The following is a 179,267-nucleotide window of genomic DNA, read 5'->3' as shown; positions in this document are numbered from 1 at the left end:
TCAGCCATGAGCCTTCTCCCCTACTCGTCGAACCGATACTCAGATGAGCTTCTGCGCGACCAAGAACGCCGCCACCTTCGCCCCGCCGTCGCCCTCGTCCTCGATCTTCTCCCCCGCGCTCTTGGGCGGCTTGGGCTGCGACGAGACCACCACGGACAACGCGGTGGCCAACCCCACCTCCGACGGATCGATACCCGCATCCGCCAACGACAGGGTGGCCACCGGCTTCTTCTTCGCCGCCATGATCCCCTTGAACGACGGATACCGCGGCTCGTTGATCTTCTCGTTCACACTCACCACCGCCGGCAACTCCGCGCTCAAGTGCGTCACCCCGTCGTCGGTCTCCCGCCGCACCGTCACCGTGGAACCGTCCACCGTGACCTCGCGGGCGTGGGTCAACGCCGGCAACCCCAACACATCAGCCACCATCGCCGGCACCGCCGCGCTGCGCCCGTCCGAGGCCTCGTTCCCCGCCACCACCAGATCGAACCCGCCCTCGACAGTGCCCAACACCTTCGCCAGAGCCCGCGCGGTCTGCACCGCACACGACCCGTGCACCGCCTCATCCGACAAGTGCACCGCCTTGTCCGCACCCATCGACAACGCCTTACGGATCGCATCCGTCGCACGGTCCGGGCCCATCGTCACCACGGTCACCTCACCACCGTGGGACTCCTTCAACTGCAAAGCCGCCTCCACCGCACGCTCATTGATCTCATCAAGCACCGCATCGGTGGCATCCCGGTCCAACGTCCCGTCCGACGGGCTGAGCTTGCGTTCCGAATAGGTGTCCGGCACCTGCTTGACCAGCACGACGATGTTCATCAGAGGCTCACCGGTCCCAACCCGCGCCACTGCGCGGACTCGCCACCCAACTCGCGTGTGACGGCCGCCGCCACACTCCGGACGTAGCCGCTGTTGGCCTCGTCGTACCAATTCGACGCGCTCTTCACGAGGCTGATCGCGACAGCACCCACGGCCTGATGCCGCCCGGCGGCGAAGATCGGCGCTCCGATGCACGCCATCCCACGCGCGGTCTCCTCGTCGTCGATCGAGAACCCGCGTCGGCGGGTGTCGTCCAGCTCGGTCAGCAGTTCGCGGATGCCCTTGCGAGCGCCGGACGCATTGGGGTTGAGCGCACGCCGCCCGACGAGCTCTCGTACAGCGGCAGTCGGCAGCGTCGCCAGCATCGACTTCCCGGACGCCGTGAACGCCGCGGGCAGTCGCATTCCGATCTCGTAGCGCACTGCCAACGGCCGGCGGCCGTTGATGAACGAGACGTACACGACGTCGGATCCGCTGAGGACCGCCAGCACGATCGTCTCGACGGGCTCACCCTGGGCACGGGTGATTCGTTGGAACGCCTGCACCAGCTCCATGGACGCCAACCGGTGCCGGCTCAGCTCGACCAGCTTCAAGCCAACGGTGTAGCGGCCCTCGGGGCTCTTCTCGGCGAGGCCGGTGCGCACGAGGGTCGAGCAGACGTCGTGCAGCGAGCTGCGCGCCATGGGAACGCGCCCCGCGAGCTGACTGAAACTCAGCGGCTCCTCCGTCGTCGCGAGCACGTCGAGGACGATCGCGGCCTTCTCGATGGCGGGGACCGCACGGCGCGCCGGTACGTCCCCCGAACTACTGTCTCCCTGCGGCACATTCACCTCCCTGGCGACCCGAGACGACGTGCTGCCCGCTCCGCCGACCCTCAGCGCAACCGGACCTCGCGGCGCGCGCACGGGCGGCGAACTCCCGGTGGAAAGGACGCCGGTGGAATGAGCCCCGGTCGAATGAGCACTGTCCATCTCGGACCTCCAGTCGTGTTCTAGGCCAGCGCGATCACGGCCGTGGCCGGGGCGAGCCGGTTCCCGTTCGAGTCCTCGGCTCGCATGTCGATCTCCAGAACCGTCTCTGCGCCGGAGACCCGGACGGCGCTGACCGTGCCGCGCACCACGACCTGTGTTCCGCGGGTGACGGCCGAGCGGAACTGGGTGGACAGCGACACCACCCGGCTCTCGTCGCCCAGCCAGCGGTGGAGAGCCACATGGAAGTAGGCCCAGGTCAGGTTCCCCATCCCGAAGGCCGTGGGGTATCCGGCGGCTTGGCCGGCCTCGTCGTCCATGTGGATGTCGATGAACTCGTCGTTCACGGCGGCGTACCGGTTCCAGTACGGGAACCCCGAGTCGCGGACGAACGGCTCGAACTCGTGGCCGACGTCGAACGGTGCCCCGACGCGATGCATCTGCGTCATCTGCAGCTCCTCGGGATTCAGTAGCGGATCGACGTCTGGTCGGTGCGCTTGACGCGTGCACCGTTCTGATTCGTCCACACGGTGCGGATCACGGTGATCAACATCCGCCCCATCCGGCCGTGTTTCTCCGTGTAGCTGACGACCTCCGAGTGCCCCGCGATGACGTCGCCGGGGCGCATCCGCTCTCCGTATTCGGTGGAGAGACCCGCGTTGAGGTTCGTCGTCAGGCCAGGTCCCGCGATGCCGAAACCCCGCTCCAGGTAGTCGGCGTCGAACGCGACGCGGCGGGCGCGCATCCCGGGCTCTGCCGAGATCCAGGCGAACGGGTTGAAGTCCTCGGGTGCGACGACGCCCGCGAAGGCGGTGGCACGCGCGTACTCCTCGTCCCAGTACAGCCGCGGTGGTGCCTCGGGATAGTGGACAGCGATCGCCCACTTGCGGATGTCGGAGATCGACACCGGGTAGGAGCGGATCTTGTTGAACGGGCGGCCGACGATCGCACGCATGTCGTCGGTGATCCAGCTGTCGCCGCTTGATCGTTCGCTCACGCCGGCGCCCCCTTCGCTCCTCGCAGCACCGCATCGGTGTGTTCGCCGAGCAGCGGGGCCCGGCGCAGCTCGAACTCCAACTCCTCGGCGCGCACCGGCGGACCGGGCACGCGGAACCGCCCCGCGACGGGGTGGTCGACCTCGCGCCACACCCCGGTCCTCGCGACGGCCTCGGAGCCGAGCAGGTCCGCGGGCGTCGCCACGTAGGAGAACGGCGCTCCGGTCGCGATCGCTGCGTCGAAGATCTCCTGGCGTGTGCGTTCTCGGCACCACGCGGTGACGAACTGCCTCAGCTCGCCGTTCATGAACTCGTCGTCGGCCGCTCGCGACAGCCACTCCGGGTGCCCGATGCCGGCGAAGAAGCCCGGCAGGTTGGGCGGGTTGACGAAGATCCCGGCGTAACCGTCCTTGCAGACGTACTGGGACCAGACCGTCCGTGGCCCGTTGCCCGAGCGCGCCGTCCACACATCCGGCAGGGGGTCATGGTTGTACGCGACAGGGCCCTGCGCCTCCATGGCGCTGGCCTCCACCTCCTGCACCGAGATCTCGACGTACTGCCCGCTCCCGGCGCGATTCCGCAGGAGCACCCCGGCGAGCGCAGCGCTGTAGACGTGCAGCGCGGCCTGGCATTCGGCCTGGTTCCCGTAGCTCGCGAGCGGTTCCCGATCGCGTTCACCCATCAACGACATCTGCCCGCCCGAGGCGTACTCGGTGAGCGCCGACCCCGTCCAGCCCGCCTGCGGACCCGACTCGCCGAACGGCGTCACCGAGATCGCCACGAGCCGCGGGTAGGTCGCCCGCAAGGCCGTACGTTCCAGGCCGAGGCTCGGCCGCGCCGAGAGCGGAAGATCGAGCAGCAGGACGTCGGCGCCCGCCAGCAGCGTGACGAGGTCGGCGCGGCTCCCGACGTCGTCGAGATCGAGCACGACCGAGGACTTGCCGCCGTGCAGATGCAGAAATGCAGCGCTCGTCTCGGGGCCCTCCGCGGCGGGCGGGAACGGCCCGAGACGGCGGGACGGGTCACCCTCGGGCGACTCGATCTTCACGACGTCGGCGCCGTAGCCGGCCATGATCCGGCCCGCCAGCCCGGTGGCCGTGCCGAAGCCGAGCTCCACCACGGACAACCCCTGTAATGGTCCGGAACTCATGTGGACGTCCTCCCCTCTCGCGTTCACCGGTTCGCCGGCCGGGTCGCGACGACCCCCGCGGCCTCCAGCTCGGCCACCGTCTCGTCGTCGTAGCCGAGCACCTCGCGCAGCACGTACCGGTTGTGCTGACCCAGCGACGGCGCATGGGCGAGACCGACCTCGACCTCGTCGAACCGCCACGTCGGCCTCGTCAGGCGCATGGTGCCGAGGTCGGGATGGCGAACCTCGCGGAAGAACTCGCGGGCCGTCAGGTGCGGGTCGTCGGCCAGCTCGCGCGGGCCGAGCACCGCGGAGGCCGCGATCCCTCTGGCCTGCAGCGCCTGCGCCACCTCACGGTTGGTGCGCTGCCGCGTCCAGGCGCCGATCTCGGCGTCGAGCCGGTCGTGGGCAGCCCGCCGCCCGGCCAGGGTGGCCAGCTCCGGATCCGCCGCGAGGTCGCTGCGCCCCAGCACATCGCAGAGAACCGGCCACTGCTCGTCGCCCGCCACGGTGAGGGCGACCCACGTGTCGGTGCCCGCGCACGGGTACACCCCCTGCGGCGCGAAGGACGGGCTGCGGTTGCCGTTGCGCACGAGACTCGCACCGAGCTGGTGGGCCACGATCGCGTCGCCGACGAAACCCATGAGCAGGTTGCGCTGCCCGGCCTCGACGAAGGTCCCGACGCCGGTCCGCTCGCGCTGGAACAGGGCCGTCAGCACGGCCGCCGCCCCGCCCAGCCCGCCCACCGGGTCGCCGTAGGAGATGCCCGACTTCTGCGGTGGCCCGCCCGGGTATCCCTGCAGGTGGGCGAGCCCGCTCATCTGCTCGATGTTGGGCCCGTAGCCCGGGAGCGCCCGTTCCGGCTCGAAACCGGAGTAGCCCGGGAGCGAGACGGCGATCAGCCGCGGGTTGAGCTCGTGCAGCCGCGCCCAGCCCAGCCCGAGCCGATCGAGCACACCGGGCCGGAAGTTGTCGATCAGCACGTCGGACCGCACGGCGAGGTCGAGCAGGATCTTCCGGCCCGCCTCCTGCCGCACGTCGACGGCGATGCCGAGCTTGTTGCGGTTGTACTCGTGGAAGTAGCGGCTCGTGTCCCACGGCCGGTCGACGGTGTCGTCCGGGATCGTCAGGCTGCGGACGAGGTCGGTGCGGCCGGGGCCCTCCACCTTGATCACCTGAGCGCCCGCGTCGACCAGTTGCTTGGTGCCGAACGGGCCCGCCCACACCATGGTCAGGTCGAGCACCCGGACGCCGGAGAGCGGCAGATCGGTACGTCCGAGCGTCGCGGGGAGCTCGACCTCGTCCGCGGCGCTCGTCACGGGGTCGGTCGTCCCGGTCACGACTCGTCCGCCGCGGCATAGAAGTCGCGGCCCCCGAACGGCACCGCGGGGAGCGCCTCCGCCTCGGTGCGGACGTCGAGGACGGCGGCGCGGCCTGCCTGCTGGGCCTCCTTGAGTGCGCCCGCGAGATCGGCGGGGTCGTCGACCCGCACGCTCCACGCGCCCAGTTGACGTGCCACGGACGCCAGGTCGACGTCGGTGAACCGCCACATCCGGTCGCCGGCCTCGGTGATCTTGCCGGCGCCGCCCCAGGAGCTCTGGAAAATCTTCATGTCCTGGCTGAGGGAGACGTTGTTGTTGACCACCACGATCGGCGCGAGCCCGTGCCGGATGGCCGTCTCCACCTCGGAGAGGTGGTAGTAGAAGCCGCCGTCTCCGGTGAAGCACACGACGGTACGGTCGCCCGCCGCCGCCTTCGCCCCGATCGACGCCGGAAGCGCCCAGCCGAGGCTTCCCCCTGCCCTGATGAACGTCTGGCCCGGCCGCAGGTCGATCATGCTTGCCGACCAGATGCCCGAGTGGCCCGTGTCGACGACGAGCACGCCGTCGGCGGGGAGGAACTCGGTGATCTCGCGGCACAGCCGCTCGGGGCGCACCGGCGACGCGGTCGAGCCCAGCAGGCCGGCGTCCTGCTCACGCCATGCCGTGACATACCCGGCGGCCTCGGTCAACCAGACCGATCGGCCGTCCGGCACACCGGAGACGGCTTCGGTGAGTGCCTCGAGGGCCTCCGCCGCGTCCGCCTGGATCGAGACCGCGTTGGGGTAGTTGCGACCGAGCTGGGTGGGATCGATGTCGATCTGGATTACCTGTGTGCCCGACGCCGGGAGGCGCCAGCCGTCGGTGGTCTGGCTGCCGGTGCGGCTCCCGATGAAGATCACGAGGTCGGCCTGGCCGACGGTCTGGTTCGCCGACTTGCGCGAGGACGCTCCGACCACCCCCACCGCGTACGGCGCGCGCTCGTCGACGGTGCCCTTGCCGTTCAGCGAGGTCGCGACGGGCACGCCCGCCTTCTCGGCGAACGCCGCGAGCTGCTCCTGCGCACCTGACATCCGCACGCCGCCGCCGGCTACCACCACCGGACGCTGCGACCGCCTGAGCAGCTCGGCCGCCTCGGCGATGGCCGCCCGCTCCGGCCGTACCCGGAACGGCGGCGCGACCCGGTAGCGCTCCTCCGACATGACCGCGCGGCCGGCTTCGTCGAGCTGCAGCGTGCCGGCGAGCACCGTGCCGACAACGCCTTGCAGCTCGAGGTGCACCGGACCCGGCGCCCCCGTCATGGCCTCGCGCAGGGTCTGGCGGAGCAGGTCGGGCAGCCGCGTGACGTCGTCGAGCTGCATGTTGTACTTCGTCAGGGCTTCGTAGATCGGGAAGTCCTCGATCTCCTGGTACACGCCCTTGCGGCGGGTCTGCGGGGAGGTGCCGCCGGTGATCGCGACGACCGGCGACCCCGCCATGTACGCGTCACGCAGTCCCGCGGCGAGGTTCGCCGACCCGATCGTCTGAGCGAAGCAGAACCCGGGACTGCGCTTCACGCGGGCGTAGCCGTCGGCCATGTAGGCGGCCGCCTTCTCGCCGTGCGCCATCACGCCGACGATGCCGAGCGAGTCCATCTCGGCAAGCGCCGTGACGGCGACGGTCGGGACCATGAAGACGTGCGTCGTGGCCCCCGCCTGCAGGGCCTCGGCAAGGTAGCGGCTTCCGGTGATTGATGTGGTCGGGGTGCTTGTCACGACGAACGACTCCTTCGGGTGCGGCGGGCTGCGAGACGGGTGCAGCCGAGATCAGGGCGTGGATGTCCGGTCAGATGTCCGGGAACATCGCCTGCAGGGGCGAGCGCGGCGCCTCGCCGATCACGAGCGCCTGGCCGTTGATGTGCCGGCCGTCCTCGGAGATGAGGAACGAGACGTAGCGGCCGATCCACTCCGGGTCGAGCATCTCCATCGGCGGGTCGGGGTAGATCCGCGGCGGCGGGGTGTCCCCGTGCTCCTTGGCGCGCTGTGCCGCCATCTCGCGGAGGAGCCGGACGCGCTCGCCCTCGATGCCGCCGGGCACGAGGACGTTGGCCCGGATCCCGTACTGCCGGTTCTCCATGGCAGTGGTCTGGGTGAAGTTGATGACCGCGGCCTTCGTCGCGCCATAGCTCGGACGGTCCGGGAAGCCCCGGGTGCCGTTGAGCGAGGAGATGTTGACGATGACGCCCTTCGTGCGCGGGATCATCATCGCGAGCGCCGCCCGCGTGCAGTACATGACGCTGTCGAGGTTGGTCCGGATCGCCTTGTGCCAGCGGTCCGTCGGCAGCTCGGCGATCGGCCCTGGCGGGTCGATCCACGCCACGGTGTTCACCAGCACGTCGAGCGGCCCGACCTCCTCGCCGATGCGCGCGAACATCGCCGCGACCTGCGACTCGTCGGAGACGTCGCAGGCGATCGAGATCGACTTGGCGCCGCGGGCGCGAACCAGTTCGGCCGCCTTGTCGGAAGTCTCGGGGTCGAGGTCGCAGACGACGACAGTGCCGCCGTCGTTGGCCAGCGCCAACGCGATGCCGTGGCCGGCGCCGCGCCCGGCGCCGGTGACCAGAACGGTGCGTTCCGTCATGGGGGTTCCTCTCTACGCTGAGTGGGTTCGGGTCAGGCCACGTCGGCCTTGGGGGCGGACAGCACCTCGCGCACGAGCTCGTCTGGGTCGCCACCGAGGTGGCGGTAGACCATGACCCGCTTGACCAGCACGCCCGCGGGATGCTCGGCGGTGAAGCCGATACCGCCGTGGTTCTGGATGTTGTCCTCGACGTTGCGGCGTGCGGCGTCGAGCGCGAGCAGGTGCCCCGAGGCGATCTCGAGCCGGCCGTTGCCGCTGATCTCGCTGTCGAGCAGTACGGCACCGACCGAGAGCTGGATCCGCGCGGGGTAGGCCCTGATGACCATCTCGGAGCAGCGGTGCTTGACGGCCTGGAACGTCCCGATCGCCTTGCCGAACTGCTCCCGTGTCTTCGCGTACTCGACGGCCATGTCGGTGGCCGCCTCGGCCAGCCCGACCAGGTATCCACCGACGAGCAGCCGCAGCCGGGAGAGCGCCAGCGGATCGGACACCTGCAACACCGTGCGGGTCTGCGCCGGCCGGACGACGGTGGCCAGCGGATCGTTCGACTCGACCGCGGTGGAGCCCGAGAGCTCGACGAGCTCCGCGCCCTCGGCGGTGACGCGCACGGCCAGATCGCCGTCCCCGGCGTCCACGGCGAAGGCGCCCGAGATCAGCCCGGCCCGGCGCTCGCCCGCCATCAGCGCACCGGCGAGCTCCACCTGGTTCGCGGCGGCGGCGAGCCGGGCGGCGAGCGCGGTGCCGACGACCGGGCCGCCCACGGCCGCGCGCCCCAGCTCGGTCATGACGAGCAGTTCCTCGGGGCTGCCGAGACCGATACCGCCTGCGTCCTCGTCGACCCCGACGGAGAACCACCCGAGCTCGGCGACCCGGCTCCAGCGCGCGGCGTCGAACGGGGCCGGCCCGCTGACGGCCGCGTTCACGCCCTCGGTGAGCGGGAACTCCTTGGCCGCGGCGTCCCGCACGGACGTGACCAGGTCGGACTGGATGGGAGAGAGGGAGAGGTCGATCATCGCGGCAGCCCCAGGACTCGTTCGCCGAGGATGTTCTTCTGGATGTCCTTCGTGCCCCCGGCGATGGTTGCTGGGAAGGACGAGAGGTAGCCGGTGGTCCACCCACCGCGTTCGAGCCCGTCGGTTCCGAGGATGTCGGTGGCCAGCCGGTCGATCCGCTTTCCGAGCTCTCCGTTGAAGACCTGGTTGACCGCGGCCACCAGCTCCGGGCGGGACGTGCCGGTGACGCCGTCGTAGCCGAGCGCGTGCACAGCGGTGGCCTCGGCCCGCACGAACGCGAGCTGCTCGGCGATCCGCGCGTCCTCGAGCAGACCGCGGCTGCGGGCCTCCTCGACGAGCCGGTCGACCTCGTTGATCACGGTGAGCCGCGAGGCGAGATAGCCCATGCCCCGCTCGAACGACAGCGTCGACATCGCGACGCGCCAGCCGTCGTTCAGCTCACCGACGACGTTCGCGAGCGGCACGCGCACGTCGTCGTAGAAGCATTCACAGAAGTGCGCGTTGCCGTCGATCGTCCTGATCCGCCGCACCGTGAGGCCGGGGGTCTCCATCGGCAGGATCACCCACGAGATGCCCTTGTGTTTCGGGGCGTCGGGATCGGTGCGGACGAGCAGCTCCTGGTAGTCGGCCTGGTGGGCGAAGCTCGTCCAGATCTTCGAGCCGTTGACCACCAGCTCGTCCCCGTCGATCACACCGCGGGTGCGCAGCGAGGCGAGGTCGGAGCCCGAGCCGGGTTCCGAGAAGCCCTGGCACCACGGGGTCTCGCCCTTGAGGATCTTGGGCAGGTACTCCGCCTGCTGTTCGGGGGTGCCGCGGGCGATGATCGTCGGGCCGGCATGGCCGAGCGCGACGGTGAAACTGCCCGTGCTGGGCGCGCCCGCCCGCACCATCTCCTCGTACCAGATCATCTGCTGCAGCGGCGAGAGCCCGCGGCCCCCGTACTCCTCGGGCCACGCGACGCCTGCCCAGCCGCCCTCGTACTGGCGGGCCTGCCACGCGCAGTCGAAATGACGGGCCTCGATGTCGTCACTCGGGCGTGGCTCGGTGGGCGCATTCTCCGCGATCCACGTTCGAGCCTCCTCGCGGAACTCGGCGAGGGCCTTGTCGTCCACTAGTTCCATTGCGCCTCCAGCACTCAGTGGTTCCGCTCAATCGCTCCGGGGAAAGCCGAGGCTCAGGCCGCCGTGGCTGGGGTCGACCCAGCGCGTCGTCACGACTTTGCCGCGGGTGAAGAAATGGACGCCCTCGGCGCCGTAGGCATGGGTGTCGCCGAAAAGGCTCGCCTTCCAGCCGCCGAAGGAGTAATACGCCATCGGCACGGGGATCGGCACGTTGATGCCGACCATCCCCGCCTCGACCTCGGACTCGAAGCGCCGCGCCGCGCCGCCGTCATTGGTGAAGATCGCGGCGCCGTTGCCGTACGGATTGCTGTTGACCAGCGTCATCGCGTTGTCGAACGACTCCGCGCGCAGCACCGAGAGGACCGGACCGAAGATCTCGTCGGTGTAGATGCTCATCGTCGGGCTCACGTCGTCGAACAGCGTGGGGCCGAGCCAGAAACCGTCCGGTGCGCCGTCGGGCTCGACCTTGCGACCGTCGACGACGAGGGTGGCGCCCTCCGTCACACCCGCGTCGAGGTAGGAGGCGACACGATCACGGTGCGCGGCCGTGACGAGCGGACCCATGTCGCAGGAGCGCCGTCCGTCGCCGGTGCGGATGCGGGCCATCCGCTCGACGATCTTGCGGATGAGCTCGTCGGCCACGGGCTCGACGGCCACCACCGCGGACACCGCCATGCAACGCTCGCCCGCCGAGCCGAAGCCCGCGTTGACGGCGGCGTCGGCAGCGAGGTCGAGGTCGGCGTCGGGAAGGACCACCATGTGGTTCTTCGCGCCGCCCAGGGCCTGCACGCGCTTGCCGTGCCGCGTAGCGGTCTCGTAGACGTGGCGCGCGATGGGCGTCGAGCCGACGAACGACACGCCCCGGACGTCGGGATGTTCGAGCAGCCGGTCGACGGCTTCCTTGTCGCCGTGGACGACGTTGAACACCCCCGGCGGGAGACCCGCCTCGGCCCACAGCCGAGCGAGCCACACCGCCGCCGACGGGTCCTTCTCCGATGGCTTGAGCACCACCGTGTTCCCGCACGCGATGGCGATCGGGAAGAACCACATCGGGACCATCGCCGGAAAGTTGAACGGCGAGATGACGGCCACGACACCGAGCGGCTGACGCACCGAGTGCACGTCGACCCGGGTGGAGGCGTTCTCGCTGTACCCGCCCTTCAGCAGATGCGGGAGGCCGCACGCGAACTCGACGACCTCCTGCCCGCGAGCGACCTCGCCGAGCGCGTCGTCGAGTATCTTGCCGTGCTCCGCCGTGATGATCTCGGCGAGCTCGGACTTGCGCTGGTTGAGCAGTTCCCGGAATGTGAAGAGCACGGTCTGCCGACGGGCGAGCGATGCGTCGCGCCAGGCCGGAAACGCCTCTCGCGCAGCTCGAACGGCCTCGTCGACGTCACTCGCCGAACCGAGAACGACCTGCGCCGAGACAATTCCGGTGGCCGGGTCGTACACCGGAGAGCTACGCGCGGCAGAGCCGCCGGACTCCGTTCCACCGATCCAGTGATTCACCTGAGAAGTCATGCACGTCCTATTCGGTGTTCGCGAGGAAACCAGGCAGCTCAACGGCTGTTCCCGGTATGCAGATGACAGGCGACAGCGCTCGATTCCCGCATCGGCTCGAGTCCGGGATCCACCTCGTGGCACATCGACATCGCCAGAGGGCACCGCGACACGAAGTTGCAGCCGGCGGGCGGGTGTGCCGGATCGGGGACGTCCCCGGTGAGCACGATCTTGGGCCGCGAACGCTGTGCCAGCGGGTCGGGCACCGGGATCGCGGAGAGCAGCGCACGCGTGTAGGGATGCAGCGGCTCGAGGTAGACCTGCTCGGCCGGGCCGGTCTCCACGATCCGGCCGAGGTACATCACCGCGATGCGGTCGCTCATGTGCCGCACGACGCTCAGGTTGTGCGAGATGAACAGATAGGTGAGGCGAAGGTCGCGCTGCAGGTGACGCATCAGGTTCAGCACGTCGGACTGTGTGGAGACGTCCAGCGCGGAGACCGCCTCGTCCGCCACCACGAGCCTGGGGTTGATCGAGAGCGCCCGCGCGATGGCGACGCGCTGGCGCTGCCCGCCGGACATCTCGGCCGGGTAGCGCGTGAGGTAGTCCGGCCGCAGTCCGACGCGGCCGAGCATCTCGCGCACCCGGTCGTCACGTTCGGCGCGCGAGAGGTTCTCGAAGATCTTCAGCGGCTCGCCGACCGAGGCTCCGATGGTCTTCGTCGGATCCAGCGATGCGTACGGGTCCTGGAAGATCATCTGCATGTCCCGGCGTCGGCGGCGGAACTCGCTCCGCGACACCGACAGCACGTCCTGCCCGGCGAACCGCACGCGCCCGGAGTCGGGTTCGAGGAGCCGCAGCAGCAGCCGGCCGGTGGTCGACTTGCCCGATCCCGACTCGCCCACGATGCCGAGCGTCTCCCCCTCGCGGATGGAGAAGCCCACGCCGTCGACGGCCCGCACGGCGGTGCCGCCCCGGCGCAGGAAGCCCGCGCCGCGCCGGAATGTCTTGTGCAGATCCTGAACCTCCACCAACGGCGCCTCATCCACGGTCGCCGCGGTGGCATCGACCGGTTGTGCCGTCGTCGCCCGCCTCATCCCGCTCCCCCGTCCAGTCCTGCGCCGGCGGCCGCGATGCGGTCGTCGACGATGCGTGGCAGCCGGTCGATCTCGCCGCGCTGGATCCGCAGGCAGCGGCTCGCGCGGGTGTCGTCGAGGAGGGCGAGCTCGGGCTCCTCCGTGTCGCAGAGGTCGTTCCTGGCGTGGCTGCAGCGAGGGTGGAAGCGGCAGCCGGTGGGCATCTGGTCCGGGCGCGGCACCACGCCGGGGATCGAGCTGAGGTCGAGCCCGGCGTGAGCCGCCTGCGGCATCGCCCGCAGGAGCCCGGACGTGTAGGGGTGGCGCGGGTCGGCGAAGAGCTCGACGGTGCCGGCCTCCTCCACCGGCTGACCGGCGTACATGACCGTCACCTCGTCGCAGAAGTCCGCGACGACGCCCAGGTCGTGGGTGACGAGCAGGACCGCCATCGACGTGCTCTCGCGCAGCTCCCGCAACAGCTGCAGGATCGCCGCCTGGACCGTGACGTCGAGAGCGGTCGTCGGCTCGTCCGCGATCAGGAGCTTCGGGCGGCACGAGATCGCCATCGCGATCATCACCCGCTGGCGCATTCCGCCGCTGAACGTGTGCGGATACTCCGCCGCGCGACGCCTGGCGGCAGGGATTCCGACGAGGTCGAGCGACTCCACCGTGCGCGCCCAGGCCTCCCGACGGGAGGCTCCGGTGTGCACACGGACGGTCTCGGCGATCTGCTCACCGACCGTGTAGGCCGGGTTGAGGCTGGTCATGGGCTCCTGGAAGATCATCGCGATCTCGGTGCCGCGGACCCCGCGCATCTGCCGCTCGGTCCGGCCGAGCAGGTCGCGCCCCTGCAGGCGGATCCGGCCGCCGGGGATCCGGCTGTGCCGCTTCGGGAGCAGTCCCATGACGGCGAGCGCGGTGACGGTCTTCCCCGAGCCCGACTCCCCGACCAACGCCCGGGCACCACCCTGGGGGACGTCGAGCCGGACACCGTCGACGACCCGCATCCAGCCGTCGTCGGAGTCGAACTCGATCTGCAGATCGCGGATCTCGAGCAGCGGCTCGCGGCTCGCGGCTGCGTTCATCACGACCTCCGCTCACGGCCGATGGCATCCCGGATGCCATCGCCGAGCAGGTTGAACGACAGGACCATGAGCATGATCAACAAGCCGGGCACGACGACCAGCCATGGGCCGAGGAACTGCTGCTCGAACGCCGTGCGCAGCATCGCCCCCCAGCTCGGGGCCGGCGGCTGGATGCCGAGCCCGAGGAAGCTCAGCGCAGCCTCGGCGAGCAGCGACAACGACATCAACAAGCTGGTCTGGACGAGCAGGGGCGAGCGGACGTTCGGCAGGACGTGCACGAGCACGGTGCGCAGCCTCGAACAGCCGACGACGATGCTCGCCTCGATGTAGGTCTCCTCCCGCACCGCGAGGCTCGCCCCGCGCACCACGCGGAACAGCCGCGGCGCCGACGCGAGGCCGATGGCCAGCATCGCGTTCACCAGGCCGGGCCCGAGCACGGCGATCACCGCGAGGGCGAGCACCAGCGCCGGGATCGAGTTGAACGCGTCGGCGAGCCGGCTGAGCAACCAGTCGACCCGGCCGCCTGCGAACCCGGCGACCAACCCGAACGAGACGCCTGCGGCCAGCGCGACTCCGACCGAGATCAGCGGCGCGGTGACCGACACGCGGCTGGCATAGAGGGCGCGGCTGAGCACGTCGCGACCGAGATCGTCCGTGCCCAGGATGAACTGCGAGCTGCTGAAGGGGGGCAGGTAACGGCTCGCAAGGTGTTGCAGGTTGGGGTCGTAGGGCGCCAGCACCGGCGCGAGGATCGCGCAGACCACGATGAGCAGCACGAAGGCGAGGCACGCCAGGTTGACCTTGCTCCGCAGGAGCCGCCTGCCGAAGGCCCGCATCGGTGAACGCGCGGCCGGAGGAATCCCGGTCACCGCGGCCGGAGAGGCGACGCCGGGGATGCTCACGACTGCCTCACCTTCGGGTTGAAGTACAGATACGAGGTGTCGACGAGGAAGCTGACCAGCAGCACGAAGAGCGTGATCATCAGGACGAAGCCCTGGACCACCGGGAAGTCCTGGTTGATCACCGAGTCGATCGCGAGCGTGCCGAGGCCGGGGATCGCGAAGATCCGCTCGATGACGATCGCCCCGCCGATCAGGGCCGAGGCCTGCAGCCCGAACACCGTGACCACCGGGATCGCCGCGTTCTTCAGCGTGTGCTTGACGACCACCAGGTGCCGGGGCAACCCCTTGGCCACGGCGGTGCGGATGTAGTCCTGCTCGGTGACGTCGACGACGCCGGCACGAGTCTGGCGCGTCACCTCGGCTGCCGTGACCGTGCCGAGCGCGACCGCAGGCAGCAGCAGATGCTGGAACCAGCCGACGACGCCGCCCTCGGCGATCGGGACGTAGCCGGCCACCGGTGCCAGCCCGAGCTGCACCGCGAACACGCTGACCAGGATCAGACCGAGCCAGAAGCTCGGCATCGAGATGCCGAGCGTCGCAACGGCGGTGGAGAGGCGATCGATGGCGGTGCCCGGACGCAGCCCGGCGATGATGCCCAGCGTCAGTCCGGCGACGACGGCGAGCAGCAGCGCGAGGACCGTGAGCGAGAGCGTCACCGGCAGGGCGTCGGCCAGCGAGGCGAGTACCGGCCTGCTGCTGAGCAGCGAGGTGCCGAGATCACCCTGCACCACCTGCACGAGCCAGCTCGCGTACTGGACGAAGAAGGGGCGGTCCAGTCCGAGCTGCTGACGGACGAGCTCGATCTGCTCCGGTGTGGCGCTCTCACCCGCGGCGACGGACGCGGCGTCGCCGGGGACGAGGTAGGTCAGCGAGAACGTCAGGAAGCTGACGATGAGCATCACCGGGATGATGCTTGCCACGCGCCGGGCGATGAGACCAGTCATGACGTCTTGACCTTGGCCGCGCTGCGAAGGCCGTCGTTGCCGGCCGCACCGGTGAACTCGCCCAGCCCGACCACGTCGTCCAGGTAGCCGCTCGGAAGGGTGTGGTTGCAGACGTAGACGTGCACCGGACCCAGCTCGAACGCGCGAGCGAAGACCTTGTCGTACAGCGCGGACCGCTCCGTGACGTCGATGGGCTCGGCAGCCTTGTTCACCAGGTCGGTGAGCAGCGGGTCGGTGAGGTCACCCGGGTTCTGCGCGCCGTCCTTCAGGTAGTGCTGCGCCGTGAAGATCGACGGATCGGTGTAGGAGCCACCATCGCCCGCGTAGGAGTCGCCCTCGCCCTGGCCGAACATGATCCGTGCCTGCACCACGTCGACGACCCGGAGGTTGACCCGGATACCGACCTCGGCCAGGTTCTGCTGGTACAGCGACGCCCTCGTCTCGTTCGACGGCGTTGCCGGCACGAGCATGTCCATGTCGAACCCGTTGGGCAGGCCGGCCTGGGCCAGCAGCTCCTTCGCCTTGGCGACGTTGCGGGTCCAGCCCCAGTCGTCACGCTCGGCGTCGACCGTCGCCGAGTGGGCGAAGTGGCCCTCCGGGAACGGCTGGACGGTTTTGCGGCAGTCGCCGTTGAACGCCACCTCGGACAGGGCGTCACGGTCGATCGCAAGACTGAACGCCTGCCGGACCTCCTTGGAGCCCAGCTCGCTGCGGGCCGGGTTGAGCAGGATTCGGGCGCCGGAGATGGCGTCGCTGCGGAACAGCTTGATGCCGGCGGCTTCGGCCTCCTTCGCAGGTGGGCCGAGCAGACCGCCGAGGTCCAGCTCGTTCGTCCGCAGCAGGTTCACCACGCCCGAGCCGTTGTTGACGACGACGTCGAGGGTCTTCACGCGGTAGGCGTCGTCGTCCCAGTAGTCGGCGCGACGGGTGTAGGTGTACTGCGTGTCGGGCCGTGCGGAGCTCAGCACCATGGCGCCGGCCCCCACGGGCTTCTGGTCGAGGTCGGGGTTGTTGAACGCCGCAGGCGAGACCATCATGCCGACGCGCGAGGCCAGCACGTTCGGTAATGCGCCGCCCGGCCCCTTCAGGTTGATCTTCACCGTGGCGGGGTCGACCACGTCGACGCTCGCGATCATGAGGATGTCGTTCTTCAGGCGCGAGCGCTCGTTGGTCATGTAGCGGTCGAGGTTCGCCTTGACGGCCTCGGCGTCGACGGGGTTCCCGTCCGAGAAGGTGATCCCCGCGCGGAGCTTCATGATCAGCGCGGACCCGTCCGGCGCCAGTTCCCACGACGTGGCGAGCATCGGCTCCGGCGCACCCGACTCGTCGACCATCGTGAGGCGGTCGTAGACGGGAACCAGCCAGGCCATGTCGAGCTCGGACTGGCTCGTCATCGGGTCGAAGGACGTCGGTGTGGTCTGCTGTGTCCAGCGCAGGGTGGCGTTCCGGTCGATGTCGCCGGTGGCGAACTGCGGCTCACCGACGTCGTTGCCACTCTGCGAGCGCGTGCCCCCGCCGCACGCGGCGAGCAGCATGGCGACAACCGCGATCAGGACGACACCCAGAACACCACGCCGCTGCCTTGCCGCTGTCGGACCACCTACAGCCCGATTCCGGCCCGCCTGAGCCACGGTTTCTCCCATCGCCATTGAAGGATGAACCATTGATCTGCGTCATTCGATGCCGACCGATTCGTGCATGAATGAACGCGTACGACACCAACTCTTAGCGCGCACCGTCGTTCACGTGCGTATCCGAAGATCGATCACCATTGTCTGCGGCCGAGCCCGACCGATTCGCCGATCACATCGGCAGAACGTGGACATTCGCCATAATCGCTCCTCCTCGAGCAGCGTTTGCCCATGACACGCACGAGGCATTGACGCCGAACTCGACTCGCCGGCCCCACGCTGCAGGACCCACTCGAATATCCTTTACCCGCCGGTCGATGTCAAGGGATCACGTCGAGACCTCGACACCTGTTCGATATCTCGAATGGGACACACGAATTGGCGCCCCCGCGGCCGGCGGCGACCGTCGTCAAGTGTGGAGGAGCCCATTCACGCCACCGTCGCGCAATGACATCTGCACGCTGCGGATCGGACCGTCCACACGTGGGGTGCAGGCCGACCGGTGGATGTGGTGAATGGGCTCCTCGGGTCGGGCGGGTCAGTAGCGTTCGCGTGGCGCTTCGAAGATGCGGCGCGGGTTGTTGATCAGCATCTCGTCGAGTTGTTCGTCGGTGACCCCACGCTCCTTGAGTGCCGGGATGACGTCCGTGCTGATGTGGTTGTAGTGCCAGTTCGGCATCCGCAGGGCGTCCGGGACGCGCTCGGCAGGGCTCCAGTCCATGTAGCAGCTGGCGTCGTGCGAGAGCACCATCCGGTCGGCGAAGCCACGCTCGCACAGCGTCGCGACGACCTGGACCCGGTCCTGGAACGGCAGCAGCAGGTCCATCCCGAACCGGTCCATTCCGAGATAGGAACCACGGCGGATGATCTCGGTGAGGTAGTCCAGGTCCGTGGTGTCGCCGGAGTGGCCGATCACCACACGGGAGAGGTCCACTCCTTCGCGCTCGAAGAAGTCCTGCTGGTCGAGACCGCGGCGGGTGTGGCTGTCGGTGTGGGTGGAGATCGGGACACCGGTCTCCCGGTGGGCCGCGGCCACCGCGCGCAGCACCCGCTCGACCCCTGGGGTGATCCCGGGCTGGTCGGTGCAGCACTTCAGGATGGCCGCCTTCACACCGGTGCCGGCGATTCCGTCGACGATGTCCTTGACGAACATCTCGATCATCGGCTCCTCGCCGCCCAGCCGGGTACCGGGCCCGACCGCGGAGAGGAACGTCGGGAGCGCGTCGAACGTGTAGAGCCCGGTGGCGGCGATGATGTTGATGTCGACTTTTTCGTTGATCTTCTGCAGGCGCGGTATGAAGCGGCCCATGTTGAGCACCGTGAGGTCGACGATCGTGTCGATTCCGGCGTCTCGCAACGAGGCGAGCCGCTCGACCGCCTCGTCGACGCGCTTGTCCTCCTCCCAACCCGAGATCTCGGGAAAGTTGTAGTTGATGTCAGAGGTCAGGATGAAGACGTGCTCGTGCATGAGAACGCGGCCGAGCGTCTCGGTGCCGGCGGCGCCGCGCACCGTCTCGACATGTGTCATCTCAATTCCCTTCACCAGAACGGACAATCAACCTTCGAGGAGACGCCGGTCCGATCCGGTCCGGAATACGCCGGCTCTCCTCCCGCTACCTGCGCCGCGAGGCCCGAGCAGGAACCAACGTTTCGGGCATCAGCAGGGCACCGAGGAGCCCGACGCCGAGCACGACGGCTCCCGAGATGAAGGCGACGGAGTACGAGAACACGTCGACGAGCAACCCCGACACCAACGGCCCGACCACCGCGCCCCCGTCGGAGAACATCTGGAAGATCGCCACCCGCTTGCCGGGCCGCCCCCCGCTGATGTCGGCGAGCACTGCCGCCGGAGCGCAGCCGAGGAACGCGCCCGAGACACCGAGCACCGCCATCGCGCCGAGGAACACGCCCAGGTTCGGCGGCAGTAGCGCGAGTGCCAGCACGGCCGCCGTCATCACACCGCTGCCGAGCAGCATCGCAGGCCGCCGCCCCCACGTGTCGACGATCCGGCCCGCCCGCAACAGCACGATGACCTGCGCGACGGACCCGACGAGGAAGGCGGATCCGGCCCACACCGCGCTGCGGCCCAGCTCCTCCACCACATAGATCGGCATGAGCGAGCTGCGGACGCCGTACAGCATCCATCCGACACCGAGGTTCGCGACCAGACATGCTGCGAACGCGCGGGTCAGTGCTCTGCGATCCGCTGCTCCCCGTGACGTGGTCGTGCGCGGGGCAGCCGCGCCGCCCTCGTCCGCGTGCTCGGCCAGCAGCGCCTCGGCGCGGAGGGCGTCATCGGACGCCCCGTCGAGGTCGTTCGCGTCGTCGGGCGGCAAGGTCGGCTGCCGGCTCAGCAAGAGCATGCCGACCACCGCCGCGACCGTGAGAATCGCGCCGTACACGAGAAACGGCACCCGCGGTTCGATCGCGGTGAGAAACCCACCCGCCGCAGGCCCGACGATCGCGCCCACCATGAATCCGCCCTGGAACATGCTGGTGGCTCGGCCGCGCTGGGTGGGCAGCGCGGTCCGGAGCAGCAGCGACATCGCCGCCACGGTGAATGCGGCGCTGCCGATCCCGCCCACCGACCGCAGGATCACCACCCAGGCGAAGCTGGGCGCCAGCCCCGCGACGAAGGTGGTGACCGCCTGGAGCACCAGCCCGCATGCGAGGACACGCCGCGCGCCGAGCCGCTCCACCAACACACCGTTGGCGAGTGCCGACGCCAGCCGGCAGAGGGCGAACGCGCTCACCGCCGTGGCGGCCGCCGTCTTGCCGACGCCGAAGTCCGCGGCGAGCAGCGGGATCGCAGGCCCGACGATGCCGAAACCGAGAGCGACGATGACCGCCACCAGCGAGAGGACGTAGATGTCCCTGGGCATCGCCGGGGACGGCCGCGAGGACCGGAACCGGCGGGCGGAGTCGTGCGTGGACGGTCTGTGTGTCGGACCGGCCTCCGTCATCGGTGTGTCATCAGCCCTTCTCCTGGCGCGCCCGGTAGTCGTTGTACGGGCCGTCGCGCCATTCGAGGACAGGACCGATGCCCGTGCCGTTGCGGTGGGCGTCCGCCATGCGGTCATGGAACTCGTACGCCTGGGCGGTGGCCTGGCTCATCGCGTCGTAGTCGGCGGAGCTGCGCACGGACGAGTAGATGCCCATGTTCTCGTAGAACCGGTTCATGTTCTGCTTGAGGATCGCCAGGTGATCCGACGTGAGGTTGGCGATGTTGTCGGCGTAGTCGATCGCGCGGTCCTCCAGTTCGTCGGCGGGCCAGGCGTGATTGATCATCCCGACCTCCTCCGCCCGCTTGCCGCTGATCGAGGACCCGGTGTAGTAGAGCTCCTTCGCCGCGCGCATGCCCATCACCAAGGGCCAGATGACACCCGTGCGGGAGGTGCCGAACCGGTTGCCGGGGTGCCCGAGCTGGGCGTCATCCGCGGCGACGACCAGGTCGGCCATCATCGCGATCTCGCACCCACCCGCGAGCGCGTAGCCGTGGACCTGCGCGACGGTCACCTTGGCCATGTTCCAGAAGTACATCTGGATGTCGACGATCTGCTGCATGCCGGTGCGCACGCCCATCACGAGCCGTCGCCCCTGCTCGTCGACGGTGCGAAAGGATCGGACGACCGCGTCCGCGCCCTGATCGCGCGGAGGCGTGAGGTCGTAGCCCGCGCTGAAGGTGCGGCCCGCGCCACGCAGGATGATCACGCGGGTGTCGTAGTCGCTCTCCAGCCGGTGCAACGCGTCGTTGAGCTCGTAGAGCAGCTCCTGGCTGAGCGCGTTCATCTTCTTCGGGCGGTTGAGCGTGATCCGCCCGACCCGCCCGTCCTTGCCCACCCGGTCGAGGAGCAGGTTCTCGTAGCTCGTCGTGTAGGGGTCCGCTGTCATGTCGGCCTTCCTGCTCGGTTGCTGCGGAATCGCGTTCAACGGCCGGCCGCCTGGCCGGTGCCGGACGAGCCGACGAGCCCGTCCCTCAATGCCCGTTTCATGATCTTCCCCGTCGCCGTGCGCGGTACGTCCTCGGTGATGAACTCGATGCGCGAGGGCACCTTGAACCGGGCAAGACGCTCGGCCGTGTGCGCCTGCAGTTCCTCGGCCGTGGTCGACCCGTATCCGTCGGCGAGCCGGACTACGGCGGCGACCTCTTCGCCGAGCCGCTCGTGAGGAAGGCCGAACACCGCGGCCGTGTGCACCGCCGGGTGGTCGTAGAGCACAGCCTCGACCTCCCCGCAGTAGACGTTCTCCCCGGCGCGGATCACGACATCCTTGATCCTGTCCACCAGGTAGACACGGCCCTCGTCGTCGACGCGCGCGACGTCGCCGCTGTGGTGCCAGCCGTCGCTGAAGGCCAGGGCCGTGGCTTCCGGGCTGCGCCAGTAGCCGCGCACGATGTTGGGGCCCTTCACCCACAGCTCCCCGACCTCACCGGTCGGGACCTCGTCGCCCAGTTCGTCGACGATCTTGATGTCGTTGACCGGGGTGGGCCGCCCCACGCTGTCGGGGTGCTCCCAGTACTCCTGACCACCGATCAGCGTGACGGCCGACGTCGCCTCGGTCATGCCGTATCCCGTGCCCGCGGCCACCCGCCCGCCGAACAGCTTCTGCACTCGCAGGACCTTCTCCGGGGCGATCGCGGTGGCGGCGAACCCGAACGACTCGAGGCTCGACAGGTCGCGCGTGTTCAACGACGGCGAGTCGAACAGGCCCTGGACCTGCAGTGGCACACCGCCGAACGACGTCAGGCGCTCTCGCTCGATGAGTTCGAGCGCCCGCTCGGCGTCCCACCGGTACATGAGCACCGACTTCGAGCCGGCAGCCATGCCGATGTAGAGCGACGACAGCTGGCTGATGTGGAACAGCGGCATGTGCGCGAGCCCGCCGCGCTGTGGGGCCGGCTCCAGGTCCGGTTCGATTCCGGCCATCTCGGCTGCGATAGCCCCGTTGAGCTGTGCGTTGAGCAGGTTCGTGCAGTGGTTGCGGTGTGAGTGCATCGCACCGCGGGCGCGGCCGGTGGTGCCCGAGGTGTAGAGGATCGTGGCGAGGTCGTCGGTGTCGATCTCCACCGGCCGCAGCGTCAACCCCGCCTGGAGGTGCTTCCGCATCTCCGCGAACGGCACCACCCCGTCGAGCGCCTGCTCGGTGCGCACCGAGACGACTCCGCGGAGCCGGCGTGCAGCGGGGATGATCCGCTGCATCCGCTCGAGCCGTTCGCGATCGACGACCAGGAACACGCCCTCGCTGTCGTCGAGCCCGAACTGCAGCTCGTGCTCCGTCCACCACGCGTTGAGCAGCACGGCGACCGCGCCGAGTGCCTGCGCCGCCCAGAAGAAGAGCGGGAACTCCGGGTAGTTGCGCATGGCGATGACGATGCGATCGCCCGGCCCGATCCCGTAGTTCTCGGCGAGGTGGTGCGCCAGCCCTGCGACGACGTCGTAGTGCTGCTCATAGGTGTAGCGCTCGTCGTCGTAGACGAGGTAGTCGCGGTTTCCCCAGACGCGGCTCGCCTCGAGCACCTCGGTGAGGGTGTGCGGGCCGACCTGATACGCGCGCACCTGCACGCCGAGAACGTCCTGCTCGCGGATCTCGAAGGGTCCGCCGGGCCCGATGAGCCGGGCGAGTGCGTCGTCGCGGGTCGATGCCACCGTGGCCTCCCGAGTGAGCGAGATGATCCTGCCTAGGGCTGGTGAGCGAGCTGGGCGATTCAGAAGACCTCCCACCAGTCGTCACGGGCGCGGGCCTCGTCGCCGGTGCACTCCGCCACGAACTGGCCGCTGCGCATCACGTAGACGTGATCGCAGTACTCGAGCGCGGTGCCGATCGCCTGCTCCACGAGCACGACCGAGAGCCCGTCCTGCTCGACCAGTTGTCTGGCCGCGTCGAGCAGGTTCTGGTTGACCTTCGGCGCGAGGCCGAGGGAGGGCTCGTCGAGCAGCAGGACGCGGGCGCCGGCCATGAGCGCGATACCGAGACTGAGCATGCGCTGCTCGCCACCGCTCATCGAGCCGGCCAGCTGGGTGCGGCGCTCGCCGAGGCGCGGGAAGAGCGCGACCACCCGCTCGCGGCGCTCGTCGATGAGCGTGCGGTCGTCGACGATGGCCGCGCCCAGCTCGAGGTTCTCCCACACCGACACCGAGGAGAAGACGGCCTTCTCCTGTGGCAGCGCGACCAGGCCCCGCGCGACGCGGTGGCTCGCAGGCTTCGCCGTGACGTCCTCGCCGAAGAGCTCGACGGTGCCTGCGAAGCACGGCAACAGCCCGGCGATCGCCTTCATCGTGGTGCTCTTGCCCGCGCCGTTGTGGCCGAAGACCGCGGTGATCTTCCCGCTCGGAACCTCCATCGACACCCCGTGCACGACGGGTTTGCTCGCGTAGCCGGCCTCGAGGCCGGACACCCGTAGCACCGTGGTGGTTTCGGTGATCGCCTCAGACGCCGAAGTAGGCATGCCGCAGCTCCTCATCGGCCATGAGAGCGGAGAGCCGGCCCTGTGAACGGACCTTGCCCATCTCGAGGAAGTAGCAGTGGGCGTCGAGCTTCTCCAGGAACGAGAGATTGTGCTCGACGATGCAGACGGTGCGACCCAGCTCGGGCAGCCTGCGGACGACGGTGGCCACCTCGTCCACCCACGCCGGGTCGACGCCGCTGGTGGGCTCGTCGAGCAGCAGCACGGGCGCGTCGGTGGCCAGCACCCTGGCGATCGCCACCAGTTTCTGGTGACCGTGCCCGAGGCTGCCGACCACCACGCCGGCGCGCTCAGCCATGCCGACGGTCTCGAGATAGCTCATGGCCTGGTCGACGGCACGGCGTTCGTCGCGGCGCCCGCGGATCGGGTCGAACAGGAGCCGGCCGAATGCCTCGCCGGACTGGCCGGGCACCGCCATCACGACGTTCTCGAGCACCGTCATCGCCTGGAACAGCCGAGTGTCCTGGAAGGAGCGGACCATGCCGCGGGACACCACGGCGTCCGGGGTGAGGCCGACGATCGACTCGCCTTCCAGCTCGACGCGCCCCTCGTCGGGAGAGATGAAGCCGGTCCAGAGGCCGAACAAGGTGCTCTTGCCCGCGCCGTTCGGGCCGATGAGGGCGGTGAGGCGATGGCGTTCGAGCTCGAGGTCCACCCCGTCGACGGCGACGATGCCGCCGAAGCGCTTGCGCAGGCCGGTGACGCGCAGCACGACGCGCCGACCGTCTGCGGCCTCCGACGGTGACGGCAGCGGCGCGGTGTCGGGCGGCGGTGGCAGTGCAGGAAGGCCTGCCGCACCGGCCCCGCTGCCGGCCAACGCCACGGGTCGGTGCCCGGCGCTACCCACGGCAGCGGGTAGCGCCCGTGGCACTGCGACCTCGCCCACGGCGTTGCGATCGCTCGCGACTTCGGTCGGACCACCCACGGCGGCCGCCTCGGTGGCGATCCCCCGGCGCCGCAGGAGCCCACGCAGCGACGCTCCCGCCCGTTCCTTCACGATCCCCGACGGCCGCAGGATGCTCACCAGCACGAGCGCCAGGCCGTAGATCACCTGCTGGACGAACGTGGCCTGCTCCGGCGCGATCGCCACGACGTTCTGGAGGAACGGAGTGGAGCCCTGGATCAGGATGGCGCCGACGATCGCTCCGATCATGTTTCCGGAACCACCGATGATGACCATCGACATCATCGCGATCGACTGGTTCAGCGAGAAGAACAGCGCGTTCGCCGTCGAGTAGTAGTAGACGAGGCACGCGCCGGCGAGGCCCGCGATGCCCGACGTCAGGGCGAACACCGACACCTTGAACCGGGTGGTGTTCTTGCCGAGCGACCGGGTGGCCGCCTCGTCCTCACGCAGGCCCTTGAGCACGCGTCCGAACGCCGACTCCCCCAGGCGCCAGCAGACCGCCACGACGAGGAGGGAGATCACCAGGAACACCCAGAAGATCGCGCCCGGATCCGTGATCTGCTGTCCGAACAGGGAGATCGGCAGAACGCCGGTGAGGTTGTAGCCGCCGCCGAGCGCGGGCAACGTCATCGTCAGCTGGTTGACGATGTAGGCGAACGCGAGGGTCAGCAGGATGACCCAGTCGGAGCCCAGCGCGAGTGCCGGGAGGCTGACCAGGGCGCCGAACAGGTATCCGACGACGATCGCCAGCAGCAGCCCGACCAGGAACGGCACTCCGAGGTAGATGGAGAACAGCGCCGCGGTGTAGCCGCCGACCGCGCCGAAGGCGGCGTGGGCGATCGTCGGCTGGCCCGTGTAGCCCAGGATCAGGTTGAGGGACGCGGCGAACATGATCATGATCAGGATCTGGTTGACCAGGTCGATGTTCATGAGGACGCACCTCCGGGCGCGGCCGGGGACGGGGCGAACCGCGCGCGGACGGACGGCGCGACCACCTGCACCGCCCGTACGGCGACGTAGATCAGCAAGATCGAGAAGACCACGAGGACGCTCCATGCGGGAGCGATGAACAACGCGGAGAGGCTCGCGACCTCACCGATGGCCACGCCGTACACGGCCAGCTTCACCGGTGAGGCGGACGCGCCGGCCAGCGCGGCGACGACGAACCCGTAGAACACCCTGTCGAAGCCCATGCCGGGGCTCGCCGCCGTGTTGGTGGCGTCGATCATCCCGAGGATGCCGCTGACCAGCGAGCCGATCGCGAACACCAGCAGGAACATCCGGCCGGTGTTGATGCCCACCGATGCCGCCATCGTCGGGTTCACCCGCACCCCGCCGATCCACCGGCCCCAGCGGGTGCGCGTGAGGAAGTACTGCAGGGCACCGATGATCACGATGCCCACGATCACCGTGACGACGTCGAGGTTGGTGAAGTTGACCTCCCCGATCAGCACACCTGCCGGCGGGATGACCTCCAGCGGCAGCGGCTGGGTGTTGAAGCCGATCGACAGCGCGTTCTGCACGACGACCGTGACACCGAGCGAGGCGATGAAGACGGGGATGAGCGGGTCGTTGCCCGTGCGCTCGGCCCGCCGGCTGATCGGCCGGTACACGATCAGCTCGAGCAGGACGCCCAGCGCCGTGCCGACGGCGAGACCGATGATCACGGCGATCGGCACGATGAGGTAGAACGTGCGGACGAAGAAGATCGCCGTGTACACGGCGAGGACGTACGTCGAGATGTAGGCGACGTGGAACCGCCGGGTGATGGAGATGATCAGCCCGAAGCTGGCGGCGAGCAACGCGATCTTGGTGCCGTCGACGAGCCCGTTGATCAGCAGCTGGATGAGATGTTGTATCTCCACGGCACTCCTCTCTATGGGTTCGCCGGGCTCAGGGCTTGGAGAGTGAGAAGTCGCGCCCACCGATGTCGCCGGAGGCGAGCAGCTTGGGCACCGTGTCGCGCACCTCGAAGATCCCCATGGGGCGAGTGGCGAGTGTGTGGGTCACCGGGTCGAACTCCAGCCGCCCCGTCGGCGAGCCCGTCCCGTAGACGCTGCTGAACGTGGGATCGTCGAGCAGCGCGTTCTGCAGCTGCTCCCCGTCCTGCGGGTCACCACCCTTCTTGATGACCCGCTTGACCAGCTCCCAGAGCAGAAAAGTCGACTCGTAGTAGTTGGCCGGGAAGTAGTCGGGGATCTCCTTGTGCTTGGCGTAGTAGGTCGAGACGAAGTACGTGCCCCAGTCGTTGCGCGGATTGCTGTCGAAGTAGTCGGCGGCGAACACGTACCCGTTCATCGCGGAGCCGGCGATCTCAGCCGTCGAGGACGCGTAGTCCGACCCGATCACCTTGGCTTCGAGACCGCTGGTGGCGAACTTCTTCATGAACGCGGGTGGGTCGCTGCCGTAGAGCGGGGTGAAGAACACGTCAGGCTTGATCCGGCGCGCCTCCGTGAGGGCCGCCGTGAAGTCGCCACCGGCGTTCGTCGCGATGTAGACGACGGTGGAGACCTCGGCTCCTTTCGGACCGAACTTCGACACCGCGTTGCGGAAGTCGGCCTCGAGCGCAGCACTGAAGTCGCCGGAGTTCGTGTTGAGCAGCGTGATCTTGCGCGCATCGGGCAGTGCGGCGGTCATGTACTGCAGGCCGATGGGGAATGTGTCGTTGGGCGCGAGGGCGCGGGCGCCCCACACGTAGGGCAGCTTCTGGAAGAGCGTGGACGTGCCACCGCCCGGATCGATACCGAGAATCTTGAACTGGGCCAGTGGGCCGACCATGCTCCCCACGTTGAAGACGTTGGCGGCCAGCACCATTCCGATCTTGCGCGAGGCGAAGTCGCGGACAGCATCGGCACCCGCGGTGGTGGACGCCGCGACGTCCTTCGGAACGAACGTGAACTGCGGCCCACCCGCGGCCGCGATCTGCTCGGCCGCCAACTCCATGCCCCTGAGGCTGAGCTGCCCGTAGTACGCCTGGAACGTGCTCAGCAACAACGTCGCTCCGACGGTGATCGGCAGCCCGGCGCCCACCGCGGCACCTCCGGGACCGGCGAAGTTCTTCTTGATGAAGTCCGGGTCGACCGGCGCCACGGCGGCGGTCTCGGCGATGTTCGGCCCGGGCGGGGCGGAACACGCGGCGAGGCCGAGGGCAGCGAGGCCTGCACCCGAGAGGGTCAGAAAGGAGCGGCGGCTGAGGGGAGGGCGCGTCATCGAGTTCCTCCGGTTGCGACACGACGGACCCTCCGACGCTGTGACCCATCGAGAGAACCATTGTCCGAGTATTCGGACAGCCGCCGAATCGAGATATTCCGAAAATAACGCCTTGCGACAAACGGCGTCAACATGACACTCGCCGCTGTTCATGACCGCGCTGTGTGCAGATACACACGCCGGCCGGATCGACAGGTCAGCCGAATGCCGCTTCCATACCCTGACCGGGCCGGGCCGGGTCGGCCGCGCGCTTCTGGGCCCACTCCGCTTCGTGCTTGTCGAACATGGCCCGCGCGGCGATCTTTCGTTTATCGGTCAGTTCCTGCTGGTGCGCGGTGACCCAGTCGTAGGAGTTCTGCCGCGGTGTGTTGTACCCCTCGAAATGCGGCATCACGTAGCGGGCATAGAGCTCGTAGGACTTCTTCGTGTGCTCCCAGGTGGCCCAGTCGTGTGCGTTCAGCAGGATGGCACCGATTTCCGGGGTCTTCTGGTACAGCCGCTCGATGCGGGCAATCGCGTCGTCGGGGGTGCCGATGACCGCGGCGCCCTGTTCGACATACCAGTCCACCAGGTCGACGCCCTCGGGCACGAAGATGCGAGGCATGTTGTTGTTCAGGTAGTCGACCTGTTCCTGCAAGCCGAAGCGAACCTGCTCGAGAGCCTCTTCCCGCGTCTCGGCCAGGTGCATCCCGACCACGAGCCGCAGCCGGCTCGGATCCATCGTCCTGCCGTGCTCGGCGGCCACCTCGCTGGCGATCGCCCAGTTCACGTCGAGGGCGTTGAAGCCGGCGTTCTCACCAGCGGCGACGCACAGCATGCCCAGGTCGTACTTGCCGGCCAGCCGCCCCCCGGACGGGGTGACGGCGCTGGCGACGCACACCTCGGGGTAGGGCTTCGAGTACGGCGGAAGGTGGAGCGACGCCTCGACGAGCGTGTACCAGTCCGTCTTCTCCGTGACCACCTCTCCGTTGAACAGGCGCAGGATGACGTCGAGGCCCTCCGCCATCCGGTCCCGCTGGACCGAGGGGTCGATGCCCAGCATCAGCGCGTCGGACGCGAGCAGGCCGGGGCCGACGCCGAACATCACGCGACCGCGTGTCATGTGGTCGAGCTGGACAATGCGGTCCGCCACCATCAGCGGGTTGTGGTACGGCAGGGACACCACTCCGGTCCCCAGCCGGATGTTCCGTGTGCGTTCGGCAACAGCTGCGATGAACAGCTCCGGGGACGCGATCGTCTCCATCCCGGCCGAGTGGTGTTCACCGATCCAGGCCTCGTGGAAGCCGAGTTCGTCGAGCAGCTGAATCAGCTGCATGTCCTGCTGGAGGAGGAGCGTGGGATTCTCGTTCATCTTGTGGAACGGGGCCATGAAAACGCCGTGGCGCAGCTTTACTGCCATTACTCCTCATCGTGATCGAGGTACGCGGGTCAGCTGACGACGAAGTCCGTCGGCTCGGGGTGGCGGAGCCAGTCCCATATCTCGTTGCCTTGGAACGGACAGTTGGACGACGAGCGCCCGTACGCGTTGCGGTAATAGTTGTCGGCCCGGGGGTCGCTCCAGGTGCGGAGCTTCTCGCGCTCGTCCAGGTCGTGGTTGTAGCGCCAGTAGGCCTCTGCCGTGACATCGACGGACGCCCGGTTGTCGAGGATGAGCTGCTCGATGCGCTCGAGCGCGAACCTCGTCATCATCTCCGAGAAATTGACGACCCCGAGGCTGAACGGGTTGGTGTTGGGGCCGTACAGCATGAAGAAGTTCGGAAATCCCGGCAGCATGGTGCCGACGTACGCTCGCGGGCCGTCGGTCGCCCAGAGCTCCTCCACCCGCCTGCCGCCGCGGCCCCGCACCTCCATGGGCCACAGGAAGTCGTTCGCACGGAAGCCCGTGGCGTAGACGAGCACGTCGACGGCGTGCTCCCGGCCGTCCACGGTGGTGATGCCGTGCGGCGTCAGCGCGCGTATCCCCTCCGAAACCAGGGCGACGTCGTCGCGCGCGATGGCGTCATAGATGCCGTTGCTCTCGTCGACGATCACGGGCCGGGCGGACATCGGCGGGTGGGGCGGGATCATCTTCTCCATCAGCTCGGGGCGATGCCCGAGTTTCCGGTGGAGGAACGCGATCCGGTCGTCACGGATCTGCTTGTTCAGGGCGCTGAGGGTGAGTGGGTCCGTCCACTCCGGATCGAGGTCGAACGAGCGGCTCAGCACGTACGGGCCGGTGAGCCACATGCTGCGGAAGCGCATGAAGTTGGAGAAGTACGGGAAGTTGCGGTCGAGCCACGTGACCTGCTCGGGATAGGGATGCAGGTAGCCGGGCCGGTCGAACACCCACTGGGGTGTCCGCTGGAAGATCGTGACGTGCCCGGCCAGGTCGGCCAGCTCCGGGAGCATCTGATAGCTCGTGCAACCCGAGCCGATCACTCCGAAGCGTTTGCCGCTGAGATCGAGGTCGGCCGGCCATCGGGCGGTGTGGAACGACAGTCCGGCGAACGTCTCCGCGCCCGGGATCTCCGGGATGTTCGGGCGCGCGAGGAAGCCGACCGCGCTGATGATGGCGTTGGGCCGCCAGACGCGCGTCCCGTCGGGGCCCTGCGCCGTGACCTCCCAGCGACCCGCCGCCTCGTCCCACACGGCCGACCGGACCTCGGTGTCGAAGACGACGTTCTTGCGGACGTCGAACCTGTCGGCGACCCAGTTGAAGTACTTCTCGTTCTCGGCCTGCTCGCAGAACGGGTTCGGGTACTCGAAGTCGACGCCGTAGATGTGGGTGTAGCTGCGGCTCGCCGTGTCGACACGGGCGCCGGGATAGCGGTTCTCGAACCACGTCCCGCCGACTCCGCTGTTCTTCTCGACCACCGTGTAGGGGATGCCGGCGTGCTCGAGTTGGACGGCTGCGTTGAGCCCGCCCAAGCCCGCTCCGATGACGAGCACGGAGAACTCGTCCAGCCGTTCGGGCGCAGGAGACCGGCGCCAGCTCAGCCCGCGCGCCCAGGGATCGAGCGCCAGCTCCTCGAGCCACATCGGGAGCTCGGCCTCCGCCAGGTCGACTCCTGCGGCCAGGCCGAGGCTGCGCGGAAGCCGGTCGGCCGGGCCGATCGAGAGCTCGCCCGCGCCCTCGTCGCGGTAGGCCGTCAAGAACCGGGCCGCCTTGGCCTGGAGGTTTGCAACCTCGTGGGGCGCCAGCGCCATGACCTCGACGTTGCCCGCCCGCACGAGCTCCACCTCTGTGGCGGCGATGCTCTCGTCGCCGGTGAGCTGGTACAGGAGCCCACGCAGCGCCATCGGGTCGGCGTGGGCTACGGCATCCTCGATGGTCGCGTCGCTCGCCGAACGCAGTTCCGGTCGAATCGTCATCGCGGCAGGTCGAATCCCGTGCCGGGGATCAGGTCGAGACCGTAGAGGGCGCTGGCGTTCTCGCCCAGGATCCGCGCCATACGCTCGGGCTGGCGCTGCACCGAGAGCGGGAAGGCGTCGGGCGCGTCGAAGTCCCAGTGCGGGTAGTCCGACGAGTACATGATCTTGTCGGCCATGCCGGACGCCTCGAAGAGACCGAGGACGTCATCGAACCAGGCCGGCTCGTCGGGTTCCTCCATCGGCTGCGTGGTGAACCAGAAGTGATCCCGGATGTACTCCGAGGGAAGCCGCTCGAGCTTCACCTCCTTGTTCATGATCCGGTAGGCGTGGTCCATCCGCCATGCCAGCGGTACCACCCAGGACCAGGCCAGCTCCACCATTGCGATCTTCAGGTTCGGGAACCGGTCGAAGACGCCCTCGAAGACCAGGCTCGAGACCACGGGGAAGTTCAGCGCTGCGAAGTCGCAGTGCTCCTCGAAGTAGAAGTTCGCAGGGCCCGACGGCGTGATGCGCCGGCCGGTGAGCACATGGAACCCGATGGGGATGTCGTAGTGCTGGCACACCTCGAAGATCGGCCAGTACTTGCGGTAGCCCGCGGGCCGCTCGTTGTCGGGGGCGAACATGACCTGCACCCAGCGGTCGTTCCAGGCGCCCATCTCCTCCTTGCAGCGCACGATCTCGCGCACGGCGAGATCGGGAACCTCGTAGGGCAGGCTGATCGAGCCGTACCAGCGCGGGTCGTCCTCGAACCAGGACTCGGCCCGGTGGTTGTTCAGCGCCGTGCAGAACGCCGCGGAGAACTCCGCGGGAATCCGCAGCCCACCGCTGACCTGGAAACCGCCGATGTCGTTGAGCACCGCGGCGCTCACGTCGTACCGGTCGAGCAGTTGCTTGCGGGCGAAGGCCGGGTCGTTGCCGGGGGCGCCACCGGCCGGCGGTACGGCATCCCAGCGGCTGGCGAACTCCCGGTGCCGTGGCCGGTCGCCACCGGGCATGCCCGCACGGAGCCCGACATCGGCCATGTACTCGCGCCAGCGCTGCGGCAGGTGCGCGACCACGCCGGGACTCGCCGGGTTCATCGAGGGGTGGACATCGGAGTCGATGATCCCGACCTTCGTGCGGACAGGGAGGTCGGGGCGGGTGAGCTCCTGGATGGACATGGCTCGTCTCCAGTGGTGAGAGTGGTTCAGTGGACGCTGGCCAGCGCGGGGTCTGTTCCGGGATCGACCCTGGAGGGGGCCGTGCCGGGATTGATCAACGAGGCGTCGATCTCGGCGACCGAGGTCGCGCCCACGAACGACATGGCGCGGATGATCTCGTTGCGCAGCAGCTCGATCATGCGGTCGACACCGCGCTCCCCTCCGGCCGCCAGCGCGTACATGTACGGCCGTCCGACGAGCACGGCCTGGGCCCCGAGCGCGAGGGCCTTGACCACGTCGGTGCCCCGGCGAACCCCGCTGTCGAGGAACACCTCGGCCCGGCCGGCTGCGGCCTCGACGACCTCGGCGAGCACGTCGATCGTGGCCGGCGCTCCGTCGAGATTGCGCCCGCCGTGGTTGGACACGACGATTCCGTCGACACCGAGGTCGATCATCCGGGGGACCTCCTCCCCACGGAGCACGCCCTTGATCACCAGCGGACCTTTCCAGCGGTCACGGAGCCAGCTGATCTCCTCTGCGGTAACCGACTTGATGTGCATGATGGCGTCGGCGAAGTTGTTGTAGGCGCGCCTGGCCGCCATGAGATCGAAGCCCGCGCTGTTGCCGAGCAGGAAATCCTTCGACCACAGTGGACGCGAGAGACCGGCGAGCAGGAGCCGCGGTGAGGGCGTGACCGGCAGCGAGATCTTGTTGTGCAGGTCGCGCTCGCGATAAGGCTTGATGGCCGTGTCGATCGTGACGCACAGGGTGCGGTAGCCCGCCCGCTCGATGGTGTCGAGCAACTCCACGTTCGCCTGGTGATCGGGCTTCATGTAGAGCTGGTACCAGAGCGGCCCCGTGGCCGACTGCGCAACGATCTCCGGCCTCTCGCCGGAGCCGCCGGGCACGGCGTACAGCGTGCCTGCGCGTCCGGCGGCACGCGCTACGGCCGGCTCCGCCGCGCTGCTGCACATGCGGGCGAAGGAGCACGGCGCGAGCATCATGGGCATCGACACCGGATCGCCCAGGATCGTCGTGGTCGTGTCGACCTTCTTGACGTCGACGAGCGCGCGAGGTCGCAGCGAGATCCGGTCGAACGACTCGCGGTTCCAGCGGAGCGTCAACTCGTCACCCGCGCCGGCGTCGATCACGTCGAACACCGCTCGCGGGAGCCTGCGTCGAGCGAAGCGGCGCATGTCCCCGGCGCTGTGGGCGTCACTCAACCTCATCCGCGTCCTCCTTCTGCTCGGCTGCGGTCCCGGTCCGTCGACCGTCCGGGGCAGCCTTCTTCGACGTTCCCTCCGGACGGCTATGGGCGACAAGGGCGCTTGTGCCGAACCGGAAGCCCCAGACGTTGTAGGGATGTACAAGACGCCGCGGGCCCTGCCGCGTTCTCACAGGTCCAGCACCAGACGCGCCGACCGGGAACGGGAGCAGCAGATCATCATCGTGGCGCCCGATGCACGTTCCTCGGGCTGCAGGAACGAGTCGCGGTGGTCAGGGTCGCCGTCCAGGACGACCGTCTCGCACGTGCCACAGGTGCCCTCGCGGCAGGACGTGTCGACCTCGACGCCCGCCGCCTCCACGGCCTCCACGATCGACTGGCCGGCTTCGACGGTCAGCGAGATGCCGCTGTGGTCGAGGACGACCTCGAAGGCGATGTCCTCCCCCTCCAGGTTTCCTGGCCGTGGTCGAAACCGTTCGACGTGCAACGAGCCGGTTGGCCAGATCGCGCATCTGCTCTCGACGGCCTCGATGAGTGCCTCGGGCCCGCAGCAGTAGACGGCGACACCCGCGCGCGGTACGCCCAGCAGAGCATCCAGATCGATGAGTCCCAGTAGGTCCTGCGGCCAGAGCGTGACACGGTCACCATGGCGGGCCAGCTCGTCGACGAACGCCATCGACGCGGCGCGGCGCCCGCCGTACACCAGTTTCCACGGTCTGCCCTGTGCCGCCACCGACTCGATCATCGGCAACAACGGGGTGATCCCGATTCCGCCCGCGACGAACACGTACTCGTCGGCGGCGACGAGCGGGAAGTTGTTGCGGGGTCCGCGTACGGCGATCAGGTCGCCCTTCCGCACCCGCGTGTGGATCCACTCCGACCCGCCCCTGCTCGCCGGCTCGCGCAGCACGGCGACCCGCCAGCGTGCGGAGTCGGCAGCGTCACCGCACAGCGAGTACTGGCGTTCGAGGCCCCCGCCCACGGAGAGGTCGACGTGGGCTCCGGCCTGCCACTTGGGCAGCTCGGCCCCGGCGGGGTCGGCGAGAGTCAGCGCCAGCACCTCGTCCGCCGCCAACGTGAGGTCCTCGACAACGAGCGTGAGCTGCACGGGCTCCCCCATCGGCCGTCCTCCACAACGTTCGCGGTATCGACCCACAGTGGGTGTGGCCTCCCGGTTCCGACTACGGCATCACCGCCAAGATCCGGGTGCCCGAATCTGTTCGGTCTGTCAGGAACGGTGGGGCGCCGCGGGCGTCACATCGCAGGCCGGGCCCCCGTCGGCCGGTCGACCTGTCCGCTGCCACCGCGCGGAGCGTGCAGCCGCCGCCATGCCAGCGCCCACCAGACCTCCACGAGCGCGTTGCTGTCACGCAGCGAGCAGCCGGTGATCGACTCGAATCGGGAGAGCCGGTAGCGCACCGTGTTCGTGTGCAGGAACAGCTGCTGGCGGGTGGTCTCGAGCCGGTTGCCGTTCTCGACGTAGCGCTCGACGGTCTGCAGGATCACCGCGCCGGAGGCGCCGAGCCGTTCGAGTGGCTTCACATAGCGGTCGCACATCAGCTCGCCGAGATCATGGTCGGCGACGATGGCCGGATGCAGGCCGAGGTCGGCGACGCCCACGATCTCGTGGCGTCCGATGGCGAGCGCGGTCTCCAGTGCGCGGGTGGCGAGCCGGAAGACTGCCGGCAGCTCGTGCAGCGGCACCGGCGGTGAGACCCCGATCGCCGTCTGCGGTGGTTCGTCGGGGAGCGTCGCGAGGAAGCCGCACAGATCGCCGTCGATGATCGTCATCATCCCGTTGCGCCGGGCTCCGGACGAGGTGATGTGCAGGTAGCGCTCGATCGCCCGGACGTCGGTGCTCGGAGCGCGCCTCAGCCGGAACGCCCGGTAGCTCCGGGTGCGGTCGAGCCCGTAGGCCTCAGCGCCCGAACCGATCTCCGACGGAGCGATCGAGCCCGAGAGCATGCGCTGCACGAAGCTGTCCTGGTGCTCCTGCGCACGCCGCTGCATCTCCAGCTCGGCCTCGCGGTGCCCCGCGGCGAGCGCGACCATGCCCCACGCCGACCACCTCTGGTAGTTGCTGAACAGTTCCAGCAGGAGGCTGTCCCGGTACGGCGACGACGGCGCGAGCTGGCGCACCAGCTCGAGGAAGACCGTCTGCTGGGTGACGGAGGTCTGCAGCACCTCCGACACCGTCACGCCCTGCCGCGCGCGCATCTCGCCGACTTCCCGCAACGGCGTGTCGTCGTCGTCCGGCCCCGGCGCCCGACGGCTGCGGATGCCGTCGAGGGACACCCTCATGTTGCGTCGCCAGCTCGCGTGAAGCGCGTCCGGGCTCACGTTCTTGTAGGACGGGAGCACGAACACGCGTTGAGCCATGCGCTCCGCGAGTGGCCCGCGGCCGTCCAGCACGCCGGCCTCGAACAAGCAATCCATGAGGGCATCCCACGCTTCGTTGCGCGAGGATGCCTCCGTCTCACCCACGGGAGCTCCTCCCGAGCGGGGGCGGCGCAGAGCCGACCCACCCGACATCATCGGCGGACGCGCCGTATCACAAAATACGGCGCATTCCGATGATGCAACTGGGAGGTGTACGGGTCAAGATTATCCGAAATGTCGAATCAGCTCACAGGCGGTACCACTCCCGCGCGTTCTCGGCCATGAGTTTCGGACGCATCGCGGGTGCCGCCGCGCCGAGCAGCGCGGTGACGTCGTCGTCGTACGAGTGCGGGTAGTCGGTTGCGAACATCAAGATCTCGTCCGAGGCGAGCCATTTCAGGACGGTGGCGATGTGTTCGGGTGGACCCGCGTCGGTCGGGGCCACCGAGAACCGCATGTGCTCCCGGATGATGTCAAGTGGGAGTTTGTCCACCCAGGGCACCTCGCGACGGAGACCTTTCCATTCTTTGTTCATGCGCCAGCCCCATACCGGGAGCCACATGAAACCGCCTTCGAGCACCGAGACGCGCAGATCCGGGCAGACCTGGAACACGCCTTCCGAGACCAGGCTGGTGACCTGGGAGGTGAACGACTGCCAGTCCGCGGCGTACTCCTCCACGTAGTACGACGGATAGCCCGACGACGAGGGCGCCTCCTCGCTGATCCCGCCGTAGTGCAGCCCCGCAACCAGGTCGTGCTCGGTCATCGCCCGGAACACCGGGTGGTAGACGCGCTGCCCCCACAGACCGGTGTTGCGTACCGGCAGCAGCACCTGCACGAAGCCGGGATGGTCGCCGACCCGGTGGATCTCCTCGATCATCGCGGCGGGATCGCGCGCGGGCACGACGAGCGAGGCGACCAGTCGCGGATCCTTGTCCAGCCACTCCGCGATGAGCCAGTCGTTCACCGCCCGTGCCATCGCAGCGGCCCAGTCCGGATGCCGCAGGGAGTCGACTGCGTAGTAGCAGTTGACGATCGCGCGATCGACCCGCCACGGGTCGAGGATGTGCCTGCGCAGAAGCGAGACGTCCGAGGCAGGCGGGCGATCGGACGGCCGCCATTCGGGGCGGCACGCGCGAGCGGTGTTCGGCGGATACGCCAAGGCCTGGCCGCCGACGGTCCCGCGCCACCCGCGCTCGGTGCACCAGTCGATCCAGTGCTGGGACATGTAGGGGAACAGCGCTTGCAGCGACGGCACGTTGGCGTGGACGTCGCAGTCGATCACCGCGCCGGGCCATACCTCGTCGCGGGTCGTGTTCTCGAGCAGTGCGGTGGTCACCCGCTCACCTCCGTTCCGGTCGTCGGGCGGGTCGGCCGCGGGCCCCTGGCCGGGCGGCTGAGCCGCAGGCTGACCACGACGTAGTCGTCCTCGACGGCGACCTCGATCGTTTCTGCTGTGTACGGACCCTTTGCCCGGCCGGTCTCGTCGATCTCCAGCGCACCGGACGCGGCGAACTCGCCGGGCCCCGGCCGGTCCGGGTCCTTCGCCAACCCCAGTTCGCCGGTCTCGACCAGCGGCGCGACGTCCTCGCCCGAAGCCACCTCGACGTCGTAGGTCCGGATCCGGGTGCGTCGCGGGTCGACATACGACTGGCCGGTCCGGACATCGAATTCCCAGCCGTGCCACGGGCACATGATCAGCTTGGTGTCGGGGTCGTAGGTGAACTGGCCGGGCCCGCTCGACGACAACGATGCGACGACGTTCCCCCTGCACATCTCGGCACCTTTGTGGGGACACCGGTTGATCAATCCGTAGTAACGGCCGTCGATGTTGAACACGCCGATCGGGCGTCCGCCGACCTCCACCAGCAACCGGCCACCGGGCGGTAGATCTGCGACCCGGCCGACGACGTACCTGTCCGCCACCGCGCTTCCTCCCGTCACACCGGCTGCGAGCTGCCGACGACCTTGCGTGCGTGACCGAGGGCCACTGCCGCTCCGACCGCCACGAGCCGCTGTTCCATCGCGATGGACAGGAAATCCATGCCCCAGCCCTGGGCGATCTCGACGTCACCGGGGCCGAGCGCGAGCATGCCCGCCTTCTTCCCGGCCTTGTGCGCGGCCTCGACGATCCTTCTGTGGTTGTCCGCGACGACCGGGTCGGTGTAGGCCATCGCCGGCTTGCCCCCGGCGGAGACCGAGAGGTCAGCGGGCCCGACGAACAGGACGTCGAGTCCGGGGGTCGCGGCGATGTCGTCGAGGTTGGACATCGCCTCGACCGTCTCGATCTGCCCGAACGTCACGATGTCGGTGTTCGCGCTCTCGAAGTAGGCGCCGGAGCCCCCGTCGTAGGCACGGTACGGACCGAACGAGCGCCTGCCCTGCGGGCTGTACCGGCACGCCCCGACGAAGCGCTCGGCCTCCGCGCGGTTGTTGATCATCGGGCACATCACCCCGCGCGCGCCCGCGTCGAGGACGCGCCCGATGAGCAGGTGATCGTTGCCGGGCACACGGACGATCGGAACGGTCGGCGTGGCCGTCAGCGCAATGATGGAGGTCACCACGTCGCGGTACTCCGCCATGGTGTGCTGCATATCGATCACGATGGAGTCGAAGCCCAGGCGTCCGATCACTTCGGTGCTCAGGACGGACGATCCCGACACCCAGCAGTCGAGCACGGTCTCGCTCGCTGACCACCGGTTACGGATCGGATTTGCTGTCATTCGCGCTCTCCTCACTCGTGTGGAGCTCCGGCAATGGAGATCCACCGCTGAACGCTCGTCCACGGGCCGGAGTGCCGCACCGGCAGAACATCCAAGTTTCCCCGGGGAGCCTTGGCAGATCCAACAACGACACGGTTCCGGAATCGCACCTAACTTCTGACCACTGCGGTGGTGTCCCCGATCACAGCTCAGGGTGGACGCCCGACTTCCGTCGCCGTTTCGTTTCATCGCGATCCGAGGAGATCAGACCGTGACCATCGACCAAACGGCCCCACTCGGGCCATTAGAGACCAGACATTCGAGGTCGCAGGCCTATCAGAACGTCAAGGACGGCGACGCCGGCGAAAAGCTCACTTCAACGCACTGGCACATCGGCATCGCATTGGGCCTCGGCTGGATGCTCGATGGAATCGTCATCGCGCTCTACGCATTGATCGTTCCTTATCTGCTCGAGGATTTCTCGATCACCCTCGACGCGCTCACCGCGGCCGTGACGCTCACCGGCTTCCTCTCGGCGTTCGCCGCCTACTTCTGGCCCTGGCTGGCCGACCGGATCGGGCGCCGGATGGCGTTCATCGTCAACGTTGCGCTCAGCGCGGTCTTCCTCGCCCTGATCGTCGTCTCGGAGTCGTGGCTCTTCTTCATCATCGTCTACACGATCATGCGGATCACGATCGCGGGCGAGTGGGCCGTCGGGTCGCTGCTGACCGTGGAGACCTGGCCGGCCAAGCACCGCGCCAAGATCCTCAGCGCGGCGCGCTCCCTCTACGGCTACGGCGTTGTGATCGCCGGCCTCGCAGGCACCTTCATCATCGCGCCCTACGGCTGGCGCTGGGCGTTCCTCGTGCCGGCCGTCATCGGGCTCCTCGCGATCTACGTCCGGCTGCTCTGTCCGGAGTCGCCCGCGTGGGTGCGTCAGCGCGACCAGCAGTTGGCCGCGGCGGCACAGGGCAGGACCGTGCCGGCCGCGAAGCCGCGGCTCAGCGAACGCATTCGCGGGGCGTCGATCGGGCAGCTCTTCGAGTCGGGCCAGGGCAAGCGCACGTTCGTGGCTCTGTTCGTGGCCGCCACTGCGACCATGTCGTGGTACACCCTGGGCTACTGGGCACCGTTCTTCCTCAAGGAGACCCACGGCTGGTCCACCGCGGAGTACAGCACCTGGTACATCTGGTGGGGAGTCGCCGGGGCCCTCGGCTACTACCTCATGGGGTGGATCGCCGATCGGTGGAGCCGCTTCCGCGCGATGCTCACCGGCAACCTGATCTTCATCGTCACGATCATCCCCTGGGCCCTGGCCACCGACACCGTCTCGCTGTGGGTCTTCGGCCTGTTGTCCAACTTCGGCCTGATCGGTGTCTGGGGCACTGTCATGACCTATACGGCCGAGCTCTTCCCGACCAGGATGCGCGGCACCGGGATGGGGATCACCTGGACCGTCTCGGGCCTGCTCGGCATCGGTGTGCCGTACGCCGCGCTGTGGGTCCGGGACGCGACCGGATCCTTCACGGCGGCGTTCCTCCTGATACCGGTGCTCCTGGTGATCCAGATGATCGGGCTGTTCATCGCGAGGGTCGACTACGCCGGCCGCACCCTTGATGCCATCGCGACCTGACAGTCGACGGCAGTACGAGCACGAGGAGGAGGACCGTAATCCATGGAAGACTTCCGCAAGCTGGGTGCGCGCCTGTCGAACTGGGGTCGCTGGGACACCGACGGGCAGCGTGACGAGCGCGGCACGACCAACCTGCTCACGCCGGAGCGGGTGGCTGCGGCCGCCCGGCTCGTGCGGCACGGAAAGGTGTTCGACCTCGGCATCCCGTTCGGACCAGGTGGGCCACAGCCTGGGGTCGGCCGTATCAACCCGATACTGCTGGTGAGCGAGACGGGCGCCGACCAGGAGCGGCCGGGCGCGTTCCATTTCGCCGACGACTGGGTGATCATGCCGCTGCAGAGCGCGTCGCAATGGGACGGGCTCGCCCACGTCTTCTACGACGATCTGCTCTACAACGGCTTCCCGGCCACCGACGTCACTCCGCACGGCGTGCGCCACCTGTCGATCGAGCACCAGGCCAAGGGGATCATGGGCCGGGGCGTGCTGATCGACGTCGCGGGGCACCGTGGGGTCGACTGGCTGCAAGCCGGGGAGGTCATCACACCCGGCGAGCTCGACACGGTGCTCGCGGCGCAGGGCACGTCGTTGCGCGGCGGCGATATCGTCGCCGTCCGCACCGGCTGGCGACGCAAGTTCCTCCGCGAGGGCGATGCCGCCGCCTTCATGTCCGGCGAACCAGGCCTGGGCCTCGAATGCTGCGAATGGCTGCACCAGCACGACGTCGCCGCTGTGTGCTCGGACAACTGGGCGATCGAGGCTCTGCCGGGCGAGGTCGACGGGGAGGTACTGCCGGTACACATGGTGCTGATCCGCGACATGGGGATGACGCTCGGCGAGATTCTCGACTTCGAGGAGCTCGCGGCCGACTGCGCAGCCGACGGCGTCTACGAGTTCCTGCTCTCAGCACCACCGATCAAGTTCCGCCGGGCGCTCGGCTCGCCGATCAACCCGCTCGCCGTCAAGTAGAAGAGCCGTTCGCGAGTAGCTACGTCGTCAACCCCCGGTTGCGCCGATGGACGCAACCGGGGGTTGATGACGGGCTGCCGCCTTCGCGGGGAGCCCGAAGGCGGCAGCAGGTCCAGGAGTTGTGGAGTCGAACAACCGGCCACGCGGGAGTCGCGCACGACCGGCAGGGGCACAGGTGTCTAAGTTTACGGCATCTGCGTGTAACGAAACCACCGTCGCCAGAGTTTCGTCCACGACCTCGCCTGTCGCCCACGCCACAACCGGCGAGCGTGTGCGATCAGCAGGCCCGACTCAGACGGGTACGAGCCAACCGGACCGCGTGGACCGCAGGCATGGCCGAGCCGAGCGCTGCCGCGGCTCGAGACCGTGGCCCATCGGGTCCATCGAGCAGCCCGCCCGCTTGGTGGTCGCGCAGCGGCGACACCTTGCCGACCGCCATCAGATAGTGATGCAGCATCAGGGCCTCCTGCTCCGCGTCGAGCCGTACGAGCAGCCGGATGATGTATCGCAGGTTGAGCCACTGCTGCGTCCGGTCTCCGGTGCGGTCCCAGTGATCAAGGACGTCGACGAAAGCGCCGGCCGCAGCCGCGACGTCATCGTGGATCGCGCGCGTCGCCGCAGCCTCCATCAACGCGACGCCCTGCCACCAGTAGTTGTGTACGTAGCTCGCACGGCTCGCCGCTTCGTCGAACAGCGCGAGGGCACGGCGCGGGTCGGACTTCTTGAGCACGAGACCGAGCGCGTAGTGGGCCATCGACGTAGCGGTGGGGTTGGCAATGGCCTCCGCCACACGGAGACATTCCCCTGCGGCGCGGAGCCCGCGTTCGGGAGTGCGGCGTACCGCCTCACAGATCGCGACGTAGTAGAGCGTCCACGAGAGCCGAATCGGATCGGCGTCCCTGCGGGCGAGGGCGACCTGCGACTCGTAGTAGCGCAGCGCGGTGTCGACGTCGCCTTCGTACAACGCCACGTCCGCTGCGACGTCGGCCGGGTATCCCGACCGGGCGGTACCGGCTGCGGGGACGCGTGCGCCTGCGCGTGCTGCCAGACCTCGGGCCCGGGCGAAGTCACCGAGAAACCACGCCCCGCGGGCGGCAGCACCGACGCCGGCGACGAACAGCGGGTGGTCCTCGGGCGCAACCTCGAGTGCGCGCTCAGCCCAGGCCGCCGCCTCGTATCCGATCCTGACCTGCAAGACCTCGGGCAGCGAAGCGACCAACCGCAGGGCGAGGTCGATGTCACGGTCGGCGAGCGCCCACTCGAAAGCGGCCCGGAAGTTGTCGACGTCCGGCAGTGCCCGCTCGACCCACAGCCGCTCGTCGGGGCCCTGCACACCACGTGCGGCCCGCTCGGCCAGGTCGACGAAATGCTCGGCGTGCCGTCGGGCGAGAGGTCCGCTGTCCGGCAGTCGTTGCCGGCCATAGGCGCGCAGCGTCTCCAGAACGCGGTAGCGGGTTCCGCCGGGGCTGCTCGTCGCCACGACCATCGACTTGTCGACGAGTGCGGTAAGGAGGTCGAGGGTCTCGGTCTCGGACGCCCGCGGCTCCGCGCAGACGGCGTGCACCGCGGCCAGATCCGCACCGCCCGGGAGAACGGACTGCCGCGCGAACATCTGCTGCTCGGGCTCGGACAGCAACCGGTAGGACCAGTCGATCGCCGAAACGAGGCTCTGATGGCGGGGCCGCACGGTGCGCGACCTACCGGTCAGCAGACGGGCGTCGTCGAGCCGTTGTGCCAGCTCGGGCGCGCTCATCACCCGCATCCTCGCGGCGGCCAACTCGATCGCCAGCGGCAGGCCGTCGAGCCGGCGGCAGATGTCGGCGACGGTTCCGTCCGTCTCGGGATCCGAGGGGAAGTCCGGCTGCGTCGTGCGCGCCCGCAGCGCGAACAGGGTGGTTGCGTCCTCCACACACAGCGGCGGCACCCGCCAGACCTGCTCGCCGTGCACGCCCAGGAGCTCGCGGCTGGTCGCCAGAACGACGACGCCGGGGCACTTGGCCAGCACGTCGGCGGCCAGCCGTGCCGATGCGTCCAGGACGTGCTCGCAGTTGTCCAGCACGAGCAGCAACTTCCGCGACCTCATGTACTCGATGACCGATTGCTCGATCGTCGAGCCGTGGCGTTGCCGCACCCGCAGGGCGGTGGCCACGACGTGGCTCACCGGGCTGCCGTCGGCGAGCGGGTCGAACTCGCAGAGCCACACCCCGTCGGGGAAGCGGGACCGGTCGAGGGCCGCGACCACCTCCAGCGCCATGCGGCTCTTTCCGACGCCACCCACGCCCGTGAGCGTCACCAGCCGTGCATCGCGCATCAGTGTGGAGATGCGGCGCATCTCCTCGTCCCGGCCGACGAAGACCGTGGTGGGGCGCGGCAGGTTGGTGGCCGGCTCTCTGGCGGGGACGAGCGTGGGGTCGTGCTCCAGCAGCTGACGGTGCACCGTCCGAACGGCTTCCGACGGCTCCACGCCCAGTTCGTCGACGAGGCGGCGGCGTAGATCCCGGTACACGGCCAGGGCCTCGGCCTGGCGTCCGCTCCCGTACAGCGCGCGCATCAGCTGGGCGGCCAGGCGCTCACGCTCGGGGAAGCGGCGCACGAGGGCATCCAGCTCGGTGACGACCTCATGGCCACGGCCGAGCTGGAGCATCGCCTCGATGCGATCCTCGCTCGCGTCGAGCCGTAGGTCTTCCAGGCGCGTGATGTCGGCGTTCAACTGCGCGCAGTCGAACTCGGCGAGGGGATCCCCACGCCACAGCGCCAGCGCGGCGTCGAACAGTTCCACCGCGTGTCCGTGGGCGCCTACCGACGCGCGATCTCGCGCCTCGGTGACCAGTCGCGCGAAATCCGTGGCGTCGAGCTCGTCGTCGGCGACGGCGAGTACGTACCCCGGCGCCTGGTATCGCAGGCGCTCGCCGTGCTGGAGCGGAGCCAGCACGGCGCGCAATCGTGAGACGTAGGCGCGCAGAGCGCCGAGCGGGTCGTTCGGCGGGGCGTCTCCCCAGACGGCCGCGACCAGGCGATCGGTCGAGACCACCGCGCCGGGACGCAGCAGAAGGCCGGCGAGCAGTACGCGTGGTTTCGGCCCACCGATGGACACGGGTGCACCGTCGATCGCGACTTCCAGCGGGCCCAGGATGCGAAACTCCACACCGGCCCCCGATTCTCGATCACGCGGGCCGTTTCCCTGTCAGCCACGATGCAATCCGATTGCAACCCGCACCAGCGAGAGTAGTGCGACATGGAGCACGGACAGTTCCGAAAACATCCGCTCCGTCCGAAATCGGCTGTATACCCTGATGTCACGACGGTGACCTGATCCGAAAGCCGAACCTGATGACCCCCCACCGACCACTCGCGATAGGGCTCACTCCGCTCGAAACCCGGCGCCACGTCGTGCTGCACGTTGCAGACCGGGCCGAAGAGCTCGGCTACTCCGCGGTCTATGTCGCCGAGGGATGGGGCCACGACGTTTCCGTGCTGCTCGCCGAGATCGCCATGCGGACCGAACGCATCCGAATCGGCACCGGGGTGCTCAACGTGTGGGGCCGCAGTGCCGCGAGCATCGCGATGCTCGCCACCAGCCTCTCGGATCTCTCTGGCGGCCGGTTCGTGCTCGGACTCGGAGCGGGCAGCCCGCAGCTCGCCGAGGGCCTGCACGGAGTCGCATTCCGTTCACCGGTGCACCGGGTCGGGAGCGTCACCCGCGAGGTGCGCAACCTCCTCGACGGCGGGCGGCTCACGTCGACGATTCCCGGAGGTAGCTCGCCACTCAAGCTCGCCGTACGCCCGACGTCCGACGTCCCGATCCAGCTCGCGGCACTGGGAACGAACGCTGTACGGCTCTGCGGAGAACTGGCCGACGCCTGGTACCCCTTCCTGTTGCCGCTGTCAGGTCTCGCGGACAAGATTCCCGTCCTGAAGGAGGGTGCAGCCCGTTCCCGATCCGAGCGATCGATTCCGAAGATCTGTCCGGGCGTGCCTGCAGCGATCTCATCCGACCCGGACGTTGCCCGCAAACTTGCCTCGTGGTGGATCACTTTCTACCTGACACGCATGGGCCCTCTTTATGGCAATCTGCTGCGTGATCTCGGGTTCGCGGGCGCCGTCGGTGCCGTACTCGCAGCCGACAAGTCCCTCGACGCCGCCGGGATGCCCGAGTCCGCCGAGGTCCTGATCGACGAGTTGACGGTGTCGGGGAATGCAGAAACCGCCCGGGCCGGCGTGGATCGCTGGTACGCGGCAGGCGCCGAGATGCCGGTCGTCGTGCTCCCACCGAACCGCAGTGTCGAGGAACTGGACCATGCCCTCGAGGCGCTGCGTCCGATCTGAGTCGAGGATTCATCGATCGACCTGGACGCGAGGCAGGACGCGAGCGCCGCGGCAGCGCGGCACCGGAGCACTGATCCGCTCAGAAGGTCAGCGACGCTCATTCGCGCCCGAGTAACCTCTCCGCCGATGGAAAGCCTGCCGGTGCAGCCATGACGGGCACGTCGACACCCGCCGAAGGGCTGCGTGAGCGTAAGAAGCGCCTCACCCGCGCCACACTGGCCCGGAACGCACGGCAAATGTTCCGCGAACGAGGGTTCGACCAGGTCACCGTCGCCGAGATCGCCTCGTCGGCCGACGTGTCGGTGAAGACGCTGTTCGTCTACTTCGCTTCCAAGGAGGATCTCGTCTTCGCCGACGAGAACGTCCTGCTCGACCGGATCCGGGAACGGATCGCCGGCCGCCCGGCCGGCACCAGCCTCGCGGAAGTCGTGCGCAGGCTCGCGCACGACCTCGTCGCTGACGGCACCGGCGATGACACCGAGGGCATGGGCGCCTTCACCGAACTCATCGGCGACATCCCTGCCCTGCACAGCCGCCTGCAACTGATGTGGGAACGCTACGAGCAGGCGCTGTCCGACATCATCGCCGCCGAGACGGGCACGGAGCCCCTCGATCCGCGCACCCGCGCGGCGGCCGCCCTGCTGATCCTCCCCTTCCGGGTGCTGACCAGCTCGGACGTGCGTGCCCACACCCGCGACGACCAGGTGGGCGAGTGGATCGACACCTGCTTCGACCTCGTCGACACCGGCCTCGCCGGAGCGCCCGGCCCACGGTCTGTGAGGCCACACACAGTGCAGGAGAAAAGGTAACTGACTTACCTTTGTGAGAGACTTACCTCTCTTGGAAGGGTTCGCCATGTCCGTCAACCCCAGCCCTGCTCCCCCACTCCGTGACGCACGGATCGTGATCCTCGGTGGTGGCCCGTCGGGCCTGGCCGTCGCTCGGCTGCTGCAGGCGCGGGGGGTGCCTGCACTCGTGCTCGAACGCGACGCCGGCCCTCACGCCCGCACCCAGGGCGGCAGCCTCGACCTCACCGAGGACGGCGGTCAGCATGCGGTGCGCGAGATGGGCCTGCAGGACGAGTTCACCGCCCTCAGCCGGCCACACGGGCAGACCCTGCGGATCCTCGACACCGCAGCCCGGACGCTGCTCGACATCGACCAGACCGACTTCGAGAAGTCCCGCCCGGAGATCGACCGGATCACATTGCGCCAGATACTGCTCGACGCATTGCCGGGCGGCACCGTCCGATGGTCGACAACGGTCACCGGACTCACGCCGCTTCCCGGCCGCGGTTACCGCGTCGAACTCCCTGACGGCACCGGGGTCGATGCCGACCTCGTCATCGGCTGCGACGGCATCGGCTCGTGCGCACGGCCCCTCCGCACGCCCGTCCGGCCCACGTACTGCGGTGTCACCTTCATCCGGGGCGACATCGCGAGACCGGATCCGGCGTCGTTCGTCGCCCGCCGCGTCGGCGAAGGCTCGATGTTCGCGATCGGCGTGAACAAGGCCGTGCTCGCTCAGCGCAACGGCGACGGCTCGATCCACGTCTACGTGGCGCTGCGCACCGACGAGGATCCCTCCCGCAGCCGAGGGAGCGCGGTCCGTGACGAGGAAAAGCTGCTCGCCGAGCTCCACGCCCTCCTCGATGGCTGGAGCCCCGAGATTCACGCCATCCTCGACCAGGCGGACGGCGGCTTCTCCTACTGGCCCCTGCACACCGTGCCCACCCATCAGGAGTGGTCGCCCCACCGCGGTCTCACCCTCGTCGGGGACGCCGCCCACGTGATGCCCCCGTTCACCGGTCAGGGCGTCAACATGGCCCTCCTCGACGCCCTCGAACTCGTCGATGCCCTCACCGGTCGCCCCTCCGACATCGACGGGGCGATCGCGAGCTACGAGGCGGCCATGCTCCACCGGATGGCCGGCGTCGTCGCCGAGGCGAACGCCGCGGGTGACCATCTGCTCTCCGCCGACGGGCCGGCCGCTCTCCTGTCCGACTTCGGCGCCACCGCGTGAGCGTGGGGTATGTCCCGCGGACCAAGGCGCGATGATCGTTCCGAGATCGGAGTGTCGGCCCGGTGGAGGGCGAATCGACCGACCTCGCGGCGATCTTGGGGCATTACGCGCTGCAGGCGAGCGCGCGGGCGATGAGCCGGGCTCCGTCCTCGACCGCCGTGGTGGCGAGGTTGCCGTAGCCCAGGACCAGGCCGTGCCTACCTGTGTTCGGGGTGTGGCGATAGCGGGCGAGGCCGTCCAGGTGCAGGTGGTCTCGGCCGGCGGCCTGGACCACGGCTGCCTCGTGCCGCTCGGGGGGCAGTTCGGCGAGCAGGTGCAGACCGGCGCACGCTCCGGCGAGGCTGAGTTCGGGCGCGTGGTGGCGCAGTGCCTGAGTGAGGGCGTCGCGTCGGTTGCGGTATCGGCCGCGCATGGCACGGACGTGCCGGTCGTATTCAGCGGTGGTGAGGAAGTCGGTGAGGGCAAGTTGGTCCAGGACGGCGGACCCATGGTCGGCGAGATGTTTGCTGTCGGTGACCGGCGCGACCAGTGAACTGGGCAGGGCGAGCCATCCCAGTCGCATTGCCGCGCACAGTGTTTTGCTGGTGGTGCCGGCCAGGATGACGTGTTCGGGGGCAAGGCCCTGCAAGACGCCCACCGGGAAGCGGTCGTAGCGGAACTCCGCGTCGTAGTCGTCCTCGATGACCAGATGCCCTCCCCGCGCCCAGCGCAGCAGAGCTTCGCGGCGGTGTGGGGCCAGGACCACTCCGGTGGGGAACTGATGTGCAGGGGTGACGACCACGGCGTCTGCCACCGCCGAGGCCAGGACGTTGACGTCGATGCCGTCCTGGTCGACCGGGATCGGGACAGGATGGAGCCCCTGTGCCCGCACGATGAGGGGAACCGTGGGCAGGCCGGGGTCTTCCATGGCGACACGCGTGGCCCCCGCCCGGCGCAGTGCTTGGCACAGAAGCGTGAGGGCCTGGGTGAAGCCGGAGCAGATCAGCAGATGTGCGGCGTCGGTGCGGGCCTGGCGGACCCGCCCGAGGTAGTCGGCGAGTGCTTCACGCAGGTGTACGTGGCCCTGGGGGTGCGGGTAGTGCAGATCGGCAGTGGGGACGCTACGAAGTTGCCGGCGTAGCGCCCTGCCCCAGGCGGCACGAGGGAAGGCCGCGAGCTCCGGTACGCCGGGCCGGAAGTCGCAACGCGGCGGTGTCGGCGTCGGTTCGCATGTCGGCGAGCGAGGCGGCGTGGGCAGCGGTCGGTCGGTGCGAGCGACGCGCGTGCCGGAGCCCTGGCGGGCGGTGAGATAGCCCTCGGCGATGAGCTGTTCGTAGGCGTCGACGACCATGCGCCGTGAGACGCCCAGGTCGTCGGCGAGCCGCCGGGACGAGGGCATGCGCGCACCTTCGATGAGCTGTCCCGTTCGGATGTGCGTTCGGATCGCGTTCTGAAGCTGGCGATGCAACGGCTCGGTCCTGTGCGGGTCCAGCGCGATGGAGAGCTCGAGGGAGGACGCTGCGGCCATCCTTCGACGCTAACCGGGACCCGAAACAACGGCAGAGTTGTCGCAGGTTCGGGTGCCACCCATGGCCGGCTTCACACAGAACATGGTTCGTTTCGACCCTTCGTCCCGATGGGCCCCGCCGGGTCGATGGCCGAGTCGAACAGCGCGCCGCGTCCAGGACATCTGTCCCGAACCTGCTGCCGAGCAGCCGATGTTCTCCGTCACGACGGGAGAAGATCCGTACTGTGAGCGATCGGGACGTCGCGGTCCGGGCGTCCGGCACCGGAGCCGAGGAGGGCAACCGTGATCGAGCCGTGAGCACCCCGGCCGACCGCACACCGGACGTCGCCGCGGTCGCGGCGGAGGTGCTCCGCCGAGAGGGTGTCGAGCATCTCCTCGCCTATCCGCTGAATCCGCTCATCGAGTCCGCGGCCGCCGCGGGAATCCGGCCGGTGATCGTCCGGCAGGAACGCGTCGGCATCCACATGGCGGACGCGATCAGCCGGCTCGGTGACACCGTCGGGGTCTTCTGCATGCAGGCCGGCCCGGGCGTGGAGAACTCCTTCGGTGCTGTGGCGCAGGCGTACTCCGAGGGGGTCCCGCTCGTCGTGATCCCGGGTGGGGCGCCACGCGCGCAGACGTGGGTGCCGCCCACGTTCAACGCCGCGCTGAACTTCCGCCACGTCACCAAGGCGACCGAGCAGGTCACCACGGGTGCCGGGCTCGTACCCGCCCTGCGTCGGGCGTTCACCCAGGCACGCAACGGACGCCCGGGACCGGTGCTCGTGGAGATCCCGGCGGACGTGTGGACGGAGGAGGCGCCGGGGCTCGACGCCTACGTGCCGTCGCGTCGGGTGCGCTCCGCACCGGACACCGAATCCGTCGAGGCGGCTGCGGCGGCGCTGGTGGCGGCGGAGCGCCCCCTGCTCTACGCCGGACAGGGCGTGCACCGGGCGAGGGCGTGGGCGCAGCTGCGGGCCCTCGCCGAGCTGCTGGAGGCTCCGGTCACCACCAGCCTGGAAGGCAAGAGCGCGTTCCCGGAGACACATCCGCTCTCCCTCGGATCGGGCGGGGTCGCAATGCCGCGCGCGGTCTTCGAGCACGTCCGCGATGCCGATGTCGTGTTCGGGATCGGGGCGAGCTTCACCGCCACCCCGTTCGGGATCCGCTTCCCGACGGCGGGGAAGACGTTCGTGCACAACACCCTCGACCCGGGCGACCTCAACAAGAACGTCCCCACCGAGCACGCCCTGCTCGGCGACACCGCGCTCGCACTGGACCTGCTGATCGAGGCGGTACGGGAGCGGCTCGGCGGCGGGCCGCGAGGTCGGGCGGGGGGCGTCGCCGGCCGGATCCAGGAGCAGACCAAGCCCTGGCTGGATTCCTGGATGCCCTATCTGACCAGCGACGAGACGCCGCTCTCGCCGTACCGCGTGATCTGGGACCTGCTGCACCTCGTTGACGTCGAGCGCACGATCATCACCCACGACGCGGGGAGCCCCCGCGACGAGCTCTCGCCGTTCTGGCGGCCGGTCGCACCGCACAGCTACCTCGGGTGGGGCAAGTCCACCCAGCTCGGCTACGGCCTGGGGCTGGCGATGGGTGCGAAGCTCGCCCGGCCGGACCGGCTGTGCGTCAACGTGTGGGGCGACGCCGCGATCGGGATGACCGGCATGGATCTGGAGACCTGCGCCAGAGCCGGGATCCCGATCCTGTCGGTGCTGTTCAACAACTTCGCGATGGCCATGGAGGACAGGATCATGGCCACGTCTCGTGAGCGCTTCGGGACCACCGACATCTCCGGCGACTACGCGACGACGGCCCGTGCCTTCGGTCTGCACGGCGAACGGGTCACCGAGCCCGGGAGGATCGTGCCGGCGCTGCGCGAGGCGATCGCGGCGACGGAGGCGGGCACACCCGCGCTCGTCGAGTTCGTCACCACCCGGGAGAAGAAGTACTCGACCTTCGACTACGCGAGCTACCAGGGTTAGGAGAGGCCATGCGGGCAGTGCAACTCGTGGCACCGGGTCGGCTGGAGACGGTCGAGGTCCCGGTCCCGGACATCCGCGACGACGAGGTGCTGGTCCGTGCGCACCGCGGTTCGATCTGCGGCAGCGACCTGCACATCATCTTCGACGGGTTCTACCGCGGCGAGTTCCCGGCGGCGCCAGGGTTTCCCGGGCACGAGGGCGTCGGGATCGTCGAGGAGTCCCGCTCACCCGACTTCGCCACCGGGGACGCCGTGCTCATCGCGCCGGTGCCGCGGGACGCGCGGTGCTTCGCCGAGTGGCAGGCCGTCACGGACCGGTCGCTGGTGACGCTGCCGGAGGGCGGGGACCTGGACCGGCTGCTGATGGCCCAGCAGCTCGGCACCACCGTGTACGCGATGCGCCGGTTCTGGCCGGAGGTGATCGCCGGGCCCGCCGACGGGCTGACCGCCGCGATCTGCGGCGCCGGGTCCGCGGGCCTGTTCTTCGCCCAACTGGCGCGCCGCGCCGGCTTCTCCACGGTGGTGATCGCCGACAAGGCACCGTCGCGGCTGCGGATCGCGAAGGAGTTCGGCGCGGACGTCGTCGTCGACGTCACGGAGGAATCGTTCGTCGAGGCGGTGCACGACGCGACCGGCGGTGTGGGCGCGGACCTGGTGATCGAGGCGGTCGGGTACGACGAGACACGCATCCAGTGCCTGCACGCGGTGCGGCCGCGTGGCCGCATCGGCTACTTCGGCTTCCCCGAGAAGCCGCAGGGCCCCACGACCTGGGACTACAACGAGGCGTGGACCAAGCAGCCCTCGATCGAGCACAACCACAGCACCCAGATCGAGCCCGGGCTGACGGCCTTCCGCGAGGCCGTCGACCTGATCCACACCGGCGGGATCGACGTGAGTCCGTTCCTCGACCCGATCTTCCCGATGGAACAGGCACAGGAGGCGTTCGAGGCGGCGCGCGACCAGCAGGGCGGCAAGATCGCGATCGCGCTCTAAGCCGACGTGCTGATGAGCTCGTCAGCGACCCACCGTGCGACATCTGCGGGGTAAGGCGCCGGCAGTCCGAGCACGATGTGGTGGAAGCCGGCGTCGATCGCCTCGCCGATCGCGTCCCGGGTGACGCTGGGCTGGTCGTAGGCGACGGGCAGGTGGATCGAACGGAGAACTGAGGCGGGATCGCGACCGATCTCGTCGCAGTAGCGGTCCAGCAGTGCGCTGCGGCTGACGGCGTCGTCGATGTCGCCGCCCGGGATGTTCCACACGTCGGCGTGTTCCGCGACCACGCGCAGCGTCGCGGACGAGCGTCCGCCGATGAGGATCGGCGGGTTGGGGCGCTGCACGGGTTTGGGGTTGCAGAACGCCCCGGTGACCTGGACGTACGCACCGTGGAAGTCGAACGGCTTGTCCTCGGTCCACAGCTGACGGATCACGGTGCAGGCTTCGGCGAGGCTGCCGACGGCATGCGCTGAGTCGTGGAACGGGAGGCCGTAGGCGTCGTACTCGCGCCGAGCCAGCGGGTGGCTGGGTCGTGAGCCTGCGCCGATGCCGAAGTCGAGCCGTCCACCGGAGACGATGTCGACGGTCGCGGCGATCTTGGCCAGCATTGCCGGCGGCCGGAAGCGGTTGCTGGTGACGAGCAGGCCGAGGCGCAGTCGTTCGGTCTGTGCGGCGAGCGCCGAGAGGAGCGTCCAGCCTTCGTGGATCGGTCCGTCCGGGTCGCCGCCGATCGGCATCAAGTGATCGAACAGCCACGCGTGCTCGATCTCCGGGATGGCGTCCGCCTCGCGCCAGACCCGCAGGACGTCGTGGTAGTCGACCTGCATAGGGGCGGTCATGATCCCGAAACTGGGTCGGGGTGTGTGCGTCATCGAGCCGGTGGTCCTTTCGACCGTGAGATTCAAGCGGAACATTATTCCGGAAGGCCGCTGAACGAGTGGCAATGCGCGGGCCCGCCCTGCGCTCTGGCACCATGAGCAAGCGGAACCCTGTTCCAGCAACGATACGGAACCTTGTTCCGCTTGGCAAGCTCGTGGCGAGGGAGCGGCGTGGTGAACGACAGCGACGAGGGCGCAGGGCAGGCGGCCCGGTCCAAGCGGGCGGACGCCCGGCGTAACGAGCAGTCTCTGCTCGACGCGGCCGCCGCGGTCTTCGTCACGTCAGGCGTGGAAGCGCCGGTACGCGACATCGCGGCCAGGGCCGGCGTCGGGACGGGCACGATCTACCGTCACTTCCCGACTCGAGCGGATCTCATCATCGCGGTCTACCGACACCAGGTCGAGGCCTGCGCCGAGGCCGGCCCGGCCCTGCTGGCGGCCGGCGCCGGTCCTCACGCCGCGCTAGGGCGTTGGATCAACCTCTTCGTCGATTTCCTCGTCACCAAGCACGGACTGGCTGCCGTGCTGCAGTCCGACAACGCCGGCTTCGACACGCTGCACGCCTACTTCCTCGACCGCCTCGTGCCCGTGTGCACCCAACTGCTCGACGCCGCAGCCGGTTCCGGCGAGATTCGATCCGACGTGGAGGCCTACGAACTCATGCGCGGCGTCGGGAACCTCTGCATAGGCGCAGACAGCGATCCGCGCTACGACGCACGCCGCATGGTCGAACTCCTCATCGCAGGGCTGCGCCGGCCGCACTGACTCTCGACCAGGCAGCCGACGCGGGCCGCTAGGCGTGGCCGGAGTGGTGGCTCGACGCCGCCTCCTCCACCTCGCGCCAGATCGTCGGGGCGGTCGGGTTCGTGATCTCCTCCAGCACATGGCCCACCAGGCCGACGGCGCGGGCCATCACACCGATTCCCCTGGCGGCCCGCCAGTCGATACCGAGCCGGGATGCGATCGCCCCGATCGCGCCGGTCACGTTGACCGGCAGTTCCTTGCCCAGCGCTTCCCCCGCCTGCCTGGCCACCTCGCGGATGAGCGGCACCTGGGGGCCGCTCAGGCCGTTCTCGTCCAGGATCGTGAAGAGTCGTTCGGCCCGCGGGTCGAGCGGCTTGTGGATCGGATGTCCGATTCCCGGGATGAGCTTACGGGCCGCGACGAAAGGCTCGACGATCTTCGCGGCCTCCGCCTCGAGGTCTCCCCCGAGATCTGCTTCCTGCACGTACCGCGCGGCGCCCTCGATGGATCCGACGAACGTGCTGCCGAGGCCGAGGAGGCCTGCCGCCACCGCACTCTGCAGGGAGTCCGGAGCTCCGTAGTGGGTCAGCCGGGTCGCGATCGCGCTGGGCGTCATGCCGTGCTCGACGAGGCTCACGGTCAGCGCGTTGAACATGGCCGACTCGCCGGGACCGGGAAGGCGTCCGGTCAGCTCGAGGAATCCCATGTCACCGAGACCGACCTTGCCGACCAGGTCGTCGACGAGGTCGTGGCCGAAGATCGTGATCTGCGATGACGTGCTCCAACTGATCTCGGAGCGGATGCCGCTGATGTGGTCGCTCATTCGCGGGGTGCCTTTCGGGTCGCAACGTCGCCGGTCGAGGCCGGCGCGGATCACGGTTCGAGGAGCTTCTCCAGCTCGTGCCGGAGGACCTTGCCCGACGAGCTCCTCGGGACCGACTCGGACGGGATGAAGTGGATCTCCTTGGGCAGCTTGTGCTTGGGCAGGTTCCTGCGGCAGGTGTCGAGGAGGTGCTCGACCGTGACCGTGTCCTCGGAACGCACGACGAACGCGACCGGGACCTCGCCCCACACCGGGTCGCTACGGCGGACCACGCCTGCCTCCAGCACGCGCGGGTCCTGCAGGAGGACGCGTTCGATCTCGGCGGGGTAGACGTTCTCGCCACCGCTCTTGATCATGTACTTGACCCGGTCGACGAAGTCGAGCAATCCGTCCGCGCGACGGACCAGGACGTCCCCCATGTGGAACCATCCGTCGCGGAAGTCCGCGGCGTTGGTTTCGGGGTTGTTCCAGTAACCGCTGAAGAGCGTCGGTCCCCGCATGCAGAGCTCACCCGGCACGCCGTCCGGGACGTCATTGCCTGCCGGATCCACCAGCCGAACCTCGCAGTAGGCGCTCTGCTCCTTCGGGAATTCCGACGGGACGACGCCGACCGGGATGGCGTTCGCCGAGCACGGCGGGCATCCGGTCTCCGTCGAGCCGAAGGTGTTGGCGTACGGCGCGTCGAGGAGCGTGGTGAGATCGGCGATCTCGGCGGGGCGCACGAGGTCGGGCATCACTCCGCACAACGTGATCCCCGCCGGCACGGTCCCGCTCTGCCGCACTGCGTCGGCGAGCCGTCCGACCGTTCCGGGCATGACGAGCAGCCAGCCGAGCCGTTCCGTCGCGACGACAGCGACGAGCCGGGTGGTGTCGAACCCGTCGACGACGATCACCTTGCCGCCGGAGATCAGGGTGCTCAGCGAGTTGTCCAGCGCGCCCATGTGGCTGAGCGGTGACCAGGCGACGAAGTTGTCGCTGCCGGCCAGGCCGAGCTCGGCCCGGGTCGCCATGCTGCGAGCGATCTCCGCCCGGTGGCTGATGCACGCCCCCTTCGGCATGCCGGTGGTCCCGCTCGTGTAGATGATGACGACGATGTCCTCGGGCTCCGCCGCCGAGGGGCGCTCCCACGGCTCGCACGTAGTCAGGGAGTCCTCGTAGCCGGGTCCGAGGACGAGGACGTCCTCGGACCGCGCGTCCAGCGATGCCCGGTACTGCTCGGACTGCCGGGGCGAGGCGATCGTGACCGCGGGCTCGACCAGATCGAGGCACGCCGTGAGCTCCCGAGCGGTCGATCGCGTGCTCTGGCAGGCCACGATCGCACCCAGCCTGGATGCCGCGAGGATGACCTCGAAGTACTCCGCCCTGTTCTCCGAGAGCAGTCCCACACGCTGCCCCCGGCGGACGCCGAGACCGGCGAGCCAGGTGGCCAGCCTCCGGCTCCGCTCCTCCAGTTCGCGGTAGGTGATCCGGTTCGAGCCGTCCTCCACCGCGATCCGCGTCGGGTGTGCACGGACCCGCGCGTCGAAGAGGGTGACCAATGTGCTTCCGGCGGCCTGCATGACGAGGTCCGTCGCCGGCGTCATCGTCATCGCCGCACTTCCCTGATCGCCCACGCTCTCAGGCCCCCGCCCGGTCAGTGGTGGCCGCACGGCCGGGCACGTCGATCGGCCGCGAGCGACCTGCGGCAAGGGGGCGGGCGAGGAGGACCCCACCGATCCCGAGCAGGCTCGTCACGACCATCCAGCCCGCGACGGCCCACGGTTCTCCGCCCTGCCAGGCGAGCAGCCCGGCGGCGATCAGCGGCGCGAGCCCACCGCCGACGACCGTGCCGCCCTCGCGTCCGATGGAGACGGCGCTGAAGCGGATCTTCGTGCCGAACATGCTGGTGAAGTAGGCCGGCTGGATGGCATCCGACGCAGCGGCACCCCCGGCGATCCCGATCGTGACCGCGATGACGGCCAAGGTCACGTCCCGGGAATCGAGGAGCAGGAAGAAGGGGAACACGAACGCCGCCTGCACCAGCAGCGCGACGATCATGACGCGGTGGAACCCGAACCGGTCGCCGAGGTGGCCGTAGAGCGGGCACAGCACGCAGGCCACCAGCGCACCGACCACCGTCGCCATCAGGATCGACGAACGCGTCATGCCCAGCGTCGCGGTCGCGTAGCTCAGCACGAAGACCGAGACGATGTAGAACGTGGTGTTCTGCCCGACGCGCATCAGGAAGATCGCGATGACGTTGCGCGGGCGGCGCAGCGCCTCGACCACCGGGGCCTTCTCCTGCCCTTCGACCCTCGTGACCTGCTCGAACTCAGCGGTCTCCGGCAGTTCCCGGCGGATCCAGAGCCCCACGCCCACGAGCAGGATGCTCACCACGAACGGGATGCGCCAGCCCCAGCCGAACAGCTGGTCGTCGGTGAGCACGCTGGACAGCGCGGTGTAGGCCAGCGAGCCGAGGATCAGCCCCGCGAACACCGCGCTCGACAGGAACGCACCCCAGAACCCCGGGCGGGAACTGCCGTTCTCCTTGGTCATGAGGGCAGCACCGCCCCACTCGCCGCCCGTTCCCAGGCCCTGGATGATCCGCAGCACGACGAGCAGGACCGGGGCCGCGATACCGATCTGGCCGTAGGTCGGCAGCACGCCGACTCCGACCGTCGCGATTCCCATCATGATCAGGGTGACGACCAGGACCTTCTTCCGGCCGACACGGTCACCCAGGTGTCCGAAGAGGACGCCGCCGAGCGGGCGTGCGGCGAACCCGGTGGCGAAGGTGGCGAAGGACAGCAGCGAACCGACGACGGAGTCGGCCGCGGGGAAGAACAGCTGCGGGAAGACGAGCGCGGCCGCGGTGCCGTAGAGAAAGAAGTCGTACCACTCGATCACGGTCCCGATGGAGACGGCCGTCGTGACCCGTCCGGTGAGGGTCGCCATCTCAGCCGACTCCGATCCACGACAGCCGGCAAGGCCGGTGACCTGTCCTACGCACGTGCGCCTCCTCGTTGGGGCTTGACAGGATTTCGCCCAGCGAATAATTTTTCGCCTGGCGGATCATGTCGGACGCTAGAAGCGAGGTGGTCGGCATGTCAACCGTCGACAAGGAGCAGTTCGTGACGTCGCTCGCTCGCGGGCTGACGGTCCTCAAGGCCTTCAGGCCCGAGGCGCCCGAGATGACACTGAGCCAGGTCGCCGCCGCCTCGAACCTCAGCCCCGCGGTCGCGCGCCGGTTCCTGCTCACCTTGGTGCAGCTCGGGTACCTGACGCAGGTCGACAAGAAGTTCGTTCTCACCCCGCGCGTCATGGAGCTCGCAGCCACCTACCTCGACTCCATGAACCTCGCCGAGATCGCGCAGCCCCACCTGCAGCAGATCCGCGACAGCACGGGCGACAGCGCTTCCCTCACGGCGCTCGACGGCGTCGACATCATCCATCTCTGCCACGTGCAGACCGAGCGCCTGCTCCGGTTCGCGGTCACCCCCGGCAGCCGGGTGCCGGCCTACGTCTCGGGCACCGGGCGCGCGATCCTCGCCTTCGCGCCCGAATCGCGGCTCGAGGAGTTCTTCGCCGCAGCAGAGCTCACGCCCCGCACCCCGCGCACCGTGACCTCGGAGCACGAGCTGCGGGCCTGCTTGCGCACTGCCCGCGAGGACGGGTACGCGCTCGTCGTCGACGAACTGGACATCGGCATCACGGTGATCGGCTATCCGGTCATGAAGGACGGCGCCGCAGTGGCCGGAATCAGTTGTGCCATCGCATCGGGATACATGACCACCGCCGACTTCGTGGCATCGCGACTTCCGCTGCTCGAAGCGGCCGCGGCCCGCCTGCAGAAGGAGCTGGACCGTTTCCCTGCACTCATGCATTCACTCGACATGAGCCGACCTTCTGGTTACTGATACGGCTGCGCCGCCGCGCTCACGCTCCCCTGTTCCCGTTGCGGTAGTCGGTGGGACTGCATCCGTGGACCGTGCGGAACTGGCGCGAGAAGTAGAACGCGTCGGTGTAGCCGACGGCCGTCGCGATGTCGCCGATGTCCCGCGACGAGGTGATGAGGAGCTCGCGCGCCCGCGCCATCCGCAGGCGCTTGGTGTACTCGACGACGCCACCGCCGGTCGCGGCGCGGAAGAGCGCCGAGAAATGCGAGGGCGACAGCCCGGCCGTTCGGGCCAGCTCCGGCACGCTCACCGGCTTCGCAAAATTGCGACGCAGGTGCTCCTGGGCCTGCCGGATCGGCTCGGTGCGCTGGTACCCGCCGCCGACGGCATCGGCTGCCAGCTGCGCCAGTAGCCCCCACCCCGCGCCGGAGGCGGAGATGAGGCTGGGGAAGGTTTCGTCCCGCTCGAGAAACCCGATCGCATCGTCGATGGTGGACACCGCGCGGTAGGTGTCGTGCAGCTCGACGAGGCCCTCGCGGCCGTCCTCGGTGATCGCCGAGAGCAGCTCCGGCACCTGTGAGCCGGCGGCGTGCAACCACCAGATCGTCCATGGGTTGCGGGGGTCGGCCCAGTAGGTGTGCGCCAGCCGTGGGGGCAGGACGAGGGCGTAGCAGGGCGCGACGACGATGGTCCGCTCCCCTACCTGGCACCGCCCGATCCCGTCGGTGCAGACGATGACGACAGCCTCGTCGGCGCCTTGCGGGCGGCGTCGGCCGTGGTTCGCCGCGCGTGGGAAGTAACCGGCGTCGGTGACGAGGAGGCTCGCCGTCGGCGGCTGCCGCAATGCGGACGAAACGAGCGGGCGTGGGAGCACGCGTAGCCGTTGGCCGGGGAAGCCATCGGGCAGCAGCACGTCGGCACCATACCCGCGACCATCGAATCGTCCAGGTAACTCGGTCGATTCGGCTATGCAGGCGAGGAGCGTCCGCTCGTAGCGTCTCCGCATGCTCGACGGCGAGTCACGACTGCAGCTCCCACCCCGCCCTGCCGAACAGGCGGACGCCGGGGTGGCCGTCTGGCGGCACCCGCTGACGATCGACAGCTACCTCCCGGAACCGCCCGACCGCTACCCGGCCTACCTGGACCGCCGCGTCTACCAGGGCTCCTCCGGCCGCGTGTACCCACTGCCGTTCCACGACCGGATCAGTCCCGTGAAGGCGCCCGCCGAGTGGGCCGCGGTGCACCTGGAGAACAGGTGGTTGCGGGTGCTGGTGCTGCCCGAGCTCGGCGGCCGGATCCATGTGGGGCACGACCGCAGCTCGGGCTACGACTTCTTCTACCGCAACCCCGTGATCAAGCCGGCGCTCGTCGGACTCGCGGGCCCGTGGATCGCGGGCGGCGTGGAGTTCAACTGGCCGCAGCACCACCGCCCGGCGACGTTCCTGCCCACCGACGTCGAGGTCGAGCACGAGCCCGACGGCGCGGTCACCGTGTGGTGCTCCGACCACGACCCGTTCACGCGGATGAAGGGCATGCACGGCATCCGGCTGCGGCCCGACCGCGCGACGCTCGAACTGCGGGTGCGGCTCTACAACCGCAGCGAGCAGACCCAGACGTTCCTGTGGTGGGCGAACGTCGCCGCCCGCGTCGGGCCGGACTATCAGTCGTTCTTCCCGCGCGACGTCCGCGTGGTCGCCGACCACGCGCGGCGCGCCGTCACCGCGTTCCCCGCCGCCGACCGGCCCTACTACGGCGTCGACTACCCGGGCCGCCACGAGCAGGTGGCCGTCGCGGCCGACGGCATCGAGGTCCGCGGTGACCGTCTGGACTGGTACCGCAACATCCCCGTGCCCACCTCCTACATGTGTGTCGGCAGCCGCGAGGGCTTCTTCGGCGGGTACGACCACGCGGCCCGCGCGGGCTTCGTGCACGTGGCAGACCGCTTTCTCTCCGTGGGCAAGAAGCAGTGGACGTGGGGCGACGCCGGGTTCGGCCACGCGTGGGACCGCAACCTGAGCGACGACGGGGGCGCATACGTCGAGCTGATGGCGGGTGTCTTCACCGACAACCAGCCCGACTTCGCGTTCATCGCCCCGGGCGAGACGAAGGTGTTCTCGCAGGTCTGGTACCCGATCCAGGAGATCGGGCCTGCGCACGCCGCCACCGTCGACGCCGCTGTGCGCGTGGACGTCGAGCCCGAGGGCGCACACGTCGGCCTCGCGACCACGGCCGAGCGCGACGGCTGCGTCCTGCGGTTCGAGGACGGCGACGGCCGGGTCGTCGCCGAGGAGATCGCCGACGTCGCGCCGGGCCGGCCGTGGCTGCGCCGGGTCGCGCTCTCGCCCGCGCACGCAGCGGGTCGGCTGCAGCTGCGCGTGCTGCACGCCGGCGCCGAGCTCGTGACCTGGGACTCGCTCGTCCCGGACCCGGACGGCGACGTGGCGCCTGCACGCGAGCCGGCGGCGCCTGCCGACGTCGCGACCGTCGAGGAACTCGCGGTGATCGGCGCGCACCTCGAGCAGTACCGGCACGCCACCCGCTCACCGGAGGCGTACTGGCGCGAGGCGCTGCACCGCGATCGCGGCCACGTCGCGAGCAGCGTCGGACTCGCCGCCAGGGCGTACCGGCGTGGCGACCTCTCCGAGGCGGAGTCCCTGCTGCGGGCCGCGGTCGCGCGGTTGACCACGCACAACGCGAACCCGCAGGACACCACCGCGCACTACGCGCTCGGTCTCGTGCTGGAGCGGCAAGGCCTGCCCGACGAGGCGTACGCGGCGTTCGCCACCAGCTCCTGGACCCGTCCGTGGCGGGCCGCTGCCGGCTATCGGATGGCGCGCCTCGACGCCGCCGCCGGGCGCGACGAGTCGGCGCTCTCCCGGCTGGAGGACGTGCTGCGCGCCGAGCCGGAGCACCTGCAGGCCCGCGCGCTGAGCGTGATCGTGTTGCGCCGGACGGGTCGCCACGAGCAGGCCGACCAGATCGCCCGCGCCACGCTCGCCCTCGACCCGCTGGACTGGTGGACCCGCGATGTGCTCGGGCTCCCGGTCACCGCCGACGCCCAGACATGCCTGGACGTCGCGATCGAGCACGCGGGCGTCGGCGAGCTCGACGCGGCTCTGCGGATGCTCGACCTCGCGGCCGAGCGCGACCCGATCCGCACGACGGGGCAGACAGCCGCGGGACCGTTGCTGGACTACCACCGCGCCGCCGTGCTGGAGCAGCTCGGACGGCCCGACGACGCTCGGCAGGCGCGTGAGCGGGCGCGCAAGGCCGACGCCACCTGGTGCTTCCCCGCCCGGCTCGACGACGCGCTCGTGCTGGAGCGCGCCGTGGCCGCCGACCCGGAGGACGCAAGGGCCCGGGCTCTGCTCGGGCACTGGCTCTACGCCCACGACCGGCCCTCCGACGCGGTGGCGGCATGGCGTGCGAGCAGCGAACTCGACCCGACCGACCCCGTCGTCTGGCGCAACCTCGGGCTCGCCGCCCACAACCACCTCGAGGACGCCGAGCAGGCGCGCGAGGCCTTCGACCGCGCCCTCGCCGTCGCAGGCGCCGACGCGCGGCTGCTGTTCGAGAGCGACCAGCTCGACGCGCGCCGCGGCGTACCCCCGCAGCAGCGGCTGGCGCGGCTGCTCGCCGCGCGCGAGCTCGTCGAGTCCCGCGACGACGCGACCGTCGCGCTGGCTCACCTGCTGCTCACCGCGGGACGCCTGGACGAGACCCGGTCGCTGCTGCTCGCCCGCACCTTCCAGCCGTGGGAGGGCGGCGAGGGCGAGGTGCTGCGGGTCTGGGACCGGCTCGCCCGCTTGCAGGCGCAGCGCGAGCTCGCCGCCGGCGGCGGTGCCGGGCGGGCGGCCGTTGCGCTGCTCGACGCGGCGCTCGATCCGCCGCTCTCGCTCGGCGAGGCCCGCCACCCGCTCGCGAGCACGGCTGCGCTTCAGCTGCTGCGCGGAGACGCACTGTCGGCCGCGGGTGACCGCGAGGGTGCCACAGCGGCGTGGGGGCTGGCGGCCGCCCAGCACGGCGACTTCCTGGTGATGAGCGCCCAGCCCTACTCCGAGGCGACCGCGGCGTCCGTGGTCGCGCTGCGCAGGCTCGGGCGAGAGGACGAGGCCGGGGACCTCGCCGACGCGCTGCGCACGTTCTGCGCAACGCTCGCCGCGACGCCGGCCACCGTCGACTACTTCGCCACGTCACTGCCGTCGATGCTGCTCTTCACCGAGGACGCCGACGTCGCGCGGCGACGGCGCGTCGCGTTCCTGCGCGCCCAGCTCGCCGTCCTCGACGGCGACGAGGGCGCAGCCCGGGAATGGCTCACCGAGCTGCTGACCGATGATCCGCACCATGTCGATGCCCTCGAACTGCTGGCGTCGATCGCCGCTCCCACCCCGTCGACCGTCCTCGAGGAGGCCTGAGATGCACACGTTCCCCGATCGCCTGACCATCACGCTGTGGGACTTCTCCTGGTACGTGCGGACCGGAGAAGGGGAGCCGTTCGCCGATCTCGACGCCGCCTTCGCGCAGGCCGTCGAGCGGGGCTACAACACAGTGCGGATCTGTGCGATGCCGTTCCTGCTGTTCGGCTCCGGGCTCGACACATCGGCGCTGTCGCTCGGGCCGCTGGGTGGCGACTTCGGCCGGCGGATGCGCTGGTACGACGTGAAGGCACCCACCACGATCGACGCCCGCGAGCACCTGCTCGCCCTGTTCCGTGCGGCCCGTAGGCACGATTGCCTCGTGATCGTCTCGTCGTGGGAGTACCAGCAGAGCTCTGCGTTCGCGGCCGATCCGGCCTGGTGGGACGCCCTGCGCGCGGTGCCGCCCGCCGAGCGTCCGCGCCGGCTCGCGGCCGCGCACGCCGACCTACTCGACCTGCTCGTCGCCGAGGGCCTCGACGACCGCGTGGCGTTCACCGAGATCCACAACGAGGTGCAGGTCGGGCATCTCACCGAGGGCCTGCCTGCCGACGCCGATGCCGTGGTGGCGCTGCGGCCGCTCCTCGAGGAGGCGATCGACGAGTTCCACCGCCGCCACCCCGGCCGCCGCTGCACCGTCAACTACGCGCGCGTGCCACACGACAGCATGCGCGGCATCCCGGAGAACGTCGACGTACTCGCGGTCCACCCCTACATCTACGGGGTGCTCGGTGCGCTGATCGACGAGTTCGGCCTGCGCGGGCCCGTCGCGGAGTTCCGGCAGGAGGCGGCCGCGGCCCACCTCCTGCGGCCCGGGGCACCGACCGCCTCCGAGTGGACGGTGCCCGCCGAGCACCGCTGGCGCCTCGACGCCACGATCGTCTCGGCCGTCGAGGCGTACGTCCACGACTGGGCCGACCCGGTGGCGTTCGACCGCTGGCTCTACGACCACTACGGCGAGCACCGCATCGCCATGGCCGAGAAGCTGGCGTTCTGGTTCGACGTGGCCGGCGACTGGGCGGCCGCCCACGACGTCCCGGTCGTCCTCGGCGAGGGCTGGGTCGGCTACACCCCGCTGCACGGGACGTTCGAGGAGGGCCCGGTCGGGGCGGAGATCTGCCGCCAGGCCGTGTCGCACGCCCGCCGCATCGGCGCCTGGGGCACGGTCGTGTGCTCCAACGCCGCGCCGCAGCACCCCATGTGGTCCGACGTCGCGCTCCAGCAGGAGTGCAACGCCCTGTTCGCCACGGCGCCCGCGCCGCGCACGTCCGCTGTCTCGTCCCCCGAGTTCCCGGCACGGGAGCCCGCCCCGCGATCCGCCTGATCCCCGACCCGCGCCAACGACGGCGCGCTGGAGGTTGCACATGACCACGCCACCGTTCTCCCGTCGCTCGTTCCTGCTCGGCGCCGCGAGCCTGACCACCGTGCCGCTGCTCGCGAGCTGTGTCGGCTCCGGTGCGGGTGGCGGGGCAGGCGGCGGTGGCGGGGCCACGACGCTGACCCTGCAGTCGTGGATCCAGGACGCCGGGCCGAAGGCGGCGCTGGAGAGCGTGGTCGCCGCCTTCGACGGGCAGCCGGTCACGTTGAACTCGGTGGCCACCGAGCAGTTCCGGGCGCAGCTCTCGACGTACCTGTCCAGCGCCACGCCCCCCGACGTGCTCGGCTGGTACGCGGGGTCGGTCGCGAACTCCTATGCGGAGGAGGGGCTGCTGCTCGACGTGTCGGAGCTGTGGGCCCCCGGCGGATCGTGCGCCGGGTTCTCCGATGCACTTCGCACCCTGTCGACGTCCGCGGACGGCAAGGCGATCTTCGTGCCGACGAACTACTACTGGTGGTCGATCTTCTACAAGAAGTCGGCGTTCCAGCAGTGGGGCGTGCAGCCGCCGACGACGTGGGACGAGTTCATCGCCCTGTGCGACGGACTCAAGGCCCGCGGCGTCCACCCGCTCACCAACGGCATCGGGTCGACCGCCTGGATGTCGGCGGGCTGGTTCGACTACCTCAACCTGCGGATCAACGGTGCCGCCTATCACCGTGAGCTCCTCGCGGGGAAGCACTCGTTCGAGGACCCGCAGGTCACCGCCGTGCTGGAGCAGTACGCCCGGCTCGTCCCCTACTTTCACCCCAACCAGACCTCCTGGGACGCACAGCAGGCCGTCACGCCCATGGTCAACAACGAGGCCGCGATGTACCTGGTCGGGGCGTTCTGCACGGAGTACTTCCCCGAGGACCAGCGCGACGATCTCGACTTCTTCTCGGTGCCGACGATCGACCCGTCCGTCCCCAGCGCCGAGGAGGCCCCCACCGACGGGTTCTTCGCCGCGGCCAACAGCCAGAACCCCGAGGGCGCCAAGGCGCTGCTGTCCTACCTCGCGTCGGCGCCCGCGCAGCAGTCCTTCATCGAGAAGTCGGGGTCGTCGAACCTGCCCACCTCGCCGGACGTGGACGCGGCGCAGTTCAGCCCGCTGGTGAAGAAGGGCATCCAGCTGCTCAACGAGACCGACGAGATCACGCAGTTCTTCAACCGCGACTCCAGTGACGCCCTGCAGACCACCGCGGATGCCGCGCTCACGCAGTTCATCGCGAACCCCTCGGACGTCCGCGGCATCCAACGGCAGTGGCAGCAGGCCGCCCAGCAGGTCTTCTCGTCATGACCCCGTTGCAGGCGCCCCAGCTGCAGCAGGCTCCGCCGCGTGCCGCGCGGACGCGCGGCACTGCCGGACGGGACCGTCGGGGGCCGCTGCGGCGGGTGCCGCTTCTCGTCTGGGTGTTCCTGCTGGTGCCGCTGGCCGTCGAGGTGTTCTGGGTGATCTGGCCCGCGATGAACAGCTTCTCGCTGTCGTTCACGAGCTGGAAGGGCGTCGGCGCCGCCGAGCCCGTCGGCCTCGAGAACTACCAGCGGCTCGCCTCCGACCCGATCTTCCTCACAGCACTGCGCAACAACGTGATCTGGGTGATCGGGTTCGGCGGCCTGTCGGTGGTGGGCGGGCTGGCGCTCGCCGTCGCGCTCAATCGTCCCGGTCGTGGGGTGGGGTTCTACCGCAGCGCGATCTACCTGCCGATGGTCATCTCGCTCGCGGTGACGGGGCTGTTCTGGCGCGTGATGTACCAGCCGGACGGACCGATCGACGCCGGCCTCGGCGCGCTCGGCCTGGACTGGCTGCAGCGGCAGTGGCTCGCCGACCCCGAGACCGCGCTCTACGCGGTGCTGATCGCCGCGGTCTGGCGGCAGGTCGGCTACATCATGGTGCTGTACCTGGCCGGGCTGAAGGGCACGGATCCGACGCTCGAGGAGGCCGCGGCCGTCGACGGCGCGAACGCGTGGCAGCGGTTCTGGCGGATCGTGATGCCGCAGCTGCGAGGCGTCAACACGGTGGTCTTCGCGGTGACGGTGATCGACTCGCTGCGCACCTTCGACATCGTGTGGGCGATGACTCGCGGTGGTCCCTACAACACCACCCAGCTGCTGTCGACGTACATGTTCCAGCAGGGGTTCACGCTGGTGAACCTCGGCTACGGGTCCGCGATCGCAGTGGTGATCTTCCTTCTCGCGATCGCGTTCATCATCACCTACCTCGCCCGCCAGGCACGTGCGGAGGAGAACTGAGATGGCCGTCGTGACCTCCACGCCGGACGCCACGCAGGCCCCGGGCCCGGTCCGCAGGACACCCGGCTCGCGATCGCCGTGGTTCCACGTCGTCATGATCCCGTTCACGATCCTGTGGCTCGCACCGATCGTCTTCGTGCTTCTCATCGCGCTGCGGACCTTCGACGACATCGCCGCCCGCGGGCTCGGTGCGCTGCCGGGGAGCCTGTCCCTCGACGGCTTCGCCGGCGCCCTCGCCGACGGCAAGGTGGGCCGTGCGCTCGCCAACAGCGCGATCGTCACCGTGTTCGCCGTTGCGGCGTCGCTGGCGCTCGCGTCCGCCGCGGCCTACGCCCTCAGCCGGTTCCGCATCCCGTTCCGGCGCACGCTCCTGCTGATCATGCTGGCGGGGAACCTGCTCCCGCCGCAGATCCTGCTCATCCCGGTCTCGCGCATCGCGCAGGACCTGGGCATCTACGACACGCTGTTCGCTCTCGTGGTCGTGCAGGTCGGCTTCGGGCTGGGCTTCTACACGTTCGTCCTGCACGGGTTCATGCGGGCGCTGCCGACCGAGGTATTCGAGGCCGCGCTCCTCGACGGGGCGGGGTCGGGCCGCACGTTCTGGAGCATCGTGCTGCCCCTGTGCCGCCCGGCGCTCGCCGCGCTCGCTGCGCTCGCCACCACGTGGATCTTCAACGACCTGATCTGGGCGATGACCGTGCTGCGGACCGAGGCACAGTTCCCCATCACCGCCGCACTGCTCAACCTGCAGGGCGGCTTCTCCAACTCGTGGAACGTCATCGCGGCGGGCTCGCTCGTCGCCGCCGTTCCCACGGCGATCGTGTTCTTCGTCTTCCAGAAGCAGTTCGTCTCGGGTCTTCTGGTGGGGTCGAACAAGTGACGGAATGGGAACTGCCGACGGCCCGGTCCGTGTACATCGTGGCCGAGACGGACGCGGGTCTCGTCCTGCGGCATTGGGGCGATCCGGGGCGGCGGCGCGAGTTCGCTCCCCCGGCCCGCACGCCGTTCGAGGCGCCCACGGACAAGGTCCCGCTCGAGTTCGCTGCGGCGGGCACCCGGCACGCCCAGTTCGCCGAACTTCTCGTGCAGGGACCCGACGGCGTGGACGGAGCGCTGCTGCGGCTGGTTCCCGGTTCGGTCGCCGTGGCCGACGACGGGCGAGACGCCGAACTGACGGCGCTGCTGCGCGACGCGGGCGCGGGCGTCGAGGTGGAGCTGCACATGCGCACATCACGTGAACACGAGGTCGTCGAGCGGTGGGCGCGGGTGCGCTCCACGCGCGCAGTGGGCGAGCTGTGCCTGACCAGGGCGTTCGGCGCCGCCTGGAACGTCCCCGTCGGGCCGGGTGCGCGGGTGGCGGAGCTGGTCGGCACGTGGTCGCGGGAGTTCACCCCGGTCGAGGTGGACCTGCCCGCCGGTCAGCTGAGCCTGGGGAGTCGGCAGGGAATCACGTCGCACCTGTACTCACCCGTCGTGGCTCTGCGCGCCCGCGACTCCGACGACGGCTGCGAGGCGTACGGGGTCGCGTTGGCATGGAGCGGGTCGTGGCGCATGGTCGTCGACGCCGTGCCGTTCCGCGATGTCGTCCGGGTCGGCGGTGGCGCCGACGACGAGACCGCCGTGATCACGCTCGCGCCCGGCGAGGAGTTCGAGACCCCGCACCTGCTCGGAGCCTGGAGCCCGGGCGGCCCGGACGGGCTCGCCGATGCGTGGCACGAGTACCAGCGCGGCCGGCTCGCCCGCAGCACCGGGCCAGAGCACCGCCCGATCGTCTACAACTCCTGGTACGCCACCGGGTTCGACGTCCGGGTCGAACACCAGCTGGCACTGGCCGACGTGGCCGCGGACGTGGGTGTCGAGGTGTTCGTCGTCGACGACGGCTGGTTCACCGGGCGCACCAGCGACCGCGCGGGGCTCGGTGACTGGTACGCCGACCCGTCGAAGTTCCCTGAAGGGCTCGGGCCGCTCGTGAAGGGTGTGCTCGACCGCGGGATGCGGTTCGGCCTCTGGGCCGAGCCGGAGGCCGTGAACCCCGACAGCGACCTGTTCCGCGCCCACCCCGACTGGGTCTACCGCGCGGGCGACCGGCCGCTCACGACCATGCGCAACCAGTACGTGCTCGACCTGGGCAGACCCGAGGTCGAGCAGTGGGCCGCCACGATGCTGCGCAGGCTGCTCACCGAGCACCCCGTCAGCTACCTCAAGTGGGACATGAACCGCGCGGTGAGCGACGGCGGCAGGCCCGGCGACCCTCGGGGGCGCGAGTGGTCGCTGCAGCACACCCGCGCCTACCACCGGTTGATGACGGTGCTGCGCGAGGAGTTCCCGCACGTCACGGTGGAGGCCTGCGCCGGGGGCGGCGGGAGGGTCGACAACGCGGTGCTCGCTCTGTCCGATGTGGTCTGGCCGAGCGACGAGACCGGGCCGCGGGACCGTCTCGCCGTCCAGCACGGGTTCCTGTCCGCGTACCCCCCGCACGTGATGAGCTCGTGGGTCACCGACGAGCCCGACCGCCTCGACACGGCGCCCGCGAGCCTCGAGTTCCGGTTCGTCGTCGCGATGGCCGGGGCGCTCGGCATCGGTGCGGACCTGCTGGCCTGGGACGAGGCGACGCGCGCCAGGGCGCGTGAGCTCGTGGCCCTTTACCGTGACATCCGCGAGGTCGTGCACACCGGTGAGGTCCGCCGCCTCGGGCTGCCGTCCGACCCCGTGTACGCCGTGCAGTACACCGCGGCGGACGCCTCACGCGTCATCGTGCTCGTCACGGCCCGGCCGGGTGCGGGCCGTGGCGACGCGCCCGTCCGGTTGCCGCTCACCGGACTTCGCGACGAGGCCCGCTACCGGGTGCACGCCGGTGGAGGGACGGTCGGGTGCGGGGTGCTGGCCGGCCACGAGCTCACCGGCGCCGGGGTGCCCGTGCCGTTCGCGCTGGCCCCCGACTGCGACGTCGTCGTGCTGGACCGGCTGCCGTGACGGGGGCCGAGGTCTGGCCCCCGGGGGATCCGGCGTGGCAGCCCCGACCCCTCGCGGTTCGGACCGACCTCGGTCTGGGCGGGCGGTGGACCGCCCTACGCTCCGCGGCACGTGACGGGGTTCCCGAGCGGGAGTGGCTGTGGCGCAACCCCGACCCGGGGGTAGCCCCTGCGAGAGCCGCGGTCCGGCTCGGGGCGGCGTTCGTCGATGCGGGCGGGGTCGAGGAGTGCTTCCCCACCGTGCGCGGCTTGCCCGACCACGGTGCCGCATGGTCGCAACCGTGGACGGCGGACGAGGGCAGGCAACAGGTCCGAGCCGGCGACCTCTGCCTTGCCCGGCGGATGCGCACCGACGGGTCGCTCGCGGTCGACTACACCGTGACGGGACCGCCCGGCACCCCGTTCGTCCACGCGGTGCACGCCCTGCTCGATCTCTCACCCGCGGCGCGCCTGCACGTCCCGGAGGCCCGCACCGCGCACGTGCTCGACCACCCCGTCGACGGGGCCGTCGCCGTGTTGCCCTGGCCGGCCGGGACAGGCGCGACGCCCCTGGACCGGCTCGGCCCCGACGACGGCACGGCCACCGCGGCGCTGCTGCCCGGCTGCAGCACGGCCGCAGTCGTCGACGGTTCGGACGCCCTCGTGCTGCGCTGGCGCGTCACGGAAGGCGACCCGGCCGCCACCTGCTCGCTCCTGCTGTGGCGCAACCTCGGCGGATGGCCCGCAGCGCGGCCCTACCGGTCGATCGGCATCGAGCCGATGGTCGGGACCATCGCCACCCTCCAGGGCTCCGGCCCCGGACGGCCCGCGTCCACCGGCGTGGGCGGGGGGTTGTGCTGGGAGCTCACGATCACCGCGTGGCGGCAGAGCTGAACGATCTGCCTATGCGGTCCGCACGAAGCCGGCGTATCCGGATTCGACCTGCTCGGTGCATCGTCGGATGTACTGGTCGAAGCCACCGACATACATCATGAACACCCTCGGCTTCCCCGGGATGTTCGCGCCCATGTACCACGAGTCGGCCCGCTTGAAGAGCGTCATGTCGGCCGCCTTCTCCATCTCCACGGCCCAGCGGTCCTCCCAGTCCGGGGTGGTGTCCACCCGCGTCCGGCCGTCCTTCTCCATGTTCTCGATGAACCGCACCACCCAGTCGACCTGCCACTCCCCACCGGTGATCATCTGCGCCAACACCGACGGGCTCCCCGGGCCGTGGATCATGAACAGGTTCGGGAACCCCGCAACGAGGAACCCCAGATAGTTCGTCGGCCCGTCCCGCCACTTGTCACGAAGATCTCTCCCCCCGACACCGGTCACGTTCATCCGGGTCAACGACCCCGTCATCGCGTCGAACCCGGTGGCATAGATCAGGATGTCCAGCTCGTACGAGCCCGCCGTCGTCACCAGCCCACCCGGGGTGACGGCCGTGATCGGGTTCGTCCGGACATCGACCAGGGTGACGTTGTCCCGGTTGAACGCCTCGAAGTACCCGGAGTCGATGCAGATCCGCTTGGTCCCGATCGGATGCGTGTTCGGGCACAGCAGTTCGGCGACCTCAGGATCCCGCACCGTCTGACGGATCTTGTTGCGGACGAACTCGGCCAGGATGTCGTTCGCCGCGATGTCGCGAGCGGTGTCGGTGAAGCAGCGCATCAGCCTGAACCCGCTCCTCGAGTTCCACGCCTCCTCCATGAGCCGCTCCCGCTCCTCGGGCGTGAAGTCGAACACCGACCGATCCGGCATGTCGAACAACCCCGCCGAGGCACTCTGCAGCATCTTGGCGCGCCGCTCGGGATAGTTGTCCTTCCACTCCCGCTCGTAGTCAGGGTCCAGCGGACGGTTGCGCGAGGGCATGCTGAAGTTCGCCGTGCGCTGGAAGACGTAGAGGTGGTCCGCGGTCTCCGCGACCACCGGGGTGACCTGGATCCCCGTCGACCCGGTCCCGATCAGCCCCACCCGCTTCCCGTGGAAGTCCACACCCTCCTTCGGCCAGTTCGACGTGTGATACGACTGCCCACCGAACGACTCCACCCCCGGCCACCGCGGAATGTTCGTCGCATCCAGGCTCCCCGTCGCCGCCACCACATACCGGCACACGACGTGATCACCCCGATCGGTGTGCACATGCCAGCGGTTCTCGTCTTCGTCGTAACGCAGCCGGTTCACCACCGAGGAGAACCGGATCCGTTCCCGAAGCCCGAACCGATCCACCACGTGGTTCGCGTACGCCTCGAGATCCTCCTGCGGCGAGAAGTACTCCGGCCACCGCCACTCCTGCTGCAGATCCTCGTCGAACGAGTAGGAGTACTGCATGCTCTCGATGTCCACCCGAGCGCCCGGATAGCGGTTCCAGTACCACGTCCCACCCACACCATCACCGGCCTCGAAACACACCACCCTCGCCTCGAGACCACGCAGCCGATGCAACGCATAGATCCCGCTGAACCCGGCACCGATCACCACGATGTCGGCCGTTTCAGCCGGGGCTTCTGCTGCCGTCGACATGAGTACCTCCACAACGTTGCTCGTCGGAAGACGTGGGGCGTTCGTGCCCGCGCAGGCACGGCAGGAGACGGCCGCCGGTGCCGCCGCGGAGACGACACCGGCGAAGCCCCGAACGTCAGATCGAGGCGGCGGCGCCGTAGACGATCGGCTCCTCGAGCGGGACGGCCTGGACAGCGGGCAGGACCTCACGGGCGAACAGATCCGTGCTCTTGGCAGCGACGTCCCTCGGCATGTCCCCGTAGCGCATCACGAGCATGAACTCCTCGGGGTGGAAGGCCGCGGCGATGCCGCGCATCTTCTCGATGCACTGCTCGGGGGTTCCCCAGACGTGGTTGGCCAGGTACGCCTCGCCCATGGCCTTGGCGGCGTCGCCGGTGCCTCGCAGACTCGTCGACTGGGCGGCGTAGTGCTCGTAGCCCTTGGTCGATCTGAAGTGATCGCTGTCGAGCTCGTAGTTGCGCCGGGCGCTGTCCGCGTACTGCGGGATGTACCGGCGAGCCCCCTCTTCGGCCTCCTGCTCGGTCTCCCCGCAGAAGACGTTCATGTGGATGCGCGGACGCGCGGGCGCGTGCCCCGCCTCGGCGCGAGCTCGGGCGAACTCCTCGAGGTCGGCGTGGTACTCGGCCCAGGCCCGCTGCGGAATGATCAGGGGCTTGAGGCCGTACCGGGCGCCCACAGGTGCCGAGGACGGGCTGCCCCACGAGAAGTGGAAGTTGCCGATCAGGGCCTGGGGGTTCTTCGGCCGCGGGCGCATGGTGACGTTCTCGAAGTCGTAGTGCTTTCCGTGGAAGCTGAACGACTCCTGGGTCAGCGCCAGCTGCACGACCTGGATCGCCTCGTCGAACCGCTCGCGGGACTCCCCCATCTCGAATCCGAGCTGGCGGAACTCGCGGCGCGCGGCGCCGCGCCCGAAGCCGATGTACGGCGTGCGGCCCCGAAGTTGGTACTGCAGGGTGGTGATGTCCTCGGCCACCCGCAGCGGGTGGTGCCATGGCAGGACGACGACCATCGTCCCGACGTCGATGCGTGAGGTCGCCCCGGCGATGAACGACAGGAGCTGCACCGGGTTCGGGATCATCGTGTACGGGCTGATGTGGTGCTCCACCGTCCAGAGCGAGTCCCAGCCCTGGTCCTCGGCGGCAAGCGCCGTGTCGAGCTCCTCCTCGTAACGCGTGATGTCGCTCTGCGGGTCGATGTCCGGGGCGTTCCCGCCACGCTCCTTGGCCTCGTAGCGATCCCAGTCCGCGTAGTTCTGGAAGAACATCGTCATGCCGACACGCACGGATCTACCTCCTGTTGGTGGTGAGCGACCTCAGGCCAGGGCTCGGCGCAGGGCGTCGATCACCGCGGCCGTCCGGGGCTCTCCGGTCAGCGACGCTCCCAGCTGGTTCTGCACGTAGCCGAACCCGACCTCGGAGCCGACGTCGCCGAAGCCCAGTGCGCCTCCCGCTCCGGCGTGCCCGAACGATCCCTCGCCCAGCAGAGGTGCGGCCTGCGTGCTGAGCTGGAAGCCGATCCCGAACCGGCTCTCGCCGATGGTCACCCCGTCGGGGCCGCGTACCTGCTCCACGCGCGCCCGGGCGAGCGCCGCCTCGGACAGCACGCGTCGACCGTCCACCTCCCCGACGCAGGCGGCGTACAGACGGGCGAGGGATCGGGCGTTGGTGATCCCGTTGGCGGCCGGCAGTTCCGCGGCATACACCGACGGGGCGTTCCACGTCTCCGCGTGCGGTGTCGGAAGCGCGCCGTTCGTCGAGAGCGCGCGGGAGAACATGCTCGACGGGTCGCTCATCGCCGCGACGACCTTCAGCGCGCGCTCCTTCACGTCCGGGTCGGTGATGGCGTCAAGGGCGTTCGGGTCGGGGACGCCGTCGATGAGCGGCGCGACGGAGCCCACGCGATCCGCGGGGAGCCCGATCCAGAAATCCAGGCCGAGTGGCCCGGCGATCTCGTCGGCGAACACCGTGCCCAGCGAACGACCGGTCGCCCTGCTGACCAGCTCACCGACGAGCCATCCGAAGGTCAGGGCGTGGTAGCCGTGCGCCGAACCCGGCTCCCACATCGGCTTCTGCCGTGCCAGCACCTCGACGACGGGCGTGCCGGCGAGCAGCTCGTCGCGGGTCAACGGCTCGGACGGCACGGGGAGCCCGGCCTGGTGGCTGAGCAGCTGTGCCACGGTGATCCGGTCCTTGCCCTCCGCCGCGAACTCCGGCCAGTAACGGCTCACCGGCGCGTCCGGATCGAGAACGCCCTGCTCCGCGAGGCAGTTGACCAGAACGGCGGTGGCGCCCTTCGTCGCCGAGTAGACGAGACCCACGGTGCCGCGCTCCCAAGGCCGTCCGGTCGCGGGGTCGGCGATTCCTCCCCAGAGGTCGACGACGAGCTCGCCGCGGACGTAGACGGCGAGCGACGCTCCCACGTCACCGCGCTCCCGGAAGTTCGTCTCGAACTCCTCGCGGACCTCCTCGAAACCAGGCCGGATAGTCCCGTCGATCTGTAGATCCTCGATCACGCTCGCCCTTTCCCGAACACTTTCGACGACGGACTCGCGCCATTCCGCGCAATGCAGAACAGAACCTTTCAGAGCAGGGCTCATTGCACCGCGGCGACCCTCTCGGCCGGGTTGTCGCTCACGTCGATCAAGACTAGAAAAAACTGATCGGGGCTGGGTACCCCCGAAAGTGACGAAGGTGGGCGAGGGCACATCGGTCCGTAGACTCACCGCATGCACTCCGACGGCCCAGGAGAGACCGAGCCGCGCATGTCGATGCGGGTCAAGCAGAAGGCGATGACCCGCAGGCTGCTGCGTGACGCCGCGGTCGAGCTCTTCGCGGCCAAGGGATACGGACCGACCACGATCGACGACATCACCTCGGCCGTCGGAGTCAGCCGCGCCACCTTCTACCTGCATTTCGACGGCAAGGCCCGCATCGTCGTGGAGGTCTACGAGCAGGTCGTGATGCCGGAGACCCTGGAGTTCTACCGCCGGCTCGACGCTCTGAAGGGGGCAGGCGGCGAACCCCTGCGGCAGTGGCTCGACACGGCCATCGGTTTCTTCGAGCGGCATCGCGACGTGCTGCGGTTCGCCGCTGAAGCCATCTCGATCGACCCGGGTCTGGAGGACCTGTCGGCGTCGAAGATCCTCGATCGCTGCGCCGAGGCGATGCCCCGCTATCTCGGCCGGTGGACGGGCACCGACCGCGAGCAGGCGCAGCTCCGCCTGGAGCTGCTGATCCTCCAGCTGAGCACGTTCTGCCGGCTCTGGGTCGACGGTCACTGGCCCGTCAAGCGGGACGTGATGCTCGACGTGCTGCTCGATCTCTGGACGCACGGGCTCCGTGCGGACGACGCGGGCAGAGACTCACTGGTCGCACCGTCACTCAGTTGACGCTCCGTCAGTGAGTTCATACTGTGCAGCTACGAGCACGTGCAGCCACGACGAAGTGGAGCTGCAATGCCACAGTTCACAGGCGCCCACCAGTCCGCACTGAGGCGCACCGTCATCGGCTGCCGGAAGCTGACCGGCCTGCCCGTGGTCTTCGCCGGGCCGGTCGACTCCGCCGGCGTCGTCCTCAACGAGTCGTCCGGCATGAGAACCGGGGCCCTCGACGGTCTGCTCGTGGCTCGCGACTCCGGGCTCGGCGGACGAGCCGTCCAACTCGGCCGGGCCATGTCGGTCCACGACTACAGCGCCGCCGAGACCATCAGCCACGACTACGACCAGCAGGTGAACGCCGAGGGCCTCGTGTCGCTCGTGGCCATCCCGGTCTCGACCGGGCGAGGGGTGCGCGCGGTCCTCTACGGCGCTCTGCGTCGGCGTGGCCCGATGGGTGATCGCACCATCGGACAGCTCAGCGACGCGGCATCGGCGCTGGCGCGGGAGCTGACACGCCGCGACGACGAACTCGCAACACCCGACACCGGGGGGCCGACCGACGTGCCGACGGACTCCCGAGGCGAACTCCGCTCGCTGGTCGCCGAGGTGTGCGAGGTGGCTACCCGGATCGATGATCCCCGCCTGAGCACAGAGATCGTGACCGCATGCCGCCGCCTCCAGGAGGCGTCGCGGCTCCGTGGTCGTCGCACACCGGGGCCGTCCCTGTCCCCGCGTGAGCTCGACGTCCTCGGCCTTGCCTCGGCAGGCTGCCGGAACGAGGAGATCGCCGACATGTTGACGATGTCGACCACGTCGGTGAAGGCCCAGTTGCGCTCGGCGATGCGCAAGTTCGGCGTGCATTCCCGACATGCCGCGGTGAGTGCCGCACGCGCGAACGGCCTCATGCGGTGACCTCCACCGCCGGTGCCGAACTGGAGGAGGCGCGACACCTGTTCGCCCTGCTCCGCACGGCCTCCGGCGCGGTCACCGACCCGGCGCTGCGGGCACGCATCGCGGATCTGGCGAATCGGCTGGTCGCCGCCCTGCGCGATCCCGCGGAGGCCGGGGACACGACGCTGTCGGCGCGTGAGATCGACGTGCTCGCACACGCAGCCGTCGGGCGCCGCAACAGCGAGATCGCCGAATGTCTCGCCCTCTCCGGCGAGACCGTGAAGAGCTATCTCCGCAGTGCGATGACAAAGCTCGACGTCCACTCCCGACACGCCGCCGTCGACAGCGCACGACGCGCAGGCGTCATCCCTTGAGCCTGTCGCAGGTTTCGGCGGCGCGGATCGCGAGGGATGGCGACGCCCCGCATTCCGTCGCCATCCCTCGTTGAGCGCGATCTCATGAGATCGACCCCGCCGCCCGATCTCATCCGAACGCATGCCCAACTCTGAGGCAGAGGCAGCGCATGTCGCACCCGTGGTTGACCAGGGCACTGCCCCCAGAGATCTAGAGCCTGCACGTGGGTGCGGGTTCGGACATCCTCGGCGGGTCACGTCCCCGCTGTTGGTGTAAGTCCGGGGTCCTGTTCGGCGTGCCTGGGCACGTAGGAGGGGCCACCGCGTGAGTCTCTGCAGGAACCCGCCAAGGAACCCGTAGAGAGGCACAACGCGATGGCCCTGGATCAGTCTGCCCTGCTCGAAGTCCTGGATGCGCTCAAGGCCGCCGATGTCGGTGATCGTGTCCGCGCCGCGGCCGAGACGGTCTATCAGGCGTTGATCGAGGCCGAGTTGACCGAGACGATCGGTGCTGCGGTGCACGAGCGCAGCGACACCCGCACCGCGCACCGCAACGGCCACCGCACCCGCACCCTGTCCACGACGGCGGGGGATCTGGAGCTGCGGATCCCGAAGCTGCGCACCGGATCGTTCTTCCCCAGCCTGTTGGAGCGGCGCCGGCGGGTGGACCAAGCCCTGTTCGCGGTGGTGATGGAGGCCTACCTGCACGGGGTGTCCACCCGCAAGGTCGACGACCTGGTCAAAGCCCTCGGCGCCGACACCGGGATCTCCAAGTCGGAGGTGTCGAGGATCTGCGCGGATCTCGACACCGAGGTCGGCGCGTTCCGCGACCGGTCCCTGGCCCAGCAGCAGTTCCCCTACGTCTTCCTCGATGCGACCTACTGCAAGGCCAGGGTCAACCACCGCGTGGTGTCCCAGGCCGTGGTGATCGCCACCGGTGTCCGTGCCGATGGCTGGCGCGAAGTCCTCGGGTTCGCCGTCGGCGACTCCGAGGACGGCGCGTTCTGGACCGCGTTCCTGCGCACCCTCAAAGCCCGCGGCCTGGGCGGGGTGCAACTGGTCATCTCCGACGCCCACACCGGACTCAAGCAAGCCATCTCTGCGGTCCTGCTCGGCGCGGCCTGGCAACGCTGCCGGGTGCATTTCCTGCGCAACGTCTTGGCCCAGGTCCCCAAAGGCTCCGCGGAGATGGTCGCCGCGGCGATCCGCACCATCTTCGCTCAACCCGACGCCGCGCACGTCCACGAGCAGCTCGGGGTGATCGCCGGCATGCTCGGGCGCCAATCAGTGAAGGTCGAAACGATGCTGCGCGACGCTGCGGAGGACCTGCTCGCGTTCACCAGCTTCCCCACCGCGCACTGGAAGAAGATCTGGTCCACCAACCCCCTCGAGCGACTCAACAAGGAAGTCAAACGCCGCACCGACGTCGTCGGCGTGTTCCCCAACCCCGAAGCCCTGCTGCGCCTCGCCGGCGCCGTCCTGGTCGAGGCCCACGACGAATGGCAAGCCACCGACCGCCGCTACCTCGGCGAAGCCACCATGACCCTGCTCGCCAGCCCGCCACCCAAGCAGAAACTGGCCACCCCAGAGCTGATGACGGCATGATCTGAGCTGCAGAGCCTCACCCGGACCGAGCTACACCACTCGGCGGGACGTGACCTCCTCGGCGCCGGGACGACGACCCCCCGCCGGGTCGGCTGGGCGCGGATGGGGGCAGAGATCACGACAGGCAGCCCTCCTGTCCGATGGCGGAGGGGCACGGTCGGCTCCGGGGCCATCGATGATGCATCACCAGGGTGTAGCCGGCACCGGCGTTGACGAGCGCAGCACCCCTCAGGCTGCGTCTGCCGAGCACCGGAGGGGCATAGGCGGAACTACTGCCTTCCGGGAACAAGAGCAACTTTTCCTTGCCGACCTGTCGATTCCGACTCGATGACGGCGGGGATGATCTCGTCGAGCGAGTATGCGCGGCCGGGACTGGTCTCGAGGACTCCGTCGCCGATGAGCGAAACGAGGTCCTCGGCCAATTGCCGTCGTGCGGCATCCCCGAGTCGGGGCAACCAGTAGCCGAGCCAGAAGACTTCCAGGATCCGCCGGCCCGAGAGAACGTATCTCGGATCATCACCCATTCGGATCGGCTCCCCGGTCAGCGAGCCGTACACGAGCATCCTGCCGTCCTCGTGCAGCGCCTTGAACATCTGGGTCCCGGTTTCTCCGACGACCGGATCAATGGCGTACTTGACCCCCTCGGGACCGACGATGCTGCGAACTTGCTCGTCGATCGGCCCGTCGGTGGAGACGATGACGCGGTCGGCTCCGAGGCGTTGCAGGGCGGCGACCGATTCGCGACGTCGAACCACGTTGACGGTTCTGATCCCATCACGCTTCGCCAACCTGATGACCATGCGCCCGAGCTCGGACCCCGCCGCGGATTGGAGTAGCCATTCTCCACGTGGAACTGCCAGCACATGGCGAACCATGAGGATGGCTGCAGCGGGGTTGATCACCAGCGAGGCGACTTGTTCGTCCGGGAGTTCGTCGGGGACCGGGATCAGGTCCCGGCTCGGCACCACGGAATACTCTGCCCAGTTTCCACCTTTCCCGTTGATGACCGATACCCGCTGCCCAGGGGCCAGGCCCTGAACATGTGGGCCGACGGCGTCGATGACGCCCACTCCTTCGAACCCGGCAGGCGCCGGGAACCGAGCTTCGACTCCCGAATATTGGCCCCGAACGTAAAGCAGATCAGATGGGTTCACCGGGCTGGCCAGTATGCGAACCCGCACTTCCCCCGCTCCGGGCTCCGGAACTGGTCGATCTTCGACCGCAAGAACGTCTTTGGGCTCACCGTGCTGCCGGAAACGGATCATCCGCATTACCAGATCCCCTCTCCTGAGCTTGCCTTGACCACCTCGTAGACAATACGTTGCTGCATCAACCGTTTCGACGTCATGGACAGGCCAACTCTGCGACAGTCGCATACTGTTCGGACCCTTGGGGAGCAAGGGCACTTCCCAGGGAATCTGCGAGGCCGGTCCGATGTCCCAGCCCCAGCATGCTGCGTCTGCAGTACTCGAACCGGCCCACTCGGGATGAATCCGCCGGACCTCTAGCCTCCGTGGCCCCTCGACCGCGGGTGACGGGTGGAAGTGTCCTCGAGGTCCAGCTGCTTGCGGGACGTGATGCGGAGCTTTTGAAGATCTTTCGTAGGTGCCACTCGACGGTGTGTGGGCTGATGAAGAGCCGGGCCGCGATCTCCGGGTTGGAGAGCCCCTCGCGGACGAGACGCGCGATCTGCATTTCCTGGACGGTGAGCAGACTCGGTGTTCCGTTGGCACGTTTACGTGCGGTGGCGCCGCTGGCGCGCAGCTCGCGCGCCGCACGCTGGGCGAAGGCCTCCATGCCCATGAGCGTCCTCGACCGCGGCACCTTCGGTCAGCAGCGCCCGCGAGCGGGCCGTGATGCCCAACCCCCACCCGGTGCCGTTGGCGCCGGTCGCCTCCGTGAGCCGCTCGAGGGCGTCGGCAGCGTTGGCGCCCTTCCCGCAGTGAACGGCTGCCTCTATCAGCTCGATCTGCGTGGCCCAGGTGGAGATGCCCACCTTGCCCCTTGCCCTCCGATGAGGTCTTTCGGCGAAATAAATGCGGAGGAGCGGACAATTGCACCGAAACGCGCGATCAATCGAGCTCTTACATATTCCGCGCCTGAAGCGAGATGCTAGTTCTTGGTCACCTCGGCAACCAGCGTGGCGGTGTCCCCGCCGCTGAGAGTTCGCTTGATCGGCAGGTATGTCGCCATGGCCTGCTGGCATCTGCTCTACCGGCTGACAGGAACCCCGCGCTGGGTGGTAACCAGGACACCGCAGGGGCTTGCCCGCTCGTGCACTGCGGCGACGTCGTGATCGCCACGACCGACCTCCTAGGGTGTGCAGATGCCGGTGGACGTCGACGCTCGAGCCCGATTGGACGCGATCGCGGAGGCGACAGTCGAGCAGGCCAAGCAGGGCGGCCCGCGGGCCGTGACGATCCGCACGGTCGCCGCCCGGTTGGGCGGCTCCACCACCAGGGTGACCCACTACGTCCGGACGCGCGGTGAACTGTTCGCCAACGCCGTCCGACGGGTCGAGCAGGAATGGCGCGCGGAACTGCATCCGCGACCTCTGGACCCCGGGCGAGCCCCTGCGGTTCGACGGCACGTACTACCGCCTCGACGGCGCTCCGCGCGGCCCTTTCCCGGTGCACGACGTGCCCATCTGGCTGGGCGCCTACCAACCGCGGATGTTGCGCCTGACCGGACGTGTCGCGGACTCCTGGGTGCCGAGCTCGCCGTACTTCCCGCCGGATCAGCTCGTGGCGGCGAACCAGATCATCGACAACGCCGCCCGCGACGCCGGCCGCGCTCCCGGAGCGATCCGGCGCGCCTACAACATCGGCGGCACCTTCACGAACGACGGCACCGACTTCCTCCAGGGGCCACCGAAGGTATGGGTGGAACAGCTGGCCGAACTCGCGCTCGGCAAGGGCATCAGCACCTTCATCCTCTACCAGGTCGAGTCGGCGGACATCATCCGACGCTTCGCAGCAGAGGTCGTTCCGGCCGTGCGCGAGATCGTCGCCGCGGAACGCACGAAGCCACGCGGGACGCCCGCCTGACAGCTTCGTGATCAGGCAGCTCTTCGTGTCGGCGCATACTGGACTAGTGGTCCTACCCGACGACGACTCCAGCTACCGGACTGAATGGTCGTGGCACGACCTTGCCGCACAGGTGCTCGGAGTAGACGACAGTCGCCGAGCAGCGGACGGGCCATGACACCCGCACGCAATCGCGTCACTCCACTGGGCAATGTTGTAGCGATCCCCCTTCGGGGCGCCTGGACCGGAAACCGCGGCATCCTGCACTCCGACAAGGAGATCGTTCGATTCCACGCGACCGATCTGTGGATCACCTGCGCCCTCCGGTTCCGTGGACGCTGGCGCGAGCAATGGCAGCCTCATCGTTACACGCATTTGTACTTCCATGACGAGGCAGTTTCCTTCGCAGCAGGTCATCGGCCGTGCGCAGAATGCCGCCGGGTCAGCTACAACTGCTATCGCAGCGCGTGGGCCATCGGCCTCGGTGTCGATATGCCATCGGCGACGGAGATCAACCGACAGCTGCATGGTGAGCGGATCGTGCGCGGCACCCATCGTCGACGTACCCACGAGATGCCGTGGGGGGATCTTCCTGACGGGACGTTTGCTCTGCTCGGCGGTTCGCCCGTCGTGGTCATCGGCGAGGAACTGATCGAGTGGTCGTCCGACGGCTACGGCGCGCATCGCCCGCGGCCGGCACACGGATTCGCCGACGTTGTTACGCCACCGTCGACCGTTGCGGTGCTGCGCGCCGGTTACCCGGTTCAGATCGATGACTCCGCGCGGTGCTGACTCTCGGTCGGCATGACCTCGGTGGACGACCCGGTGACCTACCACCAGGCCGTCCACCGCCCGATCGCTGATTCTTACTGGTACAGAACGGCCTTGATGTCCGCGCTGTCGATGTTGCTCTTGTCGTACCAGAAGAAGCCGGTGTCGATCACCTTCGGCAGGGACTCGCCGCGCATCGCCTTCACCGAGGCGTCCACGAGCTGCTCGCCCATGCCGACCGGGTTCTGAGTGATCGCGCCGAGCATGGTGCCGCCGCGGATCGCGTCGATCTGGGCCTGACCCGAGTCGAAGCCGATCACGGTGAGCCCGGTGCGGCCACTCTCCTGCACGCCGCGCACGACGCCGATCGCCGACCCCTCGTTGGAGCCGTAGATGCCCTTGACGTCGGGGTTCGCGGCGAGGATGGCCTTGGTGATGTCGGCCGACTTCGCCTGGTCGCCACCGCCGTACTGCGGCTGGAGCACCTCGATGCCGGGCGCGTTGGCCTTCATCCACTCCACGAAGCCGTCGCGCCGGTCGATCCCGGAGCGGCTCGTCTGGTCGTGAACGACCATGGCGACCTTGCCGGTGCCCCCGAGAGCCTCGGCCATGTGCTTGGCCGCCTCGGCGGCTGCGGCCTTGTTGTCGGTGGCCGCGGTGGTGACGGGGATGTCGCTGTCGACGCCGGAGTCGAACGCCACCACGGGGATGTTCTGGCTCTTGGCCTGCTGCAGCAGCGGCGCTGCGGCCCGGGAGTCCAGCGCCGCGAACCCGAGGACGTCGGGCTGGCGACCCAGCGCGTTGGTGAGCATCGTGACCTGCGCCTCGATGTCCGCCTCGGTGGCCGGCCCTTCGAAGGTGATCCGCACGTTCTGCTTGGCGGCCTCCTGCTCTGCGCCCTGCTTCACGGCCTGCCAGAACTGGTGCTGGAAGCCCTTGGACACGATGGCGATGTAGGGCTGCTCTCCACCTCCACCGCCGCCGGCTGCGTCGGTGGATGAGCCACCGCCGCACGCAGCGGCCGTGAGGGTCACGGCAGCGGCCGCGAGGACCGCCGCGATCCGCTTCATGGGCATGTCGATCGAACTCCCTTGGTCGAACTACGGTGGTTCCGGTGGGTCAGGGTGACGCCCGCTTGCGCGCCATGTCGGCGTAGACGGCGAGGAGGATCACGCAGCCGAGGATCACGTTCTGCCATTCCTGCGGGATGGACATGATCTGCAGTCCGTTGTTCAGCACGGAGATGATCAGCGCGCCGATGACCGTGCCGACGATGGAGCCCTTGCCTCCGGCGAGCGACGTGCCGCCGATGACCACGGCCGCGATCGCCTGCAGCTCGTAGCCCATCCCGGTGGCGGGCTGAGCCGAGCCGAGCCGCGCCGAGATCATCACGCCCGCGAGGCCGGTGAAGAGCCCGGCGAGGGTGTAGATGATGATCTTCCATCGGCGCACGTCGATGCCCGACAGCGCCGTGGCCTCCTCGTTGCTGCCGATCGAGTAGGTGTAGCGGCCGAGCACCGTCTTGTTGAGCAACACTCCGGCAAGCACAGCGACCACGGCGAGGATGAGCACGGCGTTCGGGAAGTTCGCGCCGGGGATGAGGCTGCCGGTCGAGAGGTCGATGTAGCCGGGCGTCTGGTCGAAGTAGATCGGCGTGCTGTCCGACAGCACGAGGGCGAGACCCTGCGCCACGAGCATCATCGCGAGCGTCGCGATGAACGGGGGCAGCCCGAGAACCGACACGTTGAGGCCGTTGATCAGCCCGATCAGGCCCCCGAACAGGATGGCGCCGAGCACGCCGAGCGGTAATGGCAGCCCTGCGTCGACGATCAGCACGCCCGAGATCACCGCGCACAGGGCCATCCCGGTGCCGATCGAGAGGTCGATGCCCCCGGTGATGATGACGAACGTGGTGCCGAGCGCCAGCAGACCGATCACGACCGTCGAGAACAGGATGTTCGTGACGTTGCCGTAGTTGAAGAAGTTCGGGCTGACGATCGAGAAGAACGCGAAGATGACGATGAGGCTCGCGAAGGCCAGGAACTGCTGCAGCCGCTCGCGCAGGGTGCGCCGCACGGCGGCGGGCGCGGCCTCGGGCCGCTCCTGCTCGGTGACGGACGGGGATGTCATCTCGCTCCTGCCTTCGTCGCGGAGTCCTCTGCTGCGCCGTCCGACGAGTCGGGTCGCAGCGTCGCGAAGTGCATGACGCTCTCCTGTGTGGCTTCCTCGGCGCTGAGCCGTCCGGTGATCCGTCCCTCGCTCATCACGACGATGCGGTGCGACATGCGCAGCACCTCCGGGAGCTCGGACGAGATCATGATGATCGACTTGCCCTGGGCCGCAAGCTCGTTGAGGAGGCGGTAGATCTCCTCCTTGGCGCCCACGTCGATGCCGCGCGTGGGCTCGTCGAAGATCAGGACGTCGCAGTCCTTGACGAGCCACTTGGCGATGACGACCTTCTGCTGGTTGCCACCGGAGAGGTTCTTCACGGTCTGGTCGATCGACGGCGTCTTGATCCGCAGGCTTGTCACGAGCTCGTTGGTCTTCGCTCGCATCGCCTTGGAGCGCACGAACCCGAAGGACTGGAACAGGTCGCGGATCGAGCTCAGCACGACATTGGCGTTGACGTCCTGGTCCAGCAGGAGCCCGAGGTGCTTGCGGTCCTCGGACAGGTAGCCGATGCGGTGCTTGGCCGCCTCCGCCGGATTCGTGATGCGGATGAGCTCCCCGCGGAGCGTGATCGTGCCGGACTCGACGGGATCGGCCCCGACGAGTGCGCGGGCCACTTCGGTGCGTCCGGCGCCCATGAGGCCGGCGAAACCGAGGATCTCGCCTTCCTGCAGCTCGAACGACACGTCCTTCAGCAGCGCTTTCGTCGAAAGCCCTCGTACTGAAAGGACCGTCTCGCGGTCGGGACGCACACCCTCCGGCTCGGCATCACTCGTGATCTCGCGGCCGACCATTCGCGCGATCACCTCGGGCATCGACGTGGTCGCGGTGTCGAGGGTGTCGACGTAGCGGCCGTCGCGGATGACGGTGATGCGATCGGAGATGGCCTTGAGCTCGTCCATCCGGTGCGAGATGTAGATGACGCCGGTGTCGGGCTTGCGGAACCGCCGGATCAGGTCGTGCAGGACCTGCACCTCGGCGTCGTTCAGCGCAGCCGTGGGCTCGTCCATGATCAGGACCTTGGCCTCGTACGACAGCGCCTTGGCGATCTCCACCATCTGCTGCCTGGCCACGGTGAGGCTCCCGACGACCTGGCGCGGGTCGAGCGGAAGGTGCAGCCGGTCGATGAGCTCCTTGGCCCGCGCGTTCAGCGTGCGCTCACCGAGGAAGAACCCGGCGCTGCGGGGCTCGCGGCCGATGAAGATGTTCTGCGCGACCGTCAGGTCGGGCATCAGGTTGAATTCCTGGTGGATGATGCTGATGCCCTGCTCGAGAGCGTGCTTCGGCCCCGACACCTGAAGCGGCCGGCCGTCGAGGAAGAACTCGCCTTCGTCCGGGGTGTAGATGCCCGACAGCAGCTTCATCAGCGTCGACTTGCCGGCGCCGTTCTCCCCGACGAGCGCGAGCACCTCGCCGCGACGCAGCTCGATGTGCATGTCCTGCAGCGCCCGAACGCCCGGGAAGCTCTTGCCGACTCCGCGCGCCTCGAGCAGCAACGGCTCGCTCACGACCGCACCACCCCCTTGCGCAGGATCACGTTCCCGTAGACGCGCGTCTCACCGGTGCGCACCACCAGGAACGCCGTCGCGGCGACGTCGTAGAACTCCTGCCGGTCGAGGAAGCGGATCTCGCCCGTGCCCGCGGCCGCGGCCAGCTCGTCCTGTACGGGGAGCCGCGAGCCGTCGGGCGTCGCCATCAGGTCGACGGCGGGAGCGTCATCGAGCGGGACGACCGTGCGCACGGCCGTCAGCAGATCCGGTGTCGCGATCCCCGGGAACAGCAGCAACCTGCTGGCGAGTCGCTCCGCCGGGAAGTGTGCGTCGGCCAGCACGACGGCGTCGGAGTGGCCCATGGCGTCGAGGTGGGCGAGCAGCGGCCCCGTCAGGAGCGGATGGATGCCGGTCAGCACGGTGCCTCCGGTGTGGTCGGCTGCTTGGTCAACACGGACCCGAGACGGTAGACGCGGCACGCCGTCCCCGCGAGGACCGCCTGCTGCTCGTCCGCGGCCAGCTCCCCGACCAGGGCGGACATGACCTCCCAGGTTCCCGCGTACCCCGTGGTCAGGAGCGTCATCGGCCAGTCGCTCCCCCAGATCAGCCGGTCCGGGCCGAACAGGTCGAGCGCCGCGTCCCAGGCCGGGCGCAGCACGTCGGCCGTGAACGGCAGGCCGGGGACCTGTAGCCCGGAGACCTTCGCGACGGTGTTCGGGCGGGCGGCGACCTCCGCGAGCACCGAACGCCACTCGGCGAACTCGGGCCGCCCGTGTGGCGGCTTGCCCAGGTGGTCGAGCACGACCGTCAGCTCGGGGAGCGCCGCGGCCAGTTCGGCGGTGGCGGCGAGGTGGCGGGGCCAGGCGTCGGGCACATCGAACGGCAGACCGCGGGCCGCGAGCAGGCTCAGCGAGGCGCGCACGGTGGGGAGTGCGAGGAAGTCGTCGCGCGGGTCGTCGTGAACGAGATGGCGGACGCCGACGAACGCGGGGTCGGCCGACCAGCGGTCGAGCTGCCCTTCGGCTGCGGCCGGATCGTCGAGCTTCAGCCAGCCGACCACACCCGCCACCCAACGGTGCGCGGCGGCGACCTCCAGCATGAACTCGGTGTCGGCTTCCGAGTCCTCCGCCTGCACGAGGACGGCCCGGTCGACACCGGCTCCGCGTAGCTCGGCGTGCGCCTGCTCCGCGGTGACGGTCGTGTGCAACGGGCCGAGCTCGGGCGTGATCCACTCGTAGGAGCTGCGCTGCAGGTCCCACAGGTGCAGGTGCGCGTCGACCACCGTGATCGGCCGGTCGAACTCATCGGATGTTTCAGCCGTCGTCGACTCGACGCCGGCGCCCACGTCAGCCACGGGTCTCGACGGAGTGCGCTGCGAGCGAGCCACTCCGCATCTCGGTGCCCGCCCCTGGGGCCGTCGGCGCGTGGTATCGGCCGTCCCGCACGTCGACCGGGGTGACGAAGTGCTCGTGCAGGTGATCCACGAACTCGATCATCCGGTCGTCGAGGCTCCCGGACACGGCGACGAAGTCGAACATCGCGAGGTGCTGCACCGCCTCGCAGAGGCCCACCCCGCCGGCGTGCGGGCACACCGGTACCCCGAACTTGGCTGCGAGCAGCAGGATCGCCACGTTCTCGTTGACGCCCGCCACGCGGGTGGCGTCCAGCTGCAGCACCTGTAGCGCGTCGATCTGGAGGAACTGCTTGAACATCACGCGGTTCGCCATGTGCTCACCGGTGGCGACCGGAATCGGTGCGATACCGCTGGCGATCGCCGCGTGTCCCAGCACGTCGTCGGGGCTCGTGGGCTCCTCGACCCAGGCGAGGTCGAAGCTGGCCAGCTCCTTGATCCAGGCGACAGCGGCGTCGACGTCCCAGCGCTGGTTGGCGTCCACCGCGATCCGGATGTCCGGTCCCACGGCGGCGCGGGCGATGCCGAGGCGCCGCACGTCGTCGGCGAGGTCGCCGCCCACCTTCAACTTGATCTGCGAGAACCCCTCCTCGACGGCCTCATGGCACAGCCGGGCGAGCTTCTCGTCGTCGTAGCCGAGCCAGCCCGGCGTCGTGGTGTAGGCGGGGTAGCCGTCGCGGAGCAGCTGCGCCTCGCGCTCGGCGCGGCCCGGCTCCGCGGCGCGCAGGATCTGCAGCGCCTCATCCGGGGTGAGCGCATCGGTGAGGTAGCGGAAATCGATCAGATCGACCAGCTGCTCCGGGGTCATCGCCGCGAGCACTTGCCACAACGGCTTGCCCTCGCGCTTCGCGAGCAGGTCCCACAGGGCGTTGACGACCGCGCCGATCGCCATGTGCATGACGCCCTTCTCCGGGCCCAGCCAGCGCAGCTGCGAGTCGTGCACCAGCTCTCGCCAGGTGCCGCCCATGTCGGCGAGCAGCGCGTCGACGTCCCGGCCGACGAGATGGTTCGCCAGTGCCTCGATCGCGGCCACCTGCACGTCGTTGCCACGACCGATGGTGAAGACGAACCCGTGGCCGACGAGGCCGTCGGTGGCGTCGGTGTGGATCTCCACGTAGGCCGCGGAGTAGTCCGGGTCGGGGTTCATCGCGTCCGACCCGTCCAACATCAAAGAGGTCGGGAACCGCACGTCCGCGGTCTCCAGAGCGGTGATACGGCTCACGCGAAGCCCTTTCTGCCGAGTGCGCGCCCACGGTAGAGATCCGATGTCTGCAACGTCAACAGACGCAAGGTCTCAATCTGGCAGCATGCGCAGAGCTGCCGGAGCCGAGGTCCGCACACATCCACCCTCCGACCCTGCCCGGCGCCTGACCAGGTGAGCACCGGGTAGCGACCGTGCCACCCACCCGCCTGCAGAACCTGGCCGCCCCGGCCGTCCTGGCTGAGCGAGCGGTCGGAGGTATCTCGAGGGACTCCGAACTCGGCGGTGTAGCCCGCGCGCCGCGCCCACGGGGCGAGCGGTGGGCGCGGCTGACAATTCCTGTTACATCTATAGATCGTCTCATTGGCGTCTACATCGACGTGTCAGCGTGGTGACGATGACAGACGGGAATCGACATTGACCGCTTCTCTTCACATTCCGCTCACATCCGACCAGCGCAGTTCCTTCATCGCGGCACTGCTCGGATGGACGATGGACGCGTTCGACTACTTCATCGTCGTGCTCGTTTATGCCGATATCGCCAAGGATTTCGGTATCTCGCTGACGCAGATGGCGTTCATCACGACCGCCACCCTGGTCATGCGCCCGGTCGGGGCGATCCTCTTCGGGCTGTGGGCCGACCGCAGCGGCCGGCGGATCCCGCTGCTGACCGACGTCTGCTTCTACTCTGTGGTCGGGTTCCTGTCCGCGTTCGCGCCGAACTTCACCGTGCTGCTGGTCCTGCGGCTGCTCTACGGCATCGGCATGGGCGGTGAGTGGGGTCTGGGCGCCGCGCTGGCCATGGAGAAGATCCCGGTACGCCGTCGCGGCTTCTTCTCCGGGCTGCTCCAGCAGGGCTACACGCTGGGATACCTGCTGGCGTCGCTGGCCTCGCTGCTGGTGATCACCACGCTCGGGCTGTCGTGGCGCTGGCTGTTCGCGCTGAGCATCATCCCGGCGCTGATCAGCCTCCTGATCCGGGCCCGGGTACGGGAGTCCGAGGTCTGGAGCGACACCCGCCGTCGGATGCGGATGACCAACTCCTCGATCCGCGACGTACTGCTCAACCCGGCCGTCGTGCGCCGGTTCGGCTACCTGATCCTGCTGATGACCGCGTTCAACTGGCTGAGCCATGGCACCCAGGACGTCTATCCGACGTTCCTGCAAGCCACCCACGACGGCGGAGCGGGCCTGCCGGCGGCCACTGCCACCTGGATCGTCGTGCTCTACAACATCGGCGCGGCGATCGGCGGGCTCGTGTTCGGCAGCCTCTCCGAGCGGTTCGGGCGCCGCTACACGATCGCCTTCTGCGCCGTGATCGGACTACCGATCGTGCCGCTGTTCGCCCTCTCCCACACCGCAGGGCTGCTGGCACTGGGCTCGTTCCTCATGCAGGTCGTCGTCCAGGGCGCGTGGGGTGTGATCCCGGCACACCTGACCGAGATGTCCCCCGACGCCATCCGCGGGTTCTATCCCGGCGTCACCTACCAACTCGGCAACTGCCTTGCGGCGTTCAACCTGCCCATTCAGCAGAGCCTCGCCGCCACCCACGGCTACCCCTACGCATTGGTCATCACGATCGTCCCGGTGCTCATCGCGGTGGCCGTGTTCACGCTGCTCGGCAAGGAGGCCAAGGGCATCGAGTTCGGCGGCCGCGTCGGGACCGCACAACCCAGCACCCTCTGATCTCGCCGCCACGGATTCGGTCAGCGCACGTGCACGTCGACGAGGGTGGGGGTGGGCGAGGCGAGTGCGTCGAGCAGCGCGGTGGTGAGTTCGTCGGGGCGCCGCACGACGGTGCCGACGCAGCCCATGCTCCGGGCGAGGCCGGCGAAGTCGATGTCGGTCAGCGTGGTTCCGACCGGCTTGCCGACACCGAAGTGTCGAGCGAACTCGTCGATCGCGGCGTATCCCTGGTTGTTGACGATCACGAAGACGATCGGAAGCGACTCGTGCGCGGCGGACCACAGGCCTTGGATCGCGTACATGCTGGATCCGTCGCCGAGCAGTGCGATCACCTGTTGCTCGGGTCGGGCGAGGGCGATTCCGACCGCCGCCGGCAGGCCGTGCCCCAGTCCGCCGCTGGCGCAGGTGTAGAAGCTCTCGGGTTGATCGAAGGGCAGGTGATCGTGCATCGCCCGGCGGGTGGTGGGCGCCTCTTCCACCACAATGCTCGTCTCCGGCCGCAGATCCGCGAGGGTCTGCATGAGCAGTTCCTCGGAGAGCTCGTTCTGTCCTTCCACTCGAGGTGGCCGCACCCACCTTTGCGGGGAGGACCGGGGCTTGGGCTCCGGTCCGCCCAGCAGGTCTCGCACCCCGAGGCGAAGGCTTGTGACGACGGACGTCCCTACCGGCGTGCCCGCGGCGGACGCCGGATCATCGACCAGCTGGAACACCGCGGTTCCCTCCGATACGTGGGGCCCGGCGTCTTCGACGTGGTAGGCGAACACCGGCGCACCCAGCACCACGACAACGTCGTGCTCGTCCAGGCACCCACGAATGCCGTGGCGGGCGGTGGGTAGGAAACCGGCGAAGAGCGGGTGGGACTCCGGGAAGCTGCATCGCGCCGACATCGGCGCCACCCACACCCGGGCCTGGTGGCGCTCCGCCAGAGCGACCGTCTCCGCGAACGCGCGATCCCGGTCGACGCCGGCGCCCACCACCAGGCCCGGGCGGTCGGCGTCGGCCAGGGCATTTGCCACCTTGTCGAGCAGCGCAGGGTCGGCACGCACTGCCGTGCTGACGCTGCGCGGCGCGAGGGGTTGCGTGGCGTCGACGGGTGCGTCCCAGTCATCCACCGGCACCGACAGGAACACCGGGCCCCGAGGCGGAGCCATGGCCAGGTGGTAGGCGCGAGCGAGGGCGGCCGGAACGTCCTGGGCCCGCGCAGGCTCGCTGCTCCATTTCACGTAGGGCTTGGGCAGCTCGGTGGCCTGATCGGCGTGGAGGAACGGCTCGCCGAGCAGCATGGAGCGGGCCTGCTGCCCGGCGGTGATCACCAGCGGCGTGCGGTTCTTGTAGGCCGTGAAGATATTGCCCATGGCATGTCCGACCCCGGCCGCCGAGTGCAGATTCACGATGGACGCGTTGCCGGTGGCCTGGGCGTAGCCGTCGGCCATGGCGACCACCACCGACTCCTGTAGCCCCAGCACGTACCGGAAGTCGTCGGGGAAGTCGCGAAACATCGGCAACTCGGTGGAGCCCGGATTTCCGAACACCGACGTCATACCGAACAACCGAAGCTGCTCGATAAACGCATCCCGCACGCTGCAGGACATAAGCGGACCCCATTCCTGTGTGACGTTCGACTGAACCGTCGCCCCGCGCCTCACGGTACCAGTACCGGAATTCAAGAGGGCTTCAGTGATCAGATCTTCGCTGCGCCGAACGTCCCTCGTGGACGTCGTCGGCGAGAGCCTCTGCGGCAGATTCGACGAGACAGTAGGTAACAACATCAGTCATTTTTCAGGTGACAGCGGAGACGGGCGACGCTTCAGTGAAGCCAGGCCGTCGAGTGACGCATCCGTCGGCATGCCGCAGCTGAATACGGACGGAAGAGATACAGGAGGCGATAGCGGGTGCCAGGCGTAGAGCGTGAGAGACGTGCTGGCCATGGGCAGGACCTGCTGATCCACAAGTCCGTTGACTCCTCGGAGCAGCAGGCCCGGATCGCGCCAGTTCCACGGCAAACGGAAGGCTCGCTGGCGTCCCTGCTCAACTGGCTTACCGAGAACCTTCACGAGCCGCTCGATCTGCAGCGCATCGCGGACCGCGCCCACCTCAGTACCCGTACTCTGGCACGCCACTTCCGGGCCCAGATGGGCACAACGCCCATCGAATGGATACTGCGGCAGCGGGTCGAGTCCGCACAATCGCTGCTCGAGCATACGAACCTGACCGTGCTGCAGGTGGCCCGCAGCGCTGGGTTCAGTACCGCGGAGACGATGCGGCGGGCCTTCAACCGACGCCTGGGGATCAGCCCCCGCGACTATCGCATCGCCATCCGCGACCACTGTTGGGCCGCTTGCACGCAGCGCCGAACAGGGACGTGGTCGTCGGCGATCTGCACCCGGAGCGCCATCCCGCGTTCGAAAAATGGATATTCAGTGCACTGAGTATCACTTATGAGTAAGGGAGTTCACATTGAACGAGGCGATCATCGTCGGTGGCGGCATCGGCGGCCTGGCCGCAGCCATCGCCCTGCAGAAGTCGGGATCCGTCGGCCGGATCCAGGTACTCGAACAGGCCGCCGAGTTCGGCGAGCTCGGTGCCGGGGTGCAGCTGGCACCGAACGCCCTGCGGGCTCTGCAGGCACTCGGTGTCTACGAGGGGATCGACAGGTACGCGGTCTACCCACGCCGCTTGGTCATGATGGACGCGGTGACCGGGTCGTTCATCACGGCTCTGGATGTCGGTGCCCCGTTCCGTGAACGATTCGGGATGCCGTACCTGCTCATGCACCGCGGCGACCTGCTCAGGATGTTGATCGACAGGGCAAAGCAGTTCGACGCGATCGAGCTGCGTAGCGCTGTGCACGTCACCGGCGTCGAGCCTGACGGGTCGGGCGCGCGGGTCGTCGCGGCCACCGGGGAGGACCTGCGGGGTGATCTCGTCGTCGGTGCCGACGGCCTGCGCTCGGTGGTGCGGACGTGCCTGCTGGGTGATGCGCGACCCGTGAGCGGGGGATGCGTCGCCTACCGCGGCACCGTCCCCTTCGATCACGTGGCCTCGATCGCGGATGGCGATGATGTGCTGCTGTGGGTGGGCCCAGGGATGCATCTCGTGCAGTACCCGATCCGCCGCGGGGAGCTCTACAACCAGGTGGTCACCTTCCGCAGCGAACGCCACTCCCCCGACGACGACTGGGGCACCGAGGACGAGCTCGACGAACGGTTCGCCGCCGCCTGCGATGCGGTGCGCGCGGGAGTCGACCTGATCGACCGCGGGCGTCGATGGAAGCTCGTCGACCGGGATCCGGTCGACAGCTGGGTACGCGGCCGGATCGCCCTCATCGGCGACGCGGCCCACCCGATGGTGCAGTACGTCGGGCAGGGCGCCGCTCAGACCCTGGAGGACGCCGTGAGCCTCTCGGCCGCGGTGGGCGCGGAGCCCGACCTCGACACCGCACTGGCCCGATACCAACGGGAGCGGGTCCCGCGCGCATCACGGGTGCAAGGCATGGCGCGCCGGTTCGGGGAGGTGCTCCACGCCGGCGGCATGGCCGCCACAATGCGCGATCGGCTACTGACCTCGAGGTCCCACGCGGACTACTCGGAGATCGAGTGGCTCTACGGGTGACGCGGTTGCGGATCTGTTCGAGCGCGTAAGGCGTCGCCGAAACGAACGCGCGCTGTGGCTGCCTCACCGAGACGAGGAACATACTTTGACCACATCCCGGTCCGTCGCCGTTCACGAACCGCTCGCCCCCCGTGCTGCCGAGCTGTAAAGTTCTGCTCCGATCTCGAGGTGTCGTCGCTCTTCGTGCTCATTTGTACCGGAAGGCCGAATTTCCGTTGATGGCGCCCTCGTCCTGAATGTTCAGTTCCTGCTGGACGCGGCGCCGAAAAGCATGGCATCATCGGCGCTCACAGTGATGCCGAAAGATCGGGTCGGCTATCGCGAATTCCGGATCGACGCGGCGCGAAACGCGAGAGGGGTCGTATGCTCTTGGCAATATTCCGGTCGGCGCGAAGACCTTGCCGAACCTCGGAATGTTTGACCGGTCGGCCTCTCGCGGACTTTTGATGCCCTGGGGCGCAAGACGAGCCTGCTCGGAGGCGATCCACGGGCTCGCCAGGCCTCCGGCGGGGCCACATTCAGGAACCACCGGGGGCCGATCAGTAGAAAGGCAGTGGCCACAGGTTTTCGTCCTCGTCCACCTGCGGATCGGGTGAGGACGTGGAATCGGATCTCCGCTGGCAGCCTGCGCATCTCGTCGGTCGCGACGCCGACACCGACGTGGTGCGGACGTTTCTCGAGCGCGCATCCGTCAGCGGCGGAGCGTTGCTGCTCCTCGGGGGGCCGGGTATAGGGAAGAGCGTGATGCTCGACCTCTCCGCGGGCGCGGCGGCTGTCCGGGGCGCCCACGTGCTGCAGGCGGCCGGAGTGGAGTTCGAGGCCGATGTCGCCTACTCGGGCCTCAACCAGTTGCTGTTCCCGCTGCGCGAGTCGTTGGGCGAGCTCGGTCAGGTCCATCGAGAGGCCTTGGAGGTGGCGCTGGGCTTCGGCAGCGGACCACCGCCGGACCGCCTGCTCGTGTCCACCGCCGCATTGCTGCTGGTGCGCAACGCCGCCGTCGAGAGCCCCGTGCTGCTGGTCGTGGACGACCTCCCGTGGCTCGACCGTGCCAGCGCGGGCGTGCTCGGTTTCATCGCCCGCCGCCTCAAGGGAAGCCAGGTCGGCTTTCTGGGCGCGGCGCGGTCGCACATCGGAAGTTTCTTCGAGGGTGGCGATCTCCCGGAACACGAGCTGCAGCCACTGGACAGCGGAGCGGCACGTGAGCTGGTCGCGCAGCGGTTCCCCACGCTCGCGCCGAGCGTGCGGCAGCAGCTGCTTGCCGAGGCGCAGGGCAACCCGCTGGCGTTGCTGGAGCTGCCGACGGCGCTGACCGGGCCGCAGCGGCACGCGATGGCGTTCGTGCCGCCGGTGTTGCCGCTGACACAGCGTCTGCAGTCGCTGTTCGCGTCCCTGATCCCGACGCTGCCGGAGCCGTGCCGGCGGATCATGCTGCTGGGCGCGCTCGATCGCAGTGGTGGCCGGGATGCCTTGCGTGCGGCCGCCGCGTCGTACGACCTGGACAGCCTCGCTCCTGCGGAGCGCGAGCGGCTCGTCCACGTCGACGAGAACACCGGGCGCTTCGAGTTTCGCCACCCGCTGGTGCGGGCGGCCGTCGTCGAGGTGTCCACCGTCGGCGAGCGCCGTTGGGCCCACCGGTGTCTCGCCGAGGTGCTGATCGAACACCCTGAGCGTCAGGCCTGGCACCTCGCGGAAAGCACGGTGGAACCGGACGAGCAGATCGCCGCTCGCCTCGAGGCGGCGGCGCACATGGCGCAGCTGCGCGGTGACGCCGCCGGTGCCGTCGCCCTGCTCACCCGCGCTGCGCCGCTCAGCCCGAGTGCGGTCGATCGGGCAGCTCGGCTGGCCGAGGCCGCTTATCACGCTGTCAGCTCGGTGGGCGAGCTGTCCGGTGCCTCCCGCTTCCTCGACGAGGCCAGGCAGGAGAACGGTGCCGGGGGTGCCTCGCTGCACGCGGTGGCCGCCAAGACGTTGCTGATGATCAACGGTGAGGGTGATGTCCTGACCGCGTACACGATGCTGCTCACCGCGATCGAGACGGGTGAGCACGGATACGACGCGGACGACAAGGCTCTGATCGAGGCGCTCTACACCTTGCTGCTGGTCTGCTGGTTCGCCGGGAGACAGGAGCTGTGGGCACCGGCCTTTGCGGCGATCGACCGCCTGCGGCCGCGGGTGCCGGACATGCTCTGGCTCTTTCGGAGCACCTTCGCGGATCCGGCACGGACCGGGCAGGCCGCGGTGGCCGTCCTGGACGCGCGCCTGGAAACCTTGCGCGACGAGGACGACCCGATGCTGCTGCTGCGGCTCGGCGGTGCATCCGTCTACTTCGATCGGCTCGCGGTGACACGCGAGGTTCACTGGCGGATCGTGCAGCAGGGCCGCGAGGGACTAGCGGCCGTTCGTCGCCACAGCGCCGCCCTGATTCACCTGTGCCACGACATGTTCCTCACCGGCCGGTGGGACACGATGGCCGAGCTCGCGGACGAGGGCGCGAACCTGTGCCTCACGCACGGCTACCGAGCCTCCGTCTGGTACTTCCGCCGGATGCGAAGCCTGCACGCTGCCGTGTGTGGCGATCACGAGACCAGCCAGGCGATGACCGACGAGCTGATCCGGTGGTCCCGCGCTCGCAGTGCCTGCGGGATGGAGTGGTTCGCCGTGCACCCTCGGACGCTGAACTACATCGGACAGAGCGAGTTCGAGGCCGCCTTCCGGGAGGCGAGCATCTACAACGAGCCGGGTGTGATCGCGTCACACATTCCGCAGGCCATGTGGACCAGCTTCGATCTCGTCGAGGCAGCGCTCAAGACGGACCGGCCTGCCGAGGCCGCGGCGCACGCCACGGCGATGCGCGACACCGACCTTCCCGCACTGTCGTCACGGATGGCGTTACTGACCGCCGGCGCCACGGCGATGGTCGCAGGCGATGCCGAGTTCCGAAGCAGCTTCGACGACGCGCTCGCTCTGCCGGACAATTCCCGGTGGCCCTTCGATTTCGCCCGGGTTCGGCTCGCGTACGGCGAGCGGCTTCGTCGCGTGCGGGCAACGGCGGATGCGCGTGTGCAGCTCGCGGCTGCCGCGGCGATCTTCGACCAGCTCGGCGCGCGGCCCTGGTACGAGCGGGCCTACAGCGAACTGCGGGCCACCGGGATCAGCAAGCCGCGGCGGGCCCTGTCGGAGCCTCCCGCCCTCACTCCGAAAGAGCGTGAGATCGCCGAGCTGGCCGGTTCGGGTCTGACGAACAAACAGATCGGAGAGCGCCTCTTCCTCTCCCACCGCACCGTCGGTGCGCACCTCTACCAGATTTACCCCAAACTGGGAATCGCTTCCCGGGCGGGCCTCCGTGATGCGTTGGCAGCGCCGCCCGGACACCCGCATAGCGAGGATCGCTCACCATCGGGCCGCTCGTCGGCGCGCAGGCCGCCGGCTGACGGGAAGGCAGGCTGAGCCGACGCAGCCCAGCCAGTCACCGACCCAGTCATTCGTCAGATCACAACGGCGACGAAGAACGATTCACTCGAACCGGAATCGTCCCGACGACGAGGGGTTCGCGGGGTACTCCTCGTCGTCGGCATCATCACCAGCTCACCGGGAGTTCCTGCACCCCGTAGACGACCATCTTGTCGCGAAAGCGGATCTCCTCCAGCGGCACCGCGAGGTGCAGATCGGGGAACCGGCGCAGCAACGCCGGATACGCGATCTGCAGCTCCAGCCGGGCCAACGGCTGCCCGAGACACTGATGCGCACCGAGCCCGAACGCCACATGGTGGTTCGCATCGCGGCGAATGTCGAGCTCGTCCGGAGACTCGAACACCGACGGGTCCCGATTGGCCGACTCGCTCGCCGCGATGATCCCCTCGCCCGCACGGATGGTCACTCCACCGATCTCGATGTCCTCCAACGCGACCCGGCGCCGCCCCGAATGCAACACCGTCAGCAGGCGCAGCAGCTCCTCCACGGCGCTCTTCACCACGGCGGTGTCGCCGTCGCGCACCTCGGCGGCCTGCTCGGGGTGCTCCAACAACGCGAGCGTGCCCAGGCCGATCATGTTCGCCGTGGTCTCGTGGCCGGCGACGAGCAACAGCGTCGCAATGCACACGGCGTCGTCACGGCTGAGCTCGCCGGTCAGGATGTACCGCTGCGCGAGCCGGCCCAGGATGTCGTCGGTCGGCTCGGCCTCCTTCACGGCCATCAGGCCCGTCAGGTATTTCCATAACTCGTCGTTGGCGCGTGCGGCCGCGTCCGAGCCGGCCGTGGTGTCGAGAAGTGCGCGGGAGCAGGACTGGAAGAAGTCGTGGTCGGGGTAGGGCACGCCCAGCATGTGGCAGATGACCATCGACGGCAGCGGGAGCGCGAACGCCTCCACGAGGTCGACCGGCCGGGGACCGCGTTCCATCGCGTCGAGCAGGTCGTTCACGAGCTTATCGACGACCGGACGCAATGCCTCGGTGCTCCGCGCCGTGAAATCGCTGATGATCATTTTGCGGTACCGGGCGTGCTCCGGGTCGTCCATACCGATGAAGCTGCGTGTGAACACGCGCCCGATGCGCAGCGCCTCCGACTGGATGGGGTATCCCGGCCGGTCCGTTTCGGAGCTCACGCGGGGGTCGGAGAGAACACGGCGGACGTCCTCGTATCTGGTGATCAGCCAGGGCGAGCTGCCGTCCCACAGACGGACCCGGCTGACCGGATTCTCGGCACGCAGCCGCGCCAACTCGGCCGGCGGGTCGAACGGGCAGGTGCGGGCCATCGGATAGGCGGGCTCGGCGGCCGTCTGCCCGTCGTGGCCGGTAGCGAACGAGATGGGTGTCATGAGGACTCCAGTTCATTAGCAATGCTAACTAAATACCTGGACCCTGACTTCTCCGCGATCGCCGCGGTGACGTCAGGGGAAGTAGCGGCGCATAGTGGCGGGCCGGCGGCCCGCACCCACTGCTAGAACGGCATCTCCGGCTGGAGGCCGAGCCGCATGCGGCCGACGTTCTCCCACGTGCGCTCGAACTGGAGCGTGACGTGCGTGCGCACCATGTTCAGGTCGCGGAAGTAGCGCTCGATCCGCCGGCCCTTGTTCGCGGCACTCGACCCGCTCGTGCGAAAGATCGTCTCGACCGCCTTCGACGCGAGCTGGACGATCTGCTGCTCGATGAGGATGAGGCGACGGTCCTCCTCGTCGCTCACGGGCTCGCCGGTCTCCATCGCTCGCCGCGCCCGCTCCGTCCAGATCTGCGCGACCTGGTGGAGGGTGGCCTCCGCGGTGTCGACGTACGCCGTGGCCTCGCCGAGCAAGCCGTGGAAGACCGGCAGCTGGGAGCGCTTCGGTGACATCGGGCCCCACTGGTGCTTCGTCGCGAGGTTCTCGATGTAGTCGTCGATCGCCGCCTGCGCGATGCCGACGCACACCGCGGTCGGTTCGGAGATGAGCAGGGACCCGATCGACCCGTGGAACATCGGGTTCGGGTGCAGGCCCCGCCCCGGGAACTCCACGATGGTGCGCGCAGGGTTCGGCGATGGCACGGTGTGGTGCTCGGGGATGAACAGGTCCTCGACCACGACCCGCCGCGAGCCCGTGCCACGCATGCCGAGCGTGTCCCAGTTGTCGACGATCCGGAACTGGTCCCGGCGCATCGCCATGAAGCGCGTGTCGACAGGTTCACCGCCCGGCTCGGTGCTCACAACGGTGGCACCGATGAAGTGCGTCGACACGTCACAGCCGGAGGAGTAGTCCCACCAGCCGGTGATCCGGTAACCACCGTCGACCCTCAGGGCGGGCGCGGGGATCGCGGAAAGCGGGCAGCGGAAGTCACCGTCCCCGAACAGCTCGACCTGGGCCTGCTCCTCGAAGAGGCCGGCGATGAGGTTGTGCGTGGCCATGAGCCCGAAGACCCAGCCGCTCGAGGGGCAGCCGCGCGACAGCTCGACCGTGACGCGCAGGAAGGTGTCGAGATCGAACTCGTAGCCGCCGAACCGCCGCGGCTGCATGATCCTGTATAGGCCCGCGTCGAGGTAGTCCTGCAGCGTCGCGTCGGGTAGCCGGCCGAGAACCTCGCACTCGTCCTGACGCTCGCGCAGCGCCCCGCGCAGGGCCGTCGCCCTGGCGATCATCTCGCCCGGAGCCAGGTCCGGCTCCGGCGGATCGATGCTGCGTGTGGTCGCGTCCTGTGCCGTCATCAGGTGCTCCTTCGAAGGTCGGCCTCTCGGTCGGTCCCGTCAGCGCAGGCCCGCGGAAATTCGTCGTTACTTGTCGCCTCGCCAGGCGAGCATCTCCTTCAGCGGGGTGAAATCGTATCCGCCATCGGTCGGATCGATCCCGGTGGTGAAGAACGTGACACCCTCGGCCAGGAAGGCGTCGGCGCGGGCCGAACGGGGCCAGGCCATCGCTCGTTCGATCAGGGTCTCGTCGCGGCCGACGGCGGCTGCATACTGCCGGACCAGGGCGTTCTTGCGGCGAAAGGACTCGATGTCCAGAAAGCTGTGCAGCTCGATGCCCTCGGAAGGATCGGTGCCCAACGCTGCTCCTTTCCGGAAAGTTCTGATCGTCACTCGCCGCGCGGAGCGGGAGCGAGTTCCTTGATCCGTCGCCGTATCACCACAATGGCACGTTCGGCGTAGACGCAGGCGAGACGATTTGTTGACGGTACAGGCAGCTCGCTCCCGGCAGACAGATACGTCGCGAGCCGCCATTACAATTTTGAGTTGACGGCACCGATGACCTTTTCATATCGCCAGGACACGGCATAGTACGCAAACGTGATGGCCGGTCGCCATCAGGACGGGCGCAGAAGGAGACGATTCCGGTGGAGAGTGAGCTCGGGTTCGCCCTGCTCGGGCCGGTACGGGCCTGGCGGGGTGGTTCCGAGCTCCCGTTGGGCACTCCTCAACAACGCGCCACATTGGCGTTGTTGTTGCTGCAGGACGGCACGCCGACGACGATGGGCGAGATCGCCGACGCGCTCTGGGGAGAAACCCTCCCGGCACAGCCGAGCGCGACGATTCGCACCTATTTCCACCGCATACGCCGGCTGCTCGCCACCGATGAGCGCGACCGCGTCATCACAGTCGACGGCGGTGGCTACCGCATCGAGGTGGATCGGCTCGCCGTGGATGTGGGCCGCTTCTGCGAGCAGGTCACCCGCGCCGACATCGCACTGGAAGCGGGCCTGCAGCAGGACGCGGTCGAGCATCTGCGCACGGCACTGTCGCTGCACCAGGGCACCCCGCTGGCCGGGCTCCCAGGCGCCTTCGTGCAGGTCGAGCGGGCGCGGCTGTCCCGGCTGCGGTGGGCCGCGCTGGAGAGCATGTGCCGCCTCGAGATCGACCGCGGAGGGCATGCCCGCATCGTCGATCAGCTCCAGGCAGCGGTGGTCTGTGAGCCCCTGCGTGAGCCGTTGCACGAGCTGCTCATCCTCGCGCTCTACCGCTGCGACCGGCAGGCCGAGGCGTTCCTGGCCTACGAGAACGCGCGGCGGGTGCTGCGCGAGGAACTGGGCACCGACCCCGGCCCCCGGCTACGCCGGCTGCACCATCGCATGCTCAGCTCCGACCCAGGCCTGCGTGCTCCACATCAGGTGCTCGCGCCGCCCGCGCGGCCGGCGCAACTGCCCACGAACCTGCCCGTCTTCGTCGGACGCGAGACGGCTCTCGCGGCCGCCGGGGCGGCGCTACCCACCCACCGGGCGGCACCGGAGCAGACCACGGTGATCGTGATCAGCGGGATGGCCGGGGTCGGCAAGACGGCGTTCGCGCTGCACTGGGCACACGAGATCACCGACCGCTTCCCCGACGGCCAGCTGTACGTGAACCTTCGCGGATTCGACGCAGAAGGCGTCCAGGTCGGCCCACAGGAAACGATCCTCGGCTTCCTGCACGCCTTGGGCGTCCACCCGCAACGGATCCCACCGACCCCGGACGCCCAGTCCGCCCTCTACCGCAGCCTGCTGCTCGACCGGCGCTGCCTGATCGTGCTCGACAACGCCCGCGACTCCGCCCACGTACTCCCGCTGCTGCCCGGCCGATCCCAGAGCCTGGTCCTCATCACCAGCCGCACCACCCTCGACGGACTGGTCGCAACCACCGCGGCCCGCACGATCACCCTCGACCTCCTCGACCACCACACAGCCCGAGAACTCCTCGCCCGCAGACTCGGCACCGAGCGCGTCGACGCCGAACCCGACGCCACGAACGCCCTCATCAACCACTGCGCCCGCCTCCCGTTGGCACTGTCGATCGTCGCCGCCCGGATCACCGCACAACCCCCGACGTTTCCCCTCGCCCACGCCGCAACACAGCTCTTCGGCACCCACCACACCCTCGACGCCTTCGCCGGCACGGACTCCACCCCCGACATCCGCGCCGTACTGACCTCCTCGTACGCGCTCCTCACCCCGGGCGCCGCGCGACTGTTCCGCCTCCTCGCCCTGCACCCCGGTTCCGAAACCACCGCAACCGCCGCCGCCAGCGCCGCCGCCGTGCCCGTCCACACGGCCGGCACCTTGCTGCGCGAACTCGCCCACGCCCACCTCGTCACAGAGACCTCGCCGGGACGGTTCGGGCGGCACGACCTGCTCCGGGCCTACGCGAGCGAGCGGATCACCGAGACCGAGCCCCGCGCGGAGCGCGACACGGCGTTTCACCGGTTGGCCACCCACTATCTCCAGACCGCCGACCGCGGCGCACGGCTAGTCTCCGCCCACCAGGACGAACCCCCACCCCTCGCCCCGGGACGCGACGTCACCCCCGAAACCCTGGCCGACGCGGAACAGGCCATCCGCTGGTTCGACACCGAACGCCCCACGACATTGCCCCTGCTGGAACGGATGGCCGCACACGGTCTGCACTCCCACGCCTGGCGCTTCGCATGGGCCCTGCGCAACTGCCACGACCGGCAAGGACACTGGCACGAACTGGCCGCCGCCCACCGAATCGCAGCACGCTCGGCAGCCGAGATCTCCGACACGACCGGCCTGGCCTACGCACTCCGCGGCCTGGCCAGAGCCGACACCCGACTCGGCCGCTACGACGCAGCCCAGTCCCGGCTGGACCGGGCACTCGCACTGTTCGAGGGACTCGGCGACGTGTGCGCCATCGCATACACATTGCGCCAGTACGCCTGGCTGTCCGACCGCCGGGACGACCCCGAAACCGCGCTGGCGCACGCCACCCGCGCGCGCCACCTGTTCCGCACGATCACCTGCACGCCGGGCGAAGCCGCCGCGACGAACGCCATGGGCTGGTACCTCGTGCTCCTCGGCAAGTCCGACAACGCCGTCGGACTGTGCCGGGACGCACTCGAACTCCTTCGATCAACGGGCGAGCGGTTCGGCCAGGCCAACGCCTGGGAAAGCCTCGGGATGGCCTACCACCAACTCGCACGGTTCGACGAGGCGCTGGCGAGCTACCGGCGTGCGGCGGAGATCTACCGCGAGTTCCGGGCCCACGACAACGAGGTCGAGACACTGATCCGGCTCAGAGGCAGCCATCTGGCGCTGAGCCAGCGGGTCGAGGCCGACGACGTGCTCCGGCGGGTGGCCTCGATCCGGCAGAATCTCGGCCTGCCGTCGATCGGGTTACCCTGACCGGGCCCGCCGAGGCGGACGTGGCACAGGCGTATTCAGATCGCTATCGGGTGATTCCACCGTGCCCGCTGCACCACCCATGGTACGAATAAATTCGTACCAGAATACGACCGCGCTCGATCAAGCCTCGACCAGACAATGATCGCGCCCGGGCGGATCACGGTGCATGGACCGAACCGAATCAGCATGACATGAGTAGATCGCTATTCCGGCCGCCCCGGACCAGTGGCGAGCCGTCTGGGAGGCGCGCATAATGCTGTCTCCGTACACGACAAAGACCGGAGGAAACTCGTCATGGCTGTTGTGAACGACCTGGCCGACATCAAGGGCATCGGCCCGAAACACGCCGCGATGCTCAAGGAGATCGGCGTCGACTCGATCAAAGAACTGCAGCACCGTAAGGCCGGCCACCTGAAGGAAATGATCGAGACCCGACACGGGAAGGTGATCGGCATTTCCGAGCAGACCTGTCAGGGCTGGATCGACGCGGCCAAGGCGCACGGCTGACCGGTCGACGGTCGGCTCTCTCCGAGAGGCCAATCGGCGCATCTCCCCCGTCCGACCCACGCGGGCTTGGCCTTGGTTCTCATCACGCCTCTGCACCAGCCGAGGATCCACCGCGGCTACCCCGCGCATCCTGGCTGATGTCCTCGAGGGCCACGCCCTGGGTCTCCGGCCCGAACCGCACGGCCGTCGCCATGATCACGTACATCACGCCGACCATGACGAAGATGCCGACCGCACCCGCAGCGTCGAATATGACGCCGGCGAGCAGCGGAACGAGCGAGGCGGAGACGAGCGCGACCGTCACCGATGCGCCAGTGCCGAAGGCCCGCACCTTGGTCGGATACAGCTCCGGTGCCCACACCCAGGCGGTGGTGTTCAGCAGGATGAACATGAGCTGCAGTAGCCCGCCGAGCACCAGGATCATCGCGAGGCTCGCCGACGTACCGAAGGCGATCGCGACGACGACGGCCACCACCGCCCCGTACCCGAGCACCATCCGTCGCTTGAGCCGGTAGCCGAACACGCTCGCGAGCACGGCTCCGATCAGCCCGCCGATGTTGATGATCGTGGTGTAGGCGAGCGAGGTCGACACATCGATTCCGCGTGCCACGAGGACGGTCGGCATGAACACGGTGATCGTCACCTGCGCGCCGAACGTCATCGCCGAGACCACCCAGATCACGAGGGTGTTCCTGGCCAGCACGCCGGAGAAGATCTCCGCGAGCCGGACCCGCTGCCGCGGCAGCCGTTCGCCCTCCGCTGCGTCGACATACGCGGTGGGCTGCATGTCCCGCAGCGGGCGAAGGCGGTTGGCGGCGAGCCGGGAGAGCACCTCGTTGGCCGCGGCCACCTGCCCCTCCACCAGCAGGTATCGCGGTGACTCCGGGAGGAACCACCGATAGACGAACACGAGTAGCGCCGGCAGTGCCAGCAACCCGAGCAGCCAGCGCCACGCCACCTCGGGGCCGCCGAGAGTGGTCTCGAGCGGGCCGAGCACGAGCGCGGCCAGCGCCGAGGAGACGAAGATCCCCAGTCCGCCGGCAGCGATGTTCACGGTGGCGACGGCGGCCCCCCGGTACTTCGTGGGCATCAGCTCGGCCACCAGCGTGAGCCCGGTGTTCAGCTCGCCGCCCAGCCCGATTCCGACGATGAAGCGCGCGACGAGCAGCCAGCCGATGTCCGGAGCGAACGCGGCAAGCAGCGCGCCCACCGTGTAGAGGACCAGGTTGTACATGTAGGTGACACGCCGGCCGTACCGGTCGCCGGTGATGCCCGCGATCAGCGAGCCGATCGCCATGCCCGCGAACGTCAGCGTCGTCAGGAGCCCGACCTGGGTGTTCGACAGCTCCCATTGCGCGGCGATGAGGGGGGCGGCGAGCCCGACGTTGTACTGCTCGATCGCGTCGAACAGCGCGCCGAACGCCACGAGCACCAGGATCAGGACGTGCGCTCGGCGGAATGGGATGCGGTCCAGTGCCGCGCCGAGCTGGCGCTGCGCCCGGTCCCTGAGCTGCTCGGTCGCTGCGCTCGTGGGACCGGTACCCGGCGAGGAAGCCGATGTGGACATGGCGGTGCTCCGTTCGGTGGATCCTTCGGTCGGGGTGGGACTCAGGTGAGGAGGTGGCCCGGGATCGGGGCGGCGTCCAGCGCCCTGCCGATGGGCCCGGGGTCGTGGAAGCCGTCGGCGTCGAGCACGACGCGGCCACCGCTGATCACCATCTCCGCCCAGCCGGTCAGCTGGTGGCCCTCGTAGGGCGTGTAGTCGCTCTGCATGTGCAGGTCGGCAGCGGCCGCGGTGCGCCGCGCGACCGGGTCGAGCACGACGATGTCGGCGTCGGCTCCCACACCGATCATGCCCTTGCCCGTCAGCCCGTTGAGCCGTGCGGGATTGGTGGCGAACATCGCCACGAACCGCTCGACGGGCATCCCGTCCTCGGCCACGAGCCGGGTGAATGCCACCGGCAGCCGGGTCTCCACCCCGGGCAGGCCGTTGGGCATCACGCGGACGTCGTCGCGGTGCTCCAACTTCTGCGACGTGGAGTAGCAGCAGTGATCGGAGCCCAGCGTGTCGACATCCCCGACGACGGCGCGGGCGCGCAGCGCGGCCACCGTCTCCGCCGCGCGCAGCGGCGGACAGCACACGAAGCGCTCCGGGTGCTCGCCCCCGTAGGTGCTCTCGTCGAGGGCGAGGTAGTGCGGGCAGGTCTCGGTGTAGGCGCGCACGCCCCGGCGACGGGCGGCACGGACCAGATCGACCGCCTCAGCGGTGGTCTGGTGCACGAAGTACACCGGTGCCCCCACGTGCTCGGCGGTGGCGAGCACCTGGGCCACAGCCGCAGCCTCGGCCAGCTCGGGGCGGGTGAGCGCGTGATGCCCGGCGTCGGCGCGGTGGGCCGCGGCGGCGAGCCCTTGCGCGTCCTCGATCACGTGGTCGGCTTCGGCGTGGACGTAGGCGATGCCGCCCTGAGCGTGCAGCGTGCGCAGCACTTCGAGCACGGTGTCCGGCCCTGCCATGACGACGTCCTTGTACGTCGTGAACATCTTGATCGTCCGGACGCCACCGTCGGCCATGGCCGCGATCTGCTTCGCCGTGGTGTCGTCCCAGGAGATCACGCACCCGTGCAGCGCGGTGTCGCACCGGGAGACGGTGGCGAGATCCCGGCGCTCCTGCACGGCATCGAGCGGGCTCTGCCCAGGCTCCGGGATCGCGAAGTCGACAACCGTGGTGGTGCCGCCCCAGAGCGCCGCGATACTCGCTCCCGCGTAGTCATCGAGCTGGGTGTAGGCGCCCAGCCGCTGCCCGATGTGACAGTGCGGGTCGACCCCGCCGGGGATGACGAGCTTGCCCGTGGCGTCGACCGCCCGCTCGTGCGGCGGGAGCGGCAGCGTCGGGTCCTGCACCGCGACGATCCGGCCGCCCGTCACGACGACGGTGGCGGGGCCGCTGCCGCCGGCGTTGACGACGGTGCCGCCGTGGACGACGAGGTCCGCAGGCTGTGGGAGGGACATCGGTGGAGACTCCAGGGGGTCAGGCGTCGCCGCGGGTGGCGGCGTCGCTGGCGGCGGGGTTGAAGATCACGGCGTCGACCGAGGCGAGATGGGCCGTCATCGCCTGTGCGGCATGGGCGGCGTCGCCGCTCGCGATGGCGCCGAGCACCTCGCGGTGCTGCCGCAGCTGACCCTCTCGGGCCTGCAGCGAGCTCACCGCGTGCTGGTTGACCAGCAGCCAGAGCGGGTGCGTCTCGGCGTCGACGAGCTGACCGACGATGCCCGCTAGCAGTGAGTTGCCGCAGCCGAGCGCGAGGTCGGAGTGGAACCGCAAGCCCAGCTCCATGAAGCGGGGGATCCGGCCGGGCTCCGCAACGATCTCGGTGGCCTCGTCCAGATCGCGGGTGAGACCACGGAGACGGTCGGTGTCGATCCGCACGGCCGCGAAGGAGGCGACGACGGGTTCCAGCGCCCGGCGGGACTCGATCAGCTCGCGGGGTGCGACGTCCAGCGCGGATCCCTCGATCGCGGCAACCCCGGCATGCGGCCCGCGCACGTAGGTGCCGTCACCGTGCCGAACCTCCACAGCGCCGATGAGCTCGAGGGCGAGGACCGCCTCGCGCACCGTGGTGCGTGAGACGCCGAGCCGCGCCGCAATCTCGCGGTCGCCGGGCATCCGGATGCCGGGGACGTACTCGCCCGCTGCCATCGCGGTGAGCAGATCCTGCGCCACGGAGAGATAGAGGCGGGGCGCCCTCGGCTGGTCGGATTGGTCGGACATCTGCACCGCGAGAGGTTAAACCTGTCACCGCCTCGTGCGCCAGCGCCTGGCAGCGACGGCTGCCGAAGGGGCTCATCGCGCAGGCGGCGCCTCGACGTCGTCGGGCAAGGTGTGCCTCCGACTCCGACACTTGTCGAATTGGAGGTCACGCATGGACACCATCACCCTGTCCCGGGTCTACGACCACGAGCCTCACGGCGAGAGACGGCGTTACCTCGTGGAGCGGCTGTGGCCGCGGGGCATACGCCGCGAGGAGGTGGAGCTGGACGACTGGACGAAGGACGCCGCCCCCAGCCACGAACTCCGCACCTGGTTCGGCCACGATCCGCAGCGCTGGGAAGAGTTCCGCCGCCGCTACTTCGCCGAACTCGATGCTCGTCCTCAGGCCTGGCAACCACTGGTCGACGCCGCGAGCACCGGCGAGATCACCCTGCTCTACAGCTCCCGGGACCGGGAACACAACAACGCGATCGCTTTGCGGGACTACCTACTCGAGCGGCTGGCGCATCAGCGGGGCTGAGCACGCTCGCCCAGGCATCCGGGCCTCACACGGCCGGCGCACGAGAGCCCGCTCGCGTCACGGTGCCTCGGCGCCGAAATCGACCGGGGAGCGCATCGGCGGCGCATGGCGCACAGTGGGTTTCCAGTCGACCTCGTTGCGAACCTGTGCTCGCGATTCCACCGCCGTCCGCTCGGCTGTGTGCGACGCGTTCTTCGCGACGGTGCTCGGCGTGGTGGCATCGCCCATCGCCGCGGTTGTCAGCGCCACCAGGGCGAACACGGACAGCGCCAGGTAGCACAGCACGCTCCGGTAGGAGCGAGGGCGCACCGGACCAGCGAGCTTGCGGGCCAGCTCCGGGTCGCTTCTTCTCAGAGAATCCGCGATCTTGCTCAATCGGAGAAACTCATCGTGATCGAGGGCCATGAGTGCCTATTCCGATCGGTTGAGAGACCTGTTGGTCAGTCGTCGGTCAGCGCGGATTCCGTCCACTCGAGCGAAGGTCGGGCCGTCACGGTGACAGTGCCGCCACAGTTCCAGCAGCTGGGCTCCTTGACGGCATCGCGGCCTTCCACCTCACAGAGCCCGCAGAACCAGTGGGCCACGACCGCCATAGCTGCCACCCTTTCGTTCCCGCAAAGTCGATCGTTGTAGCGCAGAAGGACGTTCTGATCCCTCTCGGACAAGTGTCGGCGCGAGGTGGGCCAGGTACATCACCGCCAGCAGCCGTCACGATCTGCTGCTGACCGGAGTCATCGGACTCCTGCTGGTAGGTACATCCCGGGCCGAGTCGGGTTGCTCCGGCTCAGCCGGGTCGGGCCGCGGTGCACCCCCTGCCCGACCGCTCCCCACGACGCGCCCGCAAGGGGCTCGACTCCGACATACGGCCACCGCGGCGGCCCTCCGAACGGCGGAACGCCGGCTCACCGCTGCCGGAAATCGTCTCTGCCGACAGGCACTATCCATGCCCTGATCTGCGACAATGTCCGCTTGGTGAGGATGCCGTGTACGTACGTCGCGACTGCGCCCTCCGTGACTCACACCTGGCGGGCGATTCCTGTCGTGGAGCGCTCCTCCGCCATCACAGGCAGCACCTCCCGCTCCCCCGGGCCGAGAACGACGGGCAGATCGTCCCGTTCACCGCCGGGAGGTGAGCCGGCGTGCGTGGCAGCCTGACCGGCCGGATGATCATCGCCAGCGTGCTGCTCACACTGCTGACGAGCGCCGCATTCGCCGTGTTGCTGCTGGCGATCCGTGATCAGCGGACCTCGGCCCAGCTGGATCGACACTCCCAGGAGGTACTGGTCGCTGCGGCTCGGGTCGAGCGAATCCTTGTCGATATCGAAACAGGGACCCGCGGCTACTTGTTGACCGGCGATGACCGGTTCTTGCAACCGGCACACGCCGGCGAAGCCGATTTCGCACAGGCGAGCCGCGAGCTTGTCGACCTCACCGCCATTGCGGACCAGAATGAGACGCCCGGGCGGCTGACCTCGATCCACGTGTCAGGAACGGCACGGGCGATCAAGATCAAGGGCGAATCGTACATCAGGGACTATTTCCGCCCGCTCGTAGCGGCAGCGGAACGCGGCGATCCAGCCGCACGCAGCGTCGAGAACGCGCAGTTGGGCAAGACGAAGTTCGACGACATCCGGTGGGACTTCAACACACTGGAGCTCACCGAGCAGCGCGTCGCCGCCGAGCGTGACGACCGCGCGCGTGAGATCGCCAACCGGGCCACGATCGCCGCGATCGGCGGGTTGGGCGTCACCGTGGTGCTGGTCGGCATCTTCGCCGCCTACCTGAGCCGGGCGATCGCACGACCGGTCCGCCAGGCGTCCGCGACGGCGGAGCGGCTCGCGGGCGGAGACCTGTCGACCCGTATGCCGACGACCGGAGTCGCCGAGATCGGGGTGCTCGAGAAGTCCTTCAACACCATGGCAGGCTCGCTCCAGCGCAGCCAATCGGAGCTCGCCGATCTGCTCGCGGAACAAGCCGCCCTGCGCCGGGTAGCCACGGTCGTCGCCGAGGGCACCCCTCCGGAGAAGGTCTTTCCCGCGGTCACCGAGGAGGTGGCGCGGCTGTTCGACGTCGACGGCACGCGCTTGATGCGCTACGAGGCCGACGGCACGGCGACCATCGTCGCCAGTTGGGGCGACCCGACGATCGTCCCGGTGGGCACGAGGATCACGTTGGAGGGACGCAACATCGGAGCCCTGGTGCGCAGTAGCGGCAAGCCGGCGCGTATCGAGGACTACGAGGACGCTCCCGGCTCTGCCGCCGCGATCGCCCGCGAGAGCGGCATCCGTTCGACCGTCGGCGCGCCCATCATGGTGGAGGGGCGACTCTGGGGCACGATCAACGGCTTCACCAAGACGGACGCGCCGCTCGCTCCGGGCATCGAGTTGAGGCTCGCCGACTTCACCGACCTCGTCGGCACCGCCATCGCCAACGCCCAGGCGCGGGCCGACCTCACGGCGTCGCGAGCGCGCGTGGTGGCCACCACCGACGACATCCGCCGCCGCATCGAGCGCGACCTGCACGACGGCACCCAGCAGCGGCTCGTCTCACTCGTGCTCGAGTTGCGCAACGCGCAGGCCGACATCCCCGACACGCAGCCCGAGCTGAGAACCGAGCTCGCCGACATCGCCGACGGCCTGGTCGCCGCGCTCGACGACCTGCGGGAGATCTCCCGCGGCATTCACCCGGCGTTGCTCGCCACGAGCGGCCTGGGCCCGGCGCTCAAGATGCTGGCCCGCCGCTCGCCGCTCCTGGTGGAGCTCGACATCAACCTCGACGGCCGCCTCCCGGAGCATGTCGAGGTCGCGGCCTACTACGTGGTCGCGGAGGCCCTCACCAACGCCGCCAAACACGCGCAACCCACAGCCATATGGGTTGCGGCCGACGTGGTGGACGGCCGTCTGCGACTGTCCGTGTGCGACGACGGCATCGGTGGCGCAGATCCGAGCAAAGGCTCCGGGCTGACCGGGCTCACCGACAGGGTCGAGGCGCTCGGTGGAACGATCACCGTGCACAGCCCGCCGGGTGAGGGCACGGCGATGCACGTCTGGCTCCCCCTGGCTCCCGCCGAACCCACCTGACGGCGCCGACACGACCTGCTATTTCGCGGCCGAGACAATGCTGATGTTGGCCGGGGTCCCCACGACGGCCGCTGTCGGGATGAAGTAGTGGGGCGACGGCTTCTGCTTGTCGACCAGCGCGTTGTACAGCCAGACGATGGTGTCGTAGGACTGGCCGTAGGGGTCCTGGCCGATGGCCGCGTACATGTTGCCTGCCTTGATCTGGGCCACGTTCTCGGCGGTGAAGTCGAAGCCGATCACCTTGACCGTCGAGGTCCGGCCCGCAGACGCCACGGTCTGGGCCGCGATCTGCGGGTTACCGCCGGTCACGTAGATCCCGACGAGGTCTTTCGTGGAGCTCAGGTAGTCGCGTGTCGCTGACGCCACCCGGTCGGTCGACGTCTGGTACTCGACCCCTCCGTCAGCCGGGGTCACCCACGGGCAGTTCTCCTTGAGTCCGTCGAGGAACCCGCGCCGGCGCTCTTCGAGCGCCTGGAACGTGAACGACTCGGTCTCGACGCCGACGACACCGGGTTTACCCGGGCCTGCCAGCTTCTTCGTGGCGGTGCACATCAGTTTTCCCGCCTCCTTGCCGGCGGCACGAAGATCCTGGCCATGGAAGAAGAGAGCACCTGAGCTCTGCGCACAGGACGCATCGCCGTTGTAGGCCGCTACGAGCACGCCCCTGGCGTCTGCCTGCTGAATGTAGGTACAGATGCCGTCGCCGGGCATCAGCGCGGCAACGGCGTCGTATCCGTCGACGACGGCAGCGCTGATCGCGTCACCGATGTTGTCGACCGTCACATCGGTGCCGGCGTTGATCCAGTCGACCGTGCCGCCTGCGGCTTCGATCTTCGGCTTGACCGCGTCATATCCGGCCTTCACCTGCGCGAAGAACGGGTTGTTCTCGATCGCGATGATCGCAATCTTGACCGGCTCGGTGGGCTTCGTCGTGCTCAACGCCGGTCGCTCACCCTGCGGCGGCGCTGTCGGCGGCGCCGACAGCATGTTCGAGGAGTGCTTCACAGGGGTTTCCTGGGCAGTCGTGCACCCGGCAAGCAACGCTATCGCGGCAACCGCGAAGGTCATTGCTCGTTTCACCGGGACTCCCTGTCGATCGGCATGTCGGCCGCGGGTGAGTGCGGCTACTTCGATCGGGTGCTACCGGGCTAGCGACAAGCAGCTTAACCGCGCGCTCGCCGATATCGAAGATCGCCGCACACACCGGTTGGCCACCGCACACATGTCTGAACGTGTGTGCGGTGGCCACGAGGTGTGTGCGGCAGATCAGGACTGGCCTGCGTCGGCGCGCTCCTTGGCGTGCCGATCCGTCGCGGCCTGGATGGCGTCGCCATGGCGCTTGTCGAGCTCCTCCCAGCGCGACACCGCGTAGTCCGACGCCTTCTGCAGACGCCCGGCACTGCCCTGGAACCGCGGCTTCACATGGTTGGCGAACAGTTCGTAGCTCTTCAGCGTCGCCTCGTGCCGCGCCCACTCGTGGTGGATCAGCAGGTAGGAGCCGAAGCCACCGGACTGCTTCTCCAGCCGCTCGACCTGCGCGATGGCCTCGTCCGGCGTGCCGATCACCCCGAGCCCGGTCTCGTTGACCCAGGCCACCCGCTCCTCGAACGTCGTGCCCGCAGCCCGGAAATGCGGTGCCGCGAGGACCTTCTGGGTGTAGTCGCACCACGCGTCGAGGCCGTGGCGGACGTCCTCGATCGCCTGCTCCTTCGTCTCCGCGAGGTGCATCGGGCCGCAGAGCCGCCAGCCGGATCGGTCGGGGGTGTGCCCGAACTGCGGCGCCCGCTCCTGCATGACGTCCCAGTGCAGGGCCAGCGCATCGAAGCCGCCCTCGGGGGCCGTGGCACCCACCGACAGCAGACTGAGCCCGTTCTTCGCCGCCACCCGCGGACCCGTGGGGCTCGCGATCGCGGCCACGGCGATGTCGAAGTCGCTGTAGGGGGCGAACTGGGTCTGTGCGTCGACGAGGTTGTAGCGCGGCGTCTTGTGGGTGACCTTCTCCCCGCGAAGGATCGCCATGAGGACCTCGACGTCCTCCTCGAACGCACCGCGCAGATCCTCTAGCGGGATACCGATCATCGTCGCGTCCGTCGCGAGCGCCCCCGGTCCCAGACCGAGCATGAACCGCCCACGCAACAGCCGGTCGGTGAAAAGCGCACGATCAGCGACCCACAACGGGTTGTGGTACGGAAGCGACACCACACCGGTGCCGAGCTTGATGTGCCGGGTCTCCTGCGCGGCATAGGCGATGAAGATGAACGGGTCGGGAATCAGCTCGTGGCCACAGGAATGGTGCTCGCCGATCCACGCCTCGTCGAAACCGAGCATGTCCATGTGCCGGATGACGGCCAGGTCGCGCTCGATCGCGTAGGTGGGATCCTGGCCCACCGGGCAGTGGAACGGGGCCATGAACGTCCCGAACTTCAGTGCCATCTTCAGCTCCCTCGCTGGCCGGTCGGCTGTCCTCGCCGGCGGGGGCGCTTGTAGTGGTGCTCACCAGCACTGACGCGGTTACCGGCTGTTGGTCTCCACCCGCACCGATTATTACTGTCTGTCACGCCCTGCAGACGATCGTCGCAGATGTGCAGCGCCGCGGGAAGCCTGAACACGGCTCCGGCGTGACGTCCCGCTACGGGTGGCGCGCACCGGACGCACGAGTCATCGCGACGTTGCGGAGGCCGCGGCCAGGTCGTACGAGGTCTCGTAGAGGTTCCGGCGGAACCGTTCCTTGATCGAGGCCACCGCGACGAAGGTGATCACGGCCGTGGCGATGATGTACAACGCCACGGACCAGGACGCACCCGTGGCGGCGAGCAGCGCGGTCATGATGAACGGGGCCAAGCCGCCTGCGAACACCGACGCGAACTGATAACCGAGCGACGCCCCGGAGTAGCGGACGTCGGCAGGGAACATCTCGGCGTACAGCGCCGCCTGCGGCCCGTACATCATCGCGTGAATCGTGAAGCCGATGATGAGCCCGATCAGGACGACCGGAATCGAGCCGGTGTCCACAAGCCAGAACAGCGGGAACGCGAACACCGCCATGAGCACGGTGCCTGTCAGGTAGACGCCCTTGCGGTTGCCACGCCGGTCGGTGAGCGCGCCGAAGAACGGGATCGTGACGACCTGGGTGGCGCCGGCGACCATGACGCAGACCAGAATCGCGGTGCGGGACATGCCGACCTGCTTGGTCGCGTAGTCGAGCAAGCCGCTGATCAGGATGTAGAACGTCGCGTTGACGACGAAGAACGCGCCCGCGGCCTGCAGGATCTGCCGCCAGTAGCTACGCACCGCCTCCTGGAGAGGCGTCTTGCGCAGGCCTGCCTCGCGCCTCGACTCCGCGGAGTGCTGCTGCATCGCCCGGAACACCGGGGTGTCGGAGATCTTCAGCTGGACGTAGATGCCGATCAATACCAGGAGCAGACCGCTCAGGAACGGCAGCCGCCACCCCCAGGAGTCGAACTGCTCGTCGGACAGCGTCGCGGTGAGGATCAGGAAGAACGCGTTGCCCGCGACGGCACCGAAGATCGAGCCGGTCTGGATCAGGCTTCCGTAGAAGCCGCGGCGCTCGACGGGCGCGTGCTCGGTGAGCAGCAACGCCGCGCCACCCCACTGCGCGCCGACGCCGAGACCCTGCACGAGCCGAGCGACGACCAGCAGGATCGGGGCCCACACACCGATGCTCGCGTACGGCGGGAGCACGCCGATCCCGAACGTGGCGAGACCCATCACGAGCATCGCGGCGACCAGTGGGGGTTTGCGACCGAACCGGTCACCGATGTGTCCGGCGACGATGCCACCCAGCGGGCGGGCGAGAAATCCGACGGCGAACGTCGCGAACGCGGCGAGGGTGCCGGCGACCGGGTTCACGGACGGGAAGAACTGGTCGCTCAGGACGAGCGCGGCCGCCGTCGCGTAGATGAGGAAGTCGAACCACTCGAGCGTCGTGGCGAAGACAGCGGCCGCCGCGAGTCGGCCCATCTGCCTGGTGGAAGGGAGGTCGGCATTCTCTGAGCGCATCGCTGTCCACCTCCGGGCCGCACCGCTGCAGCGCCACGACGTCAACGTCAGTACGAACGATCGTTCAGACGATAATCACACGCGGGTGCGTCGAGCAAGAGCACGGAGCATCCCGGCCCGAGCGCGGCGCTTCGGGCCGATCAGTCGTGCCGCGGAAGCGGCGCCTCGACGAGCGCCAACGCGTAGCGCGCGTGCTGTTCGGCGAGCTGGCCGCGGGACAGGCGCCCGTCCGGTCGGTACCAGGTGGCGATGGCCGCGCACAACGAGAGGATGCTGCGGGCCGCATCGGCGGGATAGGGCGTGCGGAACTCCCCGCTCTCGACGCCCTGGGCGACGATCTGCTCGATGAGCGACTGGGTGTCGTCCCGCTCGGCGACCAGTCGCTCCCGGTCCGGACCCTGCAGGTAGCGGACCTCGCTGGCCGAGACAAGCATCGCGACCTGGTGGTCCACCACGAATCCGACGTAGGCGCGGACGGCGTCGCGCATCCGTGGGCTCGCGGCGTCGCCTGCGTCCTCCACCGCCCGCACCACCCGCGCGTACAGCTCGGTGTTGGCGTGCCGCAGCACCTCCGCGAGAAGGCGGGACTTGGAGGGGAAGTAGTTGTAGAGGTTCGACAGGCTGGTGCCCGCGCCGCGGGCGACGTCGCGCATCGACGCTCCGTTGAAGCCGCTGTTGCCGAATGCCTCGAGCGCCGCGTTGAGAATCGCCGCCTCGTTGCCGCGGCCGGTGTCAGCGATGAGGGCGGCGCCACGCGAACGGTCGATCACGTCAATCAGGCTATACCACACCTGCATGGTGGACTGCCGGGCTTGACCTGGGATCTTCCCGATGGTTCTGTAACTGACAAGAACGCTCGTTCATGTGGCGAGGACGACGTGGTCAGGAGGGCCAATGACACGCGGCCGAACCGCTCCGCCCCGGGCCCGAACAGGCGGGTACTTCGAGGACTTCGCTGTCGGGCAGCGGTTCACCAGCGAGCCCCGGACCGTCACGCCTGCCGATCTCGCCGACTTCACCCGGCTCAGCGGCGACGACCACCCCGTGCACACCGATCCCGGTTATCCCGGCGGCCCGATATTGCAGGGTCCTTTCGGACTGGCCGTCGCGATGGGGCTGCTGCAGTCCCTCGGACTGCACGGCGACCGCGCTGCCACCACCGTGCTGGGCCTGCTGGACACGCACTGGTCCTACCGCCGCCCGATACGGGTGGGCGACGAGCTCCACCTCGACCTGACGATCGTGCGGTGCCGACGTACGACGGCGGGAGACCGGGGCGTCGTCACCCGGCACATGATTCTCGCGGGCGCCGACGGCGAGACCCGGCAGGAGGGGACGACGTCCGTGCTGCTGGCCGCGCGGGAGCCGGGACCGGACCCGGTCGGCCGCGCGTTCGGCACGACCGGGTGGGGCGAGGCGCTCGCCGAGCGGCTGCGCGAGGGCACGGCCTTCGCCGAGGCGCTCGAATCATGGGACGGGACGATCGGACTGCGGGCCGGCGAGCACGAGGTGCACCTGCGGGTCTACCGGGGCACAGTGATCGAGGTGTCACGGCGGGCGGCTCTCGGCGCGACGTTCACCATGGAGGCCGACGAGCTCACCTGGACCGAGCTGGTCACCGCGGCGTCCAACGATTTCATGCGCCGCAGCATGTCCGGGCAGTTCGCGGTGCGCGGCAACGGATACGAATACCTGCGCCTGACCCCGGTGCTGAACCTGATGGCCGACGCGGCGCGGGCACTCGCACAAGAGGAGCAGCATGAACGGCAGTGACGGCATCGAGGCCGCGTACCTGCAGGTCGGGGGTTCGCTCGCGTTCGTCGAACAATGCGGAACGGGCATCCCGGTGCTGTGCCTGCACACCGCGGGGCAGAGCGGCGTGCAGTGGCGGCACGTCACTGGCGAGCTGGCTGCGCTGGGCTACCGCGCCGTGGTGCCGGACCTGCCCGGTCACGGTCGATCCGAGCCCGCTGTCGGTGGGCCGGTCACCGATCTCGGGGTCTACGCGGCATGGTGCGTCGAGCTGATCGAGCTGCTGGGGCTGGAGCGGCCCTTCGTGGTCGGCTGCTCCATCGGCGGCAAGACCGCTCTCGACATCGCGAGACGGATTCCCGATCGGCTCTCCGGCGTCGTCGCGATGGCCGCGGATGCCTGGACGGGCGGCAGGCCGAGCGTGCGCGGGTTGCGTCGCGAGCTGGCCGACGTCGCAGCGCCGAGCCGCAGCGACCGCACGTACCTCGGCACTCTCGCCGTCGTCGGACAGTCGGTGTCACCGCAGCGAGCTGAACTGATCGCGACCATGCACCGGCGGGAGGACCCCGCGGTCTCCCTGTCGGACCTGATCGCCTGGGCCCGCCACGACCTGCGCGCCGAGCTGCCGTCGATCACCTGCCCCGCGCACCTGGTCGTCGGAGCCGACGACCTGTGGGTCGACGCCGTCGACGTCCGCCGGGCCGCCGAGCGGATCCCCGACGCCCGCATGACCGAGCTCCCCGGCGTCGGGCACTACCCGATGGAGGAGATCGACGGCTTCGCCACGCTGCTCGATCGCTGGTTGCGTGCGCTCACAGAAGCCGCGACCGCGGCGCCGGCAGGTGCCCGATGAGCGCCCCGGACGTCGACGGTGCCGCCGTCGCGCCGCACGCCGTCCCCGCACACGCCCGGAGCGCCGACACGGCCGACCAGGTCCCCGCCGACCTGCCCGACCTGCTCGGCCGCCTCGCCCGCCGCGACCCGGATCGGATCGTGGCCCTCGACAAGGGTCGCGACGGAACGACGATTCCGGTGAGCCGGGGCCAGCTGTGGCAACGCACGCTGTCGCTCGCCGAGGAGCTGCGCACGAGCGGGATCGGGGCGGGAGACTGCGTAGCGGTGTGGCTGCCGAACTGGAGCGACGCGCTGACCTGGCAGTTCGCCGTCGCCGCCCGCGGGGCCCACGTCATCGGGATCAACACCCGGTACAACGTCGACGAGGTCACCCACGTGCTCGACCGGGCGCGGCCCCGGCTGGTCGCGTTGGCACACGACTTCCACGACCTGGACCTGCTGGGCCGCCTGCGCGACGCGGTCGCGCGGTCGACGAACCCGCCACCGGCGGTCGCCGTGGTCGCGGGGCCCGGGGTGCCTGCCGTCGCCGACCCGTCGGCGTCGGACGTCGGCGGTGGCGCCTGGGCTCCCGGAACTCCCGTCTCCGCACCTCCCGGCATCGACCGCTCCGACCCCGACGATCTCGTCGTCGCCTTCACGACCTCCGGCTCGACCGGGATGCCGAAGCTTGCCGCGCACCGCGGCCACGGGGTGCTGACGCACGCCGTCGCCGATGCCGCGACCATCGGCATCGACGAGGCCGACCTCATGCTCTGCGCGCTTCCGCTGTCGGGCGTCTTCGGCTACAACACCGCGATGGCGGCGCTGGCCGCGGGCGCGACGTGCGTGCTGCAGCCGGTCTTCGACGCCGACGCGGTGCTCGACGACATGGCCCACCACGGCGTGACGCACGTCGTCGGCGGTGACGACCTGGTGCTGCGGCTGGCCGAGGCGTGGAAAGCCCGTCCGCGCGACCTCTCCGCCTGGCGGTGGTGGGGCGTCGCCGACTTCCAGGGCCGCTCCCGCGAGCTCGCCGAGTGGGCCCGTGACGCGTTCGGCACCGCGACGGCCGGCGTGTACGGCTCGTCGGAGGTGTTCGCCCTGGCCTCGTTCTGGCCCCACGACGAACCGGCACCCGGCCGCTGGACCGGCGGCGGACGGGTGGTGCACGACGGGATCGCCGTGCGGGTCGTCGACCCCGTGAGCGGGGAGGAGCTCCCGCCCGGGCAGGAGGGCGAGCTGCAGTTCCGGGGGCTGAACGTGGTCGACGCCTACCTCGGCGACGACTCCGCGGCGACCAGGGCGTTCACCGCCGACGGCTGGTTCCACAGCGGCGACCTGGGCGCCCTCGTCGACCAGGGCGTGTTCGCTTTCGTCTGCCGGATGGGCGACGCGCTGCGGCTGCGAGGCTTCCTCGTCGACCCCGCGGAGATCGAGCGGCGGCTGGCCGAGCACCCGGACGTGCTCACCGCCAGGGTCGTCGGCATCCCCGGTCCCGACGGCGGCACCAGAGCGATCGGGTTCGTCGTGCCCGAGGAGGGCAGAGCGCCGGACCCGGCGGCGCTGCGGGAATGGTGCGCGGAGACACTCGCGCGGTTCAAGGTGCCCGACGCGGTACACCTCATCGACGCCATGCCGACGACGTCGGGAACGAACGGCACGAAGATCAGGGCGGCCACGCTGCGCGAATGGGCCCGTCAGAAATTCGAGGACTCCAGGTCGACCTGACCGTTGGCGACGAGCCACTCCAGTGCTTCACGCAGTGCCTCCAACGCGGTGTAGCGAGGGGCGTAGCCCAGCAGCGAACGTGCGCGCTCGATGCCGGCGCTGATCGAGCGGGAGACGTGCTCGCGAGTCGCGCCGGCATGCTCAGCACCGACCCGCGACACGAACGTGGGCCAGTCCACCAGTTCGAGCACGGGCTCCCGGCCGAACCATCCAGCCACGCCGTGCGCGAGACCACGCAAGGTCATCGCCTGCTCCGCGACGACATGGAAGCTCGAACCGATGGCCGCAGGGCGTGTCAACGCCCGCTCGAACGCCTGCGCCACGTCGTCGGCATGGACGTGATGCAGAACGCCGAGACCGAGATCGGGCAACGGAAGCGGCTCACCCAGCGCGAGGGCGCGCCACACACCCGGGTCGAGGTTGCCGGCCGGAGTGATCACCGGCCACCCGGGCCCGCTGATGTGGCCGGGGTGCAGCACCACACTCGGTACACCACCGCTGCGGGTTTCGCGGTGCAGCAACTCCTCGATCGCCGCCTTGCCGATGCCGTAGTCGCCCACCGGATTCCGCGGCTCGTCCTCGGTGACCGGCACGCGCGCCACAGGACCGTGCACCCAGATCGTGCCGCAGTGCAGCAGCAGCGGCCGCGTGGGCCGCAACGCCTCGACGAGCTGGGCCGCCGACTCGGCGGTGAAACACACCAGGTCCACCACGACGTCGGGTTCCAGGGACGCGACCCGCGACCCGAACGTCCCAGCGGCATCCTCCGCCTCCCGGTCGACGGTCACCCGCTCGACCCGCGACCACTCCGGCGCGTGGTGATAGGGCTCGCGTGTCCCGCGGCTGAGCGCAGCGACCTCATGCCCCGCCCGCACAAGTCGGGGGACCAGGTACGAGCCGATGTGCCCGGTGGCTCCGACGACCACGACACGGCTCATGTGGAACGTCCCGGCAGACGGTCCCTGCCGGTGTCACGAGGAGGCGTCACCACACGATCATGCACCCTGTCCGACGCAGATGGACGCCGGGTGAGCCGGCGTCGAATTGCCGGTCGCTGCCAATTCGTCAGAGACCCGCCGTGCGCTCGTCGTTTCGAGGGTCGTCGCCTTCTACCGCCTCGACCGCTCCGAGAAGGCTGCGGAGGCCGATCTCCTCTCGCTGGACCTCTATGGATTCGTACAGCCACTCGGCGCTCGCCTCCCCGACGACCTCCCCCGGGCCACTCGCCTCGGCCAAGTCCAGTTCGGCCTTGACCTCGGTCTCGAGCTCGCCGAGAAATGTGCCGTCGCCCGCCGGGTCGCTCATTTCTTCCTCCATGATGTGGTAGATATCCGACCTCGGTCGACAACCTGGATCGAGCCCCTCAACCGGCGGCCCCACCGCGTCGAGGATCGCCGCGGTCACCTGATCCGGTGCTCCGATGCTGATCGCGTGCGACGCGCCGGCGACCTCCCGGGTGCCCTTCGACTGCGCACGCTCGGCCATGAACCGCAGCAGCTCCACCGGGATGTTGCGGTCCTGGTCGCCGAAGACGAACCACGACGGCAGCTGCTTCCAGGCCGGCGCAGCCGTGGGGAGACCCTCGGCGAGCGCCACCTCGGTGACCGGGCGCTGGGTCAGCGCCATCAGCTCGGCCTCGGCTTCCGATCCATCGGCGACGAACTGCCGGTGGAAGTCCCCCGGCCGAATACGGAATTCGACGCCGGTCGGGACCGGGGAGGTCACGAGGACGTCGCCAAGGGTGCTGCCGGGAAATTTGGTCGACAGCTCGAACGCGGATTCCCCGGACTCAGGGGCGAATGCGGAAGCATAGACGAGGCCCACCACCGAATCGTTGCCCGCAGCCGCCTCCGTGATGACCATGCCACCGTAGGAGTGGCCGACGAGAACAACCGGCGTGCCGATGCCGGTGATGATGTCGCGGACGTACGCCGCGTCGCCGGAGACGCTGCGTAGCGGGTTGGCCACGGCGACGACGTCGACCGATTCGGCGCGCAGCCTGGTGAGTACCGGATTCCAGCTGGCGGATTCGGCGAAGGCGCCGTGGATCAGGAGCACAGTGACGGTCTGAGCGGGCATGTCTTCTCCCTCGATGATGGTTGTTCGGAAACCGGCGGCGGCCCGGACGGTCTCGCCGCGGGCCGCCGGGGGCTTCGGACCGGCCGTACTCGGTGATCCAGCACGCTGTCGGGTAGCGAGCCCTCGGTCAGCGAAGGCCTTGTCGTGTAATCACGGACGAGGGGCGCGGCGGGGCCGGCGTTCCTCGAGCTCCTCGGCGCTCACCGGGATCAGCATCGGCTGGCCGGGGACGCCGAACATGGTGACCACGAACCGGGACTCGGCGTCGGCGAGGTTGTTGCCGTCCTGGTAGTGGATCACGTCGCCGCCCGGCTCCCAGAACGTCTCGCCGGCACGCACGACACGCTCGGGCTCGCCCTCCAGCTCGAAGATCATCTCGCCCTGGATCACGTAACCGAAGGCGGGTCCGGTGTGCCGGTGAGGCGGGGTGCCGGCACTGCCCGGAGGCAGGGTGACGAGGAGCGTCATCGCCTCGGAGGGGTCGGGCACCGGCGGGGTCGGCACCGAGCCGACGACCTCGAACTTCGGCGGGGGCGTCGTCGCGTTCGGGTCCTCGATGTGGTGCGAGTGGTCGATGGTCATGAGTGCTCCCATTTCTCGGGCGGCGCCTGGCGAATCGCAGGCACCACCTAGGACAGGACGGCGCCCTCGTCCGTGACAGCAGGCCCTGGTTCGGCAGCCGGAAACGGCGGTGGACTGCGTCACACCGGGCCGGGCCGGGTTCATCCCGCGCTTCGACCGGGCTCCCGTCCACCCTCGGCCGCGGCACCGACGAGCAGCCGACGCGCGACCTCTGCGACATCTCGCCCGGTCTGCCGGGCGAGCGTGTACGCGTCGGCGCCCGCCGGCAGGTCCGTCGCGCGGGGTGCGAAGACGAGGACGCCGCCGAGGTGGGACAGCGTCTGGAACAGAGCGCTCAGCGTTGCCTCGCGCCCCCGGTGCAGCACGCCGTCGCCGGAGGCGAAGCCGGACCAGACGATCTTCCGCAGGCTGTCACCGCCCAGGACCTCCAGCGTCTCGACGAAGGACTTCAGCTGGGACGCGACGTTGCCGTACCGGCTCGGCGAGCCGAAGACCACCGCGTCCGCCCAGCGCACGTCGTCGGGCGTGGCGATGCCTTCGGTCGCACCGTCCCCCGGCACCTCGTGGTCGGCGACGCGCCGGACGCGGACGACAGCGCCCTCCTCCTCCGCACCGACGGCCACCTCCTTCGCCAGGCCCTGGAGGGCGCCCGATGCCCCGTGGAAGATGACCGACACCTTCGGCTGGTCCATGTCCGTGTCTCCTTGGCTGTGCGGGTAGATGTAGGCCCCGGCGGCGGTGCGGGCGCCGGGCAACCGCAGGTCATGAACGGCAGCCCAGCGCGGTGGTGGTGCGGCGCGACTACTGCTGCGCCAGCCACTTGTCGAAGGTGATCTCCCCGAGCTGGGCATCCGGACCGGGGAGCAGCGTCCGCTCGCCCAGCCGCACCCCGTAGTAGAGGGCCTGCTCGTCGGTGACGACCTCGCGCGGGTCGCCCTTCGCCGCAAGGCCCTTGCGCACCAACTCGTCGAGCCGGAACTGCTCCGGGCCACCGATTTCCTGGATCCCGTTCAGCGGCTCCCCCACCGCGACGCGAGCGACCGCGGCGGCGACGTCGTCGGACACCATCGGCTGGATGAGGGCAGACGGCAGACGGACCTTGCCGTCGACCATGCTGAAGTCCGAGATCGCCTTGACGAACTCGAAGAACTGGGTGGCGTGCACGATCGAGTACGCCCGGCCCGACTCGCGGATCAGCTTCTCCTGGACGATCTTCGCCCGGAAGTAGCCCGAGTCCGACAGCCGATCCGTGCCCACCACCGACAGCGCCACGTAGTGCCCGACCCCCGCCTTCGCGGAGTACTCGAGCAGGTTCGTGGTGGAGGTGCGGAAGAACTCCATCACCGGCTCGTCGGCGAACGACGGGGAGTTCGACACGTCCACGACTACCGCTGCGCCCTCGAGCACCTCCGCGAGGCCCTCGCCGGTCAGCGTGTTCACGCCGGTGTTCGGGGCGGCGGGCACCGCCTCATGCCCGTGCTCGTTCAGCTTGGCCACCAGCTTCGACCCGATGAGCCCGGTCCCACCGATTACGACGATCTTCACGACGAATCCCTCCATCCGAATCCCTGTACCGCCCGCCAGCTGCTGCGCGGGGCGGCGTCGGAAGCGAGGACAGGACAGCCTTCGGATCTGTGACAGCAGATCCGCCGAACCGGCTGTGATGCCCGTCATGTCACGAATCGGCGCCTCGTCCGGTCCTCGCTCCCGACACCGGCACCTCGCGAGGAGCACACATGGACACGACATCGCTGGCGGAGACCGCCCGGACGCATATCGAACGCGCCCGGGCGTCGGCGCACGGCCGCAGCGCGCACACGGTGCACGGAGGCCACGACCACGTGCTCCGTCAGACCGTCATCGCACTGCGAGCCGGCGAGACGCTGCACGAGCACAACAGCTCACGGGACGCAACGCTGCAGGTGCTCGCCGGCTGGGTGCGGCTGACCACTGCGACGCAGGCGGTGGAAGCTGTCGCCGGCGACCTCCTCACGGTGCCCGCCGAGGCTCACACGCTCCACGCGGTCGCGGACTCCGCGGTACTGCTGACCGTCGGGCTCGTGCTCGGCACCTCCCACCCCGTTGCGGTCGCGGGCAATGCCGGCCCGGACTACTCCTGGCAAGAGGACTGGAACTAGGGATGCAGCCGCGGACTCTGCCGGAGCCCGGGGCGGGGCCCAGCCGGCCGTCGCTCCGGATCCGGATGACGGCGCGCGCCGCCGACGAGCCGCACCGGGTCTCCACGCAGCTCGAACTGCTCTTCGATCTGACGTTCGTGGTGGCCGTCGCGGGGCTCGTGACACAGCTCGCCCATGGGGTGGCCGAGGGACACGCAGCGGACGTCGTGGCGCCGTTCCTGCAGGTGTTCTTCGCCATCTGGTGGGCCTGGATGAACTTCACCTGGTTCGCCTCGTCCTACGACACCGACGACGTGCCGTACCGGCTGCTCACGCTGCTGCAGATGGGCGGCGTGCTCATCCTGGCCGCCGGGGTGCCGTCCGCGTTCGCAACCGGGGACTATCGCGCGGTCACCATCGGCTACCTGGTGATGCGAGTCGGCCTCGTGGCGCAGTGGCTGCGGGCGGCGCGGGAAGACCCCGATCGCCGCGGCACCACCATCCGGTACGCCGTGGGCATCTCCGCCGTCGAGGTGCTCTGGCTCGTTCGCCAGCTGCTGGCGGAGCTCGGTGTGCTCGGCGGTGCGGCGGCGCCGGTGGTGGTGTTCGTCGCCCTGGCCGGGGCCGAGCTGGCTGTGCCTGCGTGGGCCGAACGCAACAACTGGAGAACGAGCTGGCATCCGCACCACATCGCCGAGCGGTACGCACTGTTCACCATCATCCTGCTGGGCGAGAGCGTCCTTGCGGTGTCGACCGGGTTCGCCGACGTCGTCGGTGCCGGCCTCCACGGGTCGCTGGTGGTGGTCGCGGGTTCCGGACTGGTGCTGCTGTTCGCGCTCTGGTGGCTCTACGAGATGGAACCGAGCGGCGACGGGCTGTCCGATCGGCGAGAGCGCTCGTACCTGTGGGGCTACGGGCACTACGGGATCTTCGCGGCCCTCGCGGCGCTCGGGGCGGGCCTCGAGGTCGCCGTCCGGCAGACCGGAGGCCACGACGCCGTGGGCACGCTCGGGACGGGCTACGCGGTGGCGGTCCCGACCGCGGCGTTCCTGGCGCTGCTGTGGCTGAGCCACGCTCCGATCGTGCCGCGATCGCGGGTCCGGCCGTCCGTCCTGCTGGGCGCCGCCGCCCTCGTGCTGCTGGCTCCGATCGCGGTCGCGTGGGCTGGCGTCGGCGCGATCCTCGCCGTGATCGCGCTGGTCGCCGCCGCGGCGGTCGTCGTGACGGTGGTGCGCTCAACCCGGCCCGACATGGACACCTGACGCGGAATGCATCCGCTGAAGATCAGCGACAGGTGTCCATGTCGAGAGCGCATGTGCGTCGTGGTGCCGGTGTGGTCGCGTTGACCCTGGACCGCGGGCTGGTGCCGGGGCTGGTGGTCGCGTGCGATGTGCTGCTGGCTCACCCGTACCTCGCGGAGCATCAACAGCCGCTCGGTTGGTCGGCGATGGGGTGCGGGCGCGGACAGGTGGCGGTGCTTGGCCCCGGGCTCGTGTCCTTCACCCAGCCTGAGGTTTCGGTAGGTGGTCTGGCCCAGGCGATCGAGGTCGAGCACGCGTGGCTGGCCGGGTTGCGGCGTGCGTTGGCGCCGTGGGCTTCGTCCCCGGCCCCGGTGGCCCGCCCCCTCGGGTAGGCCATCCCCCGACTCTGTATGGCGCGTTGGCCGGCGGGGCGTGTGCGCGTGTTCGGGGTGGCCTTGCGGAACATCGGTGTGCCCGCGCTAAAGCCCACGGGCTGGGCCCAGCGGGAGCTCGGCTTGCACCGCGGTGCCCGCGCCCGAGACGCTCTGCACCGAGAGTCGGCCGCCCAGTGCCTCCACCCGGTCCTGGAGCCCGACCAGGCCGGATCCGCCGGAGAGATCGGCGCCGCCGCGGCCGTTGTCGCGCACACACACCCGCAGCGCGTCGACGCCGTCCGCGGCAGCGGTGTCGACCTGGACGTGGATGGCGGAGGCGTGCGCGTGTTTGGCCGCGTTGGTCAGCGCCTCGGCGACCAGGTAGTAGGCGGCGATCTCGATCGGCTCAGGAAGTCTTCGGTCGGCCCGGACATCCAGGCGGACCGGGGTGGTGCAGCGGCGGGCGAGCGCTTTGAGCGCCGGGGGTAGGCCGCCTTCGACGAGGAGCGCCGGGTGGATGCCGCGGGCGAGCTCGCGCAGCTCGTCCAGGGTGCTGGTGGCCTCGGCGGCCAGCTCGTCGAGCTGCGCTGCCAGCTCGGCGGCCTCGGGCGGCAGTGCCGTTCTCGCCAGTTGCAGTTCCATGGCGAGGGTGACCAGCCGTTGCTGGGCGCCGTCGTGCAGATCGCGCTCGATGCGCCGCCGCGCCTGGTCGGCGGCGGCCACGATCCGGGCGCGCGAGGCGGTCAGCTGCGCCTGGCTCTCGGCGTTGGCAAGGGCGGTGGCGACCAGCTCGGTGAAGCCGGCCAGCCGCGCCTCGGTGTCCGCGGGCAACGGCTGCGCGCGTGCGGACGAGACGGACATCAGGCCCCACAGCCGGCCCTCGACGATCACCGGCACGGCGACCGACGCGCTGAAGTTCCACGCGCGGGCCAGCTCTCCGCCCTCGCCCGAGGCGGTGGCGTAGTCGTCGATCCGCGCCGGCCGCCCGGTCGTGAACACCAGCGTGGTCAGGTTCCGCCCGCCGAGGTTGAATCGGGTACCGACCGGGATGGGGGACGCGGCGGCGGTGCCGCGCCACACACCCAGGATCGTGGCCGCGCCGTCCGGGTCGTACCGAACCGTGGAGGTGAAGTCAGCGTGCAACACCCGCCCGACCTCCGCGGTGACCGCGGCGAACACCTCCTCCGGTGCCGCCCCCTGTGCAACCAGCGTGGCCACCCGCCGCAGCGCGGCCTGCTCCTCGCCGAATCCATCGACATCCCCGGCTAGCGACTCCGACCCACGCGTGTCCCGCCGCGCACGCGCGGCCAGCTCGCCCACCACGTACCCGGCCGCCGCGGAAGCGATCAGCATCGCCAGCGCCCGCGCTCGGGTCACCGCTGAGCGGCCTCGGCCGGCGCCGTTCGGCGCCGTAGCGCCTCTCACGAACACAAGGCTAACCACCAGCTGTGCTGGTGAACACCACCTTCAACCCACGCGGGGACGATCAGGGAGGGAGCGGCGGCGATGCACGGTCGATCATTCGCTCGCGCAAGCCAGACCCCGGCGATCCGCAGGCCCGAGCCACGGGAAGGTACACGGTGGCGTGGAGCCACTCCGACAGCTCGGTGAAGATCTTGTTCAGCTCGTCGTCTCTGATCATGCGGTGGCGACCCGGGCGCGCCGCCTACTTCCGCGGTACGTACTCGAACGTGGGGCCCGCCGTCGTCCGGCCGTCGCCGCTGGGCATCCGCATCAGCGCCTGCGCCTGCTCCTTCAGCGCGTACATCTTCCCGATGGCTGCGCCGAGTCGCGCCGGGCTGCCGGTGAACGCCTCCTCCAGCTCGTGCAGCAGCGCGCAGTACGCGCGGTTGAACTCCTCCTGCGCGAGCCGGACGGCGCTACCCGGCGCGTGGTCAGCCGTGCGCGGGTTCGGCCGCATCGGCAGAACCCCGCCGAGATCCACGGCGATGGGCTCCCCCGTGGGACCGGACTGCGGGGTGTCCCCGGCCCGGAACCGCCTGCCCTCCTTCAGCTCGACGAACCGGTAGTAGTGCGCGACCTCCTCGCGCTCCGGGTGGAACACGTCCCGGTCGCCGTCCCAGACGTCCGTACGGGCCGCGCCCTCGCCCTGCTCGACGATCTCGCCGAGCGCATCGAGCGCCGACGCGAGATCCCGCACGACGACCACTCGGCCACCGCCCTGACGCAGGTGCACGTCGCGGACCTGCCGCCCGGGGTCGCCGCAGAACACCGCCTCCTCCCCCAGCGTGGCGCACAGGCCCCGCAGACCGTCCTCGATCGCGGCGTAGAACTGGCCGATCGTGGAGTAGCCCTCGGCCTGTGCGCGGGCGTCCGCCCGAGCCGGTTGCTCGATGCCCAGGAACAGCTCCAGCGCCGCGGGGCCGAACGGAGCGAGCTCGACCCGAACGGACCCGTCACTGTGGGGCAGCGAGTGCGGGTAGGACGGCAGCAGATGCGGCGCGTCGAGCACCGGATCGCCACCTACCGCGTTGAGCAGGTTCGCCGCCAGCAGTAGGTGCAGCATCTCCTCGACGAAGACACCGCCCACGACTTGCGCCGCCTCGGCGTTCCGCGTGGAATCGATGGAATACAGCGCGCAGAAGTACGGCGGCAGGGTGGAGTGCTCCAGCTCGATCGCCCACTGCAGATGCGTGCGCAGGTCTTCGAGCGTGGCGATGCCAGTGGTGGAGAGCGTCACGGTCGTCCTTCCTCGGGGAAACGCGGGTGTGCGCACCCGCCTTTCCGGAGGACAGGACGGAGCCCGGATCTGTGACACGGGGCGCATCCGCCCCACGAGACGTCACATTCCGGCGGGCTCTCCTGTCCTAGTCGGTGAACGTGTCCGGCCGAGTCGCGAGGTAAGAGCGGGAACACTGGGTTTCAGACGGCTCTTCGGAGTAGGCGTCAAGCAGAGCGTGACTGGTCCCACCCGCCGCCGGACATCATCACCCCACACGAAGGAGAACGATGAAACCGGCCGAGCAGCGGATCGCGACCTCCGTACTGGTGATCGGCACCGGCGGCTCCGGCCTGCGTGCCGCCATCCAGCTGGCCGAGCGCGGCACCGACGTCCTCGTGGTGGGCAAGCGGCCCTCCACCGACGCCCACACCACCCTCGCGGCGGGCGGCATCAACGCAGCCCTCGGCACCATGGACCCCGAGGACTCCTGGCAGCAGCACGCCGCGGACACGCTGAAGGAGAGCTACTTCCTCGCGGATCCACACACCGTCCGGATCGTCGCCGAGGGTGCGGCACGAGGCATCGCAGACCTCGAACGCTGGGGCATGCCCTTCGCCCGCGAGGCGGACGGGCGCATCTCGCAGCGATACTTCGGCGCGCACACCTTCCGGCGGACCGCCTTCGCCGGCGACTACACCGGCCTGGAGATCCAACGCACCCTGGTGAACCGGGCCCGGCAGCTCGCCGTGCGGATCATCGACACGACGTATGTGACCCGGATCCTGACCCGGGACGGTGTGGTGTTCGGCGCGTACGGCTTCGACACCGAAGACGGCACCCGCTACGTGATCCACGCCGATGCCGTGATCCTGGCCGCCGGCGGACACACCCGGATCTGGCGACGGACCTCCTCGCGCCGCGATGAGAACACCGGCGACTCGTTCCGGCTCGCCCTCACCGCAGGCGCGCGCATCCGCGATCCCGAGCTGGTGCAGTTCCATCCATCGGGCCTGATCGAGCCCGAGAACGCGGCCGGCACGCTGGTGTCGGAGGCCGCCCGCGGCGAGGGCGGGATCCTGCGCAACCGGCTCGGCGAGCGGTTCATGCAGCGATACGACCCCGAAAGAATGGAGCTCTCCACCCGGGACCGGGTTGCCCTCGCCGCCTACACCGAGATCAAGGAGGGCCGGGGCACACCACACGGCGGGGTGTGGCTCGACGTCTCCCACCTGCCGAGGGAGACGATCATGCAGCGGCTCCCCCGCGTCTACCAGACCCTGCTCGAGCTGCAGATGCTCGACATCACCACGACGCCGATCGAGATCGCACCGACCGCCCACTACTCGATGGGCGGGGTCTGGGTGCGCTCGGAGGACCACGGCACCGGAATCGAGGGCCTGTACGCCATCGGCGAGGCCTCCAGCGGACTGCACGGGGCCAACCGGCTCGGCGGCAACTCGCTGATCGAACTGCTGGTGTACGGCCGGATCGTGGGCGACACCGCGGCGGACTACTCGGCCGCACTCGGCGCGCAACAGCGCAGCGCCGCCGCGGTTGCCGAGGCCCGTGACGAGGTGGACCAACTGCTCGCCGCGGACGGGCCCGAGAACGTCCGCTCTCTGCAGCGTGCGGTCCGCGACACCATGACCGAGCACGCCGGCGTCGTGCGCGACGAGCAAGGGCTGCAGGCGGGGCTCGCGGGACTCGACGACATCGAGACGACCGCGAAGAACGTCGGCGTGCATCCCGACCTGGCCGGCTTCCAGGACCTGGCCCACGCGTTCGACCTGCGGTCGTCGCTGGTCGCAGCCCGCGCGACCCTGGAAGCCGCGATCGAGCGCCGGGAGACCCGCGGCTGCCACAACCGCTCGGACTTCCCGGACCTGGACGAGTCACTGCGGGTCAACATGGTCTGGTCCGGGCCGGGGAACGTGGTCCGCGAGGCGGTGGCCGAGACGCCCGTGGAGATCGCAGCCCTCGTCCGGGAGGTCTCGTCCGCCGGCAAGCTCGTGGAATGAGCCAGTGGAAGGCCGCTACTCGGCGCTCCTCGCCTTTACCGCGGCGGAGATGCGCTCCAGCTTCGCGGGGTTCATGACCCAGTAGACGCGGTCGATGCCGTCGCCGGTGCCGCTCACGGTGAACCACACCACCGGCACGCCGTCCCGGCTGGCCAGCACGGACGGGCGGCCATTGGCATCGACCCACGCCACCTGCAGCCCCGACCAGAACCGCGAGGCGAACGCCGCGATGAACTTCGCCACGCGCACGCGGCCGAACACCGGGAAGCGCGACGCGTCCCGAACGGTGCCACCGCCGTCCGTGTAGCTGGCGACATCCGCGGCGAACAGCGACTCCAGCTCGTCGAAGTCGCCGGCCTGCGCCGCGGAGAGGAACGCCGCGAGCAATCTGTGCTGCTGAGTGGCGTCGACGGACTTCTGCCGCTCCGCCGCGACGGCTTGGCGCGCCCGGCTGAGCAGCTTGCGCGCGTTGCTCACCTTGGTCTGCAACACCTCGGCGATGCGGGCGTACGGGTAGTCGAACGCCTCGCGCAGCACGAACGCCGCCCGCTCGGTGGGCGAGAGCTTCTCCAGCAGGACGAGCACCGCGGTCTCCAGCGCCTCGCACCGCTCAGCGCCCAGCTGAGGATCGGCGGTGGTGTCGACCGGTTCCGGAAGCCAGGGACCCACGTAGGTCTCCCGCCGCGCGCGTGCCGTCTGCGTCGCATTGATCGCCAGCCGGGTGGTCATCGTGACGAGGAAAGCGGTGGCGTCCCGCACCGCGGCACGGTCATACGCCTGCCACTTCACCCAGACGTCCTGCACGATGTCCTCGGCATCGGCGACACTGCCGAGCATCCGGTACGCGATCCCGAACAGGCGCGGCCGCAGCTGGGCGAAGTCGTCCGCCACCGCATCCAGCCCGGTGTTCGGAACCAGCGGCCCGCTTCCGGTGCTACCCACGGCGCAGCCGGCGTCCGGCAGACATGACGCGACGTCCCGGACGCATCGCATCGAACGAAGCACTCAACGTCGACACGACACACCTCCTGGGACCGACCGGGACGGAACGCCACCCCATGATCTCCCTGTCGGTCCGGCCAGGGCACAGTGGCCGACTACATCACACCTCGTAGGAGCTAGGCCGTACGACGGCCTGCTCGCTGCGGAGCGAGCGTGACGAGCAGCGCCGGGTGATCGGTAGTGCCGCGCAGGTCGATCGTCCGCGAATTCTCGACGACGAACTCGGGTGTCACCACGACATGCTGCTGCCCACCGTCGTCGGCGACCGCGGAACCCGCCGGGAGGCAGGACGTGAGGTCTGCGCTGTCACCGGACCCGAGGTTCAGGTCACCGCCCAGCACCAGCGACGCCGCCCCGTCCCGTGCGCGCAGCGCCGCTATGACCGTGCCGAACAGGTACCTGCACTGGGCGACCGTGACCTCCCGCTCGGTGTAGGCCAGGTGTGTGGTGCAGACGGTGACGTCCGGAGTAGCCGCAACGTCCAGACACAGCCACGCCCGCTCCTCCGGGTCTTCCCGGTCCTGGGCCGGGTAGATCCCACTGCCTGCGGACGACCCGGGCACGACCGGCCACCGCGAGACCAGGCCGATGCCGTACTGCTGGCCGTTGCGACAGCGGTACGGATCTCCGGTTCGCCCGTCACGCGCCGCTTGGAACGCCGAGGCGACCTTGCCGCCGGGCAGCACATCGGCGAGCGCCCGCTCGAGGGACGACACGTCGTCCTGGCAGACCTCGTTCAGGGTGACCAGGTCGGGCGCCTCGGCGCGAATCACCGCGGCGGCCTCGGCCGTCGACCGGCCGGTGTAGCAGCCGGCGATGCCACTGCCGCACAGGTTCATCTGCAGCACCCGCACCGGCCCGGCCTGCACGCCGCCTGCCGGGTCCGGCGGACCGGACGGGGGCCCGACCGCGTTCGACCCGGTCGTCATCCCGGCGCATCCCACCAGACACGCGACCAGGCAGCCGACCGCAGCCGCCCGCAGCCCTCGGTACGACCTGTCGCGCATGCCCGTCTCCCCATCCCTGGCTCCCCGTCGCGCAGGGGCGTTCGACCCTACGGTCCCGGATCGGGCCGAGGCCACCGCAGGAGGACACGCGCGTCGCCGCCGGGCCTGGAGCACTGGTCATCTGCCCGTTGCTTCGCGCTTCCGCACACTCAAATGGCCCCTCTGATCTGCTCGGAAATGACCCACGATGGTGCGCCACACCGGAGCTAGCGTTGGTTCATGGCCGCTGTTGACATCAACACGCCACGGATGCCCCGCACGTGAACTACTGAAAGTGCGACCGAGCGGGTCTTCACCATCCAGAGATGACGAGAAAGCCAGGAGAAAAAATGGAGATCCCAACTGGGCGCGGTCAGACCGATCAGGGTTTGAGAATCTTCCTCGCCGGCGCGTCCGGCGTGATCGGACAGCGACTGATTCCCCTGCTGGTCCAGGCCGGGCACGTGGTCAACGGCATGACGCGCTCATCCGACAAAGCGGGAATGCTGCGCTATCTCGGCGCCGAACCGACCGTCTGCGATGTCTTCGATCGTGAGGCACTCATCCAGGCGGTTCGCGACTTCAACCCGGACGTCGTGCTGAACGAGCTGACCGATCTGCCGGATGACGTGACTCAGATCGGCGCGCTCGCAGACCTGAACGCTCGCATCCGAACGGAGGGAACCCAGAACCTGATCGAGGCCGCACGGCGCAGCGCGTCGCCGAAGATTCTGACTCAGAGCGTCGCCTGGCAACTGCCGGATGGGCCCGATGCGCAGGCTGTCGCCGAGCTGGAGCGCGCCGTTCTGGCCGAGGGCGGGGTCGTGCTGCGCTATGGACAGTTCTACGGGCCCGGCACCTACAACGAGCAGCAGATCCCCTCGGAGCCTCGGGTCGGCATCGACCGAGCTGCTGAACTGACGGTGGAGGCACTGGGCGAGCCGACCGGTGTCGTCGTCATCACCGACTGAGCGCACGACCGCAACCTTCGACGAGTTCTCCGACAGCCGATTGCTACATCAGCACCTGCCCGCCGGCCGCACTTCCCCAGACTCCGTCGCGATGATCCGGACTCTGCGGCGGAGGCGGTTCGGCGGGCTTCTCCATTCGAGCGGTCACCTGGGTGCAATCTTCGACGACGCACAGGAAAAGGGTCTTCTTGTCCAGGTAGGCGTTGTAGACGATCCAGGCAAGACAACGGACGCCATCGTGCCGTCCTGTGTCGATCAAGTCTGTGACACTGCCGCCAAGATATGCAAGTCTGTCAAAGATGACAGTGTCGCCAAGCATGGCGCTGTGACGCTCACCCCACCGGTGGCGTTTGCGTCACACTGAAGCCACAACGGCGCACATGGGCCGGGTATTGCCCGATCCCCTCCGTCTTCGAAGGAGCCCGTGATGAGCTCTGCCCGTCTTTGCCTACAAGGACGCCATACCCTTCTTCACCGAAGCCGGCGGCGACATCATCGCACCAACGCGGCATTCTGACCGCGGCCGCGCATCGTCCCACCAATCAGGGAAACTACGCGCTCTACCGTGCCCGCAGCTCAGGGGACCTGCGCACAGTGGGGTGCGGCTCGGTGCCGACAACATCGAGACGGCGAAATATGCACTCACAATATGTGCACGTGGCGATTTACACACCCGCCCAAGCGTCGGATGATGAAAGAGGTTCGAGGGGTACCTCAGTTCATCATCCGGCCACGAGATGACCAGGCCCACATACCGCGAGCTCAGGGCGCGGGCGAGAGCAATGCGCCGATCAGTGCGGCGGCCGTACCCCTGAGGCGCTCGGGGTCCTGGTAGACGCTTTCCACGATCACGTTCCCCCGGCTCATGGTGACCAGCACCCGCGCCGCCTCCGCCGGAGGGATGGTGAGTCGAGCTCGAGCGTCATCAGCGGAGAGCCGCTCGCGTATGAGCCGCTCCAGGTCGTCGAGCAGATCGCGAAGCACCGCGTTGATGCGTTCCCCGCCCGCTCGGGTGTCGATAGCCGTCTTGGTCGTCAAGCATCCGCGCGGCGGGACGCCCGTGGTCATCGACGTGAAGGTGAAGTCGAAGAAGTCGAGCAGGGCGCGCTCGATGCTCGGATTGGCGAGCAGGTGAGCTGCCTCGGCGAGGAGCTGCTTGGCGTAGTCCTCGAAGACGTGCAGGAACAGGGTTTCCTTGTCCTGGTAGGCGTTGTAGAGCGATCCACGCAGCACGCCGGAGGCCGTCGCGATGTCCTGCATGGAGGTTGCGCCGTAGCCCTTGGCCCAGAAGACCTCCAGGGCGCGGTCCAGGGTCGCCTTCTCGTCGAATTGTCGCCGCCCAGCCATGCGGAGAGCCTACCCCGTCTTTGACACCGCTGACAAAGTATGCGAGCTTGTCAAAGATGACAGTGCTGTCAAGCATGTCTCCACGGCGCTTGCTCGACCGGTAGCGCGCCTGGGTCGGGCGCTTCCCGACCCCTCAATCTCGAAGGAGCCTTCGTGAGCTCTCCCCCGCTTGACCTGCGAGGACGCCACACCCTACTCACGGGCGCCGGCAGCGGCATCGGCCGCGCCCTGGCCCTCGAACTGGCCTCACGTCACGGCACCCTGGTGTTGGCCGGCCGACGCCCCGAGCCGTTGGCAGAGACCGCGGCCCTGGTCGCGGAGCGCGGCGGCACCGCGCACACGATCACCACCGACCTCACCGCCGACGGAGAGCCCGAACGTGTCGTGGCCGAGACCGTCGCCGCGCTCGGCGGCCTCGACATTCTGATCAACAACGCTGGGAACGTACGGGCGTCGGCTCTCGAGGACATCGACGTGGCCGACATCCGCGCCATGATCGGGCTCAACCTGCTCGTTCCCATCCTCACGACACGGGCCGCGCTACCCCACCTGCGCGCCGCCGGTGCCCAGCACCGACACGCCGCCCTGGTCGGCATCGCCGCGGGCGCCGGCCTGCTCGGCACGCCTTTCTACGCCACCTACGCAGCCACCAAGGCCGGTCTCGCCCGATTCGACGAAGCAGTGCGCCGGGAGCTGTACGACAGTGGCGTTCACGTCGCCACGGTGTACCCCGGCCCGGCCGACACGCCCATGATGGCGACGACCCGAGCCGGCGCGGGCCTGGGCTATGCACTCCGCCCCGCCGACCAGTTGGCGGCGGAGATGGTGGCCGGCCTCGAGGAGCGCCGAATAGACATCAACACCCAACTCCCCGAACGCCGCGCCATGGAGGAGCTCAACGCGAGGGACCCGCTCGCCATCGATGCCGCCCTCGCACCGAAGCTCGCCGAACTCCGAGCCGCCGTCAGCACACACCGCAGCATCTGACCGGTCATGGATTTCCCCGAGATAACAGGCTTCCGGGTACGCCCGGTGGTCGTACCTCTCCGGCGGCCATTGCGCACAGCCTCCGGCACAATCCCGGCCAGCCCTCTGCTGTTGATCGAGATAGACACCGAAGGTCCAGTCACAGGACACTCCTACGTGTTCGCATATACCGAGACCGCCCTACCGCCGCTGGTTACTATCGCGGGCCGGCTCGCACGCGACCTGATCGGACAGTCCGCTTCGCCGGAAATGTGCCTCGAGAGACTCCGTAGCCGTTTCCGCCTGCTCGGCTTGCAGGGCCTGCTGGGCATGGCGGTTTCCGGGGTCGAGATGGCGTTGTGGGATGCGCTGGGCAAAAGATCCGGAGCCGGAGTCGTCAGCCTTCTCGGCGGAGAGCCGGTCGCCGTCCCGGCTTACGACAGTTTCGGCATGGTAGATCCCGCAACGGACGGAGAAGAATTGCGCCGTTCCGTCGAAGCCGGATTCCGTGGAGTAAAGATCAAGCTCGGCTATCCCGACGTCGAAGAAGATCTAAAAGTTGTTCGCTGGGTCCGGAAAGTCGTCGGCGCGAACACGGAACTGATGGTGGACTACAACCAGTCGCTCCGCGAGCAGGAGGCAGAGATACGCATCGAGCGGCTTCGTGAGTTCGACGTCGCATGGGTAGAAGAACCCGTCGCCGCCGAAGACCTTACCGGCCACGCCCGAGTTCGCCGGTCTGCCGGCGGCAGGTTGCAATCCGGAGAGAACTGGTGGTTTCCGAGCGGGTTCCAGACCGCATTGCACATGATAGCGAGCGATTTCGCGATGCTCGACGTGGTGAAGATCGGCGGTTTCACTGGCTGGATGGAGGCTGCGAGACTGGCCCAGGCTGCCTCCATTCCCGTGAGCAGCCACATGTTCATCGAGGCCAGTGCCCACGCGCTGGCCGTGACGCCCACGCGGCACTGGCTCGAATATCTGGATGTCGCCGGACCGATTCTGCGGAGCGCGCCCCGCCCTGTTGACGGAAACATCACGGCCGAAGGTCCCGGAATCGGAATGACCTGGGACTACGACGCTGCAAACAAGTTTGCGGCCTGACGAACCTGAAGGAGTTGCGCTGCCATGGCGGACATGTACCCCGAGGTCGCACACCATACCGTTCGACTGAACGGAATAAAGCAACACTACGTCATTACGGGCGATGGCCCACCAGTTTACCTCCTTCATGGCTTCCCGGAGACCTGGTTCGGCTGGCGAAAGCAGATACCGGCGCTGGCCCAGCACTATACGGTTGTTGCGCCCGACTTGCGAGGATACGGATTGTCGGACAAACCGGCGATCGGTTACGACAAGCGGACCATGGCGAACGACGTGGTCGCACTCATGGACCACCTCGGCCACCAGACCATCGCGTTGGTGGGGCACGACAGGGGCGCTCGCGTCTCTACTCGATTCGCGAAGGACCACCGTGACCGGGTGGACCGGCTGGCAATCCTTGACAACGTGCCGACCCGAGTGCTCGCAAGCACTTTCGATCTGGAGCGCGCCAAGGCGGGGTACTGGATTTTCCCGTTCATGGGGGTACTCGACCTCCCCGAGAAGCTGATCGGTGGCGGTAATGAGGAAGCATTCTTGACTCATCTCTTCCGCACCTGGTCATACAACCCGCAGATGTTGAGCGCCGACGAGGTCGAGGTGTATGTCAAAAACTATCAGCAACCCGGGACGCTGCGCGGATCGTTTGCTGATTATCGAGCGATGGCAGAGGACACGGCACAGGACATCGAAGACGCGGACGTCTTGATCGACTGTCCGGTCCTCACCATGTGGGGCGCTGAGTCCGACGTCGTCGGTAAAGCATATGACGTCGCGCAGGTGTGGCGCGGCATGGCGAAGGATGTGACAGCCATCCCGATTCCGGAATGTGGCCACCTCTGCCAGGAGGAGCGCCCCGATTTCGTCAACGCCGAGTTGCTCAAGTTCTTAGCGGGCTGGAACGGATCCTGACGTAGAGAAGAGAAGATACATGGTATCGATCAATGGATCGACCGTCCTCGTCACCGGCGGGCAACGCGGCCTGGGCAAAGCGTTCGTCGAGGCGGCGCTCGATCTGGGCGCGGTCAAGGTGTACGCAACCGCCCGCAGGCCGCGGCCCAGCGCAGACCCGCGGGTCGTACCGCTCCCCCTCGAAGTCACCGACCCGTCCTCGGTGACCGCACTCGCCGACCAGGCCCGCGATGTCTCCATCGTCATCAACAACGCCGGCGTGACACTGCGCAAGCCACTCATCAGCACGGCGATCGACGACATCAGGAATCATTTCGAGACCAACTTCTTCGGCGTGCTTCGCGTCACCCAGGCTCTCGCACCCACCCTCGCAGCCAACGGTGGCGGAGCACTGATCAACGTCCACTCCGTGTTGTCCTGGGCCGCCGGAGCGGGTGCGTACGGTGCGGGCAAGGCCGCGCTGTGGTCGGCGACGAACTCTTTTCGTGTCGACCTGGCTGCCCAAGGAACCCAGGTCGTCGGCGTCCACCTGGGGTACACCGCGACGGACCTGACCGCCGACCTCGACGTCGTGAAGAGCGATCCTCACGACGTGGCCCGCGAAGCACTGCTGGCGGTCGAGAACGGACAGACCGAGGTGCTGTCCGACGACGTGAGCCGACAGTTCAAAGCGGCACTCTCCGGCCCGGTCGAGGGACTCGAGTTCGCCCTCGTCGACGGCTACCTGGTGGCCAGACACCCGCAGACCAGCACAACCGTCTGAACAACCGGTCGTGGCCGGGTCGCCACGCCGTTCCCGGGTCCTCCGCGTCTCGTCTGACACGTTAGGAGATCACGTGCCCCGCCTTTACGTCAGCGGTATCGTGCCCGCCCCGGTCGAGGAGGTCTGGGCAAAGATCCGCGACTTCAACGAAATGCCCAGCTGGCACTCCAACGTCGAGAAGAGCTCCCTCGACACCGGGGTGTCCGGCGCCGAGGTGGGCGCCGTCCGCCGTCTCGTCCTGGCCGACGGGAGAGAGGCGCTCGAGCGGCTCGTCGCGCTCGACGACGGCGACCACACGTTTACCTACAAGTTGATAGGGAGCCCGTTCCCGGGGCTGCGGCGCTACGTCGCGACCTTGCGCCTCGCCCCAGTCACGGGTTCGAACCAAACCTTCCTCGAGTGGTGGTCAGAATACGACGCGGACGCGAACGACGAGACGAGTCTCGCGCAGACTTTCACTGGTGCCGTGTATGAGAGTGGGATCAAGGCATTGCAGGAGTACTTCACGGGCTGATGCGGCAGAGCCGCTCCCGGCATCGGCCGCTGGGCGCTGCGCAGGGGTAAAAGGGATAGTCCACAGGGCTTCGCGGGCTCAAGTAGTCAGTCTCAATCGTTCTGAGCGAAAGGGATGTCAGATCAATGTCGGGAATAAAGTTCTCCCTGCTGGATCTTGGTCGGATGGCCGTCGATGACGGATACTTCATTCGAGGGTGTAATGCTGCTGCGACGTCGAATCCGCATCCTCAATATGATCGCCGCAATGTTGCAATATTAGCGGCGGTGGTCGAACATCCCAAAGTTGGGCCGATTCTTTTCGACGCCGGATGTCGACAGAATGCCAGGGAAGAATGGCCCGAGCGCGCTTGGGACCTCTTTCCGATGACGCGATACGAGGAGGAGCATCACCTCGACCGCGCGCTCGAAGCTGCGGGCTACGGCGTCGACGAGATCAAGGCCGTTGTCATCAGTCATCTGCACCTGGACCATGCCGGAGGGCTTGAACATTTTCGAGGTACAAACGTTCCGATCTATGCTCACGAATTAGAGATCAAGGAACACTACTATGCCGTTGCAACCAAAGAGGCCGGAGCATACTTGCCAATCGACCTCAACTGGGAGCTGAACTGGCAACCCATCCACCGGGAGGAGACGGAGCTGCTCGACGGTGTCACTCTTCGGAATATGCCCGGGCACAGTCCCGGTTTGCTCACCATGCAGCTCGAGACTCGGAACTCCGGACACTTCGTGCTGACTTCTGATCATTACCACGTGCGAGACTTGTTCGAGCAGGACGGCCTGGTGCAGGGGTGGTTCGGCAATGACTTGTACGGGTGGTCCCGTTCTCATCGATGGATGAAGCAACTGCAGAAACGTTACGACGCAACGATGGTCTACGGCCATGACGTCTCCGTGTTCGAGCATCTGAAGGCTCAGGGTGGGCAGTTCGACTAGATATCGAGCCGCACCGCGGCGGCCCGGCGACCGGGCCGCCGCGGCGTGGAAGGGGTGTCAATTCCCGTTCTGTGCTATCGGGTGGCCGATGGAGGGCGAGCTGACCGGTGGACCGGTGGCCCACGTGTTCGGCTTGCACGCGCCGTCCCCCAGCGCGGGTGCGCTGCGAGTCCAGCCCGGTCGCTGACCTCAGTCCCAGGTCAGGAACCGGTAGTGCAGCCCGGTCGACGACTCCTGCCATGCTCCGACGGAGTCCGGCGAGCGGCCCACGTCCGGCGCGTGCGTGTCACCTTCGAAGATCTCTCGGATCTCGGTGACCACGATCCGGTCCGCGAACGGCAGCGCCGCCTGATACACCGCCGCGCCGCCGATCACCCACGCATCCCCGGACACCGCAGCGAGTGCCTGCTGCGGGTCGGGGAACGTCTCCACGCCCTCCTGCGGCGTGCGCGACAGCACAAGATTGCGCCTGCCCGGCAGCGGCCGGAACCGCGGCGGCAGCGACTCCCATGTACGGCGGCCCATGAGCACAGCCGCGCCGGCGGTCAGGGAGCGGAAGTTCTTCAGGTCCTCCGGGAGGTGCCATGGCAGCGTGCCGTCGCGGCCGATGACGCCGTTCACCGACTGTGCCCAGACGAGCCCGATCACACCGCCACCGGTGCCTTGATGCCGGGGTGAGGGTCGTACCCGTCGAGCGCGATGTGGTCGTAGGTGTAGTCGAACAGGCTGTCGGCCGGCTTCAGGCTCAGCGTGGGGAACGGCCGCGCCTGGCGTGCGAGCTGCGTGCGGACCTGGTCCTCGTGGTTGTCGTAGATGTGACAGTCGCCTCCGGTCCAGACGAAGTCACCGAGGCCGAGGCCCACCTGCTCGGCGACCATGTGCGTCAGCAGCGCGTAGCTCGCGACGTTGAACGGCACGCCGAGGAAGAGGTCCGCGCTGCGCTGGTACAGCTGGCAGGAGAGCTCGCCGTCGGCGACGTAGAACTGGAAGAACGCGTGGCACGGCGGCAGCGCCATCTGCGGGATGTCGGCGACGTTCCACGCGGACACGATGATCCGCCGAGAGTCGGGGTTGTCGCGCAGCGTGCGCAGCACCTCGCTGATCTGGTCGATGTGCCCGCCGTCCGGAGTCGGCCACGACCGCCACTGCACGCCGTAGACCGGGCCGAGATCACCGTCCGGCGCCGCCCACTCGTCCCAGATCGTGACGCCGTTCTCCCGCAGCCACGTCACGTTCGCGTCGCCGCGCAGGAACCACAGCAGCTCATACGCGATCGAGCGGAAGTGGACCTTCTTCGTCGTGATCAGCGGGAAGCCGCCGGACAGCCGGTAGCGCAACTGGTGACCGAAGACCGACCGCGTACCTGTGCCGGTGCGGTCCTCCTTGCGGGCGCCCGTGTCGAGCACGCGGCGGAGCAGGTCTTCGTACTGCGTGTCCGGCATGCCCGAGAGCCTAGGTAGCTGGTCCACCGGACTCGACACCTCCTTTGGCCGCGGCACTCCCCGTCCCGTTGACGACGATGCGGTCGCCCATGCACGAGATCGGTCGACGGGAGCCGGGCAGCGAGCCCCGGCTCCTGCGCCGGTGACGGCCCGCGATGGATCCGTTTCACACCGACGCGACGCACGAGGGGTGTGTCACACGCTCGCAGCATGTCTGGACGCGCCAGGTTAATTTGCGAGTGACCCCCGCAGAGCCACCCCTTCGGGATACCGAGCGTTGCACAAACGTTTGAGTGGCTTCACAAACGTTTGTGGCCGCCCCGCCGCCAGCGGATTGCAAAGGAGCGACATGGCAAGCACCTCAGGGGACTTCGGCATGCCGCCGGGCGCGTCGGTGCAGCCGTGGAGGCGCCCGGTCACCACGAAGACGATCACCTACGTCAGCGTCATCACATTCCTCGCCTGGGTGATGTCGGTATACGACTACACACTCTTCGGAACGCTCCTGCCCGTGCTGGCCAAGGAATTCGGCTGGTCCACGAGTGGGGCGACCGCTGTGAACACTTTCGCGACCATCGGTGTGTTTGTCGTTTCTCTGGTCGTCGGCCCGATTCTCGACAAGGTCGGCCGGAAGAAGGCGCTGGTCGTCCTGATGACCGGCGGCGCACTCGCCTCCGGACTCACCGGGCTCGTCGCCGGGGCGGTCAGCGTCGTGATCATCCGGTCCTTCACCGGGCTGTCGCTGTCCGAGGAGGTGGTCAACTCCGTCTACCTGAACGAGATGCTGAGGAAGGTCAGGAACCGGGGCTTCCTCTACAGCCTCGTTCAGTCCGGTTGGCCCGTGGGCGCGCTGCTGTCCGCGGGCATCACGGCGCTGCTCCTGCCGCTCGTCGGGTGGCGCTGGTCGTTCGTCGTCGCCGCCGTCCTGGCGGTCCCGATGATCCTGCTCGCGCTGCGGCTGCCCGAGTCGCCCACCTTCCAGGCGATGAAGGAGGTGAAGCGGTTACGGGAGACCGGTGACGAGGCGAGTGCCCGTGCCCTCGCCGAGGAGTACGACGTGCCCCAACTCCTGCAGGACACGACGCAAGGCGGTCTGCGCCAGGTCTTCGCTCCCGACCTGCGACGCCACACGATCAGCCTGGCGCTCGCATGGCTGACGAACTGGATGGGCATCCAGGTCTTCTCCGTGCTGGGCACCACTGTGCTCGTGGGCGCGAAGCAGGTCTCCTTCGAGAACGCGCTCATCGTGCTCGTCCTGTCCAACATCGCAGGGTTCGCCGGGTACCTCTTCCACGGGTGGGTCGGCGACCGGATCGGACGAAAGCTCACCATCGCACTCGGATGGACCGTGGGCGGTGTCATCAGCATCCTGATGCTGGTGCTTCCGACCGGCACCGGACTGACGATCACCCTGTACGCCCTCACGCTCTTCTTCCTCAACGGTCCGTACGCCGCGATGCTCTTCTACATGGGAGAGTCGTTCCCGGCGCACGTCCGTGGAACAGGGGCGAACGTGGCGCACGTGATGGCCCCGCTCGGCGGTATCGCCGGATCGGCCCTGCTCAGCATCCTGCTGGCGGACGGAATGTCCATGACCGTCGCCGCCCTCTCGGCCGGCTCGGTCTTCATGCTGATCTCCGGCGTGCTGATGATCGGCACCAAGACCACGAACCGCCGCGGCGATCGGGTCAGGGAACAGGTGGAGGCTGCTGCATGAACAGGGATGACGGGCTCGAGGGCAAGGTCGCCGTGATCTCGGGAGGCGCCAGCGGCATCGGCCGGGCCCTCGCGGTCGCCTACGCGCGGGCAGGCGCGCACACCGTCGTCGGGTTCTTTCCCGGAGACCCCCACGACGTCGGTGAGACGGTAGCCGCTGTGGAGCGGGAGAACGGGCGCTGCGAGGCGGTCGAGCTCGACGTCCGGTCGTTCGAGCAGACCGAGCGGATCGCCCAGGCCGCACTGGACACGTTCGGCCGGCTCGACATCGCCGTTGCCGCCGCAGGCATCCTGCGCCGTCAGCCCATCGCGGACATGACCGACTCGGCATGGGACGACATGCTGACCGTGGACCTGAGCGGCGTGATGCGGGTGTTCCGGTCCTGCGCAGCGAGGATGAACAGCGCCGGCGCCATGGTGGCGACCTCGTCCATCGCCGGCGGCGTCTACGGCTGGGAGGACCACAGCCACTACGCGGCGGCCAAGGCCGGCGTCCTCGGGCTCTGCCGCTCTCTCGCCGTCGAACTGGCACCACGGGGCATCCGGGTCAATGCGGTGATCCCTGGCCTCATCGAGAGCCCTCAGTCGCTCGACAGCGTGAACTCTCTCGGACCGGAAGGGTTGCGAGAGGCGGGAAAGATCATTCCTGCCGGCCGTGTGGGCACAGTGGACGAGGCAGCGCGCGCGATCCGGTTCCTCACGTCCGACGATGCCGCGTATGTCACCGGGCAGAGCCTGATCGTCGACGGCGGCCTCACCGTCCGCTGGCCGAGCTGAGGAGGTCCTCGAGTTGAGCAAGCTGAACGGCCAGGTGGCCGTCGTCACCGGGGCGTCGAGCGGGATCGGCGCGGCGATAGCGAGATCCTTCGCGAAGGAAGGGGCGACGCTGGCGCTGCTGGACATCGCACCGATCCCCACCGACCTCGCATCCGTGGACGCGGTGAGCACCCACACCGTGGACGTCACCGACTCCGACTCGGTGAAGGACGCGATGGCAGCCGTCGTCGATCGGCACGGCCGGTTGGACATCCTGGTTTGCGCGGCCGGCATTCTCGACGAGGTGCCGTTCCTGGAGCTGACGCCCGAGCGGTTCGACAAGACGCTCGCGGTCGACCTCAGAGGCGTGTTCCTGGCCGCGCGCTGGGCCGCTCCGTACATGGCTGAGGCAGGCAGGGGCCGCATCATCAACATCGCGTCCCAGCTGGGCATCAAGGGGGGCACCAACCTGGCGCACTACGTCGCCGCCAAGGCCGGCGTCATCGGTCTCACGAAGGCGCTCGCGCTGGAGCTCGCACCGCGCGGCGTCCTCGTCAACGCGATCGCCCCCGGGCCGATCGAGACCCCGCTCATCGACGGCCTGTCTCCCGAGTGGAAGGAGAACAAGGCCGCCGAGCTGCCGCTGGGCCGGTTCGGCAGACCCGAGGAGGTGGCGCCGACGGCGCTGTTGCTCGCGAGCTCTCCCGATGGCGATCTCTATGTCGGCCAGACGCTCGGGCCCAACAGCGGGGACGTGATGCCGTGAAGACCGGCACATTCCCATCGTGCACGGGGGGTTGAACGGCGGGAACGGTGGTCGGTACATCTGACGCGAAACTGTTCATCAATCCGTGAGGAAGATGCGCTGTGGCCAAGGAAATTTTCGTTGCGTTCGGAATCGATGTCGATGCCGTCGGTGGATGGCTGGGGTCCTACGGGGGCGAGGACTCGCCGGATGATATTTCGCGGGGGATGTTCGCCGGGGAGGTCGCCGTGCCCCGGCTGAACGACCTGCTCAAGGAGTACGACCTGCCGGCCACCTGGTTCTGGCCCGGCCACTCGATCGAGACGTTCCCTGAGCAGTTCGATCAGGTGGTCGCCTCCGGCCACGAGATCGGTGCGCACGGCTACAGCCACGAGAATCCGATCGCCATGACCCGCGCTCAGGAGTCGGACATCCTCGACTACTGCATCGAGTTGATCGAGAAGCGCGCCGGAAAGCGACCGACCGGCTATGTGGCCCCGTGGTGGGAGTTCTCCCCCGTCACCAACGAGCTGCTGCTCGAGCGCGGCATCAAGTACGACCACTCGTTGATGCACCGTGATTTCGAGCCCTACTACGTGCGCGTCGGCGACTCGTGGACGAAGATCGACTACTCCAAGAACGCCCGGGAGTGGATGAAGCCGCTCGTCCGGGGAACGGAGACCGACCTCGTCGAGATCCCCGCGAGCTGGTATCTGGACGACCTGCCGCCGATGATGTTCGTCAAGGCGAGCCCCAACAGCCACGGATTCGTGAGCCCGCGCCACGTCGAAGATCTGTGGCGAGACCAGTTCGACTGGGTGTACCGCAAGTTGGACTACGCGGTGTTCACGATGACGGTCCACCCGGACGTCTCGGGTCGGCCGCAGGTGCTGCTGATGCTCGAGCGCCTCATCAAACACATCAACACGCACGAAGGCGTCCGCTGGTCGACCTTCGACGCCATTGCGGAGGACTTCAAGCAGCGCAGGCCGCGGAAGTGATCCTCTGCCCGTCGGTGCGCGAGGCTCAGCGCCGCTGTCCTTCGAGTTGGGCGATGAGCGCGAGCACGACCGCGGGGCCGTCATCGGCACGGACCACGCGAGCCAGTTCGGTGGCGCGGTCGCGATAGGTCGATCGGTCGAGGCAGGCGCGCAGGGCGTCGGTCAGGGTGTCGGCGGTCAGCTCGTGCAGTGGCAGTGGGTGCGGCGCTACGCCGAGGCGGTGCAGCCTGGCCGCCCAGAAGGGCTGGTCCAGCAGCACCGGCACCGGGACCGCTGGTACTCCCGCGCGCAGCCCCGCCCCGGTGGTGCCTGCTCCGGCGTGGTGGACCACGGCAGCCATCCGGGGGAACAACCAGTCGTGTGGCATGTCCCCGACAAGCAGGATGTCGTCACCGACGGGTCCGAGCTCGGCCCAGCCGGACTGGACCACGGCGCGCACACCGGCACGTTTGACGGCGGCCGCGACGACGTCGTGGAGTCGCTCGTGGTTCGGGGTCATGCTGCCGAACCCGACGAACACCGGAGGGGGACCGGCCCGGAGAAAGTCGACCAGCAGCTCCGGGGGCTGCCATCGCGGCGATGTGGCCGGCCACCAGTATCCGGTCACGTGCGCTGTAGCGGGCCAGTCGGCGGGTCGGGCGACCACTGCCGGACTGAAGCCGTGGCAGATCGGCCAGTCATCCGGTGGGCTCGGCGCCTCCGCGGTGGCGGCAGGGAGATCGAGCCGGGCGCGCAGGCGCCGCAGGACGTCGGCGTAGAGGGAGCCGGTCCGGGCGAGCAGCTCACGGCCCGCGGCGATGTTGTCGGCGGGCGAGGGCTGCCCGGTGACGGGCCAACCGGGTGGCGGGAACTCCCTGGTGGGGACCCCTGGCGCGAGATAGACGCCGAGGCTCGGGATGCCGAAGGCTTCGGCGACGAGCCGGCTCAGCGGGGCCGGGCCGAAAGCGGTGAGCAGGACGTCGGTGCCGGTGGCGACGGCGGCTGTCACACCCTCGCCCAGCTCGTCGAGGAACGCGGCGAAGACCGATTGCGCGGCCTCCGGGGAGGGGGCGGCCGTGCGTGCGCGTACGAGCTCGAGCGGATCGCCGGGAAGGGCCCGATACTCCAGCCCGCACTCGCGCACGAGATCGGCGAATCGGTCGTGCGCGGCCAGCGCTACCTGGTGGCCTGCCTGCTGCAGCCGCCGGCCCAGGCCCGTGAACGGCGCGACATCACCTCGCGAACCCGCTGTCACGATCAGAACCCGCATCACGTCTCTCCGGTCGTACCGCTGCGCTTCTCGATAGCGGCCCCTACCCATTGATCGAGCGCGCCCGCGGAGTGCGAAGCCGGCCGATCAATCTAGTACTGCGCCCTAGCCGGCAGGCTGCAGCGGGCCGCCGGTCCTTGCCCGCCACACGATCGCCACCGCGCCCGCGACGGCCAGAGCAACGGCCGTCTGCACTATCGCTCCGACGTCCCCGTGGGCCGGCAGGAGCGCATCCGACGCGTTCCAGGCGGCGTGCACCAGCACCGCGGCCCAGACCCCGCCGCGCAGGTGCTCGGTCACGAACAGGATCGTGTAGCAGAGCGGGAACAGGCCGGCGAAGAACAGTGCGCCCTGCAGCGAGAACAGACCCTTGGCCTGCTGTCCCGTGCCGATCAGGAAGAACAGCGGCACGTGCCACAGCCCCCACACGATCGCCATGACGACCGCCGTGCGCACCCGCCCGTACCGCAGGCGCAGCCGCGGCTGCACGAACCCACGCCACCCGAACTCCTCCGCGAGCGGGCCCGACACGAGCGTGTACGCGAGCACCCCGAGCGGACTGCCGACACCGGCCGCGACGGACGCGACATGCAGCGGGATGGCGCCGAGGTCGTCGAGGCCCAGCACCACCGCCGCGACCACCGGCGGTGCGGCGCCGAGGACGATCGCGACGACCGGCCACACCCAACTCAGCCGGGTGCCCGACCGCCGCGGGCCACCGCGGCGCTCCCGCCGCATCAGCAGCCACATCGTCAGCGCGGCCAGCGACGGGCCGGCCGCGGCGAGGCCGAACACCAGCGCCGCAAGGCCCTCGTCGACGTCGGCCCCGAGCGCGCCCAGCACCGACCACGGCACCCACGAGAGCAGCAGGCACAGGGCGCCGAACTGCACGAGGCGGCGGACCGGCAGCGGCGGCGGACCGGCCCGCCTGGTCGGTAGCGGTGTCGATGTCGGGTGCCGTTCGAGGTGGCGGATCGGCAGAGTCGGCGATTCAGCCTGCCCGGTCGGTCGCGGTGTCGGCGCCGGACGCCGTTCCCGAATGTTCATGCCGCGCAGCGTGATCGATTCCCGGAGTACAGGAACTGGAGCAAGCCCCCGTCACCTGCCGATGTTTTCCCCACCCACGCCGGCGCGGCCGGGCCGGCGTCGCGCCGGAGTACTAGGGCCCGGTGGGGTGGTGGTTGACCGGCCCCCACAGCAGTTGACCTGCGTCCACCGTGATCACCGAGCCGGTGACCGCCGAGCCGTCGCTGTCGGAGGCCAACATCGCGTAGATCCCGCAGACGTCAGCCGGCTCGGGCGCGACCCCGGTCGGCAGCCGGCGGGCGACCTGGTCCGGCTCCTTGGAGATCGATCCGGTGAAGACGATCGAGCCACGATTTCGGATCAGCTCGTGGATCGCAGCGTGGACCATGAGAAGCGCGCCCTTGACGTTGACCGCGAAGACCTCTTCGTAGGCCCGGTCGAGTTGGTCGGTCGTCAGGTCGGTCAGCGCGACGTACTGGTCGTGCACACCGGCGTTGGACACCACCACGTCGAGCCGGCCGAAGCGGTCGACGGCCACCTCGACCGCCCGCCGGCAGTCACCGGGATCAGTCACGTCGCCCCGAACAGCGACCGCGCGGTCACCGAGCGGCTCGACGACCCGCTCGAGCCGCTCTCCGTCGCGCTCCACCGCGACCACCCGGGCGCCTTCGCCGACGAACCTGTGGACCACGCCGGCGCCGATCCGCGATCCGGCTCCGGTGACCAGGGCTACGCGGTCTCCCAGACGCGCAGATCCGGACATCATCAGCCGGCCTCGGGCACCAGACGCCGGCGTTGTCCCGAGTTGAGAGTCTCTCCCGCTCGGTGAACGGCATATGGGTCGTCGACGTAGTAGGCCTCGTTGATCGGCCAGCCCATCGCGGCGATGATGTGCAGAGGTTCGTCGCCGATGCTCTCGAACCCGTGCACCGCCGTGCTCGGCACGATCACCGTGTTGCCCGGTCCGAGCTCGACCGTCTCGCCGTCAACGGTGAACCGACCGCGCCCGCCGATGATGGTGATGTTCTCCTCGAAATAGTGCCAATGCAGAGGAGCCTTGTTTCCGGGTTCGAGGATCTGCTCGGCAACCCTGATCTGCCTCGCCCCGTTGGCCGCCGTCGCCCAGGCACGCGAACGGACGCCGGGACGCCACTCGTCCCATTCCGGTTTCTCGTGATCGGTCACGATCATCGTCGACCCCTTCTCCGGACTGAGCGTCCGACCCCTGCCAACTCTCACGATCCGCGCGTGAACGATTCCGGCCGCGGCGCCCCCCAGGCGCTGAACGCGTTGAACTCCCCTGCCTTGTGAACGACAGGATCGCGGCGTTCACCGATGATCCGCGGCATCTCCGCGGACAACTCGTAACGATTTCCTCCGGGGGTCCAGAAGTATGAATAGAGATTTCGTCCGACGCCGTGGCGACCCGGACCGGTCTCCACGGCATGAGCCGAGCTCGCGAGGATGTCGGCGGCGCGCTTCTGATGCTCCATGTCGTCCACGGTCCACGCCAGATGATGCAGCGAGGCGCCCGGCTGGCAGCGGATCAATCCGATGTCGTGGTGCACAGTCCCGACGCGTGTCCACGCCGCTTGCCACTCCTCGTCGGCGCTCACGAGGAAGTCGGAGATCGCGAAGCCCAAGCCCTCCGACAGCACGTGCGCCGTGGCGCGCGCATCGGCCCCGTTGCTTGAAGGCGATGGTGATGTGGTCGATGTCCGCCGGAGCGATGCCTCGACGCCGAGAGTCGGCGACGGAACCCGGGTTGCGATGGAGCGGTCGGTCCGGGCGAGGAACCAGCACCACCTCCTGCCGGGTGGGCAGCCGGCACACCAGGCTCGTGGGCTGGTCCGGCGCAGCGTCACTGCGGCGATGGGCGGCCACGTCGATCGCCGCGAGCCGCGATTCGATCTGCGCGAGTTCGTCCTCGGAGTCGACACCGAGAGCGAAGGACCGCACCCCTGTCCCACCTTCGGTCAGGACGAGCTGCGAATGCGGATCCCCGATGGCGCAGCTGAGATAGGCCTTTCCGTTGTCGCGAGCGACCTCGGTCAACCCCACGACCTCGACGTCGAACCCGAGGGCCTCATCCAGATCTGTCACGGACAGCTCGGCCCAGATCAGTTTCTGCAGGCTCATGCTCGCTCTCTTCTCACGACGACTACGGAAATTCGGCGCTGAACGCGAGATCCGGCTCCGGCCCGAACGGGGTCTCCAGCGCGTCCAGATAGGGGCCGATCGGCAGTCGGCTCAGTTTCTCGACGCTCGTCGGCGACAAGGTGCGGGTCCATCCCGTGCGGATCGAGGAGATCCGCAGGTGATCACCGTGCGGCCCGGGCACGACCTCGAGCCGCACACGCGCGAACTCATTGCCGATCAGCACCACCTCGGACGAGGGTTCCGTGTCCTCGTGATCCGTCGATCTCATGACGTCCTCCCTGGTTGTGACTCCGGCGAGTCCTCCACCCACGACGACACGCAACGGCCTCAGTCCTCCACGCGGATGGCGTGGGCCGGGCAACTCGACTCGGACCGGCGCACATCGTCGGCGAGTTCGGCGGGGATGTCCGCCACGCGCACGTACGCCTGCCCCGTGCTGTCGTCTATGTCGAAGACATCGGCTTCCAGCACACAGTTGCCGTAGCCCTGACACCGGTCCAGGTCGATATGTGCTCTCACCGCTCACTCCTCCTCACGTCGAATGGTGGCGTGTCCGTTTTTCGCGAACCGCTCCGTGCCTGTGTTCTCGGCCGTGTCCGTCGGCGGCTCGCCCAGTTGCTCACCGGGCAGCCAGGTCAGGACTTCGAGCATGACCGCATCGACGTGCCGGGTCTCGCCCGTCAACGCCGAGGTGATCTCGAGCCGTTGACCGTTGGCCGAGATGTCGCTGTCGAGATGCACGATCACCGCGCCGGTCTCGTCTCGCAATTCCATAAGCCCTCCCCGTGGCACGAGAACGTCACAGGAAAACATTCAAGTTCTCAGCGGAAAGACGGACCTTGTCGAGCACCACCGTTCGGTCGGCGATCTTCAACTGTTCGTCGACATCGACGAATCGGTCGATACGTTCCCCGTAGAACACGTTCTCCTGACTCTCGTGGCAGGTGCGGAAGACGAGGATGTTGCTGATGGCCACGACCACGGAGTCGGCGCTGTCGATGTCGAGCAGTTGCACGAAGTAGCGCAGCCGAGACGGTGGGACCTCGGTCCAGGCCCGGGAGCTCGCGAGCTTCTTCGCCCGCAGCTCCATGGTCGTCCGGTCATCGTCGTAGTAGGCGAGCTCCCCGTCGAGGGCGACCATGTCCGCGCGTGCATCGGTGCTTCTCACGATCGGGGCTCGATACCGGAACTTCGGCGCGAAGAACGACAGCCATTCGAGGTAGTCCGCTTCCTGCAGCAGTCGGATCTCGCGACGGTAGATACGCTCGACCGTCGGCCAGAGCTCGTCGACATCAGGCGATTTCGTCATGTCACCGCTCCATCAGCTGACGCCAACGTCGATAGAAGGACCGTTGGTTCGCCTCGGTGAGGAAGGCCTCGCCCATCACGCCCGGCAAAGCGACCCCGGTTCGGTCCTTCACCGGTACCTCGTGGCCCCGCCCCATCGTGTAGTCGAACGAATGACGCTGAGCGATCACCCCACGAGTGGCCTCGCTGATCGAGGTCCAGATCTCACCGTCGTCCTGCTCGAACATCCCACTAGGGCCGAACGACAGGATGTACTGGCGCATGGCCGCGTTCTTCAGTTCCGCGGACAGCGCGCTGTCCACCAGGCACCAGGAGTTGACGTCGACCCGGCGCGGGCCACCCGGTTGCCACACGCGCAGCGTCGTGAACCGCATGCTGTCCAAGAAAGAGAGGTTCGGAAAGATCGTGCCGACACCCACCGGAACGAACTCCGCCAGTCCGGGGTCCTTCTGCACGATCCGCGCCTGCATCTTCCGGACGTACTCGGTGTACTCCGTGACCGCAGCCGTGCCCTGCAGAGCACCCCCCTTCTCCCGCGTGAAACCGTGGCCCTCGTCGACGTGGATGGTGTGCCCGTACTCGGTCACGCGATTGCGCAGTCCCACCTCGACACCCGAGGCATGGGTCGACGGCAAGTGGTACTCATCGCCCGAGAAGTTCTCCGCCGGGATCTTCCAGTTCGTCTCGATGGTCCACTTGTGAACCCCTCCGATCACCTCGAAGCCGGCTTCCGACCGACCCAGCAGGAGATCCAGGTACGGCATGAAGTCGCCCAGATACTCTGCGAGCGTCGGCGCCTGCGGATCCCAGGTGGCGAAGATCAAGCCGTGCACCGTGTCGAGCTGGGCGACCTCGACGAGTCTGATCGAGGCACGATCGAGCTCACCCAGATAGGCCGTCTTGAGGCGGGGCAGACCGATCAGATTGCCGTCGAGGTCATAGGTCCAACCGTGGTACGGACACCGCAAGGCCTGCGAGTTGCCGTGATCGGCGCGACAGACCTTCGCGCCGCGATGGCGGCAGCTGTTGAGGAAGGCGCGGATCCGTCCTGCGGAGCTCCGCGCAACGACGACCTCGTCCTCGCCCATCCGAGCGGAGATGTAGTCCCCGGGATTGCGCAGCTGGCTTTCATGGCCAAGGAAGAGCCAACACTTCGCGAAGATCTTCTCCAGCTCCGCCCGATACACACCTTCGTCATGGAAAGCGCTGATCCCGACCTCGGCGCCACCGTCGCGGACGAGAGATTCGGGCGCAATCCGTTGCTGCACCTCCGGCGTGCTTGTCATGCCTTACCTCCTTCATGACCGTCGAACACATGCCAATGTCGTTGGAGCGCCGCGTCGACCGCGGCGGGTTTGTCCTGGTTCAGCAGGTGGCCCCCGCCCGGCACGAGCACGAGCTCGGCCCCGGATATGCCCTCCGCCAACACGCGACTCTCGACCGGTCCGGTGATGAGATCGCGATCGCCGCACAGCACGATCGTCGGCGCGCGGACCGCCCCGAGTTGAGGACGGTGATCGGTGTCGGCCATGGTGTGGATCGCCGCCGCCAAACCGGCAAGCCGGACCGATGCAGCCGCGGTTTCGACGATGCGGCGCCGCAACTCCGGTGGCGCCTCGGGCGAGACCTGCCGGTCGACCCGAGCCTGCGCCCACGCGCGGACCCCATCGCGCCGAAGTGAGTCGATCCGCTCGACGAACTCCTCATGTAGTGCCTCGTTGTTCCGACGGCCGTACGTCGAGGCAACCAGTGCGAGCGTACGAACGCGCTGGGGGTGACGCAGGGCCAACCGCGTCGCGACGACACCACCCCACGAGACCCCGACCACATGTGCGTCGTGTCGCCCATGTGCGTCGAGCAAGGCCGCCGCCGCGTCCGCGTAGTCGTCGAGTGGCGCGGGGATCGGAGGATCGCTGGATCTTCCGTAACCGAAGGCGTCCCATGCGATCAGTTGGAACGTGGCGCTGAGGGCGTCGAACTGAGCCCAGAACGATGCGCTGGCGGTTCCCACGCCGTGGAGCAGCAGGACTGCTGGTCCGTGACCGCCGGTGCGGGCGGCGATCTGAGTGGCGCCTCGAATGCTGTGCACCGTGAGCCCCGGTAGGGGAGTCGACATAACCACCATCACGACCTCTGGCGACTCGGCTCGATCACGATCCGGACCTGTTTCCCTAAGAGGAAATCTAGTATACCACTGTGGTGTTTCATGCTACTTGTCATCAATATCCCGATTTTCACCGGTTCAATCGCGTGGAATATGTCCAATATCCCCATGTCCGGACTCCGCGACGGCGAGACATGAAACGCCCTCCCGAGAAAACATCGAATGACCTCAGTTGACCCCGCCCGGCCCCGGTGAAACCGGCGTTTCCTGCTCAGCGAGGAGACATTTCCTGCTCACAGTGCAATCGGTTCGGCGCCATCCCGGACCGGCGTCGGAATGTCCGTTCGAACGTCCGGAGGTCGAGGAGCCCGACAGCAGCCGCGACAGGGCGTCGTCCCGATCCACGCGAACACGGCGCAAGGTGCAGTTGGTTAGTATGCTGATCTAGTGTCTCATCTAGCTCCACGCAGGTACGCGGGTATCTCACATGTATGACGACAGCCAGGACGGCGAGACCTCTCTCGGGCGCCAGGCCTACCAAGCGCTACGGCGAGCGCTGCGCGACCGCGCGATCACCCCGAGGCGCTTCTACTCGGAAACCGAGTTCGCGGAGCTCCTCGGCGTGTCACGGACGCCCGTCCGGGAGGCGCTCAAGGCACTGGAGCGCGATGGAGTCGTGATCGCAGCCCGCCGGCGCGGGTACCGGATCCGCGAGTTCACCGACGCGGAGATCGACGAGATCGTCGCCCTACGCGAGCAGCTCGAAGTGCTGGTGGTGCGCACACTCGCGACCAACCACACTCCAGCTGATCTCGCTCCACTCGCCGACACCCTTCGGCGCCAGGACGAGGACACCGCCGGTAAGCACATGTTCGCCCTCGATGAGGAGTTCCATCTGTCGGCAGCGGAGCTTGCCGGACTCCATCGCACCCGGACGATGCTGGAGGGTCTGCGCAGCGTCACCGCCGCAGCCACGGCCGGCGTCGTTATTCCGTACGAAGCAACGGCGCAGAGGATCGCCGAGCACCACCAGATCTTCACCGCGATCTCCGAGGGCGATCCCGACAAGGCCGCACAGTTGATGTGCGCACACATCCGCGCCTCGGATCAAAGGTTCCGCCAGGCAATCCGGGAAGCCGCCGCTGCCGGCCCGATGATCAAACCGCTCAGCCGGGACAGGCCCTCCTCAGCCCTGGGGTGACCGGGCCACCCTCCCACGACCTCACCGCTGACGGACGGACCGCCGTGTTCCGTGACGACGGCCACGACTTGGCCGACTAGTACAGCCGAAAAGTATACTAGTCAGGTGGACTTAGGGATTGCCGATCGCGTCGCTGTCGTCACCGCCGCCTCGCGAGGACTCGGCAGGGCCACGGCCGTTGCGCTGGCTGCCGAGGGAGTGCGCCTTGTCGTGAACGCGCGTTCGGCCGAGCAACTGGAGCGGCTGCGCGACGACGTCGAGGTAGAGGTTGAGATCGTGGCCGGGGACGTGAACGACGACCGTCTTCCGAGCCTGCTCGTGAACCGTGCACTCGACCGATTCGGCCGCCTCGACATCGTCGTGGCGAACAACGCCGGCCCCAAGCCGGGCGGAGCGTTCGACCTCACCGACCAGCAGATTCTCGACGCGATGACGGCCAACGCACTCTCTGCCATCCGGCTGGTGCGTGCCGCTCGACCGATCCTCGTCCAGCAGCAGTGGGGACGCGTGTGCCTGATCGCCTCGGGCTCGGCTCGCCAGCCGATGGAAAACCTCGCTTTGTCCAACACCGCCCGCCCGGCGCTGTGGGGATGGGCCAAGACCGCGGCGAACGAACTCGTGGCATCGGGGGTGACGCTCAATCTCGTCTGCCCGGGTGCGCATGCGACCGACCGCGCGGTGGAGCTCGGCGCCCAGGATCGATCATATATCGGCGATCCGGCAGATTTCGGGAGAATCGTAGCTTTTCTTTGCTCTCAGCACACTTCCTTCATGACCGGCACGGCCAACGTGATCGACGGAGGACGTATTCAAGGCCTGTGAAGCGGGGATTCAGGGCCGGCCCGTGACACACCCTGACCGCCGGCGACGAAAGGAAGGAACATTGCTCGCGATGGTGCTGCGGGACGTCACACCCAGCTCGGTGCCGAGCGGGGACGGCCCTGATGACGTGCTGCTCGAGATGATGCGGATGCATGCCCGCGAACACCTGGCCGACCCGCACCTGCGCGTCGAGGAGCTTGCACGGCGCCACCACGTATCGGTCCGCTACGCCTACAGCCTGTTCGCGCGGATCGGCACCACGCCCGGCGCATACCTCCGCGAACAGCGGCTACTCGCGGCACAGACGATGTTGTCCGACCCGAGATGCGCCCGGCTCGGGATGCCGGAGATCGCTGCTGCGACGGGGTTCCGTAACCTCAGGACGTTCGAACGGGCGTTCCGGCGGCAGTACGGAATGACACCTGGCAGCTGGCGCTGTGAGCACTGCCACCCCGGATCAACTGCCGCAACCCTGAAGCAGGAAATGCCTGCACGCTGAGCAGAAAATGCCGTCCACGCTGAGGGTCCGATGCAGTCAACTGAGTTGACTCGACGGTTCTCGGAAGGACGTTCATGCCCGACCACCGGATGTGCCCGATTCGCCCGCATTCCACGGATGACCTGCGGGAGCGGAAGCAGACTCGATGACATTTCAGCTGGGGGTCTACAGCTTCGGCAACACGCCGTTGTCGGACGGCGAAGGCCTCGGCCCGACCTCGCAAGCAATTCGTGATCTGCTCGAGAACATCAGGTTGGCCGAACAGGTCGGGCTGGATTTCTTCGGCGTGGGCGAGCATCACCGCCACATCATGCCGATCTCCTCGCCCGCCTCCGTCATCAACGCAGCGGCCGCCGTGACCACGCGCATCGGACTGGGCAGCACTGTGATCGTGCTGGCCACCGACGACCCCGTGAGGGTCTATCAACAGCACGCCACGGCGGCGGCCTTGGCCCCGGGCCGTGTCGAGATCACCGCAGGCCGCGGATCGGGGACCGATTCATATCCGTTGTACGGCTACCCGCTGGAGGACCGCGACTCACTGTTTGCGGCCAAACTCGACCTGCTGCTGTCGGTCAATGCAGCAGAGAGGGTCACCTGGGACGGGCCGCACCGAGCACAACCGCTGCGCGACGCGCTGGTGGTGCCCCGCGCAGATCCGCCGATGAAGATCTGGCTCGGTTCCGGTGGCAGCCCAGAATCCTCCATACGTGCCGGTGACCTCGGACTGCCGATCGCGTACGGCATTCTCAACGGCACCGCCGAGCACTGGGCCCGCGTCGCCACGGCCTACCGCGAGGCCGGCCGCCGCGCCGGCCACGACCCGGCGCGCCTCGAGGTCTCCGTCGCGGCGCACGGCTTCGTGTCCGACGACGGCCGCGCCGCCAAGGAGAACTTCTACCGGTATGAGAGCTCGGTGCTGAGGACCGTCGGCCGGGCGGTACCCGACCGAGCCTACTTCGACGCCAACTACGCCCCCAGCGGCATGACCATGGTCGGTGAGCCGAGTGAAATCGCCGACCGGCTCATCGCCTTTCAGCAAGAACTCGGCCACAGCCGACAGATCATACAAATGGACCTCGGCGGGATCCCCCACCGGGAGGTACTTCGCTCCATCGAACTGCTGGGCACCTCGGTCGCCCCGAAAGTACGGGCAGAACTAGGATGAGCGTGAACAAAGATGCCGATCACTTCATTCGAATCGTGTACGAGCAGGCGGCCGTACCACTGTTTATATTTGCTTTTCGATTCACCCGGGATCGCACCATGTCCGAGGATGTCGTACAGGAGGTGCTTGTGCGTGCCTGGCGGCGGGCCGGTCATCTCGAACCCGGGTCCGACGCGCTGCGGGCGTGGTTGTACGCCACGGCCCGCAACTATTTGATCGACATCTGGCGAGCACGCTCCAAGGAGCCGGCGACCGTGCCCCACGAGCAGGTGCCGAACGCGGCGTATGTCGCGGACGACGTCGACCGGGCCTTGCAGCGCCGAGCACTCGCCGATGCGCTCGACAAGCTCACACCCAAGCATCGCGACGTGTTGATAGAGAGGTATTTCAAAAGCCGCTCGGTTGCCGAGACGGCTCAAGAACTCGGCGTCTCTCCCGGTACCGTTAAATCACGGACGCACCACGCCTTTCGCGCACTCCAGGAACTCATAAGCGAGGTTGAAATTGCGACAGGCTGAAATCGACTCCCGCAAGGGCGGCCGGCTGCGCCGACACCGGAACAGCAACACCGGGCCCCTGCCTCGTTTCACGCCGGCGTACGCCCCCGCGCTCGGGCGTGCACCGATGCATGCCCTCGTCCGGCTTCCCGACTGTGCCACCGAGACGACCGGGCCGATCACTGGTTTCGGCCCGACCAGCGACTCCGAGCACGTCCTGATCCATCAACACGCCGGCACTCCGATCGGGGAGCGCATCGTGGTCAGCGGCCGGGTGCTGGACACCAGCGGTCGCCCGATCACCCGTAACCTGGTGGAGATCTGGCAGGCCAACTCGGCCGGGCGCTACGCCGCCCCCGCCGACCACTACGACGGCCCGCTCGACCCCAATTTCACCGGCACCGGGCGCTGCCTCACCGACACCGACGGGTGGTACCGCTTCACCACGATCATGCCCGGCAGCCACCGCTCGGATCACCGATGCGACGCCTGGCGCCCGCCCCACATCCACTTCTCCGTCATGGGCACCACCTTCAACCAACGCCTGATCACCCAGATGTACTTCCCCGGCGACCCGCTCCTCCGCGAAGACCCCATCGTGCAAGCCGCCCCCGAACCACAGCGATCCCACCTCATCAGCCGACTCGACCACGCCATCGGCGAAAACGGCTGGGCCCGCGGCTACCGCTTCGACATCGTCCTGCCCGACGTCCCACACCCGCTCCCCGCACACCGTCCACACACAGCACCCGTGTCCGACACCTGGCAGACGCCACCGCAAACCATCGGCCCCTTCTTCGCCCCTGCACTCCTTCGATCGCACTGGCACAACGCCGCCCACGACAACGACCCCATCGCCATCGAACTCACCGGCACCGTCTACGACGGCGCCGGCAAACCCGTCCCCCACACCCTGATCGAAACCTGGCAACCCGACCCCCGGGGAAACAGCAACGGCCAGTTCACCCGCACCAGCACCGGATCCACGGGCCACTACCGGCTGCGCACCGCACGACCCCGCACGAACGCCGCCACCGACGCGGCACCACACATCGCACTGTCACTGTTCACATCCGGACTCAACGACCGCGTCATCACCCGCGTCTACCTCGCCGACGACCCCTCCGGCAACGCCACCGACCCCGTGCTCGCCGCTCTCCCCGCCGACCGCCGTCGCACACTGCTCGCCCATCCCGAACGCACCGACCTGACCACCCGCTACCGGTTCGACATCGCCCTGCAGGGCAACGAGGAGACCGTCTTCTTCCGCGTCTGACCCGCGGGAGAAACCGCCCGACAGAAAAGCCGCTGTCAGGCGAGTTCGGCCGCTGCTGCCGCCTGGATTCAGTCAGGAGTGTCGCCGGCCAGCCGCCAGGCGGTGGACAGCAAGGCCCGGCAGGGTGCGGACACATCCCGCTGGACGACCGTGGCGAGCGAGATCGTGAGCACCTGGGCACCGCTTCGTACGGGCATCGCGCTCACACCCGACATGCGGTCGAGCACCCCCGAGGGCACGATCGCCACGGCCAGCCCGTAGCGGACGAAGTCGAGCACGGTCGCGACATCCGCGACCTCGAAATCGACCCTGCGTTCGAGACCGGCCGCCCGGAAGGCGCGGTCGTTGAAGATGCGGATGCCCCACGTTGGTGGGGTCTCGGCGAACGGCTCGTCGGCGGTCGCGGCGAGGTCGACGCAGGTCCGGCCCGCGAGGTGATGGTCGAGCGGGGTGACCACCAGCATCGTGTCCTGCGCCAGGGGAACGAGCGACAGGTCAGGGAAGACGTCGGGGTCCACAGCGAGGAACGCCAGGTCCAGCTGCCCCTTGTGCAGAGCCGCTGCGTGGCTGGTGCTGTCGCCGCGGTGCAGCTCGATCTCGACGTGCGGGTGCTGCGTGCGGAACTCCGCGATGAGCCGCGGCACGCTGAAATCACGGTGCCACTGCAGGATCCCCAGCCGCACCGTGCCGCGCAGCCCACCATGCGCCTGGTCGATCACGTTGCGGGCGGCCGCGGCCGCGGCCAGTGTGCGCCGTGCCTCGGGCAATAACAGCCGCCCTGCCGAGGTGAGCTGGACGCGGTGCGTGGTCCGGTCGAACAGCCGCACGTCCAGCTCGCGCTCGAGTGTGCGCACCGTCGCCGAGACCGCGGACTGCACCACGTGCATACGCCTCGCGGCGGCGGTGAAACTGCCCTCCTCTGCGACGGCGGTGAACGCCGCGAGTTGCCGGAGCTCCATCACCCCTTGTTAGCACGTTCTTCGATGGCTGCTAGCTGGGATCTGTGTTTCTCATCGATGACGTAACGGCTGACAATGGAGGCGACGCTCGCCTCGAACCCATTCAGGGTGCATTCGACCGATTCGTCCCGAGGATTCCCGCAACAACGACCCTTGCAAAGGATGACCATGCTCACCACTTCCACGTTCATCGAACGGCACGGCCTCTACGCGCCCGACCAGGTGGAGGCGGCCGCTCGGTCGAGGAAGCTGGTCGAGCAGCACGGCATCGACGTCGTTCGGCTCGTCTGGCCCGACCAGTACGGCCTGCTGCGCGGAAAGGTGCTGACGCGTGCGGCGTACTTCGCCGCACTCGAGGCCGGCAACGAGATCACGATGGCGCCGTTCATCTTGGATTCGGCCAACACCATCGTGTTGAACCCGTTCACCCCGGACGGGGGTTTGGAGATCAACGGTTTCGGCGGCAGTCCGAATGTCACCGCCGTGCCCGATCCGGGGAGCTTCACCGTTTTGCCATGGGCGCCGCGGACCGCGGTCGTCTTCGCGGACCTGTACCAGACCAATGGCGTGGCATTCCCCCTCGCACCGCGGACGATCCTCAAACAGACTCTGAGCCGCCTGGCGGAACGCAATCTCACGATCGTCGCCGGGATCGAGATCGAGTGGTACCTGACCCGTGTGGTCGACGATCTGCTCGGCAAGGGCTCGCTGGGTGGCCCCGGCATCCCCGCGGACCCACCCGTGGTGGCACCGGTGGCGCGGGGCTACAACTACCTCCTCGTCGACCACCTCGACGAGATCGACGATGCGCTCGCCCCGATCCGGGACGCGATCACGGCCATGGGACTCCCACTGCGCACCTTCGATGACGAGTGGGCGCCGGGCCAGGTGGAGACCACCTTCGACGTCCTCGAGGGTCTCGCCGTGGCCGACACGGCGAGTCTTTTCAAGATGGCGACCAAGCAGATCGCCAAGCGCAACGGCTACCTGGCCTCGTTCATGTGCACGCCGGCCATCGCCGGCTTCTACGCCAGCGGCTGGCATCTCCACACGTCCATCGCCGACGCCACCACCGGTCAGAACCTGATGGTTCCCGAGCCGGGGCAAGCACTGTCCACGCTCGGGCAGCACTACGTGGGAGGGACGCTGGCGCACGGTCGGGCAGCGTCGGTGTTCACCACGCCGACGATCAACGGGTACCGCCGCCGACGCCCCTACTCGCTGGCGCCGGACCGGCTGACGTGGGCGAAGGACAACCGTGCCGCCATGATGCGCGTGATCAGCGCACCCGGCGACCAGGCGTCGCACGTGGAGAACCGGGTCGGCGAGGCAGCGGCCAACCCGTACCTGTACCTCGCCGCCCAAGCCGCGGCCGGGCTCGACGGAATCGTCGGCGAGATCTCGCCGGGGCCGATCAGCGAGGATCCCTACGCGGAGGACGTTGCCCGCCTGCCGACCACGCTGAGCGAGGCGCTCGACGTGCTGGCCGCCGACGACTTCTACCGCAAGGAGTTCGGCAGCGTCTTTATCGACTACCTGGTCACCATGAAGCGCAGCGAGGTCAGCCGCTACGAGGCGTGGCTGGTCGAGAACCCTGACCCGGAGACCTACGTCAACGGCGTCACCGACTGGGAGCACCGCGAGTACTTCGAGCTGTTCTGATCGGCGGCTCGCGTCAGGCGTTCGCGGGCAGCGCTCCGGCGTGAGTTCCCAGCGCCCGGCCAGTGGGGTGCCGGCGAACGGGATCAAGAAGTTGATCGGCACGGAGTCGGGGTCGAGTTCGCGCAGTGCGTAGGCGAGGTCGAGCACGTCGTCATCCGACTCCCCCATCCCGAAGATCGCCCCGGCTGGTGTTGAGGTTGTGGCTGTACGCGTGTGCACCCGCCGCCCGCAGCCGGTCGGCCTGCCCGAGAGCAGCCCGAGGCACACGCACACCTCGGCGTCGGGCTGGTCGGCCTTGATCGCGTCGATCGTGCGCTCGATGCGGGCGACGTCGCGCTCGCCCGGCCCGCGGCCGCTCGTGACCAGGCACACGCGCTTGGCGCCGGCACGCACAGCGCGGTCGGCGATGCCCGCCGCGTCGTGCGGGTCGACCCAGGAGTACTTGAGGATCTCCGCCTCCGAGCCCAGCCGCTGCGAGCAGTAGCTGTAGTGCCGTCGGCACTGCGCCCGCGCACGGCCCTTCCAAGCGGTCAGCTCAGCCAGGCGCCGGTTCTCGGGGCGCGTGCTCGAGCCCTCAGCGCGGAGACATTTCCTGCCCCAGGCGCGCGGGAGCGGATCCGGAGCGGCAGTGCTCACAGCGCCAGCCGGTCGGCGTCATTCCGTATTGCCGACGGAAGGCGCGCTCGAACGTCCTGAGGTTGACGAACCCGACGGCAGCTGCGATGTCCGACGTCCCGAGCCAGGCGCACCTCGGGTCGGACAACATCACCTGTGCCGCGAGTAGCCGCTGTTCGCGAAGGTACGCACCGGGCGTCGTCCCGATCCGCGCGAACAGGATGTAGGCGTAGCGGACCGACACATGGTGGCGCCGAGCCAGCTCCTCGACCCGCAGGCGCGGATCGGCCAGGTGCTCGCGCACATGCATCCGCATCATCTCGAGCAACACCTCATCAGGACCGTCCCCGCCCGGCACCGAGGGCGTGACGTCCCGCAACACCATTGCGAGCAGATCGATCGCGGCTCGCCCGGCGTCCAGCCGCTGCTCCACCGAGAGATCGTCGGCCACCTCGAACAGACGACCGAGGTAGCCGGACAACATCTGCATGGCCGGGTCTGCTGGGTCGACGCTGCGCGCACACGCCTCGGAGATCTCAGCCGTGCGGAGCGGGAGCAACTCCCGGGAGAACTGCAGGTTCATGCATTGGCTCTCCCCCGACGAGAGCAGTTCCCACGGGCTGGCCCCCTCGTACAGCACACCAGTACCGGACGCCAGCTCGGCGAAGCGGTCGTGCTGATGGACGTGGCCCCGACCGGCTCCATACACGCAGAAGCGCAGCAGGTGGCCGCCCGATGATCTCGCGGCCAACCGTGGGGTCCGGGTTGTCCGCAACGACCCTCCGGAGTTCGTCCGCGAGAGTGTGACGGCCTCACCCAGCCCTTGTAGTGCCAACCGCCCGCGGTAGTCGGGACGCATCTGCATGATCACCGGCATCTCGCGGGCGACGCCTTCCAGATCCTCACCGGAGAACTCCTGGACATGCACAGCTCCGAGGCTAACTCCGGCCATCCGCCCAGGTGGGGGTGCCTGAGTACCTGTCAGTGCGTCGAGTCCTCGAACACCACGTCACCCGGCGGGCGGGGTGCTCGGCGCCAACCAGATGCCGGCGATCGCATCGATCAACCCGGTGGCGGCGTCGCGCCAGGTGGCGCGGGGGGTCGAGGTGCCGTCGGCGAGTGCGCGTTCGCGCTCGGCGGTCATGTGCACCATGAGCTGGCGCACCATGTCACCGCGTTCGGTCCGCACCTCGAGGTGCAGCGCGGGCAGACACCCGTTGAGCCCGTCGAGGGCCTCGACGAGCGACGGAGACGTCAGCGCCTCCTTGGCCATGATCTCCCGAAGTGCGGGGTCGGTCATCACTTGTGCGCTGAACCGCGCGAACCAGGTGGGGCTGCCGAGCGCGTCGAGGTGTTCGGTCATCGGTCGCACGATGCACGCGACCCAGTCGCGGACCTCGCTGGAACCGGCGGTCTCGGCCACCATCGCCGCTCGGATCCGATCTATGTCCGCGGTGTGTGCACGGACGATCGTCCGTACGAGATCGAACTTGCTGCCGAAGTGGTAGCCGACCGCCGCGGTGTTGCCCTGGCCCGCGGCCTCGCCGATCTGCCGGTTGGACACCGCGTACACCCCGTGCTCGGCGAAGAGCCGCTCCGCGGTGACCAGGATGATCTCCCGTGTCGCGCTCGCGCGGTCCGCCCCCGCCGATCTCCAGGTCACGATCAGCACCCCACCGGCAGCTCACGGAGTCCGCCGGCCATCGGAGAGCACAGAACCTGCTCACCTGCCTGGTGCCGCACTACGCGCCTCCTCGAGATCGATCGTCCGGGACGCGACCCAGTCAACCGCGCCTGTTAGTGTAAATCAACCGGGTGATTTAAGCCGCTCCGTCACGTCTGCGCAGTCCCACGAGGGAGACGCATGTCCGCTGTCCATCAGGCTTCCGCCGATCCGTCGCACGCAGATCGGCACCGGGCCCAGACCGTCGCCCAACCTCGGCCCAACGCCGTGGTGGCTGTGCTGGCCTTCGGCGGGATCGTGGTCGCACTGATGCAGACCGTGATCATCCCGCTGGTCCCGCAGCTCCCCACGCTCCTGCACGCTTCGGCGTCCGAGGCCGTCTGGGCGGTCACCGCGACCCTGCTCGCCGGCGCAGTGGCCACGCCGACCATCGGGCGACTGGGCGACATGTACGGCAAGAGGCGGCTGCTCCTCGTCAGTCTGGTCCTCTTGGTCATCGGGTCGGTCGTCTGCGCGCTCAGCGACACCCTCGTGCCGATGGTCGTCGGGCGGACCTTGCAAGGTCTGGCAGCCGGTGTGATCCCGCTCGGGATCAGCATCATGCGCGACGAGCTTCCCGCGGAACGGCTCGGCTCCGCCACGGCCATGATGAGCGCCTCCCTCGGGGTGGGTGGCGCACTCGGGCTGCCCGCGGCCGCGTTCCTGGCCGAACGCACCGACTGGCACGTCCTGTTCTGGACCGCCGCCGGCCTCGGCGCGCTCGTCGCCGTGCTCGTGGTGACCGTTGTGCCCGAGTCCCCCGTCCGTGGCGGCGGGCGATTCGACTTCCTGGGAGCCGTCGGACTCTCGGCGGTACTGGTGGTTCTGCTGCTGGTGATCTCCAGCGGCTCGAACTGGGGATGGGGCAGCGGCCTGACCCTGGGCCTGCTTGCGGCGTCCGTTGTCGTACTGGCGTTCTGGGGCCGATGGGAGCTACGGACACCGCGACCGCTGGTGGACCTGCGCACCACTGCACGTCCCCAGGTCCTGCTCACCAACATCGCCTCGGCGGTGTTCGGGTTCGCGATGTTCGCGATGTCATTGGTGCTGCCACAGCTGATCCAGCTGCCCGAGAGCTCGGGCTTCGGGCTGGGGCAGAGCATGCTCGCCGTCGGCCTGATCATGGCGCCGAACGGGCTGGTCATGATGGCGATGGCTCCCGTCTCCGCTCGCATCTCCCGCACCCGGGGGCCGAAGGTCACGCTGATGTGGGGTGCCTTCGTCGTGGCCGCCGGCTACGCGCTGGCCATCGTGCTCATGTCGGAGATCTGGCAACTCGTCGTCGTCTCCAGCATCATCGGCGCCGGCGTCGGCCTCGCCTACGGGGCGATGCCCGCCCTCGTCATGGGCGCCGTTCCCGTGTCGGAGACCGCCGCCGCCAACAGCCTCAACACGCTCATGCGCTCCATCGGCACCTCGGTCTCCAGCGCGGTCGCCGGGGTCGTGCTCGCACAGATCACCATCACGATCGGGGGCGCCACCTTCCCCTCGCAGGACGCGTTCCGCGTCGTCCTGGCGGTCGGCTCCGGCGCTGCGCTCCTCGCGCTCGTCATCACCGCTTTCATCCCGGGACGGCAGCGCAGCCTGCCCCTACAGACCGTGGCTGCCCCCACCGCACCGGACCCGACGGGGCCGATGGCCGGACACGAGACAGCGGCCCGGGCGTCTGTCGAGCGGGCCCTGGGCGAGCTGACCCGAGTCGTCACGGGCTCGGTCGACGGGACCACCGGGCCCACTCCCGCTCTGGTGACCGTCACCGCACACACCATCGACGGCAGTGTCGTGAGCAGCACCGTTGCCGACGCGCACGGCCGCTACCGGCTCGACGCCCTACCCGTGCAACCACTGACCCTCGTCACCGTCGAGCACCCGGCGATCCACGAGGCCGTGACTGTCGCAGCGGGCTCAACCCAGCAGCACGACATCGCCCTGCCGGTTCTGCAGCGGCACTAGGAAGGACATCCCGTGACGGACCAGCACGATGTCTTCGCCGGGCCCCTAGCCACCGACGAAGCACCCTCGGCATCGCTCACCGGCCGAGTCCACAGTGCAACGAGACCGCTGTCCGGCGTGACTCTCACACTGACCGACAGCGTCGGTAGCCAGATCTCCCGGGTGACCAGCGGTGACGATGGCCGGTTCCGGTTCGACAGCCTCCGACCCGGCCACTACATCCTGATCGCCCGCCGACCTGGTTACGAACCGCACGCCGTCTCGGTGACCGCGACAATCTTCGACCGGGCCGGCTCCGTGCTGATCGATGTCGAGCTCAAGACGATCAGGAGCATCACCGGGATCGTTCACGACCCGCAAACCGGCCACCCCGTTCCGGCCGCCGCAGTGCTCGCGCTCGATCCTGCCGGCGAGGTCATCGCCAGCACCATGTCCGACCCCGACGGTCGCTACCGCCTCGACGGCATCGCCACGACGACCGTCACGATCGCGGTCGCGACTCCCGGAGCCGACCCCGTCGCCCGCGTGATCGAACTCGGAGCCGCGACAGGTTCCGACCATGTCGTCGACCTGCCCGTCCACACCCTCGGCATTCTCACCGGCACCGTCACAGCGGCCGGGCAGGCCGTCCCCGGGATCACGCTCTCCCTGCACGATCAGCACGGACGCAAGGTCGACACGACCGTGACCGATGACTACGGCGCGTACCGCTTCGACAACGTCCCGGCCGGCCGGTACACCATCCGCAGCGCCACCAGCCTTCCGCACGCGGCTGCGATAGGAGCGCACGACGCGGTCAGTGACGTGACACTTGCGGCCCGCAGAGACGATTCGTGGTGATCGGTGCCCGTCCAGGCGTCGAATTACTCATCCGCCCACGATTCGGCTGTGAGCGGGTCGTAGAGTTCCTCGATCTCGTCGCGGTACCACTCAGCGATCACCGTGCGTTTCAGCTTCAACGTCGGCGTGAGCTGACCTGCCTCGCTGGTCCATTCCTCCGGTAGCAGAGCCCAGTTCTTGACCTGCTCGACACGCGAGAGGGCAGCGTTACCCGCGCCGATGCACCGGGCCACCTCCAGCCGCACCCGTCCATCGGCCACCGCGTCGGCGATCGAACGAACCCTGATATCCCGCGCTGCACACCACTGCGCCCAGCCGGGATCGAGTGTGACGAGGGCTACCAGGCAGGGCTTGTCATCACCGTGCACGTAGACGGACCCGACCAGGTCGGAGCCTGACGACAACGCGCCCTCCACGCCGGCGGGCGAGATCGTCTTCCCGGACGCGGTGTTGATGAGCTCCTTCTTACGGCCGGTGATGCGCAGGTATCCGTCGTCGTCCAGGGCGCCGATGTCGCCGGTGTGCAGCCAGCCCGCCGCGTCGATCGCCTCCGCCGTCGCCTCCGGTTGGTTCAGATAGCCAGGGGTGATGTTGGGGCCTCTCGCCAGCACTTCGCCATCCGGGGCGATCCACAGGTCGACGCCCGGCAGCGCGCGCCCCACGCTGCCCAGCCGCGGCGCGTCCAGCGGACTGTGCGCGAGCATCGCGCAGGTCTCGGTCATCCCGTAGACCTCGATGATGGTGATTCCCATCCCGGCGAAGAACGCCACCACCTCGGCCGGCAGCGACGCCGCACCGCTGACCGCGAGCTCCACCCGATCCAGACCGAGCCCCGCGCGCAGCCGCCGGTAGACGACTCGCTCCATGAGCGGACACCGGAGGCGGGTCCACCAGCGTGCGCTCTTGCCGGTCAACCGTGCGGTGCCCACCTCGCGAGCAACCGAGATCGCCGAGTTGACGAGCAGACGCCGGAAGCGACTCTTCTGATTCGCCGCTCGTTCCCGGATGGCGCCGTACATTCTTTCCCAGACCCTCGGCACCCCGAGGAACAGGTTGGGCCGGGTTGCCGGGAGTATCTGAGGCAACTTCGCGGAATCCCGAACGTAAGTGACCGTGATCGCCCGGGCCAAAGCTTGGTAGTGCGAGAACAATCGTTCCGCCACATGAGCCAACGGCAGGTAGGACACCGTCGACCACCCGATCGGAACCGGACCGCCGAGATGTTCGACGAGCTGCCTGTTCACCTGCTCCATGACCCACAGCGCCGCGGTATGGGTGATGACCGTGCCCTTGGGAAACCCCGTCGTACCCGAGGTGTAGACGATGGTGAGCGGGTCGCTCGGGTGCATCTGGTAGCTGGCGTAGTCGATCTCGGGCCCGCGTTGGCCAAGCTGCTCGGAGGCCACGGCCACCCACTGCTCGAACCGCTCCACGCCCAGCGGCGGCACGACATCCGGATCCAGGTCGAGCACGAGGAGGTACCTCAGCCTGGGCAGTTGCTCCTGGATAGCCAGCCACAAGGGCAGCCGGACGGCATCGACGACCACCACCGACGCCGCCGAGTCCGCCGCAACCCAGGCAAGCTGCTCAGCGGCCAAGCTGTTGTAGTAGCTGCAGGGAATGGCGCCCGCCATCACCGCGCCGACATCAGCGAGCACGTGCTCTGCCCGGTTGACCATGTGCAGGCCGACCACGTCGCCGCGGCCCACCCCCAGGTCCAGCAGCACCAACGCAATCGCCCGGGCCTGCGCCCGATACTCGGACCAGCTCAACCGGATCTCGCCGTCCACCAGGGCGAGGGCATCGGGGTGCTCGATCGCGTTGCAGTCCACCAGGTCCAACAGGGTGAGTCGTTGGTGCCGGTTACCCACTACCGCCAGACCTCCTTGTCCGAACGGGTGACCATGACGTGCGGGCAGTATTGGCCAGTCACCCGATCGAGGCAACCGGCCTGCCCGAGCTGTCTGAAATGCCTGAAACTTTCGCCACGGTTGCCGATGCCCTCACGGCGTCGCCCTGGCCGAGGCGCCGGGCGTCCGCTCGGTCTGGCCGAGCCGCTCCTCGTTGCCGAGACCTACCGCGGATCAGCGGCCGGCATGGTTCGGGAAAATATCAGCACTGCTTTTCCGAGGAGATCTTGTCGTCAAAGGGCTGGCTGAGCTGCGCCACGGTGACGCCCGCGGGAACTTTGACCTCCGACGCCTGGAAGTTGGCATCGGTCCAGAAACACACATCCTTGCCCGTATTATTGGTAATAGATGTGATCTTGTCATTGAGGTCCACGGTGGAAAAATCGGAGAAGCTTCCCTCCAAATCGGTGAACTCGCCACCGAAATTCGCCCCTTCATAGACCGTGAGCTCGTTGGGCCTTCCCTCGACGGGAGCGGAGCCGGCGCCGCCCGACGACTGCCCGCCGGCCGACTGCCGACCTGACGACTGCCCACGTGACGACTGCCCGGATGCGGCATTACCGCCCGTCGGACTCACGGTCGACCAGTTGTTCGCGACACCCTGACCGTTGATCTGGCCAGGCTGCTGGTCCTGCCAGTAGTAGTACATCGGCGACCCGTTGATGGTCACCTGGTAGGTGCCGTCGGACCGCTGGACGTAACCGACGCTGGAGGCGTTGACTCCGGCCGTGTAGATCTTCGCGGAAGACCCGACCACCAGCGGCGGAAAGGTCGCCGCACAGTTGCCGTTGCAGGTGGACTGCGGCGGGTTCGTACTGTCCGCGGCGGAGCGATACAGGGTCATGCCGGCGCTGTCGGTGACGTAGGTGCCGATCTGGGGGTTGTTGACCGCCTGCAGTTGAATGCTGGGAGCCGCGCTGTGATTGGTGGGTAGTGCCAGCGTGCCGGTCGTCGGGCCCCCGAAGACCTGCACCTGCCCCATCGAGTTCGCGATCGGAGGCGGGCTGCTGCCGACCACCTGCCCGAGCGCGCCCACCTGCGGGACCGGCAAGGCCGGAGCGGCGGCCTGGAAGCTGCAGGCGGTGAGCGCGGCGAGGCTCGCTAGGGCGACAGCCCCGTACCGAACCGCGCGGATGACCTTCTTCATGTGGATCCCCCGGTCTGCGGGCCGGACATCCCGACCCGATCTTCGCACCACACGGATCGACAGCAGGCGCGGTTCGACGAATGCAACAATCCGCATATGCCGATGTCGGACCGGGCCGCGCTTCACACCGTGGACATACCTGGGGGCACCTCACATCCATTTCTCGTTCATCAAGCCGTGCTTTCAACCTGCTGTTGACGCACCTCGCCGGGGACTACGCGACGACGCATGGCACGGACGGAAGGGGTCGCGGAGCAGACGGCCACACGGCGAGGCTCGAGGAGATCACCGAGCAGGCCGAGCTGACCGCCGGCGCCGTCTACTCACTGTTCAGCAGCAAGAACGGCCTGCTGATCGCGATGGTCACCGACTACCTCGGCCCCCACTGCGAAGGCATGCAAGAGACCGTCCCCGCGCAGGCCTCGACCTCGTCGAAGCGGTCGACACCTTCGCCCGCCACTACCGCCGCTTGTGCGACGACCGCGACTCACTGCGCCACCCGTCGTTCGAGATCAGCCTGCAGGACCTGGCACTACGAGAACCCGAACTGCGGGCGAAGCTCGCCGAAGCCATCCGGACGCACGAGGAACGACTGACCGCATTGTTCACCGGTAGATCCCACAACGAGGCCCCGGTGACCCCACGGCAGGCGCAGCGCTTGGCCGTGGCGCTCAGAGGACTGCTCGTCGGTCTCAGCCAGGGCGTCATCCTCGGCCTGACCGGGTCGGTCTCCGAGCAGTACTTCGCCGCCGCTGCCCGCGCCCTGATCACCCCGGAAGTGCTCGGTCCGCCTTGATCTTCCTCGGCGACGGCGGCGGAGGGACCCGTGGCGCATGTCCGATTCCTTCAAGATCTGGCTGGATCTGCCGGGTTACGTTGGGCCGATCATCTGAGGAGGAATGTTGAGAATCGGAATCGGGCTTCCCGCGGCCGTGCCTGGGACGGATGCCACGTCGATCGGACGATGGGCGGCCGAAAGCGAGGAGCGTGGCTTTCGGTCGTTGGGCGTGATCGACCGACTGGTATATGACAATCTGGACCCGCTGGTGGCGCTGGCCGCCGCGGCGGCCCGTACCGAACACATCGAACTGCTGACCACCGTGCTCAATGCCGGTTATCGTCGCAACCCGATCGTCTTGGCCAAGCAGATCGACTCCGTTGAACGGCTTTCCGCAGGGCGGCTGACCGTAGGACTCGGCATGGGCGGCTGGGCCGAGGACTACGCAGCCAGCGACGTCGCGATGACGAAACGGGGCGTCGCGTTCGAAGCCACCCTGGCGGCGATGCGAGACGTTTGGAACGGCAAGGTGGATGGGGCCTCCGGACCGATCCCTGCCCTGCCACCGGGGCGCCCGGAGGTCCTGCTCGCCGGAGTCGTGCCCGCCGGCTTCGCCCGTGCCGCCGCGCTGGCCGACGGCTGGGTGGCTCCGTCTTTCGGGCTGGACATCCTGGAAGAGGGCGTCGACGCCGTCCGCCGGGAATGGACCCGAGCCGGACGCCCCGGACGACCGCGGGTAATCGTCGAGCGTTACTTCTGCCCGGGGACCGGCGCGGCGGAGACCGCCGAAGCGTACGTGGCGCACTACTACGGGGCCGAATATCTTCCCCGGGTTCGCCCCGACGTCATCACCGACATCAACCATCTGCGTGAGGAGATCGGTCGCCTCACCCAGGCCGGAGCCGACGACCTGTTGCTGTTCCCGTGTTCGGGGGCGCCCGAGCAGATCGGCCTGCTGGCCGACGACCTCGACGCGACAGGCTGGCAACAGAGAAGAGGGCTCAATGACCTCGATTGAAGGTTCGGATCTCACCGCGCTCGTGAACGTCGGCCGTTCCGTAGCCGGTCACTTCGAACGCATCGGCATCACCAGGATCGCGCAGCTGGTGGACCAGGATCCGGTCGAGCTGTACGAGCGGATGTCAGCCGCCTCCGGCGAGCGACTCGACCCGTGCCTGCTCGACACCGTCATGTCCGCTGTGGACCAGGCCGAAGGGCGGCCGGGCCGCCCGTGGTGGCACTACACCCCGCAGCGCAAACGGCTGCAGGCGCAACGAGACCGCTGACATGCTCGACGGGTTGCGGGAGGCGCTGCGCTCGGAGGGCCGCTGACTACGGTTCGGGCCCAGCGCCCCGCCTGCAGAGTTCCTACACCGACTGGGGCAGTCCGGTTACATCAAGCGCCTGCGCTGAGCGTCGCCGCTGATCAAGCGACCGGTACCGGCCGATCCGAGACTCGACGAACGCCAGGTCCTGATGGCGGTCCTCGACCACGACACCACCTTCACTACGCAGCGGCCCGGGCTGGCGGTCCTCGCGGACCAGGGCACCCGGGGTGCAGTACTGCAGGGTCCGTCCTACCGCAACCGCGGGTCCCGCCCGGGCGAGCAGCCAATCAACCGGTCCGCCTACTGATCGAGTCGGTCACCGACACCCCCACAGGCCGGCTCGACCTCGAGTTGTACGGCGGGTGCGGCATCGACGGCATCGGCGCCCGCATCGCCCAACGACTCCTCGCTCTCACTGCCGCGATCTGGCACGACTCCGCCGCGGCCGGCCTGTCACCCGCCCCGGATCGCCTAACGGCGCTGACCAAGTTCGGACTGACAGGTCTGCGGGTTGGCAACCCGGCCTCCCGGCTCCGACCGCATCGAACGGCCTGGCGCGGCGCCGGAATTGTCGGTGCCCGCGACTAGACTCGAACGCATGTTCGATAATGACAGTGGTGGTGCTGTGGAGACTGCGGACCAGACGCAGACCACCCCGCTGTCGTGGTCGGGGTACGCCCCCGACGGAACCATGACCATGCTCCTGGCCCAAGCCGAACCGACCGTGGATCGGTTCGAGGTGCTGGAGCGGATCGGGGGCTGGGAGAAGATCATCGCCTGGGCGCAGGCACGGCAGTACGAGGAGATCGCCCGGTTCGTCGCCACCGCCGAGGCAGGCCCGCCTGCGGGCATGAACCAGGTGCAGGCGGTCGAGTCCGCTCAGGCCGAGGTGGCGTTGATGCTGCGGCTCTCGCCCGGTGGGGTGGCGTGGCGGGTGGGTGAGGCCCGACAGGTGGTGGAGGAGTTCCCCGCCACGTTCGCGGCACTGCACGCCGGGGTGATCACGCTGACCAAGGCGCGGATCATCACCGAGGGCTGCGCGGATCTGGACGCGGCGGCTGCCGGGGTGGTGGAGCGGAAGGTGTTGCCGCGGGCACCGGAGCAGACCAACGGCCAACTGCGTGCCGCGGTCCGCCGGGCGGTGCTGCGGGTGGATGGCGAGGCGGCGGTGCGGCGGCGGGAACGCAAGCGACGTGAACGCGGGGTGGTGCTCTACCCCGAACGCGACGGCATGGCGACCTTGTCGGCGACGTTGCCCGCTGCGGAGGCGGTGGGCACGTTCGCGGTGTTGGATCAGCACGCCCGCGGCTGCGGGAGCAGGGATGAGCGGCCGATGGCGGCGCGGCGGGCGGATGCGTTGGTGGATCTGGTGTTGCGCGAGACCGGGTTCTGCAGCAACGCCAGCCAACAAGCCGCCGAGACGAACGCCGCCGCCGGTGAATCGGCCGAACCCGTGAACGACGGCGCCCCGACCTTCGGATCGGGGGCGCTGGTGCCAGGAACAGAACGGCTCCCCGGGGTAGCACCCCCGGGTGGAGTGCCCGCGGTCACCAACAAGGTCTCGGTACAGATCCGGGTCACCGTCCCGCTCGACACCCTGCGCGGAGTCAGCAACGAACCCGGCGAACTCACCGGCTACGGCCCCATCCCCGCCGAACAAGCACGAGAACTCGCCGCCGGCCCCGACAGCGTCTGGCGGCGACTGGTCACCGACCCCCTCAGCGGCGCCCTGCTCGACTACGGCACCACCCGCTACCGACCACCACCACACCTGGCCGAACACCTCATCGCACGGCACCAGTACTGCCAACACCCCGGCTGCCGCGTCCCCGCACACCTGTGCGACCTCGACCACAACCAGCCCTACAACCCCACCAACGACCAAGGCCCCACCTCAGCGGCCAACCTCGGGCCCAAATGCCGGCCACACCACCGGTTGAAGGGCTACCCCGGATGGAGCGTCACCCAGTACGTCGACGGATCGATCATCTGGACCACACCCAGCGGACACACCTACCGGGTCGACCCACCACCACTCACCGAACCCCGCACCACCACCACGGCAACCGACGACGAACCACCACCGTTCTGAGCGCAGCGTGAACGCCCGGCCTCCCCGTGGCCATCGGGTCGCTAGTAGGCGGTCGCGCCGGCGGTGGGGTGGGCTCCGCTGACGATCGGCGCGGTGATGGATGTGTTGATCTGCTCGAACGCCGTGCGCACCCGGTCAAGGTTCGCACCGGCCGCCAGGAGCAGGCTCAGCAGGATGCGGGCCTTCGGGCCGTCGAGGAAGCCCGCCGGGATGAGCGGGCGGGAGAGCAGGTCTCGCTCCGAGCCGGGAAAGCTGTAGGTCTCCCGGAGTATCTCACCACTGCCGGTGCGCGAGGCCAGCACGACCGGCAGCCGTGAGGCCAGGTCCGCCAGCACCGGGACGACGTGTGAAGGAACGTGGCCGCCGCCGAGTGCCTCGATCACGAGGCCGGCGTATCCGAGCGTCTCCACCTGCGCGATGAGCCTGGAGTCGTCGCCGAGAGCGGACGTCAGGAGGGCGACGGGCGGCACCTCCTGCTCGTTCACCCCCGTCGGGATCCCTTCGAGTGTGGGTGCGCGGAAGGCGATTCGCGGCCGGCCCTCGGTCATCCATCCGAGTCGACCGACGGTCGGCGAGTGGAACGTGGCCGGGCTCGAGGTGTGCGTCTTGCGCACGAACCGTGCGGCGTGGATCTCGTCGTTGAGAACGACGAGGGTGCCCAGGCCGGCGGCTTCCGGGGCCGCCGCCACCTGCACGGCCGCGAGCAGGTTGGCGGGTCCGTCGGGCCCGGCGAGGGTGGGGTTGCGCATCGCACCCGTGACGACGACAGGACGGTGATCACGCACGAGCAGGTCGAGCGCGAACGAGGTCTCCTCGATCGTGTCCGTGCCCTGGGTGACGACGGCACCGCTCGCTCCGGCCTCGAAGCAGCCGGTGATCTGCGCGGCGAGCGCGACGATGTCCTGCAAGGTCAGGTCGGAGGAGGCGACCTGACGGAACGAGACGGTCTCCAGCTCGGCGACCTTCTGCAGCTGTGGGACGGCCTCGACGAGATCGCGGGCGCCGAGCCGGGGCGTCACCCCGCCGGCCGTCTCACCAGCCGTGTTGGTCGATGCGATGGTGCCGCCGAGGGAGAAGACCACCACCCGTGGCAGGCCTGCATCGTGATTCACATGTCACCTCACCTTTCACCTGATGGCGAGAAAAGCGTGGAAGGAACGCTCCAGCAGTTCGGCGTCGAGACCGTGGGCGATGAGCACGAGCCTGCTGCCCGGCGGAACCGGACCGGTGAGGTGCTCCGGGCGGTGGACGACGTGTTGCACCCCGTTGAGCGCAACCGGCCCGGCGCCGCGGACGTCGAGGACGCCTTTGACCCTGAGCACCGCCGGACCGTGCCGGTGCAGCAGGAGGCTCAGCCAGATGGCGAAAGCCTGCCAGTCGAGGGGCTCGTCGGTCGCCAGCTCCAGCGTGGAGACGGCACTGGTGTGCGCCGCGTCCGCGAAGCCCCCGGCAAGCCGGACCGACGGCGTGGAGGCGGGCGCACCGGTCGGCGCCTCGGTGCGCAGCAGCTCACCGGCGGCCGTGACGCTGACCGTCGTGGAGGGGATGATCCGACGCAGGCTGCGGACCAGGTCCTCGACATGCTCGGGTTCGACCAGGTCTGCCTTGGTGACCACCACGTCATCGGCCGCGAGCAACTGCCGCAGCGCGACCTCATGGTTCTCGATGCTGTCCAGACCGGTGAGGGCGTCGACCGTGACGCAGATCCGTGCCAGGGCGTAGTGATGCTTCAGGACCGGATCGTTCGCGATGGTGAACGCGATCGGCCCGGGATCGGAGAGCCCGCTGGTCTCGATCACCACGTGGTCGCGGCGCGGCGCTCGGCCGCTCTGCTCGGCGTCGAGCAGGCCGGCGAGGGCCTGGGCAAGGTCGTCACGACGGGTGCAGCAGGCGCAACCGCCGGACACCACGACCGGCCGGTCCCCGTCGACGCTCAGTAGGACGTCGTCGACGATCGTCTCGCCGAAGTCGTTGAGGATCACCGCGGGCGCGTGATCACCGGCTCGGTCCAGCTCGCGGCGCAACAGTGTGGTCTTGCCCGACCCGAGGAAGCCGCTGAGCAGGGTGACCGAGCGCCGACCCTGTCCGGCCGGGGTGGGCTCGGTGGTGGGCAGGCTGAGCAGCGTCATGCCGGATCGTCCGGGGCGAGGGCAGCCAGGAGGTGGGGATCGAGCACGTCGATCGTGCGTGACGACAGGCGTTCGGCGGCCTGCCAGACGGCGGGCAGCGCGGCGGCCACCTCCGCCGACCCCTTGCGGTCGGCGATCACGCGGTGTGCTCCCTTGCCCGGGTCCGACACAGTGAGGCCGTACGGGGCCAGCACCGCGGAGAGGATGCGCGTGCGCCTGTATCGCGGGCGGCCCGGCATGTCTGCCGTCTCACCGACGGACACTCCGTCCGTCCAGTGGTCCTCGGGAGCCAGCTCGTAGCACAGCACGCACATCGCAGATCAATGATCCTTCGGGTTTGCGGTTGGTCGCACGCGGGGTCCGGCGGGGGCGGGACGGCTCGGGGCCTGCCGGCCCACCCCCGCCCGCCGATCAGGAACCCGGCATGAACGGGCTGCCGTTCGGGCCCGGGTAGGCATAACGCTTGCGGAAGTCGTTCGCCGCATCCTCCATGGTGACCCAGCTGACGCCTTCGTGGCCGTTGATGTACTCGATCAACCGCTCGAGCATCAACAGCACCTGGGGGCGACCGGATACGTCGGGGTGGATGGTGAAGGCGAAGACGCCGTAGTCCTGCTCGCGGTACACCCAGTCGAACTGGTCCTTCCACCAGGCCTCGACGTCCCGCGGGTTCACCCAGCCTGCGCTGTTCGGGGCCCCCTTGATGAACATCATCGGAGGCAGGTCGTCCATGTACCAGTTGGCGCCGATCTCGACGAGGTCGATCACCTCACCGCGCTGCAGCGGCTTCATCCAGGTGCTGGCCTCCTGCGAGTAGTCGATCTTGGTCCAGGAGTCGCCGATCCGTGCGTAGAACGGCACGAAGTCGTGCAGACCCTGCCCGTGGTCGTAGGTGAAGCCGTACTTCTGCAGCAGCGCCGTGGTGATGTTCGACATCTCCCACCACGGCGGCACGTAGCCGCGCGGGGCCTTGCCACTGACCTTCTCGATGAGCTCGACGGTGTAGGCGAGGACGTCCTCCTCCTGCTTGGGCGTCATCGCGATCGGGTTCTCGTGGGAATAGCCGTGCGCGCCGATCTCGTGGCCGGCATCGACGATCATCTTCACCGAGTCCGGGAACGTCTCGATCGAGTGGCCGGGGATGAACCACGTGGCCGGCAGGTCGTACTTCTTGAAGAGCTTCAGCACCCGCGGGGTGGCGATCTCACCGGAGAACATTCCCCGCTGGATGTCCGACGGCGAGTCCTCACCACCGTAGGAACCCAACCACCCTCCGACGGCGTCGATGTCGACGCCGAACACGCACTTGATGTCCTTGGGCATGTTCATCTCCTTGTAGTGGACGAACCGCTGAGGTGAACCACGGCCTCCTCGGCGGTGAGGGGATCGGCGTATTTCGCCGTCATGTCGAACAGGTTCGCCTCGTGCGGGCCTGCCGACCGGTCTGCGCAGCAGTCCGTGACGACGAAGGTGGGGAAGCCGTGCTGCACGGAGTCCACGACCGAGGCGCGGACGCACCCCGATGTGGTCGCGCCGAGCACGAGCACGCTGTCGACCCGGTTCGCGACGAGAAGCGCGTGCAGCGGCGTGCCGAAGAAGGCCGACGCGCCGGTCTTGGCGATCACCGGCTCGCCGGCGAGCCTGCCCAGGCGCGGATCGATCTCGACCCAGGGTGAGCCGACGGTCAGCTCACCGAGGGACGGCACCTTGCGCAGCCAGGTTGTCGTGGCACGCGCGCTCTCGTCGTAGGCGATGGTCGTGAAGGCCACGAACACTCCGCGCTCCCGGGCGACGTCGAGCACTTCCCGCGTGCGTTCGACCTCGGCTGTGGTGTCCGACCCGAGCGGACACTCCGGGTCGGTGAACCCGCGGCAGAAGTCGACGACCACGATCGCCGGCCGCTCCCCCAACTCGAAGCGGCCCGTGAACCCCGCGCTCCGGTAGGTGTCGCGGGTGGCATCGTCGGCTGCATCGAAGGTGCTCATGGCATCACGTCCCCGGAGTTCGGCCCGAGCGTCTGACCCACGTAGCGGATCATGAACTGGATCCCGCCGTCATCTCCCGCCGGTCCATGTCGAGCAGGGTGGCGCCGAGGACCTGCACACCGGTGACGATGTGCTCGAGCTCGGACCACTCGTCCGGGCAGTGGCTCCGACCGCCACGCGAGGGCACGAAGATCATCCCCATCGGGCACAGACGGGCCATGTGCACAGCATCGTGCGTCGCCCCGCTGGGCACCGGCTCCCACGCGATTCCGAGCGCATCCGCTGCTGCGGACACGACCTCGTGCACCTCACCGCTCGCCGGGACAGGGGCGTTGTCGGTGGACCACTCGACGTCGACGTCGACCCCGTAGCCCGCTGCCCTGGCCCGGATCTCCTCGGCCAACCGGCGGGTGGCAGCGGACAGCCACGTGGTGTCCACGCTGCGGATCTCGGCGTGCATCCGCACCGCTCCGGGGACCACGTTGGGTGATCCGGGCTCGGAGACGAGCCGGGAGGTGGTGGCGACACCGTGCACGGGTGCGCCGCAGCCCTCCCGCCGGACGGCCAGCACCGCTTCCGCTGCCGCGACCAGCGCGTCCCGCCGGTCGCCCATCGGCATCGTCCCCGCGTGGTCCGGCCTGCCGTCGAACCTGGCCAGCAGCCGCTCGATCCCCGCAATCGCGGTGACCACTCCGATCGGCGTGCCGCGCTCCTCCAGCAGCGGACCCTGCTCGATGTGCAACTCGACGTACCCGTGCAGCGGCCGGGAGCGGGCCCAACCGGCGCCGGGGACACCTGCGGGGTCGAGACCGAACGCCGCGTAGCGGTCGCCGAGTCGCATTCCCTCGTGGTCACGGCGATCGAGGTCGGCCGCGGTCAGCTCACCGGCGAGCGCTCGGCTGCCCAGGCAGCTCAGGCCGAAGTCGTTGGACTCCTCCCCGAGGAAGTCCACGACCAGCAGGTCCCGCTCCAGCACGACGTCATGCTCCGTCAGCTGCCGCACCAGTTCCAGGGCGCCGAGCACGCCGACGGCTCCGTCGAACCGGCCGCCCGACTCCACGGTGTCGGTGTGCGAACCGGTGATCAGGCTCGGCGCCCCGGGGCGTCGTCCGTGCCGCACCCCGACGACGTTGCCCGCCCCGTCGGTGTGGACCTCCAGCCCGGCGTCGACCATCCGGGACCTGATCCACTCCCGCGATGCCCGGTAGGGCTCGGAGAACACCGTCCTGGTCCATCCGCCGCTCTCCGGGTTGCGGATTCTCGCCAGCTCGGTGAGATCGTGCTCGAGCCGCGACGGCTGGGGGGTCAGCGACTCCGGCGTCGACGCCATTCTCAGCTCCTCCTTCCGCACGGGAGACCGGCCGCGGCCATGGGACCCGTTGTCGTGGGCCCCGCCGTCACAGGGTCGAGCGCGCCAGGAAGCGGCCGCGACCCCCCGCCCCGACGTACTTCCCACTCCGAACGACCTCGTCGC

162 protein-coding genes and 2 pseudogenes (1 of these 164 cut by a window edge) are annotated in these 179,267 nt (G+C 68.8%); 63 read left to right on the top strand and 101 right to left on the bottom strand.

The window, feature by feature from the left end; genetic code table 11:
• Positions 1 to 39 precede the first annotated feature (39 nt).
• The 33 genes from ABD743_RS11185 to ABD743_RS11025 all read right to left on the bottom strand — a co-directional run bounded on the left by ABD743_RS11185 (position 40) and on the right by ABD743_RS11025 (position 38,524).
• On the bottom strand, positions 40 to 828 hold the full coding sequence (locus ABD743_RS11185) for an electron transfer flavoprotein subunit beta/FixA family protein (RefSeq protein WP_344721453.1): 789 nt from the start codon (positions 826 to 828) through the stop codon (positions 40 to 42).
• The gene (locus ABD743_RS11180) at positions 825 to 1,649 is read right to left on the bottom strand and encodes an IclR family transcriptional regulator (protein ID WP_344721428.1); all 825 of its coding nucleotides are present in this window, start codon (positions 1,647 to 1,649) and stop codon (positions 825 to 827) included. The genes ABD743_RS11185 and ABD743_RS11180 overlap by 4 nt, the downstream gene beginning before the upstream one ends.
• 167 nt (positions 1,650 to 1,816) lie before the next feature.
• On the bottom strand, positions 1,817 to 2,242 hold the full coding sequence (locus ABD743_RS11175) for a MaoC/PaaZ C-terminal domain-containing protein (RefSeq protein WP_344721425.1): 426 nt from the start codon (positions 2,240 to 2,242) through the stop codon (positions 1,817 to 1,819).
• 17 nt (positions 2,243 to 2,259) lie between these two features.
• Positions 2,260 to 2,790: an FAS1-like dehydratase domain-containing protein gene (locus ABD743_RS11170; RefSeq protein WP_344721423.1), complete on the bottom strand. Its 531-nt coding sequence runs from the start codon at positions 2,788 to 2,790 to the stop codon at positions 2,260 to 2,262.
• Positions 2,787 to 3,938: a CaiB/BaiF CoA transferase family protein gene (locus tag ABD743_RS11165; protein ID WP_344721421.1), complete on the bottom strand. Its 1,152-nt coding sequence runs from the start codon at positions 3,936 to 3,938 to the stop codon at positions 2,787 to 2,789. Before ABD743_RS11165 ends, ABD743_RS11170 begins: the two co-directional genes overlap by 4 nt.
• Before the next feature lie 23 nt (positions 3,939 to 3,961).
• Positions 3,962 to 5,257 carry a CaiB/BaiF CoA transferase family protein gene (locus ABD743_RS11160; RefSeq protein WP_344721419.1) on the bottom strand — a complete coding sequence of 432 codons (1,296 nt, stop codon included), beginning with the start codon at positions 5,255 to 5,257 and terminating at the stop codon, positions 3,962 to 3,964.
• Positions 5,254 to 6,990 carry a thiamine pyrophosphate-binding protein gene (locus ABD743_RS11155; protein ID WP_344721417.1) on the bottom strand — a complete coding sequence of 579 codons (1,737 nt, stop codon included), beginning with the start codon at positions 6,988 to 6,990 and terminating at the stop codon, positions 5,254 to 5,256. The genes ABD743_RS11160 and ABD743_RS11155 overlap by 4 nt, the downstream gene beginning before the upstream one ends.
• 70 nt (positions 6,991 to 7,060) lie before the next feature.
• The gene (locus ABD743_RS11150) at positions 7,061 to 7,855 is read right to left on the bottom strand and encodes an SDR family NAD(P)-dependent oxidoreductase (RefSeq protein ID WP_344721415.1); all 795 of its coding nucleotides are present in this window, start codon (positions 7,853 to 7,855) and stop codon (positions 7,061 to 7,063) included.
• 32 nt (positions 7,856 to 7,887) lie between these two features.
• A complete protein-coding gene (locus ABD743_RS11145; RefSeq protein ID WP_344721413.1) occupies positions 7,888 to 8,868 on the bottom strand; it encodes an acyl-CoA dehydrogenase family protein in 981 nt (326 codons plus the stop codon).
• Positions 8,865 to 9,989: an acyl-CoA dehydrogenase family protein gene (locus ABD743_RS11140; RefSeq protein ID WP_344721411.1), complete on the bottom strand. Its 1,125-nt coding sequence runs from the start codon at positions 9,987 to 9,989 to the stop codon at positions 8,865 to 8,867. The genes ABD743_RS11145 and ABD743_RS11140 overlap by 4 nt, the downstream gene beginning before the upstream one ends.
• A 27-nt stretch (positions 9,990 to 10,016) precedes the next feature.
• Positions 10,017 to 11,510 carry a CoA-acylating methylmalonate-semialdehyde dehydrogenase gene (locus ABD743_RS11135; protein WP_344721409.1) on the bottom strand — a complete coding sequence of 498 codons (1,494 nt, stop codon included), beginning with the start codon at positions 11,508 to 11,510 and terminating at the stop codon, positions 10,017 to 10,019.
• A 38-nt stretch (positions 11,511 to 11,548) separates the two neighbouring features.
• The gene (locus tag ABD743_RS11130) at positions 11,549 to 12,520 is read right to left on the bottom strand and encodes an ABC transporter ATP-binding protein (RefSeq protein ID WP_344721408.1); all 972 of its coding nucleotides are present in this window, start codon (positions 12,518 to 12,520) and stop codon (positions 11,549 to 11,551) included.
• A 62-nt stretch (positions 12,521 to 12,582) separates the two neighbouring features.
• Positions 12,583 to 13,650, bottom strand: a complete 1,068-nt coding sequence (locus ABD743_RS11125; protein WP_344721407.1) for an ABC transporter ATP-binding protein — start codon at positions 13,648 to 13,650, stop codon at positions 12,583 to 12,585.
• Positions 13,650 to 14,552 (bottom strand): ABC transporter permease, encoded by a 903-nt coding sequence (locus ABD743_RS11120; RefSeq protein WP_344721405.1) that lies wholly within the window; start codon positions 14,550 to 14,552, stop codon positions 13,650 to 13,652. The genes ABD743_RS11125 and ABD743_RS11120 overlap by 1 nt, the downstream gene beginning before the upstream one ends.
• Positions 14,549 to 15,496, bottom strand: a complete 948-nt coding sequence (locus ABD743_RS11115) for an ABC transporter permease (RefSeq protein ID WP_344721403.1) — start codon at positions 15,494 to 15,496, stop codon at positions 14,549 to 14,551. Before ABD743_RS11115 ends, ABD743_RS11120 begins: the two co-directional genes overlap by 4 nt.
• Positions 15,493 to 17,031 carry an ABC transporter substrate-binding protein gene (locus tag ABD743_RS11110; protein ID WP_344721402.1) on the bottom strand — a complete coding sequence of 513 codons (1,539 nt, stop codon included), beginning with the start codon at positions 17,029 to 17,031 and terminating at the stop codon, positions 15,493 to 15,495. Before ABD743_RS11110 ends, ABD743_RS11115 begins: the two co-directional genes overlap by 4 nt.
• Before the next feature lie 634 nt (positions 17,032 to 17,665).
• Positions 17,666 to 18,655 carry a phosphotriesterase family protein gene (locus ABD743_RS11105; RefSeq protein ID WP_344721400.1) on the bottom strand — a complete coding sequence of 330 codons (990 nt, stop codon included), beginning with the start codon at positions 18,653 to 18,655 and terminating at the stop codon, positions 17,666 to 17,668.
• 85 nt (positions 18,656 to 18,740) lie between these two features.
• Complete coding sequence (locus tag ABD743_RS11100; RefSeq protein WP_344721398.1) at positions 18,741 to 20,009, bottom strand: MFS transporter; 1,269 nt, start codon at positions 20,007 to 20,009, stop codon at positions 18,741 to 18,743.
• 91 nt (positions 20,010 to 20,100) lie between these two features.
• Entirely contained in the window at positions 20,101 to 21,018 is a 918-nt protein-coding gene (locus ABD743_RS11095; RefSeq protein ID WP_344721396.1) for an enoyl-CoA hydratase-related protein, read from the bottom strand.
• 35 nt (positions 21,019 to 21,053) lie between these two features.
• The gene (locus ABD743_RS11090) at positions 21,054 to 22,772 is read right to left on the bottom strand and encodes a class I adenylate-forming enzyme family protein (protein ID WP_344721394.1); all 1,719 of its coding nucleotides are present in this window, start codon (positions 22,770 to 22,772) and stop codon (positions 21,054 to 21,056) included.
• A 59-nt stretch (positions 22,773 to 22,831) separates the two neighbouring features.
• On the bottom strand, positions 22,832 to 23,572 hold the full coding sequence (locus ABD743_RS11085) for an ABC transporter ATP-binding protein (RefSeq protein ID WP_344721392.1): 741 nt from the start codon (positions 23,570 to 23,572) through the stop codon (positions 22,832 to 22,834).
• On the bottom strand, positions 23,553 to 25,427 hold the full coding sequence (locus ABD743_RS11080; protein WP_344721390.1) for a branched-chain amino acid ABC transporter ATP-binding protein/permease: 1,875 nt from the start codon (positions 25,425 to 25,427) through the stop codon (positions 23,553 to 23,555). The genes ABD743_RS11085 and ABD743_RS11080 overlap by 20 nt, the downstream gene beginning before the upstream one ends.
• Complete coding sequence (locus tag ABD743_RS11075; protein WP_344721388.1) at positions 25,424 to 26,362, bottom strand: branched-chain amino acid ABC transporter permease; 939 nt, start codon at positions 26,360 to 26,362, stop codon at positions 25,424 to 25,426. Before ABD743_RS11075 ends, ABD743_RS11080 begins: the two co-directional genes overlap by 4 nt.
• Before the next feature lie 28 nt (positions 26,363 to 26,390).
• The gene (locus ABD743_RS11070; RefSeq protein WP_344721386.1) at positions 26,391 to 27,707 is read right to left on the bottom strand and encodes an ABC transporter substrate-binding protein; all 1,317 of its coding nucleotides are present in this window, start codon (positions 27,705 to 27,707) and stop codon (positions 26,391 to 26,393) included.
• A gap of 196 nt (positions 27,708 to 27,903) precedes the next feature.
• Positions 27,904 to 29,106 (bottom strand): LLM class flavin-dependent oxidoreductase, encoded by a 1,203-nt coding sequence (locus ABD743_RS11065; RefSeq protein ID WP_344721384.1) that lies wholly within the window; start codon positions 29,104 to 29,106, stop codon positions 27,904 to 27,906.
• A 29-nt stretch (positions 29,107 to 29,135) separates the two neighbouring features.
• Complete coding sequence (locus ABD743_RS11060) at positions 29,136 to 31,058, bottom strand: flavin-containing monooxygenase (RefSeq protein WP_344721382.1); 1,923 nt, start codon at positions 31,056 to 31,058, stop codon at positions 29,136 to 29,138.
• Positions 31,055 to 32,218: an amidohydrolase family protein gene (locus ABD743_RS11055; protein WP_344721380.1), complete on the bottom strand. Its 1,164-nt coding sequence runs from the start codon at positions 32,216 to 32,218 to the stop codon at positions 31,055 to 31,057. Before ABD743_RS11055 ends, ABD743_RS11060 begins: the two co-directional genes overlap by 4 nt.
• Before the next feature lie 26 nt (positions 32,219 to 32,244).
• The gene (locus ABD743_RS11050; protein WP_344721378.1) at positions 32,245 to 33,426 is read right to left on the bottom strand and encodes an alpha-hydroxy acid oxidase; all 1,182 of its coding nucleotides are present in this window, start codon (positions 33,424 to 33,426) and stop codon (positions 32,245 to 32,247) included.
• A gap of 165 nt (positions 33,427 to 33,591) precedes the next feature.
• A complete protein-coding gene (locus tag ABD743_RS11045; protein WP_344721376.1) occupies positions 33,592 to 34,542 on the bottom strand; it encodes a PDR/VanB family oxidoreductase in 951 nt (316 codons plus the stop codon).
• 134 nt (positions 34,543 to 34,676) lie between these two features.
• Entirely contained in the window at positions 34,677 to 35,906 is a 1,230-nt protein-coding gene (locus ABD743_RS11040; protein ID WP_344721374.1) for a PucR family transcriptional regulator, read from the bottom strand.
• A 142-nt stretch (positions 35,907 to 36,048) separates the two neighbouring features.
• Positions 36,049 to 37,140 (bottom strand): amidohydrolase family protein, encoded by a 1,092-nt coding sequence (locus ABD743_RS11035; protein ID WP_344721372.1) that lies wholly within the window; start codon positions 37,138 to 37,140, stop codon positions 36,049 to 36,051.
• On the bottom strand, positions 37,137 to 37,727 hold the full coding sequence (locus tag ABD743_RS11030; RefSeq protein ID WP_344721370.1) for a Rieske (2Fe-2S) protein: 591 nt from the start codon (positions 37,725 to 37,727) through the stop codon (positions 37,137 to 37,139). The genes ABD743_RS11035 and ABD743_RS11030 overlap by 4 nt, the downstream gene beginning before the upstream one ends.
• A 14-nt stretch (positions 37,728 to 37,741) precedes the next feature.
• Complete coding sequence (locus ABD743_RS11025; protein WP_344721368.1) at positions 37,742 to 38,524, bottom strand: HpcH/HpaI aldolase family protein; 783 nt, start codon at positions 38,522 to 38,524, stop codon at positions 37,742 to 37,744.
• Positions 38,525 to 38,774: 250 nt separating this feature from the next.
• On the opposite strand from ABD743_RS11025, the gene ABD743_RS11020 reads away from it, so the two are divergent.
• Positions 38,775 to 40,136 carry an MFS transporter gene (locus ABD743_RS11020; protein WP_344721366.1) on the top strand — a complete coding sequence of 454 codons (1,362 nt, stop codon included), beginning with the start codon at positions 38,775 to 38,777 and terminating at the stop codon, positions 40,134 to 40,136.
• A gap of 42 nt (positions 40,137 to 40,178) precedes the next feature.
• Positions 40,179 to 41,102 (top strand): cyclase family protein, encoded by a 924-nt coding sequence (locus tag ABD743_RS11015; protein ID WP_344721364.1) that lies wholly within the window; start codon positions 40,179 to 40,181, stop codon positions 41,100 to 41,102.
• 277 nt (positions 41,103 to 41,379) lie between these two features.
• On the opposite strand, the gene ABD743_RS11010 is transcribed toward ABD743_RS11015, so the two are convergent.
• Positions 41,380 to 44,247 carry an ATP-binding protein gene (locus tag ABD743_RS11010; RefSeq protein WP_344721362.1) on the bottom strand — a complete coding sequence of 956 codons (2,868 nt, stop codon included), beginning with the start codon at positions 44,245 to 44,247 and terminating at the stop codon, positions 41,380 to 41,382.
• Positions 44,248 to 44,432: 185 nt separating this feature from the next.
• Between ABD743_RS11010 and ABD743_RS11005 the strand changes: the two genes are divergently transcribed.
• From ABD743_RS11005 to ABD743_RS10995, 3 genes are all read left to right on the top strand, one after another.
• Positions 44,433 to 45,428 (top strand): LLM class flavin-dependent oxidoreductase, encoded by a 996-nt coding sequence (locus ABD743_RS11005; RefSeq protein WP_344721360.1) that lies wholly within the window; start codon positions 44,433 to 44,435, stop codon positions 45,426 to 45,428.
• Positions 45,429 to 45,577: 149 nt separating this feature from the next.
• Complete coding sequence (locus ABD743_RS11000; protein WP_344721359.1) at positions 45,578 to 46,237, top strand: TetR/AcrR family transcriptional regulator; 660 nt, start codon at positions 45,578 to 45,580, stop codon at positions 46,235 to 46,237.
• A 46-nt stretch (positions 46,238 to 46,283) separates the two neighbouring features.
• Positions 46,284 to 47,450, top strand: coding sequence for an FAD-dependent oxidoreductase (locus ABD743_RS10995; RefSeq protein ID WP_344721358.1), 1,167 nt, complete (start codon positions 46,284 to 46,286; stop codon positions 47,448 to 47,450).
• A 103-nt stretch (positions 47,451 to 47,553) separates the two neighbouring features.
• Here the strand turns inward: ABD743_RS10995 and pdxR are convergent, their stop codons facing one another.
• A complete protein-coding gene (gene pdxR, locus ABD743_RS10990; RefSeq protein WP_344721356.1) occupies positions 47,554 to 48,957 on the bottom strand; it encodes a MocR-like pyridoxine biosynthesis transcription factor PdxR in 1,404 nt (467 codons plus the stop codon).
• Positions 48,958 to 49,181: 224 nt separating this feature from the next.
• Here pdxR and ABD743_RS10985 point away from each other — a divergent pair, with 224 nt between their 5' ends.
• Together ABD743_RS10985 and ABD743_RS10980 are read left to right on the top strand one after the other, a co-directional pair.
• Positions 49,182 to 50,927, top strand: a complete 1,746-nt coding sequence (locus tag ABD743_RS10985) for a thiamine pyrophosphate-requiring protein (RefSeq protein WP_344721355.1) — start codon at positions 49,182 to 49,184, stop codon at positions 50,925 to 50,927.
• 8 nt (positions 50,928 to 50,935) lie between these two features.
• Positions 50,936 to 51,919 (top strand): zinc-binding dehydrogenase, encoded by a 984-nt coding sequence (locus ABD743_RS10980; RefSeq protein WP_344721354.1) that lies wholly within the window; start codon positions 50,936 to 50,938, stop codon positions 51,917 to 51,919.
• On the opposite strand, the gene ABD743_RS10975 is transcribed toward ABD743_RS10980, so the two are convergent.
• Positions 51,916 to 52,758 carry an LLM class flavin-dependent oxidoreductase gene (locus ABD743_RS10975; protein WP_344721352.1) on the bottom strand — a complete coding sequence of 281 codons (843 nt, stop codon included), beginning with the start codon at positions 52,756 to 52,758 and terminating at the stop codon, positions 51,916 to 51,918. The genes ABD743_RS10980 and ABD743_RS10975 overlap by 4 nt on opposite strands.
• Before the next feature lie 213 nt (positions 52,759 to 52,971).
• Here ABD743_RS10975 and ABD743_RS10970 point away from each other — a divergent pair, with 213 nt between their 5' ends.
• Positions 52,972 to 53,562: a TetR/AcrR family transcriptional regulator gene (locus ABD743_RS10970; RefSeq protein WP_344721350.1), complete on the top strand. Its 591-nt coding sequence runs from the start codon at positions 52,972 to 52,974 to the stop codon at positions 53,560 to 53,562.
• A gap of 28 nt (positions 53,563 to 53,590) precedes the next feature.
• Here the strand turns inward: ABD743_RS10970 and ABD743_RS10965 are convergent, their stop codons facing one another.
• The 3 genes from ABD743_RS10965 to ABD743_RS10955 are packed head-to-tail and all read right to left on the bottom strand — an operon-like array spanning position 53,591 to position 57,298.
• Positions 53,591 to 54,364, bottom strand: a complete 774-nt coding sequence (locus ABD743_RS10965) for a citryl-CoA lyase (RefSeq protein WP_344721348.1) — start codon at positions 54,362 to 54,364, stop codon at positions 53,591 to 53,593.
• 50 nt (positions 54,365 to 54,414) lie between these two features.
• Complete coding sequence (locus tag ABD743_RS10960) at positions 54,415 to 55,953, bottom strand: class I adenylate-forming enzyme family protein (protein WP_344721346.1); 1,539 nt, start codon at positions 55,951 to 55,953, stop codon at positions 54,415 to 54,417.
• Between the two features lie 28 nt (positions 55,954 to 55,981).
• The gene (locus ABD743_RS10955) at positions 55,982 to 57,298 is read right to left on the bottom strand and encodes an MFS transporter (protein ID WP_344721344.1); all 1,317 of its coding nucleotides are present in this window, start codon (positions 57,296 to 57,298) and stop codon (positions 55,982 to 55,984) included.
• Positions 57,299 to 57,447: 149 nt separating this feature from the next.
• Between ABD743_RS10955 and ABD743_RS10950 the strand changes: the two genes are divergently transcribed.
• Positions 57,448 to 58,260, top strand: a complete 813-nt coding sequence (locus ABD743_RS10950) for an IclR family transcriptional regulator domain-containing protein (RefSeq protein ID WP_344721342.1) — start codon at positions 57,448 to 57,450, stop codon at positions 58,258 to 58,260.
• Between the two features lie 19 nt (positions 58,261 to 58,279).
• On the opposite strand, the gene ABD743_RS10945 is transcribed toward ABD743_RS10950, so the two are convergent.
• The gene (locus tag ABD743_RS10945) at positions 58,280 to 59,152 is read right to left on the bottom strand and encodes a helix-turn-helix domain-containing protein (RefSeq protein WP_344721340.1); all 873 of its coding nucleotides are present in this window, start codon (positions 59,150 to 59,152) and stop codon (positions 58,280 to 58,282) included.
• Positions 59,153 to 59,243: 91 nt separating this feature from the next.
• Here ABD743_RS10945 and ABD743_RS10940 point away from each other — a divergent pair, with 91 nt between their 5' ends.
• The 7 genes from ABD743_RS10940 to ABD743_RS10910 are packed head-to-tail and all read left to right on the top strand — an operon-like array spanning position 59,244 to position 70,106.
• On the top strand, positions 59,244 to 62,654 hold the full coding sequence (locus tag ABD743_RS10940; protein ID WP_344721338.1) for a DUF5107 domain-containing protein: 3,411 nt from the start codon (positions 59,244 to 59,246) through the stop codon (positions 62,652 to 62,654).
• A 1-nt stretch (position 62,655) separates the two neighbouring features.
• The gene (locus ABD743_RS10935; protein WP_344721336.1) at positions 62,656 to 63,978 is read left to right on the top strand and encodes a cellulase-like family protein; all 1,323 of its coding nucleotides are present in this window, start codon (positions 62,656 to 62,658) and stop codon (positions 63,976 to 63,978) included.
• Positions 63,979 to 64,018: 40 nt separating this feature from the next.
• Positions 64,019 to 65,308, top strand: a complete 1,290-nt coding sequence (locus tag ABD743_RS10930) for an ABC transporter substrate-binding protein (RefSeq protein ID WP_344721334.1) — start codon at positions 64,019 to 64,021, stop codon at positions 65,306 to 65,308.
• The gene (locus ABD743_RS10925; protein ID WP_344721332.1) at positions 65,305 to 66,261 is read left to right on the top strand and encodes a carbohydrate ABC transporter permease; all 957 of its coding nucleotides are present in this window, start codon (positions 65,305 to 65,307) and stop codon (positions 66,259 to 66,261) included. Before ABD743_RS10930 ends, ABD743_RS10925 begins: the two co-directional genes overlap by 4 nt.
• A 1-nt stretch (position 66,262) precedes the next feature.
• Entirely contained in the window at positions 66,263 to 67,141 is an 879-nt protein-coding gene (locus ABD743_RS10920; protein ID WP_344721330.1) for a carbohydrate ABC transporter permease, read from the top strand.
• Entirely contained in the window at positions 67,138 to 69,234 is a 2,097-nt protein-coding gene (locus ABD743_RS10915; protein WP_344721328.1) for an alpha-galactosidase, read from the top strand. The genes ABD743_RS10920 and ABD743_RS10915 overlap by 4 nt, the downstream gene beginning before the upstream one ends.
• Positions 69,231 to 70,106 carry a hypothetical protein gene (locus tag ABD743_RS10910; protein ID WP_344721326.1) on the top strand — a complete coding sequence of 292 codons (876 nt, stop codon included), beginning with the start codon at positions 69,231 to 69,233 and terminating at the stop codon, positions 70,104 to 70,106. The genes ABD743_RS10915 and ABD743_RS10910 overlap by 4 nt, the downstream gene beginning before the upstream one ends.
• 9 nt (positions 70,107 to 70,115) lie before the next feature.
• Here the strand turns inward: ABD743_RS10910 and ABD743_RS10905 are convergent, their stop codons facing one another.
• The 3 genes from ABD743_RS10905 to ABD743_RS10895 form a co-directional block, all read right to left on the bottom strand.
• Entirely contained in the window at positions 70,116 to 71,735 is a 1,620-nt protein-coding gene (locus ABD743_RS10905; protein WP_344721324.1) for a flavin-containing monooxygenase, read from the bottom strand.
• A 115-nt stretch (positions 71,736 to 71,850) separates the two neighbouring features.
• The gene (locus ABD743_RS10900) at positions 71,851 to 73,017 is read right to left on the bottom strand and encodes an LLM class flavin-dependent oxidoreductase (protein WP_344721322.1); all 1,167 of its coding nucleotides are present in this window, start codon (positions 73,015 to 73,017) and stop codon (positions 71,851 to 71,853) included.
• A 30-nt stretch (positions 73,018 to 73,047) separates the two neighbouring features.
• Positions 73,048 to 74,247 (bottom strand): serine hydrolase domain-containing protein, encoded by a 1,200-nt coding sequence (locus ABD743_RS10895; RefSeq protein WP_344721320.1) that lies wholly within the window; start codon positions 74,245 to 74,247, stop codon positions 73,048 to 73,050.
• A 213-nt stretch (positions 74,248 to 74,460) separates the two neighbouring features.
• Between ABD743_RS10895 and ABD743_RS10890 the strand changes: the two genes are divergently transcribed.
• From ABD743_RS10890 to ABD743_RS10875, 4 genes are all read left to right on the top strand, one after another.
• Positions 74,461 to 75,123, top strand: a complete 663-nt coding sequence (locus tag ABD743_RS10890; protein WP_344721319.1) for a TetR/AcrR family transcriptional regulator — start codon at positions 74,461 to 74,463, stop codon at positions 75,121 to 75,123.
• 66 nt (positions 75,124 to 75,189) lie between these two features.
• A complete protein-coding gene (locus ABD743_RS10885) occupies positions 75,190 to 76,023 on the top strand; it encodes a helix-turn-helix transcriptional regulator (RefSeq protein ID WP_344721317.1) in 834 nt (277 codons plus the stop codon).
• Entirely contained in the window at positions 76,020 to 76,376 is a 357-nt protein-coding gene (locus ABD743_RS10880) for a response regulator transcription factor (protein WP_344721315.1), read from the top strand. Before ABD743_RS10885 ends, ABD743_RS10880 begins: the two co-directional genes overlap by 4 nt.
• A 354-nt stretch (positions 76,377 to 76,730) precedes the next feature.
• The gene (locus tag ABD743_RS10875; protein ID WP_344721313.1) at positions 76,731 to 77,960 is read left to right on the top strand and encodes an IS256 family transposase; all 1,230 of its coding nucleotides are present in this window, start codon (positions 76,731 to 76,733) and stop codon (positions 77,958 to 77,960) included.
• 269 nt (positions 77,961 to 78,229) lie between these two features.
• On the opposite strand, the gene ABD743_RS10870 is transcribed toward ABD743_RS10875, so the two are convergent.
• From ABD743_RS10870 to ABD743_RS10860, 3 genes are all read right to left on the bottom strand, one after another.
• Positions 78,230 to 79,225: a zinc-dependent alcohol dehydrogenase family protein gene (locus tag ABD743_RS10870; protein WP_344721451.1), complete on the bottom strand. Its 996-nt coding sequence runs from the start codon at positions 79,223 to 79,225 to the stop codon at positions 78,230 to 78,232.
• Between the two features lie 79 nt (positions 79,226 to 79,304).
• The gene (locus ABD743_RS10865) at positions 79,305 to 79,655 is read right to left on the bottom strand and encodes a helix-turn-helix domain-containing protein (RefSeq protein WP_344721449.1); all 351 of its coding nucleotides are present in this window, start codon (positions 79,653 to 79,655) and stop codon (positions 79,305 to 79,307) included.
• Positions 79,656 to 79,695: 40 nt separating this feature from the next.
• A complete protein-coding gene (locus tag ABD743_RS10860) occupies positions 79,696 to 79,956 on the bottom strand; it encodes a hypothetical protein (protein ID WP_344721457.1) in 261 nt (86 codons plus the stop codon).
• A gap of 490 nt (positions 79,957 to 80,446) precedes the next feature.
• On the opposite strand from ABD743_RS10860, the gene ABD743_RS10855 reads away from it, so the two are divergent.
• Together ABD743_RS10855 and ABD743_RS10850 are read left to right on the top strand one after the other, a co-directional pair.
• Complete coding sequence (locus ABD743_RS10855) at positions 80,447 to 81,007, top strand: LLM class flavin-dependent oxidoreductase (protein ID WP_344721311.1); 561 nt, start codon at positions 80,447 to 80,449, stop codon at positions 81,005 to 81,007.
• Between the two features lie 153 nt (positions 81,008 to 81,160).
• Complete coding sequence (locus ABD743_RS10850) at positions 81,161 to 81,778, top strand: hypothetical protein (protein WP_344721309.1); 618 nt, start codon at positions 81,161 to 81,163, stop codon at positions 81,776 to 81,778.
• Positions 81,779 to 81,852: 74 nt separating this feature from the next.
• On the opposite strand, the gene ABD743_RS10845 is transcribed toward ABD743_RS10850, so the two are convergent.
• From ABD743_RS10845 to ABD743_RS10820, 6 genes are read right to left on the bottom strand one after another with little or no spacing between them, the layout of a single operon-like run.
• A complete protein-coding gene (locus ABD743_RS10845) occupies positions 81,853 to 82,833 on the bottom strand; it encodes an ABC transporter substrate-binding protein (protein WP_344721308.1) in 981 nt (326 codons plus the stop codon).
• 43 nt (positions 82,834 to 82,876) lie between these two features.
• Positions 82,877 to 83,887 carry an ABC transporter permease gene (locus ABD743_RS10840; RefSeq protein WP_344721306.1) on the bottom strand — a complete coding sequence of 337 codons (1,011 nt, stop codon included), beginning with the start codon at positions 83,885 to 83,887 and terminating at the stop codon, positions 82,877 to 82,879.
• A complete protein-coding gene (locus tag ABD743_RS10835) occupies positions 83,884 to 85,434 on the bottom strand; it encodes a sugar ABC transporter ATP-binding protein (protein WP_344721304.1) in 1,551 nt (516 codons plus the stop codon). Before ABD743_RS10835 ends, ABD743_RS10840 begins: the two co-directional genes overlap by 4 nt.
• Positions 85,431 to 85,835 carry an RbsD/FucU family protein gene (locus tag ABD743_RS10830; RefSeq protein ID WP_344721302.1) on the bottom strand — a complete coding sequence of 135 codons (405 nt, stop codon included), beginning with the start codon at positions 85,833 to 85,835 and terminating at the stop codon, positions 85,431 to 85,433. The genes ABD743_RS10835 and ABD743_RS10830 overlap by 4 nt, the downstream gene beginning before the upstream one ends.
• Positions 85,829 to 86,770, bottom strand: coding sequence for an amidohydrolase family protein (locus tag ABD743_RS10825; protein WP_344721300.1), 942 nt, complete (start codon positions 86,768 to 86,770; stop codon positions 85,829 to 85,831). The genes ABD743_RS10830 and ABD743_RS10825 overlap by 7 nt, the downstream gene beginning before the upstream one ends.
• On the bottom strand, positions 86,763 to 88,049 hold the full coding sequence (locus ABD743_RS10820) for an L-fuconate dehydratase (RefSeq protein ID WP_344721298.1): 1,287 nt from the start codon (positions 88,047 to 88,049) through the stop codon (positions 86,763 to 86,765). The genes ABD743_RS10825 and ABD743_RS10820 overlap by 8 nt, the downstream gene beginning before the upstream one ends.
• Before the next feature lie 471 nt (positions 88,050 to 88,520).
• Here ABD743_RS10820 and ABD743_RS10815 point away from each other — a divergent pair, with 471 nt between their 5' ends.
• Positions 88,521 to 89,714: an MFS transporter gene (locus tag ABD743_RS10815; protein WP_344721447.1), complete on the top strand. Its 1,194-nt coding sequence runs from the start codon at positions 88,521 to 88,523 to the stop codon at positions 89,712 to 89,714.
• Between the two features lie 20 nt (positions 89,715 to 89,734).
• Here ABD743_RS10815 and mdlC read toward each other — a convergent pair whose 3' ends face one another.
• Positions 89,735 to 91,306, bottom strand: coding sequence for a benzoylformate decarboxylase (gene mdlC, locus ABD743_RS10810; protein WP_344721296.1), 1,572 nt, complete (start codon positions 91,304 to 91,306; stop codon positions 89,735 to 89,737).
• Between the two features lie 300 nt (positions 91,307 to 91,606).
• Between mdlC and ABD743_RS10805 the strand changes: the two genes are divergently transcribed.
• The 3 genes from ABD743_RS10805 (at position 91,607) to ABD743_RS10795 (ending at position 96,773) form a co-directional block, all read left to right on the top strand.
• The gene (locus ABD743_RS10805; RefSeq protein WP_344721294.1) at positions 91,607 to 92,143 is read left to right on the top strand and encodes a helix-turn-helix domain-containing protein; all 537 of its coding nucleotides are present in this window, start codon (positions 91,607 to 91,609) and stop codon (positions 92,141 to 92,143) included.
• A gap of 28 nt (positions 92,144 to 92,171) precedes the next feature.
• Positions 92,172 to 93,326 carry an FAD-dependent monooxygenase gene (locus ABD743_RS10800; RefSeq protein WP_344721292.1) on the top strand — a complete coding sequence of 385 codons (1,155 nt, stop codon included), beginning with the start codon at positions 92,172 to 92,174 and terminating at the stop codon, positions 93,324 to 93,326.
• A gap of 600 nt (positions 93,327 to 93,926) precedes the next feature.
• Entirely contained in the window at positions 93,927 to 96,773 is a 2,847-nt protein-coding gene (locus tag ABD743_RS10795) for an AAA family ATPase (RefSeq protein WP_344721290.1), read from the top strand.
• 130 nt (positions 96,774 to 96,903) lie between these two features.
• Here the strand turns inward: ABD743_RS10795 and ABD743_RS10790 are convergent, their stop codons facing one another.
• From ABD743_RS10790 to ABD743_RS10780, 3 genes are all read right to left on the bottom strand, one after another.
• Positions 96,904 to 98,139, bottom strand: coding sequence for a cytochrome P450 (locus ABD743_RS10790; RefSeq protein WP_344721288.1), 1,236 nt, complete (start codon positions 98,137 to 98,139; stop codon positions 96,904 to 96,906).
• Positions 98,140 to 98,261: 122 nt separating this feature from the next.
• Positions 98,262 to 99,494, bottom strand: a complete 1,233-nt coding sequence (locus ABD743_RS10785) for an acyl-CoA dehydrogenase family protein (RefSeq protein WP_344721286.1) — start codon at positions 99,492 to 99,494, stop codon at positions 98,262 to 98,264.
• A 66-nt stretch (positions 99,495 to 99,560) separates the two neighbouring features.
• Positions 99,561 to 99,833, bottom strand: coding sequence for a hypothetical protein (locus ABD743_RS10780; protein ID WP_344721284.1), 273 nt, complete (start codon positions 99,831 to 99,833; stop codon positions 99,561 to 99,563).
• 287 nt (positions 99,834 to 100,120) lie between these two features.
• Here ABD743_RS10780 and ABD743_RS10775 point away from each other — a divergent pair, with 287 nt between their 5' ends.
• Positions 100,121 to 102,898, top strand: coding sequence for an AfsR/SARP family transcriptional regulator (locus ABD743_RS10775; RefSeq protein WP_344721282.1), 2,778 nt, complete (start codon positions 100,121 to 100,123; stop codon positions 102,896 to 102,898).
• Between the two features lie 294 nt (positions 102,899 to 103,192).
• Entirely contained in the window at positions 103,193 to 103,405 is a 213-nt protein-coding gene (locus tag ABD743_RS10770) for a DUF4332 domain-containing protein (protein WP_344721280.1), read from the top strand.
• Between the two features lie 82 nt (positions 103,406 to 103,487).
• On the opposite strand, the gene ABD743_RS10765 is transcribed toward ABD743_RS10770, so the two are convergent.
• From ABD743_RS10765 to ABD743_RS10755, 3 genes are read right to left on the bottom strand one after another with little or no spacing between them, the layout of a single operon-like run.
• Complete coding sequence (locus ABD743_RS10765; protein ID WP_344721278.1) at positions 103,488 to 104,972, bottom strand: MFS transporter; 1,485 nt, start codon at positions 104,970 to 104,972, stop codon at positions 103,488 to 103,490.
• Between the two features lie 41 nt (positions 104,973 to 105,013).
• Positions 105,014 to 106,414: an amidohydrolase family protein gene (locus ABD743_RS10760; RefSeq protein WP_344721276.1), complete on the bottom strand. Its 1,401-nt coding sequence runs from the start codon at positions 106,412 to 106,414 to the stop codon at positions 105,014 to 105,016.
• Between the two features lie 19 nt (positions 106,415 to 106,433).
• Complete coding sequence (locus ABD743_RS10755) at positions 106,434 to 107,174, bottom strand: FadR/GntR family transcriptional regulator (RefSeq protein WP_344721445.1); 741 nt, start codon at positions 107,172 to 107,174, stop codon at positions 106,434 to 106,436.
• Positions 107,175 to 107,325: 151 nt separating this feature from the next.
• On the opposite strand from ABD743_RS10755, the gene ABD743_RS10750 reads away from it, so the two are divergent.
• Positions 107,326 to 107,694 carry a DUF488 domain-containing protein gene (locus ABD743_RS10750; protein ID WP_344721274.1) on the top strand — a complete coding sequence of 123 codons (369 nt, stop codon included), beginning with the start codon at positions 107,326 to 107,328 and terminating at the stop codon, positions 107,692 to 107,694.
• Positions 107,695 to 107,751: 57 nt separating this feature from the next.
• On the opposite strand, the gene ABD743_RS10745 is transcribed toward ABD743_RS10750, so the two are convergent.
• Complete coding sequence (locus ABD743_RS10745) at positions 107,752 to 108,099, bottom strand: DUF3040 domain-containing protein (RefSeq protein WP_344721272.1); 348 nt, start codon at positions 108,097 to 108,099, stop codon at positions 107,752 to 107,754.
• Between the two features lie 35 nt (positions 108,100 to 108,134).
• Positions 108,135 to 108,287 carry a hypothetical protein gene (locus tag ABD743_RS10740; RefSeq protein ID WP_344721270.1) on the bottom strand — a complete coding sequence of 51 codons (153 nt, stop codon included), beginning with the start codon at positions 108,285 to 108,287 and terminating at the stop codon, positions 108,135 to 108,137.
• A 570-nt stretch (positions 108,288 to 108,857) separates the two neighbouring features.
• On the opposite strand from ABD743_RS10740, the gene ABD743_RS10735 reads away from it, so the two are divergent.
• Positions 108,858 to 110,774, top strand: a complete 1,917-nt coding sequence (locus ABD743_RS10735; RefSeq protein ID WP_344721443.1) for a sensor histidine kinase — start codon at positions 108,858 to 108,860, stop codon at positions 110,772 to 110,774.
• Between the two features lie 18 nt (positions 110,775 to 110,792).
• Here the strand turns inward: ABD743_RS10735 and ABD743_RS10730 are convergent, their stop codons facing one another.
• The 4 genes from ABD743_RS10730 to ABD743_RS10715 form a co-directional block, all read right to left on the bottom strand.
• The gene (locus ABD743_RS10730) at positions 110,793 to 111,779 is read right to left on the bottom strand and encodes a sugar ABC transporter substrate-binding protein (protein WP_344721268.1); all 987 of its coding nucleotides are present in this window, start codon (positions 111,777 to 111,779) and stop codon (positions 110,793 to 110,795) included.
• A gap of 261 nt (positions 111,780 to 112,040) precedes the next feature.
• Complete coding sequence (locus ABD743_RS10725) at positions 112,041 to 113,207, bottom strand: LLM class flavin-dependent oxidoreductase (protein WP_344721266.1); 1,167 nt, start codon at positions 113,205 to 113,207, stop codon at positions 112,041 to 112,043.
• Positions 113,208 to 113,432: 225 nt separating this feature from the next.
• Positions 113,433 to 114,794, bottom strand: a complete 1,362-nt coding sequence (locus tag ABD743_RS10720) for an MFS transporter (protein WP_344721264.1) — start codon at positions 114,792 to 114,794, stop codon at positions 113,433 to 113,435.
• 140 nt (positions 114,795 to 114,934) lie between these two features.
• The gene (locus ABD743_RS10715; RefSeq protein ID WP_344721263.1) at positions 114,935 to 115,564 is read right to left on the bottom strand and encodes a TetR-type transcription factor C-terminal domain-containing protein; all 630 of its coding nucleotides are present in this window, start codon (positions 115,562 to 115,564) and stop codon (positions 114,935 to 114,937) included.
• A gap of 124 nt (positions 115,565 to 115,688) precedes the next feature.
• Between ABD743_RS10715 and ABD743_RS10710 the strand changes: the two genes are divergently transcribed.
• From ABD743_RS10710 to ABD743_RS10700, 3 genes are read left to right on the top strand one after another with little or no spacing between them, the layout of a single operon-like run.
• Positions 115,689 to 116,567 carry a MaoC/PaaZ C-terminal domain-containing protein gene (locus ABD743_RS10710; RefSeq protein ID WP_344721261.1) on the top strand — a complete coding sequence of 293 codons (879 nt, stop codon included), beginning with the start codon at positions 115,689 to 115,691 and terminating at the stop codon, positions 116,565 to 116,567.
• Positions 116,554 to 117,399, top strand: a complete 846-nt coding sequence (locus ABD743_RS10705; RefSeq protein ID WP_344721259.1) for an alpha/beta fold hydrolase — start codon at positions 116,554 to 116,556, stop codon at positions 117,397 to 117,399. The genes ABD743_RS10710 and ABD743_RS10705 overlap by 14 nt, the downstream gene beginning before the upstream one ends.
• Complete coding sequence (locus tag ABD743_RS10700) at positions 117,396 to 119,108, top strand: AMP-binding protein (protein WP_344721257.1); 1,713 nt, start codon at positions 117,396 to 117,398, stop codon at positions 119,106 to 119,108. Before ABD743_RS10705 ends, ABD743_RS10700 begins: the two co-directional genes overlap by 4 nt.
• Here the strand turns inward: ABD743_RS10700 and ABD743_RS10695 are convergent.
• The 5 genes from ABD743_RS10695 to ABD743_RS10675 all read right to left on the bottom strand — a co-directional run bounded on the left by ABD743_RS10695 (position 119,078) and on the right by ABD743_RS10675 (position 123,314).
• Entirely contained in the window at positions 119,078 to 120,046 is a 969-nt protein-coding gene (locus ABD743_RS10695; RefSeq protein ID WP_344721255.1) for an NAD-dependent epimerase/dehydratase family protein, read from the bottom strand. The genes ABD743_RS10700 and ABD743_RS10695 overlap by 31 nt on opposite strands.
• Before the next feature lie 127 nt (positions 120,047 to 120,173).
• A complete protein-coding gene (locus ABD743_RS10690; RefSeq protein ID WP_344721253.1) occupies positions 120,174 to 121,187 on the bottom strand; it encodes an alpha/beta fold hydrolase in 1,014 nt (337 codons plus the stop codon).
• Between the two features lie 150 nt (positions 121,188 to 121,337).
• On the bottom strand, positions 121,338 to 121,769 hold the full coding sequence (locus tag ABD743_RS10685) for a cupin domain-containing protein (protein WP_344721251.1): 432 nt from the start codon (positions 121,767 to 121,769) through the stop codon (positions 121,338 to 121,340).
• 140 nt (positions 121,770 to 121,909) lie between these two features.
• On the bottom strand, positions 121,910 to 122,461 hold the full coding sequence (locus tag ABD743_RS10680) for a flavodoxin family protein (RefSeq protein WP_344721249.1): 552 nt from the start codon (positions 122,459 to 122,461) through the stop codon (positions 121,910 to 121,912).
• A gap of 109 nt (positions 122,462 to 122,570) precedes the next feature.
• Complete coding sequence (locus tag ABD743_RS10675) at positions 122,571 to 123,314, bottom strand: SDR family oxidoreductase (protein WP_344721247.1); 744 nt, start codon at positions 123,312 to 123,314, stop codon at positions 122,571 to 122,573.
• A gap of 191 nt (positions 123,315 to 123,505) precedes the next feature.
• Between ABD743_RS10675 and ABD743_RS10670 the strand changes: the two genes are divergently transcribed.
• The 3 genes from ABD743_RS10670 (at position 123,506) to ABD743_RS10660 (ending at position 125,519) form a co-directional block, all read left to right on the top strand.
• Complete coding sequence (locus tag ABD743_RS10670; RefSeq protein ID WP_344721245.1) at positions 123,506 to 123,907, top strand: cupin domain-containing protein; 402 nt, start codon at positions 123,506 to 123,508, stop codon at positions 123,905 to 123,907.
• Positions 123,908 to 123,972: 65 nt separating this feature from the next.
• A complete protein-coding gene (locus tag ABD743_RS10665) occupies positions 123,973 to 125,148 on the top strand; it encodes a low temperature requirement protein A (protein WP_344721244.1) in 1,176 nt (391 codons plus the stop codon).
• Between the two features lie 38 nt (positions 125,149 to 125,186).
• Positions 125,187 to 125,519: a hypothetical protein gene (locus ABD743_RS10660; RefSeq protein ID WP_344721242.1), complete on the top strand. Its 333-nt coding sequence runs from the start codon at positions 125,187 to 125,189 to the stop codon at positions 125,517 to 125,519.
• An 87-nt stretch (positions 125,520 to 125,606) separates the two neighbouring features.
• Here ABD743_RS10660 and ABD743_RS10655 read toward each other — a convergent pair whose 3' ends face one another.
• Both ABD743_RS10655 and ABD743_RS10650 read right to left on the bottom strand, forming a co-directional pair.
• Positions 125,607 to 126,926 carry a GAF domain-containing sensor histidine kinase gene (locus ABD743_RS10655; protein ID WP_344721241.1) on the bottom strand — a complete coding sequence of 440 codons (1,320 nt, stop codon included), beginning with the start codon at positions 126,924 to 126,926 and terminating at the stop codon, positions 125,607 to 125,609.
• Between the two features lie 241 nt (positions 126,927 to 127,167).
• On the bottom strand, positions 127,168 to 128,202 hold the full coding sequence (locus tag ABD743_RS10650) for a ferritin-like domain-containing protein (protein ID WP_344721239.1): 1,035 nt from the start codon (positions 128,200 to 128,202) through the stop codon (positions 127,168 to 127,170).
• Between the two features lie 269 nt (positions 128,203 to 128,471).
• Here ABD743_RS10650 and ABD743_RS10645 point away from each other — a divergent pair, with 269 nt between their 5' ends.
• Complete coding sequence (locus ABD743_RS10645; RefSeq protein WP_344721237.1) at positions 128,472 to 130,202, top strand: L-aspartate oxidase; 1,731 nt, start codon at positions 128,472 to 128,474, stop codon at positions 130,200 to 130,202.
• 15 nt (positions 130,203 to 130,217) lie between these two features.
• Here the strand turns inward: ABD743_RS10645 and ABD743_RS10640 are convergent, their stop codons facing one another.
• Positions 130,218 to 131,144 (bottom strand): RNA polymerase sigma-70 factor, encoded by a 927-nt coding sequence (locus tag ABD743_RS10640; protein ID WP_344721235.1) that lies wholly within the window; start codon positions 131,142 to 131,144, stop codon positions 130,218 to 130,220.
• A 176-nt stretch (positions 131,145 to 131,320) separates the two neighbouring features.
• Positions 131,321 to 132,211, bottom strand: a complete 891-nt coding sequence (locus ABD743_RS10635) for an endonuclease/exonuclease/phosphatase family protein (RefSeq protein WP_344721233.1) — start codon at positions 132,209 to 132,211, stop codon at positions 131,321 to 131,323.
• Between the two features lie 305 nt (positions 132,212 to 132,516).
• On the opposite strand from ABD743_RS10635, the gene ABD743_RS10630 reads away from it, so the two are divergent.
• A complete protein-coding gene (locus ABD743_RS10630) occupies positions 132,517 to 133,161 on the top strand; it encodes an NAD-dependent epimerase/dehydratase family protein (protein ID WP_344721231.1) in 645 nt (214 codons plus the stop codon).
• 43 nt (positions 133,162 to 133,204) lie between these two features.
• On the opposite strand, the gene ABD743_RS10625 is transcribed toward ABD743_RS10630, so the two are convergent.
• Together ABD743_RS10625 and ABD743_RS10620 are read right to left on the bottom strand one after the other, a co-directional pair.
• On the bottom strand, positions 133,205 to 133,420 hold the full coding sequence (locus ABD743_RS10625; RefSeq protein ID WP_344721229.1) for a hypothetical protein: 216 nt from the start codon (positions 133,418 to 133,420) through the stop codon (positions 133,205 to 133,207).
• Between the two features lie 503 nt (positions 133,421 to 133,923).
• Complete coding sequence (locus ABD743_RS10620; RefSeq protein ID WP_344721227.1) at positions 133,924 to 134,508, bottom strand: TetR/AcrR family transcriptional regulator; 585 nt, start codon at positions 134,506 to 134,508, stop codon at positions 133,924 to 133,926.
• A gap of 153 nt (positions 134,509 to 134,661) precedes the next feature.
• Here ABD743_RS10620 and ABD743_RS10615 point away from each other — a divergent pair, with 153 nt between their 5' ends.
• The 6 genes from ABD743_RS10615 (at position 134,662) to ABD743_RS10590 (ending at position 139,702) form a co-directional block, all read left to right on the top strand.
• On the top strand, positions 134,662 to 135,495 hold the full coding sequence (locus ABD743_RS10615; protein WP_344721225.1) for an SDR family NAD(P)-dependent oxidoreductase: 834 nt from the start codon (positions 134,662 to 134,664) through the stop codon (positions 135,493 to 135,495).
• Between the two features lie 6 nt (positions 135,496 to 135,501).
• The gene (locus ABD743_RS10610) at positions 135,502 to 136,578 is read left to right on the top strand and encodes an enolase C-terminal domain-like protein (protein ID WP_344721223.1); all 1,077 of its coding nucleotides are present in this window, start codon (positions 135,502 to 135,504) and stop codon (positions 136,576 to 136,578) included.
• A 24-nt stretch (positions 136,579 to 136,602) separates the two neighbouring features.
• Positions 136,603 to 137,487 (top strand): alpha/beta fold hydrolase, encoded by an 885-nt coding sequence (locus ABD743_RS10605; RefSeq protein ID WP_344721221.1) that lies wholly within the window; start codon positions 136,603 to 136,605, stop codon positions 137,485 to 137,487.
• A gap of 19 nt (positions 137,488 to 137,506) precedes the next feature.
• Positions 137,507 to 138,250: an SDR family oxidoreductase gene (locus tag ABD743_RS10600; RefSeq protein WP_344721219.1), complete on the top strand. Its 744-nt coding sequence runs from the start codon at positions 137,507 to 137,509 to the stop codon at positions 138,248 to 138,250.
• Between the two features lie 73 nt (positions 138,251 to 138,323).
• Positions 138,324 to 138,764 (top strand): SRPBCC family protein, encoded by a 441-nt coding sequence (locus ABD743_RS10595; protein WP_344721217.1) that lies wholly within the window; start codon positions 138,324 to 138,326, stop codon positions 138,762 to 138,764.
• Positions 138,765 to 138,928: 164 nt separating this feature from the next.
• Positions 138,929 to 139,702, top strand: a complete 774-nt coding sequence (locus ABD743_RS10590; protein WP_344721215.1) for an N-acyl homoserine lactonase family protein — start codon at positions 138,929 to 138,931, stop codon at positions 139,700 to 139,702.
• A gap of 189 nt (positions 139,703 to 139,891) precedes the next feature.
• Here the strand turns inward: ABD743_RS10590 and ABD743_RS10585 are convergent, their stop codons facing one another.
• A complete protein-coding gene (locus tag ABD743_RS10585) occupies positions 139,892 to 140,350 on the bottom strand; it encodes a dihydrofolate reductase (protein ID WP_344721214.1) in 459 nt (152 codons plus the stop codon).
• Positions 140,347 to 141,144, bottom strand: a complete 798-nt coding sequence (locus tag ABD743_RS10580) for a thymidylate synthase (protein WP_344721212.1) — start codon at positions 141,142 to 141,144, stop codon at positions 140,347 to 140,349. Before ABD743_RS10580 ends, ABD743_RS10585 begins: the two co-directional genes overlap by 4 nt.
• Before the next feature lie 349 nt (positions 141,145 to 141,493).
• On the opposite strand from ABD743_RS10580, the gene ABD743_RS10575 reads away from it, so the two are divergent.
• The 4 genes from ABD743_RS10575 to ABD743_RS10560 all read left to right on the top strand — a co-directional run bounded on the left by ABD743_RS10575 (position 141,494) and on the right by ABD743_RS10560 (position 145,362).
• On the top strand, positions 141,494 to 142,861 hold the full coding sequence (locus ABD743_RS10575; protein WP_344721210.1) for an MFS transporter: 1,368 nt from the start codon (positions 141,494 to 141,496) through the stop codon (positions 142,859 to 142,861).
• Entirely contained in the window at positions 142,858 to 143,637 is a 780-nt protein-coding gene (locus ABD743_RS10570; protein WP_344721208.1) for an SDR family NAD(P)-dependent oxidoreductase, read from the top strand. The genes ABD743_RS10575 and ABD743_RS10570 overlap by 4 nt, the downstream gene beginning before the upstream one ends.
• Positions 143,638 to 143,650: 13 nt before the next feature.
• Complete coding sequence (locus ABD743_RS10565) at positions 143,651 to 144,382, top strand: SDR family NAD(P)-dependent oxidoreductase (RefSeq protein WP_344721206.1); 732 nt, start codon at positions 143,651 to 143,653, stop codon at positions 144,380 to 144,382.
• Positions 144,383 to 144,483: 101 nt separating this feature from the next.
• Positions 144,484 to 145,362: a polysaccharide deacetylase family protein gene (locus tag ABD743_RS10560; RefSeq protein ID WP_344721204.1), complete on the top strand. Its 879-nt coding sequence runs from the start codon at positions 144,484 to 144,486 to the stop codon at positions 145,360 to 145,362.
• A 25-nt stretch (positions 145,363 to 145,387) separates the two neighbouring features.
• Here ABD743_RS10560 and ABD743_RS10555 read toward each other — a convergent pair whose 3' ends face one another.
• From ABD743_RS10555 to ABD743_RS10535, 5 genes are all read right to left on the bottom strand, one after another.
• Positions 145,388 to 146,611 carry a glycosyltransferase gene (locus ABD743_RS10555; protein WP_344721202.1) on the bottom strand — a complete coding sequence of 408 codons (1,224 nt, stop codon included), beginning with the start codon at positions 146,609 to 146,611 and terminating at the stop codon, positions 145,388 to 145,390.
• 105 nt (positions 146,612 to 146,716) lie between these two features.
• Positions 146,717 to 147,658: a CPBP family glutamic-type intramembrane protease gene (locus ABD743_RS10550; protein ID WP_344721200.1), complete on the bottom strand. Its 942-nt coding sequence runs from the start codon at positions 147,656 to 147,658 to the stop codon at positions 146,717 to 146,719.
• Positions 147,659 to 147,770: 112 nt separating this feature from the next.
• The gene (locus tag ABD743_RS10545; protein ID WP_344721198.1) at positions 147,771 to 148,403 is read right to left on the bottom strand and encodes an SDR family NAD(P)-dependent oxidoreductase; all 633 of its coding nucleotides are present in this window, start codon (positions 148,401 to 148,403) and stop codon (positions 147,771 to 147,773) included.
• Positions 148,403 to 148,828: a cupin domain-containing protein gene (locus ABD743_RS10540; protein ID WP_344721196.1), complete on the bottom strand. Its 426-nt coding sequence runs from the start codon at positions 148,826 to 148,828 to the stop codon at positions 148,403 to 148,405. The genes ABD743_RS10545 and ABD743_RS10540 overlap by 1 nt, the downstream gene beginning before the upstream one ends.
• Positions 148,829 to 148,872: 44 nt before the next feature.
• Positions 148,873 to 149,502 (bottom strand): VOC family protein, encoded by a 630-nt coding sequence (locus ABD743_RS10535; protein ID WP_344721194.1) that lies wholly within the window; start codon positions 149,500 to 149,502, stop codon positions 148,873 to 148,875.
• 7 nt (positions 149,503 to 149,509) lie between these two features.
• On the opposite strand from ABD743_RS10535, the gene ABD743_RS10530 reads away from it, so the two are divergent.
• Positions 149,510 to 149,818 carry a hypothetical protein gene (locus tag ABD743_RS10530; RefSeq protein ID WP_344721192.1) on the top strand — a complete coding sequence of 103 codons (309 nt, stop codon included), beginning with the start codon at positions 149,510 to 149,512 and terminating at the stop codon, positions 149,816 to 149,818.
• Here ABD743_RS10530 and ABD743_RS10525 read toward each other — a convergent pair.
• Genes ABD743_RS10525 through ABD743_RS10500 form a run of 6 tightly spaced genes read right to left on the bottom strand, consistent with a single transcriptional unit; the run spans position 149,799 to position 153,194 of the window.
• Entirely contained in the window at positions 149,799 to 150,065 is a 267-nt protein-coding gene (locus tag ABD743_RS10525; protein WP_344721190.1) for a hypothetical protein, read from the bottom strand. The two genes, ABD743_RS10530 and ABD743_RS10525, sit on opposite strands and share 20 nt — an antisense overlap.
• Positions 150,066 to 150,124: 59 nt before the next feature.
• Complete coding sequence (locus ABD743_RS10520; protein WP_344721188.1) at positions 150,125 to 150,316, bottom strand: ferredoxin; 192 nt, start codon at positions 150,314 to 150,316, stop codon at positions 150,125 to 150,127.
• A gap of 3 nt (positions 150,317 to 150,319) precedes the next feature.
• A complete protein-coding gene (locus ABD743_RS10515; RefSeq protein ID WP_344721186.1) occupies positions 150,320 to 150,571 on the bottom strand; it encodes a hypothetical protein in 252 nt (83 codons plus the stop codon).
• A gap of 25 nt (positions 150,572 to 150,596) precedes the next feature.
• The gene (locus ABD743_RS10510; RefSeq protein ID WP_344721184.1) at positions 150,597 to 151,106 is read right to left on the bottom strand and encodes an aromatic-ring-hydroxylating dioxygenase subunit beta; all 510 of its coding nucleotides are present in this window, start codon (positions 151,104 to 151,106) and stop codon (positions 150,597 to 150,599) included.
• A gap of 1 nt (position 151,107) precedes the next feature.
• Positions 151,108 to 152,391, bottom strand: coding sequence for an aromatic ring-hydroxylating dioxygenase subunit alpha (locus ABD743_RS10505; RefSeq protein ID WP_344721182.1), 1,284 nt, complete (start codon positions 152,389 to 152,391; stop codon positions 151,108 to 151,110).
• Complete coding sequence (locus ABD743_RS10500; RefSeq protein ID WP_344721180.1) at positions 152,388 to 153,194, bottom strand: alpha/beta fold hydrolase; 807 nt, start codon at positions 153,192 to 153,194, stop codon at positions 152,388 to 152,390. Before ABD743_RS10500 ends, ABD743_RS10505 begins: the two co-directional genes overlap by 4 nt.
• Positions 153,195 to 153,696: 502 nt before the next feature.
• Here ABD743_RS10500 and ABD743_RS10495 point away from each other — a divergent pair.
• The 6 genes from ABD743_RS10495 to pcaG all read left to right on the top strand — a co-directional run bounded on the left by ABD743_RS10495 (position 153,697) and on the right by pcaG (position 158,672).
• A complete protein-coding gene (locus ABD743_RS10495; protein ID WP_344721178.1) occupies positions 153,697 to 154,410 on the top strand; it encodes a GntR family transcriptional regulator in 714 nt (237 codons plus the stop codon).
• 105 nt (positions 154,411 to 154,515) lie between these two features.
• Complete coding sequence (locus tag ABD743_RS10490; RefSeq protein WP_344721176.1) at positions 154,516 to 155,232, top strand: SDR family oxidoreductase; 717 nt, start codon at positions 154,516 to 154,518, stop codon at positions 155,230 to 155,232.
• A gap of 70 nt (positions 155,233 to 155,302) precedes the next feature.
• Positions 155,303 to 155,731: a helix-turn-helix transcriptional regulator gene (locus ABD743_RS10485; protein WP_344721175.1), complete on the top strand. Its 429-nt coding sequence runs from the start codon at positions 155,303 to 155,305 to the stop codon at positions 155,729 to 155,731.
• 187 nt (positions 155,732 to 155,918) lie between these two features.
• Positions 155,919 to 156,899, top strand: coding sequence for an LLM class flavin-dependent oxidoreductase (locus tag ABD743_RS10480; protein WP_344721173.1), 981 nt, complete (start codon positions 155,919 to 155,921; stop codon positions 156,897 to 156,899).
• Positions 156,900 to 156,901: 2 nt separating this feature from the next.
• The gene (locus tag ABD743_RS10475; RefSeq protein WP_344721171.1) at positions 156,902 to 157,417 is read left to right on the top strand and encodes a sigma-70 family RNA polymerase sigma factor; all 516 of its coding nucleotides are present in this window, start codon (positions 156,902 to 156,904) and stop codon (positions 157,415 to 157,417) included.
• Positions 157,404 to 158,672 (top strand): protocatechuate 3,4-dioxygenase subunit alpha, encoded by a 1,269-nt coding sequence (pcaG, locus tag ABD743_RS10470; protein ID WP_344721169.1) that lies wholly within the window; start codon positions 157,404 to 157,406, stop codon positions 158,670 to 158,672. The genes ABD743_RS10475 and pcaG overlap by 14 nt, the downstream gene beginning before the upstream one ends.
• Before the next feature lie 68 nt (positions 158,673 to 158,740).
• Here the strand turns inward: pcaG and ABD743_RS10465 are convergent, their stop codons facing one another.
• Positions 158,741 to 159,631 (bottom strand): LysR family transcriptional regulator, encoded by an 891-nt coding sequence (locus ABD743_RS10465; RefSeq protein ID WP_344721167.1) that lies wholly within the window; start codon positions 159,629 to 159,631, stop codon positions 158,741 to 158,743.
• A 168-nt stretch (positions 159,632 to 159,799) separates the two neighbouring features.
• Here ABD743_RS10465 and ABD743_RS10460 point away from each other — a divergent pair, with 168 nt between their 5' ends.
• Entirely contained in the window at positions 159,800 to 161,293 is a 1,494-nt protein-coding gene (locus ABD743_RS10460; RefSeq protein ID WP_344721165.1) for a glutamine synthetase family protein, read from the top strand.
• A 574-nt stretch (positions 161,294 to 161,867) separates the two neighbouring features.
• On the opposite strand, the gene ABD743_RS10455 is transcribed toward ABD743_RS10460, so the two are convergent.
• Both ABD743_RS10455 and ABD743_RS10450 read right to left on the bottom strand, forming a co-directional pair.
• The gene (locus ABD743_RS10455; RefSeq protein WP_344721163.1) at positions 161,868 to 162,836 is read right to left on the bottom strand and encodes a helix-turn-helix domain-containing protein; all 969 of its coding nucleotides are present in this window, start codon (positions 162,834 to 162,836) and stop codon (positions 161,868 to 161,870) included.
• A gap of 81 nt (positions 162,837 to 162,917) precedes the next feature.
• Positions 162,918 to 163,571: a TetR/AcrR family transcriptional regulator gene (locus ABD743_RS10450; RefSeq protein ID WP_344721161.1), complete on the bottom strand. Its 654-nt coding sequence runs from the start codon at positions 163,569 to 163,571 to the stop codon at positions 162,918 to 162,920.
• 201 nt (positions 163,572 to 163,772) lie between these two features.
• On the opposite strand from ABD743_RS10450, the pseudogene ABD743_RS10445 reads away from it, so the two are divergent.
• A pseudogene (locus ABD743_RS10445) lies at positions 163,773 to 165,257 on the top strand (MFS transporter); the annotation flags it as partial.
• Positions 165,258 to 165,596: 339 nt separating this feature from the next.
• A complete protein-coding gene (locus tag ABD743_RS10440) occupies positions 165,597 to 166,424 on the top strand; it encodes an MSCRAMM family protein (RefSeq protein WP_344721159.1) in 828 nt (275 codons plus the stop codon).
• A gap of 23 nt (positions 166,425 to 166,447) precedes the next feature.
• Here ABD743_RS10440 and ABD743_RS10435 read toward each other — a convergent pair whose 3' ends face one another.
• Positions 166,448 to 168,370, bottom strand: coding sequence for an AMP-dependent synthetase/ligase (locus tag ABD743_RS10435; RefSeq protein WP_344721157.1), 1,923 nt, complete (start codon positions 168,368 to 168,370; stop codon positions 166,448 to 166,450).
• A 166-nt stretch (positions 168,371 to 168,536) separates the two neighbouring features.
• Positions 168,537 to 169,481, bottom strand: coding sequence for a peptidase inhibitor family I36 protein (locus ABD743_RS10430; RefSeq protein ID WP_344721156.1), 945 nt, complete (start codon positions 169,479 to 169,481; stop codon positions 168,537 to 168,539).
• Positions 169,482 to 169,950: 469 nt separating this feature from the next.
• Between ABD743_RS10430 and ABD743_RS10425 the strand changes: the two genes are divergently transcribed.
• The 5 genes and pseudogenes from ABD743_RS10425 to ABD743_RS10405 all read left to right on the top strand — a co-directional run bounded on the left by ABD743_RS10425 (position 169,951) and on the right by ABD743_RS10405 (position 173,679).
• Positions 169,951 to 170,277, top strand: coding sequence for a hypothetical protein (locus ABD743_RS10425; RefSeq protein ID WP_344721154.1), 327 nt, complete (start codon positions 169,951 to 169,953; stop codon positions 170,275 to 170,277).
• A gap of 103 nt (positions 170,278 to 170,380) precedes the next feature.
• Positions 170,381 to 171,277, top strand: coding sequence for an LLM class flavin-dependent oxidoreductase (locus ABD743_RS10420; protein ID WP_344721152.1), 897 nt, complete (start codon positions 170,381 to 170,383; stop codon positions 171,275 to 171,277).
• Positions 171,264 to 171,545, top strand: a complete 282-nt coding sequence (locus tag ABD743_RS10415; RefSeq protein WP_344721150.1) for a helix-hairpin-helix domain-containing protein — start codon at positions 171,264 to 171,266, stop codon at positions 171,543 to 171,545. Before ABD743_RS10420 ends, ABD743_RS10415 begins: the two co-directional genes overlap by 14 nt.
• A 157-nt stretch (positions 171,546 to 171,702) precedes the next feature.
• Positions 171,703 to 172,048, top strand: a pseudogene (locus ABD743_RS44440) (IS982 family transposase); the annotation flags it as partial.
• A 137-nt stretch (positions 172,049 to 172,185) separates the two neighbouring features.
• A complete protein-coding gene (locus tag ABD743_RS10405) occupies positions 172,186 to 173,679 on the top strand; it encodes an HNH endonuclease signature motif containing protein (RefSeq protein WP_344721147.1) in 1,494 nt (497 codons plus the stop codon).
• A 41-nt stretch (positions 173,680 to 173,720) separates the two neighbouring features.
• Here the strand turns inward: ABD743_RS10405 and ABD743_RS10400 are convergent, their stop codons facing one another.
• The 7 genes from ABD743_RS10400 to hydA all read right to left on the bottom strand — a co-directional run.
• Positions 173,721 to 174,791 (bottom strand): asparaginase, encoded by a 1,071-nt coding sequence (locus tag ABD743_RS10400; RefSeq protein WP_344721146.1) that lies wholly within the window; start codon positions 174,789 to 174,791, stop codon positions 173,721 to 173,723.
• A gap of 15 nt (positions 174,792 to 174,806) precedes the next feature.
• Complete coding sequence (locus ABD743_RS10395; protein ID WP_344721144.1) at positions 174,807 to 175,808, bottom strand: CobW family GTP-binding protein; 1,002 nt, start codon at positions 175,806 to 175,808, stop codon at positions 174,807 to 174,809.
• Positions 175,805 to 176,122, bottom strand: a complete 318-nt coding sequence (locus ABD743_RS10390) for a hypothetical protein (RefSeq protein ID WP_344721142.1) — start codon at positions 176,120 to 176,122, stop codon at positions 175,805 to 175,807. Before ABD743_RS10390 ends, ABD743_RS10395 begins: the two co-directional genes overlap by 4 nt.
• A gap of 97 nt (positions 176,123 to 176,219) precedes the next feature.
• Positions 176,220 to 177,131 (bottom strand): polysaccharide deacetylase family protein, encoded by a 912-nt coding sequence (locus ABD743_RS10385; RefSeq protein ID WP_344721140.1) that lies wholly within the window; start codon positions 177,129 to 177,131, stop codon positions 176,220 to 176,222.
• A 2-nt stretch (positions 177,132 to 177,133) separates the two neighbouring features.
• On the bottom strand, positions 177,134 to 177,793 hold the full coding sequence (locus tag ABD743_RS10380; RefSeq protein WP_344721138.1) for an isochorismatase family protein: 660 nt from the start codon (positions 177,791 to 177,793) through the stop codon (positions 177,134 to 177,136).
• Positions 177,794 to 177,842: 49 nt separating this feature from the next.
• Positions 177,843 to 179,123: a M20 family metallo-hydrolase gene (locus ABD743_RS10375; RefSeq protein ID WP_344721137.1), complete on the bottom strand. Its 1,281-nt coding sequence runs from the start codon at positions 179,121 to 179,123 to the stop codon at positions 177,843 to 177,845.
• Between the two features lie 67 nt (positions 179,124 to 179,190).
• Positions 179,191 to 179,267: the 3' end of a dihydropyrimidinase gene (gene hydA, locus ABD743_RS10370; RefSeq protein WP_344721134.1), read on the bottom strand. It continues 1,306 nt past the right edge of the window; the window shows 77 of its 1,383 coding nt (coding positions 1,307–1,383); its start codon lies beyond the right edge, outside the window; the stop codon is at positions 179,191 to 179,193.

Source organism: Pseudonocardia yunnanensis (assembly GCF_039534065.1).
Lineage (GTDB): Bacteria > Actinomycetota > Actinomycetes > Mycobacteriales > Pseudonocardiaceae > Pseudonocardia > Pseudonocardia yunnanensis.
This window is presented reverse-complemented; position numbering and strand designations above follow the sequence as displayed.

Bases quoted from the DNA above. Each gene is read 5' to 3' on its own strand.
- ABD743_RS11175 (WP_344721425.1), bottom strand. From the start codon at position 2,242: ATGACGCAGATGCATCGCGTCGGGGCACCGTTCGACGTCGGCCACGAG.
- ABD743_RS11165 (WP_344721421.1), bottom strand. From the start codon at position 3,938: ATGAGTTCCGGACCATTACAGGGGTTGTCCGTGGTGGAGCTCGGCTTC.
- ABD743_RS11150 (WP_344721415.1), bottom strand. From the start codon at position 7,855: ATGACGGAACGCACCGTTCTGGTCACCGGCGCCGGGCGCGGCGCCGGC.
- ABD743_RS11145 (WP_344721413.1), bottom strand. From the start codon at position 8,868: ATGATCGACCTCTCCCTCTCTCCCATCCAGTCCGACCTGGTCACGTCC.
- ABD743_RS11140 (WP_344721411.1), bottom strand. From the start codon at position 9,989: ATGGAACTAGTGGACGACAAGGCCCTCGCCGAGTTCCGCGAGGAGGCT.
- ABD743_RS11135 (WP_344721409.1), bottom strand. From the start codon at position 11,510: ATGACTTCTCAGGTGAATCACTGGATCGGTGGAACGGAGTCCGGCGGC.
- ABD743_RS11125 (WP_344721407.1), bottom strand. From the start codon at position 13,650: ATGAACGCAGCCGCGAGCCGCGAGCCGCTGCTCGAGATCCGCGATCTG.
- ABD743_RS11115 (WP_344721403.1), bottom strand. From the start codon at position 15,496: ATGACTGGTCTCATCGCCCGGCGCGTGGCAAGCATCATCCCGGTGATG.
- ABD743_RS11110 (WP_344721402.1), bottom strand. From the start codon at position 17,031: ATGCTGCTCGCCGCGTGCGGCGGGGGCACGCGCTCGCAGAGTGGCAAC.
- ABD743_RS11105 (WP_344721400.1), bottom strand. From the start codon at position 18,655: ATGACACATGTCGAGACGGTGCGCGGCGCCGCCGGCACCGAGACGCTC.
- ABD743_RS11100 (WP_344721398.1), bottom strand. From the start codon at position 20,009: ATGCCCAGGGACATCTACGTCCTCTCGCTGGTGGCGGTCATCGTCGCT.
- ABD743_RS11095 (WP_344721396.1), bottom strand. From the start codon at position 21,018: ATGACAGCGGACCCCTACACGACGAGCTACGAGAACCTGCTCCTCGAC.
- ABD743_RS11085 (WP_344721392.1), bottom strand. From the start codon at position 23,572: ATGCCTACTTCGGCGTCTGAGGCGATCACCGAAACCACCACGGTGCTA.
- ABD743_RS11080 (WP_344721390.1), bottom strand. From the start codon at position 25,427: ATGAACATCGACCTGGTCAACCAGATCCTGATCATGATCATGTTCGCC.
- ABD743_RS11070 (WP_344721386.1), bottom strand. From the start codon at position 27,707: ATGACGCGCCCTCCCCTCAGCCGCCGCTCCTTTCTGACCCTCTCGGGT.
- ABD743_RS11065 (WP_344721384.1), bottom strand. From the start codon at position 29,106: ATGGCAGTAAAGCTGCGCCACGGCGTTTTCATGGCCCCGTTCCACAAG.
- ABD743_RS11060 (WP_344721382.1), bottom strand. From the start codon at position 31,058: ATGACGATTCGACCGGAACTGCGTTCGGCGAGCGACGCGACCATCGAG.
- ABD743_RS11055 (WP_344721380.1), bottom strand. From the start codon at position 32,218: ATGTCCATCCAGGAGCTCACCCGCCCCGACCTCCCTGTCCGCACGAAG.
- ABD743_RS11050 (WP_344721378.1), bottom strand. From the start codon at position 33,426: ATGAGGTTGAGTGACGCCCACAGCGCCGGGGACATGCGCCGCTTCGCT.
- ABD743_RS11045 (WP_344721376.1), bottom strand. From the start codon at position 34,542: ATGGGGGAGCCCGTGCAGCTCACGCTCGTTGTCGAGGACCTCACGTTG.
- ABD743_RS11025 (WP_344721368.1), bottom strand. From the start codon at position 38,524: ATGACAGCAAATCCGATCCGTAACCGGTGGTCAGCGAGCGAGACCGTG.
- ABD743_RS11015 (WP_344721364.1), top strand. From the start codon at position 40,179: ATGGAAGACTTCCGCAAGCTGGGTGCGCGCCTGTCGAACTGGGGTCGC.
- ABD743_RS11005 (WP_344721360.1), top strand. From the start codon at position 44,433: ATGACCCCCCACCGACCACTCGCGATAGGGCTCACTCCGCTCGAAACC.
- ABD743_RS11000 (WP_344721359.1), top strand. From the start codon at position 45,578: ATGACGGGCACGTCGACACCCGCCGAAGGGCTGCGTGAGCGTAAGAAG.
- ABD743_RS10995 (WP_344721358.1), top strand. From the start codon at position 46,284: ATGTCCGTCAACCCCAGCCCTGCTCCCCCACTCCGTGACGCACGGATC.
- pdxR (WP_344721356.1), bottom strand. From the start codon at position 48,957: ATGGCCGCAGCGTCCTCCCTCGAGCTCTCCATCGCGCTGGACCCGCAC.
- ABD743_RS10980 (WP_344721354.1), top strand. From the start codon at position 50,936: ATGCGGGCAGTGCAACTCGTGGCACCGGGTCGGCTGGAGACGGTCGAG.
- ABD743_RS10975 (WP_344721352.1), bottom strand. From the start codon at position 52,758: ATGACCGCCCCTATGCAGGTCGACTACCACGACGTCCTGCGGGTCTGG.
- ABD743_RS10965 (WP_344721348.1), bottom strand. From the start codon at position 54,364: ATGAGCGACCACATCAGCGGCATCCGCTCCGAGATCAGTTGGAGCACG.
- ABD743_RS10960 (WP_344721346.1), bottom strand. From the start codon at position 55,953: ATGACGATGACGCCGGCGACGGACCTCGTCATGCAGGCCGCCGGAAGC.
- ABD743_RS10955 (WP_344721344.1), bottom strand. From the start codon at position 57,298: ATGGCGACCCTCACCGGACGGGTCACGACGGCCGTCTCCATCGGGACC.
- ABD743_RS10950 (WP_344721342.1), top strand. From the start codon at position 57,448: ATGTCAACCGTCGACAAGGAGCAGTTCGTGACGTCGCTCGCTCGCGGG.
- ABD743_RS10940 (WP_344721338.1), top strand. From the start codon at position 59,244: ATGCTCGACGGCGAGTCACGACTGCAGCTCCCACCCCGCCCTGCCGAA.
- ABD743_RS10935 (WP_344721336.1), top strand. From the start codon at position 62,656: ATGCACACGTTCCCCGATCGCCTGACCATCACGCTGTGGGACTTCTCC.
- ABD743_RS10930 (WP_344721334.1), top strand. From the start codon at position 64,019: ATGACCACGCCACCGTTCTCCCGTCGCTCGTTCCTGCTCGGCGCCGCG.
- ABD743_RS10925 (WP_344721332.1), top strand. From the start codon at position 65,305: ATGACCCCGTTGCAGGCGCCCCAGCTGCAGCAGGCTCCGCCGCGTGCC.
- ABD743_RS10920 (WP_344721330.1), top strand. From the start codon at position 66,263: ATGGCCGTCGTGACCTCCACGCCGGACGCCACGCAGGCCCCGGGCCCG.
- ABD743_RS10905 (WP_344721324.1), bottom strand. From the start codon at position 71,735: ATGTCGACGGCAGCAGAAGCCCCGGCTGAAACGGCCGACATCGTGGTG.
- ABD743_RS10890 (WP_344721319.1), top strand. From the start codon at position 74,461: ATGCACTCCGACGGCCCAGGAGAGACCGAGCCGCGCATGTCGATGCGG.
- ABD743_RS10885 (WP_344721317.1), top strand. From the start codon at position 75,190: ATGCCACAGTTCACAGGCGCCCACCAGTCCGCACTGAGGCGCACCGTC.
- ABD743_RS10875 (WP_344721313.1), top strand. From the start codon at position 76,731: ATGGCCCTGGATCAGTCTGCCCTGCTCGAAGTCCTGGATGCGCTCAAG.
- ABD743_RS10870 (WP_344721451.1), bottom strand. From the start codon at position 79,225: ATGATCCGTTTCCGGCAGCACGGTGAGCCCAAAGACGTTCTTGCGGTC.
- ABD743_RS10865 (WP_344721449.1), bottom strand. From the start codon at position 79,655: ATGCAGATCGCGCGTCTCGTCCGCGAGGGGCTCTCCAACCCGGAGATC.
- ABD743_RS10850 (WP_344721309.1), top strand. From the start codon at position 81,161: ATGACACCCGCACGCAATCGCGTCACTCCACTGGGCAATGTTGTAGCG.
- ABD743_RS10845 (WP_344721308.1), bottom strand. From the start codon at position 82,833: ATGCCCATGAAGCGGATCGCGGCGGTCCTCGCGGCCGCTGCCGTGACC.
- ABD743_RS10840 (WP_344721306.1), bottom strand. From the start codon at position 83,887: ATGACATCCCCGTCCGTCACCGAGCAGGAGCGGCCCGAGGCCGCGCCC.
- ABD743_RS10815 (WP_344721447.1), top strand. From the start codon at position 88,521: ATGGACGCGTTCGACTACTTCATCGTCGTGCTCGTTTATGCCGATATC.
- mdlC (WP_344721296.1), bottom strand. From the start codon at position 91,306: ATGTCCTGCAGCGTGCGGGATGCGTTTATCGAGCAGCTTCGGTTGTTC.
- ABD743_RS10790 (WP_344721288.1), bottom strand. From the start codon at position 98,139: ATGACACCCATCTCGTTCGCTACCGGCCACGACGGGCAGACGGCCGCC.
- ABD743_RS10785 (WP_344721286.1), bottom strand. From the start codon at position 99,494: ATGACGGCACAGGACGCGACCACACGCAGCATCGATCCGCCGGAGCCG.
- ABD743_RS10770 (WP_344721280.1), top strand. From the start codon at position 103,193: ATGGCTGTTGTGAACGACCTGGCCGACATCAAGGGCATCGGCCCGAAA.
- ABD743_RS10765 (WP_344721278.1), bottom strand. From the start codon at position 104,972: ATGTCCACATCGGCTTCCTCGCCGGGTACCGGTCCCACGAGCGCAGCG.
- ABD743_RS10760 (WP_344721276.1), bottom strand. From the start codon at position 106,414: ATGTCCCTCCCACAGCCTGCGGACCTCGTCGTCCACGGCGGCACCGTC.
- ABD743_RS10755 (WP_344721445.1), bottom strand. From the start codon at position 107,174: ATGTCCGACCAATCCGACCAGCCGAGGGCGCCCCGCCTCTATCTCTCC.
- ABD743_RS10750 (WP_344721274.1), top strand. From the start codon at position 107,326: ATGGACACCATCACCCTGTCCCGGGTCTACGACCACGAGCCTCACGGC.
- ABD743_RS10745 (WP_344721272.1), bottom strand. From the start codon at position 108,099: ATGGCCCTCGATCACGATGAGTTTCTCCGATTGAGCAAGATCGCGGAT.
- ABD743_RS10740 (WP_344721270.1), bottom strand. From the start codon at position 108,287: ATGGCGGTCGTGGCCCACTGGTTCTGCGGGCTCTGTGAGGTGGAAGGC.
- ABD743_RS10735 (WP_344721443.1), top strand. From the start codon at position 108,858: ATGATCATCGCCAGCGTGCTGCTCACACTGCTGACGAGCGCCGCATTC.
- ABD743_RS10725 (WP_344721266.1), bottom strand. From the start codon at position 113,207: ATGGCACTGAAGTTCGGGACGTTCATGGCCCCGTTCCACTGCCCGGTG.
- ABD743_RS10720 (WP_344721264.1), bottom strand. From the start codon at position 114,794: ATGCGCTCAGAGAATGCCGACCTCCCTTCCACCAGGCAGATGGGCCGA.
- ABD743_RS10710 (WP_344721261.1), top strand. From the start codon at position 115,689: ATGACACGCGGCCGAACCGCTCCGCCCCGGGCCCGAACAGGCGGGTAC.
- ABD743_RS10705 (WP_344721259.1), top strand. From the start codon at position 116,554: ATGAACGGCAGTGACGGCATCGAGGCCGCGTACCTGCAGGTCGGGGGT.
- ABD743_RS10700 (WP_344721257.1), top strand. From the start codon at position 117,396: ATGAGCGCCCCGGACGTCGACGGTGCCGCCGTCGCGCCGCACGCCGTC.
- ABD743_RS10695 (WP_344721255.1), bottom strand. From the start codon at position 120,046: ATGAGCCGTGTCGTGGTCGTCGGAGCCACCGGGCACATCGGCTCGTAC.
- ABD743_RS10690 (WP_344721253.1), bottom strand. From the start codon at position 121,187: ATGCCCGCTCAGACCGTCACTGTGCTCCTGATCCACGGCGCCTTCGCC.
- ABD743_RS10685 (WP_344721251.1), bottom strand. From the start codon at position 121,769: ATGACCATCGACCACTCGCACCACATCGAGGACCCGAACGCGACGACG.
- ABD743_RS10680 (WP_344721249.1), bottom strand. From the start codon at position 122,461: ATGGACCAGCCGAAGGTGTCGGTCATCTTCCACGGGGCATCGGGCGCC.
- ABD743_RS10670 (WP_344721245.1), top strand. From the start codon at position 123,506: ATGGACACGACATCGCTGGCGGAGACCGCCCGGACGCATATCGAACGC.
- ABD743_RS10665 (WP_344721244.1), top strand. From the start codon at position 123,973: ATGACGGCGCGCGCCGCCGACGAGCCGCACCGGGTCTCCACGCAGCTC.
- ABD743_RS10660 (WP_344721242.1), top strand. From the start codon at position 125,187: ATGTCGAGAGCGCATGTGCGTCGTGGTGCCGGTGTGGTCGCGTTGACC.
- ABD743_RS10645 (WP_344721237.1), top strand. From the start codon at position 128,472: ATGAAACCGGCCGAGCAGCGGATCGCGACCTCCGTACTGGTGATCGGC.
- ABD743_RS10635 (WP_344721233.1), bottom strand. From the start codon at position 132,211: ATGCGCGACAGGTCGTACCGAGGGCTGCGGGCGGCTGCGGTCGGCTGC.
- ABD743_RS10630 (WP_344721231.1), top strand. From the start codon at position 132,517: ATGACGAGAAAGCCAGGAGAAAAAATGGAGATCCCAACTGGGCGCGGT.
- ABD743_RS10620 (WP_344721227.1), bottom strand. From the start codon at position 134,508: ATGGCTGGGCGGCGACAATTCGACGAGAAGGCGACCCTGGACCGCGCC.
- ABD743_RS10610 (WP_344721223.1), top strand. From the start codon at position 135,502: ATGGATTTCCCCGAGATAACAGGCTTCCGGGTACGCCCGGTGGTCGTA.
- ABD743_RS10605 (WP_344721221.1), top strand. From the start codon at position 136,603: ATGGCGGACATGTACCCCGAGGTCGCACACCATACCGTTCGACTGAAC.
- ABD743_RS10600 (WP_344721219.1), top strand. From the start codon at position 137,507: ATGGTATCGATCAATGGATCGACCGTCCTCGTCACCGGCGGGCAACGC.
- ABD743_RS10590 (WP_344721215.1), top strand. From the start codon at position 138,929: ATGGCCGTCGATGACGGATACTTCATTCGAGGGTGTAATGCTGCTGCG.
- ABD743_RS10580 (WP_344721212.1), bottom strand. From the start codon at position 141,144: ATGCCGGACACGCAGTACGAAGACCTGCTCCGCCGCGTGCTCGACACG.
- ABD743_RS10575 (WP_344721210.1), top strand. From the start codon at position 141,494: ATGGCAAGCACCTCAGGGGACTTCGGCATGCCGCCGGGCGCGTCGGTG.
- ABD743_RS10570 (WP_344721208.1), top strand. From the start codon at position 142,858: ATGAACAGGGATGACGGGCTCGAGGGCAAGGTCGCCGTGATCTCGGGA.
- ABD743_RS10555 (WP_344721202.1), bottom strand. From the start codon at position 146,611: ATGCGGGTTCTGATCGTGACAGCGGGTTCGCGAGGTGATGTCGCGCCG.
- ABD743_RS10550 (WP_344721200.1), bottom strand. From the start codon at position 147,658: ATGAACATTCGGGAACGGCGTCCGGCGCCGACACCGCGACCGACCGGG.
- ABD743_RS10545 (WP_344721198.1), bottom strand. From the start codon at position 148,403: ATGATGTCCGGATCTGCGCGTCTGGGAGACCGCGTAGCCCTGGTCACC.
- ABD743_RS10540 (WP_344721196.1), bottom strand. From the start codon at position 148,828: ATGATCGTGACCGATCACGAGAAACCGGAATGGGACGAGTGGCGTCCC.
- ABD743_RS10530 (WP_344721192.1), top strand. From the start codon at position 149,510: ATGGGCGGCCACGTCGATCGCCGCGAGCCGCGATTCGATCTGCGCGAG.
- ABD743_RS10525 (WP_344721190.1), bottom strand. From the start codon at position 150,065: ATGAGATCGACGGATCACGAGGACACGGAACCCTCGTCCGAGGTGGTG.
- ABD743_RS10515 (WP_344721186.1), bottom strand. From the start codon at position 150,571: ATGGAATTGCGAGACGAGACCGGCGCGGTGATCGTGCATCTCGACAGC.
- ABD743_RS10510 (WP_344721184.1), bottom strand. From the start codon at position 151,106: ATGACGAAATCGCCTGATGTCGACGAGCTCTGGCCGACGGTCGAGCGT.
- ABD743_RS10505 (WP_344721182.1), bottom strand. From the start codon at position 152,391: ATGACAAGCACGCCGGAGGTGCAGCAACGGATTGCGCCCGAATCTCTC.
- ABD743_RS10495 (WP_344721178.1), top strand. From the start codon at position 153,697: ATGTATGACGACAGCCAGGACGGCGAGACCTCTCTCGGGCGCCAGGCC.
- ABD743_RS10485 (WP_344721175.1), top strand. From the start codon at position 155,303: ATGGTGCTGCGGGACGTCACACCCAGCTCGGTGCCGAGCGGGGACGGC.
- ABD743_RS10465 (WP_344721167.1), bottom strand. From the start codon at position 159,631: ATGGAGCTCCGGCAACTCGCGGCGTTCACCGCCGTCGCAGAGGAGGGC.
- ABD743_RS10460 (WP_344721165.1), top strand. From the start codon at position 159,800: ATGCTCACCACTTCCACGTTCATCGAACGGCACGGCCTCTACGCGCCC.
- ABD743_RS10430 (WP_344721156.1), bottom strand. From the start codon at position 169,481: ATGAAGAAGGTCATCCGCGCGGTTCGGTACGGGGCTGTCGCCCTAGCG.
- ABD743_RS10420 (WP_344721152.1), top strand. From the start codon at position 170,381: ATGTTGAGAATCGGAATCGGGCTTCCCGCGGCCGTGCCTGGGACGGAT.
- ABD743_RS10415 (WP_344721150.1), top strand. From the start codon at position 171,264: ATGACCTCGATTGAAGGTTCGGATCTCACCGCGCTCGTGAACGTCGGC.
- ABD743_RS10405 (WP_344721147.1), top strand. From the start codon at position 172,186: ATGTTCGATAATGACAGTGGTGGTGCTGTGGAGACTGCGGACCAGACG.
- ABD743_RS10395 (WP_344721144.1), bottom strand. From the start codon at position 175,808: ATGACGCTGCTCAGCCTGCCCACCACCGAGCCCACCCCGGCCGGACAG.
- ABD743_RS10390 (WP_344721142.1), bottom strand. From the start codon at position 176,122: ATGTGCGTGCTGTGCTACGAGCTGGCTCCCGAGGACCACTGGACGGAC.
- ABD743_RS10385 (WP_344721140.1), bottom strand. From the start codon at position 177,131: ATGCCCAAGGACATCAAGTGCGTGTTCGGCGTCGACATCGACGCCGTC.
- ABD743_RS10380 (WP_344721138.1), bottom strand. From the start codon at position 177,793: ATGAGCACCTTCGATGCAGCCGACGATGCCACCCGCGACACCTACCGG.
- ABD743_RS10375 (WP_344721137.1), bottom strand. From the start codon at position 179,123: ATGGCGTCGACGCCGGAGTCGCTGACCCCCCAGCCGTCGCGGCTCGAG.